General features: G+C 35.7%; 242 protein-coding genes, 3 other RNA genes, 1 pseudogene, 7 riboswitches and 3 other annotated features (1 of these 256 only partly in view). Of the genes and pseudogenes, 186 read left to right on the forward strand and 60 right to left on the reverse strand.

Annotated features, from left to right (window positions below):
• The first annotated feature begins 224 nt into the window (after window positions 1-224).
• On the forward strand, window positions 225-1,238 hold the full coding sequence (locus tag ACUN26_RS03550; RefSeq protein ID WP_001198833.1) for a CPBP family intramembrane glutamic endopeptidase: 1,014 nt from the start codon (window positions 225-227) through the stop codon (window positions 1,236-1,238).
• 39 nt (window positions 1,239-1,277) lie between these two features.
• Here ACUN26_RS03550 and ACUN26_RS03555 read toward each other — a convergent pair whose 3' ends face one another.
• On the reverse strand, window positions 1,278-1,460 hold the full coding sequence (locus ACUN26_RS03555; protein ID WP_000707110.1) for a DUF3913 family protein: 183 nt from the start codon (window positions 1,458-1,460) through the stop codon (window positions 1,278-1,280).
• Window positions 1,461-1,713: 253 nt separating this feature from the next.
• Window positions 1,714-2,166 carry an Lrp/AsnC family transcriptional regulator gene (locus tag ACUN26_RS03560; protein ID WP_001175506.1) on the reverse strand — a complete coding sequence of 151 codons (453 nt, stop codon included), beginning with the start codon at window positions 2,164-2,166 and terminating at the stop codon, window positions 1,714-1,716.
• A gap of 126 nt (window positions 2,167-2,292) precedes the next feature.
• Here ACUN26_RS03560 and ACUN26_RS03565 point away from each other — a divergent pair, with 126 nt between their 5' ends.
• The 3 genes from ACUN26_RS03565 (at window position 2,293) to ACUN26_RS03575 (ending at window position 3,754) form a co-directional block, all read left to right on the forward strand.
• The gene (locus ACUN26_RS03565) at window positions 2,293-2,703 is read left to right on the forward strand and encodes a carboxymuconolactone decarboxylase family protein (RefSeq protein ID WP_000439731.1); all 411 of its coding nucleotides are present in this window, start codon (window positions 2,293-2,295) and stop codon (window positions 2,701-2,703) included.
• 10 nt (window positions 2,704-2,713) lie between these two features.
• The gene (locus ACUN26_RS03570; protein WP_000609833.1) at window positions 2,714-3,268 is read left to right on the forward strand and encodes a cysteine hydrolase family protein; all 555 of its coding nucleotides are present in this window, start codon (window positions 2,714-2,716) and stop codon (window positions 3,266-3,268) included.
• An 87-nt stretch (window positions 3,269-3,355) separates the two neighbouring features.
• Complete coding sequence (locus ACUN26_RS03575; RefSeq protein ID WP_000435260.1) at window positions 3,356-3,754, forward strand: SseB family protein; 399 nt, start codon at window positions 3,356-3,358, stop codon at window positions 3,752-3,754.
• A gap of 32 nt (window positions 3,755-3,786) precedes the next feature.
• On the opposite strand, the gene ACUN26_RS03580 is transcribed toward ACUN26_RS03575, so the two are convergent.
• Window positions 3,787-4,701, reverse strand: a complete 915-nt coding sequence (locus tag ACUN26_RS03580; RefSeq protein ID WP_002038221.1) for a S66 peptidase family protein — start codon at window positions 4,699-4,701, stop codon at window positions 3,787-3,789.
• A 115-nt stretch (window positions 4,702-4,816) separates the two neighbouring features.
• Here ACUN26_RS03580 and ACUN26_RS03585 point away from each other — a divergent pair, with 115 nt between their 5' ends.
• Complete coding sequence (locus tag ACUN26_RS03585) at window positions 4,817-5,911, forward strand: NAD(P)H-dependent flavin oxidoreductase (protein ID WP_000495238.1); 1,095 nt, start codon at window positions 4,817-4,819, stop codon at window positions 5,909-5,911.
• 17 nt (window positions 5,912-5,928) lie between these two features.
• Here ACUN26_RS03585 and dltD read toward each other — a convergent pair whose 3' ends face one another.
• From dltD to ACUN26_RS03610, 5 genes are all read right to left on the reverse strand, one after another.
• Complete coding sequence (gene dltD, locus ACUN26_RS03590; protein WP_001030274.1) at window positions 5,929-7,104, reverse strand: D-alanyl-lipoteichoic acid biosynthesis protein DltD; 1,176 nt, start codon at window positions 7,102-7,104, stop codon at window positions 5,929-5,931.
• A complete protein-coding gene (dltC, locus tag ACUN26_RS03595; protein ID WP_000807310.1) occupies window positions 7,101-7,340 on the reverse strand; it encodes a D-alanine--poly(phosphoribitol) ligase subunit DltC in 240 nt (79 codons plus the stop codon). The genes dltD and dltC overlap by 4 nt, the downstream gene beginning before the upstream one ends.
• Before the next feature lie 67 nt (window positions 7,341-7,407).
• A complete protein-coding gene (gene dltB / locus ACUN26_RS03600; protein ID WP_000127922.1) occupies window positions 7,408-8,574 on the reverse strand; it encodes a D-alanyl-lipoteichoic acid biosynthesis protein DltB in 1,167 nt (388 codons plus the stop codon).
• Window positions 8,571-10,085 (reverse strand): D-alanine--poly(phosphoribitol) ligase subunit DltA, encoded by a 1,515-nt coding sequence (gene dltA, locus ACUN26_RS03605; RefSeq protein WP_000770500.1) that lies wholly within the window; start codon window positions 10,083-10,085, stop codon window positions 8,571-8,573. Before dltA ends, dltB begins: the two co-directional genes overlap by 4 nt.
• Window positions 10,086-10,097: 12 nt before the next feature.
• Window positions 10,098-10,244, reverse strand: coding sequence for a teichoic acid D-Ala incorporation-associated protein DltX (locus tag ACUN26_RS03610; protein WP_000440293.1), 147 nt, complete (start codon window positions 10,242-10,244; stop codon window positions 10,098-10,100).
• Between the two features lie 341 nt (window positions 10,245-10,585).
• On the opposite strand from ACUN26_RS03610, the gene ACUN26_RS03615 reads away from it, so the two are divergent.
• The 4 genes from ACUN26_RS03615 (at window position 10,586) to ACUN26_RS03630 (ending at window position 13,708) form a co-directional block, all read left to right on the forward strand.
• Complete coding sequence (locus tag ACUN26_RS03615; protein ID WP_001082806.1) at window positions 10,586-11,755, forward strand: M20 metallopeptidase family protein; 1,170 nt, start codon at window positions 10,586-10,588, stop codon at window positions 11,753-11,755.
• Window positions 11,756-12,152: 397 nt separating this feature from the next.
• Complete coding sequence (locus tag ACUN26_RS03620) at window positions 12,153-12,599, forward strand: flavodoxin (RefSeq protein ID WP_000041162.1); 447 nt, start codon at window positions 12,153-12,155, stop codon at window positions 12,597-12,599.
• A 24-nt stretch (window positions 12,600-12,623) separates the two neighbouring features.
• The gene (locus tag ACUN26_RS03625; RefSeq protein WP_000544544.1) at window positions 12,624-13,397 is read left to right on the forward strand and encodes a hypothetical protein; all 774 of its coding nucleotides are present in this window, start codon (window positions 12,624-12,626) and stop codon (window positions 13,395-13,397) included.
• A gap of 149 nt (window positions 13,398-13,546) precedes the next feature.
• Window positions 13,547-13,708 (forward strand): hypothetical protein, encoded by a 162-nt coding sequence (locus ACUN26_RS03630; protein ID WP_000651091.1) that lies wholly within the window; start codon window positions 13,547-13,549, stop codon window positions 13,706-13,708.
• Here ACUN26_RS03630 and ACUN26_RS03635 read toward each other — a convergent pair.
• Window positions 13,705-14,613 (reverse strand): aminoglycoside phosphotransferase family protein, encoded by a 909-nt coding sequence (locus ACUN26_RS03635; protein WP_000379017.1) that lies wholly within the window; start codon window positions 14,611-14,613, stop codon window positions 13,705-13,707. The genes ACUN26_RS03630 and ACUN26_RS03635 overlap by 4 nt on opposite strands.
• A gap of 99 nt (window positions 14,614-14,712) precedes the next feature.
• On the opposite strand from ACUN26_RS03635, the gene ACUN26_RS03640 reads away from it, so the two are divergent.
• The gene (locus ACUN26_RS03640; RefSeq protein WP_002038211.1) at window positions 14,713-15,222 is read left to right on the forward strand and encodes a hypothetical protein; all 510 of its coding nucleotides are present in this window, start codon (window positions 14,713-14,715) and stop codon (window positions 15,220-15,222) included.
• Between the two features lie 82 nt (window positions 15,223-15,304).
• Here the strand turns inward: ACUN26_RS03640 and ACUN26_RS03645 are convergent, their stop codons facing one another.
• The 3 genes from ACUN26_RS03645 to ACUN26_RS03655 all read right to left on the reverse strand — a co-directional run bounded on the left by ACUN26_RS03645 (window position 15,305) and on the right by ACUN26_RS03655 (window position 17,086).
• Window positions 15,305-15,454: a hypothetical protein gene (locus ACUN26_RS03645; RefSeq protein ID WP_000743730.1), complete on the reverse strand. Its 150-nt coding sequence runs from the start codon at window positions 15,452-15,454 to the stop codon at window positions 15,305-15,307.
• An 18-nt stretch (window positions 15,455-15,472) separates the two neighbouring features.
• The gene (locus tag ACUN26_RS03650; protein WP_000343564.1) at window positions 15,473-15,646 is read right to left on the reverse strand and encodes a hypothetical protein; all 174 of its coding nucleotides are present in this window, start codon (window positions 15,644-15,646) and stop codon (window positions 15,473-15,475) included.
• Between the two features lie 81 nt (window positions 15,647-15,727).
• Complete coding sequence (locus tag ACUN26_RS03655; RefSeq protein ID WP_000665536.1) at window positions 15,728-17,086, reverse strand: MATE family efflux transporter; 1,359 nt, start codon at window positions 17,084-17,086, stop codon at window positions 15,728-15,730.
• Window positions 17,087-17,266: 180 nt separating this feature from the next.
• On the opposite strand from ACUN26_RS03655, the gene uppP reads away from it, so the two are divergent.
• A complete protein-coding gene (gene uppP, locus ACUN26_RS03660; RefSeq protein ID WP_000796245.1) occupies window positions 17,267-18,061 on the forward strand; it encodes a bacitracin resistance undecaprenyl-diphosphatase in 795 nt (264 codons plus the stop codon).
• A gap of 192 nt (window positions 18,062-18,253) precedes the next feature.
• Entirely contained in the window at window positions 18,254-18,718 is a 465-nt protein-coding gene (locus tag ACUN26_RS03665) for an SRPBCC family protein (RefSeq protein WP_000006430.1), read from the forward strand.
• 35 nt (window positions 18,719-18,753) lie between these two features.
• Here the strand turns inward: ACUN26_RS03665 and ACUN26_RS03670 are convergent, their stop codons facing one another.
• Together ACUN26_RS03670 and ACUN26_RS03675 are read right to left on the reverse strand one after the other, a co-directional pair.
• The gene (locus ACUN26_RS03670) at window positions 18,754-19,341 is read right to left on the reverse strand and encodes a thioredoxin family protein (protein ID WP_073990710.1); all 588 of its coding nucleotides are present in this window, start codon (window positions 19,339-19,341) and stop codon (window positions 18,754-18,756) included.
• Between the two features lie 33 nt (window positions 19,342-19,374).
• Entirely contained in the window at window positions 19,375-19,818 is a 444-nt protein-coding gene (locus ACUN26_RS03675) for a regulatory YrvL family protein (protein WP_001287958.1), read from the reverse strand.
• Window positions 19,819-19,980: 162 nt separating this feature from the next.
• On the opposite strand from ACUN26_RS03675, the gene ACUN26_RS03680 reads away from it, so the two are divergent.
• Together ACUN26_RS03680 and ACUN26_RS03685 are read left to right on the forward strand one after the other, a co-directional pair.
• Complete coding sequence (locus ACUN26_RS03680; RefSeq protein ID WP_000081437.1) at window positions 19,981-20,400, forward strand: MarR family winged helix-turn-helix transcriptional regulator; 420 nt, start codon at window positions 19,981-19,983, stop codon at window positions 20,398-20,400.
• A gap of 152 nt (window positions 20,401-20,552) precedes the next feature.
• Complete coding sequence (locus tag ACUN26_RS03685; RefSeq protein ID WP_000184925.1) at window positions 20,553-20,708, forward strand: hypothetical protein; 156 nt, start codon at window positions 20,553-20,555, stop codon at window positions 20,706-20,708.
• Between the two features lie 22 nt (window positions 20,709-20,730).
• Here the strand turns inward: ACUN26_RS03685 and ACUN26_RS03690 are convergent, their stop codons facing one another.
• On the reverse strand, window positions 20,731-21,966 hold the full coding sequence (locus ACUN26_RS03690; protein ID WP_000814824.1) for a dicarboxylate/amino acid:cation symporter: 1,236 nt from the start codon (window positions 21,964-21,966) through the stop codon (window positions 20,731-20,733).
• A 1,004-nt stretch (window positions 21,967-22,970) separates the two neighbouring features.
• Between ACUN26_RS03690 and ACUN26_RS03695 the strand changes: the two genes are divergently transcribed.
• Window positions 22,971-24,314 (forward strand): TrkH family potassium uptake protein, encoded by a 1,344-nt coding sequence (locus tag ACUN26_RS03695; RefSeq protein WP_000869131.1) that lies wholly within the window; start codon window positions 22,971-22,973, stop codon window positions 24,312-24,314.
• Between the two features lie 34 nt (window positions 24,315-24,348).
• Here ACUN26_RS03695 and ACUN26_RS03700 read toward each other — a convergent pair whose 3' ends face one another.
• Window positions 24,349-24,741, reverse strand: a complete 393-nt coding sequence (locus tag ACUN26_RS03700; protein ID WP_002038267.1) for a hypothetical protein — start codon at window positions 24,739-24,741, stop codon at window positions 24,349-24,351.
• A 109-nt stretch (window positions 24,742-24,850) separates the two neighbouring features.
• Between ACUN26_RS03700 and ytfJ the strand changes: the two genes are divergently transcribed.
• Entirely contained in the window at window positions 24,851-25,318 is a 468-nt protein-coding gene (gene ytfJ / locus ACUN26_RS03705) for a GerW family sporulation protein (RefSeq protein WP_002038268.1), read from the forward strand.
• A gap of 111 nt (window positions 25,319-25,429) precedes the next feature.
• The gene (locus tag ACUN26_RS03710; RefSeq protein WP_000608227.1) at window positions 25,430-25,519 is read left to right on the forward strand and encodes a hypothetical protein; all 90 of its coding nucleotides are present in this window, start codon (window positions 25,430-25,432) and stop codon (window positions 25,517-25,519) included.
• Window positions 25,520-25,900: 381 nt separating this feature from the next.
• Here ACUN26_RS03710 and ACUN26_RS03715 read toward each other — a convergent pair whose 3' ends face one another.
• Both ACUN26_RS03715 and ACUN26_RS03720 read right to left on the reverse strand, forming a co-directional pair.
• Window positions 25,901-26,140, reverse strand: coding sequence for a YkuS family protein (locus ACUN26_RS03715; protein ID WP_000101012.1), 240 nt, complete (start codon window positions 26,138-26,140; stop codon window positions 25,901-25,903).
• 86 nt (window positions 26,141-26,226) lie between these two features.
• Entirely contained in the window at window positions 26,227-26,466 is a 240-nt protein-coding gene (locus tag ACUN26_RS03720) for a DUF3911 family protein (protein WP_000752506.1), read from the reverse strand.
• A 59-nt stretch (window positions 26,467-26,525) separates the two neighbouring features.
• Between ACUN26_RS03720 and ACUN26_RS03725 the strand changes: the two are divergent.
• The 21 genes and pseudogenes from ACUN26_RS03725 (at window position 26,526) to ACUN26_RS03825 (ending at window position 45,117) form a co-directional block, all read left to right on the forward strand.
• Window positions 26,526-26,741: pseudogene (locus ACUN26_RS03725) on the forward strand (hypothetical protein).
• A 141-nt stretch (window positions 26,742-26,882) separates the two neighbouring features.
• Window positions 26,883-27,779: a branched-chain-amino-acid transaminase gene (gene ilvE, locus ACUN26_RS03730; RefSeq protein WP_001005494.1), complete on the forward strand. Its 897-nt coding sequence runs from the start codon at window positions 26,883-26,885 to the stop codon at window positions 27,777-27,779.
• A 16-nt stretch (window positions 27,780-27,795) separates the two neighbouring features.
• Window positions 27,796-28,023, forward strand: a binding site (T-box leader).
• A 73-nt stretch (window positions 28,024-28,096) separates the two neighbouring features.
• Window positions 28,097-29,797, forward strand: coding sequence for an acetolactate synthase large subunit (ilvB, locus tag ACUN26_RS03735; protein ID WP_000095847.1), 1,701 nt, complete (start codon window positions 28,097-28,099; stop codon window positions 29,795-29,797).
• On the forward strand, window positions 29,794-30,303 hold the full coding sequence (gene ilvN / locus ACUN26_RS03740; protein ID WP_000822948.1) for an acetolactate synthase small subunit: 510 nt from the start codon (window positions 29,794-29,796) through the stop codon (window positions 30,301-30,303). The genes ilvB and ilvN overlap by 4 nt, the downstream gene beginning before the upstream one ends.
• Before the next feature lie 26 nt (window positions 30,304-30,329).
• A complete protein-coding gene (ilvC, locus tag ACUN26_RS03745; protein ID WP_001151719.1) occupies window positions 30,330-31,340 on the forward strand; it encodes a ketol-acid reductoisomerase in 1,011 nt (336 codons plus the stop codon).
• Between the two features lies 1 nt (window position 31,341).
• A complete protein-coding gene (gene leuA, locus ACUN26_RS03750) occupies window positions 31,342-32,862 on the forward strand; it encodes a 2-isopropylmalate synthase (protein ID WP_000809591.1) in 1,521 nt (506 codons plus the stop codon).
• Window positions 32,863-32,939: 77 nt separating this feature from the next.
• Window positions 32,940-34,004, forward strand: a complete 1,065-nt coding sequence (gene leuB, locus ACUN26_RS03755) for a 3-isopropylmalate dehydrogenase (RefSeq protein WP_000415349.1) — start codon at window positions 32,940-32,942, stop codon at window positions 34,002-34,004.
• The gene (gene leuC / locus ACUN26_RS03760) at window positions 34,004-35,398 is read left to right on the forward strand and encodes a 3-isopropylmalate dehydratase large subunit (protein WP_000520118.1); all 1,395 of its coding nucleotides are present in this window, start codon (window positions 34,004-34,006) and stop codon (window positions 35,396-35,398) included. The genes leuB and leuC overlap by 1 nt, the downstream gene beginning before the upstream one ends.
• Window positions 35,376-35,957 carry a 3-isopropylmalate dehydratase small subunit gene (gene leuD, locus ACUN26_RS03765; RefSeq protein ID WP_000433198.1) on the forward strand — a complete coding sequence of 194 codons (582 nt, stop codon included), beginning with the start codon at window positions 35,376-35,378 and terminating at the stop codon, window positions 35,955-35,957. The genes leuC and leuD overlap by 23 nt, the downstream gene beginning before the upstream one ends.
• A gap of 308 nt (window positions 35,958-36,265) precedes the next feature.
• Window positions 36,266-37,528 (forward strand): ATP phosphoribosyltransferase regulatory subunit, encoded by a 1,263-nt coding sequence (locus tag ACUN26_RS03770; protein WP_000170305.1) that lies wholly within the window; start codon window positions 36,266-36,268, stop codon window positions 37,526-37,528.
• Window positions 37,504-38,139: an ATP phosphoribosyltransferase gene (gene hisG, locus ACUN26_RS03775; RefSeq protein WP_001244464.1), complete on the forward strand. Its 636-nt coding sequence runs from the start codon at window positions 37,504-37,506 to the stop codon at window positions 38,137-38,139. Before ACUN26_RS03770 ends, hisG begins: the two co-directional genes overlap by 25 nt.
• 11 nt (window positions 38,140-38,150) lie before the next feature.
• Complete coding sequence (gene hisD / locus ACUN26_RS03780; protein WP_000402925.1) at window positions 38,151-39,440, forward strand: histidinol dehydrogenase; 1,290 nt, start codon at window positions 38,151-38,153, stop codon at window positions 39,438-39,440.
• On the forward strand, window positions 39,440-40,024 hold the full coding sequence (gene hisB / locus ACUN26_RS03785) for an imidazoleglycerol-phosphate dehydratase HisB (RefSeq protein ID WP_001249957.1): 585 nt from the start codon (window positions 39,440-39,442) through the stop codon (window positions 40,022-40,024). The genes hisD and hisB overlap by 1 nt, the downstream gene beginning before the upstream one ends.
• Window positions 40,025-40,654, forward strand: coding sequence for an imidazole glycerol phosphate synthase subunit HisH (hisH, locus tag ACUN26_RS03790; RefSeq protein ID WP_000560640.1), 630 nt, complete (start codon window positions 40,025-40,027; stop codon window positions 40,652-40,654).
• Window positions 40,627-41,346 (forward strand): 1-(5-phosphoribosyl)-5-[(5-phosphoribosylamino)methylideneamino]imidazole-4-carboxamide isomerase, encoded by a 720-nt coding sequence (gene hisA, locus ACUN26_RS03795; RefSeq protein WP_000402302.1) that lies wholly within the window; start codon window positions 40,627-40,629, stop codon window positions 41,344-41,346. The genes hisH and hisA overlap by 28 nt, the downstream gene beginning before the upstream one ends.
• Window positions 41,340-42,098 (forward strand): imidazole glycerol phosphate synthase subunit HisF, encoded by a 759-nt coding sequence (gene hisF, locus ACUN26_RS03800; protein ID WP_000880098.1) that lies wholly within the window; start codon window positions 41,340-41,342, stop codon window positions 42,096-42,098. The genes hisA and hisF overlap by 7 nt, the downstream gene beginning before the upstream one ends.
• Window positions 42,095-42,400: a phosphoribosyl-AMP cyclohydrolase gene (gene hisI, locus ACUN26_RS03805; RefSeq protein ID WP_000803970.1), complete on the forward strand. Its 306-nt coding sequence runs from the start codon at window positions 42,095-42,097 to the stop codon at window positions 42,398-42,400. Before hisF ends, hisI begins: the two co-directional genes overlap by 4 nt.
• Before the next feature lie 10 nt (window positions 42,401-42,410).
• Window positions 42,411-42,734, forward strand: coding sequence for a phosphoribosyl-ATP diphosphatase (gene hisE / locus ACUN26_RS03810; protein WP_000390408.1), 324 nt, complete (start codon window positions 42,411-42,413; stop codon window positions 42,732-42,734).
• A 12-nt stretch (window positions 42,735-42,746) separates the two neighbouring features.
• Window positions 42,747-43,766 carry a histidinol phosphate phosphatase domain-containing protein gene (locus tag ACUN26_RS03815; RefSeq protein WP_000861851.1) on the forward strand — a complete coding sequence of 340 codons (1,020 nt, stop codon included), beginning with the start codon at window positions 42,747-42,749 and terminating at the stop codon, window positions 43,764-43,766.
• 67 nt (window positions 43,767-43,833) lie between these two features.
• Window positions 43,834-44,001 carry a YozQ family protein gene (locus ACUN26_RS03820; protein ID WP_001118878.1) on the forward strand — a complete coding sequence of 56 codons (168 nt, stop codon included), beginning with the start codon at window positions 43,834-43,836 and terminating at the stop codon, window positions 43,999-44,001.
• Window positions 44,002-44,145: 144 nt separating this feature from the next.
• Complete coding sequence (locus ACUN26_RS03825) at window positions 44,146-45,117, forward strand: 2-hydroxyacid dehydrogenase family protein (protein ID WP_001062815.1); 972 nt, start codon at window positions 44,146-44,148, stop codon at window positions 45,115-45,117.
• 98 nt (window positions 45,118-45,215) lie between these two features.
• On the opposite strand, the gene pssA is transcribed toward ACUN26_RS03825, so the two are convergent.
• Both pssA and ACUN26_RS03835 read right to left on the reverse strand, forming a co-directional pair.
• A complete protein-coding gene (gene pssA / locus ACUN26_RS03830; RefSeq protein WP_000285425.1) occupies window positions 45,216-45,917 on the reverse strand; it encodes a CDP-diacylglycerol--serine O-phosphatidyltransferase in 702 nt (233 codons plus the stop codon).
• Window positions 45,918-46,098: 181 nt separating this feature from the next.
• On the reverse strand, window positions 46,099-47,985 hold the full coding sequence (locus ACUN26_RS03835; protein ID WP_000939071.1) for an LTA synthase family protein: 1,887 nt from the start codon (window positions 47,983-47,985) through the stop codon (window positions 46,099-46,101).
• A gap of 262 nt (window positions 47,986-48,247) precedes the next feature.
• Here ACUN26_RS03835 and ACUN26_RS03840 point away from each other — a divergent pair, with 262 nt between their 5' ends.
• The 12 genes from ACUN26_RS03840 to ACUN26_RS03895 all read left to right on the forward strand — a co-directional run bounded on the left by ACUN26_RS03840 (window position 48,248) and on the right by ACUN26_RS03895 (window position 59,403).
• Complete coding sequence (locus ACUN26_RS03840; protein ID WP_001228518.1) at window positions 48,248-48,643, forward strand: DUF3888 domain-containing protein; 396 nt, start codon at window positions 48,248-48,250, stop codon at window positions 48,641-48,643.
• An 89-nt stretch (window positions 48,644-48,732) separates the two neighbouring features.
• Window positions 48,733-48,914: riboswitch (Lysine riboswitch) on the forward strand.
• 180 nt (window positions 48,915-49,094) lie between these two features.
• Window positions 49,095-50,411, forward strand: coding sequence for a diaminopimelate decarboxylase (gene lysA, locus ACUN26_RS03845; RefSeq protein ID WP_000280670.1), 1,317 nt, complete (start codon window positions 49,095-49,097; stop codon window positions 50,409-50,411).
• 164 nt (window positions 50,412-50,575) lie between these two features.
• Window positions 50,576-50,684: riboswitch (SAM riboswitch) on the forward strand.
• Between the two features lie 73 nt (window positions 50,685-50,757).
• The gene (locus tag ACUN26_RS03850) at window positions 50,758-50,901 is read left to right on the forward strand and encodes a YezD family protein (protein ID WP_000116159.1); all 144 of its coding nucleotides are present in this window, start codon (window positions 50,758-50,760) and stop codon (window positions 50,899-50,901) included.
• A gap of 86 nt (window positions 50,902-50,987) precedes the next feature.
• Window positions 50,988-51,692 carry a phosphoadenylyl-sulfate reductase gene (locus ACUN26_RS03855; RefSeq protein ID WP_000959007.1) on the forward strand — a complete coding sequence of 235 codons (705 nt, stop codon included), beginning with the start codon at window positions 50,988-50,990 and terminating at the stop codon, window positions 51,690-51,692.
• A 38-nt stretch (window positions 51,693-51,730) separates the two neighbouring features.
• Window positions 51,731-52,867 (forward strand): sulfate adenylyltransferase, encoded by a 1,137-nt coding sequence (sat, locus tag ACUN26_RS03860; RefSeq protein WP_000213327.1) that lies wholly within the window; start codon window positions 51,731-51,733, stop codon window positions 52,865-52,867.
• Window positions 52,868-52,879: 12 nt separating this feature from the next.
• Window positions 52,880-53,491: an adenylyl-sulfate kinase gene (gene cysC / locus ACUN26_RS03865; protein WP_000380522.1), complete on the forward strand. Its 612-nt coding sequence runs from the start codon at window positions 52,880-52,882 to the stop codon at window positions 53,489-53,491.
• A 92-nt stretch (window positions 53,492-53,583) separates the two neighbouring features.
• On the forward strand, window positions 53,584-55,206 hold the full coding sequence (locus ACUN26_RS03870) for a nitrite/sulfite reductase (RefSeq protein WP_000119600.1): 1,623 nt from the start codon (window positions 53,584-53,586) through the stop codon (window positions 55,204-55,206).
• Window positions 55,207-55,216: 10 nt separating this feature from the next.
• Complete coding sequence (locus ACUN26_RS03875) at window positions 55,217-55,417, forward strand: DUF3906 family protein (protein ID WP_000424930.1); 201 nt, start codon at window positions 55,217-55,219, stop codon at window positions 55,415-55,417.
• A gap of 86 nt (window positions 55,418-55,503) precedes the next feature.
• On the forward strand, window positions 55,504-56,280 hold the full coding sequence (gene cobA / locus ACUN26_RS03880) for a uroporphyrinogen-III C-methyltransferase (protein ID WP_000521277.1): 777 nt from the start codon (window positions 55,504-55,506) through the stop codon (window positions 56,278-56,280).
• A gap of 1 nt (window position 56,281) precedes the next feature.
• Window positions 56,282-57,034 (forward strand): sirohydrochlorin chelatase, encoded by a 753-nt coding sequence (locus ACUN26_RS03885; protein WP_000644376.1) that lies wholly within the window; start codon window positions 56,282-56,284, stop codon window positions 57,032-57,034.
• The gene (locus tag ACUN26_RS03890) at window positions 57,009-57,626 is read left to right on the forward strand and encodes an NAD(P)-binding protein (RefSeq protein ID WP_000283324.1); all 618 of its coding nucleotides are present in this window, start codon (window positions 57,009-57,011) and stop codon (window positions 57,624-57,626) included. Before ACUN26_RS03885 ends, ACUN26_RS03890 begins: the two co-directional genes overlap by 26 nt.
• A gap of 61 nt (window positions 57,627-57,687) precedes the next feature.
• Window positions 57,688-57,936 (forward strand) — a binding site (T-box leader).
• A 111-nt stretch (window positions 57,937-58,047) separates the two neighbouring features.
• Window positions 58,048-59,403: a sodium-dependent transporter gene (locus ACUN26_RS03895; RefSeq protein WP_000665454.1), complete on the forward strand. Its 1,356-nt coding sequence runs from the start codon at window positions 58,048-58,050 to the stop codon at window positions 59,401-59,403.
• Window positions 59,404-59,430: 27 nt separating this feature from the next.
• Here ACUN26_RS03895 and ACUN26_RS03900 read toward each other — a convergent pair whose 3' ends face one another.
• Both ACUN26_RS03900 and ACUN26_RS03905 read right to left on the reverse strand, forming a co-directional pair.
• Window positions 59,431-59,595, reverse strand: a complete 165-nt coding sequence (locus ACUN26_RS03900) for a hypothetical protein (RefSeq protein ID WP_000380940.1) — start codon at window positions 59,593-59,595, stop codon at window positions 59,431-59,433.
• A gap of 101 nt (window positions 59,596-59,696) precedes the next feature.
• Window positions 59,697-60,965 (reverse strand): murein hydrolase activator EnvC family protein, encoded by a 1,269-nt coding sequence (locus tag ACUN26_RS03905; protein WP_000726073.1) that lies wholly within the window; start codon window positions 60,963-60,965, stop codon window positions 59,697-59,699.
• Window positions 60,966-61,457: 492 nt separating this feature from the next.
• On the opposite strand from ACUN26_RS03905, the gene gltP reads away from it, so the two are divergent.
• The 9 genes from gltP (at window position 61,458) to ACUN26_RS03950 (ending at window position 69,365) form a co-directional block, all read left to right on the forward strand.
• A complete protein-coding gene (gltP, locus tag ACUN26_RS03910; RefSeq protein ID WP_000821124.1) occupies window positions 61,458-62,732 on the forward strand; it encodes a glutamate/aspartate:proton symporter GltP in 1,275 nt (424 codons plus the stop codon).
• A 70-nt stretch (window positions 62,733-62,802) separates the two neighbouring features.
• On the forward strand, window positions 62,803-63,321 hold the full coding sequence (locus tag ACUN26_RS03915) for a DUF402 domain-containing protein (RefSeq protein WP_000824639.1): 519 nt from the start codon (window positions 62,803-62,805) through the stop codon (window positions 63,319-63,321).
• Between the two features lie 120 nt (window positions 63,322-63,441).
• Window positions 63,442-63,547, forward strand: a riboswitch (SAM riboswitch).
• Window positions 63,548-63,641: 94 nt separating this feature from the next.
• Entirely contained in the window at window positions 63,642-64,958 is a 1,317-nt protein-coding gene (locus ACUN26_RS03920; protein ID WP_000665472.1) for a Na+/H+ antiporter NhaC family protein, read from the forward strand.
• 231 nt (window positions 64,959-65,189) lie between these two features.
• Window positions 65,190-65,546 (forward strand): lmo0954 family membrane protein, encoded by a 357-nt coding sequence (locus ACUN26_RS03925; RefSeq protein WP_000808637.1) that lies wholly within the window; start codon window positions 65,190-65,192, stop codon window positions 65,544-65,546.
• A 58-nt stretch (window positions 65,547-65,604) separates the two neighbouring features.
• Window positions 65,605-66,267, forward strand: a complete 663-nt coding sequence (locus ACUN26_RS03930) for a PspA/IM30 family protein (RefSeq protein WP_000814141.1) — start codon at window positions 65,605-65,607, stop codon at window positions 66,265-66,267.
• 106 nt (window positions 66,268-66,373) lie between these two features.
• A complete protein-coding gene (gene liaF, locus ACUN26_RS03935; RefSeq protein WP_000745642.1) occupies window positions 66,374-67,114 on the forward strand; it encodes a cell wall-active antibiotics response protein LiaF in 741 nt (246 codons plus the stop codon).
• Window positions 67,114-68,169 carry a sensor histidine kinase gene (locus ACUN26_RS03940; protein WP_000744314.1) on the forward strand — a complete coding sequence of 352 codons (1,056 nt, stop codon included), beginning with the start codon at window positions 67,114-67,116 and terminating at the stop codon, window positions 68,167-68,169. The genes liaF and ACUN26_RS03940 overlap by 1 nt, the downstream gene beginning before the upstream one ends.
• Entirely contained in the window at window positions 68,166-68,798 is a 633-nt protein-coding gene (locus ACUN26_RS03945) for a response regulator (RefSeq protein WP_000598709.1), read from the forward strand. Before ACUN26_RS03940 ends, ACUN26_RS03945 begins: the two co-directional genes overlap by 4 nt.
• A gap of 228 nt (window positions 68,799-69,026) precedes the next feature.
• The gene (locus tag ACUN26_RS03950; RefSeq protein ID WP_073990711.1) at window positions 69,027-69,365 is read left to right on the forward strand and encodes a DUF3992 domain-containing protein; all 339 of its coding nucleotides are present in this window, start codon (window positions 69,027-69,029) and stop codon (window positions 69,363-69,365) included.
• Window positions 69,366-69,389: 24 nt separating this feature from the next.
• Here the strand turns inward: ACUN26_RS03950 and brnQ3 are convergent, their stop codons facing one another.
• Window positions 69,390-70,745, reverse strand: coding sequence for a branched-chain amino acid transport system II carrier protein BrnQ3 (gene brnQ3, locus ACUN26_RS03955; protein WP_001099155.1), 1,356 nt, complete (start codon window positions 70,743-70,745; stop codon window positions 69,390-69,392).
• A gap of 59 nt (window positions 70,746-70,804) precedes the next feature.
• Window positions 70,805-71,063: a binding site (T-box leader), on the reverse strand.
• A 272-nt stretch (window positions 71,064-71,335) separates the two neighbouring features.
• On the opposite strand from brnQ3, the gene ACUN26_RS03960 reads away from it, so the two are divergent.
• Window positions 71,336-71,545: a hypothetical protein gene (locus ACUN26_RS03960; RefSeq protein WP_000880630.1), complete on the forward strand. Its 210-nt coding sequence runs from the start codon at window positions 71,336-71,338 to the stop codon at window positions 71,543-71,545.
• A gap of 39 nt (window positions 71,546-71,584) precedes the next feature.
• Here ACUN26_RS03960 and ACUN26_RS03965 read toward each other — a convergent pair whose 3' ends face one another.
• Window positions 71,585-72,361, reverse strand: coding sequence for a class I SAM-dependent methyltransferase (locus ACUN26_RS03965; RefSeq protein WP_000026266.1), 777 nt, complete (start codon window positions 72,359-72,361; stop codon window positions 71,585-71,587).
• Between the two features lie 108 nt (window positions 72,362-72,469).
• Here ACUN26_RS03965 and ACUN26_RS03970 point away from each other — a divergent pair, with 108 nt between their 5' ends.
• Window positions 72,470-73,321, forward strand: coding sequence for a hypothetical protein (locus ACUN26_RS03970; RefSeq protein ID WP_000865656.1), 852 nt, complete (start codon window positions 72,470-72,472; stop codon window positions 73,319-73,321).
• A 70-nt stretch (window positions 73,322-73,391) separates the two neighbouring features.
• On the opposite strand, the gene ACUN26_RS03975 is transcribed toward ACUN26_RS03970, so the two are convergent.
• Entirely contained in the window at window positions 73,392-73,589 is a 198-nt protein-coding gene (locus ACUN26_RS03975; protein WP_000776284.1) for a hypothetical protein, read from the reverse strand.
• A 151-nt stretch (window positions 73,590-73,740) separates the two neighbouring features.
• Between ACUN26_RS03975 and ACUN26_RS03980 the strand changes: the two genes are divergently transcribed.
• From ACUN26_RS03980 to hmpA, 3 genes are all read left to right on the forward strand, one after another.
• Complete coding sequence (locus tag ACUN26_RS03980) at window positions 73,741-74,838, forward strand: site-2 protease family protein (protein WP_445540870.1); 1,098 nt, start codon at window positions 73,741-73,743, stop codon at window positions 74,836-74,838.
• Between the two features lie 114 nt (window positions 74,839-74,952).
• Window positions 74,953-75,471: a hypothetical protein gene (locus tag ACUN26_RS03985; RefSeq protein WP_001228785.1), complete on the forward strand. Its 519-nt coding sequence runs from the start codon at window positions 74,953-74,955 to the stop codon at window positions 75,469-75,471.
• A 160-nt stretch (window positions 75,472-75,631) separates the two neighbouring features.
• Entirely contained in the window at window positions 75,632-76,840 is a 1,209-nt protein-coding gene (gene hmpA, locus ACUN26_RS03990; protein WP_000947322.1) for an NO-inducible flavohemoprotein, read from the forward strand.
• Window positions 76,841-76,870: 30 nt separating this feature from the next.
• On the opposite strand, the gene ACUN26_RS03995 is transcribed toward hmpA, so the two are convergent.
• Complete coding sequence (locus ACUN26_RS03995) at window positions 76,871-77,383, reverse strand: Crp/Fnr family transcriptional regulator (RefSeq protein ID WP_000600584.1); 513 nt, start codon at window positions 77,381-77,383, stop codon at window positions 76,871-76,873.
• Window positions 77,384-77,553: 170 nt separating this feature from the next.
• On the opposite strand from ACUN26_RS03995, the gene ACUN26_RS04000 reads away from it, so the two are divergent.
• Window positions 77,554-77,781: a hypothetical protein gene (locus ACUN26_RS04000; RefSeq protein WP_000883004.1), complete on the forward strand. Its 228-nt coding sequence runs from the start codon at window positions 77,554-77,556 to the stop codon at window positions 77,779-77,781.
• Between the two features lie 291 nt (window positions 77,782-78,072).
• Here ACUN26_RS04000 and ACUN26_RS04005 read toward each other — a convergent pair whose 3' ends face one another.
• The 3 genes from ACUN26_RS04005 to ACUN26_RS04015 form a co-directional block, all read right to left on the reverse strand.
• On the reverse strand, window positions 78,073-78,873 hold the full coding sequence (locus ACUN26_RS04005; protein WP_000455753.1) for a sulfite exporter TauE/SafE family protein: 801 nt from the start codon (window positions 78,871-78,873) through the stop codon (window positions 78,073-78,075).
• 117 nt (window positions 78,874-78,990) lie between these two features.
• Window positions 78,991-79,989 (reverse strand): inorganic phosphate transporter, encoded by a 999-nt coding sequence (locus ACUN26_RS04010; RefSeq protein WP_000380277.1) that lies wholly within the window; start codon window positions 79,987-79,989, stop codon window positions 78,991-78,993.
• An 11-nt stretch (window positions 79,990-80,000) separates the two neighbouring features.
• Window positions 80,001-80,621 carry a DUF47 domain-containing protein gene (locus ACUN26_RS04015; protein WP_000231444.1) on the reverse strand — a complete coding sequence of 207 codons (621 nt, stop codon included), beginning with the start codon at window positions 80,619-80,621 and terminating at the stop codon, window positions 80,001-80,003.
• Window positions 80,622-80,933: 312 nt separating this feature from the next.
• Between ACUN26_RS04015 and ACUN26_RS04020 the strand changes: the two genes are divergently transcribed.
• The gene (locus tag ACUN26_RS04020) at window positions 80,934-82,976 is read left to right on the forward strand and encodes a transglycosylase domain-containing protein (RefSeq protein ID WP_000769255.1); all 2,043 of its coding nucleotides are present in this window, start codon (window positions 80,934-80,936) and stop codon (window positions 82,974-82,976) included.
• A gap of 123 nt (window positions 82,977-83,099) precedes the next feature.
• Here ACUN26_RS04020 and ACUN26_RS04025 read toward each other — a convergent pair whose 3' ends face one another.
• From ACUN26_RS04025 to ACUN26_RS04040, 4 genes are all read right to left on the reverse strand, one after another.
• Window positions 83,100-83,528, reverse strand: coding sequence for a hypothetical protein (locus ACUN26_RS04025; protein ID WP_001265580.1), 429 nt, complete (start codon window positions 83,526-83,528; stop codon window positions 83,100-83,102).
• 196 nt (window positions 83,529-83,724) lie between these two features.
• The gene (locus ACUN26_RS04030) at window positions 83,725-84,210 is read right to left on the reverse strand and encodes a Gly-Xaa-Xaa repeat protein (protein WP_370114585.1); all 486 of its coding nucleotides are present in this window, start codon (window positions 84,208-84,210) and stop codon (window positions 83,725-83,727) included.
• Window positions 84,211-84,298: 88 nt separating this feature from the next.
• Complete coding sequence (locus ACUN26_RS04035) at window positions 84,299-84,673, reverse strand: collagen-like repeat preface domain-containing protein (RefSeq protein WP_002038299.1); 375 nt, start codon at window positions 84,671-84,673, stop codon at window positions 84,299-84,301.
• 220 nt (window positions 84,674-84,893) lie between these two features.
• The gene (locus ACUN26_RS04040; RefSeq protein ID WP_000938020.1) at window positions 84,894-86,165 is read right to left on the reverse strand and encodes an ATP-binding protein; all 1,272 of its coding nucleotides are present in this window, start codon (window positions 86,163-86,165) and stop codon (window positions 84,894-84,896) included.
• Window positions 86,166-86,325: 160 nt separating this feature from the next.
• Here ACUN26_RS04040 and ACUN26_RS04045 point away from each other — a divergent pair, with 160 nt between their 5' ends.
• Window positions 86,326-87,174, forward strand: a complete 849-nt coding sequence (locus tag ACUN26_RS04045; protein ID WP_000465099.1) for a DUF72 domain-containing protein — start codon at window positions 86,326-86,328, stop codon at window positions 87,172-87,174.
• 211 nt (window positions 87,175-87,385) lie between these two features.
• Here the strand turns inward: ACUN26_RS04045 and ACUN26_RS04050 are convergent, their stop codons facing one another.
• The 4 genes from ACUN26_RS04050 to deoD all read right to left on the reverse strand — a co-directional run bounded on the left by ACUN26_RS04050 (window position 87,386) and on the right by deoD (window position 91,021).
• Window positions 87,386-87,580, reverse strand: a complete 195-nt coding sequence (locus ACUN26_RS04050; protein WP_001094863.1) for a DUF3924 domain-containing protein — start codon at window positions 87,578-87,580, stop codon at window positions 87,386-87,388.
• 125 nt (window positions 87,581-87,705) lie between these two features.
• A complete protein-coding gene (locus tag ACUN26_RS04055; protein ID WP_000806240.1) occupies window positions 87,706-88,236 on the reverse strand; it encodes a tyrosine-type recombinase/integrase in 531 nt (176 codons plus the stop codon).
• 107 nt (window positions 88,237-88,343) lie between these two features.
• Entirely contained in the window at window positions 88,344-90,155 is a 1,812-nt protein-coding gene (locus ACUN26_RS04060; RefSeq protein WP_000797528.1) for a sensor histidine kinase, read from the reverse strand.
• A 158-nt stretch (window positions 90,156-90,313) separates the two neighbouring features.
• Complete coding sequence (gene deoD / locus ACUN26_RS04065) at window positions 90,314-91,021, reverse strand: purine-nucleoside phosphorylase (RefSeq protein ID WP_000110704.1); 708 nt, start codon at window positions 91,019-91,021, stop codon at window positions 90,314-90,316.
• 176 nt (window positions 91,022-91,197) lie between these two features.
• Between deoD and ACUN26_RS04070 the strand changes: the two genes are divergently transcribed.
• Window positions 91,198-91,986 (forward strand): hypothetical protein, encoded by a 789-nt coding sequence (locus ACUN26_RS04070; protein WP_000232581.1) that lies wholly within the window; start codon window positions 91,198-91,200, stop codon window positions 91,984-91,986.
• Between the two features lie 4 nt (window positions 91,987-91,990).
• On the opposite strand, the gene mprF is transcribed toward ACUN26_RS04070, so the two are convergent.
• On the reverse strand, window positions 91,991-94,570 hold the full coding sequence (gene mprF, locus ACUN26_RS04075; RefSeq protein WP_000010883.1) for a bifunctional lysylphosphatidylglycerol flippase/synthetase MprF: 2,580 nt from the start codon (window positions 94,568-94,570) through the stop codon (window positions 91,991-91,993).
• Window positions 94,571-94,755: 185 nt separating this feature from the next.
• Here mprF and ACUN26_RS04080 point away from each other — a divergent pair, with 185 nt between their 5' ends.
• The 14 genes from ACUN26_RS04080 to ACUN26_RS04145 all read left to right on the forward strand — a co-directional run bounded on the left by ACUN26_RS04080 (window position 94,756) and on the right by ACUN26_RS04145 (window position 107,807).
• Entirely contained in the window at window positions 94,756-95,145 is a 390-nt protein-coding gene (locus ACUN26_RS04080; RefSeq protein ID WP_000583780.1) for a hypothetical protein, read from the forward strand.
• Between the two features lie 22 nt (window positions 95,146-95,167).
• The gene (locus tag ACUN26_RS04085; protein WP_000067559.1) at window positions 95,168-95,659 is read left to right on the forward strand and encodes a YpuI family protein; all 492 of its coding nucleotides are present in this window, start codon (window positions 95,168-95,170) and stop codon (window positions 95,657-95,659) included.
• Window positions 95,660-95,764: 105 nt separating this feature from the next.
• Complete coding sequence (locus ACUN26_RS04090; RefSeq protein WP_000082676.1) at window positions 95,765-96,676, forward strand: superoxide dismutase; 912 nt, start codon at window positions 95,765-95,767, stop codon at window positions 96,674-96,676.
• A gap of 112 nt (window positions 96,677-96,788) precedes the next feature.
• On the forward strand, window positions 96,789-97,913 hold the full coding sequence (dacB, locus tag ACUN26_RS04095; protein WP_001252633.1) for a D-alanyl-D-alanine carboxypeptidase DacB: 1,125 nt from the start codon (window positions 96,789-96,791) through the stop codon (window positions 97,911-97,913).
• A complete protein-coding gene (gene spmA, locus ACUN26_RS04100; RefSeq protein WP_000247802.1) occupies window positions 97,906-98,502 on the forward strand; it encodes a spore maturation protein SpmA in 597 nt (198 codons plus the stop codon). Before dacB ends, spmA begins: the two co-directional genes overlap by 8 nt.
• Window positions 98,499-99,029: a spore maturation protein SpmB gene (spmB, locus tag ACUN26_RS04105; protein WP_000029515.1), complete on the forward strand. Its 531-nt coding sequence runs from the start codon at window positions 98,499-98,501 to the stop codon at window positions 99,027-99,029. The genes spmA and spmB overlap by 4 nt, the downstream gene beginning before the upstream one ends.
• Window positions 99,030-99,318: 289 nt before the next feature.
• Window positions 99,319-100,047: a 23S rRNA pseudouridine(2605) synthase RluB gene (gene rluB / locus ACUN26_RS04110; protein WP_000440550.1), complete on the forward strand. Its 729-nt coding sequence runs from the start codon at window positions 99,319-99,321 to the stop codon at window positions 100,045-100,047.
• Window positions 100,048-100,153: 106 nt separating this feature from the next.
• Complete coding sequence (gene resA, locus ACUN26_RS04115) at window positions 100,154-100,675, forward strand: thiol-disulfide oxidoreductase ResA (RefSeq protein ID WP_000742208.1); 522 nt, start codon at window positions 100,154-100,156, stop codon at window positions 100,673-100,675.
• 121 nt (window positions 100,676-100,796) lie between these two features.
• Window positions 100,797-102,422 (forward strand): cytochrome c biogenesis protein ResB, encoded by a 1,626-nt coding sequence (resB, locus tag ACUN26_RS04120; RefSeq protein WP_000910514.1) that lies wholly within the window; start codon window positions 100,797-100,799, stop codon window positions 102,420-102,422.
• A 14-nt stretch (window positions 102,423-102,436) separates the two neighbouring features.
• On the forward strand, window positions 102,437-103,594 hold the full coding sequence (gene resC, locus ACUN26_RS04125) for a cytochrome c biogenesis protein ResC (protein WP_000250078.1): 1,158 nt from the start codon (window positions 102,437-102,439) through the stop codon (window positions 103,592-103,594).
• Between the two features lie 303 nt (window positions 103,595-103,897).
• On the forward strand, window positions 103,898-104,614 hold the full coding sequence (resD, locus tag ACUN26_RS04130; RefSeq protein WP_000426665.1) for a DNA-binding response regulator ResD: 717 nt from the start codon (window positions 103,898-103,900) through the stop codon (window positions 104,612-104,614).
• Window positions 104,614-106,389 (forward strand): sensor histidine kinase ResE, encoded by a 1,776-nt coding sequence (gene resE, locus ACUN26_RS04135; protein WP_000964658.1) that lies wholly within the window; start codon window positions 104,614-104,616, stop codon window positions 106,387-106,389. Before resD ends, resE begins: the two co-directional genes overlap by 1 nt.
• A 136-nt stretch (window positions 106,390-106,525) precedes the next feature.
• Window positions 106,526-107,107, forward strand: coding sequence for a cob(I)yrinic acid a,c-diamide adenosyltransferase (locus ACUN26_RS04140; RefSeq protein ID WP_000781258.1), 582 nt, complete (start codon window positions 106,526-106,528; stop codon window positions 107,105-107,107).
• A gap of 85 nt (window positions 107,108-107,192) precedes the next feature.
• Window positions 107,193-107,807 carry a peptidoglycan DD-metalloendopeptidase family protein gene (locus ACUN26_RS04145; RefSeq protein WP_000866135.1) on the forward strand — a complete coding sequence of 205 codons (615 nt, stop codon included), beginning with the start codon at window positions 107,193-107,195 and terminating at the stop codon, window positions 107,805-107,807.
• A 28-nt stretch (window positions 107,808-107,835) separates the two neighbouring features.
• On the opposite strand, the gene ACUN26_RS04150 is transcribed toward ACUN26_RS04145, so the two are convergent.
• On the reverse strand, window positions 107,836-108,522 hold the full coding sequence (locus ACUN26_RS04150) for a hypothetical protein (RefSeq protein ID WP_000710843.1): 687 nt from the start codon (window positions 108,520-108,522) through the stop codon (window positions 107,836-107,838).
• 248 nt (window positions 108,523-108,770) lie between these two features.
• Window positions 108,771-108,910, forward strand: a riboswitch (FMN riboswitch).
• A 162-nt stretch (window positions 108,911-109,072) separates the two neighbouring features.
• On the opposite strand from ACUN26_RS04150, the gene ACUN26_RS04155 reads away from it, so the two are divergent.
• On the forward strand, window positions 109,073-109,651 hold the full coding sequence (locus tag ACUN26_RS04155; RefSeq protein ID WP_000810841.1) for an ECF transporter S component: 579 nt from the start codon (window positions 109,073-109,075) through the stop codon (window positions 109,649-109,651).
• Window positions 109,652-109,774: 123 nt separating this feature from the next.
• On the opposite strand, the gene ACUN26_RS04160 is transcribed toward ACUN26_RS04155, so the two are convergent.
• The gene (locus ACUN26_RS04160; protein ID WP_001151993.1) at window positions 109,775-110,023 is read right to left on the reverse strand and encodes a ferredoxin; all 249 of its coding nucleotides are present in this window, start codon (window positions 110,021-110,023) and stop codon (window positions 109,775-109,777) included.
• A gap of 298 nt (window positions 110,024-110,321) precedes the next feature.
• On the opposite strand from ACUN26_RS04160, the gene ACUN26_RS04165 reads away from it, so the two are divergent.
• The 12 genes from ACUN26_RS04165 to ACUN26_RS04220 all read left to right on the forward strand — a co-directional run bounded on the left by ACUN26_RS04165 (window position 110,322) and on the right by ACUN26_RS04220 (window position 120,298).
• Window positions 110,322-111,383, forward strand: a complete 1,062-nt coding sequence (locus ACUN26_RS04165) for a helix-turn-helix domain-containing protein (RefSeq protein WP_001176977.1) — start codon at window positions 110,322-110,324, stop codon at window positions 111,381-111,383.
• Window positions 111,373-112,902 (forward strand): RecQ family ATP-dependent DNA helicase, encoded by a 1,530-nt coding sequence (locus ACUN26_RS04170; RefSeq protein WP_000762985.1) that lies wholly within the window; start codon window positions 111,373-111,375, stop codon window positions 112,900-112,902. The genes ACUN26_RS04165 and ACUN26_RS04170 overlap by 11 nt, the downstream gene beginning before the upstream one ends.
• Window positions 112,902-113,465: a CPBP family intramembrane glutamic endopeptidase gene (locus ACUN26_RS04175; RefSeq protein ID WP_001025774.1), complete on the forward strand. Its 564-nt coding sequence runs from the start codon at window positions 112,902-112,904 to the stop codon at window positions 113,463-113,465. Before ACUN26_RS04170 ends, ACUN26_RS04175 begins: the two co-directional genes overlap by 1 nt.
• 22 nt (window positions 113,466-113,487) lie before the next feature.
• Window positions 113,488-113,967 (forward strand): LysM peptidoglycan-binding domain-containing protein, encoded by a 480-nt coding sequence (locus tag ACUN26_RS04180; protein WP_001231536.1) that lies wholly within the window; start codon window positions 113,488-113,490, stop codon window positions 113,965-113,967.
• A gap of 67 nt (window positions 113,968-114,034) precedes the next feature.
• The gene (locus ACUN26_RS04185; protein ID WP_000637912.1) at window positions 114,035-114,811 is read left to right on the forward strand and encodes a metallophosphoesterase; all 777 of its coding nucleotides are present in this window, start codon (window positions 114,035-114,037) and stop codon (window positions 114,809-114,811) included.
• Window positions 114,811-115,686, forward strand: coding sequence for a MerR family transcriptional regulator (locus ACUN26_RS04190; RefSeq protein WP_001142655.1), 876 nt, complete (start codon window positions 114,811-114,813; stop codon window positions 115,684-115,686). Before ACUN26_RS04185 ends, ACUN26_RS04190 begins: the two co-directional genes overlap by 1 nt.
• A gap of 77 nt (window positions 115,687-115,763) precedes the next feature.
• The gene (locus tag ACUN26_RS04195; RefSeq protein WP_001235404.1) at window positions 115,764-116,372 is read left to right on the forward strand and encodes a genetic competence negative regulator; all 609 of its coding nucleotides are present in this window, start codon (window positions 115,764-115,766) and stop codon (window positions 116,370-116,372) included.
• A gap of 321 nt (window positions 116,373-116,693) precedes the next feature.
• Window positions 116,694-117,980 (forward strand): NAD-specific glutamate dehydrogenase, encoded by a 1,287-nt coding sequence (gudB, locus tag ACUN26_RS04200; protein WP_000225171.1) that lies wholly within the window; start codon window positions 116,694-116,696, stop codon window positions 117,978-117,980.
• Between the two features lie 78 nt (window positions 117,981-118,058).
• A complete protein-coding gene (locus ACUN26_RS04205; RefSeq protein ID WP_000426778.1) occupies window positions 118,059-118,268 on the forward strand; it encodes a hypothetical protein in 210 nt (69 codons plus the stop codon).
• 93 nt (window positions 118,269-118,361) lie between these two features.
• Window positions 118,362-118,598 carry a DUF3961 domain-containing protein gene (locus tag ACUN26_RS04210; RefSeq protein ID WP_002038314.1) on the forward strand — a complete coding sequence of 79 codons (237 nt, stop codon included), beginning with the start codon at window positions 118,362-118,364 and terminating at the stop codon, window positions 118,596-118,598.
• Window positions 118,599-118,677: 79 nt separating this feature from the next.
• Window positions 118,678-119,208 (forward strand): peptidoglycan recognition protein family protein, encoded by a 531-nt coding sequence (locus ACUN26_RS04215; RefSeq protein ID WP_001240651.1) that lies wholly within the window; start codon window positions 118,678-118,680, stop codon window positions 119,206-119,208.
• Between the two features lie 109 nt (window positions 119,209-119,317).
• A complete protein-coding gene (locus ACUN26_RS04220; protein WP_001168500.1) occupies window positions 119,318-120,298 on the forward strand; it encodes a YpdA family putative bacillithiol disulfide reductase in 981 nt (326 codons plus the stop codon).
• A gap of 32 nt (window positions 120,299-120,330) precedes the next feature.
• On the opposite strand, the gene ansA is transcribed toward ACUN26_RS04220, so the two are convergent.
• Window positions 120,331-121,305, reverse strand: a complete 975-nt coding sequence (gene ansA, locus ACUN26_RS04225) for an asparaginase (protein WP_000821997.1) — start codon at window positions 121,303-121,305, stop codon at window positions 120,331-120,333.
• 180 nt (window positions 121,306-121,485) lie between these two features.
• Between ansA and ACUN26_RS04230 the strand changes: the two genes are divergently transcribed.
• From ACUN26_RS04230 to ACUN26_RS04245, 4 genes are all read left to right on the forward strand, one after another.
• Window positions 121,486-121,659 (forward strand): DUF5359 family protein, encoded by a 174-nt coding sequence (locus tag ACUN26_RS04230; RefSeq protein ID WP_000754950.1) that lies wholly within the window; start codon window positions 121,486-121,488, stop codon window positions 121,657-121,659.
• A gap of 130 nt (window positions 121,660-121,789) precedes the next feature.
• On the forward strand, window positions 121,790-122,467 hold the full coding sequence (cmk, locus tag ACUN26_RS04235; protein ID WP_000361259.1) for a (d)CMP kinase: 678 nt from the start codon (window positions 121,790-121,792) through the stop codon (window positions 122,465-122,467).
• Window positions 122,468-122,801: 334 nt separating this feature from the next.
• Complete coding sequence (gene rpsA / locus ACUN26_RS04240) at window positions 122,802-123,950, forward strand: 30S ribosomal protein S1 (RefSeq protein WP_000229553.1); 1,149 nt, start codon at window positions 122,802-122,804, stop codon at window positions 123,948-123,950.
• A 12-nt stretch (window positions 123,951-123,962) separates the two neighbouring features.
• Window positions 123,963-125,012, forward strand: coding sequence for a type 2 isopentenyl-diphosphate Delta-isomerase (locus ACUN26_RS04245; RefSeq protein WP_000251050.1), 1,050 nt, complete (start codon window positions 123,963-123,965; stop codon window positions 125,010-125,012).
• Between the two features lie 351 nt (window positions 125,013-125,363).
• On the opposite strand, the gene ACUN26_RS04250 is transcribed toward ACUN26_RS04245, so the two are convergent.
• Complete coding sequence (locus ACUN26_RS04250; RefSeq protein WP_000513901.1) at window positions 125,364-125,498, reverse strand: YpzI family protein; 135 nt, start codon at window positions 125,496-125,498, stop codon at window positions 125,364-125,366.
• A 117-nt stretch (window positions 125,499-125,615) separates the two neighbouring features.
• On the opposite strand from ACUN26_RS04250, the gene ACUN26_RS04255 reads away from it, so the two are divergent.
• The 29 genes from ACUN26_RS04255 to ACUN26_RS04395 all read left to right on the forward strand — a co-directional run bounded on the left by ACUN26_RS04255 (window position 125,616) and on the right by ACUN26_RS04395 (window position 150,428).
• Window positions 125,616-126,227, forward strand: coding sequence for a YphA family membrane protein (locus ACUN26_RS04255; protein ID WP_000349114.1), 612 nt, complete (start codon window positions 125,616-125,618; stop codon window positions 126,225-126,227).
• Window positions 126,220-127,113: a YIEGIA family protein gene (locus ACUN26_RS04260; RefSeq protein ID WP_000141591.1), complete on the forward strand. Its 894-nt coding sequence runs from the start codon at window positions 126,220-126,222 to the stop codon at window positions 127,111-127,113. Before ACUN26_RS04255 ends, ACUN26_RS04260 begins: the two co-directional genes overlap by 8 nt.
• Window positions 127,110-127,295: a capping complex subunit for YIEGIA gene (locus tag ACUN26_RS04265; RefSeq protein WP_000979055.1), complete on the forward strand. Its 186-nt coding sequence runs from the start codon at window positions 127,110-127,112 to the stop codon at window positions 127,293-127,295. Before ACUN26_RS04260 ends, ACUN26_RS04265 begins: the two co-directional genes overlap by 4 nt.
• A gap of 124 nt (window positions 127,296-127,419) precedes the next feature.
• Window positions 127,420-128,730 carry a ribosome biogenesis GTPase Der gene (gene der, locus ACUN26_RS04270; protein WP_001125887.1) on the forward strand — a complete coding sequence of 437 codons (1,311 nt, stop codon included), beginning with the start codon at window positions 127,420-127,422 and terminating at the stop codon, window positions 128,728-128,730.
• 18 nt (window positions 128,731-128,748) lie between these two features.
• Window positions 128,749-129,771 (forward strand): NAD(P)H-dependent glycerol-3-phosphate dehydrogenase, encoded by a 1,023-nt coding sequence (locus tag ACUN26_RS04275; RefSeq protein ID WP_000161758.1) that lies wholly within the window; start codon window positions 128,749-128,751, stop codon window positions 129,769-129,771.
• Window positions 129,772-129,891: 120 nt separating this feature from the next.
• Window positions 129,892-130,143 (forward strand): stage VI sporulation protein F, encoded by a 252-nt coding sequence (locus ACUN26_RS04280; RefSeq protein WP_000369753.1) that lies wholly within the window; start codon window positions 129,892-129,894, stop codon window positions 130,141-130,143.
• A gap of 227 nt (window positions 130,144-130,370) precedes the next feature.
• The gene (locus ACUN26_RS04285) at window positions 130,371-130,574 is read left to right on the forward strand and encodes a DUF2768 domain-containing protein (protein ID WP_001289001.1); all 204 of its coding nucleotides are present in this window, start codon (window positions 130,371-130,373) and stop codon (window positions 130,572-130,574) included.
• Window positions 130,575-130,638: 64 nt separating this feature from the next.
• Complete coding sequence (locus ACUN26_RS04290; RefSeq protein ID WP_000719829.1) at window positions 130,639-131,352, forward strand: hypothetical protein; 714 nt, start codon at window positions 130,639-130,641, stop codon at window positions 131,350-131,352.
• A 243-nt stretch (window positions 131,353-131,595) separates the two neighbouring features.
• Entirely contained in the window at window positions 131,596-133,074 is a 1,479-nt protein-coding gene (spoIVA, locus tag ACUN26_RS04295) for a stage IV sporulation protein A (protein WP_000416518.1), read from the forward strand.
• Between the two features lie 298 nt (window positions 133,075-133,372).
• The gene (locus ACUN26_RS04300; RefSeq protein WP_001043860.1) at window positions 133,373-133,645 is read left to right on the forward strand and encodes an HU family DNA-binding protein; all 273 of its coding nucleotides are present in this window, start codon (window positions 133,373-133,375) and stop codon (window positions 133,643-133,645) included.
• A gap of 120 nt (window positions 133,646-133,765) precedes the next feature.
• Window positions 133,766-134,335 (forward strand): GTP cyclohydrolase I FolE, encoded by a 570-nt coding sequence (gene folE / locus ACUN26_RS04305; protein ID WP_001151479.1) that lies wholly within the window; start codon window positions 133,766-133,768, stop codon window positions 134,333-134,335.
• A 183-nt stretch (window positions 134,336-134,518) separates the two neighbouring features.
• The gene (locus ACUN26_RS04310; protein ID WP_000332836.1) at window positions 134,519-135,268 is read left to right on the forward strand and encodes a heptaprenyl diphosphate synthase component 1; all 750 of its coding nucleotides are present in this window, start codon (window positions 134,519-134,521) and stop codon (window positions 135,266-135,268) included.
• 29 nt (window positions 135,269-135,297) lie between these two features.
• Complete coding sequence (menG, locus tag ACUN26_RS04315; RefSeq protein WP_001187664.1) at window positions 135,298-136,011, forward strand: 2-heptaprenyl-1,4-naphthoquinone methyltransferase; 714 nt, start codon at window positions 135,298-135,300, stop codon at window positions 136,009-136,011.
• A gap of 31 nt (window positions 136,012-136,042) precedes the next feature.
• Complete coding sequence (hepT, locus tag ACUN26_RS04320) at window positions 136,043-137,005, forward strand: heptaprenyl diphosphate synthase component II (protein ID WP_000776088.1); 963 nt, start codon at window positions 136,043-136,045, stop codon at window positions 137,003-137,005.
• Window positions 137,006-137,129: 124 nt separating this feature from the next.
• Window positions 137,130-137,576, forward strand: a complete 447-nt coding sequence (gene ndk / locus ACUN26_RS04325; protein WP_000415890.1) for a nucleoside-diphosphate kinase — start codon at window positions 137,130-137,132, stop codon at window positions 137,574-137,576.
• A gap of 273 nt (window positions 137,577-137,849) precedes the next feature.
• Window positions 137,850-139,022, forward strand: coding sequence for a chorismate synthase (aroC, locus tag ACUN26_RS04330; RefSeq protein WP_001269353.1), 1,173 nt, complete (start codon window positions 137,850-137,852; stop codon window positions 139,020-139,022).
• Window positions 139,022-140,107: a 3-dehydroquinate synthase gene (aroB, locus tag ACUN26_RS04335; RefSeq protein ID WP_000427689.1), complete on the forward strand. Its 1,086-nt coding sequence runs from the start codon at window positions 139,022-139,024 to the stop codon at window positions 140,105-140,107. The genes aroC and aroB overlap by 1 nt, the downstream gene beginning before the upstream one ends.
• Window positions 140,108-140,241: 134 nt before the next feature.
• Entirely contained in the window at window positions 140,242-141,354 is a 1,113-nt protein-coding gene (gene hisC / locus ACUN26_RS04340; RefSeq protein ID WP_001264040.1) for a histidinol-phosphate transaminase, read from the forward strand.
• A gap of 450 nt (window positions 141,355-141,804) precedes the next feature.
• A complete protein-coding gene (locus ACUN26_RS04345; RefSeq protein WP_001168690.1) occupies window positions 141,805-143,067 on the forward strand; it encodes a tetratricopeptide repeat protein in 1,263 nt (420 codons plus the stop codon).
• Window positions 143,068-143,140: 73 nt separating this feature from the next.
• Window positions 143,141-143,677: a ReoY family proteolytic degradation factor gene (locus ACUN26_RS04350; protein ID WP_001095919.1), complete on the forward strand. Its 537-nt coding sequence runs from the start codon at window positions 143,141-143,143 to the stop codon at window positions 143,675-143,677.
• Window positions 143,678-143,831: 154 nt separating this feature from the next.
• The gene (locus ACUN26_RS04355) at window positions 143,832-144,287 is read left to right on the forward strand and encodes a YpiF family protein (RefSeq protein WP_000871316.1); all 456 of its coding nucleotides are present in this window, start codon (window positions 143,832-143,834) and stop codon (window positions 144,285-144,287) included.
• 143 nt (window positions 144,288-144,430) lie between these two features.
• Window positions 144,431-144,943 carry a menaquinol-cytochrome c reductase iron-sulfur subunit gene (qcrA, locus tag ACUN26_RS04360; RefSeq protein WP_001290419.1) on the forward strand — a complete coding sequence of 171 codons (513 nt, stop codon included), beginning with the start codon at window positions 144,431-144,433 and terminating at the stop codon, window positions 144,941-144,943.
• Window positions 144,944-145,618, forward strand: coding sequence for a menaquinol-cytochrome c reductase cytochrome b subunit (qcrB, locus tag ACUN26_RS04365; RefSeq protein WP_000932700.1), 675 nt, complete (start codon window positions 144,944-144,946; stop codon window positions 145,616-145,618).
• Between the two features lie 43 nt (window positions 145,619-145,661).
• A complete protein-coding gene (gene qcrC / locus ACUN26_RS04370; protein WP_000554601.1) occupies window positions 145,662-146,429 on the forward strand; it encodes a menaquinol-cytochrome c reductase cytochrome b/c subunit in 768 nt (255 codons plus the stop codon).
• Between the two features lie 129 nt (window positions 146,430-146,558).
• A complete protein-coding gene (locus ACUN26_RS04375) occupies window positions 146,559-147,131 on the forward strand; it encodes a DUF1405 domain-containing protein (RefSeq protein WP_000946016.1) in 573 nt (190 codons plus the stop codon).
• Window positions 147,132-147,156: 25 nt separating this feature from the next.
• On the forward strand, window positions 147,157-147,840 hold the full coding sequence (gene lit / locus ACUN26_RS04380) for a lipoprotein intramolecular transacylase Lit (protein WP_000830607.1): 684 nt from the start codon (window positions 147,157-147,159) through the stop codon (window positions 147,838-147,840).
• A gap of 107 nt (window positions 147,841-147,947) precedes the next feature.
• Window positions 147,948-148,736 carry a sporulation protein YpjB gene (gene ypjB, locus ACUN26_RS04385; RefSeq protein ID WP_000831603.1) on the forward strand — a complete coding sequence of 263 codons (789 nt, stop codon included), beginning with the start codon at window positions 147,948-147,950 and terminating at the stop codon, window positions 148,734-148,736.
• A 255-nt stretch (window positions 148,737-148,991) separates the two neighbouring features.
• Entirely contained in the window at window positions 148,992-149,672 is a 681-nt protein-coding gene (locus tag ACUN26_RS04390) for a zinc metallopeptidase (protein ID WP_000499539.1), read from the forward strand.
• Window positions 149,673-149,786: 114 nt separating this feature from the next.
• Window positions 149,787-150,428: a uracil-DNA glycosylase gene (locus ACUN26_RS04395; RefSeq protein WP_000456301.1), complete on the forward strand. Its 642-nt coding sequence runs from the start codon at window positions 149,787-149,789 to the stop codon at window positions 150,426-150,428.
• A 28-nt stretch (window positions 150,429-150,456) separates the two neighbouring features.
• Here the strand turns inward: ACUN26_RS04395 and ACUN26_RS04400 are convergent, their stop codons facing one another.
• Complete coding sequence (locus ACUN26_RS04400; RefSeq protein ID WP_000204285.1) at window positions 150,457-151,338, reverse strand: YitT family protein; 882 nt, start codon at window positions 151,336-151,338, stop codon at window positions 150,457-150,459.
• Window positions 151,339-151,608: 270 nt separating this feature from the next.
• Between ACUN26_RS04400 and ACUN26_RS04405 the strand changes: the two genes are divergently transcribed.
• Genes ACUN26_RS04405 through ACUN26_RS04435 form a run of 7 tightly spaced genes read left to right on the forward strand, consistent with a single transcriptional unit; the run spans window position 151,609 to window position 157,163 of the window.
• Window positions 151,609-151,950, forward strand: a complete 342-nt coding sequence (locus ACUN26_RS04405; protein ID WP_048559542.1) for a nucleotide pyrophosphohydrolase — start codon at window positions 151,609-151,611, stop codon at window positions 151,948-151,950.
• Window positions 151,950-152,750, forward strand: coding sequence for a dihydrodipicolinate reductase (dapB, locus tag ACUN26_RS04410; RefSeq protein ID WP_000658815.1), 801 nt, complete (start codon window positions 151,950-151,952; stop codon window positions 152,748-152,750). Before ACUN26_RS04405 ends, dapB begins: the two co-directional genes overlap by 1 nt.
• A gap of 14 nt (window positions 152,751-152,764) precedes the next feature.
• Window positions 152,765-153,160, forward strand: coding sequence for a methylglyoxal synthase (gene mgsA / locus ACUN26_RS04415; RefSeq protein WP_000684760.1), 396 nt, complete (start codon window positions 152,765-152,767; stop codon window positions 153,158-153,160).
• A gap of 11 nt (window positions 153,161-153,171) precedes the next feature.
• The gene (gene bshB1, locus ACUN26_RS04420) at window positions 153,172-153,876 is read left to right on the forward strand and encodes a bacillithiol biosynthesis deacetylase BshB1 (protein ID WP_000015659.1); all 705 of its coding nucleotides are present in this window, start codon (window positions 153,172-153,174) and stop codon (window positions 153,874-153,876) included.
• Window positions 153,873-155,018, forward strand: coding sequence for an N-acetyl-alpha-D-glucosaminyl L-malate synthase BshA (gene bshA, locus ACUN26_RS04425; RefSeq protein WP_000768310.1), 1,146 nt, complete (start codon window positions 153,873-153,875; stop codon window positions 155,016-155,018). Before bshB1 ends, bshA begins: the two co-directional genes overlap by 4 nt.
• On the forward strand, window positions 155,005-156,198 hold the full coding sequence (locus ACUN26_RS04430) for a CCA tRNA nucleotidyltransferase (protein WP_000439297.1): 1,194 nt from the start codon (window positions 155,005-155,007) through the stop codon (window positions 156,196-156,198). The genes bshA and ACUN26_RS04430 overlap by 14 nt, the downstream gene beginning before the upstream one ends.
• Window positions 156,183-157,163 carry a biotin--[acetyl-CoA-carboxylase] ligase gene (locus tag ACUN26_RS04435; RefSeq protein WP_001192037.1) on the forward strand — a complete coding sequence of 327 codons (981 nt, stop codon included), beginning with the start codon at window positions 156,183-156,185 and terminating at the stop codon, window positions 157,161-157,163. The genes ACUN26_RS04430 and ACUN26_RS04435 overlap by 16 nt, the downstream gene beginning before the upstream one ends.
• A gap of 122 nt (window positions 157,164-157,285) precedes the next feature.
• On the opposite strand, the gene ACUN26_RS04440 is transcribed toward ACUN26_RS04435, so the two are convergent.
• Window positions 157,286-157,675, reverse strand: a complete 390-nt coding sequence (locus ACUN26_RS04440; RefSeq protein WP_000062349.1) for a cupredoxin domain-containing protein — start codon at window positions 157,673-157,675, stop codon at window positions 157,286-157,288.
• A gap of 526 nt (window positions 157,676-158,201) precedes the next feature.
• Between ACUN26_RS04440 and panB the strand changes: the two genes are divergently transcribed.
• From panB to ACUN26_RS04490, 10 genes are all read left to right on the forward strand, one after another.
• Window positions 158,202-159,038 (forward strand): 3-methyl-2-oxobutanoate hydroxymethyltransferase, encoded by an 837-nt coding sequence (gene panB, locus ACUN26_RS04445; protein WP_000851101.1) that lies wholly within the window; start codon window positions 158,202-158,204, stop codon window positions 159,036-159,038.
• Entirely contained in the window at window positions 159,038-159,886 is an 849-nt protein-coding gene (gene panC, locus ACUN26_RS04450; protein WP_000692376.1) for a pantoate--beta-alanine ligase, read from the forward strand. Before panB ends, panC begins: the two co-directional genes overlap by 1 nt.
• Window positions 159,887-159,898: 12 nt before the next feature.
• Window positions 159,899-160,282, forward strand: coding sequence for an aspartate 1-decarboxylase (gene panD, locus ACUN26_RS04455; RefSeq protein ID WP_000490193.1), 384 nt, complete (start codon window positions 159,899-159,901; stop codon window positions 160,280-160,282).
• Window positions 160,283-160,415: 133 nt separating this feature from the next.
• Complete coding sequence (gene dinG / locus ACUN26_RS04460) at window positions 160,416-163,220, forward strand: ATP-dependent DNA helicase DinG (protein ID WP_000044973.1); 2,805 nt, start codon at window positions 160,416-160,418, stop codon at window positions 163,218-163,220.
• Between the two features lie 250 nt (window positions 163,221-163,470).
• Entirely contained in the window at window positions 163,471-163,641 is a 171-nt protein-coding gene (locus tag ACUN26_RS04465) for a YpmA family protein (protein ID WP_000412179.1), read from the forward strand.
• A gap of 7 nt (window positions 163,642-163,648) precedes the next feature.
• Window positions 163,649-164,170, forward strand: coding sequence for a cell wall elongation regulator TseB-like domain-containing protein (locus ACUN26_RS04470; RefSeq protein ID WP_000758736.1), 522 nt, complete (start codon window positions 163,649-163,651; stop codon window positions 164,168-164,170).
• Between the two features lie 18 nt (window positions 164,171-164,188).
• Window positions 164,189-165,376: an aspartate transaminase AspB gene (gene aspB, locus ACUN26_RS04475; protein WP_000761566.1), complete on the forward strand. Its 1,188-nt coding sequence runs from the start codon at window positions 164,189-164,191 to the stop codon at window positions 165,374-165,376.
• 119 nt (window positions 165,377-165,495) lie between these two features.
• On the forward strand, window positions 165,496-166,203 hold the full coding sequence (dnaD, locus tag ACUN26_RS04480) for a DNA replication protein DnaD (protein ID WP_000728536.1): 708 nt from the start codon (window positions 165,496-165,498) through the stop codon (window positions 166,201-166,203).
• Between the two features lie 15 nt (window positions 166,204-166,218).
• Window positions 166,219-166,866 (forward strand): endonuclease III, encoded by a 648-nt coding sequence (gene nth, locus ACUN26_RS04485; RefSeq protein WP_000933024.1) that lies wholly within the window; start codon window positions 166,219-166,221, stop codon window positions 166,864-166,866.
• A 3-nt stretch (window positions 166,867-166,869) separates the two neighbouring features.
• A complete protein-coding gene (locus ACUN26_RS04490; RefSeq protein WP_000442696.1) occupies window positions 166,870-167,388 on the forward strand; it encodes a YpoC family protein in 519 nt (172 codons plus the stop codon).
• Window positions 167,389-167,411: 23 nt separating this feature from the next.
• Here ACUN26_RS04490 and ACUN26_RS04495 read toward each other — a convergent pair whose 3' ends face one another.
• Together ACUN26_RS04495 and recU are read right to left on the reverse strand one after the other, a co-directional pair.
• The gene (locus tag ACUN26_RS04495; protein WP_001283074.1) at window positions 167,412-170,090 is read right to left on the reverse strand and encodes a PBP1A family penicillin-binding protein; all 2,679 of its coding nucleotides are present in this window, start codon (window positions 170,088-170,090) and stop codon (window positions 167,412-167,414) included.
• Window positions 170,091-170,156: 66 nt separating this feature from the next.
• The gene (gene recU, locus ACUN26_RS04500; protein ID WP_000155587.1) at window positions 170,157-170,759 is read right to left on the reverse strand and encodes a Holliday junction resolvase RecU; all 603 of its coding nucleotides are present in this window, start codon (window positions 170,757-170,759) and stop codon (window positions 170,157-170,159) included.
• 103 nt (window positions 170,760-170,862) lie between these two features.
• Here recU and ACUN26_RS04505 point away from each other — a divergent pair, with 103 nt between their 5' ends.
• The 3 genes from ACUN26_RS04505 to ACUN26_RS04515 all read left to right on the forward strand — a co-directional run bounded on the left by ACUN26_RS04505 (window position 170,863) and on the right by ACUN26_RS04515 (window position 172,920).
• Window positions 170,863-171,888, forward strand: a complete 1,026-nt coding sequence (locus ACUN26_RS04505; protein WP_000495634.1) for a DUF2515 domain-containing protein — start codon at window positions 170,863-170,865, stop codon at window positions 171,886-171,888.
• A gap of 429 nt (window positions 171,889-172,317) precedes the next feature.
• On the forward strand, window positions 172,318-172,560 hold the full coding sequence (locus ACUN26_RS04510) for a hypothetical protein (RefSeq protein ID WP_001252045.1): 243 nt from the start codon (window positions 172,318-172,320) through the stop codon (window positions 172,558-172,560).
• 15 nt (window positions 172,561-172,575) lie between these two features.
• Window positions 172,576-172,920 carry a YppE family protein gene (locus ACUN26_RS04515; RefSeq protein WP_000455491.1) on the forward strand — a complete coding sequence of 115 codons (345 nt, stop codon included), beginning with the start codon at window positions 172,576-172,578 and terminating at the stop codon, window positions 172,918-172,920.
• A gap of 26 nt (window positions 172,921-172,946) precedes the next feature.
• On the opposite strand, the gene ACUN26_RS04520 is transcribed toward ACUN26_RS04515, so the two are convergent.
• A complete protein-coding gene (locus tag ACUN26_RS04520) occupies window positions 172,947-173,138 on the reverse strand; it encodes a YppF family protein (protein WP_000242658.1) in 192 nt (63 codons plus the stop codon).
• 177 nt (window positions 173,139-173,315) lie between these two features.
• Between ACUN26_RS04520 and ACUN26_RS04525 the strand changes: the two genes are divergently transcribed.
• The 10 genes from ACUN26_RS04525 (at window position 173,316) to ACUN26_RS04570 (ending at window position 181,701) form a co-directional block, all read left to right on the forward strand.
• On the forward strand, window positions 173,316-173,825 hold the full coding sequence (locus ACUN26_RS04525) for a YppG family protein (RefSeq protein WP_000487697.1): 510 nt from the start codon (window positions 173,316-173,318) through the stop codon (window positions 173,823-173,825).
• Between the two features lie 157 nt (window positions 173,826-173,982).
• Window positions 173,983-174,399, forward strand: a complete 417-nt coding sequence (locus ACUN26_RS04530; RefSeq protein ID WP_000546285.1) for a spore coat protein — start codon at window positions 173,983-173,985, stop codon at window positions 174,397-174,399.
• Between the two features lie 56 nt (window positions 174,400-174,455).
• Window positions 174,456-175,010, forward strand: coding sequence for a DUF1273 domain-containing protein (locus tag ACUN26_RS04535; RefSeq protein WP_000869384.1), 555 nt, complete (start codon window positions 174,456-174,458; stop codon window positions 175,008-175,010).
• Window positions 175,011-175,107: 97 nt separating this feature from the next.
• Window positions 175,108-175,443 (forward strand): cell division regulator GpsB, encoded by a 336-nt coding sequence (gene gpsB, locus ACUN26_RS04540; RefSeq protein ID WP_000622427.1) that lies wholly within the window; start codon window positions 175,108-175,110, stop codon window positions 175,441-175,443.
• Between the two features lie 87 nt (window positions 175,444-175,530).
• Window positions 175,531-175,922: RNase P RNA component class B (gene rnpB / locus ACUN26_RS04545), an RNA gene on the forward strand.
• A 180-nt stretch (window positions 175,923-176,102) separates the two neighbouring features.
• On the forward strand, window positions 176,103-177,242 hold the full coding sequence (locus tag ACUN26_RS04550; protein WP_000521231.1) for a THUMP domain-containing class I SAM-dependent RNA methyltransferase: 1,140 nt from the start codon (window positions 176,103-176,105) through the stop codon (window positions 177,240-177,242).
• Window positions 177,243-177,303: 61 nt separating this feature from the next.
• Window positions 177,304-177,486: a DUF3921 domain-containing protein gene (locus ACUN26_RS04555; protein WP_000376898.1), complete on the forward strand. Its 183-nt coding sequence runs from the start codon at window positions 177,304-177,306 to the stop codon at window positions 177,484-177,486.
• Window positions 177,487-177,624: 138 nt separating this feature from the next.
• On the forward strand, window positions 177,625-179,562 hold the full coding sequence (locus tag ACUN26_RS04560) for an ATP-dependent DNA helicase (RefSeq protein WP_000493722.1): 1,938 nt from the start codon (window positions 177,625-177,627) through the stop codon (window positions 179,560-179,562).
• Between the two features lie 101 nt (window positions 179,563-179,663).
• Entirely contained in the window at window positions 179,664-181,181 is a 1,518-nt protein-coding gene (gene ypwA, locus ACUN26_RS04565; RefSeq protein ID WP_000215061.1) for a carboxypeptidase, read from the forward strand.
• A gap of 46 nt (window positions 181,182-181,227) precedes the next feature.
• On the forward strand, window positions 181,228-181,701 hold the full coding sequence (locus ACUN26_RS04570; protein WP_000386698.1) for a GNAT family N-acetyltransferase: 474 nt from the start codon (window positions 181,228-181,230) through the stop codon (window positions 181,699-181,701).
• Window positions 181,702-181,757: 56 nt separating this feature from the next.
• Here the strand turns inward: ACUN26_RS04570 and mphL are convergent, their stop codons facing one another.
• The gene (mphL, locus tag ACUN26_RS04575; protein WP_001094125.1) at window positions 181,758-182,654 is read right to left on the reverse strand and encodes a macrolide 2'-phosphotransferase MphL; all 897 of its coding nucleotides are present in this window, start codon (window positions 182,652-182,654) and stop codon (window positions 181,758-181,760) included.
• Between the two features lie 591 nt (window positions 182,655-183,245).
• Here mphL and ACUN26_RS04580 point away from each other — a divergent pair.
• The 3 genes from ACUN26_RS04580 (at window position 183,246) to pbuX (ending at window position 186,237) form a co-directional block, all read left to right on the forward strand.
• The gene (locus tag ACUN26_RS04580) at window positions 183,246-183,992 is read left to right on the forward strand and encodes a type I methionyl aminopeptidase (protein ID WP_000628448.1); all 747 of its coding nucleotides are present in this window, start codon (window positions 183,246-183,248) and stop codon (window positions 183,990-183,992) included.
• Window positions 183,993-184,108: 116 nt separating this feature from the next.
• Window positions 184,109-184,210, forward strand: a riboswitch (purine riboswitch).
• A 107-nt stretch (window positions 184,211-184,317) separates the two neighbouring features.
• Entirely contained in the window at window positions 184,318-184,911 is a 594-nt protein-coding gene (locus ACUN26_RS04585) for a xanthine phosphoribosyltransferase (RefSeq protein WP_000866492.1), read from the forward strand.
• Between the two features lie 3 nt (window positions 184,912-184,914).
• Window positions 184,915-186,237 carry a xanthine permease PbuX gene (gene pbuX, locus ACUN26_RS04590; RefSeq protein WP_000809217.1) on the forward strand — a complete coding sequence of 441 codons (1,323 nt, stop codon included), beginning with the start codon at window positions 184,915-184,917 and terminating at the stop codon, window positions 186,235-186,237.
• Window positions 186,238-186,252: 15 nt separating this feature from the next.
• Here the strand turns inward: pbuX and ACUN26_RS04595 are convergent, their stop codons facing one another.
• The gene (locus ACUN26_RS04595; RefSeq protein WP_000193176.1) at window positions 186,253-187,416 is read right to left on the reverse strand and encodes a DUF418 domain-containing protein; all 1,164 of its coding nucleotides are present in this window, start codon (window positions 187,414-187,416) and stop codon (window positions 186,253-186,255) included.
• Window positions 187,417-187,969: 553 nt separating this feature from the next.
• On the opposite strand from ACUN26_RS04595, the gene ACUN26_RS04600 reads away from it, so the two are divergent.
• Window positions 187,970-191,629, forward strand: a complete 3,660-nt coding sequence (locus ACUN26_RS04600; protein WP_000182118.1) for a dynamin family protein — start codon at window positions 187,970-187,972, stop codon at window positions 191,627-191,629.
• 3 nt (window positions 191,630-191,632) lie between these two features.
• On the opposite strand, the gene ACUN26_RS04605 is transcribed toward ACUN26_RS04600, so the two are convergent.
• On the reverse strand, window positions 191,633-191,887 hold the full coding sequence (locus tag ACUN26_RS04605) for a DUF3931 domain-containing protein (protein ID WP_000369740.1): 255 nt from the start codon (window positions 191,885-191,887) through the stop codon (window positions 191,633-191,635).
• A 72-nt stretch (window positions 191,888-191,959) separates the two neighbouring features.
• On the opposite strand from ACUN26_RS04605, the gene ACUN26_RS04610 reads away from it, so the two are divergent.
• The 5 genes from ACUN26_RS04610 (at window position 191,960) to ssrS (ACUN26_RS04630) (ending at window position 194,061) form a co-directional block, all read left to right on the forward strand.
• Window positions 191,960-192,418: a GNAT family N-acetyltransferase gene (locus ACUN26_RS04610; RefSeq protein WP_000011414.1), complete on the forward strand. Its 459-nt coding sequence runs from the start codon at window positions 191,960-191,962 to the stop codon at window positions 192,416-192,418.
• Between the two features lie 30 nt (window positions 192,419-192,448).
• The gene (locus tag ACUN26_RS04615) at window positions 192,449-192,721 is read left to right on the forward strand and encodes a YpbS family protein (RefSeq protein WP_000451820.1); all 273 of its coding nucleotides are present in this window, start codon (window positions 192,449-192,451) and stop codon (window positions 192,719-192,721) included.
• Between the two features lie 2 nt (window positions 192,722-192,723).
• Window positions 192,724-193,557 (forward strand): sulfurtransferase, encoded by an 834-nt coding sequence (locus ACUN26_RS04620; protein ID WP_000637576.1) that lies wholly within the window; start codon window positions 192,724-192,726, stop codon window positions 193,555-193,557.
• 116 nt (window positions 193,558-193,673) lie between these two features.
• A non-coding RNA gene (gene ssrS / locus ACUN26_RS04625) (6S RNA) lies at window positions 193,674-193,856 on the forward strand.
• Between the two features lie 21 nt (window positions 193,857-193,877).
• Window positions 193,878-194,061: non-coding RNA, 6S RNA (gene ssrS, locus ACUN26_RS04630), on the forward strand.
• 54 nt (window positions 194,062-194,115) lie between these two features.
• Here ssrS (ACUN26_RS04630) and ACUN26_RS04635 read toward each other — a convergent pair.
• Both ACUN26_RS04635 and ACUN26_RS04640 read right to left on the reverse strand, forming a co-directional pair.
• On the reverse strand, window positions 194,116-194,565 hold the full coding sequence (locus ACUN26_RS04635) for a hypothetical protein (RefSeq protein ID WP_002038338.1): 450 nt from the start codon (window positions 194,563-194,565) through the stop codon (window positions 194,116-194,118).
• A gap of 148 nt (window positions 194,566-194,713) precedes the next feature.
• On the reverse strand, window positions 194,714-195,844 hold the full coding sequence (locus ACUN26_RS04640; protein WP_000599345.1) for an RNA-guided endonuclease InsQ/TnpB family protein: 1,131 nt from the start codon (window positions 195,842-195,844) through the stop codon (window positions 194,714-194,716).
• A gap of 753 nt (window positions 195,845-196,597) precedes the next feature.
• On the opposite strand from ACUN26_RS04640, the gene ACUN26_RS04645 reads away from it, so the two are divergent.
• The 6 genes from ACUN26_RS04645 (at window position 196,598) to ACUN26_RS04670 (ending at window position 201,397) form a co-directional block, all read left to right on the forward strand.
• The gene (locus ACUN26_RS04645) at window positions 196,598-196,909 is read left to right on the forward strand and encodes a hypothetical protein (RefSeq protein ID WP_000169030.1); all 312 of its coding nucleotides are present in this window, start codon (window positions 196,598-196,600) and stop codon (window positions 196,907-196,909) included.
• Between the two features lie 3 nt (window positions 196,910-196,912).
• Entirely contained in the window at window positions 196,913-198,148 is a 1,236-nt protein-coding gene (locus ACUN26_RS04650) for a glutathionylspermidine synthase family protein (protein ID WP_000084944.1), read from the forward strand.
• Window positions 198,145-198,531 carry a DUF350 domain-containing protein gene (locus tag ACUN26_RS04655; protein ID WP_000606853.1) on the forward strand — a complete coding sequence of 129 codons (387 nt, stop codon included), beginning with the start codon at window positions 198,145-198,147 and terminating at the stop codon, window positions 198,529-198,531. The genes ACUN26_RS04650 and ACUN26_RS04655 overlap by 4 nt, the downstream gene beginning before the upstream one ends.
• A gap of 161 nt (window positions 198,532-198,692) precedes the next feature.
• A riboswitch (M-box (ykoK) riboswitch) is annotated at window positions 198,693-198,858 on the forward strand.
• Between the two features lie 344 nt (window positions 198,859-199,202).
• Window positions 199,203-199,928: a P-type ATPase gene (locus tag ACUN26_RS04660; protein ID WP_000967618.1), complete on the forward strand. Its 726-nt coding sequence runs from the start codon at window positions 199,203-199,205 to the stop codon at window positions 199,926-199,928.
• Window positions 199,929-200,060: 132 nt separating this feature from the next.
• On the forward strand, window positions 200,061-200,927 hold the full coding sequence (locus ACUN26_RS04665) for a 5'-3' exonuclease (RefSeq protein ID WP_000757079.1): 867 nt from the start codon (window positions 200,061-200,063) through the stop codon (window positions 200,925-200,927).
• 329 nt (window positions 200,928-201,256) lie between these two features.
• Complete coding sequence (locus ACUN26_RS04670) at window positions 201,257-201,397, forward strand: FbpB family small basic protein (RefSeq protein ID WP_001228051.1); 141 nt, start codon at window positions 201,257-201,259, stop codon at window positions 201,395-201,397.
• Between the two features lie 67 nt (window positions 201,398-201,464).
• Here ACUN26_RS04670 and ACUN26_RS04675 read toward each other — a convergent pair whose 3' ends face one another.
• Window positions 201,465-216,503: a DUF7507 domain-containing protein gene (locus ACUN26_RS04675; protein ID WP_001123136.1), complete on the reverse strand. Its 15,039-nt coding sequence runs from the start codon at window positions 216,501-216,503 to the stop codon at window positions 201,465-201,467.
• A gap of 122 nt (window positions 216,504-216,625) precedes the next feature.
• Here ACUN26_RS04675 and ACUN26_RS04680 point away from each other — a divergent pair, with 122 nt between their 5' ends.
• Window positions 216,626-217,486: a GNAT family N-acetyltransferase gene (locus tag ACUN26_RS04680; protein ID WP_000571005.1), complete on the forward strand. Its 861-nt coding sequence runs from the start codon at window positions 216,626-216,628 to the stop codon at window positions 217,484-217,486.
• A 35-nt stretch (window positions 217,487-217,521) separates the two neighbouring features.
• Here ACUN26_RS04680 and ACUN26_RS04685 read toward each other — a convergent pair whose 3' ends face one another.
• A complete protein-coding gene (locus ACUN26_RS04685) occupies window positions 217,522-218,082 on the reverse strand; it encodes a cysteine hydrolase family protein (protein WP_000806314.1) in 561 nt (186 codons plus the stop codon).
• A 182-nt stretch (window positions 218,083-218,264) separates the two neighbouring features.
• Here ACUN26_RS04685 and ACUN26_RS04690 point away from each other — a divergent pair, with 182 nt between their 5' ends.
• The gene (locus ACUN26_RS04690) at window positions 218,265-218,525 is read left to right on the forward strand and encodes a DUF6123 family protein (protein ID WP_001195212.1); all 261 of its coding nucleotides are present in this window, start codon (window positions 218,265-218,267) and stop codon (window positions 218,523-218,525) included.
• Between the two features lie 2 nt (window positions 218,526-218,527).
• Here ACUN26_RS04690 and ACUN26_RS04695 read toward each other — a convergent pair whose 3' ends face one another.
• The 3 genes from ACUN26_RS04695 to ACUN26_RS04705 all read right to left on the reverse strand — a co-directional run bounded on the left by ACUN26_RS04695 (window position 218,528) and on the right by ACUN26_RS04705 (window position 220,925).
• Window positions 218,528-219,433 carry a DMT family transporter gene (locus ACUN26_RS04695; RefSeq protein WP_000712625.1) on the reverse strand — a complete coding sequence of 302 codons (906 nt, stop codon included), beginning with the start codon at window positions 219,431-219,433 and terminating at the stop codon, window positions 218,528-218,530.
• A gap of 13 nt (window positions 219,434-219,446) precedes the next feature.
• Window positions 219,447-219,833 (reverse strand): reverse transcriptase-like protein, encoded by a 387-nt coding sequence (locus tag ACUN26_RS04700; protein ID WP_000573867.1) that lies wholly within the window; start codon window positions 219,831-219,833, stop codon window positions 219,447-219,449.
• 219 nt (window positions 219,834-220,052) lie between these two features.
• Window positions 220,053-220,925 carry an aldose 1-epimerase family protein gene (locus ACUN26_RS04705; protein ID WP_000127409.1) on the reverse strand — a complete coding sequence of 291 codons (873 nt, stop codon included), beginning with the start codon at window positions 220,923-220,925 and terminating at the stop codon, window positions 220,053-220,055.
• Window positions 220,926-221,057: 132 nt separating this feature from the next.
• A riboswitch (PreQ1 riboswitch) is annotated at window positions 221,058-221,102 on the forward strand.
• A 6-nt stretch (window positions 221,103-221,108) separates the two neighbouring features.
• On the opposite strand from ACUN26_RS04705, the gene ACUN26_RS04710 reads away from it, so the two are divergent.
• The 3 genes from ACUN26_RS04710 to ACUN26_RS04720 all read left to right on the forward strand — a co-directional run bounded on the left by ACUN26_RS04710 (window position 221,109) and on the right by ACUN26_RS04720 (window position 222,568).
• Window positions 221,109-221,594 carry a QueT transporter family protein gene (locus ACUN26_RS04710; protein ID WP_001026463.1) on the forward strand — a complete coding sequence of 162 codons (486 nt, stop codon included), beginning with the start codon at window positions 221,109-221,111 and terminating at the stop codon, window positions 221,592-221,594.
• A gap of 125 nt (window positions 221,595-221,719) precedes the next feature.
• Entirely contained in the window at window positions 221,720-222,379 is a 660-nt protein-coding gene (locus ACUN26_RS04715) for a ribonuclease H family protein (RefSeq protein WP_000875536.1), read from the forward strand.
• A 12-nt stretch (window positions 222,380-222,391) separates the two neighbouring features.
• The gene (locus ACUN26_RS04720) at window positions 222,392-222,568 is read left to right on the forward strand and encodes a zinc-finger domain-containing protein (protein ID WP_000358801.1); all 177 of its coding nucleotides are present in this window, start codon (window positions 222,392-222,394) and stop codon (window positions 222,566-222,568) included.
• A 33-nt stretch (window positions 222,569-222,601) separates the two neighbouring features.
• Here ACUN26_RS04720 and ACUN26_RS04725 read toward each other — a convergent pair whose 3' ends face one another.
• Both ACUN26_RS04725 and cspB read right to left on the reverse strand, forming a co-directional pair.
• Window positions 222,602-222,850, reverse strand: a complete 249-nt coding sequence (locus ACUN26_RS04725) for a DUF2564 family protein (RefSeq protein WP_000534393.1) — start codon at window positions 222,848-222,850, stop codon at window positions 222,602-222,604.
• Window positions 222,851-222,969: 119 nt separating this feature from the next.
• Entirely contained in the window at window positions 222,970-223,167 is a 198-nt protein-coding gene (gene cspB, locus ACUN26_RS04730; RefSeq protein ID WP_001161728.1) for a cold shock-like protein CspB, read from the reverse strand.
• A gap of 262 nt (window positions 223,168-223,429) precedes the next feature.
• Here cspB and ACUN26_RS04735 point away from each other — a divergent pair, with 262 nt between their 5' ends.
• From ACUN26_RS04735 to ACUN26_RS04770, 8 genes are all read left to right on the forward strand, one after another.
• Window positions 223,430-224,158: a YqcI/YcgG family protein gene (locus ACUN26_RS04735; protein WP_001005935.1), complete on the forward strand. Its 729-nt coding sequence runs from the start codon at window positions 223,430-223,432 to the stop codon at window positions 224,156-224,158.
• A gap of 125 nt (window positions 224,159-224,283) precedes the next feature.
• On the forward strand, window positions 224,284-224,916 hold the full coding sequence (locus tag ACUN26_RS04740) for a LysE family transporter (RefSeq protein WP_000466560.1): 633 nt from the start codon (window positions 224,284-224,286) through the stop codon (window positions 224,914-224,916).
• A gap of 19 nt (window positions 224,917-224,935) precedes the next feature.
• Window positions 224,936-225,229, forward strand: a complete 294-nt coding sequence (locus ACUN26_RS04745) for a hypothetical protein (RefSeq protein ID WP_000286358.1) — start codon at window positions 224,936-224,938, stop codon at window positions 225,227-225,229.
• Between the two features lie 67 nt (window positions 225,230-225,296).
• Complete coding sequence (locus tag ACUN26_RS04750) at window positions 225,297-225,971, forward strand: sterol desaturase family protein (protein ID WP_000832143.1); 675 nt, start codon at window positions 225,297-225,299, stop codon at window positions 225,969-225,971.
• A 186-nt stretch (window positions 225,972-226,157) separates the two neighbouring features.
• A complete protein-coding gene (locus ACUN26_RS04755; RefSeq protein WP_000817371.1) occupies window positions 226,158-226,499 on the forward strand; it encodes a DUF485 domain-containing protein in 342 nt (113 codons plus the stop codon).
• 2 nt (window positions 226,500-226,501) lie between these two features.
• Window positions 226,502-228,052, forward strand: coding sequence for a solute symporter family protein (locus ACUN26_RS04760; protein ID WP_001098226.1), 1,551 nt, complete (start codon window positions 226,502-226,504; stop codon window positions 228,050-228,052).
• Window positions 228,053-228,387: 335 nt separating this feature from the next.
• The gene (locus ACUN26_RS04765; RefSeq protein ID WP_000850992.1) at window positions 228,388-229,737 is read left to right on the forward strand and encodes an aspartate aminotransferase family protein; all 1,350 of its coding nucleotides are present in this window, start codon (window positions 228,388-228,390) and stop codon (window positions 229,735-229,737) included.
• Between the two features lie 91 nt (window positions 229,738-229,828).
• Entirely contained in the window at window positions 229,829-230,107 is a 279-nt protein-coding gene (locus tag ACUN26_RS04770; protein ID WP_000417075.1) for a DUF3986 family protein, read from the forward strand.
• A 63-nt stretch (window positions 230,108-230,170) separates the two neighbouring features.
• On the opposite strand, the gene ACUN26_RS04775 is transcribed toward ACUN26_RS04770, so the two are convergent.
• Window positions 230,171-230,686 carry the final stretch of a cation:proton antiporter gene (locus ACUN26_RS04775; protein ID WP_000393881.1) on the reverse strand. 648 nt of this gene lie beyond the right edge of the window, so the window shows 516 of its 1,164 coding nt (coding positions 649-1,164); the start codon falls outside the window, past its right edge; its stop codon occupies window positions 230,171-230,173.

A 230,686-nucleotide genomic window follows, 5' to 3' on the forward strand; every position in this document is an offset into this window, starting at 1 on the left:
CAGCAAATGTAAGTTGTAACGAAGTTGAAGAACTGTGATATGGTATATCCAATAAATTCGTTATTATATATGTTAAGAGATACGTTGCTCGAAAGTATTTGAGAAAAACAGGAAGATTTTCAACTATATTCATATTATAATATAGTTATCCTGCTATTTGTAGGAGAAGGGTTCCCTATAACTGATTAAAGTTTTACTTTAACAATCTTTGGAGGTGTGCAATATTGCAATATGCATTTTCACGTATAAGACTACGTAGCTTTTTTGGATGGATGATGATAGGGTTGTTTCTTACGATGATTCCATTAGGTTTATCAAATGTTTCTGATAGCACGTTAGAGGTTATTTCACAAATAACTGTATTTTTTGTATTTCCGTTATTTTGGTTGTACGTAAAAGCGAATAAAAATAATGTTGTTTTTAAAAGTTTCTTTGATAAGCCAGGACGTTTACCGTGGGGACTCATTTTATTAGCAACGATAATGGGAATGATTTTTTCAGTCGGTATATCTCATATTCAATTTTACATATTAGCACATACGTTACCGAATTTCTTAGTTACCATGTTAGAAGATGGAACTGTTATTAATACGAGTAACATATATATGACGATATTTACTTTCATTTCAGCATGTGTATTAGCACCTATTATGGAAGAGATTATTTTTAGGGGATTCTTTTTACAGCGAATGGCTTATAAATGGGGAATTAAAAAAGCTGTAATTATATCTTCACTTATTTTTGGTTTAGGACACTTTGATGTTATTGGTGCTTTCATGTTTGGTGTTGTTATGTGCCTTTTATACATAAAAACGAAAAATATATGGACGAATATTGCTGTGCATGCTCTTAATAATTTAATTGCGACAAGTATGCAATTTGTCGGTGGAGAAGAAGATACTGCAATCTCAATTCCTGAATTACAAGCACAAAGTAATTTATGGATTGGTATCGGTCTTACAGTTGTTGGGTTACTTTGGTTAATTCCTTATGTTTGGAAACAATGGCGTACAGTAAAAGAAGTGGGTGTGCCACCAGTGCGCTTCATAAATGAAGAAAAGGTAGTGAATGCATCACAAGAAAATGAATTGTATAGTCAAGTGATCGTAACAGATAGATTGATGGCTGTAGAACTACCAGATGAAGCGGTAAATAAGCTTCGGTTAGAAGAAAATGATTATGTAACAGTTTCTGTAGAAGAAGATAAAATCGTTATAAAAAAAGCACATGATAGATAATTAAAAAACATCTCTCCTGTATAAAAGGAGAGATGTTTTTTAATTCGTAATAATTTCTACACGAAAATTATTACCGTTCTTTACATATTTAATATCTGTAACAGTGCGGACAGTTTTTAAAAGCTCCACTTTTTCACCAATTCGAGGGATCGTCGGAACATTGTCCCAAATACCAAGCAAGTCATCTAATTGTGCTGTTTTTTCATAAAACCAGATTTTCAATGTAAAGCCCCTTTCTCGAACTTTATGTATTTTAATACATAATATATTATTTTTATTCTTTTTGTAAGGGGTTTTTAGATTTTTTGTGAATAAAGTGAAACTTTAATGAGTTGGAGTTTTATTCATCCTCACCGATTATTAACCTTCACCAATTGGGCGTTTACGGGTAGCCAGACTCCCTATTAACTTTTTGGCTGCAACTGAATTTTGAGGTGGGAGTTTTACTGCCAACAAATAGCGTGATAAAAATAAATTAATTTTCTGGGAAGATATGCTCAATGTCTGGAGTAAGAGATACTTCTGATAATACGATATGAGAAACTGTCGTTGCATATGAAGAAACATCATTGATAAATTCTTCAAGTTCAACGAGTGAAGGAACAGAAATTTTTACAATGTAGCATAAGCTTCCTGTTACTCGGTAACAAAAACTTGCAGATGGATAAGATTGGATAAACTGTTGCATACGTGTTGTATCACCATTTTTTAAAGTGATTTCTAAAATACAATCTAAAACAAGTCCTGCTTTTTTATAATCAATATCGATTGTGTATTTTTGAATAATTCCTTCACTTTCAAGTTTACGAACACGTTCTGTAGTAGACGGAGCGGATAAGTTTACTCGCTTTGCTAATTCGCGCATGGAAAGGCGACTATCATTATATAATTCATTTAAAATCTTTCGATCAACACGGTCTAGTTGCATTTGTAAATATACCTCCAGCAAAATGATAATTTTTGTAAAGAAAAAATATGAATTAAGATTCATATGAAATGTAAAGTGAACTTCATTTATTTTACAATAAAATAGAAGGAAATAGGAGGGGAAATGATGGAGAGAATTTCATTATCAAATGTAGGAGATACAAAGTTTCAAAAGTTATTAGGCCATAATCCAGATATATTACATTCGTGGAGTACGTTAGAGGATACACTGTACAATAAAGGAACACTTTCAGCAGAGTTGAAGGAGCAAGTGAGAAGAACATTAGCGTATGGGAATGAATGTCCGTATTGCATGGCAAAGGGAAGACCTGATGATGTGCAAAAGGCAGAGGAGATTAGTGTAGCCGTTACTTTTGCGCATACATTTGTTCATGATCGAAAGGCGATAGATGATAATATGTTTCATGTATTAAAACAATATTGGACGGAAAAAGAAATTGTAGAACTTTGTGCTTATATTTGTTTTATTACTGCGTCGCAGCAATTTGGTTTTGTATTTCAACTACAACCAAATTAAGGAGAAAATGATGATTAATCAAATAGCACTTATCATAATTGATGTACAAAAGGCGTTTCAATTACCATACTGGGGGGAGCGAAATAATCTTTTTGCTGAAGAAAATATGAAAAGTTTATTAGAAGAATGGAGAAGAAGGAAGCGACCAGTTTTTCATATTCAACATGTAAATAAAGAAAATGTTCAGTCGATGTTTTATCAACAAGCAGAAACAGTAAACTTTAAAGAAGAAGTGAAACCACTGCGAGATGAAATAATTATCCAGAAATCCGTTAATAGCGCGTTCATTGGGACAAATTTAGAAGAACAATTAAGAGAGAAAAAATGTAATACGGTAGTGATTGTAGGATTAACAACAAATCATTGTGTGGAGACTACAACACGGATGGCAGGTAATTTAGGATTTACAACGTATTTAGTGAGCGATGCGACGGCTACATTCAATCGGAAAGGTCTGGACGGGGCAGAGTATAGTGCAGAGGACATTCACAATATGACACTTGTAAACTTACATGATGAATTTGCTAAAATCGTTACGACTGAAGATATCTTAAAATTATTTTAAGAAAATAATTACGGAATTATGTAGAAAAAAATAAGAATATTTCGTATAATCTAAGTATAATCATTTTGAAAATAGGGGTGGCATCATATGGAGCAAATTTCAGTAAAGAAAATAGAAAAAGTACTCGTTTTAGCAGGTGAGGATAAACAAAAGCAAAAGGAATTTTATGAATTGCTCTTATCAACGGAGTTTTATGTTGCTGGTTCACTTGAAGCAGAAGACGGGGCAACGGAAGGAACACTTCGTTTGCGTCATTTCCAAGGAGAGGGTAGATGGATCGTTCCGTTCTTTACACAATTGAAATTTGTAAAAGATGTGTTGCCAGAAGGTACACCCCTTATTACGATACGTGGAAAAGAATTATTTGGTGGCATTGAGAAGGATGCAACAGCTGTATTAAATGTTGGTACTGATATAAGTAAAACATTTATTCCGGAAGAAATTGCAGATATCGCATCTGGACGAATTTTTAATTATTATAAGTAAAAGGAAAAGCTTAATCGCTTTTCCTTTTTAATTTAAACATGGAGTGCTACGCCTGAAGAAATAGAGAGTGTTTTATTATTTGTATTTATTGTTGCTGTAGCTCCAAGGGGAATACCGATATTTGGATTTATATGTCCAATCGGTAAACCGAATAGGACAGGTATATCATATGGCATGAAATATTCATATAATATTGTTTGCAATGATTGAGATGGTTTAGAAGGGGTGCAATCATGACAACTTGAAAAAATAACGCCATTGCATTCATTAAACTTTCCAGATAAAAGTAGTTGATTTAACATACGATCGATGCGGTACGGTTCTTCCCCGATATCTTCAAGCAATAAAAGTGTATTGGCTGTACTTATTTCATAGGGTGAACCAATTACACTCGTTAAAACAGCTAAATTCCCTCCAACTAATGTACCGGTAGCTGTACAGGCTGAGCTAGGTACGATACATTCTGATGCAGATAAGATAGAAGAATACGGGTGGAAGAGCTGATTGAAAGAAGATAAAGAGAGAGAATCTATACCTTTGCCTACTTCTTCAATCATCGGACCATGAAACGTAACAAGCTTTGCATAACGTGAGAAAGCAGTATGTAAAGCTGTAATATCGCTGTATCCCCAAAAAATTTTTGGATTTTGTTGAATGATTTCATATTGAATGTGAGGGAGAAGACGAGCGCTTCCGTAACCACCTCGTGCACAGAAAATTGCTTTTACTTCATTATTTGTAAAGGCTTCATGTATATCATCAAGACGAACTTGGTCACTTCCAGCTAAATACCCATACTTTTCATAAATACTCTTCCCAATTATTACGGATAATCCCATCTCTTGTAATACATTTACACCTTTTAATACACTTTCAATTGTAGGTGGACCAGACGGTGCAATAATCATTACTGTATCACCATGTTTTAACGCATTTGGATAAATCATTGTTTTCAGCCTCCTTCTCTTTCAATATATTCGCTTCATATGAAGTTCAACCCTTGTAAAAGAAGGGGAAAGCTTGTCAAATAAAGAAGATATAAGGGGGATAGGAGGGGAAATGATGTTCACAAGTCGAGTAATAGACATATTGCAAATTAAGTATCCCATCATTCAAGCAGGTATGGCGGGTGCCATTACAACGCCAGAACTTGTTGCAGCTGTAAGTAATAGCGGAGGATTAGGAACGCTTGGAGCAGGCTATATGAGCCCAGAACAAATTCGTAAAGCGATTTATAAAATAAGGGAACTAACAAATAAGCCTTTCGGTGTTAATTTACTGTTAACGAAAGAGGTGCAGATAGAAAAAGAGAAGATAAATGAGGCGAAAGTCTTACTTAATGGAGTGAATAGAGAGTTAGGTATTGAGGAAGAGGATGTAGTAAATCTTCCAAAAAGTTATAAAGAACAATTACAAGTGTTAGTAGAAGAAAAGGTACCGGTCGTTAGCTTTGCATTCCAAACGTTAGAACAAGAAGAAATAGATGAATTAAAAAGAAGAGGAATAAAAGTCATCGGAACAGCGACTCATGTAGCAGAAGCGAGAGCACTTGCCGAGCTAGGAGTAGATATTATCGCCGGGCAAGGTAGCGAAGCAGGAGGTCATAGAGGAACGTTTATCGGGAAAGAACAAGATGCAATGATTGGTACGTTTGCGTTAATTCCGCAGTTAGTAGCGGCAGTTCCGCATATCCCAATTGTTGCAGCAGGTGGTGTAATGAACGGACAAGGGCTTGTTGCGGCATTTGCGTTAGGGGCAGAAGCTGTTCAAATGGGATCAGCTTTTTTAACGAGTGAAGAAAGTATTACACATGACGTATATAAAGAGGCTGTATTAAAAAGTACAGATACGAGTACAATTGTAACTCGTGCGTTTTCCGGGAAATATGCACGGGGTATTCGTAATGAATTTATAGAGAGACACGAAGGAAAAGAAGAAGGGCTTCCGATGTATCCAGTGCAAAACGTATTAACTTCTAAAATACGCCAAGAAGCAGCGACGCAAAACAAGGGAGAATATATGTCACTTTGGGCGGGACAAGCATCGGCATTAGCAAGAATTGAGCCAGCTCAGCACGTAGTGGAGCGGGTCGTGAAAGAAGCAGAGGATGTAATGGAACAATTACAAAATGTATATAGAAAAAGACCACTTGAATAATTCAAGCGGTCTTTTCATTAGTTTGCTTTATAAAATTGTTGGATGGCCTCGTCGATGTAAACCCAGCCTTTCCAACCTAAGTGCATATGATCTTTTAAGAAGTATTTATCATATTCATGGTTTGAGAAGTCGGCAATTGGATAACCAGCTTTCTCAATTTGCTCATGAACTTTCTTATAGTACGCTTCGCGGCGTTCTTTCGGGAATCCAGCGTAATCGTACCAAGGACCTTTTACAGGAACAGAAATGAAGAGTGGTTTTGCACCAGATTGTTTTAATAAATCAAGTACAAGTTGTAAGTCTTCATACTCTGGTGATTGGTCATAAGCATCATTTTTTAAGTAGCCTTCACGCTGCTTTAATTTCTTCTTAATTTTGCTATTGAAGTAATCGTCTTCAATACCGTATTCATTAGACCCTGATTCTGCTGCACCTGTTTGATCCGCATGTTTACGAGCTTCATCCCAGTTCATTTGTTTTAATGAAGGGTCAAGTTTTTCTTTATGCGGTTTAATATCAAACATTGCTGTAAATAAATCTTTACGATCTAAAATGTTACGATACACATAAGCGAAAGGTTTAGCAGCAAGTGCTTTTACTTTATGCTTTGTATCATCATAAGCGATACCTTCAAGCGAAACTTTAAGTAAAGTTTCTTTCTTAACGATCTCAAAGTTTAATAAACGCTTTGCAATTTGTTTTTTCATTTCAGGCTTTAAGTCATCATTGAAAAGGAAATGATAGCCTTGTTGTTTTGAAAAGTTAGGTGCAAAGTGTGTTTCATCAATACCTTGTGGCACAAACCATTGCGGAGAAAGAACGAATACCATTTTCTTGTCTTTCAATTGATCCATTGTAGATGCAAAGTTTAATACGTGTACAAGGTCTTGTGTTCCGCCGCGTCCAAGAAGGAATGGTGTGAACCCTTCAGGCTTTACTTTGAAATAATTTGATGGATGGAAAGCATCCATACGTGCGAATTCCGATGAACCGTACATCGGAAGATATTTCGGATCTGCTAACATCTTTTGCTGTAAAATCATACTTTGAATCTTTTCTTCTTTCAAAGAAGTTGCAGCTTGTTCTACTTTTTCATCACTTAAAAGTGGAAGTAGGAAGCGCGTCGGAATAAGTAAGAATACAGCAAAAAGGGCCAATGCTAAAAGCATCGGACCAAATTTTGCTTTGTTCATCGGATTTCTTCCAACTTCTTAATAACCATGTTTGGTGTAGCCCACTCGTCACGGTCAAAATCAGAAATAGAAACTTCAATATCTAAACGCTCTTGGAATTCAACTAATAAAGATACTACAGCGAAAGAATCAAGAATACCTTCTTCAAATAATTGAACATCTAAGTTTTCTTTCACAATATCGTTTTCACATACTTCTTCTAAAATATCTAATACTTGCTCTTTGAATTCTGCCATTTTTAAAATCTCCTTTATATCCGAATATATTATATGTGCAACTTCTTAATAGAATAAGAAGGGTGCATTAAAAGTATCTGTTAAGGTGTCCAGAGAAAATAAGGAAACCGAAACATACAACGTGGAACGTAATCACAATCGCAAGGACGTGTGTAAATTTATTGTTTGGCCAAAACTTATGCTTCTTGTTTTTTCGTTCGAAAATATCGAATAGAATAAACAGTGCGGCATGATATAGACCATAAATAACATACTGCGCAACAGCGCTTCCTTGGATGTGCCAAATTCCCATAATGAAGAAGTTTAAAAATGCACCGATATACGAAATAGTGTAACGGTTCTTAATTAACTTTTTCTTCGTTGCAAAAAAGACGAAACGCATGTAAATAAAGTCACGGAACCAGAATGATAAACTCATGTGCCAGCGGTTCCAGAAGTCTTTAATGTTACGACTAAGGAATGGCTTATTAAAGTTTTCTGGCGTTTTAATTCCCATCATGTAACTGATACCAATTACGAACGCACTATAACCTGCAAAGTCAAAGAATAATTGCATGCTAGTAGCGTACATGAAAATCGCATTAGATAAAAGTGTATCTTGATTGGCGAATACTGCCTTTACAAGATATGTTGTTATCAAGTGCGCGATTATAAATTTATACAGAAAACCTTGGAAAATACGGTTAAGCCCTGTATATAGTAACTTTTGATATTCCTCAGCACTAGGTGGCTTTTGGATATCTTTTTGGAATCTACGGTAACGATCGATAGGTCCACTTGAAATCGCAGGGAAGAATAAAACAAACTCCCAGAAATTAAAGAAGGAAAGTTCTTTAATTAAATTATCACGAACTTCAAAGACCATTTGTACAGCTCTAAATGTTACGTAAGACATACCTGCGAAAACAATAAAATGCAATTCAGGTACAAATGGTGCGATTTTTGCCAAAATAAGTGGCAAAATCGATAAAATAACAGCTATACAAAACATGAATGTACTATTATTTTGTTTTCTTAAAATTAAATAGCCTTTAATAAGGGCATATTGCCAAATAATAAATGCGGCTAACATAATCGCTTGCTTTGGTTTATCCGAGAAGATAATAGCAATCATGACTAATGTTAAAACGGCATTATATTTACGCAACATTTTACCTTTTAATCCAGCTATGATAGTAGGTATTAATAAAATGCCCACTATAGCGAAAAAATAAAATGATCCATATGCGGTCATGCTGTAACCTCACTCAATAATTTTTTGCGATCTACCTTTCCATTTGGTGTCATTGGAATAGAAGATTGATACATGAATTTACGTGGAATCATGTAGTTTGGTAATCGCTCATTGAGTTCTTTTTTAATTGCAGATGTTAATTTGAATTCTTTTTCAAACGAATGTTCTCCAGGAACAACAACCGCTAATAAATAATCGTATTTCTCACCTTTTTTAATCGGAACAATAACTGCTCCTTCTACGTAAGAACACGCACGAAGATGATGCTCAATTTCTTCTAATTCCATTCGATAACCATGAAGCTTAATTTGGAAATCAAGACGACCATTATAGAATAGAAGACCATTTTCTACATAGCCAGCATCGCCTGTTTTATAGGCGCGCTCACCGTCAATCATAGTAAATGCTTTTTCTGTTAATTCAGGGCTTCCTAAATATCCAACGCTTACACTTGGACCGACAATTACGATTTCACCTTTTTCACCATCAGGTGCAATTGTACCATCTTCTTTCATAATAAGAAGGCGACAGTCTGATTTACAGTAGCCAACTGGAAGTGATTTGTATTGATCAAGCACTTCTTCTGTAACGTGAATACCTGTTACAGCAACAGTAGCTTCTGTTGGACCGTACGTATTCATAATCGTTGCTTTCGGGAAACGCTCAATTAGTTTTCTAGCCACTTCATTTGGTAACACTTCACCGCAGAATAAGAATGTTTTCATGTTTGGTAGCATACTCTCAGAGAAAGATGCTTCCATTAAACACATTTCAGCGAAAGATGGTGTTGAAGTCCATACTTGAGTATCCGATTGCTCTAGAGAAGCAAACAAGTCTTTTGGACGTGCAATCATATCTTTATCGATTGCCCAAAGTGTACCGCCTGTTACTAATGATGGGTAAATATCCATTACAGATAAATCGAATGAGAAAGGTGCTTGGTTTAAGAATACTTGCCCTGTTTGTAAGTTGAAATCTTCTACAGCCCATTTTGTAAAGCTAACAAGGCAGTTATAAGTAATCTGAACCCCTTTCGGATTACCTGTACTTCCTGATGTGTAAATAATGTAGAAGTTCTCATCACCTTTTACCGCATGTTCAGGATTTGGAATGTTCCCTTTATGAGTAAAGAAAATATCTTTTAAGTTGTCTTCACTTACGATGCGAACTGGTAAATCAGTTACAGTTACTTCTGCAGCTGATAAAAGTAATTTCGCACCAGAATTTTCAGCGATACGTTGTACGCGATCAGCTGGGATAGATAAATCTACAGGAATGTAAGCATGTCCAGCTTTTACACACCCTAAAAAGTTTATAATCATTTCAGGTTGCATATGGCCATACACCATAATTGGTGAACGATCATCTGGATATTCAGAAGAAATCCAATGTGCTAACGCATCAGAATCTTCCTTTAATTGTTTGTACGTAATTTTCGCATCTCGCCAAACAAAAGCGGTTTGATCAGGCGTTTCTGCAGCCCACTTTTCAATTTGTTCTAATAACTTCATAACGTTCCCACCCTAGAATTCATTGTAAATAAATGTACTTGTGTTTGTATCATGGAATCCATACAACCAAAGTAATGCAAATAAAATTGCAAGATAATAAACCGTCTTTGCAACCCATTGTGTGAGTGGTCGAGACCATATCTCTTTTAATCTTTCCATGTCTTTCCCTCTCTTAATGAAATAATAGCTCTTTGTAGGTATCATGTCCTACATTATTGTGAAAAAAACAAAATTCCACATTTTAGGTAAAAATAAGACAAAAGGCTCTTTTCTGATATTAGCACTAAATACTAAAAAAGAAAATCCCTAACTTAGCAATTATATTACATTCGGCATGAATTTGTAATGGGTTTGACATGTAAATAGAAAGTGGATTGTATGAATACATAAAAGTGGATTGTGAGAAGGCGTGAAAAATATAATATTTGTTTTTTCATGCAATCAACAAAGGCTGAGTAAACTTTAAATTTCTAGCTCTTTTTTAAAAGGAGGAAATTATCATGAATAGAGTGTGGAAGAGTCTTATTTCAGAAGAAAATATTATGAAATGGAGACGGCATTTTCATAAGTATCCGGAATTATCGTTTCATGAAAAAGAAACTTCGCAATTTATATATGATACGTTATGTTCATTTTCTTCTTTTGAAGTAACAAGGCCAACGAAATACAGTGTTTTAGCAATTAAAAGGGGTGTGGAACAAGGTAAAGTAGTTGCGATTCGAGCTGATATTGATGCTTTACCAATTCAAGAGGAGACAAGTAAATCTTATACATCTGTTCATAAAGGAAGGATGCATGCGTGTGGGCATGATGCACATGCGGCTATTTTGTTAAGTACAGCAGAGGCGCTGTCAAATATGAAGGAAGAGTTTGTAGGGGAAATTCGTCTATTCTTTCAGCATGCAGAAGAGGTATATCCTGGTGGTGCTAGGGAAATGGTTGAGGCGGGTGTGATGGACGGTGTTGATTATGTAATAGGTTTACATGTTATGTCTGGATTGGAAAGCGGGAAGATAGGAATTGTATATGGGCCGATGATGGCAGCGCCAGACGTATTTACAGTTGAAATTCACGGTAAAGGAGGGCATGCAGCGCGGCCAGAAGAAACGATAGACCCTATTGCTATTGGAGCGCAGATTATTACAAATTTACAACATATCGTATCAAGAAATACAAGTGCTTTTATGCAGAGGGTAGTTTCAGTTACGCAATTTCATGGGGGAAAGGCTGACAATATTATTCCCAATACGGCAACTTTAATGGGAACTGTGCGTTCTTTTAATCAAACGTTAAGATTGGAAGCAGAAGAGAAAATTGAACAAATCGTGAAAGGAATTACAAAAGCACATGGAGGGGATTACACATATACGTATCGTTACGGATATGATCCTGTTATTAATAATGAATATATTACAAAAGTGGTAGAAGAAAGCGCACTATATTTGTTCGGGAATGAGCGTGTTGTGAAGCTTGAACCTTCTATGGGGGGAGAAGATTTTTCAGCATATTTAAGAAAAGCACCGGGTTGCTTCATTAAATTGGGGACGAGGAATCAAGAGGATAATACTTGTTATCCGCACCATCATCCAAAATTTGATGTAGATGAATCAGCTTTAATTTATGGAGTGGAATTATTTTTAGAGGCGGCCATAAGACTACTAAAATCATAGGTGCATATAAAAAAAGGCAACTGCGCTCTATCGCAGTTGCTTTTATTTCTTTCCGTCAGAGAGGGCTGAGAAAGAACTATGCTCATTTATAGTATATGAATAGCTAACGGACAAGCTTGTACATTTTAATCATTTTTTTAAAAATAGTTATTGACTTTGATAATCAATTTCAATTAATCTAATGTTACAGTTGAAATTGATAATTATTATCAATAGAGTGGATGCGACATGTTAATGAGAAAAAAATATCACCTTCTGCGAAGGGGATTAAAAAATAAAAATAAAGATGTTGATCAGCATATGGAATGGCAACGAAATGTAATTCGTTCTGAATATGTAGATGAGAAGAATAAAATGCAAACAGAAAAAGCGATACATAGTAAAGGGAGAGATTCAGTTGAGTAAGCTAGTAATGATTTATGCAAGTATGAGTGGAAATACAGAGGAAATGGCAGATCATATTGCAGGCGCCATTCGTGAAACAGAGAATGAGATTGAAGTTATTGATATTATGGATTCACCAGAAGCTTCTATATTAGAACAGTATGATGGTATTATTTTAGGCGCTTATACTTGGGGAGACGGGGATCTTCCAGACGACTTCTTAGATTTTTATGATGCAATGGATTCTATTGATTTAACTGGTAAAAAAGCAGCGGTATTCGGTTCTTGTGATTCGGCTTATCCAAAATACGGAGTAGCGGTTGATATTTTAATAGAAAAGCTGCAGGAACGCGGAGCAGCAGTTGTGTTAGAAGGACTAAAAGTAGAATTAACGCCAGAAGATGAAGATGTAGAAAAATGTTTACAGTTTGGAGCTGAATTCGTAAAACACCTTTCTTAATGGCAGAAGGGAGATGAAGAGCAATTGCATGAGAAAATCGCAATAAAAACGATGACAGATTATCATTTGTATGATTTTATGCGTTGTCCACATAAATTTTATTTCCGTCATATAAAAAGAAGAGAACCTTCTTCATTTGAATGGCAACAAATAGCACAAATGATTGTGAATCAAATTATTAATGAGTATTACACGCTACCTGCGAGCCAACAAACGAAAATTGTACTTTTAATATTAATAGAAAAGTATTGGAAAAAGGTAAGGATTAGTATGTTTGCTTCGAAGACGGAGTACTATATCGTATTAGCAAAGCTAACTGATCACTTATTACAGTTTGTTGAAAGAGATGATAGTCAGACGCCACCATTGTTTTTGTATGAGAAGTTTCAAACATATATGGAAGAGTTAGGTGTCCACATGTCATTGACATTTGAAGTTGGTGAGTGGAGTACAGAGTCATTTGTAATTAAAAAATATGTTATTGATGCGGATGAGGAAATGCTAGCTCTTTGTCAGAAGTTAATGACAGTATTCAGTTATAAAGCTTTCGGCATTCTTCCAGGGAAAATTGAAATTATTAATTTAATAGAAGGAACTAAGTATGAATACATTCCGAAACAGGAAGATATTATAACTGGAATGGATGATTTATTTAGAATGAAAGAAATGTTACAGCAACCTGAGCACTATACAGAGCGTCATTTTCGTTCAGAGTGTACGAGTTGTGCTTTTCGTAGTGAATGCCAGGGGGAAGAAGTAAAGGAAGAAGTGAAGCAGAAGGAAAATATCGTACATTAAAGGATGCAAATTTGCATCCTTTTTGTTATTGACATGAAAAGCTTTTCATCATTTACGGTATATTTGCAGCAGATTTTAATGCGGGCTAATAATCAGTGGGGGATGCCCCCGCTGATTAAAGTTTCACTTTATAAGAGGAGGAATAATCAATGAAAGATGAAACGAAAGTATTTCAATGGTTAAAAGAACAAAATGCTCCTTTTGGAATTCAACTGCAAATTTTACAGGCATTTCAATTGTACAAAGTTATTGTTGAAATGGATAAAAAGTTAATGATGTATGAGGAGAAAGAATATAGGGAGAGAATTTAATCTCGTCCCTGTAATATCGCTTTTAGCTGTTCTGTATCTGCTATGAATTTAAGCGCATTCTTTGTTTCAAAGTTATAAATAATATTATGTAGTAAAGGGCTGTATTGATAAAAACTAGTGATACGGTGAATGAGTAATGGATCGTGGTGAGAAATAATTGTACTGTATTGTTCGTATACAGATGTAGTAAATTCACGTCCGAAATCATAATAGAGCCCGGCAAAATCAAAGGCAGGATCTCCAATTTGAGCATCACCAAAATCGATAATCCCTGAAATACTCTTGCTCTGCTTATTAAATAAAATGTGATGATGTGTAAAATCGGCGTGAATAATTGTATTTTGAAAAGTGGATGTAGCTATACAGGCAAAGAAATTTTCGAATAAATGATGTAAGGCTGATTTCTGTAATGAAGTAAACATGTTAGTAAGATACTGATTTAATTTTGTTTGTAGCTCTTTCCAGTAGGTAATTGTTTTTTCAATTGGAAATCCTAACGTTGTAACTTGTTTTACAGGAATATTATGTAGTGCCACAAGGAAAGTAGCTAATTGTGTAATGATTGCTTTCAATTCTTTTTTCTCTAGTGTGGTAACTATTTCTTTTTGTAACGGTTCACCATGAATGAGAGTATAGTAACTACAAAGCGGAATAGTATCAGTATCCTTTTTATATAATAGGTGATACTTTGGAACCTCAATTTCTTGTAGCGAATGAGAGAGAAGTGTGCATAGTTTTTTTTCTAACGGAATTCGTTTAGCATATTCCTGTTTTCGTGGAAAACGAAACAGTAGGTCGTCATTAATTATAACCGCTATATTATCCCATCCTTCTTCATTTTGTTTATATGAATGTATAGAAAGATTAGGCAGAGCCTGTTTTATATACTGTTTGTAAGAGTCCATAATCGTTCCTCGTTTCTAAGTGAAAATTCTGATATTCCATTTTATAATATCAGAATTTTCATTCTATATGTTAATATGTAACTAACATTATGAATAGGGATGGGGTGTATGGTGAAGAAAAGAATAGTAATCATTTCTATATGTATCGCTTTTGGTTTGTTTTGGTCATATAAAGAGGCGGTTTTCGCTACCTTTAAATCGATAGATCAGTACGAGTTAAATAAGGAATTAAAGAATAAAAGTATAGAAACTTTAACTCATAAAGAAATGAAACAGGTAGGAGAGCACTTTGTGACAGCACAATTATCAGTGTTTGAGTTTCATAATAAAGAAGATGTGAAGCGAAAAGGCGAAGAGATATTTGTAAGTAGGGGATATGAACAATTAATACAAAATTATTATCCAAATCGTTTTCGAGATTTAGAGTATAAATTTACAAACGAGGAGATACGTGAAGTGACGGATGAGAGTTTTCTCTATCATGCTGTAGCGTATGTTGCGGGTACTGAAAATGGTAAGAGAAGTGAAATGAAAGTAAATTATGACGTGAAAGTTGTAAAGGTTAATAATATATTTAGGGTGCTCGAACAAAAGCAGTACGTACAATAAAGTGAAACTTTAATCAGTAAGGTGTTCACTCTTACTGTCCACAAATAGCGGGATAAAAAGCCCCCTCGAGGAGTAGAGGGGGTTAAAGATTTTCATTTTGTTGACCAAGTTCTTTTTGAGCAATGTATACATTTCCTTGCTCCACTTGTTTCTGTGTATAAACAGAATCGCCTACATATCCTTTTTCCGTTTTCACAGTTCTTTTTGAGTGATTTGAATCTTGTTTCTTCATATAATATGTCACCTTTCCTTAAAAATAGACGAAAATAATGAGTACGAGTAATACAGCAGCGAAAATAGTAATACCCATTAAAAACGAAGCGTTTTTATATTTAGGTGGTTTATGTATATCTTGCTGGTATCCAGGTGAGATTTCAGGGGCGAATTCTTCATCGAATGATTGATCTGTTTCTTTTTCGTCCATATGATATGTATCCACCTTTCTTTTTCATTATGTTATACGTTACAAGAAAAAATATGCATAAAGAAAACAGCCGCTCTAGCGTTAGCGGCTGTTTTGTGTTGTATATTTTCTTTGAACTTGGAAGAGACGGATTAGAAGGAAGCTAGCACCAAATGCTAGACCGATAATAAGACCAATCCAATATCCTTTTGCTGCCCAGTCAGTGTACGTTGCTAATATGTAACCGAGAGGGAGACCGATTACCCAATAAGCGACTAATGTCATAATTAACGCAACATTTACGTCTTTGTAACCACGTAGTGCTCCTTGTACAGGAGTTGCAATTGCATCTGAAATTTGAAATAAAATCGCAAATATAAGGAACTCTTTTGCTAAATGGTGAACATTTGCATCTGTCGTATAAATAGATGCAATTTCATCATCAAAGAAATAAAGAAGAATCGAATAGAAAAGAGCGAAAGCAAGGGCTAATCCAATGCCGATAAATCCATATTGTTTTGCGTTATCATATCGTTTTGCTCCAACTTCAAATCCAACTGCTATCGTCATTGCCATTGCTAAACTTAAAGGAGTCATATATAACAAGGAAGCGAAGTTCATAGCTGCTTGATGCGCTGCAATTGTTGTCGTACTAAAGTTACTCATCATTAGTGTAACTGCAGCGAAAATACTCGTTTCAAAAAAGATAGCAAATCCGATAGGGACGCCAAGTTTTAAAAATGATTTCCAACTCGAAAGAGAAGGACGATATAACTGTTTAAAAATATTAAAAGATGCGAATGGCTCTTTCGTACGAATAATAATGACGGTAATAATTAAAATGCACCAATAGGTTGCTGCAGAAGCAATTGCTGCACCGACACCACCGAGTTTAGGGAAACCAAAGTTCCCAAAAATTAATACATAATTTAATACTACGTTAATCGGTAATGATAGTAATGTAATGATCATCGTTGTTCGAGTTTTTCCTAATGCATCAATAAATCCACGCAAAACAGTATAAGTAAATAATGGGATAACTCCAATCGCGATAATACTTAAAAATTGTGCTGCAATACGTTCAACAGGTTCTTCTAATCGCATGCCATTTAAAATAGGTGGAACAACGAAGAAGCCAATAAGGATAACAACGAAGCTAGCGCAAACTGCTAAATAAACTGCTTGTATGACAACGTGAGGAACATCCTCTTTTTTCTTGGATCCAATGAGTTGGGCAACAATAGGAGTAGTAGCCATTAAAACCCCTGTTAATCCTGTACTAACTGGGAGCCATATACTCGTTCCGATAGCCACACCTGCTAAATCAATTGGACTGGCATGTCCGGACATTGTCGTATCAAAAAAGCTCATTGCAAATAATGACATTTGGGTTACGAAAATCGGGAAGAATAGTAATACAAAGTGTTTTAGCTTTTGTGAGAATGAAGTAGTTTCTTTCATAAAATCCCCTTTCCGATAAAAAAACAATCCTTCCTATCATACAATTTAATCAAAAAATAAAAAAGAAATACGCACCAGTATATATAAAAGCAATAAAAAAAGGATGCACATTGAAAAGGGATAAGGTATTATGATAAGGTGTGAAAAAATTACATATTCGTTATTAAGGAGGCACTACTCGTGGCTGATTGGTTAATTGGAATAATCATGGGTGCTGTTGAAGGTTTAACAGAATTTTTACCAGTTTCATCAACAGGACATATGATTTTAACAGGTCATTTACTTGGATTTGACGACGAGAGAGCGAAAGTTTTCGAAGTTGTTATTCAATTGGGATCGATTTTAGCAGTTGTTGTTATATTTTGGAAGCGTTTATGGTCTTTAGTTGGCATAGGTAAAGTAACAGACGGACCGTCGTTGAATTTATTACATATTATTATTGGGATGATTCCTGCTGGCATACTTGGCGTATTATTCCATAGTACAATTAAAAAAGTTTTATTTGGTCCAGGACCAGTTGTCATTAGCTTAGTAGCTGGTGGTATTTTAATGATTGTTGCTGAGAAATTTTCAAAACCAAGTACAGCAAGAACGTTAGATGAAATCACATATAAACAAGCATTTACAATTGGAATGTTCCAATGTTTAGCGCTTTGGCCAGGGTTCTCTCGTTCTGGATCAACAATAAGTGGTGGTTTATTAGCTCGCGTGTCTCATACAGCAGCAGCTGAATATACGTTCATTTTAGCAGTTCCAATGATGGTGGCTGCAAGTGGTTTAGATTTAATTAAAAGTTGGGATATATTAAGTACGGCTGATATACCGTTATTTGCAACAGGATTTATTACAGCATTTGTTGTTGCGATGTTTGCAATTGTTTCATTCTTAAAATTATTAGCACGTGTAAAACTAACACCGTTTGCTTACTATCGTTTCATTTTAGCTGCGGTATTCTATTTCTTCTTCATTATGTAAGAAGAAATCACCAGAAATACCCTATAGATTAGACGCTTGAAAAAGTCTACTCTATAGGGTATTTCTTTTATAGCAGGAGAAAATAAAGTTTTTGCTCTCATTTACTTGTATTTCACTATGTAAAATATGACATAATGATTTTGTTACATTAATATAGAGAAAATTTATAGGGTATTTGAGAGGAGCAGTTTAGTGAGTTTTGCAATAGAGATAGTAATTCCGGCACCAATTGATGTTGTGTTTGATTATGTACATAATGACGAGAAAATACTAGAATGGAGTACCTTTATGGTAGAAAATAGGTATCCTTCAAATATAGATGTTGAAAAACCTCGTGAAGGTGATAAATATATATCTGTGCAAAAAATGGGGAAGAAAATATATGAATTTGAGGCGGAAATTTTAGAGTATGATGAACCGTATATCGTATCAGTTGGATGTGAAATGAAACAAGGTTATACTGCTGCAACTTATATGTTAGAAGAGGATGAAGAAGGTACATCGCTTACTTTAATCGTAGAATTTGAACCGAAGAACTTTATATATAAGATTATGTACAAGTTGACTGGCTGGATGACGCGTGCGGTATATATGGGTGAGATGGAGCGTTTAGCAGAGTGCGTAGATGTTGCATATTCTCAGAAAAAAAGATTATGATTTTGCAAAAAAAACTGCCGATTTCGGCAGTTTTTTTATTTTACTATTTTTTCAATCATACTTTCCATTACATGTTCCCAAAGAGAAGTATCATCAGCTAATGTAGCACGGAAATTAGCATACATTTCTTTCTGTTTTTCTTCAAATGTTGGATCTTCTTTTTCAGGCAATGTAGCGCGCATTGAAGTTACTAATTCTTGTACTTTTGGAGCGCGTGGTCCAAAGACAGCTTGTTCATTTCCGTCTTTATCAATGAAAATAAAGATTGGAATTGCACGTGCTGTTCCATTTGTTAAGTATTGATCCATTAATTCTAAGTTTTCATCACGAATTAATAAGCTCATATCAATATTTGCAACTTCAGAAATTCGTTTCATAACAGGTACGCATAAAAGAGCATCTCCGCACCAGTCGGCTGTTAATACGATAACACGCCAGCCATCATTTTGGCGTTCTTCTAAAACTGGGAGTAATTCATTTGGAATTAAAAAGTTATTGTAAATATGTAATAGCTCATATTGGTTTACTTTCATTTCATTTACATATGTATCAAAGGACATACCTTTATCAGCCCATTGTTGTAAGTTCATAATTAACACCTCTTTAGTATGATTTGCTTTTATTGTACCAATTTTTATATAGAAAAGCTTGTATTCTTACTCTTTCTTATCACTAAATAATATATTTAGTGTGTAAAGGAATAGTGCGACACATAGTTCAGCTATGTTGGACATTTGTACGCTCTCTATCCAGTCGTCGGCAGTATGAATGACGAACCAATCTAGTGTAATTTCAATAATGGAGAGAAGAGCAATTGAGAGCCAATTTGGCATACTTGTCATCATTGGCTGTAGGAGCGATTTAAAGAAAATGAATATAAAATATGTAATACCATCTAATAAAAGAATAAGTAAAAAAAAGAGTAGTATAGCTGTTCGTGATGAGTATTCTATACCCGTAATTTGAAAGATTCCTACATATACAAAAAATATAAATGTAAATGTAAATGTAAAAAATGTAATGAGAATAAAAACAACAAAACTAATAACGATAGTCCTATCTTTTAGACTGAGATTAGAAAATTTGTCTTCCTCACTCACTACCTCAACTCCTTTTTCTGGAAAATCAAGTTCATTGTATCACGAAATGCATATTAAAAAGCTACGAATTATGGGAAAATAAGGTGACAAAAAGTAAGATTTCATGTAAAATTATTAATAAGGTTTTTATTTAACTAAATGAAATAAAAGGGGCTGTCAAAGTTGTCTCAAAATAGAGAACAATTAATGGAAGAACTATCGACAAATGTTTTTGCGATGTTTCGCACGTTGCGTAATGACATTGGAAAAATATTTGGTGGTTACATACCGTGGAATGAGTTCATCGTCCTTAGAATATTGAATCGTACAAATAAAGAAATGGTATCACGTGTCGCTAATGAGTTAAATGTGTCGAATAGTCATATTACAGCTGTTACAGAAAAATTAATTAATAAAGGTTTCGTAACCCGTTCACGTTCTACATCAGATCGCCGAGTTGTATATTTAGAGATTACAGAACAAGGGAAAGATTTAGTTGCGAAAATGGAAGAGGCGAAAAAACGATACTTACAAGAAAGATTTTCCGCACTTTCAGAAGATGAAATGAATGTAATGATTTCTATTTCCCAAAAACTTATTTAATTAATTACAAACGAGAAAACGTTTACCTAGTGGAAAAGAAGACCTTCCTTATATGTGGAAGGTCTTCTTTCTTGTGTAATAGCTTATAAAAATAAAATGTGTATGAAAAAAGATAGAGCGCCATACTACTAATAATGGAAGGAGGGAGAAATATGACGAATCGTAATGGTAGTAAAGGAAGCGCGAATCAAGGTTCACCAAAATCAGGAAAGTTTAATCAGGAATTTAGTACTGAATTCGAAACTGGTAACGATAATAAAGGGAAAGAATATCGTTCAAAAAAAGGAAGTAAATCAAAAAAGGAGTGAATCATTTCACTCCTTTTTTGATTTAAGATGCTGCCGATTGATCTGTATTATATTTTTCTTCTGATTTTGCGACAATCATTGCGCAAATTGCATCACCGGAAATATTTACAGCTGTTCTAGACATATCTAGGATGCGATCAATACCGATAATTAAAGCAATACCTTCTACTGGTAGGTTTACTTGATTTAAAACCATTGTAAGCATTACAAGTCCAACACCTGGTACACCAGCAGTGCCGATACTAGCTAGTACAGCAGTTAATACGACCATGGCTAATTGTGCTAATGTAAGTTCAACTCCGTACACTTGAGCGATAAATACAGTTGCCACACCTTGCATAATGGCAGTGCCATCCATATTAATCGTTGCACCTAGTGGTTGTACAAAGGAGCTTATCGCTTTTGGAACTCCAAGTTTTTCTTGTGCCGTTTTCATTGCGAATGGAAGAGATGCATTAGAGCTAGATGTACTAAATCCAATTGCCATTACTGGTCCGAAATGTTTAAAGAAACGAATAATACTTTCTTTTGCTAATATCTTTAATAAGCCGCCATATATGAAGACACCGTGAATAATGAGTACTAACATAACGACTATCATATACTTGAACATCGCAGCGACGCCTGCAAGCCCCATTTTACCAACGGATGAAGCAAGCAAACCAAATGTTCCAATTGGGGCTAATTTCATAACGAGATTAACAAGATACATCATTAATTCGTTGCCCTGTTCAAGTAATGAATGGATACCTTGAACTCGTTTTCCTAAAACAGCTAAACCGAGTCCGATTAATGCAGCAAAGGCAATAATTTGTAACATGTTACCATCAGCCATCGCTTTAGCTGGATTATCTGGCACAATATTCAGCAATGTATCGACGAAAGATGTTTCAGTTTTTGCACCTTCATACGTAAGCCCGTCTGTTTTAAAGTTACCGCCAGTTCCTGGTTTGATGATAAGTGCAAATGTCACTGCAATAGAGATAGCAACTGCTGTTGTGACGAGAAAGAATGAAATTGATTTTAAACCGATTCTTCCAAGTTGTTTCGGATCTCCAAGACCAGCAGCCCCTAGTACGATGGAAATGAATACAACAGGAACAACTAGCATTTTAATGAGTCGAATAAACAGTTGGCCAATTGGGTTAAACACATATTGATTTAAAGGTTCAAAAATAGATGGTGCAGCTAAATTTAAAGTGAGTCCAACAATTAGACCAAGAAACAATGCAAGTAAGATCGCTTTTGTTTGCTTCAATAAAATCCCCCCTTGTTTTTGTACAATTACTTTCTAAATGAATTGTACCGAAAAAATCCCTGTTTTGACAATATTTTCTGAAAAATTCGCAAGGTTTTATTTGTTTTTATATGAATAGTCTGATTTTTCTGTAGTTTATAGAAAGAATAAATTTCAGAAAATAAAATAGACCATCACATAGGATGGTCAAAGGAAGGGGACAATTTATGTCAATTTAATTAGGGATGGAAGCTATTCAGAGACACTGGGGAATGTCTTAAATTAGGGAGGAACAGCTTCGATACATATACTATAAAAGATAGATGTGACCCTCGTGTGAACATAGAGTGAAAGAGAGAGGGAGTTTAAAAAAGGATAGAAAGACAAAAAAATAAGACCATCGTATAAAAGATGGTCAAAGGAAGGGGACAATTTATGTCAATTTAATTAGGGATGGAAGCTATTCAAAGACACTGGGGAATGTCTTAAATTAGGGAGGAACAGCTTCGATACATATACTATAAAAGATAGATGTGACCTTCGTGTGAACATAGAGTGAAAGAGAGAGGGAGTTTAAAAAAGGATAGAAAGACAAAAAAATAAGACCATCGTATAAAAGATGGTCAAAGGAAGGGGACAATTTATGTCAATTTAATTAGGGATGGAAGCTATTCAAAGACACTGGGGAATGTCTTAAATTAGGGAGGAACAGCTTCGATACATATACTATAAAAGATAGATGTGACCCCCATGTGAACATAGAGTGAAAGGTATGGGGATTTGAAAAATAGTACATATAAAATTATTGTTGCAAGAGTTGTAGAGTTAAGAGAAAGATAATAGAAAGTTTTTCTGTCATAAAATGAAGTAAAGTTCGAATATAAATAAAAGTTGAAATCTATGAAAAAAAGGATTATGCTCAACTATGTTATGAGAATATAAGGTTTATCCCGCTACTTGTAGGTTCTTAAAAACCTGTATTTATGAGAGGATAGAAGCTTCACTTAATAAAGGGAGTTAGTGATATGAAAGTAACAAAAAGACAAAGTTTGTATAATCGTTTTATACAATTAAACCCACCACAAATATTAGCATTAGGTTTTTTCTGCTTAATTGTGGCCGGAGGTTTGTTATTAAAGTTACCATTCGCAACGAAAGTACATATTAGTTGGGTAGATGCTTTTTTTACAGCAACGTCGGCAGCGACTGTAACGGGTTTAGGAGTAGTAGATACTGCAAGTACGTTTACGATGTTTGGTGAAATTGTTATTATGTTTCTAATTCAAACAGGTGGTTTAGGTCTTATGACAATTGCCATTTTAATTGTTTGGGTACTAGGTAAAAAAATTGGCTTACGCCATCGATTATTAATTGGAGAAGCATTTAATCAAACAAATATAGGTGGTCTTGTAAAATTAGTAAAACGTGTCTTTATTTTTTCTATTTGTATTGAATTCATTGGAGTCATCTTTTTATCGTTTCGCTTTATTCCAGAGTTTGGTTTTGGGAAAGGTTTATACTATAGTATTTTCCATGTAATTGCTTCCTATAATAATGCGGGGTTTGCTCTTTGGCCAGATAATTTAACAAGGTATGTAGGAGACCCTATTATTAATATTGGAATTTGTTCCTTAATTGTAATAGGAGGACTCGGTTTTACCGTATTAATTGATATATGGTATAGTCGTAGTTTTCGAAAATTATCACTTCACTCAAAAATAATGATTATTGGAACAGTAGCGCTAAATGTTATAGCAATGATTGTGATTTTTGTATTGGAATATAATAATGTGAAGACGTTAGGGAATTTATCTTTAAATGAAAAGTTATGGGCGTCTTTCTTTCAAGGTATTACACCTCGTACAGCTGGTTTTAATACAGTTGACTATGGAGGGATGGAAGAATCATCTATATTATTTACGATGGTTTTAATGTTTATCGGTGCAGGAAGTGTATCAACGGGTGGAGGTATTAAATTAACGACGTTTGTTATTTTAATTACATCTGTCCTTTCTTTCTTTAGAAAGAAGGAGGAAATTGTTTTATTTCAGCGTACAATTAAAATGTCGACAGTAACGAGAGCGTTAGCAATTGTCGTTGCCAGTCAAATACTTATTTTTACAGCAGTATTTGTATTAATGCTTACAGAAGACTTTAGCTTTATTCAGCTACTATTTGAGACAATTTCAGCATTTGGCACAGTTGGATTAACGATGGGGATTACTGCGAAGCTATCAGCATTTGGAAAATGTATTATTATGTTTGTTATGTTTTGTGGATTAATTGGACCGCTAACACTTGTGTTTTCTTTAGCACGCCCAGCAAAACAAAAAATAAAATATCCATCAGAAGATGTATTTACAGGATAAGGTATCTCGCATAAAGCGAGATACCTTTTTCTTTTTAAAAAAGGGAGAACAATAAACCGATAAGTGCTACACGGAATAAAATCGCGATGAGTGCAGCAATTCCACCAACAATGGCAGCGATACCACCAGTTACAGTAGCTCCGCGATTATAAGCGTAAATTCCTAGTAACACAGAAACAAGACCAAATAGTGTTGGGAAGGTGAAGAGTGATAATATAGATAAGGCAAGAGCGATAAAACCGGCAGTTGATCCAGCGGCAGACGATCTTACATCATCTTTATCTTCTTTCTTATCGTAATCATAATCAATGCGCTGTGGTGCAACTTCAGCTGCATATTCTTCTTTATAGTCACTATAATCACTATCTATTCTATCTCTTTTTTTGTAATCATCAAATTTCTCAGTCAAAGTCATGACTCCTTTCATAACAAGGTTCAATAGTAGTATGTATCTCTTTTTCTTTTTTATCCGAGGATAGGCAGGGAGTAATATCCATGTAGAAGAAAATTGTTTTTTTGAAATAGGAAAAGTTAGTATGACTTCCTCTATTTTGGAAAGTATAAAAAGGAATAATGAGGAAAGGGTGCAGTACATAATGGAACATCCAATTGAAAATTTAATGAAAACAGCAATGACAAATTTAAAAGAGATGGTAGATGTAAATACGATTGTTGGAAGTCCGGTTTCGACAGCTGACGGAAATGTAGTATTAACAGTATCTCAAGTGGCGTTTGGTTTTGGAGCTGGTGGAAGTGACTTTAAAGGGGATTTCATTACTGAAAAACATAATGGTGGACAAGGTCAGCATAAAGAGAATAAGCCAGGGCATCCATTTGGAGGCGGAAGTGGGGCTGGGGTTTCCATTAGTCCCGTTGCTTTTTTAGTAGTTGGTTCTAACGGAGTACAAGTATTGCATCTTAACAGTAGTACACATTTAATTGAAAAAGCTTTAAACACTGTACCAAGTACTGTAGATAAATTTGTGAATGGTCGTCAAAAGTGAACTTGCAATTTTTAGGAATTGTGATATATTAGAAAAAGTGCGCTTTAGGATGATCGGAATAATTGAAATGTAAATATATAATAAGATGTGTGGAATAAGGGAGAGGAATGTATGATTAATATTAAAAACTTAGTAGTTGGCTTATTTATGTTAGTAAGCGGCTTTGTTGTATATGTAATAAAAGAAAAAGCTCCATTCTAAAACAGACAAACCGTTACTGTCTGTTTTTAATTTGTAAAAAATATTGACAAGTTAATGTATTGGTGTTAAAATTTTAATTCGTGTCTCGGTTACAGCTAGTGTAAAGTAAATATCTCTTATGAATACAATACGAAAAGTTTGCGAAAGATCGGGTAATTTTATCAACAACTTTTGTGAACAAACCCTATAAATTGTATTTGTAAGCCATATATGTATACTAGTGAATCAAGGAGCGGTCATTGGAACCGTAATGATGAGAGAGAGGTAGGGCTTTCATCCAGTATATGTTACTTTCCCGTTAGGTGAATATAAAAAAGAGGACTCCTTTTTTAAAAGGAGTCCTCTTTCTTTTGTGTGTTATACCATAATGAGAAATGACTTTTAAATACGGTTCTCAACTTGCTGACAAATTTCATCTGTTGTTAAACCATGAGCTGTAATTATCGATCCTTTTATTGATGTATCTGCAATCCCCATCACATTAGAATCTTGCCCAGTTACAACACAACAATCGCAGCCTTGTGCATCATTTTCTGAGTTAAGTGTAACGACTTCATGTCCTTGTTGCTGAAGAGCTTGTTGAACATCTGTTAATGAGTTTTCAACGCCAATTCTAGCCATAATTCTCACCTCCTACCATCTAGTTGCTAGTATGCTCAAGTCTATAGCATATATTTATGAAAAGATGGTAGGAAGCATATATTTGTTTAGTCGTTATAAACACCAGTAAGCATTTGACTAACGAATTGATCGTTTAATGTATCCTGTGCGGAAGAAGGATTAGATTGAATATCGATTGAAGCGATAAAATTATTATGTTCTTTGTTATTCGGTTCTACCTCTACATAATTATCGAATTTACAAAAACCTTTCGTATCCATTAGATCAAATAGTTGTAGCATTTCAACTACCTCTTGTCTCGTTCCTTTAATTTGTACACACGCCATATTTATTTCCTCCTTCATTTTGACAAATTGTTTTTTAAAAATAGGATTATGATTTCGAAATGAAAAATATGAATGTTATTTTTACACAGCACTAATTTTTTTATTTTCCCCCTTTTTCAGCAAAAGTCGTTATATATTCCCGAATTTATAAAATCGGACGTCCGTTTATTGAATACAATAGATTCGTACCTCTTAGAGAAAATCCTTCTTTTAAACAAATATTTTTTTTAGTGGAAATTGGCGAAAAAAATTTTTTGACTTTTTGTAAACGTTAACAATGTTGTTAAATCAATATGATTAAAGATGTACGTACGATTAAAAATTAAAAATTTTCTAAAAATTTACTTGATTTATTTAGAAAGGAGAGTAAACTAGGAAACAATAAAAAATTCATAGAACATAGGAGGCGCTTTCCAGTGAACGAACAATGGATTTTCTTAAATGGAGAATTTGTTCCAAAAGACGAAGCAAAAGTTTCAGTATATGATCATGGCTATTTATATGGCGATGGAGTGTTTGAAGGCATTAGAGTTTATAGCGGTAATGTTTTCCGTTTGAGAGAGCATCTTGTCCGGTTATATGAATCAGCGAAATCCATCATGTTAGAAATTCCATATTCGTTAGATGAAGTAACGAATATTGTTGTTGAGACGATTCGAAAAAATAAATTATCTAATGGATACATTCGCCTTGTTGTATCGAGAGGAGCAGGAAATCTTGGGTTAGATCCTGATTCTTGTAAGACACCGAATGTAGTAGTAATTGCAGAACAACTATCTTTATTCCCACAAGAATATTATGAAAAGGGGATTCCAGTTGTAACAGTTGCAACGCGCCGAAATCGACCAGATGTTTTATCACCTCAAGTAAAATCTTTAAATTATTTAAACAATATTTTAGTTCGTATTGAAGCGAAATTAGCTGGAGTACAAGAAGCACTTATGTTAAATGATCAAGGATACGTAGCTGAAGGTTCAGGAGATAACGTATTTATTGTAAAAGGAAATAAATTAATTACACCACCAAGTTCTGCTGGAGCGTTAGAAGGTATTACACGAAACGCAATTTTAGAAATCGGCGAAAAACTTGGGTATGACGTAAGAGAAGAGTTATTTACAAGACACGATGTATATGTAGCTGATGAAGTATTTTTAACAGGAACAGCTGCTGAAGTTATTGCTGTTACGACAGTAGATGGTAGGACGATTGGTTTAGGAAAAACGGGACTACATACGAATCGTTTACTAGAAGAATTCCGTAAATTAGTTGTAGAAGATGGAGAGAAAATTTACGAAGAAAATAAAGTTGGATAATAACTCTTTATGAAATGAGAAAGCGTTGATAGGGAGGAGTAGTTGATTGTGAAGCCTCACAGAGAGTCGGTGGTTGCTGGAAACCGATGGTTCACGTCGACGAACATCGCCCTTGAGTGCTAAGCTGAAGCATTTGGTTAGGCTTAGACGGTAGCTCCGTTATTAGCTAGACTCATTTATGGGTCACTGAGGCAAGAGTATTCTTGCGAAGAAGGGTGGTACCGCGAAATCTTTCGTCCCTTCAGCACATAGCTGGAGTGTGGACGTAGGATTTTTTTTATTTATAAATTTTTTTAAAAAGGGGGCTTATAAGAACAATGTCTTCAAAAACGGAAGAGAAACTGGCAACTGGTGCACAGCTATTGTTAGAAGCGCTAGAAAAGGAAGGCGTAGAAGTGATTTTCGGTTATCCGGGTGGTGCCGTTTTACCTCTTTATGATGCGCTTTATGACTGTGAAATTCCGCATATTTTAACAAGGCATGAGCAAGGGGCCATTCATGCAGCTGAAGGGTATGCCAGAATTACTGGAAATCCAGGGGTTGTAATTGCAACAAGCGGGCCTGGTGCTACAAATGTTATTACTGGTTTAGCTGATGCGATGATTGATTCATTGCCACTTGTTGTATTTACAGGGCAAGTAGCAACAACGTTAATTGGAAGTGATGCTTTCCAAGAAGCGGATATTATGGGGCTTACGATGCCAGTAACAAAACATAATTATCAAGTGCGAAAGGCCTCGGATTTACCTCGAATTATTAAAGAAGCATTTCATATCGCTAGAACTGGAAGACCAGGTCCAGTCGTAATTGATCTTCCGAAAGATATGGTAGTAGAACAAGGGGAACGATGTAGTGACGTGCAAATGGATTTACCAGGGTACAACCCTAATTATGAACCGAATCTACTCCAAATAAACAAATTATTACAAGCAATTGAGATTTCAAAAAAACCGTTAATTTTAGCTGGAGCAGGTGTATTGCATGCGAAAGCTTCGAAAGAATTAACAAGTTTTGCTCGTAAATATGAAATTCCTGTTGTGCATACGTTACTTGGTCTTGGTGGTTTTCCGCCAGATGATGGACTATTTCTAGGGATGGGAGGAATGCATGGTTCTTACACAGCCAATATGGCGCTATATGAATGCGACTTACTGATCAATATTGGTGCGAGATTTGATGATCGTCTTACTGGGAATTTAGCTTATTTTGCTAAAGAGGCGACTGTTGCACATATCGATATTGATCCAGCAGAAATTGGAAAAAATGTGCCGACTGAAATTCCTATTGTTGCAAGTGCTAAGCGAGCTTTGAAAGTATTACTTCAATCAGAAGGGAAGAAAGAAAATCATCATGATTGGCTCATTTTATTAAAGGGTAGAAAAGAAAAATATCCACTCTCTTACAAACGAAATTCTGAAAGTATTAAACCTCAATACGCAATTGATATGTTATATGAACTTACGAAAGGAGAAGCGATTGTAACAACAGATGTTGGGCAACATCAAATGTGGGCCGCACAATATTATCCGCTGAAAAATCCAGATAAATGGGTAACTTCAGGTGGATTAGGAACGATGGGCTTCGGATTTCCAGCAGCAATTGGGGCGCAAATTGCAAAGCCTGAGGAACTAGTTATTGCAATTGTCGGTGACGCTGGATTTCAAATGACCCTGCAAGAATTAAGTGTCTTAAAAGAACATTCCTTACCTGTTAAAGTTTTTATTTTAAATAATGAAGCTTTAGGAATGGTAAGACAATGGCAAGATGAATTTTATAATCAAAGATACTCGCACTCTTTACTGTCGTGTCAACCAGATTTCGTCGCTCTTGCGAATGCGTATGGCATAAAAGGAGTTCGCATAGATGATCCACTTCTTGCAAAGAAGCAAATACAGCATGCGATTGAATTACAAGAACCGGTCGTAATTGATTGCCGTGTACTTCAATCAGAAAAGGTAATGCCGATGGTTGCGCCAGGGAAAGGTGTTCACCAAATGGAGGGAGTGGAAAAAAGGTGAAGAGAATTGTTACAGCGACAGTTCGAAATCAAAGTGGTGTGTTAAACCGAATTACAGGTGTTATGACACGAAGACATTTTAATATTGAAAGTATTTCAGTAGGTCATACAGAATCATCGGACATATCACGGATGACAATTGTTGTACACGTTGAAAATGAACAGCAAGTGGAGCAGTTAATTAAACAACTTCATAAGCAAATTGATGTTTTGAAAGTGTCAGATATTACAGAAGAAGCGATGATCGCAAGAGAACTTGCACTTATTAAAGTCGCAACATCAGTAGCAAGAGCAGAATTATATAGTTTAATTGAACCGTTTCGAGCCGCTGTAATAGATGTTGGGAAGGATTCCATAGTTGTGCAAGTAACTGGTACGCAGGAGAAAGTAGAAGCATTAATTGAATTACTTCGTCCATACGGTTTGAAAGAAATTGCTAGAACGGGTGTAACAGCATTTACGCGTAGTATGAAAAAACAAGATAAGCAAGTTATGTTAATTCAATAATCATTTAAATATAGGGGGAAATGAAAATGGCAAAGGTTTATTATGAGAAAGATGTAACGGTAAATGTATTAAAAGAAAAGAAAGTAGCAATCATCGGATATGGCTCGCAAGGTCATGCGCATGCGCAAAACTTGCGTGATAACGGATTTGATGTAGTAGTAGGTTTAAAAAAAGGTAAATCTTGGGATAAAGCGAAAGGAGATGGATTTTCTGTATATACAGTAGCAGAAGCAGCGGAGCAGGCTGATGTAGTAATGATTTTATTACCTGATGAACTGCAGCCAGAAGTATATGAAGCGGAAATTGCACCAAATTTACAGGCAGGAAATTCTCTCGTTTTTGCACACGGATTTAATGTTCACTTTGATCAAGTGAAACCACCAGCTAATGTAGATGTATTTCTAGTAGCGCCTAAAGGTCCGGGGCATCTTGTACGCCGTACGTTTGCTGAAGGCGGAGCCGTTCCTGCATTATTTGCCGTATATCAAGATGCGACAGGAGTTGCGACTGAAAAGGCACTTTCTTATGCTGATGGAATTGGAGCGACGAGAGCGGGCGTATTAGAAACGACGTTTAAAGAAGAAACAGAAACAGATTTATTTGGAGAGCAAGCTGTACTTTGCGGCGGAGTAACTGCGCTAGTAAAAGCTGGATTTGAAACGCTAGTTGATGCAGGATACCAGCCTGAACTTGCATATTTTGAATGTTTACATGAACTGAAACTTATTGTTGACCTTATGTATGAAGGTGGACTTGAAAATATGAGATATTCAGTTTCAGATACAGCGCAGTGGGGCGACTTCGTATCAGGACCACGTGTTGTAACGGAAGATACGAAGAAAGCGATGGGTGCAGTGCTAGCCGAAATTCAAGATGGTACATTTGCAAAAGGTTGGATTGCAGAGCATAAAGCAGGAAAACCAAATTTCCATGCGACAAATGAGAAAGAGAATGAACATGAAATCGAAGTAGTTGGACGTAAATTACGTGAAATGATGCCTTTCGTACAGCCGCGAGTAAAGGCAGGGGTCAAATAATATGAAGCAGATTTTGTTCATGGATACGACGCTACGTGATGGCGAACAATCACCAGGAGTGAATTTAAATGAACAAGAGAAATTGCAAATTGCAAGGCAATTAGAGAGACTAGGTATTCATGTCATGGAAGCTGGCTTTGCAGCAGCTTCCGAAGGCGATTTTCAATCGGTAAAGCGCATCGCAAATACCATTCAAAATGCTACAGTTATGAGTTTAGCTAGAGCGAAAGAAAGTGATATTCGAAGAGCATATGAAGCTGTGAAAGGTGCTGTATCTCCTCGTTTACATGTATTTTTAGCTACGAGTGATATTCATATGAAATATAAACTTTGTATGTCAAAAGAAGATGTGTTAGATAGTATTTATCGCTCGGTTACGCTTGGGAGATCTTTATTTCCGACAGTGCAATTTTCTGCAGAAGATGCGACAAGAACATCAAGAGATTTTTTAGCTGAAGCAGTAGAAGTTGCGATACGTGCAGGAGCGAATGTAATCAATATTCCAGACACAGTAGGTTATACGAACCCAGAAGAATACTATTCCTTATTTAAATACTTACAAGAATCCGTTCCTTCATATGAAAAAGCGATTTTCTCTTGTCATTGCCACGATGATCTTGGGATGGCGGTGGCAAATTCGTTAGCTGCGGTTGAAGGTGGAGCACTGCAAGTAGAGGGAACGATTAATGGCATTGGAGAAAGAGCAGGGAATGCTGCACTAGAGGAGGTCGCAGTTGCTCTTCATATTAGAAAAGATTTCTATAAGGCGGAGCCTTCGATGACGCTAAAAGAGATTAAATCGACAAGTACATTAGTAAGTAGGTTAACGGGTATGGTTGTACCGAAAAATAAAGCGATTGTGGGAGCGAATGCTTTCGCTCACGAATCAGGCATTCATCAGGATGGTGTTTTAAAAGAAGTGACAACATATGAAATCATTGAACCAGCACTTATAGGAGAATCTCAAAACCTATTTGTACTTGGCAAACATTCTGGGCGTCACGCATTTACAGAAAAAATGAAAGAACTAGGCTATGAATTTACAAACGAAGAACGCGATGTGGTGTTTGAAGCGTTTAAAAAATTAGCTGATCGTAAAAAGGAAATTACGGAAGAAGATCTACGTGCACTTATGCTTGGTGAAGCAGCTTTTGCAGCGCAGCAATATAACATTACGCAATTGCAAGTACACTTCGTATCGAATAGTACACAGTGTGCGACAGTTGTATTGAAAGATGAGGCGGGAACTATATACGAAGATGCAGCGACTGGTTCTGGAAGTATTGAAGCAATATACAATGCAATCCAAAGAATTTTAGGATTAGAATGTGAATTGGCAGATTATCGCATACAATCTATTACACAAGGTCAAGACGCACTTGCTCATGTTCATGTTGAATTAAAAGAAGGAACGCATCAAGTATCAGGTTTTGGTGTTGCGCAAGACGTATTGGAAGCATCGGCGAGAGCATATGTTCATGCAGCTGGAAAATTGAAATCGTTTATAGCGCTTGTAAAATAAGGGTTTGATAGGTGAGTGAAGCTTTCCTCACCTATCAAAATAAAGTTCTGAAAATTCAGTTAAAAGGAGTGTTAAAATTGGAAAAACGTATCGTTTGTTTAGCTGGTGATGGTGTCGGCCCGGAAATTATGGAAAGTGCAAAGGAAGTATTGCATATGGTAGAGAGACTATATGGGCATCATTTTCATTTGCAAGATGAGCACTTTGGTGGTGTTGCTATTGATTTAACGGGGCAACCATTACCACAGCGAACACTTGCCGCTTGTTTAGCGAGTGATGCGGTTTTACTTGGGGCAGTTGGTGGACCTCGTTGGGATGGTGCGAAAGAAAGACCGGAGAAAGGATTATTAGCTTTAAGAAAAGGACTTGGTGTATTTGCGAATGTTCGCCCTGTAACGGTAGAAAGCTCAACTTCGCATTTATCCCCATTAAAAAATGCTGATGAAATTGACTTCGTTGTCGTTCGTGAATTAACAGGTGGTATTTATTTTTCTTATCCGAAAGAGCGAACGGAAGAAGTCGCAACGGATACACTTACGTATCATCGTCATGAAATTGAACGTATCGTTTCTTATGCTTTTCAATTAGCGAGTAAGAGATCGAAAAAAGTAACGTCTATTGATAAGGCGAATGTTTTAGAATCTAGTAAATTATGGAGAACTGTTACGGAAGAAGTCGCTCTTCGTTATCCTCATGTTGAGTTAGAGCATATTTTAGTAGATGCAGCTGCTATGGAGTTAATTCGGAACCCAAAGAGATTTGATGTTATCGTAACAGAGAATTTGTTTGGTGATATTTTAAGTGATGAGGCTTCTGTATTAGCAGGGTCATTAGGAATGCTTCCATCAGCGAGTCATGCGGAAAACGGGCCTTCTTTATATGAGCCTATTCACGGTTCAGCACCGGATATTGCAGGGAAAAATAAAGTGAATCCAATTGCGATGATGCGTTCGGTTGCGATGATGCTTGGGCAATCATTTGGATTAACGAGAGAAGGATATGCGATTGAAGAGGCAATTTCTGCAGTTCTTCAATCTGGAAAATGTACAGTTGATATTGGGGGAGATGAGACGACAACTTCATTTACGAAGGCGGTTGTTCAAGAAATGGAAGAGCAGGCACTAGTAGGGAGAGGAAGATAATGGGGAAAAGGTTGCTAGATAAACTTTGGGAAAGACATGTAGTTACAACAAATGAAAATGGATTGGATTTATTATATATCGATCTTCATCTTATTCATGAAGTAACTTCACCGCAAGCCTTTGAAGGCTTGCGGCTTGCAAATCGAATTGTTCGGAGACCGGAATTAACGTTTGCAACGATGGATCATAATATTCCAACGAAAGATATTTGGAATATCACCGATCGCATTGCGAAGCAGCAATTGGATACACTTCGTGAAAATTGTAAACAATTTGAGGTGCGATTAGCTGATATTGGTGATGAAGAGCAAGGAATCGTTCATGTTATCGGGCCGGAACTTGGACTCACACAACCAGGGAAAACGATTGTTTGTGGTGATAGCCATACAGCAACTCACGGTGCTTTCGGTGCGCTAGCGTTTGGTATTGGTACGAGTGAAGTAGAACATGTATTAGCAACTCAAACGTTGTGGCAACGAAAACCGAAAGCGATGGGGATTGAATTAACAGGAAAGTTACCGAAAGGCGTTTATGCAAAGGATATTATTTTACATCTTCTCTCAAAGTACGGTGTAGCGGTTGGGACTGGGTATGTAATGGAATTCTACGGAGAGACGATTCGTGATATGGGAATGGAGGAGAGAATGACACTTTGTAATATGGCAATTGAAGGAGGAGCGAAAGCAGGCATTATTGCACCGGATGAAAAAACATTTTCTTATGTAAAAGGGCGTAAATATGCACCAAAAGACTATGAATCTTTCACGGAAAAATGTTCGGAGCTTTATACGGATTCAGATGCGATTTATGATTTACATATTTCAATAGATGTTACGAGTCTAGCTCCATACGTAACTTGGGGAACAAATCCTAGTATGGGTGTTCCTATTGATGAAAAGTTACCAGAAAAGCATAACGAAAATGATGAAAGAGCATTTTCATATATGGGATTGAGTCCTGGACAAAGTACGTTTGAAATTCCTGTTAAGCATGTCTTTATTGGTTCTTGTACAAATTCACGTTTATCTGACTTAGAAATTGCTGCATCCGTTGTAAAAGGGAAAAAGGTAAAAGAAGGTGTGCGGGCACTCGTTGTACCAGGATCAAAAAGTGTGAGAGAGCGGGCAATGCAAAAAGGCTTACATCACATATTTGAAGAAGCGGGGTTTGAATGGAGAGAGCCTGGATGCTCAATGTGCCTTGGGATGAATCCAGATCAAGTACCTGAAGGAGAACATTGTGCGTCTACTTCAAATCGTAATTTTGAAGGAAGGCAAGGGAAAGGGGCAAGAACACATTTAGTAAGTCCAGCTATGGCAGCAGCTGCTGCATTATATGGGCATTTTGTTGATATTAGAAAGGAGAGTTACGATGGAGCCATTTCGTATTCATAAAGGTACTGCCGCAGTACTTATGAATGATAACATTGATACAGATCAAATTATTCCGAAACAATACTTAAAGAGAATTGAAAGGACAGGATTTGGAAAGTATTTATTTGATGAGTGGCGTTACGATAATGAGCGCCATGAAAATCCTAATTTTCCCCTTAATGCACAAGAACGAAAGGGAGCAAGTATATTAATTACAGGTGATAATTTTGGATGCGGTTCTTCAAGAGAGCATGCTCCGTGGGCCCTTGCTGATTATGGTTTCCGCGTTATTATCGCAGGGGGATTTGCAGATATTTTTTATATGAATTGTATGAAGAATGGTATGTTACCGATTGTAATGGATAAAGAGATGCGTGAACAACTTGCTACAATAAATGCGAGAGATCAAATAGAAGTCGATTTAGAGAATGAAGTCATTACTACAAATACGCACAGGTTTCATTTTACAATCGAGAAAATGTGGAAAGAAAAATTATTAAATGGTCTAGATGAAATTGCCATTACGATGCAATATGAACAAGAAATTGAAGAGTATGAAAGAAAAGTAGCTTTATATTAAGAAATAACGGAATATTAAAAATGTATTTACATTCAGAATTAACTGTTATATAATATGGAAAAATCAGAGGAGAAAGGGAGTAAGTATTATGAATATCGTACAATCTATTAAAATGCTTACACAACTACATCATCATACATGAAACCCTTGAACCTAACGTGAAAACGTGTAGGCACAAGGGTTATTCCCGTTGTACCTACACTCTACTAAAGAGCCTTGTAGGTATTTTGTCTACAAGGCTCTTTTTATTTTCGGTTTGGGTGAATGGAATGGGCATACATTAGAAAGGGAAGGGCGTGTGAATTCAGATGACAAAGTGGAAGCGGGCAAATCCGAATGGAACGAGAGATTACTTATTTGAAGAATGTACGTTAATTGAAGAAGTGGAACAAAAATTAAGACGTACATTTTTAGAGAGAGGCTATGAGGAAATAAGGACACCTACAATTGAATTTTATGATGTGTTTGCTTTTCAAAATCGGCCGATAGATGAAGAGAAGATGTATAAATTTTTTGATGAAAAGGGACGGATTATCGTGTTACGTCCAGATATGACGATTCCTTTAGCGAGAGTAATTGGAACGCAAAGGTGGGATACGCCTCTTAAGGTGACATATAGTGGAAATGTATTTCGGGCGAATGAGTCTCTGTCTGGAAAATATAATGAAATTGTACAAAGTGGTATTGAAATTATCGGGATTGATAATGTAAGAGCTGAAATTGAATGTGTGATAAGTGTAATGCAAGCACTACAAAGGTTGAAGGTACAATCTTTTACAATCGAAATTGGGCAGGTAGAGTTATATAAATGTATTGTAAAAAAGCTCTCTATTCATGATGAAGAAGAGAGAGTACTTAGAACGTATATAGAAAGCAAAAATTATGCTGCTCTCTCAAATTTTATCGGAGAAAAGAAATTAGATCGGTGCGATGAAACAGTAAAATTACTTGAGAAATTACCAAGGTTATTTGGGAATTTAGAGGTTATTGAGGAAGCAGAAAAACTCGCCTCAAGTAATGAAATGAAAATGGCCATTGCAAGAGTGAAAGAAATATATGAAGCGGTTGAAAGGCTAGGCTATGGACCTTATATATCCATTGATTTAGGCATGATTCAACATTTGGACTATTATACGGGTATTATTTTCAAAGGGTATATATATGAAATTGGAGAAGAGATTGTTAGTGGTGGAAGATACGATGAGTTAATTGGGAATTTTGGAGAGATGGTGTCAGCGGTTGGCCTCGCGGTGCAAGTAAATCAAATAATCAAGGCACTTCAAGAGCAACAAGAATCTTATGAACGAGAGCCAATAGATATGATGATACATTATGAATTAAATAGATTAGCGGAAGCTGAAAGGTTAAGAAACTTACTTCGAAAGGACGGGAAGAATGCCCAGTTATCTTTATTCTCTAATTTAAACGACACATTTCAATTTGCAAGAAACAATAAAATAGTAACGGTCGTTGAGGCAAGGAATGAATCATTGGTGGAATATGTATGGAAAGAGAAATGGGTCGTTCAGAAAGAAGGGGAGACTTCATGCGTAACATTCAAATTGCGTTAACGAAAGGAAGATTAGAGAAACATGTTATTCCGCTGTTTGAGAAAATTGGAATTGATTGTTCAGAGCTTAAAGATAAAGGGAGAAAGCTTGTCTTTCAAAGTAAAAATACAAACATTTCATTTATTTTAGTAAAAGCGGTTGATGTTGCTACTTATGTAGAACATGGAGTAGCTGATATTGGGATCGTTGGAAAAGATATTTTAATGGAAAATGAAAAAGATATATATGAAATGTTGGATTTAGGAGTGGGTATGTGTAAATTTTGTGTCGCTTCTATTCCTACGTATAATCCGAAGAGTTACCGAAAGAAACGAATTGCTACGAAATATCCACACATCACTTCCAATTATTTTCACGAAAAGGGAGAAGATGTAGAAATCATAAAAATAGAAGGTTCTGTAGAAATTGCTCCGCTTCTTGGATTAGTAGATGCGATTGTTGATATTGTTGAAACAGGAAAAACACTACAAGAGAATGGGCTCATTGTATTTGAGGAAATGTATTCTATATCCGCTCGAATGATTGTAAATAAGGCAGCTTTAAAAACTAAAAAAGACGAAATATTCAGTATTATAAATGTGATGGAGCAAGAAATTTTATCAGGGAAATAGGAGGGCTTACAATGGAGATCATTTATGAAGACTTCAAGGAGGCATTATCCAAAATAAAAGTGTTGCGAGAAAACGCTAATATAATAGAAGAAACTGTTCAAAGAAGTGTAAGGGAAATCGTTCAAAACGTAAGAGAAAGTAAAGATGAGGCTTTATCTTTCTATACAAAAAAGCTTGATGGTGCGGATGTTAAAACTTTTCGTGTAAGTGAAGAAGAAATAAAACAAGCAAGTGCATTTGTAGAACTTTCTTTTTTAGAGGCGCTACAAGAGGCGAAGAAAAACATTATCTCATATCATGAAAAGCAAAAGAGGCAATCTATGTTTGATTGCGAAAGTGATGGGATAATTAGAGGGCAGCTCATTAGACCGTTAGAAAATGTAGGTGTATATGTGCCAGGCGGGAAGGCATCGTATCCCTCTTCAGTATTAATGAATGTATTGCCAGCCAAACTGGCAGGTGTGAAAAAAATTGTAATGGTAACACCGCCAAGGCAAGGAGGAATTGACCCGCATATATTAACTGCCGCAGGTCTTGCAGGTGTAGATGAAGTTTATATGGCTGGTGGTGCCCAGGCAATCGCTGCTTTAGCGTATGGGACGGAATCGATTCCGAAAGTGGATAAAATAGTTGGACCGGGAAATTTGTACGTTGCTTTAGCGAAGCGAGAAGTATACGGAATAGTAAATATCGATATGATTGCTGGGCCATCAGAAATTGTAGTTATCGCTGATGAAACAGGCAATGCCAAATATATCGCTGCTGATTTATTATCGCAAGCAGAACATGACGAGAGGGCAACAGCGATTTGTATTACAACGAATATAGAACTAGCTAAAGAAGTAGGAAGAGAGATAGAAAGACAGTTAGAAACATTACCAAGAAGTGAAATCGCTCGTGAATCAATAAAAAGAAATGGAGCCATTTTTATCGTTTCTTCTTTAGATGAGGCACTAAAGTTATCAAATGAAATAGCTCCAGAACATTTAGAGTTACATATAAAAGAGCCAATGAATGCTCTAGCTTATGTGAAACATGCAGGCTCTATTTTCCTTGGGCCATATGCACCAGAGCCGCTCGGCGATTATTTGGCAGGACCGAATCACGTTTTACCGACAAGTGGAACAGCAAGATTTTTCTCCCCGTTATCAGTCGATGATTTCGTAAAAAAATCAAGCTTTCTTTCTTATACAGAGGAAGCGTTAAAAAATGTACAACATCATATTGTAGAACTTGCAAATAAAGAAGGTTTATATGCACACGCAAGAGCAGTCCAAATGAGATTTGAGGAGGAAGAATAATGCGACAGTCGAGTCAAGTACGTGAAACGACAGAAACAAAAATTAAATTAAGTTTGCAGCTTGATGAAAGTACGAATGTTTCTATTCAAACAGGAGTAGGTTTTTTTGATCATATGCTAACTTTATTTGCAAGGCATGGACGATTTGGTTTACAAATTGAAGCTGAAGGTGACGTGTTTGTCGATGCACATCACACGGTTGAAGATGTTGGAATTGTACTCGGAAATTGCTTGAAAGAAGCACTGCAAAATAAAGAGAGTATTAATAGGTACGGTTCCGCATATGTACCGATGGATGAATCTTTAGGTTTTGTCGCAATTGATATAAGTGGACGTTCCTATATTGTGTTTCAAGGCGAGTTAACAAATCCGAAATTAGGCGATTTTGACACAGAATTAACGGAAGAGTTTTTTAGAGCAGTTGCTCATGCAGCAAATATTACGTTACACGCTCGTATTTTATACGGAAGTAATACACATCACAAAATTGAAGCTTTATTTAAGGCATTTGGTCGAGCGCTTAGAGAGGCAGTCGAAAAAAATGACAACATTACTGGTGTAAATTCAACGAAGGGGATGTTGTAATTGATTGCTATTGTAGATTATGGGATGGGAAATATTCGTAGTGTGGAACAGGCATTAAAATATATTGGAGCAGAGTATATCGTAACGGATGATAGAGAGGAAATATTGAGAAGTGATGGCGTTATTTTACCAGGAGTAGGGGCATTTCCGAAAGCGATGGACGTTCTAGAAGAAAAAAAATTAGTATTTGTGCTAAAAGAGATTGGGAATTTAGGGAAACCGTTCCTTGGTATATGTTTAGGTATGCAACTTTTATTTGAAAAAAGTGAGGAATTAAAAGACTGTAGCGGATTAAGTTTATTGCCAGGTGTTATTCGGAAATTAAAAGTGCCTTATAAAATTCCACATATGGGATGGAATGAATTGAAGAAAGAAGGAGAAATACCACTTTGGAATGGAATAGAAGACGGTTCTTTCGTATATTATGTCCACTCTTATTATGCAGATTGTCCAAAGGGGATTGTGTATGGGGCAAGCGAGTATGGGGTGCAAGTACCTGGTTTTGTAGCGAAAGGAAATGTATTTGGAGCGCAGTTTCACCCTGAAAAAAGTGGGGAAGTCGGAATACAAATTTTAAAGAATTTTAAAGGGGTGGTAGAAGCATGGAAATTTTCCCAGCTATCGATTTAAAAGAAGGGCGATGTGTCAGACTTTATCAAGGAGAGTTTAGTAAAGAAACGGTTATGAATGAAGATCCGGTTGCGCAAGCGATCATATTTGAAAAGCTTGGAGCGAAAATATTACACATTGTTGATTTAGACGGTGCAATTGCTGGAGAGTCTTTAAATTTGTTTATCATTGAAAGAATATGCAGGGCGGTACGTATTCCTGTGCAAGTTGGAGGAGGGATTCGATCGCTTGTAGCAGTGGAGAAGTTATTGTTAGCAGGTGTAGAAAAAGTCATTTTAGGAACAGCTGCTCTTTATGATAAGTCATTTTTAGAGGAAGCAGTTCGGCTATATAAAGAGAAAATAATTGTTGGAATTGATGCGAAAAATGGTTTCGTAGCAACGAGAGGTTGGCTTGATGTGTCTGAAATTTCTTATATTCATTTAGCGAAGCAAATGGAGAGTATAGGTGTTCAAACGATTGTATTTACAGACATCTCGAGAGATGGGACACTTGCAGGACCAAATTTTGAGCAATTAGGGTTACTGCAAAAAAGTGTGGGTATTCGTCTCATTGCTTCTGGAGGAGTGGCGTCTATTCAAGATGTGAAAAGGTTAAATGATATGAATATACATGGTGTTATCATTGGTAAGGCTCTTTACGAGAATACAATTGATTTAGAAGAAGTGCTAGAGGTAACAAAGCTATGTTAGCGAAACGAATTATTCCATGTCTAGATGTGAAAGAAGGGCGAGTCGTAAAGGGTGTAAATTTTATAGGATTACAAGATGTCGGTGATCCTGTTGAAATAGCGGCTTTATATAATGATGCGGGAGCAGATGAAATTGTATTTTTAGATATTACTGCGACACATGAAGGGCGAAAAACGATGATAGATGTTGTAGAAAAAACTGCCTCAAAAATATTTATTCCTCTTACAGTAGGTGGGGGGATTTCTAATGTTCAAGATATATACAATCTGCTACGAGCCGGTGCGGATAAAATTTCAATTAATTCAGCAGCAGTACGGAATCCAAAACTAATTCAGGAAGGTGCAGAACATTTTGGCTCGCAATGTATTGTTGTAGCAATCGATGCTAGAAAAGTAGCAGAAGGTAAATGGAATGTATACGTTAATGGCGGGAGGGTTGATACAGGAATGGATGCAATCGAATGGGCGAAGCACGCCGTACAATTAGGGGCAGGAGAAATTTTGCTAACGAGTATGGATGCAGATGGAACGAAGGATGGATACGATCTTCAGTTAACAGAAGCAATTTCAAGTAGCGTTTCCGTCCCGGTAATTGCATCAGGAGGATGTGGTCATGCGGATCACATTATAGAGGTATTTAAAAAGACAACAGTCGACGCAGCGCTAGCAGCATCAATCTTTCATTATGGTGAAGAGACTGTGCAGGATGTAAAGAGAAAATTAAGAGAAGCAAACGTTGAGGTGCGACTATGAAGCCTAACTTCTCAAAAGGGTTATTACCAGCAGTGGTGATAGAGGAAGATACGAAAGAAGTTTTAATGCTCGCTTACATGAATGAAGAAGCGTATGAAAAGACGTTAGAAACAAAAAGGACGTGGTTTTATTCTCGCTCAAGACAATCGTTATGGAATAAAGGAGAAACATCGGGCAATATGCAGTATGTTCAATCCCTTTATTTAGATTGTGATCAAGATTCAATTGTAGTTGTTGTAAAGCAAGTAGGACCTGCTTGTCATACGGGAGAGAAAACATGTTTTCATTATAAAGTTATATAGGGGGATGAAGATGGAAGATGTCCTTAAATTATTATTTGAAACAATTGAAGACCGAAAGGAAAATCCAGTGCCAGAATCATATACAAATTATTTATTTTCAAAAGGAGAAGATAAAATTTTAAAGAAAATTGGGGAAGAGTGCTCTGAAGTGATCATTGCTTCTAAAAATAATGATAAAAAAGAACTAGTAAAAGAAATGGTTGATGTGTTTTATCACTGTTTTGTTCTATTAACCGAAAAAAACATTTCACTAGAAGATGTTATGGAAGAAGTGAAAGAAAGAAATGGAAAGCTTTCGAGAGTAGGGGAACGAAAAGAAATAGATACGTTATAAGGGGGAATATGTATGAAAGTGGATTATCATCTTCATTTAGAAGAAGGGCCTTATTCAATAGGTTGGCTTGCCAAAATAAATGAAACGCTACAATATTATGAGCCGCTTCAAGAAGAAAGACATTCTATCGAATGGCTTATGAAGACGCAAGAACGCCTGCAAAGACGTGTGAAGGAAGGACCATTTACAGCGAAATGGATTGATTTATATTTAGAAGAGGCATTGCGAAAAGGTATAAAAGAAGTTGGGATTGTGGATCATTTATACCGCTTTCATGAGTCGAAAGTATATTATGAAAAATATGTGAATATTAGTGATTCGAAGCTTGGGCGTTTACAGAAGGAATGGTTAGACCAAGTAAGAGTAGTTTCACTATACGATTTTACAAAGTCGATTGAAGAGGCGAAAGAACGATGGAGTAAAAGAGGCGTTACACTTAAACTTGGAATTGAAGCGGATTATTTTATTGGCTGTGAAGAAGAGCTAAAAGAATTGTTAGCACTAGGAGACTTTGATTATGTAATTGGGTCTGTTCATTTTTTAAACGGCTGGGGGTTTGATAATCCAGATACGAAAGAATATTTTGAAGAGCATGATTTACATATACTATATGATACGTTTTTCAAAACAGTTGAGAGTGCAGTTCGTTCCGAGTTATTTGATATTATAGCCCACCTTGATAACATAAAAGTATTTAATTACAGGTTGGATGAGAATGAACAGCTTTCTTATTATAAGAAAATAGCCCGTGCATTAGTAGAAACTAATACCGCAACAGAAATAAATGCGGGATTGTACTATCGTTATCCTGTACGGGAAATGTGCCCGAGTCCACTGTATTTACAAGTGTTAGCTAAACATGGTGTTCCCATTACTATTTCTTCAGATGCTCATTATCCGAATGATTTAGGGAAATACGTAAAAGAAAATGTGCAAACATTACGAAATCATGGTATTACTCATATCGCAACATTTACGAAACGAGCAAGAGTAATGAGACTACTTGAAGAAGAAGTAACAATTATAAAATGACCCACGATTTTTTGATGAAAACCTTCCTTTTTGTTCAAAATAAGAAAGAAAAAAAGGAGGGTAAGAAATGGCGAAACAACAAAATAAACAAAATGTACAAGGTGCACAGCAACAAGCTTATACTTCTGAAACGAATGCTGCATCTCAATCAGTTATTGAGGAGCAAATTAGCGATACAGTTGCAGAAGGAACAATTGATGTAAAGCTCGGAAAAGAATCGCAGGAAAAAGCGTAAGAAGAGGGGGGAGTTGCATCTCCTCTTTTTTCATGGAAAAGTGTCGATTTTCAAAACTATAATCAAATTCCTTGGTTTTTATAAGTGGATTTCTTACAATGAAATATAAGAGATATCTTATTTTCTATAGAAGAGGTGTTAGTAGTGGCAAAAATATTAGTAGCAGGGGAAATTCCAGAAATCGGATTAGAACTATTAAAAGATCATGATGTAGAAATGTATGATAAAGAAGAGTTAATTTCTTTAGATGAATTAACAGAGCGTGTAAAAGATAAAGATGCATTGTTAAGCTTACTTTCTACAAAGGTGACGAAAGAAGTTATAGATGCGGCACCTAATTTAAAGATTGTTGCAAACTATGGTGCTGGCTACGATAATATTGATTACTTGCATGCAGGAGAAAAAGGGATTACGGTAACGAATACACCGAAAGTATCAACTGAAGCGACAGCAGAATTAACATTTGCACTTCTTTTAGCAGCAGCACGTAGAATCCCTGAAGGAGATACGTTATGTCGTACAACTGGATTTAACGGATGGGCGCCATTATTTTTCTTGGGCCGCGAAGTACACGGTAAGACAATTGGAGTTATCGGTCTTGGCGAAATCGGGAAGGCAGTTGCAAAGCGTGCGAAAGCATTTGGAATGAACGTTTTATATACAGGACCAAATCGTAAGCTTGAAGCTGAAGTTGAACTAGAAGCGACATATGTAACATTAGAAGAGCTGTTACAAACGGCAGATTTTATTACAATTAACTGTGCCTATAATCCAAAATTACATCATATGATCGATGAAGAACAGTTTAAAATGATGAAGAAGACAGCATATATTATAAATGCTTCGCGTGGACCAATTATGAATGAATTAGCACTTGCTTATGCATTAAAAACGAAAGAAATTGAAGGAGCAGCTCTTGACGTATTTGAATTTGAACCGAAAATTACGGAAGAACTAAAAGGATTAAAGAATGTGGTGCTTGCTCCTCACGTAGGGAATGCAACATTCGAAACTCGTGATGCGATGGCTGAAATGGCAGTAAGAAATATTTTAGCTGTATTAAACGGTGAAGACCCTGTAACACCTGTAAATCCAAAAGTATTAGTTACAAAATAAAGTGAGACTTTCATTTGTAAGGCCTCCCGATTAATCAGGTTGTCCGCAAATAGCGGAATAAAAAGAAACCTTCCGAATACGGAAGGTTTTTGTTTTTCTTATTTTTCTTTATTCGCTTTATTAGACGGTCTTTGTCTAATAAATTGAGATAGCATATACAAAATATATAGTGGAATAGCAATGAATAAGAAAACAGAAAAATTCCCGATCCCTGTTTGATACATTGTGATAATGATTCCAACTAAAAATAATGTAATAATGATGCTATATCTTGGAATTGGTACATCTTTTAAACTTGGGATACGAATACGACTCACCATTAAAAATGCGAACGTTACAAAGACTGTAATAAGAACGATTTTGGGAATGGTATGTGAAAATAATGTTAAGAAAGCAACAAGCCCTCCCGCTGCTGTAATCGGTACTCCAGTGAAATATTTCATTGAAGTAGAAGATGGTGTTACATTAAATCGTGCTAAACGATATGCTCCGAAAAGAGGGAATAATCCCGCTATGTATAATCCGATGATTCCGTAGTTTGAGAAAGATGTGTAATACATTAAAACAGCTGGTGCTGCACCAAATGTTACGACATCTGCGAGTGAATCAAGCTCTTTTCCCATTTGTGAATCAACGCGTAATAAACGAGCAACACGACCATCAAGACTATCTAACATCATCCCGATAAGTACTAAAATAGCAGCTGATTTATAATATCCTAAAGATGCATAGCCGATTGATAAAAATCCGCTATATAAATTTCCGAGCGTAAATAAGTTTGGAATAGCTGCTCTATACAAAATCTGATCCCTTGCTTTCTGTAATAAATTCTTAATTAGTGTATGAAAGTTTACTTATTTTATCATACCATAAATTTCTTCCTCATACGAAAGAAATTACCAATTTGTGAAAGATTTCATGGGAGAATGATTTGGAAAATAAGTGGAAAAAGAAGCAACTTTTATAAAGTTGCTTCTTGCACTATTCAAATTTTGTTGTCATTGTTCCGGTTTTATATCGATTGTTAGGATCGAAACGTAATAAATCTCCATAAATGAGTTTATCGGATAATTTTAATTCTGTTTTTGCTTTTTCAATATACGGCTGACATAGTGATATAGCAGCTTCTTCACCTGTATTTCGTTTATAGCACATGTTTTTTGTATAAACATAATCTTCCGAAACAAAACTACCATCACGCATTACCATAAGTGGATCTTTTTCTTTAATAAATAAGTCCGTTCCAAATTCAACGGATTGATTTGTTTTAATCCCAAGTAAATGAAGGAGCGTTGGTTTAATATCAAGTTGACCGGATACTTTAGAAATCGTTTTTCCTTCTTGACCTGGCACATGAATAATGAGAGGGACGCGTTGTAATTGCATAGAATCAAACGGTGTAATAGCGTCTTTCCCAAGGAACTGGGCCATAGCTGCGTTATGGTTTTCAGAAATACCGTAATGATCACCATAAATGACAATAACTGAATTATCATACAGTCCTTCATCTTTTAACTGTTTAATAAATAATTTAAGAGCTTCATCCGTGTAACGAACAGTTGGAAAGTAACGGTTTAAAACACCACTGTCCGAATTAAACTCATCAACATATTGATCTTCTGGATTTAGAAGAAATGGAAAATGGTTTGTTAAAGTGATAAATTTTGTATAGAACGGTTGCGGTAAAGATTTTAACTTTGGAATAGATTGTTCAAAGAACTCTTTATCTTTTAATCCCCAACCAACAGACATTTGTTCCGTACCTACGTAATCATTTAAATTAAAGTAACGGTCATAACCAAGCGCAGGATACATTACGTCACGATTCCAAAACGTTTTATCGTTTGAATGGAAGACAGCAGAAGAATATCCGTATTTCTTTAATTGTTCTGGTGTGGCAGTATACTCATTTGTTGCATGAGTAAAGAATACAGAACCACGGTCTAACGGATAAAGTGAATTTTCAACGATAAATTCAGCATCAGAAGTTTTACCTTGTCCCGTTTGATGATAGAAGTTATCGAAATAAAAACTATCTTTAATAAATTCATTTAAAAATGGAGTAATTTCTTTTCCATTTATTTTTTTATTAATAACAAAACTTTGTGTAGATTCCATTGAAATTAAAATTACATTTTTACCTTTTGCAGCTCCAAATAAGTTTTTATCAACTTGCTTATCTTTTGCATCTGTATAGTTTTTAATTTCAGAGAATCCGTCGCCACTTGCGAATACACGTTCAGCCGAAGACTTAGATTGAAGCGTAATATCAAATAGATGATATGTGTATAACCCTAAATTTTTCACGACAGTTTGACGGTCAAATGAGCGTGAGAACATTTGTGGCTTATAAATAACTGAAACAACAATTTGTAGTGCTAATAACGCAGTTACACCGCTAAAGAAAGTTCTCTTCTCAGATCGTGAAAGTGGTGTTTTATCACCAAATGATGGGAATTTACGTGAAATAAACATTAAAATAATTGCATCTGCAAATAAAAGTAATGTTTTGTACGTAAAGAGCTCTTTTATGCTCGTCCCTAAATCAGCCATATTATTTGTTTGGAATAAAACCGGGAAGGTAACGAAATCGTTATAAAACCCATAAAACATTGCATTTCCAAATAAAATAAATGACAGTATAAAACTAATTCCAATTATAATTCGATTTCGATGCTTAGATGCAAATAAAGCTAAACCGAAAAATAAAAGTAACGCAGCTAGTGGATTAATAAACAGCATAAATTCTTCAAAGAAGTTATCAATTTTAATATCAAACGCTAGCTTGTACACAATATATGTTTTAATCCATAATAAAACGACTGCAACGAGTGCAAATCGTAATTTTGGAAACAGATGTTGTAGCATAATATACTCCTCTCCTAGAAAGCATGACAGTTCTTGCGAGCCGGTTTGATTAGCGCCTCACTTTATATATACGAACAGTCTTTTGTTATTATGATTATTATACTATGAGTATCATTATACGAAAATTAAAGAGGGTTGTGGGCTTTTTTTGCAACAATTGAGTAGAAAAAGAGAAGTAGGAGACAATAAAATAGAATTTCTATGCGCGATTATTGTAATTCATTAAACATAGAAAGTATCGCGTAATGGTGCGGAGGTTATAATGCGAAAATTATTTTATCTTATAATGTGCAGTATTTTTATACTCTTTGCTTCACCGAGTGTATCAGTAGCTCAGTATGATGCACCTCTTATGGAAGATGCACTTTATTCTGTTTTATTTCCGAAAATAAATAAAGCAATTGAAAAACAATATGGGAGTTTGAAACCTTATCAATGTCCTAAAATTATTAGTTTAAAAAAAGTGTATAGTGGTACATATTTATTTCAAACGGTTATTGAAGTGACGAAGTACGAACAGATTGGTGGGAAAATTGTTCCACCATTTGAAAAAGTAACTATTACGTTTAATAATGAAGAAGGCGAATGGGAAGTAACGAAGATAATAGTAAAGCGCTTACCAAATGATACGAAATTAAACTGTAAAAAAACAATATAAAAAATTGTTTGACAAATAAAATGGTCCTTTGGTATTGTTAATAGCAACAATTAGATGTTTGAAAATTAAATAGACTTACCTCATCTACTCTCAAAGGTAGAGGCCGCGATAGGAAAGAGTAAGCTATGGGAGATTTAGTGGAATCTGTGACCATGGGTTGAAAGGGACTATTGCCGAAATATAAGAATAACCACCTTATTCATATATTGGGACTGCATTGAATAAATGTAGTACTGTCATAAGATTTATTTTATGGAGAGCTATTTGGAGATGTTGATGCGGTTTCTTATTTTGAGAAGATAACAACTTGTTTATTTTTTCAATATATATTTTTCCTAATAAGAAACGCGTGTGAACATTGTTCCGCGCGTTTTTTGTCTATCTAAAAGCGTGCTGCAATGAATAGAAGATTGGGGTTATGAGTTTTAGAGGAAATAAGGGAGGAATTCAAATGTATTTACACGGCACAAGCCGAATCAATGGGCAAGGACACTTAGAAATTGGAGGGTGCGATACGACGCAGCTAGCAAAACAATACGGAACACCACTTTATGTATACGATGAAGAGTCTATTCGAGGGAAATGTCGTGCGTTTCATCGTGCTTTTAAAGAAAGTGGTTTCTCTTATCAAGTAGCATATGCAAGCAAGGCGTTCTTGTGCATGGAGATGTGCCGAGTAGCTCGTGAAGAGAACATGTCATTAGATGTTGTTTCGGGTGGGGAATTATATACTGCGCTCCAAGCAGGATTTCCAGCATCACGTATTCATTTTCATGGAAACAATAAAACAGAAGAAGAGATAGTGATGGCTCTTCAGGCGAATATCGGTTGTTTTGTAGTAGATAATTTCTTGGAATTAGAAGTTTTACACGATTTAGCAATGCAACATGGGAAATTTGTAAACATATTAATTCGTGTAACGCCTGGAGTAGAGGCGCACACACATGAATATATTACGACAGGCCAAGAGGATTCAAAATTTGGATTTGGCGTTTCAAATGGTCAAGCGATGCAGGCAATTGGGCTTGCTTTACAAAAATCAAATTATAATGTGTTAGGGATTCATTCACATATCGGATCACAAATATTTGAAACGGCTGGTTTTGTTCGAGCGATTGAAGTTCTTCGTAAATTTTTGGAAGAGGTGAGAGAGCAAACGAACTATGTAGTAAAAGTATTAAATGTAGGCGGAGGATTTGGAATACGCTATACAGAGTCAGATACACCATTAACTCTTGAGACATATGTGCGAGCTGTAACAAGTGCAGTGAGAGAACAATTTACAGTATGTGAATATCCATTGCCAGAAATATGGGTTGAACCAGGCCGTAGTATTGTAGGTGATGCGGGAACGACAATTTATACAGTTGGATCTGTGAAAGAAATTCCTGGCATTCGGAAATATGTATCCGTCGATGGTGGAATGACAGATAACTTAAGACCGGCTTTATATAGCGCTCGTTACGAAGCGATGTTAGCGAATCGAGGAAATGATGAGAATGAGGAACTCGTTTCAATTGCTGGGAAATGCTGTGAGAGTGGAGATATGCTAATTTGGGATATTAATCTACCGAAAGTTGCTTCTTCTGATTTACTAGCAATTTCTTGTACGGGAGCATATGGGTACTCGATGGCGAATAATTATAATCGAATTCGGAGACCAGCCGTCGTCTTTGCGAAAGGTGGCACATCGCAAATTGTTGTGGAACGTGAAACGTACGAAAATATCATTGGGAACGATCGCATACGTATTAAAGAGCTTGTTTAAATAAGGAAAAGGAGTTGTTCGAATGGGCAATTCCTTTTTATAAAGTGAAACTATAATCAGTGGGGGGGGATTGCCCGCAAATAGCGGGATAAAATAAAATAATTAAAATATATCGGAAAACTAGGATTGAAAAAAATCAGAATTGTGATAAAATACAAATACAAAGCTTATCAAGAGAAGCGGAGGGAACTGGCCCGAAGAAGCTCGGCAACCTGCTTATAGAAAGCAAGGTGCTAAATCCAGCAAAATGGAATCCATTTTGAAAGATAAGGTAAAATATATTACCGAACAGTCTTTTCGAAATGGGAAAGATTTTTTTTATGAATAAAAAGGGGGGGCTGTTCGCGTGAGCGTACGGGAACATTTTGATGAAGTATCTGAGAAAATTCAAGCGATGCTTGCTGATATGAAATATGGTTCAATTACAATTGTGGTGCAAGATGGAAAAGTAATTCAATTAGAGAAAAGTGAAAAAGTACGTTTAAAGTGAAAAGCGCTGACTAGAAAAACTAGAGGCGGTTTTAATCTATTTTAATAGATTAAAACCGTCTTTTTGCTTTTACAGGGGGAAAAAACATGTTGACGTATGAAACGTGGGAAGAAAATCGTGTTTCATTTTCAGAGGAAGATGAAACGAAAGGCGCGCTATCCGTATTAAGTTGGGCTTATAAAGAATATAAAGATGAAATTGTATACGCGTGTAGCTTCGGAGTGGAAGGCATGGTTTTACTGCATCTTATAAACCAAGTAAATCCATCTGCTAAAGTTGTATTTTTGGATACAAATGTTCATTTTCAAGAAACGTATGAATTAATTCAAAAAGTAAGAGAACGATTTCCTTCATTAAATATTATAGAAAAACAGCCGGAACTTACACTCGATGAACAAGCGAAGTTGCACGGTGAGAAACTATGGGAAAGCAATCCGAATCTCTGTTGTAAGATTAGGAAGATTTTGCCGTTAGAAAAATCACTTACAGAGGAAAAAGCGTGGATATCGGGCTTAAGAAGGGAACAATCAGAAACGCGTAAGCATACAAAGTTTATAAATCAAGATCATCGTTTTCAATCTATTAAAGTTTGTCCGCTTATTCATTGGACGTGGAAAGAAGTATGGCGATATGTATACAAACATAACTTGCCATACAACCCATTACATGATATTGGATATCCAAGTATCGGGTGTGAGAAGTGTACGTTACCTGTAGGTGCCGGTGGTGATTCAAGAGATGGTAGGTGGACCGGGAAAATGAAAACCGAATGCGGTCTTCATTACCAATAAGATGTATCTTGAAATAAAGCTAAGAGGGGATATAGAAAATGACTACAAGAAACGAATTAATAAACCGTGTAGATGAGACATACGACGTATCACAAATTGAAAAAGAAATTGAATTAGACAACATTGCATTAAGTGATTTAGAACTGCTAGCGACAGGGGGATATAGTCCGCTTACTGGTTTTTTAGGGAAAAAAGACTATGATTCGGTCGTAGAAACGCTTCGTTTAGCAGATGGAAGCGTATGGAGTATACCGATTACATTGCCAGTAACAGAAGAAGTAGCAGAGGGACTGAAAGCTGGAGAGGAAGTAAAACTTGTTAATGATAGAAATATATATGGTGTCATTCAAATAGAAGATATTTTTGCACCTGATAAAGAAAAAGAAGCTTTACTTGTATATAAAACGACGGATGAGGCTCATCCAGGCGTGAAAAAATTATATGAACGACCAGATGTTTATGTTGGAGGAGCTATTACGCTTATAAAACGCTTGGAAAATAAGCAATTTCCTTCTTATCATTTAGACCCAATTGAAACGAGAGAAGAATTTAAAAAACGTGGCTGGAAAACAGTAGTTGGATTTCAAACGAGAAATCCGGTACATCGTGCCCATGAGTATATTCAAAAATCTGCTCTTGAAATTGTAGATGGTCTCTTTTTAAATCCGCTCGTTGGGGAAACAAAGTCAGATGATATTCCTGCTGATGTAAGGATGGAAAGCTACGAAGTGTTGCTTCAAAACTATTATCCGAAAAATCGTGTCTTTTTAGGTGTATTTCCTGCAGCGATGCGCTACGCAGGACCAAGGGAAGCGATATTTCATGCATTGGTAAGAAAGAATTTTGGGTGTACCCACTTTATTGTAGGACGTGATCATGCTGGGGTAGGAGACTATTACGGAACATACGAAGCGCAGGAAATCTTTACGAACTTTACAGTGGAAGAGTTAGGGATTACGCCGCTATTTTTTGAACATAGCTTTTACTGTACGAGATGTGAAGCGATGGCTTCAACGAAAACGTGTCCGCATGGAAAAGAGGACCGTGTCATTTTATCAGGTACAAAAGTAAGAGAAATGTTAAGAAATGGTGAGATTCCGCCAAGTACATTTAGTCGTAAAGAAGTAGTGGAAGTGTTAATTAAAGGTTTGAAAAAAGAAGTAGTAACAGAATAGGGAGAGAACGAGATGGATACGAATATTACTTGGCACACAGCTTCTGTTTCGAAAAATGAGAGAAGAGTGAAGAATGGGCATCATAGTTTTGTAATTTGGTTTACTGGTTTATCAGCTTCGGGTAAATCTACAGTAGCGAATGCGGTTGCTCGTAAACTATTTGAAAAGAATATTGGAAATTATGTGTTAGATGGGGATAATATTCGCCATGGTTTAAATAAAGACTTAGGTTTTTCTGAAAGTGATCGTATGGAGAATATAAGGCGTATTGGCGAAGTGGCGAAGCTATTTGTAGATCAAGGTACTGTTGTTCTTACAGCGTTCATTTCACCATTTCGAGTAGATCGAAAACAAGTTAGGGATCTATTAGCGGCAGATGAGTTTATAGAAGTGTTTGTAAAATGTCCAATTGAAGAGTGTGAAAAACGTGATCCAAAAGGGTTATACAAAAAAGCGAGACAAGGTGATATTAAAGATTTTACAGGTATTGATTCACCGTATGAGGAACCAGATCGAGCGGAATTAATTGTAGAAACGCACAAGTATTCTATTGAAGAATGTGCAGAACAAATCGTGAAGTACTTACAAGAGCGTAGTTTTGTCCCGTTGTTTGCTGGGAAGTAAAACGCCCACCTCAAAATTCGGCTGGAGCAGGCTGTAAATGCCCGATTGGTGAGGGTTGATTAAAGTTTCACTTTATATAGGGGGATTTAAAAATGAGTTATGAAAAAGTATGGGCTAATAATGAAAAATTAAATCAGACTGAGAAAAATAAATTAGCAAAAGATGGTTTGGAAATTTTTAATGATATTCCTTACTATGCGGAAAATGGATTCGAATCTATTCCGAAAGAAGAGTGGGACGCATTTAAATGGGCAGGATTGTATTTGCAAAGACCGAAAGAAGCTGGCTATTTTATGATGCGTGTAAATATTCCTTCAGGGATTATTACAAATGCGCAGGCGGAAGTGCTTGCTTCTATCGCTGAGGATTATGGACGTGATGTAATAGATATTACGACAAGACAGGCGATTCAGTTTCACTGGTTAGAAATTCAGCAAATGCCAGATATTTTTAAAAGATTAGCAAGAGTTGGGTTATCTTCAGCAGGGGCGTGTGGTGATATAACACGTAATATTACAGGTAATCCACTTGCAGGAATTGATGCGAATGAACTGTTTGATACAACGCATATTGTGAAGGAGGTATATGACTATTTCCAACATAATGAAGAGTTTTCTAACTTACCACGTAAATTTAAAATGTCTATTAGTTCTAACGTTTATAACTCGGCAAACGCAGAGATTAACTGTGTTGCATTTACACCTGCTACGAAAGAAATAGATGGTGAGAAAAAAGTTGGTTTTCATATAAAAGTAGGCGGTGGATTATCAGCCCGTCCATATTTAGCTGATGAATTAGATGTGTTCGTTTTACCAGAAGAAGTGAAGGCGGTAGCAATTGGGATTGCTACTATATTCCGTGATTTTGGATATCGCGAGAAACGTCATTTAGCTCGTTTGAAATTTCTTGTTGCAGACTGGGGAGCAGAGAAATTTAAAGAGAAACTAATAGAGTATACAGGACCATTGCAAAGTAAAGGAGAAAGTGCACTTAAAGGATGGAATGCAGGCTATTTTTATGGTGTTCAAGATCAAAAACAAGATGGATTAAAATATGTCGGTTTTAATGTGCCGGTAGGTCGTTTACATGCAAAAGAAATGTTTGAGATTGCAAGAATTGCAAAGCAGTATGGAAATGGACAAATTCGTACGTGTAACTCACAAAACTTCATCATTCCGAATGTTCCACCAGAAAATGTAACGGGTTTATTAAGTGAACCGTTGTTTGAAGCGATATCTGCAAGTCCGAAATCATTTATTGGTCATGCGGTTTCATGTACTGGTATTGAATATTGCAATCTTGCTCTAGTAGAAACGAAAGAAAGATTACGGAAAATTGCAGAATACTTAGATACAGAAATTGCACTTGATGTTCCAGTTCGAATTCATATGGTAGGATGCCCAAATTCATGTGGTCAACGTCAAATTGCTGACATCGGATTACAAGGGGTAAAAATGAAAACGAAGGAAAAAGGGATTGTTGAAGCATTTGAAATATATGTAGGTGGAACGTTGTTAGATGGCGGTGCCTATAATCAAAAGTTAAAAGGGAAAATAGATGGCGAGGATTTACCGGATGTACTCGCATCATTTATAAGTTATTTTAAAGAGAATAAGTTACCTGCCGAAACATTTTATGATTTTGTCGGACGTATCGGTGTAGATACATTGCAAATAGCTTTAAATAACGTGTTAGAAGAAGTAATAGCGTCTTAGGAGGGGCAATATGGAATTATATCGATTTGAAGCTGTGTTAGCGAATAATATCGTTCCGATTGTTGTTGTTGCTCAAAGTGAAGAGCAGGCATTTAAGCTTGCGGAGATTGAGCTTGAAAAGCATTTTTTACCGTTGCCAGAAGTAAAGGAAATCTCCTTATTTGAAAAAAAGAAGATTCGAAAAGGTGCGGCATTTGTTGTTCATGAGTAAATAACATTGAAATACGAACGTATACTAACTTCCATTCATGCATAAGGATGGAAGTTTCATTTTAATAGTAGAAATGAGGAGAGATGATGGGGAAGGTGTATATAGTTGGAGCGGGTCCTGGCGATCCGGATTTAATTACTGTTAAAGGATTGAAATGTATTGAGAAGGCAGATGTTATTTTATATGACCGTCTCGTGAATAAAGAATTGCTTTCATATGCAAAGCCTGAAGCGGATTTAATTTATTGCGGGAAACTCCCGAATTATCACACGATGAAGCAAGAGACAATTAACACATTTCTTATTAAATATGCGAAAAAAGGAAAAGTTGTAACGAGGTTAAAGGGCGGTGATCCATTTGTATTTGGTAGAGGGGGGGAAGAAGCTGAAGCGTTAGCAAAGCAGGGTGTACCATTTGAAATCGTTCCTGGAATTTCAGCTGGAATAGCTGCACCTGCTTATGCTGGTATTCCGGTGACGCATCGTGATGCAAGTGCGAGTTTTGCGGTTGTGACAGGGCATAGAAAAGAAGGTGCTGAAGAGGAAGTGAAGTGGGAAAATTTAGCGAAAGGTGTAGAGACCTTGGCAGTATATATGGGAGTTAGTAATTTGCCCTACATATGCGAACAACTTATGAAGCATGGAAAAGATAAAGGTACACCTGCTGCTATTATTGAACGGGGAACGACGTCTATGCAGCGTACAGTTGTCGGGACGTTAGGGACAATTGTAGATGTTGCGAGAAAAGAACAAATTCAAAATCCGAGTATGATTGTAATTGGAGAAGTTGTCCGTTTTAGAGAGAAAATTCATTGGTTTGAAAAACAAACGGAACAGACTTATCAAGTAAGCGGAGTGTTATAAAATGAAAGCCATCTTATATATATGTCATGGAAGTCGTTTGAGGGCAGCGAAAGAAGAGGCAATTCAATTTATTACGACATGTATGAGCCGTATAGAAGCGGCTATTCAAGAAGTTTGTTTTTTAGAGCTGGCGAATCCTTCTATTGAAGAAGGATTTCGTACATGTGCGAAGCGTGGTGCGACAGAGATTATTGCTATTCCTGTTTTCTTATTAGCAGCAGGCCATGTGAAGAATGATATTCCTTTTGAATTACAAAAGTTAAATAATCAATACCCTAATATTAAAGTGACGTATGGTAATCCGTTTGGTGTATCAGAGACGCTTATAAAGTCGGTATATAACGGAAGTGGTATTGAAGAATATAAAGATGAAGTAACACTTTTACTCGTTGCAAGGGGTAGTAGCGATCCTGAAACTTTACAAGATATAAATCGGATCGCTACTTTATTTCAAGCAGAAGAAAAAATTGCTAAAGTAGAAGTTTGTTTTTTAGCAGCTGCGGAGCCGAAATTTGAGGAGAAATTAAAGGAAGTTGTAGAGCGAAAAGAAGGGTGTATTATTGTATTACCTTATTTGTTATTTACAGGCTTACTTATGAAACATATTGAGAAAGAAGTGCGTCAATATGAGTTGGATGAGATAAAAATAAGTCCGTATTTAGGAAAAAATGAAGTGGTTCAAGATATGTTAATTCAGAAAACGAAGGAGTTATTGAAGGGAGATTCATATGTATCCACTTACAGTGCAAGTTAATAAGAAACGGGTTGTTGTCATTGGTGGAGGAAAAGTTGCCGGATTTAAAATAATTCCTTTACTCAAACAAGGTGCGGATATAGTAGTAGTAAGTCCAGAATTAGATGTAAATTTAGTGAAACTTGTGGAGGAGAAGAAAATTCGTTGGTATCAAAGAGAGTATGAAAAAAGTGATATTAAAGATGCTTTTTTAGTTGTTGCGGCGAGTAGTGATTCTATATTAAATGAACAAGTTGCTGAAGATGCTGCAAAGAATCAATTGGTAAATGTTATTACGAACCCGGAAAGTGGCAATGTTCACTTTCCGGCAGCGATTCATCGTGGGTTACTTAATATAGCGGTTTCTACCGGAGGAGCAAGTCCAAAACTCGCAAAAAAAATTCGAGATGATATCGCGAATAAATACGATGAAACATACGAAATATATTTAGATTTTTTATATGAAGTAAGGGTGAAGTTAAAAGACTTACAGTTAGAAAAGAAAGAACGGCATATATTACTACAAGAAGTATTGAAATCAGCATATGTGCAAAATGAGAGAAAAAGAGAACAGTTTTTACAAGAATTAGAGGAGAGAGTTCTAAAGAGATAAAAAGTAAATAGCGCTTTACAAGTATAAAAATATAATTTATAATCACAAGTAACTTCAATAGATGAAATCGATGAGCAAGAAGAGTACGTATATTTGATGCGTTCAGAGAGCTGGGGTAAGGTGTGAGCCCGGTACGATAAAATATACAGAATGGGCTTGCGAGAGGTATGTTGAACATTGTAGTAGGCAACCCGGGTTCCGCCGTTAAAAGGATAGAGTATCGGAATGATTCCTGTACTTGAACAAGTGGGATTTATCAGTCCAATTGAGGTGGTACCACGGTATTTACATTACATATATCGTCCTCTACATGCATATTTGCGTGTAGGGGACTTTTTTATTTTCTAAAGGAGGTGTGCGAGTATGAAATGAAAGTGTATAATTGTTAAAAGTTTAAATATTCAGAAAAGGGGAATTTATGATGAAAGAAACACAGCAATGGACGTCGAAAATAGGCTTTGTACTCGCAGCAGCCGGAGCAGCAGTAGGTCTTGGTGCGATATGGAAATTTCCATATGTTGCAGGTAATGGCGGGGGAGGCGCATTCTTCCTAGTCTTCTTACTATTAACTTTATTTATTGGGATGCCGCTATTACTAGCAGAATTTGTTATTGGTCGTAGTACACAAAAAGAGGCAGTTACAGCGTATAAAGTATTAGTGCCAAATAGTAAAGTATATCCTTGGATTGGTCGTATGGGAGTTGTAACATGTTTTAGTGTACTCTCTTTCTATAGTGTTGTAGGTGGATGGATTTTACTGTATTTATACTACAGTGTTACAGGTAGTTTCTGGAATGGTGTTGTCGATTATGCGAGTGTGTTTGGTGAGGCGATTTCAAATCCAGTAAGTGCGATTGGAGCGCAATTTATCTTTATGCTTTGTACTATTTTTGTCGTAAGTAAAGGTGTAGAGAAAGGTATAGAAAAGGCAAGTAAGTATATGATGCCATTATTATTTATTTTATTTATCGCGATTATTATTCGTGCGTTGACACTTGATGGTGCTTTTGCTGGAGTAGAGTTCTTCTTAAAACCTGACTTTTCAAAGCTTACAGCAGATACGATTTTATATGCGATGGGACAATCTTTCTTCTCACTAACAGTAGGTGCCTCGGTAATGGTAACGTATAGTTCGTATTTAAAGAAAGAAGAACATTTAGCGAAATCAGCAACATCTATTGTAAGTTTAACTGTTTTCGTTACAGTACTTGCGGGATTAGCGATTTTCCCAGCGATTTTCGCATTAGGAGTTAAACCGACGGAAGGACCGGGATTACTGTTTATCGTCCTTCCAGCCGTATTTGCAAAAATACCATTTGGACAATTTTTCTTTATTATGTTTTTAATTTTATTCTTCTTTGCGACTTTAACATCAGCTATTTCAATGCTTGAAATTGTAGTAGCATCTGTTGCGAAAGGTAATGAAAAGAAGCGTCCTTCAGCATCATTATTAATTGGTATTCTTATTTTTGCAGTTGGAATTCCGTCAGCATTATCGTTTGGAATTATGAGTGATGTGAAAATATTTGGGAAAACATTCTTTGATTTCGTTGACTTCTCGGTAAGTAATGTATTGCTGCCGCTAGGGGTACTAGCTATTTCGCTATTTGTACCAAATAAAATGAGTAAAGAGTTATTAATGAAAGAATTAGAAGTTACGGAAACGAAAGGGAAGACGTTATTTAACATTTGGTTCTTCTTGCTTCGTTATGTTATTCCAGTAACTGTAATTATCGTATTTTTAAATGCGATAGGCGTATTTAAAATGTTTGCATAAAAAAGACGGGGGTCCCCCGTCTTTTTTTTATGCTGACATTGATGAATGTAATAGACGATTATATGCTTTGTAGGCTGTAACGACTGCGATGAAAGAACCGATTAAAAACAATGCTGAGCCGCCAAATGTAAATAACCGGCCAATATACGTTTCTCTAGCTTCTTCTATTTTTTGTTGTAATTGTGTATCCATCTTTGATCACCCCGTAAACGATAGGCATTTAGTTATAGTCTATGTAGAATGCCTATAGTGTGTGAAGTGTAAAGAAAAAAACTCGGTATGCACCGAGTTTTTTATAATCCGATATATGAAGATGGATCAACTGCGTTTGTCTTGCCGACATTCCATTCTCCAAGGTGAAGTTCGAAGTGTAAATGTTGCCCGTATGATTGGCCAGTATTCCCCATGAATCCAAGTTGAGTGCCTTGTTTTACAGTTTGTCCATTTGATACAGAACGGCTACTCATATGTGCATATACTGTCGTGTATGTCTTTCCGTTTATACGGTGAGATAAGTACACAACATTTCCGTAACTAGATGAGAATTCCGAGCGGATAACTACACCATCTGCAGCAGCAATAATTGGAACCGTTCCCGAAGCGGCAATATCGATACCTTTATGGTTATCTAAAGAACGTGTACCAAACCCAGAAGTTTTTGATCCAGCTGCTGGTTTAATAAAGCCGCCAGTATTTGTATCGTGTGGCGGTGAAGCTGCTTGAGCTTTTTGAGCAGATGTAGTAGCTTGTTTAGCTTCTTCTGCCTTGCGGGCTTCCTCGGCTTTACGAGCCTCTTCTGCACGTTTTTCTTCTTCAATTGCTTTTTGAACAGCTTGACGCTGATTTTCTAAAATGCCTTTTGATTCTTCTAGTCCTTCAATCTCTGAATCTACTTTTGCTACTTTCGTATGTAGATCATTAATAAATGATTGTTGCTGTTGCTGGTTTGTTTGTAGCTCTTGTTGTTTTTGGATTAATCTTTGTTCGGCCTCTTTTAGTTGTTGTTCTTTTTTCTCAACAGCCTCTTTTTCTGTCGCCACAGCATTTTGATCGGTTGTTTGTTTTTTCACAATATCTGTATCATTGTTTAAAATTAAACTGACGGAGTACATATTATCAATAAGGTCAGCAATGTTTGCAGAGTTTGTTAATACCTCTGTAATGATGTTTGTACGTGGTTTTTCTTGCATAGATTGTAATCGTTGTTTAATAACTTCCTGACGTGTATCTATGTTTGTTTGTAATTGTTCTATATGTTTCTTTTTGTCAGCAATTACTTGTTGTGTTTTGCTAATTTCTTTTTTTGTATCGTTTAATTCAGCCTCGTTTTTATTAATAGAAGTAGTTAATTCGTCGATTTTTTTCTGTAAATCTTGGATTTCTTTTTCTATTTGTTCTTTCTCAGCTGATTTATTTTGTAAGTCATTTTGTTTGCCGTCTAATTCTGATTGTATATTCGATAATTTATCTTGATTTGTTTCAGCGTATACGGGTGAAAGTAATGGGGAAGCAAAAATCGTTCCTGCTGCTAAAACACTAAACGCTGCAAATTTCTTTTTCATGGTTGTCTGGCTCCTTTCCCTATGAATGTTATATATCATAAGAAGAAGTGTGTCTATCGTTGTAATCATAATGTAAAGAAAATTTTATAAAATTGCTAAGTTTTGTCGGAATTTATCATTTTTCAACAGTAATTGTCATGAAAGTTATATTTTTTTACATATGAAATAAAGGTATATTTAGGTATTTTTATAAAATAAAGGAATAAACAGGATTGTTGTATATAGCGAAAAATTATGTAGGGAGTCAATTAAACACTAGTAAGGAATCGTTCTCATGTTAGGTTTTCTGACATGGGTTTTATTTTTGTCAAGAAAATTATTTGCGTTCGGGAAAAGTTATTTTGTTGTCAGATTTAATTTTTTGATTTATGATTTTTAACAGGGACAAAATGTAGTGAATTGTCGAATAATATATAATACTCTTAATTTCTTAGTTTTATAGAGATAGAATGAGGGATAGAGTGATACATCGAAGAGGGGGTTACAACAAATATGAAAAGAATAGGACTTGCATGGCAAATATTAATAGGTCTTGCGTTAGGTATTGCAGTTGGTGCGATTTTCTTTGATAATCCAGCAGTTGCGAAGTACTTACAACCAATTGGTGATGTTTTCATCCGATTAATTAAAATGATCGTTGTACCGATTGTTGTAGCAAGTATTGTTGTTGGGGTTGCTGGTGTTGGCGATGTTAAGAAGTTAGGTCGACTAGGCGGAAAAACAATTATTTACTTTGAAATTATTACAACACTTGCAATTGTTGTTGGTCTATTAATAGCGAACATTTTCCAACCTGGAAAAGGCGTTGATATGGATAAGTTAACAAAAACAGATATTTCTAAATATACACATACGACAGAGCAAGTACAAAGTCATTCGTTTGCGGATACGTTTGTAAATATTGTTCCGACGAACATTATGAAATCATTAGCTGATGGTGATATGCTTGCTATTATTTTCTTCTCTGTATTATTTGGTTTAGGTGTAGCAGCAATTGGTGAACGTGGTAAACCAGTTCTACAATTTTTCCAAGGTGTAGCAGACGCAATGTTTTACGTAACGAACCAAGTTATGAAGTTTGCACCATTTGGTGTATTCGCATTAATTGGTGTTACAGTTTCTACATTCGGTTTAGCTTCATTAATTCCGTTAGGGAAATTACTAATTGTAGTATACGGAGCAATGATCTTCTTCGTTGTAGTTGTCTTAGGACTTACAGCGAAAATATTTGGAATTAACATTTTCCAATTCTTTAAGATTTTAAAAGACGAGCTGATCTTAGCGTATTCTACAGCAAGTTCAGAAACAGTTTTACCGAAAATCATGGAGAAAATGGAAAAGTTCGGTTGTCCGAAAGCAATTACATCTTTCGTTATTCCGACAGGTTATTCATTTAACTTAGATGGATCAACTTTATATCAAGCAATTGCGGCTATTTTCTTAGCACAAATGTACGGTATTGATTTATCTATTTCTCAACAAATTACATTATTACTTGTATTAATGGTTACATCAAAAGGTATCGCAGGTGTACCGGGCGTATCATTCGTTGTATTATTAGCAACGCTTGGTACAGTAGGTATTCCAGCAGAAGGTTTAGCCTTTATTGCAGGTATTGACCGTATTCTAGATATGGCTCGTACAGCAGTTAACGTTGTAGGTAACTCTTTAGCAGCTGTAGTTATGTCTAAGTGGGAAGGTCAATATGACGCTGAAAAAGGACAAGCCTATTTAAAAGAGATATCTGAAAAGGGTCAAGCAGCTTAATTATAATATGAACAAGCTCTCACATAATATATGTGGGAGCTTTTCTATATATAGAAGAGGAGCGGGCGTAATGAAACGTAAATATGGTGACGGTTCTTCGTGGAAGCGACTAATAGAGAAGGATTATATGGTTAAGCAAGTAGAAGAGGGCATGCTAGGAATACTGGACATAAAAAAGGTGAGAGAACCTAGTTATAAAGAATATGATGGTAAAGAAATTTGTGTCGCAGGTAATGAGTATACGTGGATTCAGTATTTCATAAAAGGGAAAAACTTTGCGATTACAGCTATGTTAGATAATAAGGGGAATTTAGTACAATATTATATTGATGTGACGAAAGAATACGAAATAGACGACCGGGGTTTACCGTATTTTGATGATTTATATTTAGATGTAGTGCTATTGCCGAATGGTAAGATGTATGTATTGGATGAAGATGAGTTAGAGGACGCTTATAAAAATGGTGATGTTACAAAGGAAGAATATGAATTAGCCTGGCAAACAACGAAATGGATCATGGAAGCCATAAACAATAGTGAATTTTATTGGATTTCAATATTAGATAAAGAAATCAAAAAGTTAAAATGATTGGTGTATTCATATTTTTGTATAATTACCAAAAAAATCTATACAAAAAATAATTGACTTTTGTTTTGTAAGCGAGTAAAGTTAGGGAAGAAATTATTATTAAAAAATAAATATGAAACCTTCTTATAAAGAGAGGCGGAGGGACTGGCCCTACGATGCCTCGGCAGCGGACTCGATTTTAGAGTGCTGTGCCAAATCCAGCAAGCATGTGCTTGAAAGATGAGAAGAGCGTTCCTTATAGATGTATAAGACCTCTTCTCGTTGGAAGAGGTCTTTTGTTATTCATTAAAAAAAGGTTGAAACTAGGGAGAGATGGTACTTTGAAAGAAACGAGAGGAAATGGTTTAGCTTTATTACCACTTGGGATATTTTTAGCGCTATTTATTGGTTCTGGAATTATTACGGGTGATTTCTATAAATTGCCGATACTTGTAGCGATTTCAATTGCTGTAGGAATTGCTTTGGTGATGAATCGTAAAGAAAGTTTTAATGTGAAAGTAGAAAGATTCGCTAAAGGTGCAGGAAATCCGGATATTATGATTATGGTATTAATTTTTGTACTTGCAGGTGCATTTTCTGAAACAGCAAAAGGAATGGGCGGAGTAGACTCAACTGTTAATTTAGCGTTAACTATTTTGCCACCAGGATTTATCGTAGCTGGAATTTTTGTTATAGGTGCGTTTATTTCATTAGCGATGGGAACTTCAATGGGAACAATTGCAGCGTTAGCACCGATTGCTGTAGGTATTAGTGGACAAACTGATATCTCAATTGCACTTACGATGGCTACTGTTGTTGGTGGAGCGATGTTTGGTGATAATTTATCATTTATTTCAGATACAACAATCGCAGCTGTTCGTTCGCAAGGAACAGAAATGAAAGATAAGTTTAAAACGAACTTTTTAATTGTATTGCCAGCTGCTATTATTACAATTGTACTATTAGTAATAATTACTTCAGGAAGTGATACGCAGGTTAAAGCTCATAGTTTTGATTGGATAAAGATTTTACCGTATGCAGGAGTACTTATTACCGCGCTACTTGGCTGGAATGTACTTATTGTGTTAACTGGTGGAACTGTATTATCTGGCGCTATCGGTCTTATAGATGGAAGTTACACGTTGGAGAGTTTCTTTAAAAGTGTAACGACTGGAATGGGCGGTATGATGGAGTTAGTATTACTTGCTATTTTAATCGGAGGTATGGTTGAACTAATTCAATATAATGGTGGGATTCAATATTTAATGAATCTTTTAACGCGTAATATTCGTTCGAAAAAAGGCGCAGAGTTCGGTATTGCTGGTTTAGTGAGTATGACGAATATGTGTACAGCGAATAATACGATTTCAATTATCTTTACAGGCCCGCTTGCGAAAAACATTGCAGATCAATATGAAATTGATCCCCGTAAATCAGCAAGTGTATTAGACCTTTTCTCATGTTGTGTGCAAGGATTAATTCCGTATGGTGCTCAAATGTTAACTGCGGCAGGGTTTGCTGCTTTATCTCCGATTGAACTGTTACCGTATGCATTTTATCCAATTTTAGTTGGGGTATGTGGAATTGTTTCGATTTTGATTGGATTTCCGAAGTTTTCGAAAGTGGCGGAGAAAAAAGAGTATCATAAAACAGCATAATTTAATATGAATGATAACTTTAGTAATTGAAACCGTGTAGAGAATATTCTCTGCACGGTTTTTTTATGTGTGGTAAAAGAGTGAATCATCCTATTCTACCTTATGTTTTTTACAGAAGGCTGAATGTATCTCGGTCTTAAGTCTGAGTTGAAAACGGTTCTTAAGCTCGTTATGGAAAAATGAAAAAATAGTTAAGATAAGAGTATCAAATCGAAGGGAGGCAAGCACAAGATGAAACAATTTCTAGCGTTTATCGCGGCCGGTATTTTGGCTTTAATTGCTCTTGGTAGTCTTGCTGGTATTGTAGGATTCGCAATCGGAGCAGGAGTTGTGTACTGGAGCTATAAATCATTTGTGCGAGCTAAATCATTTTTTGGAAAGCTAGCTTGGGGCATTGTTGGTTTAATCGGTTTATCCATTGCACTTTCTCATTCACCAGCATTAATTGGTATCGCTGCATTGGTAGTTTTGTACTACGGATACCGTGAATGGAAAAAAGAAAAAGATGTAGTTGTTGATTCAGCTTCAGAAAGTTCTAAACCATATAGCAACTTTGAAGATGAGTGGAACAAATTAATGAAAAACTAAAACAATAAACCAATAAAACAATAAATTATAAATAAAGTAGAAGAGAGGAAGATTTATAATGAAACAATCTTTATTCGGACGTGTACGCGATGCAATTTTAGCTGATTTTCATAATGTGTTAGATGAGAAAGAAAGAAAAAATCCAATTGCAATGTTAAACCAATATTTACGCGATAGTGAGCGTGAAATAACAAAAATTGAGAAGTTAATTCAGCGTCATAAAACATTAAAATCTAACTTCGCTCGTGAGCTTGAGCAAGCACGCTATTTTGTTAACAAAAGATCAAAGCAAGCTATCATTGCTCAAGAAGCAGGCGAATTACAACTGCATGAACGTGCATTAGAAGAAGTGGCGTATTATGAAGGGCAAGTAACTCGCTTAGAAGAAATGTATGCTGGTGTTGTAGAGCAAATTGATGAGTTAGAGCGTCGTCTTTCAGAAATGAAAAATAAATTAAAAGAAATGAACGCAAAGCGTATGGAATTAATGGCTCGTGAAAATATGGCGCATGCAAACCGCCGTATGAATACTGCTATTCATAAAATGGATGAAAATAATCCGTTCTTACGATTCAAAGAAATTGAAGATCACATTCGTGACATAGAGCTTCGTATAAATGAAGAGCATGAGCGTGATACATTTGATATGAAAATTGCAAAGCTTGAGCGTGAAATGAAAGAGAAAAATGAAGTATCGTTAACGAAAGAAGTAACAAAATAATTGTAGTATATTATAAAACAGGCTTATGATATAGTGATAGGAGAAAAGGTGTTGGAAAGCAATGCCTTTTCTTCTATGTATATGTGACAAGGAGGGGGGAGCTGAAATGAAGAAGCGCTTTTCAAAAACACAATTAATGGGGATGCTCCTCATCATATTTGGATTCGGTCTATTTCTTGATATGATACTTGGACATTTTGAACCAGGTGGTCTAATTTTTGCATTTATTATGCTTATGTTTGGAAGACATTATCGAAAGAAGAATCGTTACGTAAGAGGGAATGTATTTTTATTTGTCGGTGGTATAGTATTCTTATTCTTCTTATTTTCATCAGCAGCGTTTGTACTTGTCGTATTTGCTTGTTTAGCTTTAATTGGTTATCAACTGATTCAACAAGGACATCAGCAAAAAGTAATGAAAGTTGAAATTAAAGAAAAGGGATATATAGATGAAGAAAAACAAATATATCGTACAGAACCGTATATAAAAAATATGTTCGTAGGCAATGTACGAATGATGGATCATATTTATGAACTTGAAGATATTAACGTCCAATATGGTGCTTGTGATGTCGAGATTGATTTAACAACTGCTATGATTCCGGAGGGAGAAACGGTAATTGTTATTCGAGGTGTCGTTGGTAACATTCGTTTATATGTACCGTATGATATTGAATTGTCTTTAAATCATTCTGTAATTGTTGGGCGAGTACTCCTGCCAGGGCATGAAGAAACAGGTTTTAATCGTAATGTTACATTTAGAACAGAACAGTATAAAGAAGCTCCTCGTCGTATAAAAATCATTTCTTCACTTGTAGTAGGTGATACGGAAGTGAGGAAAGTATAATGAAAAAACAAAAAAATATTTCGTGGATGTATATTCGTTATTCGATGTTATCCTCAGTGAGTATCGCACTTATTTGTACAATTGTGTATGTATGGAAAAGCGAGCAACAAGTTTATGATTTATTATGGGAAGAATCCATCGCTTCTGTTCCAATTGGCTTGTTTATTATGAGCACAAGTCTCCTTATCGGGGGGATTATAGGATATGCAATCGGCTATTATATTGAGCAGCGTATACAAGGATTAAATACGTTTCTATTTGAAGTAGAACGAGGGAATTTTCCGAACGATGTTTCATTTACTGCGGATGATGAATTCCATGAAGTGGAACGAAAAGTAATCGGCCTTGCTCGTCGATTAGAGGAGCAAGCGGGATTATTTCAAAAAGTAACGAATGAACGAGCCCATTGGAATGAAGAGATGAGGCAAGAGGCGATTTCTCAAGAAAGGCATAGATTAGCAAGGGAACTGCATGATTCAGTAAGTCAGCAGCTTTTTGCAATGTCGATGATGATGTCAGCCATTAATGAACAAGTAGCTGAAATTCCAGACACGACAAAAAAACAATTACAACTTGTTGAAAATATGGTCGTAAATGCACAATCAGAAATGAGAGCATTGCTCTTACATCTACGCCCAGTACAGTTAGAAGGTAAGAAGTTAACAGAGGGTATAGAAGAATTATTAACAGAACTGTCTAGAAAGCAACATATGAAAATTGAATGGTTAATTGAGCCAATTGAATTAAAAAAAGGTGTAGAAGATCATTTATTCCGTATTGTACAAGAAGCTCTATCAAACACGTTACGACATGCGAAGGCAAAGAAAACGGAAGTACGTCTTCGTAAAATAGATCAATATGCGATTTTAAAAATTATTGATGACGGTGTTGGCTTTGAAGTGGGAGTGAATAAAGCGGGTTCATACGGTTTACGATCAATGCAAGAGCGTGTTCATGAAATTGGTGGAACATTAAAAGTACTTAGCTTTCCGGCAAAAGGTACGCAAATTGAAGTGAAAGTGCCAATTATGATTGAGAAAGGGGGAGAATCATGATAAAAGTATTACTAGTTGATGATCATGAAATGGTTCGAATGGGAGTATCAGCATATTTATCAACGCAGCCAGATATTGAAGTAGTTGGTGAAGCTGAAAATGGAAGAAAAGGTTCAGAGCTAGCGTTGCAATTAAGACCAGATATTATTTTAATGGATCTTGTTATGGATGAAATGGACGGGGTTGAAGCGACACGTGCTATTATTCAAGAATGGCCAGAAGCGAAAATTGTAGTTGTAACGAGCTTTTTAGATGATGAAAAGCTATATCCTGTTATCGAGGCAGGAGCGACAAGTTATTTATTAAAAACATCCCGAGCAAGTGATATTGCAGACGCTGTAAGAGCTACTTATGATGGAGAAACGGTATTAGAGCCGAAAGTTACTGGCAAAATGATGTCTCGTATGCGCCAGAAAAAAGAACAACCTTTACATGAGGAGTTAACAGAAAGAGAGTCTGAAATTTTGTTATTAATTGCAGAGGGGAAAAGTAATCAAGAGATTGCAGATGAGTTATTTATTGCCCTCAAAACAGTAAAGACACATGTGAGTAACATATTAAATAAGCTAAATGTAAGTGATCGTACACAGGCGGTTATTTATGCATTTAGACATCAATTAACGAAATGATAAAGTGAAACTTTAATCAGTGGGGGGTTATTCCTACTGATTATTAGCCTTCACCAATCGGGCTTTTACGGGCAGTTATCTCCCGCTTACCTTCCTCGTATTCGCTGGATTTTGAGGGGGAGTCTTACTGCCCGTTAATGCGGGGGAAAGTGAAATTTTAATCAGCGGGGGAGATTCCTCGCTGATTATTAGCTTGCATCAATTTGGATTTGGCAGTAAAATCGTTGCATCTTTTTATTGACGATAAATAATGTAAGCGTTATCATCAAGCTGTTAACAGTACATACAGAGGGGAGAATGTATATGTTAGTTCAAACTATATTCGAAATGGATAAGTCTAAAAAATTAGGGGACTATGTGAACGCATTACAAGCGCTTTGTGAACAATATAATGTTGAAACAGATAAAATTGCAATTATTGAGGCGACAGAAGAGTATTATTTATTTTTAGTAAAGCAAGAAGATTGCTATGATGTTGTCAAAGTAGAGACAGTTGATACAAATATTGAATATTATACGAAAGCGTATAAAATAAGCAGCTTTAATCATACTGCTTATCAAATGTAAAAAAACTCCCTTTCGGGAGTTTTTTTAGGATGCTTTTGCTTCGCTGGATTCGGTTAGTAGGGGAACTTTTTTCGCACCGCTTAGCTTAGCGATAGTAAGGCCGATAAGAGCTCCGGCTAATGCTGGTACTAGCCAGCCTATTCCTTCATTATATAAAGGGATAAATTCAAAATAGGGTGTGATAAATGAAACTGGAATACCGCCTTGTTTTAATCCGTCAAATACGCTCACAACTGCTGCCCCGAATAAAGCACCTACATAAACAGATCGATAACCGCCGAAATATTTATGTAGTAACGATAGGAGAACGAGTACAATCGCAATTGGATATACAACAAGTAGAATTGGAACAGAGATGGCGATAATTTTTGTTAAACCTAAGTTAGCAACTAGTAACCCTAATGCGCAAATGATACTCGCGAATGCTTTATATGAGAATGTAGTCAATAATGTTGCGAAATATTGACTGCATGCAGATACGAGTCCAACGCATGTCGTTAAGCAAGCGAGTGTAACGATAAGAGACAATAGAAGAAGACCATATGGACCGAATAGTTGTTGTACGATAACAGTAAGTAGCTGTCCACCATTTTTTGCGTATCCGAGAGAGACGCTAGTCGCACCGAGCCAGCCAAGTGCGCCATATACAAGTACGAGTCCGGTAGCAGCAATAAATCCTGCTTTTGCTGTTGCAATGGCAATGGTTTTACGATCATTCACACCTTTAGAGCGAATGGCATTTACAACGATAATCCCAAATGCAAGTGCTGAAATAGTATCCATCGTTAAATATCCTTCCATAAAACCTTTGAAGATTGGGGAAGTTTGATATTCTTGCATTGCTTGTCCGGATTGCCCAAGTGGTGTAAATACACTTTTAACAAACAATAAGAAAATAGAGAGTAATAAAATAGGTGTTAATATATTTCCGATACGGTCAACAAGTTTAGATGGATTTAAACTAAGCCAAAATACGATAGCAAAGAAGATGACTGTGTATAAAAATAACGTTAGGCTACTAGAGCGAATTGTTTCTGGTAAGAAAGAACTAACACCCATTTCGTAGGCGACGTTAGCGACGCGCGGAATCCCCATAGATGGACCGATTGCAATATATACAACTACGGTAAAGAAAATTCCGAATAATGGGTGAACATGACTTGCAAGTTGTTGCATACCGTTTCCTGATAAAGAAATTGCAATAACAGTTAATAAAGGTAAGCCGACTCCTGTTAGTAAAAATCCAATCATTGCAGGCCAAAAGTTTTCACCTGCATTTTGTCCAAGCATGGGAGGGAAAATTAAATTACCTGCCCCAAAAAATAAAGAAAATAGCATAAGACCTGTGAAAAAAATATGTTTTTTTGATACAGTGTTCATTGTTTTTTTCCTCCTTTTTTAAAATTCATTTGTAAGAACACAAAAAACTCGCCCCTAAAGAAAGGGACGAGTTATATTTACCCGCGATACCACCCTAATTTATACATGTAGAAATAAATCTATATGTATACGGCTTTGCAACGTACAACATGATACGTGTTCCTTGTAACGGGGGACAGCCGGTAAGAACTTACTGTAACATTCGGTTCTACTTCTCGGAGATGATTTTCGGCTACGCACTGAACGTTGGCTTTCAGCAAATCGCCAACTCTCTGGGGAACAGTCTTATAACGTACTCGTTCTCGTCAATGAATTTTAGTTCAAGTATTCTGACAGTATTGTTGCATGTTTTTTTTTGAAAGTCAATATGTTTTTTGGAAGATATATTTATATGCGGAAATATCGAAGATGATATTTGTTATTGTGAAGGAAATGATGAAGTGTAAAACGGGAGTGAATAGTTGTAGAGAATTGTAAAATTTGTAGAGAAAGTTGATATTTATAGGAGTAAAGAAGGTATTAATAGAATTTACAGAGAATAATAAAACAATCCACTTGCTGGAAAGAACAAACCAAAAGAGGTGACTGAAATGCTTGCGATGGGAGTATTATTTGGCATTATTGCTATAATTGGTTTTATGTGGTTATATTATTCGCGTTCGTTTAAACAAGCAGAAGTTTTACTCTTTCAAAAAGGTAGTTTGTTGACAAATCAGTCTAGATATTTAGTATGTCCGAAGTGTGGGAGTGCACAGGCCAGAAGTGGAGGATATCAAGAGTGTTGCAAAATTAGATTATGAAAGAAGGAAGCCTCACATTCATTTGTGAGGCTTCCTTCCTTACAATTTCCTGCCGCTCCAAATTGTCCACCGATCTCTTTCAATAATAGGAGAGATGTTTTGTAATGCGATTTGGATATGATGTAGAAGTTGAGCAAGCTCATGATCTGTTAATTCGTATAGAATGGATCGTCCGGTTCGAGGAGATAAGTCTTGTAGTAATGCTGCTACAGAATCGTGTATTTTTCGTACTTCCCATTGTGTTTGCGAAGGGAACACGTGAAGAGAATGCTTTTGTAATTCTTGCTGTATAGTAGCAGTTTTTGGTCTTCTTTTTGATTCGATTTCAATGAGTTTTGGAAATACCGAGAAAAAATATCCGCGAATGTGTTCAGGGCTTCCTGGAATTGTACAATCTTCAATGGTTCGATCTTGTAAAATAAGTACACCGTTTTTCTTTAATATACGAGAAGCTTCACGTAAAAATGTAGGAATGTCTTGTAAATGATGAATAACTGCGCGCGAAATAACTATGTCGAATGTTTCATCAGGATATGGGATGCTATGTGCATCACCGTGAATGAATGAAATGTTTGGAAAGCCGCTACAATTTTCTTTTGCAGCTTGTAATATCTCTTTTGAAAAATCAAGTCCAACAACATTTTTGGCTCCCATAAGAGCAAGTTCTTTCGTGTAAATACCACCGCCGCAGCCTATGTCAATTATTTGTTTGTTTTGTATATCTGTAATGTTTTTTATCATTTCCTCCCAAGAAACATGGGCATTTCTAGTTGCATATGTGTACTTATTATTTGCATCATGAAAATTAATGGACATTGTAAAATCCTCCCTTCAGTGTATAGTATAGCTTATTTAATATGATCTCATGTTTTTGTTTCTTATATGAAGGTTATAAGGATTTCTTATTAGAAAAGAGGGATTGAGTTGAAAGTGAAGTATGTAATGGTTTTATGTGTGATTTTACTAGCATCGTGTGGTCAAGCAGAACAAAAGAAAGAAACGAAACAAGTAGAGGAGACGGTGAATGAAGTGGAAGAAACAATAGGGATAACTGTTATACAAAAAAAACATAAAGAGAAAAAGTTACAGGAGTCAGAAGTTAAGGCCGTAATAGATATTATAAATAATGCGGAAAAACAAGAAATAACAGGTAGCTTTGGTGAACCTGAATATGAAATACAAATTAGTAGAGATGGGAAAAAAGAAAAGTATTATGCATGGTTAAGAGGAGAAGATCGACGAGGGTGGCTGCAATATAAGAAGGCTATGTACATGTTGAACGAAAAAGATACGGAAAAACTTTTGTCTATATTTCCAAAGATTCCAGAACAAAAAGAAGACGAGATACAGGTTGATCCTTTAACAGAAGTAACGAAAAAAGATTTGCAGATTACAGCGTTTCATATTAAAGCAGGGGATCAAAAAATGAATTATAAGGTACGTTATACGATTTCGCAATCACTTTACAACAAGTTAGCACAGGAACAAGAATATTATTTGCAATTGATTTTCCCGGAAAAGGTTCAAAAATTAATTGGAGCAAAAGAGAGTGAAATGATTTCAGGTGAAAAAGTAAAGGAGGGGTATAAACAGTATGAATTGAATGTTACTGTTCCGATAAAAGATGCTTCATTATCACAATTAAAAGCATTAGAAACATATTATGAAAATTATGATTTGAAAATATTAAATAATAAAAAAGAAAAAATAGGCGTTTTTCAAAATATCATTCAAATTGTTAAAGAGTATGGTGAAAAAATGGATTTACAAAGATAAAGTGAATAGGAAAGTCTATATGGACTTTCCTAGGAAATGATAATAGAGAGGGGAGAGAATCCCCTCTCTATTACTTTGCTTTTGCAGATGGCTCATTTATGGATTTTCGTGTAATAAGAAATGAAATCATAAGAGCGGATAGAATCATAAGAGCGATGAATAAGTGATTTGGCAACCAATCTAATAATAATAGGTAGCTAACGGTATAAAAAATAAGAGTTGAGGCTAAGAAAGAGAGAGCACCTATAATGAGAGATTGTAATTTCATTTGTATCTACCTCCTTTCATTTGTATTTTTGTCTAAAAATGGATGATATAAACATTATTTCTAAGAAAAGAAAAAAATGTGTCATAATAGAGAATAGAATAAACTGAAATGGGTGCATATAGCTCATTTCAATAAGATAAAGGAGAGGGACATGAGAAATAATAAAAAAGGATTATGGGGAATTATTGTTGCAATAGGGTTATTTTTACTATCTAAGCTAAAGTGGGTATTCGCAATCTTTAAATTAGCAAAGTTTTCAACTGTATTTAGTATGTTTCTATCACTTGGTGCATACGCAGTTATATATGGTTGGAAATTTGGAGTAGCACTTGTTTATTTGTTATTTGTTCATGAAATGGGTCATTTATGGGCGGCAAGAAGAAAAGGGATACCTACATCACCGGCAATCTTCATTCCATTTATGGGGGCTCTTATTGGAATGAAAGAGATGCCGAAAAACGCAAAAGATGAAGCGTATATTGCTTATATGGGGCCTCTTTTCGGATTACTTTCATTTTTACCGGCTATTCCACTTTATATGATCACGAAAGAGCCGTTTTGGGCACTTGTTATTTTGTTTGGAAGTATGATTAATTTCTTTAATTTAATTCCCGTTTCACCGCTAGATGGTGGCCGGATTATTTCAGTTGTAAGTACGAAAATTTGGGGAGCAGGGCTTGTTTTATTGCTAGGCTATTCAATTTACTTTAAAAGTATTTTGGGAGGATTTATTTTCATTATCGGCTGTATGGAACTATATAGAGTAATAAAGAGAGATGAGCCGATTAAAGAATTAGGTTATAGAATTGATGGAATGAAAGAATATGTTGCTAAGCTTGAAGAGGAACTAAAAGAAACTGGTGCTGTGCATCGGACTATATACATGATGCATCATGAGATGAATGTATTAAGACAAAGAGAGCATGCAAAAGAATTAAAAACAGGGGAACTTCAAAGAATGGAAGTGTTAGAGCATCTTTTGCCGAAGTTTGAGCCGCTAGACTATGTTCCATATGAGGATGAAAAAGACGAGTATACAATTTACATCAGGGAGGCATTTGAAGTAGCGGAAAGACGATTAAATGAATGGGAAAAAGAAAAAGTACAAAAAGAAAACTATTATAAAGTTGATGCGAAAACGAAATGGACAGTATTCGCTTGTTATATCGGATTAATAGCTATACTTGGTTATACAGCTTATGAAGGTTATATTGTTTTACAGGAGCATTTGCCAAGGCGAAATGTGTAGAAAAATAGTGTCGAAATGATAGGAAGAATTTAAACAGGAATTGTATTTCTACGAGCGAATGATAGAAGTGAAACACTCTATTGTAATATTCATAGTAGAAAAGGAGTTCTGTATATGAGGAAATTGCTAAGTGTGTTCAGCATTATAATCGTGATGATCATTGCGAGTTATAGTCTTATGAAAGTGCTATTACATTATGCGAATAAGCCCGCTGGGGTAAATACAATAGCTCAAATAGAAGCGGTACAAGAAGAGACAAAAGTGCTTGATTTTATTCGTACGACACATGAAAGTTATAATAATTTCTTAAATTATGGTAAGGCAGAGAATTATACAGACGGGGACTGGAACCATTTAAAGAAATGGTTTCAAGAACAAGAATCATCTTTAAAAAACATACATACAGAAATAAAAAATGAAAAGATCAAACGTGATGTAAATAGAAGTTATGAAATTGTAAAAAAAGGTGTGGAGCTTCAAAATATTGAGTATGTAGTTTATGCCCATCGTGTATACCATGACTTAGATATTATCGTAAATAAATATAGAGGCGAAACGAACATCTGGGGGTATACAGAATTTGGAGATGGGAAAGATATAAGGGTAATTGAACAAGCAATACAGTCCAAATAATAAGCTAGCTAGCATTCTAGTTGGCTTATTTTCTTTTTGTAAGTGCAATGTTCATATATTTTTCACAAAAACACCGTGTTAATAGTGATTAAAATCACAATGTGTATAATACAATTCAGTTAAACTAAAAACAGTTAAGGAAATAGAGGAGTGGGATACAATGTTAAGTGCAAAAACAATTGAAATCGTAAAATCAACAGTACCATTATTACAAGAAAAAGGCGTTGAAATTACAACGAGATTTTATCAAATTTTATTTGAGGAACATCCGGAGTTATTGAATATTTTCAACCACACGAATCAGAAAAAGGGAAGACAACAACAAGCGTTAGCAAATGCTGTTTATGCAGCTGCGATGTACATTGATAATTTAGAAGCAATTATTCCAGTTGTAAAACAAATTGGTCATAAGCATAGAAGTTTAGGTATTAAAGCGGAACATTATCCGATTGTGGGTACATGTTTACTACGAGCGATTAAAGAGGTCGCAGGTGCACCTGATGAAATTTTAAATGCATGGGGAGAAGCGTATGGAGTCATTGCTGATGCATTCATTAGCATTGAAGCAGAGATGTATGAAGAGGCTGCACATAAAGAAGGTGGATGGAAAGATTTCCGAAACTTTGTAGTTGTTAAAAAAGTGAAAGAAAGTGACGTTATTACATCATTTTATTTAAAACCTGAAGATGGCGGGAAAGTTTCTTCATTCATCCCAGGACAATATGTAACAATTCAAATAAATATTGAAGGTGAAACATATACACATAATCGTCAATATAGCTTATCTGATGCTCCTGGAAAAGAATATTATCGTATTAGTGTAAAAAAAGAAGAAGGTGTAGATACACCAGGTGGTAAAGTATCTAATTACTTACATGATCATGTAGGGGAAGGAGATATTCTGCCAGTAAGTGCACCAGCGGGAGATTTCGTATTAAATATGGATTCAACATTACCAGTTGTACTAATTAGTGGTGGAGTAGGTATTACACCGATGATGAGTATGTTAAATACGTTAATTGAACAAGACTCAAAACGTAATGTATATTTTGTTCATGCAGCGATAAATAGTACTACACATGCGATGAAAGAACACGTTAAGGCAGTAGACAATGAATACGAACAAGTTAAAGCATACACTTGCTATTCTGCGCCGACTGAAAAAGATTTGGAAATAAAAAACTTTGATAAAGAAGGATTCATTGAAGGTGAATGGTTACAAACTATTATTCCGACAACTGAAGCAGAATTTTATTTCTGTGGTCCAGTGCCATTTATGAAGCATATAAATACTGCACTAATTGATTTAGGTGTGAAACAAGAGCATATTCATTATGAATTTTTTGGTCCAGCAGCAAGCTTACAATAGGGTGAGTTTGAATAAGCAAAAAACGAGGTATTATTTTACCTCGTTTTTTATTTGTTCTCTTAACAGCCGATTTACTGTTTCACGGCGTATACCTATCAGTTGACCAATTTCAGTTTGCGTTAATATTTCATATATAGGAATGTCACCTAAATATAGTGTGAACCACTCTTGTAAACGATGAAGACGTTCTTTCGGAGAGACAGTTGACAATTGGTCAATCCGCTGTTGCATCATTCTTAGTTTCGATTGTAATTGCATAGCGATGTCGGCATATGATTTAGGGTTTGCTTGAAGTCTATCGTACCATTCGCTACTAGTAATCGGTTCAACTTCTGTTTTTATTAAAGCAATAGCAGTACCGTGATATTCCTTCGGCGAAATTAAAGAATGGTGAGGTATCGTTTCACCTGGAACGATAATGTTGAATAGAAATGGTGTTCCGTCTTCTTCTAGTCGAACCACTTTTAATAAACCTGTTTTTATAAAATATAAAGGACCGTCCTCGCCTTGACGGAATAGTACATCTCCTTTGTGTAGAATCAATATTAGCCCCCCATTTAAACATTTCTAGTTCTTCTATTTTAGCGTATATGTATAAAGACAATATGCTATTTAAACAGCAATTTCATTGACGAAATGTATGCTATTACAGTAGTATACTATTTAGTGTGTAATAGTACTAGCAATGAATACGCTGTAGGGGGTTTAGTATATTGTTAGATGCGATGAAGATGACGGATATGAGAATACCGGCGAATGCTATCATTCATGTAGAAGAGATGAAAGGTGGAGTCGTTCTATCCGTTGAAATAGACGGCCAAATTATTTATACGATGGCCTATGATGAAGAAACAGATAGTTATGCTGAATTATATGATCGAAACGATAAGAGGGCGTGCCAAGTACATGAAGACTTTATGGGATGGTCACTTCTTCACTAAAAAGATGTCAATATGACATCTTTTTTTATTGAATCGATAGATTATACAAGGAAATGAAATAAAAGGATAAAATTTGTAATAAATGATTTTGCATTGTTAGCACTTTGTAACTGCATGCGAACTGTTTTTTCGCTATCATAAAGATAACAGTCGCAGCTATAGGAGTGATCAACTTGAAGAAGGTACATATTTCAAATTTTATGCTATTAAGTGTTTGTTTAGTTTTATTTGTTCTCCTAGGAGCTTTTTTATATTCATGTGTATAAAAAAACGCATTCTAGAAAGAACGCGTTATAAAAGTGAAGTAATGATTAATCTAGTTCCAAGAATTATTAATGTGATACGTAATAAATTAATTACGGCATTACCGCTTAATTTTGTATTAATATAAGCCCCGATTTTTCCGCCAATCCATGCACCAGGAATAAGAATTAATGCATAAGTCCAGCTAACATTTCCAAGAGAGATGTGAGTTGCAGAACTTACAATTGCTGATAAAAATACGATAAACATCGAAGTTGCCACAGCAATGTGTGCTGGGAATGCAAAAAGAAGCATCATCGCTGGAACAAGTAAGGCACCGCCACCAATTCCAAATAATCCAGATATAAACCCAACTATAAAGGCGATAAAGATAGCAAGAAACGGTGGGAATTGATAGTGTACAGTATTTCCTTTGTTATCTGTAAAAGACCGCTTAATGACAGACATATTTGATAAGGAAAGAGGTTTTAATTTGTCTCGTAGCATAAGAAGAATGGAGACTAAAATAAGGAAAATCCCAAAATATAAAGAAAATGTATCTTGGTTTAAAAATTTATTTGCCCATGATCCGATAATACCACCAGGGCCACTCCCGATAAATAAAATAAGTCCACTTTTATAATCCACCCGTTTATGCTTCATATACGTAAGGGTGGAAGCCAGTCCTGTAAAAACGACTGTTACCATAGAAGTTCCTACTGCGAGTTGTGGTGATAAACTGTGTAATCCAATTAATAACGGAACGATAATAATTCCGCCCCCAAGCCCAACTAGGCTCCCGACGGTCCCGGCGATTAATCCGATGAAAAGTAACATGATGTATTCCAAAATTGCCAACTCCTCTATATAACTTGTCCATCAATTATTATACACGCTTTTTAATAAGAAATAGGCTTGTTCACAAAAAAGTCGTCTTCCTAGAAAAATAAGGAAGACGACTTTTGATTAAAAGATTAAGTGTAATAAGTAGTAAAATAACGCAGCTAATGAAGCTGAAATAGGAAGTGTAATAACCCAAGTAATTAACATGCGTTTTGCAGTTCCCCATTTTACACCTTTCACACGATGAGAAGCACCAACCCCTAAAATAGAAGAAGAGATAACGTGCGTTGTACTAACTGGCAAGTGAATGAATGTTGCACCGAAAATAACAAGTGATGATGATAAATCAGCAGCTACACCATTTACAGGACGAATTTTCATAATTTGTCCACCGACAGTTTTAATAATTTTCCATCCACCGACAGAAGTACCAAGACCCATTGCAATTGCACAAGATAATTGTACCCAGAACGGGATGTCGCTAGAAGTATGATAGTTATTGGCCATAAGAGCCATCGTAATGATTCCCATTGCTTTTTGTGCATCATTTGTACCATGTGTATAAGCTTGTAATGCTGCAGTGAAAATCTGGAATATACGGAAGTTTTTATTCGTTTTCGTTAAGTTAAAGTTTTTAAAGACCACTTTAAAAATACTGTATACGATATAACCAATAACAAAAGCGATAATCGGTGAAATGATTAAAGCTTCAAGAATTTTAATGAATCCTTTAAGGTTTAATGAACTAATACCAGCAGCAGCAATAGCTGCACCTGCGATTGAGCCAATAATTGCATGCGAAGAACTACTTGGGATACCGTAGTACCAAGTAATTAAGTTCCAAGCTATCGCCGCAAGTAAAGCAGCTAAAATTACAAGAGAACCATTTTGTAAAGCAAATGGGTCAACGATATCTTTTGTAATCGTTTTTGCTACACCTGTAAATGTCATTGCACCTAAAAAGTTCATAATAGCTGCCATAATAATTGCATGTCTAGGCTTTAGAGCTTTCGTTGAAACAGCCGTTGCAATAGCGTTTGCTGTATCGTGAAATCCATTGATAAAGTCAAAAGCTAAAGCGCAAATGACTACTAAAACGGTCAGTATCAAGAGTGTATCCATGATCAAACTCCTTACGCGTTCTTCATAATAATTGTTTCTAATACGTTTGCAACGCTTTGGCAGCTATCAGCTACTTCTTCAAGCTCTTCGTAAATCTCTTTGTATTGAATAATCTTAATCGGATCTTTTTCACGAGAGAATAAGTGTTTAATCGCATGACGACGAATATCATCGCATTGTGATTCGTAATCCTTAATCTTAATCGCGTTCGTACGAATGTCGACCAACTTCTTTTTAGACAGTAGTTCAACAGAGTTTGCAATTTCAATTGCACATTGATTAATTGCTTCTACGAATTTAATCATGTATTCATCAGCTTCTGTAATAGAATACATTTCGAACAGACCAGCACCGTGATCTAATCCGTCTAATACATCATCCATACTCATTGCAAGTTGTAGGATGTCCTCACGTTCAATAGGAGTAATAAACGCTTTGTTTAGCTCCATAATGATTTCGTGAATAAATGAGTCACCTTTTGACTCATATTCTTTCATGCGCATAGAAAACTCTTTTAAATCGCTAGCATTTTTAATTTTATACTCCACGAAAAATTGCGCGCCTTCTTTTAAATTTTCAGAAACATTCATTAACATTTCAGAAAATTTATCTTTTTTTGATTTAAAGACCATTATTAGTTACCCCCACAAAAGTAATATATGTAAAATATATTGGCTAGTCAATTCTAACAAAAAACTGTCGTTTTTTAAAACATTTTATCGAAAAGTTTACAAAAACTTAACATAACTCTCATTGTTGTATTAATAATATTAATAATCGATATTGAATATCTTACTTGTAGAATGTCCTTTTCTTGCAAAAAGTATGAATGTGAAAGAAAAGCTTTACACTATAGGAAGGACTACGTTATTATAATAAATTTAAAAGGAGGTATATTCTTCCTTTTGAAAAGAAGAGTGTAAACAAACGAAGGAAGTGAACGAATGAAATTGAAGAACACTCACTTTAAAAAAACGCTTGAGTGGTTCAATGAGAGGAAGAAACTACGCAATTCATTAATTGTATTGGGCAGTTTATTCGTTACTCTATTTATTGCTATAAATATAATAATTTCCATTCAAGACATATCTGAATTAAAACAAGCTGTTCCGCAACCGACTTTAATTTATGATGCAAACAATGAAGTTGCGACTAAATTGGCTTCTTCTAAAACAGAAGGCGTAAAAAGGAAAGATATTCCTAACATTATGGTTCAGGCAATTGTTGCAGTAGAAGATAAGGAGTTTTTTAACCATCACGGTATTTACTATAGTGGAATTATAAGTGCGGTTTTTAAAAATATTACAGCAGGAGAAGTTGTAGCAGGGGGAAGTACAATTACACAACAACTTGCGAAAAATGTATTTTTGACACAAGACCGCACGTTCTCACGTAAAATAAAAGAATATTTTCTAACTAAAAAAATAGAACGTACTTATACAAAAGATGAAATTATTGAAATGTATATGAATCAAATTTATTTTGGTGAAGGGGCTTGGGGTATAAAAAGAGCAGCTAAATCTTATTTTGATAAAGATGTAAAAGATTTATCAATTTCAGAAGCTGCAACGATTGCGGGCTTGATTAAAGCGCCGTCTGCGTATTCGCCTTATAAAAACTTTAATAAATCAATTGAACGACGTAATGTCGTATTAAGTTTAATGAAAGAGCAAGGGTATATTTCTGAAGAACAGTACAATAAAGAAAAAGAGTCCGGTCTTGTATTAAAACGTGGTGTGGATGATAAATACAAAGGTAAATATTCTCAATATGTAGACTATATTGTTAGAGAAGCAATGGACAAGTACGAATTAACACAGAATGAGATTTTAGCAGGTGGTTATCGTATTTATACAGAGCTTGATTCGAAAAAACAACAGGCTGTAGAAGATGTTGTGAATAATGATAACTATTTTAAAGATAGTGGTTCAGATCAGCTCATGCAAACAGGAGTGGTCCTTGTGAATCCAAAAACTGGTGGTGTTCCAGCTTTAGTTGGAGGCAGAGGGCCGTATCAGTTTTTACAATTTAACCATGCTACTCAATTAAAAAGGCAACCAGGTTCAACGTTAAAGCCTCTTGCTGTATATGTACCAGCGTTAGAACAAGGGTATGAAGTATACGATATATTAAAAGATGAACCATTTAGTATTAAAGAATACGAACCGAAAAATAGTGATCTTACCTTCCATGGTAATGTGACAATGTATGAAGCGGTGGCAAAGTCGTATAATGTTTCAGCAGTTTGGCTGTTAGAACAAATAGGATTAGATAAAGGATTGAAATCTTTAGAGAGATTTGGTATTCCAATAGTGCCAGAAGATCGTACGTATCCGATTGCTTTAGGCGGAATGCATGTAGGTACATCTCCATTTGTAATGGCCCAAGCATATAGTACATTTGCAAATGATGGTGTTCAAGTGGAGGCTCATGCAATTAGAGAAATTCAAAACGCTGAAGGTGAAACGATTGGGAAATGGTATAAGAAAGAGACGCGGGTGACGAGTGAAAAAATTGCTCAAAAGATGACATATTTATTAAAAGGTGTTGTCGAAAAGGGAACAGGTGAAAAAGCGAAAGTTAATAATGTTGATACGGCGGGTAAGACAGGTACTACTCAAATTGTAAATGGTCCAAGCAATGGTGCAAAGGATTCATGGTTTGTTGGATATACGCCAGATTTAGTAGGTGCGATTTGGGTAGGATATGATAAAACAGATAGCGAGCATTATGTTCCAGGAGGGAGTCAAATTACGACGACGATGTTCCGGGATATCATGAAAAAAGCAAATGCAAATCCAGCTCAAAAAGCATTCCAGTTATCACTAATACCAGAGGCTGACTACAAAAAACAATTGCAAACAATCGAAGAGGAAAAACGAAGAAAAGAAGAAGAGAAGAGAAGGAAAGAACAGGAACAACAAAGAAAACAAGAGCAGCAAGAGTGGTTTGATAAAGTGAAAGAGTGGATTCCATCACTTTGGTAAAAGAAGAAAGAGGCGAATAACGAAATCCACCTCTTTTTCGTATGAAAAATAAAGTGAAACTTCAATCATTAAGGGATGTTTATTCACCGCTAATGATTAGCCCATACCAATTGGGAAATGATATTACTCGTTTAGTATAATGTTCGTACTGCCAGAGGATTGAGAATCATATGTGATAATGATTTTGCCTTTACTAATAGGTTCGTAAGGTAATTCTTCTTCATAACTACCATTATTTTCATTATGGATAGAAAGCGTGATTTCATCAATTTCTTTATTTATATACTGATCTTTAATCGTTTCAGCAATTTGAAGTAGCGTTTCGTAACTAGAAGCTTTCGTAATAAGCATTCCTTTTATAACCTTTTTTTCATTATTTGCTGCATTGGAATAAGGGATGTTACTTTGTTTTGTATACAAAAGCTTGTATGGAACTGTTTTTCTCTCTGCTTTTGATATAGTGGAATATTTTAGAGTTAAAAAAAATCCTACACATAAAATAATGCATACCATAAAAGCAACCCAGATGCGTATCAGTGACATAACTCTCATTTTCATCCCTCTTTCATATCTTTGACTTCACTATTTATCATACAAAATGAGGATTAAGATAGAGTAAATTTGAGGTAAAGAAACGTAAAGAAGGAGCACTTATCCTCCCAAATAAGTGCCCGGTTCTATATAAAAAGAGAAATTTAATTTACAGTCAAATGATGCATATTATTATAAATACGCTTATTTAGTGAAATTAGTAAATTCGGAAAACAGATAGTGTTGCTGTTGTATCACCTGTGTTAGGAATAGAAATAGTATTTGCTGTAGGTTGTACAGCGATTGTTGTACCAGTTTGTAAAGTAACGATTGTAGAGAAAGAAACAGCACTACTGATAACGTTAGTTGAAAAATTACGAGTAGGTGGTTGACCATTGAAGGAAATACCGAACCCAAACGGTGAAGAGCCTGGGAAAGTTGTAGACGCTGAGAAATTAATATCATATACGCCTGTTTCTAAAACTGTTAAAGTGTCTGAAGTGTCATTAAAAGTGATAGTATTTATTTCAAAAACTTGATTAAATTGGATGTTTGTTCCAGGAGATATAGTTTGTGCGTTGGAGTTTCCGATGGACGCGATAGTTACAGGAATTGGAGTACCCGCTGGACTGTCGCACCAGTAGCACCTTGAGCGCCCGCCGGTCCTTGGACACCAGTTAAGCCCCTTGAGTCCTACTATCACCTCCTCCAAGGCAATCTGATCCGTATTGAACTAGGAATAGTTTGGATCTCTGTTATGAGTTTAACTAATTTGTCGATAGTACAACAATCTACTTTAAATAACTTAGCAAGCTTTGTAGCTCAACGTACAATGCTCCGCATGAGAAAGGTGTTGTTCTTAAAATAGTTAATAGATTAGTGATAATAGAATTTCCGATTTGTTTTTGTGCCGGAGATAAATCTAAGCAATTGAGGAACTTTTGTAGATTATTTAGGGCATCAATTAGATTATCTATATTATTTTGAGAAGGGGTTTGAAAGACAGCTTGAATAGCTTGACCAAGTGCTTGAAGAAGTCTAACAAACTCTTTCAGTTCGGACTTAGAGATATTAATATGACTGCAAGCTCTTACTTCGCAACAATCATTACCATAAAATACTTTTCCTTTATTTATATTGTTTATCTTTTCATCCCTTTCTTTCATAGAATCAATAGTCGTTACTATATATTAAGATGAGATTTATACTAAATTCGTGATGGACAAACTACTATTTCTAAAAAAATAAGAAGTTTGCCTACCAAGCAAAAACAATTAAGTTATGGAGAAAGATTTATAGAAATTAAAGAAGATTAGTTCAACATAAAAAAGCATGTCAATTGTTGAGAGTATCTAACAATTGGCATGCGGTTTGTGGAGGAATACCTCATTTGTATTCATTCATTCTTTCATGGTTTGTTTTAGATAAAGTTGGAATAGAAATAGTGAAAGTTGTACCAGCTTGATTACTAGTCATTTTTAATGTGCCGTTATGATTTTGAATAATTTTCTTTGTTACTGATAGGCCCAGTCCTGTTCCTGAATCTTTTGTTGAGAAGAATGGATCAAAGATATATTCTTGAATAGCTGGAGGAATACCAGTTCCATTATCTGTGAAAGTAATCCGAACGAAGTTATCTAGGCGATAACTAGTGATTTGAATAGAAAGAGGTTTTTCACCTTGAGCATCAACGGCGTTTTGAAATAGGTTTAAAAACACTTGAACAAGTTCATGGCGATCAATATGGACTAAAATATCATCTAATTCATTAGAAAAATTATAATCAATTGAAATGTTATGCAAAAAGACCTCACTTGCTAGTAGCTGTTGAATATATTCACGTAAAAATATATTGATGGGAAACGGTTCTCTTTTAAATTCGCGTGTTTTCGATATAGATAAAAATTTTGTAATAATACTATTTGCACGATCTAATTCAGGAATAAGTAAGTGTTTAAATAATTCTTTATTGGATGGAGATACACTCTCTTGTAAAAACTGTAAGTATCCCCGTACTGTTGTAAGTGGGTTGCGTACTTCATGTGCAATCCCGGCGGCAATTCGTCCTGCTAATGAAAATTTCTCTGCATCACGTTCTGTGTTTAAATAATGAAAAACGCTAATAACTCTAAAAATCTCTCCATTATAATCGCGAATAATTCGATTATTAATAATGCCATAGTTTTTGTCTAAAACCTCTTCATTATATATTTCGGTTCCTGTTTTTAAGGTTTCAATAGCTTTAATTTTTTCTTCAGGTAAGTTAAGTAATTGTTGAATTGGCTTTCCAATTATTTCGTTTCGTATTACAACAAAATCATCTGCAGCAGCTTGATTACATAATGTAATATTCCCCTTATTATCAATAAAGGTTACATGATGTGAAAAAGCATCAAAAATATGAACAAAGTGTTTTTCAAGTTGTTCAAATAAAAATAATGAATCGCAAGTAAGTTGAAAATCAGCTTCTTTATTCTCTTTTCGTATGTTTTGAATGGAATGATTTGTTCTTGTTTTCTTTATTTGCAAACCAATATGTGGATTTTTATATGTGAAATGATGCGGCAATTGATTCACAAGTTCTTCATAAAAACGTACTTTATTTTCTAGTTCTTCTATTCGTTTTTCATGAGATAAAATATCATCGGTTGGAAGCATAAATAAATAACCCCTCAATTTAAAAATTCTTCCATTTAGTATATCATATTTTTATACGGATACTCTTAAAGAAAGAGTTACTTAATGAATTTGATTGTCCAAGATGATTGGGAAATCAGTAGAATGAATATAAGATGAAAACTGAAAGGGAGGAATATGATTGTTTTTCATTGGAGTGACAGGGTGGGGAGATCATGATTCTTTATATATAGATCCCTATGAAAATAAAAATAAATTACGAACATACAGTGAACATTTTCCTATTGTCGAAGTGGATAGTTCATTTTATGCGATGCAACCGGCACGAAATTATACGAAATGGGCGATGGAAACACCGACAGACTTTTCTTTTGTCGTAAAAGCGTATCAAGGAATGACAGGGCATATGAAAGGAGAAACTCCTTTTTCTACGTTTGATGAGATGTTTGATGTGTATAAACAATCGATTCTTCCTTTAATAGAAGCGAATAAATTAAAAATAATTTTATTTCAATATCCACCATGGTTTGATTGCAAAAAGAAAAATGTAGATTTCCTTCGATATACGAAAGAGAAAATGGAAGGTTTACCGTGTGCGATAGAGTTTCGAAATCAAACATGGTTTTATCCAGAAATGAGAGATAAAACGCTACAATTTTTAGAGAAAGAAAAATGGATTCATACAATTTGTGATGAACCGCAAGCGGGAATTGGTTCGGTTCCACTCGTATTAGAGGCGACGGATTCGGATATAACATTAATCCGCTTTCATGGTCGAAACGTTCATGGCTGGCTGGATAAAGGGGAAAATTGGAGGGCGGTTCGCTGTTTATATCGCTACAACAATAAAGAATTGGAAGAATGGGTAGAACGACTAGAGCAACTAAAAAAGAAGACAAAGGACATATACGTATTATTTAATAATAATTCGGGCGGGGATGCAGCGGATAATGCGAAACAACTTATGAAAATGATGAACATTACATATGGTGAGCCAAAGCCTGAGCAATTAAATTTATTTGAACGATGATAAAACAAGAAAGGCACTGTACAAACAGGGGGAATGTACAGTGCCTTTCTATATGAAAAAGAGGGGTAACAATGTTACTGAGCGTTTGGTTGATTCATCAATTGTTGGCTTCATAATAAATGATAATGGTTATCATTATCATTGTCAATGATTTTTCGGAAAATAAGTAAAATTTTTTTGTATTTTAAATAGCAATAAAAAAAGAACAGCATTAATGCTGTTCTTTTCCGTTAATAAATTGTTGTAAATCAAAAGGAGTTATCGCTTGGATAAATTCTTTTGAGATAAGTGTTTGAACGAGAGTGCTCTCAGAAATGCTAGCACCTGTTTTCTTTTCATAAGCTTGTTTTAATAAATCGAGTTTTTCAGCCGTTTCTTGCGGTAATTCAATTGTAAGTGTGTTCATAATTTCTCCCCCTTATTATTAGAGTACCACTACAATATAAGAGAGACAAGAAAAGAAAAGAGAATATGAAACATAAAAAAGGTTACCATTTTTTAAATGGTAACCTTTTTTATGTATAAGAGGTATTAAGCGATACCGATATACTTTAAAGTTTTTGATGGAGTACTATGATCAAAGAAGTGTTGTAAAAATGCAATGTCAACACCTGATTTGTATGCACAATAGCCCCAAGTTTTTCGAAGTGTATGTGAGCTAATCCCTTCTAATCCAACTTCTTTTGCAGCTTTGTTTAAAATGTACCATGCATGTTGTCTCGTAATAGATTTTGTTCCTTTTTGAGACTTTAATAATGGCTCATTGCGTTTCCAAGTTTTACGTTCTTTCATGTAGTCTTCGATTGCGTGCTGTAAGTCTTCATTTACAGCAAACCATTTATGTTTCTTTACTTTTTCATTGTAAAATAAAATGGAATGGCGAACATTTTCGTTTTCATCGATGACATCGCTAACTTTTAATTGTAAGATTTCGCTTACTTTTAAGCCAGAATTTACGGCTAATACGAATAATAAGCCATCACGTTTCGAAGATTGTAAAAGTATATTTTTGATAGTTTCTAATTGTTTTTCACTTTGAATAGGTTGTCCTGCTTGTTTCATTTCACGCACTCTCCTCTTTTATATGTGTAAAGGAAAGGATTAACTTGTTTCTTACTATAAAGGGAGAGTGTGAATTTCATGTGAACTCCTAGTGAAATTAAGACAAATTATTTGACTTCTTTTACATTTGGTAAATTAAAATAGAATACAACGCTATTATTCGTATTATATACACCGTACTTGGCATGATGGAGATCTAAAATGTTTTTTACAATAGATAACCCGAGACCGGTACCACCAGTATGACGACTGCGTGATGCATCTAAACGATAGAAGCGATCCCAAATTTTTTCAAGACTTTCTTCTGGGATAGGATTTCCTGTATTCTCGATTTCGACTTTTACTGTATCTTCGGTTTCTATAACAGAGACTTGTATTCTTTCTCCATCGGGCGTATAGCGAATTGCATTGCTAAGTAAGTTCACAACTACTTGCTCAATACGACTACGATTCGCTTTAACAAATATAGAAGTGTCTGCATCGACGTCCACTTGTAACTGCTTTTCCTCCATGCTAAATAATAACTTTGTATGGACTTGCTGAATTAATTCACCGATTGAGAATGTTGTCATTTCTAGTTTGTACGTACCCGATTCTAGTTTTGCTAATTCTAACATTTCAACAATAAGTCTGTTCATATTTTCTGTTTCTTCTAAAATAACATCTGTATAATACGTTGTATCTTTACTAACACCATCTTGAATCCCTTCTGCGAAACTTCTAATTACACTAAGTGGTGTTTTTAATTCGTGGGATACACCAGAAATGAATTCTTTCCTCGTCTTCTCTAATTGACGTTCACGTTCAATATCTTGTTGTAATTTTGTATTGGCAACATTTAATCGATCAATTCTGTCTTTTAAGTTTACAGATAATGTATTGATACTGCCGGAAAGCCCGCCAATTTCATCGTCTGCTGTAACAGGTAGTTTCTCGCTAAAATCAAAATTAGCCATTTTCTTTGTAACGCGATTAATCTTAATTAATGGTTTCACAATAATTTTTGAATAGTAGAAGGATAATAAAATAATCACGAGAAACACAATGATTAAGGCATAGACATAATAATCTTTTAAAACGAGCATCGCTTCATTAACAGGTTGCAAAGATACTATCGCAAAGGCGTACTCTGTAACCATATTGTTTTCCATAATAGGTTTTACAAAGATGCGGCTTTGTAAATTTTCTTCAACGCCTAATGGGTATATAGTTAATTTATTTGAATCAGAAGTACCCTGCCTAATTGTGTATGTAAAATATTGAACGGCTCGTAATGTTTCAATGTCATTTGCAAGCCGAACCTCAGCTTTGGATGGGAGCTGTAACTTAGATATAACACCAGTAAGGCGGATATTAGTTGTAGTTTTGTATCGATTTGTAAGTCCATTTTTAGGAGGATTACTATTAATTGATTGGAAATCCGAATTGAAATGTTCGTTTCGCCATCGATTATAATGTGTTGACAATTCTATTGGTGTTATAATATTCCCCTGTAAGAACCCCAAGACGCTGATTGGTCCATCTTTTTTTAAACCTAAATTTTCGAATTTAATATATTCTTCGGGTGTTAAAAGATTATTAAGTGGAATGGAATACGTACTTTGAGTTTTAGAATCAATAACATCAATGTAGAAATTGTTTTCACTTTTAATAATGCCATTAGAATCTAAAAATTGCATTTCAGCATTTGTTTTATCATGAAATTCTTGTTTTAGTTTTCTAATTTCCTCATAACTTTTGCCGCTTTTTTCGTAATTATCTACGAATTTTTCAAAGGCAGTTTGAACGGTTTTTACTTTTTTATTAATATAAAATTTCTCTAAAAATAGAGACTGTCCTAGGAAAAAGAGGAGGAATATGATTGTAAATAATGTTGATGTTAATAAAAATAGTTTAAAGACGATACTTCTGTTTTTCACTGCTTCACCTCTTATGAGAAATACTGTAAATGATTTCACTTTATTATAACAAACGTGACAAGAAAGTAGAGGGAGAAATCTGTCTCTTTCTAAAGTAGTTTTTTATAAAAAGTCACATAAAAAGAACTCGACAGACGTATGACGAGTTCTTTAATGTATTATTGTTGAATTGCTGCATCTAAAGCGATTTCAATCATCTCGTTAAATGTAGTTTGACGTTCTTCAGATGTTGTTTCTTCACCAGTGAAGATGTGATCGCTTACTGTTAATACAGATAATGCATTTACACCATATTTCGCTGCTAATGTGTAAAGAGCAGTTGTTTCCATCTCTACTGCTAATACACCGTAATCTGCAAGTTTTTTAACCATGTCCATGCTTTCACGATAAAAAACATCTGCTGTTAAAACGTTACCAACACGAACGTGTAATCCTTTTTCAGTTCCTGCATCGTAAGCTTTCTTTAAAAGGTCAAAGTTTGCAGCTGGTGCAAAATCAAAACCTGGGAATGTTAAACGGTTCATATTCGAATCAGTACAAGCTGTCATTGCAATAATAACGTCACGTACTTTTACGTCCTTTTGAATTGCACCGCAAGTCCCAACACGAATTAAATTTTTAACTCCGTAGCTTTGGATTAGTTCGTTTACATAAATAGAAATAGAAGGAACACCCATACCTGTACCTTGAACAGATACACGTTTTCCTTTATAAGTTCCAGTGAAACCTAACATACCACGCACGTTATTATAGCAAGTAACGTCCTCAAGAAATGTTTCAGCGATATATTTTGCGCGTAATGGATCACCAGGTAATAGAATAGATTCAGCGATTTCGCCTTGTTTTGCTTCAATATGTACACTCATGAAAAGTCCTCCTTATAATGTATTGATAGAAATCAATATCATTTGCATTATACACTACGAATCCGTTCAATTAAAATCTTTTTAATTATTTGTAATATGTGCAAAAGAGGAGGATTTCATAAATCATAATCTAGAATATATATGAAAGAAGTTTTGTATAAACAGAGACAATAAAAATGGTAGGTGATTTTTTGAAAAATCTTGTCATTGGACTTGTAGCTTTGGTACTTATTGTGGCGGGAGGATTTTACATAAAAAAATATCAGGAAACCGTAGAGACGGTAGGAGATGTTCAAGAAGTAAAATGGGATGTATCAAATGGAAAAGGAAATGATAAAGTAGATATTTTGTTTCAATTACTAAATAAAAAGAATAATGAGGTTCGTGGTGTAAATGATCAAATTCGGGCAGTTATTGTAGATGAACAGTTAAAACATATACAACAGATTAAACCTACATTTGCAGGGAATGGATCATATAAGTTATCTTCCAAAATAGCGAAAGATGAAGCGTATACAATATTTTTATATGAAAACAAAAATAAGTCAGTAGAATCATTCGCGAAGACAGATTTTGGGAGAGAAAAAGAAGAAAAAAATAAGAAGAAGGTGAACCTGCCAGTCGATAGTGTACTTACAAAAAAAATTGGAGAGCATGAAGTTTCTCTTTTATTCGGTGCATTACATCCGAATGAGCCGGTGACGTTAACATTTCAGTTTCAAGCAAAAAAGGGTGAAAAATTGAAATTACATTCAGAGAGAGGAGAAGAGGAAACTCTTTATATCGTAGATGAAACGAGGGAAAACTTTTTATACGCTATGCCTGTTGATACGGATGAGCAATTACAGTATCGTATTACATTTCCTGCCCAAGGCACGTATAAACTGTGGGGAACTTTTTATATAAATGGTAAGAAATATGAGAAGGATTTTATCGTACAAGTTCAAAAAAGAAAAAACAGCTAAATTTTTAGCTGTTTTTTCTTTTTCCTATTAGTTTTGTTACAGAGAGCATCGTAATTGGTAAAGAATGATTCTTCCTAAATGCTAAATATTTACCGCTCCATGCTGGTTTGTATTTCTCTTTAAAATGTCGTAATCCGCTGAAACTATACGTATAACGAACGTTATTAAAGATTGCAGCAGCAACTCTTTCAGACCAAAATGATTGTGTTGATAACCCAACATTGGAAAGTGGCGCCATACCAATATTAAAGGAGTGATATTCATTTTCTTTTGCCCATTGGAATAAGTGGATGAAAATTGCGTCCATAATTCCACTAGGTGCATCTGGATAATAGCGCATTAAATCAACAGACAATGATCCGTTTTGATATACGGGCATAAAGGTTGTGAATGCGATAATCTTTCCATCCGCATCAGATAATGTAGCGATAGGAGCACGGCTAATATATTCACGATCGAAGTATCCGAGTGAAAAACCTTTCTCTTTTTTTCCACCGAGCCATGCATCAGAAACTTTCCGTAACTCTTCGAATAATTCGTCTGAGAATGGCGGCTGATGAATAGAGAATGTATAGCCTTCTCTTTCAAAACGATTGAAAGTCGCTCGCATACCAGCGCGTTTCTTTCCTGTTATTGTAAATGTATTTAAATCAACGACAGCTTCTTCACCAAGTTTAAAGAAGTTATAACCAAAATCATGATATAAACTCATCCATTTACTTTCGATTTGATAAAATACACAAATGTATCCGAATCGATCAGCTTCAGCTAAAAACTCTTGCAACACATTACGATAGGAGGAAGGGTTGCCAATTGGATCACCTAATACAACAAGACGTTTTCCAGTTATGGAGAAGAGAAGGAGCGCCTTCCCATCACTGCTAAAGAAGAATTGTTTATCTCCTAAATAACCTAAATGACTAAGTACATTTCCACCGTGTTCATCTAAGAAGTTTTGTAACCTTTTATCATTTGCTGGTTGCCCGGGAAATTCATTTCGATAACGATTGGCAATGAGTGAGCCAATTAGTAAAAAAGTAGGAACGAAAAAGGCAGCTGCTAATGCACTTCGTTTCACTTGGGTAATATTACGAACGACGAAATCAGGTTTAAAAGCTTCTTTTGCACCTGCAAATAAAATACCTAAGTTTTTATATAAATATAACGTTACAAGTAAGAATATAAAAACTTTTACGATATCAGAAAGTGAGACTTCCATTTTCTCGCGTACGAATCTTTTACGAAGCATATATAATACAGCGAGTACGATTAACAAAATAAATGTTTCTTCAATATCAATTCCTTTTAGCGTATTAAAGATAGCGGCTCCAATTAAAGAAATAATTGTCATATAATAAGAACGTTTTGTTCCGTAATATATTCCCCTTGAAAGGATTAGAAGGAGAATACCGAATGTTAGCGATAAGCTAAAAGAAAACTGAATCAGATGCTTTGGAGCTAAAATATGTAAGGCGTGTGCCCGGTTTATACTTGTTGGTAAAATAGTCGATAAAATAACCATTAAGCCAGCAAATACTGTTAAAGCAGCAGATGCCCATGAACCTAATTTCCCTAGAAAGTCACGCTGCAAAGTCCATATAACGCCAGTGGTTTCTAATGCAGGCGCAATAAAAGGTTTATCTTCAAACTTTTTAATGGCCACTCCTGTCATTTCGAAAGCCGCAAAAATGAGACCAAGGCAGAATGGTAAAATGTAATAGACGAGGCGATATAGTAACATAGCAGGCAGTAAAACACCTGTATCAATGCCGTATTGTCCTAGTCCAGTTAAGAAGACAAGGTCAAATGAACCAAGCCCACCAGGGACAAGACTAACGACGCCAGCTAAGGCAGCAATTACATATACACCTAAAAACTTTTGAAAGTCAACTTCAATTCCAAACAGTATTAAAATGACGTACATAACGATACCAGCAGATACCCATTCGACTAATGAAACTAATGAGTATAAAACAGTTGGATTTTTCTCTTCCTCTTCTTGTCCTTCGGTTTGCGTTGTTTTTCTATTTTTAAGTTTAGAAAAGCCGATGTATATAGGGACGAAAAGGGCAAAGAAGATAAGGACAGGCCATAACCACGGTTTTTCATGCAAAATAAATCTTGTGTCTAATATTCCGATAAGACCGAGGAATGAAAGTATGGCTAATCCGTTAATAAAGGCAGTCGTCATCCAGGCAATACTTTTAATAAGTTTTCCATTTTCTTTTATGTATGGACGATAAAGCATTGTTCGTACACCAGCTCCAACGAGGCCACCAAATCCAATAAAACCATTTAAAGTATTCGCAATCCATGAGATACGGAAAATCTTTTGGACAGGTATATCAGCTTTTAAGTAACGAAGCATAACATAATCATAAAAGAACATCGTTGATACAGCGAATGCACCAAGTGTAATTGCTAAAAAGACTCCTCCAGTTGGAATGTTTTTAATTGTATCAATCGCTTCTAAAAAAGAAATGCCCGCTAATTCTTTTTTTGCTTGAAAGAATACAACTGTTAATACAACAAATGGGAAGATAATTTTCCCGATTTGTAAGAAACGTTTCCATGAAAACGACATAAATACAACTCTCCTTGTATAAGAAAACTGAGACAATAATATTATTATGACAAACTTCAAGAAAAATAAAAAGGTAAATTCCTGTATAGGTAAGCTATTTTTTATATAGGTATATTTAAAAGAATATTTCGTTTATCAGAAAGTTAAGTTAAAATGGAGTGAAAGAAGGAAGAGAGGGGAAGTATATGATTATAATAGGTTATGCGGGGCATGAGTTAGAGAAAGCAAAACCTAATACATCAGAAGATTTTTTTAACAGATCTGAAGTGACATATATATTAAATGATAAAGAGAAAACTTTTTCAGTTTTATACGTTCGCTATTTTGAAGAAGTTATACAAGAAATTACTCCTTTTGAAGGAAATCCAGTGTGTAAAGTAGAAGAACAAGACATATATTTACGGGATATTGTAGCGATATGTTGTTTAGTGAAAGATAAGGAGCTCCGTGCGCAAAAACGTTTATATTTAAATAATATAGAAGAATTTCAACAATATTTTGATGAGAGAACAGTGTTGAAAGTACAAGAAATATTGGCTGAATTACATAAAAATAAAAGAATAGAAATAGCGTGAAATGGAAAGGGAGAGGGAAGAAATGTCTAATTTGATGGTTGAAAATCAAACAGAACAAGTTTCTATATTTTTAGAAGATGCGATTACTTTGATAACCAATTATGTAAATTATCATACGTTGCCTTTTTTATTAGAAGAGACACCAGCTGGGAACGAGCAATATTATAAAGGGTTATTAGCATCAATGAGACGTCTTCTCGTTTTTTGCGAAGAAGGACATGATGCATGTTTTGTTTTGCTGAATAGCCAGCCATTTCGAAAAACAGCAGCTGAAAAAATTTTATATAAGATATATCATCAAGTAATTGCAGAGTTTTTTTCCCCGAAGAGTGATCATTGGTATGAAAATAGTCGATCTGCATATACAGGAAAAAATTCTATCGTTTTTCAACAAACACCACCTTCATCTATAGAGAAAGTGATGAAGAATTTAGAAGGTAAATTTCAATTGATGCGTGAAGAACTAGAATATTATGAGACAGATTACCAAACGAAGATGTTACACAAATACTAATTAAGGAAAAGAAGCTAAGGAGACTTAGCTTCTTTTCCTTTTGTACAGTTATATAAGGGATTTTCATTGAATATATTTAAGTGGATAGCAATAAGGAGGTGTAACATGAGTCAGCAAGGTGTATTTACAGATTACTTTCATGAAGTAGAAAGTTGGTGTGAAAGTGTTCTTCACGTATTAGATAGCCGCGCAATGGAAGTGTATGATGTCCATATGCTTGCTTATAAAATTCAGACATTATTAGAGCGTATGAAAGAGCATGAGTACGAAACGGATGCGGAGTTTATGTATGAAATAAGCGATGATGTAGAACATATTCAACATCATCTGCAGGAAGTATTTATGCAAGAAGAGGAATATGAACTATATGAAAGAGGGGATAGTGAACGAGCTGTTCCAATTGGAGGGCATACACTCCCGCCATTACCTTATCCATATAACGCGTTAGAGCCGTATATTTCTAGAGAAATTATGATGTTACACCATGATAAACATCATCGTAGTTATGTAGAAGGGTTAAATAAAGCAGAGAAGATGATGGAGGAAGCGAGAAAAACCAATCAATTTGATTTAATTAAGCATTGGGAACGAGAAGCGGCTTTTCATGGATCAGGACATTATTTACACACGATATTTTGGAATAACATGAAAAAAGATGGTGGTGGAAGTCCAAGAGGGGCTTTTTCACAACAAATTGAACAAGATTTTGGGAGCTTTTTACGTTTTCAAAAACATTTTACGGAAGCAGCCTCTAAAGTAGAAGGTTCGGGCTGGGCGATTCTCGTTTGGGTCCCCCGATCTGGAAGGTTAGAAATTTTGCAGAGTACACTTCATCAATTGTTTACACAATGGGATACGATACCGCTCCTTGTACTAGATGTATGGGAACATGCGTATTATTTACAATACCAAAATCGAAAAGATGAATATATTAAAAACTGGTGGAATGTTGTGAATTGGCCTGATGTAGAAAAAAGATTTGAAACTGCGAAACAAATTGAATGGACACCATATTAGACGCAAATTCTTTGCGTCTTTTTTAATGGGAACAGAAGGAAGATTTCGTTCATATTTTAAAAGGCCAAGCATACACTTGTACAAAAAGTGCCAAAAGGACGTGGGGGGAAATATGAGACGAATTTGTGTAATCATTACGCTTCTTATTATGTACGCAAGCGTTATGCCGATTCCTACATATGCAAAGATGAACAGTAATGTTAGCGCTCGAAATGCTGTATTAATGGAGCAAAGTTCTGGTCGTGTATTATACGGAAAAGCAGAACATGAGCCACAAAAAATTGCTAGTATAACAAAAATTATGACAGCCTTGTTAGCTGCTGAATCAGGAAAAATGAAAGAAATGGTATCAGTTAGTAATGAAGCAGTCAGGGTGGAAGGATCGGCGATTTATTTAAAACCTGGACAGAAAGTGAAGCTAGAGGATTTAGTATACGGACTTATGCTTAGATCAGGTAATGACGCAGCGCAAGTAATTGCTGAAAATGTAGGAGGGAGTATAGAGGGGTTCGTATATTTAATGAATGAAAAGGCGAAACAAATTGGAATGAAAGATACTCACTTCTCAAATCCTCATGGTTTGGATGGAGATGGCTCTCATTATTCTTCGGCTTATGATATGGCACTGTTAACGAAATATGCAATGGGGAACGAGACCTTTAAGAAAATTTTTGGCACAAAAACGTATAAATCAAATTCATGGGATTATCCGTGGAAAAATAAACATAAGCTTGTGACATCCTATTATGAATTTGCAACAGGTGGGAAAACAGGTTTTACGAAAAAAGCAGGACGAACGCTTGTTACAACGGCATCAAAAGATGGACTAGATTTAATTGTCGTAACTTTGAGTGCTTCTAGTGATTGGGATGATCATATGAATCTATTTGACAAAGGGTTTGAACGTTTTAAGCAAACAAAAGTTTTAGGACAAGGAGCGCTTGCTGAAATAAATGAAAAGAAATATGCCAATCATGTTTATACGAAAAATAGTTTTTCGGTACCGTTAACTGAAGAAGAAAAAAAGAACGTAGTATTAAAAGTTGAACTCGATAAAAGTGCAAAACTTACGGATGGAGTAAAGGTTGGGAAGACGGACATTTATGTTGGTAATGAAAAAGTCGGAGAACGGAATTTATTTTATAGTAAACGGAAGTTAGTAGCTGCAACGGGTATGTACTGGAACAATGTGAAAGAAATTTTTTCTTACATGATAGGTGTTGGGAACGATGGTTAATCTCGTCTGGGCAGCGATGGCGGTCATAGGGATTGTGTATGCCATGATAAACGGAACGATGGAAGAAGTAACGAAAGCTGTATTTGACGGGTCAAAAGATGCGGTAACGATTTGCATAGGACTTATTAGCGTTTTAGTATTTTGGCTTGGCTTAATGAAAATTGCAGAGGAAGCAGGGTTGTTAAAAAAGTTAGTTACACTTTTTATGCCGATAGTAAAAAGGTTGTTTCCAGAAATACCGAAGGATCATCCGTCAATGGGATTTATTCTATCGAATATGATGGCGAACTTTTTTGGACTAGGTAATGCAGCAACCCCTCTTGGTATTAAAGCGATGGAACAACTGAAAGAATTAAATGGAGGAAAGGATTCGGCCAGTCGCTCTATGGTGACGTTTCTAGCATTAAATACATCAGCTATTACTTTAATTCCTACTACCGTCATTTCGATTCGAATGACTTATGAATCAGCAAATCCTACTGAAATTGTTGGGGTAACATTCATTGCACAAGTGCTCTCTATGATTGGGGCAATTTGGATTGACCGCTATTTTTACCGAAGAAGGAGTAGAAAGGGGCGGAAAAAATGAGTATTGTAAATACAATTTCATTATGGGTAATCCCTTGTGTAATTGGTTTTATCCTTTTATATGGCACGATAAAGAAAGTCCCAACGTATGAATCGTTCGTTGAGGGAGGAAAAGAAGGGATTCAAATTGCAGTTTCCATTTTACCGTTTATGGTTGGAATGCTTGTATCCATTTCTATTTTTCGGGCATCAGGTGCTTTAGATGCGATGATATCTGTAATGAAGCCGATGTTAGATTTAATTCATGTCCCAGCAGAAATCGTTCCACTTGCGCTTATACGTCCAATTTCGGGTTCTGCTGGTTTAAGTATTACGACTGATTTAATTGCAACATATGGACCAGATTCGTTTATTGGGAGATTAGCTTCTACGATGCAAGGGAGTACAGATACGACTTTTTATATTTTAACAGTATACTTCGGAGCTGTTGGGATTAGAAAAATGGGGGATGCATTAAAAGTAGGACTTTTTGCAGATTTAATCGGGATTATTTGCTCAATTGTGTTTGTTTCTTTATTGTTTCAGTAATACTATTCATTTTTTAGGCTATTTCGCTTATAATACGTATACGACCACTATTAAGGTGTAGCTTAATAGTGGTTTTTTTATGCAGTATTTTTGACAAAATGATGAACTTTTATTGTGAGAAATATGAAAAATATGGACAATAATAAAGGATAAAAACATGATTTGCCCTTTATATGTTTAATATCATCGCTATGTTGTTTAAGTGAGACGAGGCGAACAGTCGTAAAACGTATGCGGTTGCCAAGTCTTTCTAATGTAAGGTAAGATAAATTCGAGGTGAAAAAAAGAAATGGAACGATTACAAAAAGTGATTGCACAAGCAGGTATTGCATCGAGAAGAAAGGCTGAGGAATTAATTCAGCAAGGAAAAGTGAAAGTTAATGGAAAAATAGTGAAGGAGTTAGGAACAAAAGTAACTCCTCAAGATAAAGTAGAAGTAAATAACATCCCTCTTGAAAAAGAAGAACCTGTTTATTTTTTACTATATAAACCAACTGGCGTAATTTCAAGTGTATCAGATGATAAAGGAAGAAATGTTGTAACAGACTTTTTCCCTGAAATTACACAACGTTTATTCCCAATCGGACGCTTAGATTATGATACGTCTGGCGTATTATTAATGACAAACGATGGGGACTTCGCTAATGTATTAATGCACCCGAGATATAAAGTTGAAAAAACATATGTTGCAAAAATAAAAGGGCCATTAACAGGTGAGAAAATTCGCATGTTAGAACGAGGTGTTACATTAGAAGACGGAAAGACAGCACCAGCAAATGTGAAAATTATTTCTTGGGACAAGCGTAAAGAGATGGCGATTGTACAATTAACAATTCACGAAGGCCGTAACCGTCAAGTACGTCGTATGTTTGAAGCGTTAGACTGTAAAGTAGTGAAATTAAAACGTGAACGTTATGCCTTTTTAGAAGTGGGTAGTTTGCGACCTGGTGATGCAAGAGAATTGACACCACATGAGGTAAAACAATTACGCGCGCTTGCTTCTACAAAGCCAAGATAAGCTATAGAGTTAAAATTTCACCAGTGGAGTGCTCTGCTGGTGATTTATTCAATATAACATTTACAGAAAAGAATACATACCATTTACCGAGGAGAGGGGAGACAAGATGAAGAAAAATCGCTTATTATTTCGTGTTATCATCCTGCTCATTTTAAGCGGTGCTGTAGGATTTACCCTTTATCAAGGGTTTTTCACTGATAAAGAGAAAATGCAAATTGGGAAAGAAGCACCTAATTTTGTTGTGACGGATTTGGAAGGAAAGAAAATTGAATTAAAGGACTTAAAGGGTAAAGGTGTATTTTTAAACTTTTGGGGAACTTGGTGTAAACCTTGTGAAAAAGAAATGCCTTATATGAATGAATTATATCCAAAGTATAAAGAAAAAGGCGTTGAAATTATTGCGTTAGATGCAGATGAAACAGATATTGCTGTTAAGAACTTTGTGAAACAATATGATTTGAAATTCCCAGTTGCCATTGATAAAGGAACAAAAATCATAGGCACATATGGAGTAGGTCCATTACCGACAAGCTTTTTGATTGATAAAGATGGAAAAGTAGTGGAGCAAATTATAGGTGAACAAACGAAAGAACAGTTAGAAGGCTATTTGAAGAAAATTACTCCGTAATAAAGAAAGCCTTTACATAAGAGGTGCATGTCTATAGCGCCTCTGATTTAAAAATTCTGAGTATTGCGGTAACTTGAGGTTAGAATATACAATAGTACATATAGATACAGGGGCGGTGAGAGTGTTGAAAGAAATTAAATGTGAGTGTGGACATGTTAATCCGATAGGAACCATTTTTTGTGAAGCTTGTGGGAAACCATTTGAAAGCAATGAAAATGTAAAACTATTGGATATGCGCTATGAGGGGAGTGCGCGGAGATCTCTCACGCAAACAAAAACGATAGTCGATAAAATTTGGAGCTTTTTCTCTTCTGTAAAAGTAGGTGTATGGCTAATCGTAATAACTTTAGCTGCATCAGCGATAGGAACAATTTTTCCGCAAGAAATGTACATAACGCCAGGAATTGCACCAGCTGAATATTATAAACAGGAATACGGATTTTTAGGGCAATTATACTATCAATTAGGATTTAATAATTTATACGGTTCATGGTGGTACATGATTTTAATTGCTTCTATCGGTACTTCACTTGTGATATGTAGTTTAGACCGTGTTATTCCCCTTTATAAAGCTTTAAAAAAACAAGGGGTAAAAAGACATCCTAGCTTTTTAAAGAGACAAAGATTATACGGGACTGGTACTCCGCAAGATGGTGACTTGGAAAGAGTGCAAAAGAATTTAAAGAAAAGAAACTATAACGTGAAAGTGGAAGACGGAAACGTTTTAGCGGAAAAGGGACGTTTCTCACGTTGGGGTCCATATGTAAATCATATCGGCCTTATTATCTTTTTATTCGGTGCGATGCTTCGTTTTTTACCGAGTATGTACGTAGACGAAGCTCTTTGGTTACGTGATGGTGAAACGAAAGAAGTACCAGGGACGGATGGTCAATACTATTTAAAAAATGAGAAGTTTATAAAAGAAGTTTATGATAAAAGTAAGGATAAGGAAGTTTTTGATGAAGCGATAGACCGTGTTGGGGATAAAATGATTGCGAAAAACTTCCAAACGAATGCAGTATTATATAAAGCGGTAGGCGAAAATATAGCAGGGCAAAAACCGAAATTAGAAAAAGTAAAAGAAGCGGAAATTCGCGTGAATGAGCCATTGAAATTTGATCAATTTGCAGTGTATCAAGTGGATTATAAAGAAAGTGAATTTAAAAGTATGTCCTTCCACTTGCAAAACAAAGAAAATAATCAAAAGTGGGGACCAATTAAAGTAGATTTAGCGAATCCTACAGAAAAATACGATTTAGGAAATGGTTATTCTTTAGAACTATTAAGCTATTTTCCAGATTTTTATTTTGATGAGAATGGAAAACCGAATACAAAAACAAAATTACCAAACAACCCTGCATTCGTATTTAAAATGTTTACGCCTGAGACGCCAGATGGTGAAGTGAGTTTCGTTGGTATTCAGCAAAATATAGAAGCAGATGGAAACAACAAATATAAAATGTCATTTGCAGGTGTTGAAATGCAAAATGCGACAGCTCTAACGGTTAGGAAAGATTTAACGCTTTGGATTCTTGGTATTGGAGGATTTATATTTATGGTTGGTGTCATTCAAGGTATGTATTGGAATCATCGCCGTATTTGGATACAACGTGTTAATGATGAATGGTGGATTGCAGGACATACGAATAAAAATTGGTTCGGTTTAAAGAAAGATATTGAAAGAATACTAGAAGGTACAGCAATTCCACAGCCAAATGATAAAGTAATTGATAAAAAAATTAGTTAAGGTGGGGAAACGATATGGTGCAAATAAGTAGTAACTTTCTCTTTACCGCATTTATTTTATATTTAATAGCAACTCTATTTTTTGGGGGAGCAATTAAAGAAAAGGGTCATAAATGGGCAAATGTAGGAATAACGATTACAATTTTAGGATTTATAGCACAAACAGTATATTTTGTTACAAGGTGGATTGCATCAGGTCATGCGCCAGTTAGTAACTTTTTCGAATTCGGTACGTTTTTCGGTATGATGCTTGTCGGAGCATTTATTGTAATGTATTTTATGTACCGCGTAAGTATAATTGGACTATTTGCATTACCAGTTGCTCTTTTATTAATTGCCTATGCAAGTATGTTCCCGAGGGAAATATCCCCGCTTATCCCATCTTTAAAAAGTAACTGGTTACACATTCACGTGACGACTGCAGCAGCAGGACAAGCAATTTTAGCAATTAGTTTTATTACGGGCGTTATGTATTTATTGAAAAATGTAGATCAATCAACGAGAAGTAAACGTACATTTTGGTTAGAAACGGTAGTGTTCACACTTGTTTGTACAGTTGGATTTATTGCGGTAACGACAGTATTCTCCAGTATGAAATATGAAGCTAAGTTTCAATGGATTGATAAAAATGAACAACAAGTCGAGATGAAGTATAATCTCCCAGCTTTAGTTGGACCACATGAAGGGAAGTTACTGACAGAAAATAAATTAGAACCGACAGTCGAAGTTCCAGCGATTGTAAATGCGAAAAAATTAAATACTGTTATTTGGTCAGTAATAGTTGGAACACTACTTTATGTTGTATTAAGACTTGTTTTACGCAAACGAGTATCAGCGGCACTTCAGCCACTAGTAAAGAATACGAATAGTGATTTACTGGATGAAATCGGATATCGATCTATTGCAATTGGATTCCCAGTTTTCACATTAGGTGCGCTAATTTTTGCGATGATTTGGGCTCAAATAGCATGGACGCGTTTTTGGGGGTGGGATCCGAAAGAGGTTTGGGCACTTATAACGTGGCTCTTTTATGCGGCAGTATTACATTTACGATTATCTAAAGGATGGCATGGGGAAAAATCAGCGTGGCTTGCAGTAATTGGTTTTGCGATCATTATGTTTAACTTTATTGTAGTGAACTTAATCATTGCGGGTTTACATTCATATGCATAGAGAAATAAAATAGGAGAGTGTATGTCACTTTCCTATTTTATTTTTGTCAAATTTTCTTCTTTTTTGAGAAAAACATGACAAAGTAGCGGTTGATTTTGTAAAATGATGTCGAGGACATAATATACTGTTCAAATAAAATACATAGTTTTGGAAAAAAATTGAACAAACTTTATTATTCTTGTGAAGCATAATAGTGGGAAGTGAAACATTTAGAGGAGTGCTTAAATAACCGAGAATAGCGCAATATAATAGTGTAGAAGGGTAGGTGTGAACCGCTGATGTGAAAATATGCAGCGGGTAGAAATGGAAAATGAATTTAGAATTTTAATTGTAGACGATGAGGATCGCATTCGTCGTTTATTGAAAATGTACTTAGAAAGAGAGCAATACACAATTGAGGAAGCAGATAATGGTGATACAGCTTTAGAAATGGCGTTGCAAAATGATTATGATTTAATCTTATTGGATCTTATGATGCCTGGTAAAGATGGTATCGAAGTGTGCAAAGGGGTTCGTGAGAAAAAAGCGACACCAATTATTATGTTGACGGCAAAAGGTGAAGAAGTAAATCGGGTACAAGGATTTGAAGTTGGAACGGATGATTATATTGTAAAACCATTTAGCCCACGTGAAGTAGTGCTTCGTGTGAAAGCGGTGTTACGTCGTGCTGTACCAACAACATTCTTTACACAAGATACAACGACGAAAGATGTTACTGTGTTCCCGCACTTAACAATTGATAACGATGCACATCGTGTTACTGCAGATGGTAATGAAGTGAACTTAACGCCGAAAGAATATGAATTACTATTATTCTTAGCGAAAGCTCCTGATAAGGTATTCGATCGAGAGCAATTGTTGAAAGAAGTATGGCAATATGAATTCTTCGGAGATTTACGTACAGTGGATACGCATGTAAAGCGTTTACGTGAGAAATTAAGTAAAAAATCACCAGATGCTGCGAAGATGATTGTTACCGTTTGGGGCGTGGGTTACAAGTTTGAGGTTGTGAACGACTGATGCTTTGGAGAAGTGTAGTAGGGAAGTTATGGATGACCATATTACTTCTCGTTTCGTTTGTTCTTGGATTTGTTGCGATTTTACTTTCACAGTTTTTTAGAACGTATTATGTTGATATGAGTGAAGCTAGGCTTCAGAAAGTTGCAACAAGTGTTTCAGAGTTAATTGAAGAAGGTGCCGATGTAAAAACGATTGAGAATATCGCGTATAAATTCTCTGACCCACTTTCAAGAATCATTATTGTAGAAGATGGTAAGGAGATTTCATCTTCTCCGAAACAAGAAGGATTAGTTACGCTAACAATAGATGATTTAAAAGAAGATAAAGAATTAGCTGCTGTTTTTAAAGATAAAAAAGAAATTAAAAACAACATAAGAAAAGCTTCTAATAGTAGGAAGAATAAAAATACTGAAAATGATATTATGATTGTCGGAAAACCGGTGCAATCAAAAAATCAAAGTGCAGTGTTCGTATATGAATCTTTACAAGTACCAATACAAGGTATGGAGAGAACGACTGATTTTATTTTCTTATCGGCTGGGATTGCGATTATATTAACAACTTTCTTTGCGTTCTTCTTATCTACTCGAATTACCGCACCGCTTCGTAAAATGCGTGAGGTTGCTTTTGAGGTGGCACGTGGGAAGTTTGATGCAAAGGCCCCTATGGTATCTCAGGATGAAATTGGTGAGCTTGCAACGGCCTTAAATCAAATGGGTAAACAGTTGAAGTTTAATATGAATGCTTTGCAGCAAGAAAAAGAACAGTTAGCTAGTATTTTGAGTAGTATGGCAGATGGAGTTATTACGTTAAATCAAGAAGGTGAAGTCGTAGTTATTAATCCACCGGCTGAAAATTTCTTACAAGTTTGGCAAGAAGAAAAAGAGATAGAGCTAAGTAAAAAACTACCTTCTGAACTTGTGGAACTATTCCATCGCGTTGTAGAAAGTGAGCAACAACAAGTTGTTGAAATTAATTTGCAAAAAGGTAACTACGTAGTTCTTATGACGCCGCTTTACAATCAAACGAAAATTCGTGGGGCTGTAGCAGTGTTGCGTGATATGACGGAAGAACGCCGTCTTGAGAAGATGCGTCAAGACTTTATTGCCAATGTATCACATGAACTTCGTACACCAATGGTCATGCTTCAAGGGTATAGTGAAGCGATTTTAGATGATATTGTGCAAACGAAAGAGGAAATTAATGAGTTTGTTCAAATCATTTATGATGAATCCGTTCGTTTAGGTAAACTTGTAAATGAATTATTAGATTTAGCTCGTATGGAAAGTGGCCACGTAGAGTTACATATTGGTGAAGTAGATATTCATCCATTTGTCGAAAAGATTGGCCGTAAATTCCAAGGGATTGCAAAGGATAAAGAAGTTGAACTAACAGTAGATTTCCAAAGTCCAATTGAACAATATCCGTTTGATGCAGACCGTATGGAACAGGTGTTGACGAATTTAATTGATAATGCAATTCGTCATACGAATGCAGGTGGACATGTTGCACTTGTAATTCATACGGAAAATAATGGTCTTACTTTCGAAGTGCAAGATTCAGGTGCTGGTATTCCAGAAGAAGATATTCCATTCTTGTTTGATCGTTTTTACAAAGCTGATAAAGCAAGAACACGCGGGAAAAAGGGTGGAACAGGACTCGGGCTTGCGATTGCTAAAAATATTGTTCAAGGCCATGATGGGAAAATTTCTGTCTCAAGTGTTGTTGGAGAAGGAACTACATTCTCTGTATATTTGCCGAATCGTATAATTTAGATATATGTTTTTAAAGTTAATAATAAATAAAGTTCTACTGTTTTTTATTTTTTTGTAAAATCAATTAAATAAATTATAGTAGAACTTTTTTCTATCTTAGTCGAATTAAGAATATCGAGAGAGGTGCTGTGAAGAAATGAAATTATATACGAAAACAGGAGATAAAGGGAAAACAAGTGTAATAGGTGGCAGGGTGGATAAAGATAATATTCGTGTAGAAGCATATGGCACGATAGATGAGGCGAATTCTCATATTGGATATGCGATGACTAAGCTACAAGGCGGGGCATTTGGAGATGTTTACAATGACCTTGAAAATATTCAACATGAACTATTTGATTGCGGGGGAGATTTGGCGATAGTGGAGGAGAAAATCCCTTATAAAGTAACGATCGAAATGGTCGAAAGCTTGGAAAGAAGGATTGATTTGTATATAGAAGAAGCGCCACCATTAGAACGCTTTATTTTACCAGGTGGTAGCGAGGCATCGGCTACCATTCATATTGCACGTACTGTTGTAAGAAGAGCAGAGCGCTCTATCGTATCGTTGAAAAAAGAAGTGGAAACAAATGAAGTTGTTCTAAAGTATGTAAATAGATTATCTGATTATTTGTTTGCAGTAGCTAGAGTAATAAATACTCGATTACAAGTAAAAGATGTGGAGTATAACCGTAGCGCATTAGTTTTTCGTGATAAGAAAGAGAAGGAAGTGGAGTAATTCACTTTCTTTTTTTTGTATACTTTTTTCTGTAATATACCAAAATAGAGAAGGTATGGTGGTAATTAGAAAACGGAGGATGTATATGAAAGTGTTAAAATGTAGCGTCATGTTATTGACTGTACTGTTTTTATCTCAATTACATGTTTACGCAGAAGAAAATCGATGGACATGGCCTGTGGAAGGACAGATAAGTGATTATTTTGGGACAAGGCATGGAAAACACTACGGTATTGATATAGCTGCACCGATCGGAGTACCTGTGGCAGCTATTCAAGATGGCAAGGTGACAAAGTCTTATTATTCAAATAGTTATGGGAACGTTGTATTTATTAAACATGGAGAATATGAGGCTGTGTATGCACATTTAAATAAGAGACACGTAGTTCAAGGGGATTATATTTCAAAAGGAGAAATAATTGGAGAAGTAGGAAACACAGGAGAATCACGAGGTGCACATTTACATTTAGAACTTCATCAAGGAAGATGGACGATGGCGAAAAAGAATGCGATGAATCCATTACTTGTTTTAAATGAACAAAGAAATGAAGTTGTTTCTTCCTCATTATATGTCGTACAAAAAGGGGATACTTTAGTTAATATTGCACGGAAATTTAGTATGACACTTAAGGAAATAAAAGCAAAAAATGGATTGCAGCAAGAGCGAATTTATCCAAATCAACAATTATACGTAAAGTAAAGAAGAGCTAGTTTAACTAGCTCTTCTTTTACCAAAAAATAAAGACACATATAAATCCAGAAATAGCTAAGTAGCTATATAAGTAAAAAACTTTTGTTCTTGTTTTTTCTTTTGTTCGAAACAGTACAATAGTCGGTTCAATTAAACCGATTGTCAAACAAAGTAAGCCAAGAAGCATACAACCAATCGAAAGAGAGTACAGGGCGATTTGTGGTGCTTGAAATGGAATCATCCATTTTAATAAAAATGCAATAAGTGCAGTGTAACAAATGCTGCCGATGTATTTATTCAACGGTGTATTAGAACGAAAACCAGGAAGTTTTTTTAAGAAAGAGCGAGAAACAACTTCTGTTTGTAAAGATGTATGCTCTTCGATAATTTTTTGAGCTTCTTTTCCTTTTTGGAAAAGGGATAATATCCAGTTACGCTCACCTTGAAAAATAAATTGAGAAGTTGTCAAATAGTGATCAACCTTCACTTTATTCCAACTCTTCCATGGATGACGCTCGCACAATTTTAATTTACTTTCTGTTTTTTTATCATACTGATAAATACTGATGCCATCTTCATCGAAAGCAGCATAGTATGTCTCGCTTGAGAATGTGCCTAAATCAATTGGACAGTAGAAAAGTAATTCTTTTTTTAAGTAAAAGTATTCTTTTCTTAAGTTTTTTTTCATTGCTTCTCGAATAGAGTGTCTTTTATCTTTCTTCATGACATTTCCTCCATAACTCAGAAAATGTTCTTATCTTAACAATTCAACATCTTATCACTTTTCATTATATATGACTAGGGAATTCAAAAGAGAAATGCCTAATAATAAAAAATATGGGGTGTATTGTAAAATATTTTGCAATTATTAATGGGTTATAAAAAATAAATAACTAATTTTAAATAAGTTACAATTTTTTAGTTCACAATGTTATTAGGTTGTTGTATAATGAAGGGGAAAATAGAATATCGGTCTATCTTCGGGGCAGGGTGAAAATCCCGACCGGCGGTGATGAACTATTTATGATTTCGTTCTAAGCCCGCGAGCCGTTAAGGCAGGATTTGGTGTGATTCCAAAGCCGACAGTATAGTCTGGATGGGAGAAGATGGAGGTTCAAGCGTTCAAAAAAGATAGGAATTTGAACGTCTGTTTGATGTGCCTTAAATTCTCCCTTTGTGTAAAACACAAAGGGTTTTTTCATTCTATGAAAAAATAGGCATAGCAGAACCTTTCCACTTTCCATGAGATGATCGATGGAAAAGGAGAGAGAACGATGAAACAAAAAAACAGTGTAGTAAAGATGGTGAGTATAGCAATGCTAAGTAGTATTGCATATTTACTAATGATGTTGGATTTCCCGTTCCCAGGGCTTCCGCCATTTTTAAAAATTGATTTTAGTGATGTGCCAGCTCTAATTGCTGCAATTATTTTTGGACCAATTGCGGGGATAATTGTAGAGGGAATAAAGAATATTTTACATTACGGGATTCAAGGTAGTTTAGTAGGAGTGCCAGTTGGAGAAATTGCAAACTTTATTGCAGGATGTTTATTTATTGGACCAGCAGCTTTCTTATTTAGAAAGTATCGTACTGTAAAGAGTTTAACGACAGGACTAATGTTAGGGACAATTACAATGGCGCTAATTATGAGTGTATTAAACTATATCATCATATTCCCAGCTTACACTTGGTTTTTAAATGCACCTGCTATGTCTAGTGAGGCTATAAGAACGACTGTTGTAACAGCGATCTTACCGTTTAATTTAATTAAAGGAATTGTAGTAACAATTGTATTTGTAGCATTATTCTCACGCCTGAAAGTATGGGTGTTTGCAAAAATGAAAAATGCATAACATATAAAATAAAACCATTAGTAGTGTGAAACTACTAATGGTTTTTTGTTAAGTAGAATGAAAATAGGGAACAAAAAATGCCCCTCATCAATATGAGGGGCATTTTTTGAAGTTAATAAAAGACTATTCGAATTTTAAAGCGTCGCCGTCAAATGATTCGTCAGCAACTTTAATTGAGTCAGTTGGACAACCTTCGAATGCATCCATCATATCTTCAATTAATACATCTGGAATTTCAACGATACCTTGGTTATCATCTAATGTTACAAATGCAATACCTTCATCATCATAGTCATAAATGTCTGGTGCAGCAGCGCCGCAAGCACCACATGCGATACAAGTATCTTTATCAACGATTGTATATTTTGCCATCTTTTTTCCCTCCTGATAATATGTATGTGAAAAGCTCGCCATAAAAATTATAACCTTATTGTAAAACGGTTTGTAAAACTTTTCAACATAAAATTATAATGATAATGCTTATCAATTAGAGTGTCAACTTATTTTTGAATTATGTCATAAGATTTTCAAAATACGTAAATGTTATTTCGTTTGGTACAATAGAGTATGTACAAGCATATGGTACCGATATGATAAGGTTAATGAGTAACAGTAGACGTTGTAATCATATTGAAAAAGAATTAAGTTAAATTGGAAAGGGGAAGCGGTAATGCAACTACAATATACTTTATTGTATTGTTTAAAACAATTGAATGGCGAAAGGACCGTTTCTTCTATTTATTATTTATTAAAAGGAAAGAGGTCATCGCAAACATTACAAGATGGGAAGATGTTTCAAATTTCTTTTTTGTTTGGGATTTATAAATCTTTGAATAGAGCTGATTATGATCAAGAAGTTGCAAAGTTGGTACAAACGGATTTAGTTCAATCTATACATGAAAATACATACGTAGTAACGACTGCTGGTAACATGCAATTAAACAAATGGAAAGATGACTTTGCTTTTCCGACGTGTTTACATGGTTTACACTATGGTGAAATAGGTGAAACGTTTTGGAAGAGATTATCATTAATCGTTCAAACCATTTCGAATTTACAACAGGTGAATACGAAATTTATTCCAATTCAGCAAGATACAGAAATAATGATGTGGGTGAAACGTTTTCTCACTGGAATACCATATATGAGAAGTGAATTGGCTAAAAGGTTGTGGAAGGAGATGTATACTCTTTTACAAAAAAATAAACCATTAGAGGCGACAATCGTAACATATCGCTTAACGGGCTATAAACGCATCGGTTGTACGTTGCAACAATTAGCGGAAATTACGAAACAAGATGTATTTCGAGTGTATTTTTTATTTTGGGGTACAATTCATTTCATTATTCAAGAAGTTCGTAATAAAGAAAGTGAGTTTCCGTTATTAGCTGAAATTATATCTTATCCAAATGAGAAGGCTGATTTATTTAGCATATCTACGAAAAAAACATATAATCTTTGGAGACAAGGACGCTTTCTGGAAGAAATAGCAACAATTCGGAATTTGAAGGTTGCAACGATAGAAGATCATTTTGTAGAAATCGCTTTACGAGAAAAAGAATTTTCAATTGAGATGTTTATGGAGAAAGACAAAATAGATAAAGTAAAAGAAGTAATTGAGACATTACAAACACGTAAGTTACGTGTCTTGAAACAAGCGGTTGGGGAAGAGATATCTTATTTTGAAGTCCGTCTTGTATTGGCACGGATGGAGGGTATAAATGAAACTTGAGGAATATTTATATAAGTGGTTTGGATATTCTGAATTTCGTCAAGGACAAAAAGAAGTTATTACAGACTTATTAGAAGGAAAAGATGTTATAGCGATGCTTCCGACTGGAAGAGGGAAATCTATGTGCTATCAACTCCCAGGGCTAATGCAAGGAGGAACAGTGCTTGTTGTATCACCACTATTATCTTTAATGGAAGATCAAGTTACACAATTAAAGTATGTTGTGAAAAATCGAGTGATTGCATTTAATAGTTTTCGGACATTAAGTGAAAAAAGAGAAGCGATGAAAAAATTGGCTTTTTATAAATTTATTTTTGTGTCTCCAGAAATGTTGCAATCGGATTTATTAATAAGAGAATTGAAGAAAATTCATATTTCAATGTTTGTTGTGGATGAGGCCCATTGTATTTCGCAGTGGGGGTATGATTTTAGACCGGATTATAAAAAATTAAACGTAGTAATTGAGAACATTGGATCTCCTACGGTACTAGCATTAACAGCGACAGCGACAAAGGATGTACTGCAAGATATAGCAGAGAGTTTAAGTTTAAAGAATGTCTCGCAGCATGCATACTCTATTGATCGTCCAAATATTGCAATGGAAGTGCAATTTATAGAGACGATAGAAGAGAAGAAAGAAGCACTTTTGGAACATGTGATGTATTTACAGGGGCCAGGGATTGTATATTGTTCAAGTAGAGCATGGACAGAACGTTTAACGGAATATTTAAGAGGAAAAGGCTGTACTGGTGTGGCTTTTTATCATGGTGGTATGGAACATGAAGAGCGTATGTTAATTCAGCAGCAATTTATGAATGACCAATTGCAAATTGTAATATGCACAAGTGCTTTTGGTATGGGAGTAAATAAGTCGAATACGAGATATATTATTCATTTCCATTATCCGACTAATATAGCTTCCTACTTACAAGAAATCGGAAGAGCTGGAAGAGATGGCGAACCGAGTATAGCCTTTTTATTATGTAGTCCGTTGGATCACGATTTGCCAATTTCAATTATTGAAGATGAATTGCCAAGTAAGTCGCAAATACAATTTTTATTTTCTTTACTACAAGAAAGAATGTTTCAAACGAAAGAATTACCAATAGAAGATGTAGAAGAAATTTGTTATAATGCAGCAAGATTTAATGAACAATATTGGCGTTTCATCCGCTATCATCTCGAACGGCTTGGGATCATACAACGGCGAAAACTAATATTAGAGAGCTTGTCAGATGAAATCATGAACAGATTAATAGCTGAAGTAGAAATAAGATTGCGTAATAAATATAGTGAGCTAGAAAACATGAAGTCATGGATACAAGTTAAAGGATGTAGGCGTGAATATGTGCTTCAACAGTTCGGTTATAGAAAAGAGACAGAGTTAAAAAATTGCTGCGATTATTGTGGTATTACAAAAACGGAGTATAAAAAAAGACGAGCGCAACAATCCGATTTCGACTATAATTGGGAAACAGAGTTACAAAAGCTTTTCGGCCTAGAGAAGATGGAGGAATGATGAACATTCAAAGGCATAATGTTGAAGATATGAGTCCGAAAGAAATAAGGCTGAATCTGTATATAACACAGCTAATTATTATTGGTATTGGTTGTTTGCTAGCATATATATTATTTCGAGATACAAAAGAAGTTTTTAGTCTTTGGAAGTGGGAACCTGTACGAATACTTATAGTAGGTAGTTTATTAGCGATTGGTATTGTGTTATTAGATTATGTTGCAATGCGAGTATTTCCAGAGTCTTGGTTTGATGATGGTGGTATTAACGATAAGATGTTTCAAGGAATGTCAGTTATGCATTTACTCGTTATTACGTTCGTTATTGGCTTTGCAGAAGAATTTTTATTTAGAGGTGTAATGCAGACTCATTTCGGAATTATAATAGCAAGTTTAGTATTTGCAGTCTTACATATTCGGTATATAACAAAGCCATTTTTGTTTTGTTTCGTATGTTTTATTAGTTTTGTCTTTGGTTATGTATTTGAATGGACAGGGAATTTATTTATAACAATCTTTGCACACTTTCTTGTTGATTTTATAATGGGACTCCAACTAAGAAAATAAATGGAAGGTGGTGGTGAACAACATGAGGAAACGAATTCCTGATTTTGAAGAGGAATTAGAAGTTGAGCAAGTGGAAGAAGATGAAAGTTTACCGCCGCGAAGTGAACTTCATAGAAATAAAGAGAAAAAGCAAAAGTTTAAAATGAATCACATTTTTGTCCGAGTATTAACGTGTCTATTCATATTACTACCAATTAGTATTTTATGGTATACGGATAAATATATTCAGGTGAAAAGTGATAGTAGTAATGCTGGTAAAAGTGCGTTTGAAGTAATTTTTTTTGATTCAGCCAAATCTGAAACTCAGAAACAATCTGAGAAGGTGGTAACGCATACTGTGAAAAAGGGAGAAACTTTAGAAAGTATAGCGAAGCAATATTTTTCAGATGAAAGTGGGATTGAAGTTATTAAAAAGTATAATAACTTAGAAGAAGATGAAGTGAGTGCAGGTCAAGAATTAAAAATTCCGATAAAAGATAAGTCCGTAAAACAAGAGAGCTAGTAAACTAAGCAATTCGTAGCTTGTTATAAAAACTGAGGATTATCTTTATGAGTAGGGGAGTAAAAATATGATATGGATTACAATATTAAGTACTCTCATATGTATAGGTATAATATTTCTTCTTGTAATGTATAAAGAAGCGATGCGTAATACGGTATTGGAACATACTTTAGAATTTAAAGAATTCCCGCAAAGTTTTCAACAGATGAATATGTTTTTTATTTCTGATATTCATAGAAGAGTCGTTTCAGATTCGTTAATTGAGCGAATAAAGGGAAAAGTAGATCTCGTTATTATTGGTGGTGATTTAGCGGAAAAGGGCGTACCTTTATCAAAAATCTCTGCAAATATTCAAAAGTTAAGAGCGATAGCTCCTGTATATTTTGTATGGGGAAATAATGACTATGAGATTGAATACCATGAATTAGATGCGTTGCTATTAGAAAATAATGTGAAAGTTTTAGATAATACAAGAGTTGTATTTGAATCTGAGTTAGGAGAGAAAATTTGCTTACTCGGTGTAGATGATGTTGGATTGGAACGTGATCGTTTAGACTTAGCATTGGCTGATTGTAAAGAAGAGGGATTTCGTATTTTAATTAGTCACAACCCTGATATAATAAAAAAAATGTCTGGAAAAGAACAAATTTCACTTGTGTTAAGTGGACATACACATGGAGGACAGATTCGATTATTCCCATCTGAAAAATATTTAAAAGGTGGCGTATATAATCATTCAAATACGACTCTCTTTGTTAGTAATGGATACGGAACAACATTGATTCCACTTCGTTTTCGAGCACCTGCTCAAACACATATTATTACGTTATGTGGAGGGAAATGATGCCAACTCTAAATGGAAAATATAATATAAAAGCTGTTTCGAATATTATTGGAGTTCAACCGAGTACGCTTCGTGCATGGGAAAGGCGATATCAGATTATTGCCCCAAAGCGGAATCAAGCTGGGCATCGATTATATACAGAAGAGCATATTCGAATTTTGAAATGGTTAATGGAGAAGGTTTCTTCCGGTATGATGATTGGACAAGCAGTGCAGTTATTAGAAGGGAATCGTTTGCAGAGTAATGCCCAAAAAGAAATACATTACGATAAAGAAGTTGTTTTAGTGGACGATTTACTACAAGCTTTGTTAGAATTTGATGAAATTACAACTTCTGCATTAATAAATGAGGCTTTTAGTATTTATTCAACAGAAAAAGTTATCACCGGTATTATTCTTCAAGTGACAAACAAATTGTTGACACTAAAAAATAACAATGAGATTGCAATGACGCAATTCCAATATGCCGTATCATTTTTACAAACTCGTCTAGGAATGGTGTATCATAATGCTTCAACGTTTTCTTCCATACACAAAGTAATTGTGTTAGAAAATAATACATTGAAAGGATTTATTTTCTCAATGTATTTACGTTTAAAAGGATATGAGGCGATACATATTAGGACAAGTTTAGAGGGAGATGGCATGTTATTAGCGGTTGAGCAAATACAGCCAAAACATTTATTTGTCTCTTTTGAAAATGGCCTAGAACTGAAAAGGGCGATGAATGTTGGGGATTTATTGCAAGAAAAAAATGAGAACCTTTCTGTTGGGGTTATAGGGGAAATAAGCGCTCGAGATCAGTTGAACATTCAAACAATCCTAATCGGCGATACGAAAGAAGAATGGGATGAATGGTTAAAAATGTTAGAATAGTTGTTCGGAAAGAACCATCTATTTTCTATTTCATATAATAAAAATTAGATTCAATGGTTACGTAGGGAGGGTATGAGATGAGGCTGGAACGATTAAATTATAATAAGATAAAAATTTTCCTAACATTTGATGATTTATCTGAACGAGGATTAACGAAAGAGGATTTATGGAGAAATGCACCGAAAGTACAGCAACTATTTCGTGATATGATGCAAGAAGCAAATAAAGAATTAGGATTTGAAGCAGATGGTCCGATTGCAGTTGAAGTATTTTCTCTACAAGCACAAGGCATGGTTGTAATAGTAACGAAGGAAAATCAAGAAGTGGATACAGATGATGAGTTCCGTGACGAGTTTATTGAAATGCAAGTGACTCTAGATGAGAGCGAGCACATACTTTATGAGTTTGCTACACTAGACGACGTAATTAACCTGTCGAATCGCTTATATAACCTTGGTGTAACTGGCGGAAAGTTATATACATGGGATGGGCGTTTCTATCTTTGGATGGAAGAAGAAGAGCAAATACAATTATTGAAGGCGGATTTTATAGCTATTTTAGCAGAATACGGTAATCCGTCTACGGCAACCATTTACCGTGTAATGGAGTATGGTAAAGAATTAATGGCTTCTCAAGCAATTGAACAAGTATACAATTACTTTGTGAAAAAGCAAAACCTCAGCTAATATAACATAGCTGGGGTTTTGTATTTTATTTGGATAAGAGGAGTAAGGCTAGGGTCAATTATAAATATTTAAACAAACGTTTTCTTAATTAAATATACCGTTTCGCGACGCTGTATTCGAGTGAGATAAAAAATATTTAAATATTTAAGTATTTTACTTTTCTAAAAGCAATAAAAGGACTATAATAATAGTGAAAACGCTTGCAATACGAAATAAGTTGTATATATTTGTTAGCGTTTTCTATTGCATTCCAAATTTAACGGTGTATACTAGGCAATGAAGGTTTACTAAACAAGTGAAATTACAGGGGGTTTACTTACTATGGTAGCCGAAAAGGGAACTCAAACAAAAACACAACAACAAAGGGAACAACATTTTGAACTATTGAATTCGACACAAATTGTTATTAGTGAAGCATTAGAAAAATTGGGTTATCCAAACGAAGTATATGAATTATTAAAAGAACCAATTCGTATGATGACAGTGAAAATACCAGTTCGTATGGATGACGGGACTGTTAAAATATTTACAGGATATCGTGCGCAACATAATGATGCTGTTGGTCCAACGAAAGGTGGAATTCGCTTCCATCCGAATGTAACAGAAAATGAAGTGAAAGCACTTTCGATCTGGATGAGTTTAAAATGTGGTATTGTTGATTTACCGTATGGTGGAGGTAAAGGTGGAATTATCTGTGACCCACGTGAAATGTCATTCCGTGAATTAGAAAGACTAAGCCGCGGTTATGTACGAGCAATTAGCCAAATCGTTGGTCCTACAAAAGATATTCCGGCTCCAGACGTATTTACAAACTCTCAAATTATGGCATGGATGATGGATGAGTATAGCCGTATTGATGAATTTAATTCACCAGGATTTATTACAGGTAAGCCACTTGTATTAGGTGGATCACACGGACGTGAAACAGCAACAGCGAAAGGTGTAACAATTTGTATTCGCGAAGCTGCAAAAAAACGCGACATTGATATTAAAGGTGCGCGTGTTGTTGTTCAAGGGTTCGGTAATGCGGGTAGCTTCTTAGCTAAATTTATGCATGATGCAGGTGCGAAAGTAATTGCAATTTCAGATGCTTACGGTGCATTACATGATCCAAATGGATTAGATATTGATTATTTATTAGACCGTCGTGATAGCTTCGGTACAGTAACAAAACTATTTAATAATACAATTTCAAACAAAGAATTGTTAGAACTTGATTGCGATATTTTAGTTCCAGCTGCAATTGAGAACCAAATTACAGAAGAAAATGCTAATAATATTAAAGCAAAAATTGTTGTTGAAGCTGCAAATGGTCCAACAACTTTAGAAGCAACTAAAATTTTAACAGATCGCGGAATTTTACTTGTTCCAGACGTATTAGCAAGTGCTGGTGGAGTTACAGTATCTTACTTTGAGTGGGTACAAAATAACCAAGGTTACTACTGGACAGAAGAAGAAGTAGAACAACGCTTAGAAAAAGTAATGGTAAGATCATTTGATTCTATTTATGAAACAGCACAAGTTCGTAAAGTGAACATGCGCTTAGCAGCTTATATGGTTGGTGTTCGTAAAATGGCTGAAGCAAGTCGCTTCAGAGGTTGGGTATAATATTATATCGTGAAAAAACGTGATTCCTTTCGAGGGAATCACGTTTTTTTGTTGGAGTATTAGTGTGAGGTGTTGTATATGGAAAATGAAATGATGGAACGAGTAGAACAATTAGAAGAAAAGGTTAAGAGCTTAGAGGGAGAACTCTCAAGAACGACGAAAGCCCGAAAAACAAGTGTCGTTCGGATGTTCGGAGAAGGCTTATTGTTTTTAATATTTGGTGTGGTTGTAGTAGGGCCGATTATCGCTTTTATATTCACGATTATTACTTGGCTTGTTGAAAAATAAAATAAAAAAATAAAAGAACGCTTGTTCTGTACGAACAAACGTGCTATACTCTCCTTAGATAAACAAAACGGAAATGATTTTAAGGAGAGATAAATGATGAAAATGACAGTAGACCAAAGATTTATGATGCCAGCAGATGTTGTAGAACGAGTGGAAGTATTACGAAACAAAAAAAGTAAGCGTGGCACATTATTACAATCAGTAAATAAATTTTTCGGCTTAGATACGAAAGAAGATTGTGTTTGGTTTTACGGTTTTTATGGAGTCGCTGTAAGTATTTTGTTATTTATGGTGTTCACATCAAATATTTTCGATTTTCTCTTCGTGTAAGAAATATGCGATAAGGACATTGCTACCGAATACATATATAAGGAAGTAAGGTAATTTTCTAAAGCGGGAGTTGGTAGTAATGGCGATGTTTCCTATAGAGCGTAACTATATTGGATATGGAAGTTCACGACCGGGAATTCCTCTTTCTAAAGTAAGGTTTATTGTAAGTCATGATACAGGGAATCCTGGTAGCAATGCAATAGGAAATCGGGATTACTTTAATGAAATACAACCGAAAGCTTCGGCGCATACATTTATAGATGACAAAACAATATTGGAAATTGTTCCTATAAATGAAGTTGCGTATCATGTTCGATATGGTGTGTCGACGGATAATGACTTATATGGTTATGATGCGAATAAGGCTGCCATTGGTGTGGAACTTTGTTATGGCGGTGATGTTAACTTTTGGGAAGCGTATACGCGTTTTACATGGTATCATGCTTATTTATGTCAAAACTTTGGCTTGAATCCGAAAAAAGATATCGTATCACATAAAACACTTGATCCAGCTAGAAAGATTGATCCTGAAAATGTATTAGGGAAACAAGGTATTAAATTTCAACAGTTTTTAGCAGATGTCTATCGGATGTACGTTTCGTTTAGATGACAAACGTATGAAAAATGAATACAATAAAGATAGGTGCCTACTGTTGTAAGTAGGTTTTTTCTTGTTTTTATAAATAGTGCAGAGGTAGAAGACTAGGAGTGAACCGAGTATGCAGAAAGAAACAGCTATCATAATTGGAGGCGGTCCGTGCGGATTAGCAGCAGCAATTTCGTTGCAAAAGGTAGGGATTAATCCGTTAGTAATTGAAAAAGGAAACATTGTAAATGCGATTTATAATTATCCAACTCATCAAACATTTTTCTCCTCTAGTGAAAAATTAGAAATTGGTGAAGTAGCTTTTATTACCGAAAACCGTAAGCCAGTTCGAAATCAAGCACTTGCGTATTATCGCGAAGTAGTAAAGCGTAAATCTGTACGCATAAATGCTTTCGAACGAGTAGAGAAAGTTCAAAAAGATGGAGAAGTTTTTAAGGTTGAGACGGCGAAACGTGACGGACATAAAGAAATATATATAGCGAAATATATTGTTGTAGCCACTGGATATTATGACAATCCAAATTATATGAATGTTCCAGGTGAGGAACTGAAGAAAGTAGCTCACTATTTTAAAGAAGGACATCCTTATTTTGATCGAGATGTAGTAGTTATAGGTGGAAAAAACTCAAGTATAGACGCTGCGTTGGAACTTGTTAAAGCAGGAGCGCGTGTAACGGTACTGTATCGTGGAAGTGAGTACTCGCCGAGCATTAAGCCGTGGATTTTACCGGAATTTGAGGCGTTAGTACGAAACGGTACAATTCAAATGCATTTTGGGGCTCATGTGAAAGAAATTACTGAACATACATTAACGTATACCGTTGATGACGGGGCATTTACAATCCAAAATGATTTTGTATTTGCGATGACGGGTTACCATCCTGATCATAGTTTCTTAACGGAGATGGGCGTTCGAATTGATGAAGAAACTGGGCGTCCGATTTATACAGAGGATAGAATGGAAACAAACACTGAAAATATTTTCATTGCAGGTGTAATTGCCGCTGGGAATAATGCAAATGAAATATTTATCGAGAACGGTAGATTTCATGGAGATGCGATTGCGCAAACCATTGCGTCGAGAGAAAAATAAAAAGAAGCTGTCGAAAAATTCGACAGCTTTTTTTATTCGTGCATAAACATATTTTGGATTGTTTCATGTGATTTTGTATTCTCTAATGCGACTAGTAATTTAATACGTGCTTTTTGAGCGTTTAAGCCGTATGTGAATATAACGCCCATATCTTTTAATTGTTTGCCGCCACCTTCATATGAATATACGTCTTGAACGATACCATTGAAGCAACGTGAAACTAATACGACTGGAATTCCTTTGCTTATTAATCGTTCTAAACTAGGGAGTGTACGTGGAGGCAAATTACCTTGTCCAAGCGCTTCAATGACAATTCCGTCAACTGGAAGGTTTTCAATTGCTGCTAACAATGTATCATCCATACCAGCATATGCTTTTAGAACAACTACGTTTTTAGAGATGTTATTTACTGTATACGTTTCATGATGTACTAAAGCGTGATGGAAAACAACACCACGTTTTGTTACCATTCCAATTGGTCCATATTGTGGACTTTGGAATGTTGCAACATTACTTGTATGTGTTTTCGTTACATTTGTAGCGCAATGAATTTCGTCGTTTAATACGACTAGAACACCTTTTTCTGCAGCTTCATTACTGCTAGCTACTTTTACAGCTGATAAGAAGTTATATAGACCATCAGCACCTAATTCATTACTAGAACGCATTGCGCCTGTTACTACGATTGGAATAGTTGCTTTGACTGTTAAATCTAGGAAATATGCGGTTTCTTCTAATGTATCCGTACCATGCGTAATGACTACGCCATGAATGTTGTCTTGTTTTACTCTTTCATCAATGATGACTTGTAATTGTAACATCTCGCTTGGTGTCATATGAGGAGATGGTAGATGGAACACATCTTCAACGATTAAATCAACATCGCCTTCTAAATCAGGAATGAATTTTAAAAGAGGATTTTTTTCTCCTGGTTGTATGACCCCAGTTTCTTTATCTTCCTCCATTGCAATTGTTCCACCTGTGTGTAAAACTAGGATTCTTTTCAATGCTTATACCCCTTTCAAGTTGAAAAATACATTTAGAACATAACATGTTTTGAGTAAATTCGACAATGAAAATGTATAAAAGCATGCTTGGAATATGACAATAAATTTAATTGCGCTATGTACGTTGTATAAAATCATGAAATGTAATGTGTAAGTATATGGTGGGAAGGAGTGGATATCTTGAAGAAGGTGGAGAAAATTATCATTCGTATATTAATAATTCAATTTATTTGTCTTTGTGTTGTGCAATTGTTATTTATACATAAGTCATCAATAAAATATCTATCTAAAATTGTTTATTATGAAGGTGTCGTCGCGAAAAATAAAGAAGAAATCTTACAGGTGAGTAGGTAGTTTTCGTTTTCTTCTAGGAAGGATTATGCTACAATAATTGAGGATTTAATGACGTGAAGCAAATGAGAAGAAGCAGGGATGAATACCTGCTTTTCGTTTTGTTTTATAAGTGAAAAAATGAGGTGTTACAATGGATAAACGAATTTCAATTGCTATAGATGGTCCAGCAGCTGCTGGGAAAAGTACAGTTGCAAAAGTTGTGGCAAAGAAGCTTTCTTACGTTTATATTGATACAGGCGCAATGTACCGTGCTATTACATATGCAGCCCTTGAACAAAAAGTGGATATTGAAAATGAAGAAAAGCTAATGGAAGTTGTAAAAAATGTGAATATTGAATTTCAACAAGGAGAAAATACACAACTTGTATTTTTAAATGGACAAGATGTTTCGGAAGTTATTCGTACGCCTGATGTGACGAATCGAGTATCTATTGTGGCAAAGCATCGTCTTGTTCGTGAAGAAATGGTTCGTCGTCAACAAGAATTAGCGGAAAAAGGCGGCGTTGTAATGGATGGCCGTGATATTGGTACACATGTGTTACCAGATGCTGAAGTGAAAATCTTTATGCTTGCTTCTGTAGAAGAAAGAGCGGAAAGAAGACATTTAGAAAATATAAATAAAGGTTTCGATTCTAATTTAGAGCAGTTACAAGAAGAAATTGCTCAGCGTGATAAATTGGATTCAGAACGCGAAGTTTCTCCTCTAAAAAAGGCTGATGATGCATTGGAATTAGATACAACTTCTTTATCAATTGAAGAAGTCGTCCAAAAAATTATGGGTATTGTTTCAGGAGTATTTGCGAAATAAAGAAAGGGGATTATCCTCTTTCTTTTTTTGTTTGTATAGAAATGTAAAGGATACGTGAATTGTGAGTCTCTTTCCTTGACAAATGAGCCGATTTATAAGAAGTTAGTTAAAGAGGAATAAAACTGTCAGAATATATTCGCTATTATATTTCAAAACATACTTTCTTCAAGATGATTTTGCTGTATACTATTTATATAGGATTAATATATTTTCTTATGAATGCTATTGAAAAAGAGTATGTGATGATAAATTCTTAAACATGCAAATGAAAACATTTGTTTTCATTTCGTATATACATAAAAATGCTTTGTCAATTCTGTAGGGAGGTATTTCCATGGTAGAGAAAATGAATGAAGAAGTTATGGATTCAAAAGAATTACAAGTTGGTGACGTTGTTACAGGTTCTGTAACGAAGGTTGAAGAAAAACAAGTGCTTGTAAATGTTGGATACAAAACAGATGGCGTAATTCCAATTAGTGAATTAGCTAACGTTCATATTGAAAAAGCAAGCGATGTTGTAGAATTAGATCAAACACTAGAATTGAAAATTATTAAATTAGAAGAAGATGATCTTGTTTTATCTAAACGTGCTGTTGATGCAGAAAAAGCATGGGTAGAATTACAAGAGAAATTTACTTCTGGTCATGTATTTGATGTTACTGTAAAAGATATCGTGAATGGTGGATTAGTTGTGGACCTAGGCGTTCGTGGTTTTATCCCAGCTTCACTTGTAGAAGTACATTATGTAGAAGACTTTTCTGACTATAAAGGAAAAACATTAGCGGTAAAAATTGTTGAATTAGACCGCGAAAAAAATCGTGTAATCCTTTCGCATAAAGCGGTAGTAGAATTAGAACTAGATTCTAAGAAAAAAGAAGCAATCTCTTCGTTAAAAGAAGGGGATATTGTTGAAGGAACAGTACAACGATTAACGGATTTTGGTGCTTTCGTTAACGTTGGTGGTGTGGACGGTTTAGTTCACATTTCGCAAATTTCACACGAACGTGTGGAGCAACCATCTGAAGTGCTAGAGCAAGGTCAAAAGGTAAAGGTAAAGGTGCTATCTGTTGATGCTGATACGCAACGTATCTCTTTATCAATTAAAGCAGCTCAGCCGGGACCTTGGGAAAATGTTGCTGGTGAAATAAAAGCTGGTGATATTCGTGAGGGAGTAGTAAAACGTCTAGTTACATTCGGTGCTTTCGTTGAAATTTTACCTGGCGTTGAAGGGCTTGTGCACGTATCTCAAATTGCAAATCGTCACGTGAAAAATCCAAATGAAGTATTGGAAATGGGACAAGAAGTAAAAGTGAAAGTACTTGAAGTACATGTAGCGGAAAAACGTATTTCTTTAAGTATAAAAGAAGCACTTGAAGAAAATAATGTAACAGAAGATTATAGCAAATATGAGCCAAATGCTGATTCTGCTACTTTCCAATTAAGTGATATTATTGGTGAACAACTGAAAAAATTAAAGAAATAAAGAGGGGTACGAGTGGTAAGGGCAAAACGTAAATTAGATCATATTGAATATGCTCTTTCTACTGGTCAGTCTCGTACGCATGGCTTTCATGATATTGATTTTGTGCATCAAAGCTTGCCAAATTCAAGTTATGATACTATAACATGTGAAACAAAAATCGGCGAACTTTCACTAAGTTCGCCGATTTTTATCAATGCGATGACTGGTGGTGGAGGAGAGCAAACGTTACATATTAATGAGCAACTAGCATATGTAGCGAAACATCATAATCTCGCTATGGCTGTAGGTTCGCAAATGGCAGCGTTAAAAGATGAGCGTGAGGCGGCTTCTTATAAGGTCGTTAGAAAGATAAATCCAAATGGGATTTTCTTTGCGAATTTAGGTAGTGAGGCAACTGTCGAACAGGCAGAGCGTGCCGTTGATATGATTGAAGCAAACGCACTACAAATTCATTTAAATGTTATACAAGAGTTAACGATGCCTGAAGGAGATCGTGATTTTACGGGGGTACTTCAGCGGATTGAACAAATTGTTTTAAAGAGTAAAATTCCTGTCATTGTAAAAGAAGTTGGATTTGGGATGAGTAAGGAAACAGTGCAACAGTTAGTGAGTATAGGTGTAACGGCAATTGATATTGGTGGACAAGGTGGTACAAATTTTGCTGCTGTTGAAAATGAAAGAAGACAGCGAATGCTTTCTTATTTTAATAACTGGGGCATACAAACAACTACCTCGATTATTGAAGCAACCTCTACAAATAACAACCTCTCTTTTATTGCATCTGGGGGCATACAAACAGCGCTTGACGTGGCGAAGGCAATCGCATTAGGGGCGAATACAACCGCATTTGCTGGATACTTTTTACGTATTTTAATGCAAGATGGTATCGAGAAGTTAGTGGGTGAAATTGATCTTTTACATACAGATTTAAAATTTATTATGACAGCTCTTGGTGCGAAGACGATAGAAGAGTTGCAATCTGTACCTCTTGTTGTAAAGGGCGAAACGTATCATTGGTTAATGCAGCGCGGTATTGATACAACGCATTATAGTAGGAGATAAAAAACCAACCGAACGGTTGGTTTTTTGTTTTTTATTCTTTTTTGTAATATAAAGTAGGGAACGGAATTAGTATTCTATAAAAAACAGACGTTTAATAAGATTAATTGTATATAAAAATATTATTCGGCGGAATTTGCAATTGAAAAAGAGGTTGCAAAAATGAAAAAATATAGAAGAGGTGATGCTGAATTATTAGAGAGAGCTTAAATTTCCTATGGGAAATAGGTGAAGGTGAAATTAAGTCATGGGAAGATTAGTATATAAAATATTATTTCAATATAAATAAAAATCATTAAAATAATTATGAAAAAAGACGGTTTCGGACAATATCGAAACCGTCTTTTTGTATGTTTAGTGCTGATTTTGCTTGCGAGCTTGCTCCGGTGTATCAAGACTTGTTGCACCAGGATATTGAAGTGATTGGTCGCGATCCGATTCAACGCGGCGTGATTCTCTTAGTTTTCGTTCTTGGCGATCTTTACCCATTGTGAATAGCACCTCCTTATTAAAAGTGTTGCTGTTATATGAAAAAACTATGCGTAAAGAAAGGGGGATTAACTTTCATAAAAAGTTCCCATAATGGAAAACATAGGAGGTGAAATGATGGATGGGAGTACTTTTTATTTTGTAGCTTGGATAGGGTGGGTTATCGTAACTTTCTTTATGAAAAAGGAATCTATTCGATGGAAGTTAAGTGCTTGTATATTGATTTTTATAATTTGCTCTCCGTTACATGTAACGATTGCTTCATTCACGGTATCAATAAATGCTCTTTTACTTTGTATTATTTCTTTTATAGGGATTACGCTATATTCTATTTGGAAAAAAATATATACCTTACTTTCGGCGCTTATTATTGCAATGTTATATACAAGTTTTCATTTGTTAGAAGTATATGACCCGATTTGGATTGTGGTGGATAGGTTGTTTCTGTTAAGTGGTGCCCTTGTGTATGCATCAGTTTTATTGCATGGAGATCGTTTCCTGCGATTATGTTCTTTATATATAGGGATGTTGCAAGGAGAGTTGTTAGTGACACTTATTTTTCGAAAACTAAACTTCCCTTATGATTACGGTAGTTTAGCGTTTTTTGATATCATCGCCGTTTCTACATTGTTTATGACAATTTTATTTTGGATTGCAAAAGTATCAGTATACATGGAACAGTTTAAGCGGAAAACACGTAAAAGAAAGGCGAGGGTAATACATGACTGAATATACACCAGCCATTTTATGTGGCGTAATAGCAGGGACGGTAACGAGAGTGTTAATGCTTCGCACGGATACGCGGCAATATCCAACGAGGCTTCATGGGAAAATTATTCATATTGCGATGGGGTTAATTGCCGCAGCCTTAGGAGCGATTGCAATCCCGTCTATTTTGAAAAAAGATTTTTCTGCCATTACATTTCTTACGTTAGCAGCGACGCAATTTCGTGATGTGCGTAATATGGAAAGAAATACGCTTCAACAATTAGATGGATATGAGCTCGTACCGCGTGGAAATACATACATTGAAGGAATTGCATTAGTTTTTGAAAGTCGCAACTATTTGGCGATGTTAACGTCATTTGCAACGACGTTTGCGTATATAGGGTTCCATTCATGGATTGCTGGAGTAATTATGGCTATAATAGCATTTTTTATTGCGAAAAAATTAATGTCAGGCAAAAGGTTACATGATCTTGTTGATATCGAGCATGTACCGCTTCGCTTTGAAGGAGCGGGGCTTTATATTGATAATATTTATATTATGAATATTGGATTGCCGGCAAGGCAAGAAGAAATTATGAAATATGGAATGGGTTTTATTTTAAAACCGAAATCAATTGATGCGATGGTTACAATTGCAAATTTAGGACAACGGCAAGCTATTTTACATGATGTCTCTGTTGCTCTAGGGATATATAGGGATTCAGGTACACCAGCACTTGTACCGTTAGCAAAGCGTGATTTAGAAGATGGAAGAGTTGGCATCTTTGTCTTGCCGCAAGACCAAGATGCCGAGAAAGCGATAGGTGTCATAGGGAATGTGCCAACGCTAGAAAGTGCCGTTCATATGTCATCGGAAGCCCCGAAAGGAAGGGGAGATAAAAGATGATGTTAGAAAGTGTTATTCTCGCAGTAATTACAACGACACCGGAAAAGTTTGCAGGCGGAGCTCCCTTATTTACTTGTGAGACGAAAGAGGAACTAGAATTTGTTGCAAATAATTTAGAGGCGATATTAGATGGTATTGCGCATCGCTTACAAGAGAATGTATATATTATTGTGAAACATTAGCAACGTGTGTTATAATATGAGGTGTTTTGATACGTTGAGAAATATTCTGGAATGCAAATCCCTTCTTGCACAAAGAAGGGTTTTTTACATAATAAACAGAAGCAAGTTGAAAGGATGAAAGTATATGCCGAAACCAGTAATAGCAATAGTAGGCCGCCCGAACGTAGGAAAATCTACTATTTTCAATAGAATTGTTGGAGAAAGAGTTTCAATCGTAGAAGATATACCAGGTATAACGCGAGACCGTATTTATAGTGCGGGAGAATGGTTAAATCATGAGTTTAACATTATTGATACAGGTGGAATTGATATTGGAGACGAGCCGTTCTTGACACAAATTCGTCAACAGGCGGAAGTAGCGATTGATGAAGCAGATGTTATCATTTTTATGACGAATGGTCGCGATGGTGTAACTGCAGCAGATGAAGAAGTTGCTAAAATTTTATATCGTTCTAAAAAACCTATTGTACTTGCGGTAAATAAGGTTGATAATCCAGAAATGCGTAGTGACATTTATGATTTCTATGCATTAGGATTCGGTGAGCCATTCCCGATTTCAGGTACACATGGTTTAGGACTTGGTGATTTGTTAGATGAAGCTGCAAATCATTTTCCGAAGATTGAAGAAGAAGCGTATGACGATGAAACAATCCGTTTCTCTTTAATTGGACGTCCAAACGTAGGGAAATCATCACTTGTAAATGCACTTCTTGGTCAAGAACGTGTAATTGTAAGTAATATAGCAGGAACGACACGTGATGCTGTTGATACACCATATAGCAAAGATGGTCAAGATTATGTAATTATCGATACAGCTGGTATGCGTAAAAAAGGGAAAGTATACGAAAGCACAGAAAAATATAGTGTACTTCGTGCGCTTAGAGCGATTGAACGTTCTGACGTTGTTTTAGTCGTTTTAGACGGAGAAGAAGGAATTATTGAACAGGATAAAAAAATTGCTGGATATGCTCATGATTCAGGACGAGCTGTTATTATCGTTGTAAACAAATGGGATGCAGTGAAAAAAGATGAGAAAACAATGAAAGCATTTGAAGAAAATATTCGTGCTCATTTCCAATTCTTGGACTATGCACCGATTGTATTCTTATCTGCGAAAACGAAAAAACGTACACAAACATTGTTACCAGTTATTAATGAAGTAAATGAAAGTCATAGTATCCGTGTACAAACGAATGTATTAAATGATGTAATTATGGATGCTGTAGCGATGAATCCAACGCCGACTCATAATGGTAGCCGTCTGAAGATCTTCTATGCGACACAGGTTGCGGTAAAACCACCGACATTTGTTGTGTTTGTAAACGATACAGAATTAATGCACTTTTCATATGAGCGCTTCTTAAAGAATCGTTTACGTGAAGCGTTCGGTTTTGTAGGAACACCGATTCACATTATCGCTAGAGCAAGAGACTAATGGAGAGGATGTGATTTTATGACAAAAATCACAGTAATAGGAGCAGGTAGCTGGGGAACAGCGTTAGCGATGGTATTAGCTGACAATGGACATGATGTACGTATTTGGGGAAATCGTTCTGAACTTATGGATGAGATTAATGCGAAACATGAGAATAGTCGATATCTTCCAGGAATTACATTGCCAAGCACAATCGTAGCCTACTCTTCTTTAGAAGAAGCATTAGTAGATGTAAATACAGTACTGTTAGTAGTACCGACGAAAGCGTACAGAGATGTATTACAAGAGATGAAAGAAATTGTTACAGAACCAGTTACGTGGATTCATGCAAGTAAAGGGATCGAACCAGGTACGTCAAAACGTATTTCGGAAGTGATTGAGGAAGAAATTCCAGAGAACTTGATTAAAGATGTTGTTGTACTGTCTGGACCGAGTCATGCTGAAGAAGTCGGCTTACGTCAAGCGACAACTGTTACATCGGCAGCGAAGCGTATGGAAGCGGCTGAGGAAGTACAAGATTTGTTTATGAATAGCTACTTCCGTGTATACACAAATCCTGATATTGTTGGAGTTGAGCTTGGTGGTGCTTTAAAAAATATTATCGCATTAGCTGCAGGGATAACGGATGGTCTTGGATTAGGTGATAATGCGAAAGCGGCATTAATGACACGTGGTTTAACGGAAATTGCTCGTTTAGGAAGAAAAATGGGCGGAAATCCTTTAACGTTCGCTGGTCTAACTGGTATGGGAGACTTGATAGTAACTTGTACAAGTGTTCATAGCCGAAATTGGCGTGCTGGAAATATGCTCGGAAAAGGGCACTCTTTAGAAGAAGTGTTAGAAAGTATGGGGATGGTTGTAGAAGGCGTAAGAACAACGAAAGCTGCTCATGAATTGGCAGAGAAGATGGAAGTTGAAATGCCGATTACAGCTGCTTTATATGACGTGTTGTTCAATGGGAATGATGTAAAGGATGCAGTAGGCTCATTGATGGGACGCGTTCGAAAACATGAAGTGGAAGCTATACCTGATTTACTTTAAATAAAAGCGACAGAAGTACAATTTGTACTCCTGTCGCTTTTTTATTTTTTGATTGGGTCTTTTCACCATTTTTTTATTTTTGCATAGGATGAAGTGTAACTTGAGGAGAGGGTGAAAAGAATGGATAATAACATTTTTAATAATATTGAGAAGGAAGCGAAAGTGAACAAAGAGGATATTTTTAAATTAGCGTCATCTGTACAAAATGCGAATTTACGTGATGAAACTGTGCTTCGTCAATTGATTCATCAAGTAGCTCTTATGGCAGGACGTGAGGTGCCGAAAGAGCAAGAGGATCAAATTGTAAAAGCGATTATTAACAATAATATGCCAGCAGATTTTGGCTCGTTAAGCAAAATGTTTAAAAAATAAATTATGAGAAACAAAGAGATTGTAGATTGCATATGATAGCCATGAAAGAATGGGAATAGAGCTGGTAAGGGCATATTTGGTCAACCGAAGCGCAAAATAATGCGCTTCGGTTATATTTTTGTACATAAATTTTGTTAATTTACATTAAAATGATGAATTGTATTTGTTTAAAGATTTTAATTTGTTAAAATAGTATAAAAATAGATTGGAAGTAAAGGGGTGTATATATGTCAGAAGGGCTTATAAAAATGTGGTTTTCCTTAGGGGCAATGGGATTTATGTTTGTTGCAGTAGTTTTTATTTTATTAAGTAGGCATAAAATGAAAAATAAATTTCTGAAAGGGATTACAGCGTTAGTAGCGTACACCCTCATGATTGTGTCGGGTATTGTTATTTTTCTTGTTGTATTTAGTGGACCTGTGGAGCAGTAAGAGGAGTGTATCTCAAAATGTTACATAAGGAGTAAGTTATACTAGCGTGAAAAGGTGATTGTTAGTGAAAAAAATCCATATTATTTTAATATTTTGTTGCATCAGCGTTTTAACAGGGTGTATGTATCCGAAAGAAAATATGAAACAAAATGCTGTTCCTTATGAAGATCAGTTACAAGTTGTTCAAAAAGCTATTACGACATATAAGGAACAAAATGGTGGGATATTGCCAATTAAAACGCGTGATATGAGTACACCTATTTATCAAAAGTATCCAATCGATTTTCAAAAAATTGCTCCGCGCTACATACAAGAAGCACCAGGGAATGCGTATGAAAGTGGAGGGGTATACCAATACGTATTAATAGATGTTGAAACAAATCCGACCGTAAAGTTAATTGATATAAGGATGGTTGAACAAATTCAGGAATTATCATTAAAACTAAGGATGTACCGTGATGAACATAGATATCCACCGTTTAAAAAAGTAATTTCAGACGGGGTATATGAATTGGATTACAAAAAACTAGGATATAAAGATGTACCGCAAGTGACAAGTCCGTATTCTGGTAAAGGACTTCCTTTTGTAATCAATGAAAAAGGAGAAGTATTTGTTGACTACAGAATCGACTTATATGAAGTGTTGAAAAAAAATGAAGGGCAATTTAAGGAAGGGGAAGATATTCGAAATATACTATCGAAAGACTCCCCATTTGTTCCCGCATATTCTTTACCGTATACGGTGAAGGACGGAGAACCAATTTTTTTTAAATCATAAGTCATGAACCTTTCTTTTAGCGAATAAGTTCTAGAAGAAAGGTTTTTTATGTTATACAACTTGTGATGCAAACAAAAAGTATTTTTTAAATAGTCATATGAAATTGGACAAAATTATTTGATATATTGTCCGAACTTCTAGAATACCATTATATTATATCAGATATTATAGGCAACGTTAGAGAAGGTATTAGTTGACTATATACGCGGAATTATTCCCAAAAATTTTGAGGGAGGGAATCACTTGGAAAAGGTAGATATTTTTAAAGATATTGCGGAACGCACAGGCGGTGATATTTATTTTGGAGTTGTAGGAGCTGTTCGAACAGGGAAATCAACATTCATTAAAAAATTTATGGAACTTGTTGTTATTCCGAACATTGAGAATGAATCTGACCGCCAAAGAGCGCAGGATGAACTGCCTCAAAGTGCTGCTGGTCGTACAATCATGACGACGGAACCGAAGTTTGTTCCAAACCAAGCGGTTTCTATCGAAGTAGATGAAGGACTTGAAGTAAATATTCGATTAGTAGATTGTGTTGGATATACGGTTCCAGGAGCAAAAGGCTATGAAGATGAGAATGGCCCGCGTATGATTAATACTCCTTGGTATGAAGAGCCTATTCCATTCCATGAAGCTGCAGAAATCGGCACGCGCAAAGTAATTCAAGAACATTCAACAATTGGTGTTGTAATTACAACGGATGGAACGATTGGCGAAATACCAAGAAGAGATTATATAGAGGCAGAAGAACGCGTTGTAAATGAGTTAAAAGAAGTTGGAAAGCCTTTCATTATGATTATCAATACTGTACAGCCGTATCATCCGGATACAGAGCAATTACGCCAAAGTTTATCTGAAGAATATGATATACCAGTAATTGCGATGAGTGTAGAGAGTTTAAGAGAAACAGATGTATATAATGTACTTCGAGAAGCGTTATTTGAGTTCCCAGTATTAGAGGTGAATGTAAACCTTCCTAGTTGGGTAATGGTGCTAAATGAAGGGCATTGGTTACGCAAAAGTTATCAAGAAGCAGTTCAAGAGACTGTGAAGGATATAAAACGTCTTCGTGATGTGGACCGTGTCGTTTGGCAGTTTAGTCAATATGAATTTATTGATCGGGCAAGTCTAGCTGGCATTGATATGGGGCAAGGTGTGGCAGAGATTGATTTATATGCGCCAGATGAATTGTACGATCAAATTTTAAAAGAAGTAGTAGGGGTAGAAATTCGAGGGAAAGATCATTTACTGAAGCTTATGCTCGACTTATCTCATGCGAAAATAGAATATGATCAAGTGGCGGATGCCCTGCGTATGGTAAAGCAAACAGGATATGGTGTAGCAGCACCTGCACTAGCTGATATGAGCTTAGATGAGCCGGAAATCATACGTCACGGTTCAAGGTTTGGTGTGAAATTAAAAGCGGTAGCTCCATCTATTCATATGATTAAAGTAGATGTTGAATCGACGTTTGAGCCGATTATTGGTACTGAAAAGCAAAGTGAAGAATTAGTTCGTTATTTAATGCAAGATTTTGAAGATGATCCATTATCAATTTGGAATTCCGATATATTCGGACGTTCGCTTAGCTCTATTGTTCGAGAAGGAATTCAAGCAAAACTATCTTTAATGCCAGAAAATGCTAGATATAAATTAAAAGAAACACTAGAAAGAATTATTAATGAAGGATCTGGCGGATTAATTGCGATTATATTATAAGAAAAAATCCCTCTCATTGTAGAGGGATTTTTTTATTTTTTACGTATGGAATAGAAAAATAAACAGTCATTATCTAATACATTGTTGTAAATTGTCAAGTTTCATCAGATTTTCACATTTTAAGAGTAACAATTTCCTTAAAAATATTGAATTATAAAGGAGAATCGTATAATATAGGCGTTGATAATGATTTATCTACATCTTTGTAGTATAGAATTTGTAAAAATTGCCTACAAATGAAAGTAAGACTCATTTTATGATCATTATACAGTCTTATCTTTGGGAGGAGGTGAATGGCATGAACAAGACAGATTTAATCAATGCTGTTGCAGAAGCAAGTTCCCTTTCTAAAAAGGACGCAACAAAAGCAGTAGACGCTGTTTTTGATTCTATCTTAGAAGCTTTAAAACAAGGTGATAAAGTACAATTGATCGGATTCGGTAACTTCGAAGTTCGTGAGCGTGCGGCTCGTAAAGGTCGTAACCCACAAACAGGTGAGGAGATTGAAATCGCTGCAAGTAAAGTACCTGCATTCAAACCTGGTAAAGCGTTAAAAGATGCGGTTAAATAATCCTTACATATTAACAGGGAAGAAGAGTTTCCTTTTTGGGAACTCTTCTTTTTGCTTTTAAAAACATAAATATGCTAGAATGTGTTCGTATCACTTTTAGGTTTTCGGGAGGGCTAGCGGATGGCAAAAGTTAATTTAGAACAAATTGAACACGCAGTACGCCTTATTTTAGAGGCAATCGGAGATGACCCAAATCGTGAGGGAGTACTTGATACACCGAAGCGCGTTGCAAAAATGTACGCAGAAGTGTTCTCGGGGATGCATGAAGATCCAAAAGAGCATTTGCATAAAGTATTCGGAGAAGATCACGAAGAGCTTGTACTAGTAAAAGATATACCATTTTATTCGATGTGTGAGCATCATCTAGTTCCATTCTATGGAGTTGCTCACGTTGCATATATTCCGCAAGGCGGAAAGGTGACGGGGTTAAGTAAATTAGCTCGTACTGTAGATACAATTGCACGTCGTCCACAACTACAAGAACGTATTACATCAACAGTGGCTAATTCTATCATGGAAGTACTAGAGCCGCATGGTGTAATGGTAGTAGTAGAAGCAGAACATATGTGTATGACGATGCGTGGTGTGAAAAAACCAGGTGCGAAAACGATAACGACGGCAGTACGTGGTGTGCTTGAAAATGATGCTGCAGCGCGTAGTGAAATTTTATCTTTTATTAAAACGAAGTAAAGAAAAGCGGGAAACTGCTTTTCTTTTTTTTACAAGTAAATAAATGATATAGTGTTAGTTGGGCAGAGTGAGAATAGAAAGATTGCTTACATCAATGGAAGGTGTAGCCAAGTTTTGGTTATAGAAAATAGAATGTATGTGTTATAATAAGTTTTATGAATTAGAAAACAAGGGTGATTTTTTGTGTGTGACATCTACGGAGGGTATGCGGGTATAAAAGAGAAATTGATGGAGAAATTACGCCATCCTTATTTCATAAACTATATTGAAGAACCATGTATTGATGAAGAGAAAATAGCATTGTTATATGGAGCTTTAAAAAGTGAAAATTTACATATAGAACAAATTGAGCATTATGTAGTAACGATTATGCTTGTGCAAATTGCGCTTGATACACATGAAAGAGTATCAAACAAAGCGGGGGAAGAAGCGATTGAATCGCATAAACGCCGCCAGTTAACAGTACTTGCAGGTGATTACTATAGTGGGCTATATTATTACTTATTGTCTATGAATCGTGATATTGTTTTAATTCGCGCGCTTGCTGAAGGAATTAAAGAGATTAATGAACATAAAATTATGCTATACCAAAAAGCGCATGACAAGATGGATAACATAATGGAGAGTGTAGTAACGATTGAATCTGCGCTCCTTCAAAAAACATGTGATCATTTCCATTTATCACATTGGAAACCATTTATAACGTATGTATTAGGGAAAAATCGTCTCCAAAAAGAATGTCAACTGTATGCTGATAAACAACATTCACCTGTTTTTCAAGCAGTGCAAGAGGCTTTAGGGGATAAAGCTGATGCAGAAACAGTTATTAATGAATGGATGATGGAATTACGAAAGAAAGAAGATCAATTTTTAGAAGATCACACAGACATAAGTGAAATAAATTCTGTGTTAAGAGATAAATCGAAGACATAAGCAATTTTACATTGGAAGAAGGTACGAGCATGCAACAATCAAAAGAAGAAAGAGTACATGATGTATTTGAGAAAATTTCAGATAAATACGATGTGATGAATTCTGTAATTAGTTTTCAAAGACATAAAGCATGGCGTAAAGAGACGATGCGTATTATGGATGTAAAACCTGGCAGTAAAGCGCTTGATGTGTGCTGCGGGACAGCGGATTGGACAATTGCGCTAGCAGGAGCTGTAGGTGAGCAGGGGAAGGTTGTTGGCCTAGACTTCAGTGAAAACATGTTATCTGTCGGTAAACAAAAGGTAGAGGCGTTACAATTAAAACAAGTAGAACTTCTACATGGAAATGCAATGGAACTTCCATTTGAAGATCATACATTTGATTATGTAACGATTGGATTTGGTTTGCGTAACGTACCAGATTATTTACACGTATTAAAAGAAATGACACGTGTAGTAAAACCAGGTGGTAAAGTAATCTGCCTAGAAACATCGCAACCAACAATGATTGGTTTTCGACAAGGGTATATTTTATACTTTAAATATATCATGCCGTTATTTGGAAAGATGTTTGCGAAAAGCTATAAAGAATATTCATGGCTTCAAGAATCCGCTAGTACATTCCCAGGGATGAAAGAATTGGCTCAAATGTTTGAGGAAGCTGGACTTGAACGTGTACAAGTGAAACCATTTACTTTTGGAGTAGCAGCGATGCATTTAGGTATGAAACCAGAATCAAAATAGAAAAAAGAAGTTTTAGGTTAAGGTGAACAATATGAAGTTACAACTTATGTACTCTTTTTTACGATCGGATATTAATGTAATAGAAAAAGAATTAAAAAAGACAGTTGCTTCTGAACAGCCATTAGTAGAAGAGGCGGCATTACAACTCATTGAAGCTGGTGGGAAGCGAATTCGTCCTGTATTCGTGTTGCTTGCAGGGAAATTCGGGGATTATAAGTTAGACGCAATTAAGCACGTCGCTGTTGCGTTGGAACTTATTCATATGGCTTCTCTCGTTCACGATGACGTTATTGATGCAGCGTTTTTACGACGCGGTAGTGCGACTGTGAATGCGAAATGGGGAGATCGTATTGCAATGTATACAGGAGACTATCTGTTTGCTAAGTCTCTTGAATGTGTAACAAATATCGAAATTCCAGAGGCGCATCAGGCACTGTCGCATACAATTTTAGAAGTATGTAAAGGTGAAATTGAACAAATTAAAGATAAATATAACTATGACCAAAATTTACGAACGTATTTAAGAAGGATAAAGCGAAAAACAGCATTATTAATTGCTGCGAGTTGTCAGCTAGGGGCGATTGCTGCTGGTGCTAATCGTGATATGGTAAATCGTTTGTTTTGGTATGGGTATTTCGTAGGAATGTCTTATCAAATTATTGATGACATTTTAGATTTCGTTTCAACAGAAGAGAAACTTGGAAAACCTGCTGGTGGTGACTTACTACAAGGAAATATTACGCTGCCTGCTTTATATGCGATGGAAGATCCAATACTCCGCAAGAAAATCACTTCTGTACATGAAAATACAACAGCAAGTGAAATGAAAGAAATTATTGATGCTGTAAAAAATAGTACAGCTATTGATCAAGCATTTGCGTTTAGCGAACGTTATTTACATAAAGCATTGGAAATAATAAAACCACTCCCACGTGGGCAAGCAAAGTATGCATTACAAAATGTTGCAAAGTATATTGGAAAACGAAAATTTTAGTGTTTATTCTAAAAAATAAAATAATCTCTCTATTTCAAAACTATTGCACAATTGTGATAAGGGTGTTAATATGTGTGTGGGGATATACAATTACATACATAATTCAGAAGTGGAGAGATTTTTTATGGAAAAAACATTTCTAATGGTAAAACCAGACGGTGTACAACGTGCCTTCATTGGGGAAATTGTAGCTCGTTTTGAGAAAAAGGGCTTTCAATTAGTTGGTGCAAAATTAATGCAAGTCACTCCGGAAATTGCTGGACAACACTACGGTGAGCATAAGGAAAAACCTTTCTTTGGTGAATTAGTAGACTTTATTACATCTGGACCTGTATTTGCAATGGTATGGCAAGGTGAAGGTGTAGTAGATACAGCTCGTAATATGATGGGTAAAACAAGACCACATGAAGCGGCTCCTGGAACAATTCGTGGAGATTTCGGTGTAACTGTTGCGAAAAACATTATCCACGGTTCTGATTCTTTAGAAAGCGCAGAGCGCGAGATTGCTATTTTCTTTAAAGAAGAAGAATTGGTAGACTACTCAAAATTAATGAATGAATGGATTTACTAATTATTTTGAAATAATTTGTAAACGCTTTAATCACTGTGATAATAGTAAAAAGTGCAAGAAGAATAGGGGTATTCTTCTTGCACTTTTTTTATTTGGATTAGTTACGAAGTTAGAGCGGTTATGATATATTGATATGTAAAGTAAAAGGCCTATCGGAGAATAAGCGAATGGCTGATCAATCATATAATTTCTTTCATATTTTTAGAGTAATGAAAGATAATATCATTGCTTAATATAGCGAGATAAATACATATACGAAAAGAGGAATAACGTATGCGATATATTACAGCTGGTGAATCTCATGGTCCACAACTTACAACGATTATAGAAGGTATTCCAGCAGGACTGCCTTTAGTAGCGGATGATATAAATGAAGAGTTAGCTAGAAGGCAAAAGGGATATGGGCGTGGTAGACGCATGCAAATTGAAACAGATCAAGTGCAAATTGCAAGTGGTGTTAGACATGGAGAGACATTAGGTTCTCCAATTGCACTTGTTGTTGAAAATCGTGATTTTGCACACTGGACAAAAATTATGGGTGCAGAGTCGTTAACGGAACAAGAAGAAAAAGAAATGAAGAGGAAAGTAACAAAACCAAGACCTGGACATGCTGATTTAAATGGTGCGATTAAATATGGTCATAGAGATATGAGAAATGTACTTGAACGTTCTTCAGCACGCGAAACGACAGTGCGTGTTGCTGCTGGTGCGGTTGCTAAAAAAGTGTTAGCGGAACTTGGTATTACAGTGGCAGGCCATGTAATTGAAATTGGCGGTGTACAAGCTAAGGAGATTACGTATCGTTCAATTGAAGAATTAAAAAGTATTACAGAAGCATCACCTGTACGTTGTTTAGATGAAGAAGCTGGCAACCAAATGATAAAAGCAATTGATGATGCGAAAGCAAATGGTGATTCAATCGGTGGCATCGTTGAAGTAATTGTGGAAGGAATGCCAATTGGAGTAGGAAGTTATGTGCATTATGATCGAAAACTGGATGCGAAATTAGCAGCCGCGATTATGAGCATTAATGCCTTTAAAGGTGTTGAGATTGGAATTGGTTTTGAAGCAGCGCATAGACCCGGAAGTGAAGTTCATGATGAAATTCTGTGGAATGAAGCACGTGGATATACACGAAGAACGAATCATGCAGGTGGATTAGAAGGCGGTATGACGACTGGAATGCCAATTGTTGTACGCGGTGTGATGAAACCGATACCTACACTATATAAACCTCTTCAAAGTGTGGATATTGATACGAAAGAACCTTTTACAGCAAGCATTGAACGTTCAGATAGTTGTGCTGTACCAGCAGCTAGTGTCGTTGCAGAAGCTGTTGTGGCTTGGGAATTAGCGACTGCTTTAATAGAACAATTTGGATTAGATCGTATGGATCTTATTCGTGAAAATATGGAGAAACATAATGAATATGCGAGGGGATTTTAATGGAAAACATACATATTCAAACGAAATCAAAAGAATATGATGTACATGTTGGGAAAGAGGCATTATTACATTTGACAACATTTGTTCAAAATATGCAGCCAGTTGTATCTAACGTAATGATCATTTCAGATGAAGTTGTTGCATCTTTACATTTACAGACAGTTGTGAATGCATTGCAAGTAGAGCAAGAAGTATTTTCATTCGTTGTACCGAGTGGTGAAAAAGAGAAGTCTTTTGAAAATTTCTATGCGGCTCATACGTCAGCTCTTGAAAATAAATTAGATAGAAATTCTTTAATTATCGCACTTGGAGGCGGAATGATTGGAGATTTGGCTGGTTTTGTTGCTGCGTCGTTTATGCGTGGCATTCGCTTTGTCCAAGTTCCAACGACTTTATTAGCTCACGATAGTGCAGTAGGCGGGAAAGTAGCAATTAACCATCCGTTAGGGAAGAATATGATTGGTGCATTCCATCAGCCAGAAGCGGTTGTATATCATACACCATTTTTATACTCTCTTCCTGAAAAAGAATGGCGTTCAGGTTTTGCAGAAGTGATAAAACATGCTTTGATTGGTGATGTTGAACTGTATCATTGGTTAAAAGAAGAAGTGCAAACATTGGCGGATCTTCGTGATGAGAAGTTAATTCACATATTAATGAAGGCGATTCCTGTAAAAGCAAATATTGTATCGCAAGATGAAACAGAAAAAGGTGTACGTGCTCATTTGAACTTTGGACATACGCTAGGGCATGCTCTTGAAAAAGAGATTGGATATGGAAATATTACCCACGGTGACGGAGTAGCAGTTGGGATGTTATTTGCTTTATTTTTAAGTGAGCAAGTGTATAAAGTTGATCTTGCTTATGAAGAGATAAAGCAGTGGTTCTTGCAATACGGCTATCCAAAAATGCCAAGCGATTTGAATGTAGAGCGCCTCGTTCAACTGATGAAACAAGATAAGAAAGCAAATGCTGGAACAATTCATATGGTACTTATGCAGGAATATGGGGTGGTGAACGTCGTATCTATTCCTGATGAGACTGTTCATATTGCGTTAGAAGCATTTCAAAAGGATATGGCTTAAAAATATAGGGAACAGTTATGAAGTGCTTATTTAGAGGTGTTTTCGTAATAGTGACGGTTATGATAAAAGATTACAGTAAGGGATTATAATCCCTTACTGTAATCGAATTCAATAAAATGACTGGGGGAAGAAAAATGAGAGTGAAAGAGCAATTGTTAACTTTGAGAGCATATGTACCTGGGAAAAATATTGAAGAAGTAAAAAGAGAATATGGATTATCAAAAATTGTGAAATTAGCATCGAACGAAAATCCATTCGGTTGTTCTACGAATGTGACAGAAGCGTTAACATCATTAGTGAGTCAATACGCTCTTTATCCAGATGGATATGCTTTTGAACTTCGGACAAAAGTAGCTGATCATTTAGGTGTAAAAGCGGAACAACTGTTATTTGGTAGTGGGTTAGATGAAGTTATTCAAATGATTAGCCGTGCCTTACTACATGAAGGAACAAATGTTGTAATGGCGAATCCCACATTCTCGCAATACCATCACCATGCTGTTATTGAAGGGGCAGAAGTTCGTGAAGTATCACTTAAAGATGGCATTCACGATTTAGATGCAATGTTACAACAAGTAGATGATAAAACGAAGATTGTGTGGATTTGTAATCCGAATAACCCGACAGGTACATATGTAGAGAAACAAAAATTACTTTCATTTTTAGAATCAGTACCTAAGTCAGCGCTCGTTATTATGGATGAAGCATATTATGAATATGCGGAAGCAAAAGACTATCCGCAAACATTGCCACTTCTTGAAAAATATGAAAATCTTATGGTATTACGTACATTTTCAAAAGCATATGGCTTAGCTGCTTTTCGAATTGGATATGCGATTGGTGATGCGAAGTTAATCGGGCAGTTGGAAGTAGCAAGGTTACCGTTCAATACATCGACTGTAGCCCAAGCTGTAGCAATAGCTGCATTAGAAGATCAAACATTTTTACAAGACTGTGTGCAAAAAAATGCTGAAGGGTTAAATCAATACTATGCATTTTGTAAGGAATATAACGTATTCTATTATCCGTCTCAAACAAATTTCATTTTCTTAAAACTTGGTATTTCTGGTAATGAAGCTTTCGAACGATTAATGAAGAAAGGATATATTGTTCGTTCTGGTGCTGCATTTGGAATACATGATGGCATTCGTATTACCGTCGGATTGAAAGAAGAAAATGATGAAATTATAGAATTACTGAAAGAGCTTGTAAATGAGCAAGTTAAGAAAGAAGAAACCTATTCTTAAGAAATTGTGAAGGCTCCTTTTATAGGAGTCTTTTTTATCCCGCATGAACAGCTCCTAAAAGCTTGGTTGGTGTTGCTTCATAATTAATAAGGGAAGTTATTTGCACGGTCATGAAAGAAAACGGTACAATAGAAAGTAGTGAGGGATCGGTGTCACATCCGAACTTTTTGAACAAGTAGCTACGCTATAAGAAAAAGTACAAGAAGGAGCATGCCCATTCTAAAGGTTGCGTTATAACAGTGCGTTGCTTATGATAAAGTGAAACTTTAATCAGTGGGGGATGTTTATCCCCCGCTAATTATTAGTTGAACCAATCGGGCTTTTATGGGCAGTTGATCCCCAAACTAACTTCTTTGCCTTAGCTGAATTTTGAGGTGGGGGTCTGACTGCCCGTTAATAGCGGGATAAATGAACAGAAGAGAATATTTTTTAGAATTAAAGGAGACGTTTATGCAAAAGTTTGAACAAGCTGTGTCATATATTGAAAATGGTGAAGCGGAAAAAGGATTACAATTATTAAAAGAACAATTACAAGTTGCGAATGATGAAGAGAAGTATGATATCGCTCGCTACTATCATACACTTGGGTTTACGGATGAGGCGCTAGTAATAACAGAAGATTTACGCTTGCTATATCCGGAAGAGAGTGAATTTACGGTATTTTTAGCAGAATTATATATTGATTTAGATAAAGAAGATGAAGCGATTGAAGTACTTCATGATATTCCAGAAAATGATGATTTATATGTTCAATCGTTATTGCTTGTTGCAGATTTATTCCAAATGCAAGGTTTTGATGATGTAGCAGAGCAAAAACTATTAAAGGCGAAAGAATTGATGCCTGACGAACCTGTTATTACGTTTGGATTAGCAGAATTATATAGTAGTAAAGGTGAAGAACAAAAGGCAATTACTTATTACGAGTCGCTATTAGCGGAACATAAAGTAATGGGGGGTGTTGTCATTGCACTTCGTCTCGCAGAAACGTTAAGTGCAATTGGAAACTGGGAAGAAGCGATCTCTTACTATGAAGCAGGCTTAGAGGAGCAAAAAGATATTCACTCCTTATTTGGATATGCTTTCACATTATATCAAGGAGAAGAATATCAAAGAGCAATTGGTGCTTGGCAAGAACTAAAAGAATTAGATCCTGAGTACGCATCACTATACATGTATTTAGCGAAAAGCTATGAAAAAGAAGGAATGCTGCAAGAAAGCTATGAAACACTTCAAGAAGGAATTAAAGTAGATGAGCTTGCTGTTCCGTTTTATGTAGAATTAGCGAGCATTGCAGCTAAATTAGGAAAAGTAGCAGAGGCAGAGGAAGTGCTTCAAAAAGCGCTTGAGTTAGATCCAGGACATTTAGGTGCAATATTAAAATATGCATATATTTTAAAAGGACAAGAAAAGTATGAAGAGTTAATCACAGTTGTAGAGCGTGCTATTGATAGCGGAGAGCCAGATACACAACTACTTTGGGATCTTGCGTTTGCAAAAAAACAATTAGAAATGTATTCGGATGCATTAAAGCACTATGAAAGTGCATATACTTCTTTTAAGAATCATCCAGACTTCTTGGAAGAGTACGGTTATTTCTTATTGGAAGAAGGAATGCGAAAAGAGGCCAAAGAAGTGTTTACTCAGTTATTACAACTAGACCCGACACAAATTCATATTGAAGAGTTGTTATATAATTTAGAGGATTTTTCATAAGTTGGAAGGAAACTGAATGCCGCTTCTTGAATCTAAAAAGAAAAGAGAAAGACAGAGGAGGGACTTAATTGCTATGAATACCCCTGTTTCTGTAAACGAGAAGAAGGATTTTGTGAAATGGTTTTTGAATAATTACCAACTGAAACAGCGTGAATGTGTATGGATTTTGAATTATTTAATGAGTCACGACCAATTAATGCATAAAGTCCACTTCGTAGAGCATGCAAAATATTGTCCGCGTGGCTTAGTGATGTCAGCAAATTGCGTGAAAGACACACCGTTTCACTTTTTTAAACAAAATGTTATGACAACAGATGCTGAAAAATCGTTTCATGATATTCGTTTAAATCGAGATGAGGATATTTATATTCAACTCAACTTTAAATCATCGTTCCAAAACGCAAACTATGTAGCTGTATTAGAAGACAATCCATATTTACCAAAGCATATTGAAGTAAATGAAAAAGATCGTTTACTTGCAGAGAGATTTTTAGAAGAGAGTGTATTTTCATTTAGAAGAGAACGTCTTTTGAAACAAATTGATGAAGCGTTGGATAAGCAAGATAAGGAAGCGTTTCATAGGTTAACGGCGGAGTTAAAGACTTTATAGGATTTATTTGAATTATTGAATTTTTACAAATTTCGGACTTTTTTTAAGAAAAACTACCTATCTTGGGTAGTTTTTCTTTTTTTACCCCTTTTAGTATGGTTTAATATATATAAAGTGAAAGTTCTGTCATTTTAGCTGGAGGGAGGGAAGAAATGTGAAATGGATTGTAAAAGACGTGGAACAGTTTGAGCAAGCAAGGGAGTATGTAGATACAGGGGTAATACCTCTTTTGTCAATTTCAGCAGCAAAAGAAATGAAAACGGTAGTAGAACAAGGTGAATTTATTGAATTGTTGAGTATGGAGTTGGAAAGAGAATATAAAGGAAGAGTGCTTTTACTACCTGCATTTACGTATTTAGTAGAAAGTCAAAAGAATGAAAAAGCTCGTTTGCAAGAATGGACAGATCATTTACAAAGTCAAGGCTTTAAACATATTGCTTATGTTACAAGTGATTTTTCATGGAAAGAAGATATGCAAGAGTTACAGGGGGATTTATTTTGGTTACCCTCATTAGCGTTAGAACAATTTAGTGATCAAGCGAAGAGAGAAGTCATTCACGCTCATATAAAAAATATAATGGTAATGTTAGAAGAAAAATGGGGAAAATAGCAATAAACAGAAAGTTCTTATTATTATGAGTAGTATGATATTGACCTGTGCATGAGGGTATTATATCATGATAGTGTCCTAGTATTTATTTTTTATATTATTTTTCACGAGGGGACAATTTCTGATAGAGGGGGGAAATTTTCGTGAGCGAGAAAGAACATCGTGTGTCAAGAAGACAGTTTTTAAATTACACACTTACAGGAGTAGGAGGCTTTATGGCAGCGGGTATTTTAATGCCGATGACGCGATTTGCGCTTGATCCGGTGTTAAGAAAAGAAGCGGGAACAGATATGGTTGCTGTTGCGCAAGTAAAGGATATTACAACAGAGCCGAAGCGTTTCGACTTTAAGGTGAAACAGGTTGACGGATGGTACAAGTCTGAAGAGCCAAAATCTGCTTGGGTGCATAAAGATGAAAGCGGAGACATCGTTGCATTTTCTCCAGTGTGTAAACATTTAGGGTGTACAGTGAACTGGAATTCGGACAAAGCACATCCGAATCAATTCTTTTGCCCGTGTCACGGAGGACGTTATACAAAAGATGGTATGAACATTAAAGGCACACCGCCACTTGCTCCGCTTGATGTGTACGAGTCTAAAGTGAAAGATGGAACGCTGTATTTAGGGAAAGCGAAGCCAAAAGGGGGTGCAAAGTAGATGCTAAATAAAATTTATGATTGGGTAGATGAACGTTTAGATATTACACCGATATGGCGCGATATCGCTGATCATGAAGTACCTGAACATGTAAACCCGGCACATCACTTTTCTGCATTCGTTTATTGCTTTGGAGGACTTACCTTTTTCGTTACTGTAATTCAAATTTTATCTGGAATGTTTTTGACGATGTATTATGTGCCTGATATTAAAAATGCGTGGGAATCTGTTTACTATTTACAAAATGAAGTTGCGTACGGGCAAATTGTTCGTGGCATGCACCACTGGGGTGCTAGTCTCGTAATTGTAATGATGTTTTTACATACACTCAGAGTTTTCTTCCAAGGTGCGTATAAAAAACCTCGTGAGTTAAACTGGATTGTTGGTGTTCTTATTTTCTTTGTTATGTTAGGTCTTGGTTTTACCGGATATTTATTACCGTGGGATATGAAAGCGTTATTTGCTACGAAAGTAGGGATTCAAATCGCAGAGCAAACGCCGCTCATTGGTCCTTATATTAAAACATTACTCGCTGGTCATTCCGAAATTGTTGGCGCTCAAACATTAACTCGCTTCTTTGCTATTCATGTCTTCTTCTTACCAGCAGCACTTCTAGGTTTAATGGCCTTCCACTTCATCATGATTCGCAAACAAGGTATTTCCGGTCCACTATAAGAGATTGCTAAATTAAAGGGGAAAGAACTAAAGGAGGGAGATTATGCATCGCGGCAAAGGAATGAAATTTGTAGGAGATTCTCGAGTACCAGTAGCTCGGAAACCAAATATTCCAAAAGATTATTCTGAATACCCAGGAAAAACAGAAGCATTTTGGCCGAACTTCTTGTTAAAGGAATGGATGGTTGGTGCAGTTTTTTTAATCGGTTATTTATGTTTAACAGTGGCACATCCGTCACCGCTTGAGAGAATGGCGGATCCGACAGATGCCGGATATATACCACTTCCAGATTGGTATTTCTTATTTTTGTATCAGTTACTAAAGTATTCTTATGCTTCTGGTTCATTTACTGTAATTGGAGCGTTTATTATGCCAGGGATTGCGTTTGGAGCATTACTGTTAGCTCCATTTCTCGATCGAGGTCCAGAAAGACGCCCGTTGAAGCGTCCTGTAGCAACTGGATTTATGCTTTTAGCAATTGCATCGATTATCTTTTTAACTTGGGAATCTGTAGCACACCACGACTGGGAAGCCGCAAAGAAACAAGGTGCAATTGTAAAAACAGCACCAGTTGATAAAAATGATGACGGCTACAAGTTAATGCAAAAAAATACTTGTTTAACGTGTCATGGTGATAATTTACAAGGCGGGGCGGCAGCACCAGCTTTGCAGAACTTAACTTTAAAACCTGAAGAAATCGCTAAAATTGCGAAAGATGGAAAAGGTTCCATGCCTAAAGGTGTATTTAAAGGTACGGATGAAGAACTGAAAAAGCTTTCGGAATTCGTTGCAAAGTATAATAAAAAATAATAGAAAAGCTGACTACAAATTTTGTGGTCAGCTTTTTATTTTGATGACAGAAAGTTTACTATATAATAGAGTAGAGTTTGAGGAAAGAATGAAAGGTGTTGGACATACAGCTTGGTTTACTTGTATGCAATGTTAAGACAACGCTCAGTATTATTATTTTTATTGATTGTTAACATACTAGGTACAATTTACGGATTTATATGGTATGGAAATCAATTAAAAGAAACGTCACCTATATTTTGGCCGTTTGTACCAGATAGTCCTATGGCGACTCTCTTTTTTGTCTTTGTTTTAATTGCTTTCTTGGTAAAGCGAAACTGGGGATTAATAGAGGCGCTGGCAATTGTAACTTTAATAAAATATGGTATATGGGCTGTTGTTGTAAATGGGGTTATGATTTATGTGAAAGGTCCTATTGGCCTGATGGGGTATATGTTAATGCTATCGCATTTTGCAATGGCAGTGCAGGGAGTGTTATATGCTCCGTTTTACCGTATAAAAAAATGGCATTTTGTAGTAGCAGGTATATGGACATTACATAATGACGCAATTGATTATTTATTTTGGCAAATGCCGAGATACGGAATTATGCATTTGTTTGTAGAGAAAATTGGTTATTTTACATTTTGGTTAAGTATTGTCGTACTGTGCATCACATACTATTATTGCTTACGTGAGCGCCGAAAACAGTTTTCTTTATGATGGTGTGAACATTTAGGGGGAGAAAATGAAGAGAAGTAAGAGTGGAAAAATATTGGATCGATTGATTACGTTAGTTGTTTCATATAGCATAGCATTTTCTATTTTTGCACTTGCAACAATGGCAGTTATATATGGAAAATGGCTGTATTATTTTGAAATTGATTTTTTAAACATTCCAGATTTAGCGGATATGACAAAAGATGAAATTAAGAGAAATTATGATGTGCTAATTACATATTTATCTCCGTTTTATGACGGAGCATTACATTTACCGACATTAGATATGTCTACAAATGGTCGTATTCATTTTGTAGATGTTAAAAATATTATAGTAAAGATTCAATATGTGATGTATGCGACAATTATGATTGTAGTGATAGGCGGCGTTTATTTATTAAAAAGAAAAAACGAAAAATTTTTACTGCATGGATCGATTGTAACAATTATATTTCCGATAGCACTGGTGTTGCCAATCGCTATTAATTTTGAAAAGAGTTTTGTATTATTCCATAAGCTGTTATTCAGTAACGATTATTGGATGTTTGATATTGAATCGGATCCGATTATTTTAATGCTACCAGAAGAATTTTTTATGCATGCGGCGTGTGCTATTTTATTATTCATTTTAGGTGGTAGTATACTTTGTTACAGCTTGTATAGATATTTCGTAAAAAAGAAAAGGATTTCAAAGGAAAAATTCTCTGCTTAAAGAGAATTTTTTTGTTTGTAAAACGATAATATATTTTTCGGGGCAGTTCTGTTCTATTCTTGTCCAATTCCACATATTTTGTACTAGTAGTTATAGGGGGGACCGGGATGAAGAGAACATTAATTGGATTGATAGCATTTCTAATTATAATGTTTCCGTTACGTATATATGCTGAAGAGTGGAGTGAACTAACGGGATTGCTAGACGACTCGTTACAGTTAGTGAAGCGTAATGAAGATGAAAAAGCAGTACAAGTATTACAATATTTCTCGGAGCAGTTTTTAGTGAAGGGGAATGAAAAGAAGCAAGAAGTAACACCAGATCAAATTAGAGTCATTTCTTTAGCTTACGACAAAGCGAAACAATCTCTCTCGGAAGAAGATTTAGGTAAGCAAGTTAAAATTGATAATGTGATAGCATTACAACTTGCTGTTGATGCGCAAGTATCGAAATATCAACCGCTTTGGATGGAAAGAGAAGGGAAAGTAATGGATGCTTTTTCTCAAATGGAAAAAGCGATGAAAAAAGAAGATACTGGACAGTTTCAGCAAACGTTAAATACATTCTTAAATGAATTTAATATTATTTACCCAAGCCTAATGATTGCTTTGCCAGAAAACGAGGTGCAACGTGTAAATGCTCATTTATCTTATTTGGATGAATTTCGTAACGTTATGTTAAAAACGAAAGGTGGGCAAATGCAATTAGGAATCATTAAAGGAGATTTGCAAAAGATATTTCACACAGTAAAAAAAGATGAAATTGCCCCCTCTCTCATTTGGTTTATGACAATTACTGGAGGACTTATTTTATTCACATTAACTTATGTTGGATGGAGAAAGTATAAAGGTGAGCGAGAGAAAAGAAAAAGTAATGTACATTCTAAAAATAGATAATGCGATAAAGTGAAACTTTAATCAGTGGGGAGGTTCATACCTCATTGATTATTAGCCCTCATCAATCGGGCGTTTACGGGCAGTGGATATACCGCTTAAGTTCTTTGCTCCAGCAGAATTTTGAGGTGGGAGTCTAACTGTCTACAAATAGCGGGATAAATAAAGATACGGATTGTAAGGTTTATTCATTGACAATGGTGGCAGAAAAAAATAGAATGAGAAGTACTATAATTAAAACTTCAATGGAGGTTCATGATGTTTTATTTAATTTACTTCGCGATCATTTTGATCATACCGTTGTATGCACAGTCAAAAGTACGTAGTGCCTATAGCAAGTATTCACAAGTTTATTCAACATCAGGTATGACAGGAGCAGAAGTGGCTCGGAAAATTTTAGATGAAAACGGATTATACAACGTAGCTGTAGAAGAAACGCCAGGTCATTTATCAGACCATTATGATCCAACTGCCAAAACAGTTCGATTATCAACAGATAACTACTATGGCCATTCAGTTGCTGGTACAGCAGTAGCAGCACACGAAGTAGGGCATGCGATTCAAGATGCAAAAGATTATAATTTCATGCGTGTTCGTCATTCATTAGTGCCAGTTGCTAATTTTGGCTCGAATATGTCTTGGGTTTTCGTCTTAATTGGTGTGTTTGCACAAATGTCTGGTTTATTGTTGCTAGGAATTATTTTGATGGCAGCAGGTGTTGTTTTTCAACTTGTTACATTACCAGTTGAGTTTGATGCATCAAAACGCGCAATGCAACAAATTGAAGCACTTGGTATCGTATCGACAGATGAGTACGGCCAAGCTCGTAAAGTATTAAATGCGGCAGCATTAACATATGTAGCAGCTGCAGCTGTAGCTGTATTTGAATTATTACGTCTTGTATTAATATATACTGGTATGCAGCGTAGCGACGACTAAAGACTATCAATTTTGATAGTCTTTTTTTATTATCTGTAATAAATGGACAGGATAAAATGAAAGAAATATTGTAGGGAAATCATCATTAAGTAGCATACGATGAGGGGGGAGATAATGGAATATCCAGACCATATAGTAAAGCAAGTGAAAGAGCGTAGTACTTCGTATCAGCTAGAAGGTTTTCTAAGTGGACAAGGCCCTGGAAACCCAAAAATTATGCTCGTTGGTGAAGCACCTGGTGAAACAGAAATTCATAATGGGATTCCGTTTAGCGGTAGAGCTGGAAAACATTTAATGGAGTTTTTAGAACGTATTCATGTTACAAGGGAAGAAGTATATATTACGAGTGCGGTCCGGAGTAGGCCATATAAATGGCGAGAGAAAAAAGAACGAAATGGCGAAAAAATACAGAAAAAGTATAATAGAACACCAAATCAAGGAGAAATACTTGCTCATGCACCTTTATTAGATTATGAGTTGGAACATATAGACCCTCCTGTTATCGTTACGCTTGGTAATATTGCATTACAGCGTTTAGTCGGTAAAAATCATAAAATTACAGATGTTCATGGAGAATTGTTAAAACAACCCGTGCAACAATTGAAAGATAGTTGCTGTACAGAATTTGTATGGACAGAAAAAGAATATTCTATTTTTCCGACCTTTCATCCAGCTTCTATTTTTTATAATCGGAGTTTGTTGGAGCTTATTTATGAGGATTGGGAGAAGCTGAAAAAATATGTAATAAAAAACTAGAAAAGCTAAAGAGCTTTTCTAGTTGAATTTAATTATGTAACGGATTTTTATTTTCATCTAATGTAAAACCTTCACCAACTACATCATGTACGTCACTTACAGCAACAAAGGCATGAGGATCTACAGAAGTAATAATATTTTTTAATTTCACGATTTCATTTTTAGCGACAACGCAATACAATACGTTCCGTTCCACTTTCGTATACGATCCAACAGCTTTTAAAAAGGTTGCTCCGCGCTCCATGTCAGATAAAATTTGGGCAGCAATTTCATCGTTTTTATCTGAGATAATAGTTGCTCCTTTTGCCGCATAGGCTCCTTCTTGCATAAAGTCAATGACTTTCGCTCCGATAAAAACAGCAACTAACGTATACATGCCTTCGCGGTATGATAAATAGGTAAGAATAGAGACGATAATGACGATAGCATCAAACATAAACATTGTTTTCCCCATACTCCAGCCAACATATTTATGAGCGAGTCTTGCGATAATATCTACACCGCCAGTAGTCCCCCCATATTTAAATATTATGCCAAGACCGATACCGATAAATGCCCCGGCGAATAAAGCCGCGAGTGTCATATCATTTTGTAAGTTTAAATGTAAGTTAAGAACGTCGTAACGCTGAAAAATCCATAGAAATAAAGATACGCTGAATGTGCCGATTAGTGTATAGATAAATGTCGTTCTTCCAAGTAACTTCCAACCAATAAAAAATATAGGGATATTTAAAATTAAGTTTGAATAAGAAGGGTCAAACTTAAATAGAAAATACAATAATAGTGTAATACCGGTAAATCCGCCTTCTGCAAGGTGATTTTCAATATTGATATTCACAATACCGAAAGAAAAAATAGCGGAACCGATTAAAATGAAAATGATATTTCGAATCTTCAAACTTGATGTCATATAGAAATCCCCCTAATTATGTAGATTGCATTGCTCCGCTGAAACGGTAAAACATAATGATAAGTAATTTCTAGTTGTTAATAAAAATAGTGAAGGCTATAAAAAAACAATTGATTTTAGCTGATCTTTTGCCAAAACCGCAAAAGAAAGTTTCACTTCATTATAGTCTATCCAAAAAAGGGTCGCAAATAGGTGTTTGGCGGGGAATAATATTTGTCAAATCGCGATGAATTGGCTAACATGAAAGAGGAAGGATTAGAGGTGATTAGTATGGAAGCAAAAACGATGAAAGATATGCAGAAAGAAGTAGATGCATATATTGGTCAGTTTAAAGAAGGTTATTTCAGTCCGCTTGCAATGATGGCTCGTTTAACGGAAGAAATAGGAGAGCTTGCGAGGGAAGTAAACCATTACTACGGTGAGAAACCGAAGAAAACAACTGAAACAGAACGTAGTATTGAAGAAGAGCTTGGAGATGTATTGTTTGTTATGATTTGTATGGCAAATAGTTTAAATATTGATTTAGAAACAGCGCATAACATTGTAATGGAAAAATTTAATACACGTGATAAAGATCGCTGGACACGCATTGATGAGGGAGAGAAAGAATAATGAAAGAAATTAAAGTAATTATCGCTGGACCAAGAGGACGTATGGGACATGAAGCAGTCCTTCTTATGGAAAGAACAGAACATTTCAATTTAGTAGCAGCAGTAGACTATAAGCACGGTGGAGAAAAGATTTCAGACTTACCTGGTATGCCGATGTTAGATACACCGATTTACGCAGATTTACATACTTGTTTAGATGAAGTGGAAGCAGATGTATTATTAGATTTAACAACACCAGAAGTTGGAAAGAAACATGTGACACTTGCAGTTGAACGTGGACTTCGATCTGTTATTGGTACAACTGGATTTACGGAAGAAGAACTAAAGCAATTAACAGAAAATGCAAAAGATAATAAAGTAGGAACAATTATCGCTCCAAACTTTGCAATTGGTGCAGTTCTTATGATGAAATTTTCACAAATGGCAGCGAAGTACTTCCAAGACGTTGAAGTAATTGAATTACACCATGATCAAAAATTAGATGCACCATCTGGTACAGCTGTCAAAACAGTAGAATTAATTCGTCAAAATCGTGAATCAAAGCAGCAAGGTCATCCAAACGAAGTAGAGCAACTAGAAGGTGCTCGTGGTGCTAATGTAGACGGTATTCACATTCATAGTGTACGTTTACCAGGACTTATTGCACACCAAGAAGTAATGTTCGGCGGGGATGGACAAATGTTAACGGTTCGCCATGATTCATTCAATCGTGCATCATTTATGTCAGGTGTAAAACTATCAATTGAAACAGTAATGAACATTGATCATCTTGTGTACGGTTTAGAAAACATTATCGACTAAAGGGGAGACAACGGATGAAAATTGCCTTAATCGCACATGACAAAAAGAAAAATGACATGGTTTCGTTTGCGTACGCATATAAACCAATTTTTGAAAAACATGAATTGTTTGCAACAGGAACGACAGGACTTCGCATTATGGAGGCAACTGGCTTAGTTGTAACAAGATATCAGTCGGGTCCTCTTGGTGGCGATCAAGAAATCGGTGCCATGATTGCAAAAAACGATATGGATATGGTGATTTTTTTCCGAGATCCACTAACTGCTCAGCCGCATGAGCCAGATGTAAATGCATTACTTCGTTTATGTGATGTATATGCGATTCCACTTGCAACGAACATGGCAAGTGCTGAAATGTTAATGCACGCATTAGAACGAGGGGATTTAGATTATCGCAAGTTAAGAAAATGAGGGGAACAATTATGAGTGGATTACATATATTAGCGTTTGGTGCTCATGCTGATGATGTTGAAATCGGCATGGCGGGTACCATTGCAAAATATACGAAGCAAGGGTTTGAAGTAGGTATTTGTGATTTAACAGAAGCTGACCTTTCTTCAAATGGAACGATAGAGTTGAGAAAAGAAGAAGCAAGGATCGCAGCTCGTATAATGGGAGTAAAAACGAGACTGAATTTAGGGATGCCAGATCGTGGTTTGTATATGAAAGAAGAGTTTATACGTGAAATTGTAAAGGTGATCCGTACATATAAACCAAAACTCGTTTTTGCACCATACGATGAAGATCGTCATCCAGATCATGCAAATTGTGCAAAGCTTGTGGAAGAGGCTATTTTTTCAGCAGGAATCCGTAAATATATGCCAGAACTTCCACCGCATCGTGTGGAGTCTTTTTATAATTATATGATTAATGGTTTTCATAAACCGAATTTTTGTATAGATATTAGTGAGTACCTATCGCAAAAAGTGGAAGCATTAGAAGCGTATGAAAGTCAGTTTTCAACAGGGAGTGATGGTGTTAAGACGCCGTTAACAGAAGGTTACGTTGAAACTGTGGTCGCTCGTGAGAAGGTGTTTGGGAAAGAAGTTGGAGTCTTGTATGCCGAAGGATTTATGAGTAAGAAACCGGTTTTATTACATGCTGATTTAATAGGGGGATGTAAATGAAATTAAAAATAGGTATTACATGTTATCCTTCTGTAGGTGGTTCTGGAGTTGTTGGAACAGAATTAGGAAAGCAATTGGCGGAACGCGGGCATGAAATTCATTTTATTACATCGGGTTTACCATTTCGATTAAATAAAGTGTATCCAAACATTTATTTTCATGAAGTGACGGTGAATCAATACTCTGTATTTCAATATCCACCATATGATTTAGCGTTAGCGAGTAAAATGGCAGAGGTTGCACAAAGAGAAAGTCTTGATATTTTACATGTGCATTACGCAATACCGCATGCAATTTGTGCTTATTTAGCGAAACAAATGATTGGTGAGCGTATTAAAATTGTTACAACCTTGCATGGAACAGATATTACTGTGTTAGGTTCCGACCCTTCGTTAAATAATTTAATTCGTTTTGGTATTGAGCAGTCTGATGTTGTTACTGCTGTCTCGCATTCATTAATTGACGAAACGCATGAGCTTGTAAAACCAAATAAAGACATTCAAACGGTATATAACTTTATAGACGAACGTGTATATTTCAAGCGTAATATGTCTCAATTAAAGAAAGAATACGGTATAAGTGAGAGTGAAAAGGTACTTATTCACATTTCAAATTTCCGTAAAGTGAAACGTGTGCAGGATGTTGTTCAGGCATTTGCTAAAGTTGCTAAAGAAGTTGATGCGAAATTGCTTCTTGTTGGAGACGGACCAGAATTTTGTACAATTTTACAGATAGTGAAGAATTTACATATTGAAGATCGCGTTTTATTCCTAGGGAAGCAAGATAATGTTGCAGAACTGCTTGCGATGAGTGATTTAATGTTGCTTCTATCAGAGAAGGAAAGTTTTGGTCTTGTTTTATTAGAAGCGATGGCGTGTGGTGTACCTTGTATCGGAACAAGGGTTGGAGGTATTCCAGAAGTCATTCAACATGGTGAAACAGGATATTTATGTGAAGTTGGCGATACAACAGGTGTGGCCAATCAAGCCATTCAGCTATTAAAGAATGAAGAGTTTCACCGTAATATGGGAGAGCGAGCAAGAGAAAGTGTTTATGAGCAGTTCCGCTCAGAAAAAATCGTCTCACAATATGAAGCAATTTACTATGACATACTAAGGGATGACAAAAATGGAAAGATTTAAAAAAGCTAGTTCTATTATTGAGATATTAAAACAACAAGGACATGAGGCTTATTTTGTTGGTGGGAGCGTACGAGATCTTATTATCGATAGGCCGATTGGAGATATTGATATTGCGACATCTGCTTTACCAGAAGAAGTAATGGATATATTCCCAAGACATGTTCCTGTTGGTCTTGAGCATGGAACTGTAATTGTTGTAGAAAATGGTGAACCTTATGAGGTAACCACTTTTCGAACAGAAAGCGAATATGAAGATTTTCGAAGACCTAGTAGTGTTCAATTTGTTCGTTCATTAGAAGAGGATTTAAAACGTCGTGATTTCACAATGAATGCGATTGCCATGACAGAAGAAGGCGAAATGGTGGATTTATTTGCTGGGCAGGAAGCGATTCAAAAGAGAGAAATTGTGACAGTTGGAAATGCAGCGAATCGTTTTCAAGAAGACGCACTAAGAATGATGCGTGGCATTCGGTTTGTAAGTACGTTAGGGTTTTCTTTAGAAACGAAAACGAAGCAAGCGATTGAAACGTATGGGCACTTGCTAGAACATATAGCAATTGAGCGCATCACAGTAGAGTTTGAGAAACTGTTAACTGGTACCTATTGTGTGAAGGGCCTCAAAGAATTAGTAGAGACAAAGCTATTTTCTCATTTGCCCTATTTACAAATGTCAGAAGAGAGACTGTTAAAAGCTACGCAGTATAAATGGGATTCTTTTGAAACAGACATTGAGGCATGGGCATTTTTCTTATATTGTATCGGAGAAGAGCATCCATCTGTATTTTTACGTCAATGGAAGTTTTCGAATAAAAAAATAAAAGATATTGTCGCAGTTTTATTAACAATTCGTACGAGAAAGGAGAAGGATTGGGATACAGTCCTTCTTTATAAAACGGGAATTCATATCGCTGAAATGGCAGAGAGAGTATATGAAGCGATGATTGAAAACTATAACCCTACATCTGTTAAACGAGTACAATCAATGTTTCATGCATTGCCAATCAAGGGTCGTCAAGACATGAATGTGAGTGGGAATGATCTATTAAACTGGGCGAATAAAAAGCCTGGTCCGTGGGTTGCTGAAATGCTTCAAAAAATCGAAGAAGCGATCGTACAAGGAAATGTAGTTAATGAGAAAGAGAGTATAAGGGAGTGGCTGCAAAGATGCAATCTACTATAAGAAAGCAGTTGTTGCAAGTTTTTTCTGAAGCGGATGGAGAATTTGTATCTGGCCAAACGATTAGTGATAAACTTGGCTGTTCAAGAACCGCTGTGTGGAAACATATGGAGGACCTTCGGAATGAGGGATATGAACTTGAAGCTGTGCGTCGATTAGGTTACCGCATTGCGGGGAAGCCAGACAAAGTAACTGCTAACGAAATTCAGTTAGGATTACAAACAGAGCGTATCGGTAGAACGGTTTATTTTGAAGAATCAGTTGAATCTACTCAGCATATTGCAGCAAAACTTGCTTATGAAGGAGTAGAAGAGGGAACAATTGTCGTTGCGGAAGAGCAAACTGCAGGTAGAGGCCGTTTAAGTAGAAAGTGGCATTCGCCAAAAGGAACAGGAATTTGGATGAGTATTATTTTGCGTCCATCGATCCCGGTTCATCATGCCCCGCAGCTCACTCTGCTAGCGGCTGTTAGCGTTGCACAAGCAATTGAAAAATGCACAGGTGTAAATGTAGGAATTAAATGGCCGAATGATATTTTAATTCAAGGTAAAAAGGCTGTAGGTATATTAACAGAAATGCAAGCGGATCCTGATAAAATCAATGCTGTCATTATGGGAATTGGTATTAATGCGAATCAAAAACAAGAACATTTTGATGAGGAAATTCAGCAAATTGCCACTTCTTTAGCGATTGAATCAGGTAAGCCAATTGTTCGTGCGGAACTTATGCAACAAATCTTTTTACAACTAGAAAAATTATATGAAGAGTATTTACAAAATGGTTTCTCTGTAATTAAAATTCTTTGGGAAAGTTACGCTGTGAGCATCGGGAAAGAAATTACTGCCCGAACGATGAGACAGACGATTACGGGGCTAGCAAAAGGGATTACAGAAGAGGGTGTATTGCTTCTGGAGGACCATGAAGGGAAAATACATCATATTCATTCTGCGGATATCGAAATGAAGTAAAAGAAGTTCCTTTTTTGGAACTTCTTTTTTATTTCAATATTTTTGAGTAGGCTTTGTAATGTGACAATACACTTTTTACAACTTAAGTTGTATGTAGAGTAACGTTCGATTAGCGCTGCTTATTATTTGATTATTACTTTTCCTTCCATTCCTTTAAGGAGATGGTATCTACATATTAATTCATATGTACCAGTATTTTTAGGTTTTACGGTAATGTTTTTTTCTTTTCCTGACTCAACTACGACGTCAATTCCGAGTTTTTTCACTGTAAAGGTGTGCTCGTTCTTACCTTTATTTTTTAATAACAATGTTGTTGTTTCTTCAATCGGAATAGTGATGACATTCGGATTAAAGTAATCATCGTTAAGTTCGACTTCAATCACTTTCGTTGACTCAATAGGTTGTGTTACGACGTTAGCTGAGGCAACTACGTTGATGGAGTCTAAAGTTATCACACTCACAATCATTACAAACAAACCGAGTAATGGAAATAACCACTTGTTCATAGACATTCGCAATTCTCCTTTTCTAAGTGCTTTTCTTCAATTAACCTGCATCAATAGTTTTAGGCTTATACTATACAGTCAAATAAAATATCAGTATCTTTAAATCAATTTTTTGCATTTAAATGGATTACAAAAGAAATTAACTTGGAGTTGTAAGGTATGTATGGGAAACACACCCACTTATTTTTTAGGACTGAATTCTCTGTAAAAACTATATAGCATATACACTATCTAGTTAAATTTCACATACCGTAATGGAAATAAAAAATTATTTTTTCAAAAAAATGTAGTAATTTCTTTTTGTACTTTGCTATAATTAGTTCGAATGTGGGCAGTATCAGAGCGAACTGCACCATGATTCGAAGCAGTACAAAAAATAATAACTTGGATTCTGCCTTGATCCAATAACGGACTGGGACAGAGGGATGAATAATGCCGACTAACACACAACCCTTCTGCCCTTTTATGGCCAGAGGGGTTTTTTATATGATTTCGGCCATCGCCTCTCTCCTGCATAAAGGAGGAGTAGTTTTTGAAAACAAAAACAGATTTTTTGAAGATGAAAGAGCAAGGTGAGCCGATTACGATGCTAACGGCGTATGATTATCCTTCTGCTAAATTAGCAGAAGAAGCTGAAGTCGATATGATTTTAGTTGGAGATTCTCTTGGGATGGTTGTACTCGGATATGATTCAACAGTACCTGTAACAGTAGAGGATATGATTCATCATACGAAAGCTGTACGCCGCGGAGCGAAAGAAACATTTATTGTAACTGATATGCCGTTTATGTCTTATCACATATCGTTACAAGAAACGATGGTGAATGCACGCCGCATCGTTCAAGAGAGCGGAGCACATGCACTGAAAGTAGAAGGTGCTGGAGAAGTTATATCAACGATTCATTATTTAACGAATGCAGGAATTCCTGTCGTAGCGCATTTAGGTTTAACTCCTCAATCTGTGGGAGTATTGGGTGGATATAAAGTGCAAGGAAAAGATGCTGAAAGTGCAAAGAAATTAATAGACGATGCAAAGAAATGTGAGGAAGCTGGTGCGATAGCACTTGTGTTAGAATGTGTGCCAATGCAGTTAGCAGAATTAATTTCGAAGCAATTAACAATTCCAATAATCGGGATTGGAGCGGGACAAAAAGTAGATGGGCAAGTTCTTGTATATCATGATCTCATCTCATATGGGGTAAATCGTGTTCCGAAATTCGTAAAACAGTATACGTCTGTTCAAGAGGAAATTGTACGTGGGATTTCTCAATATGTTGCTGAAGTGAAGACAGGGCAATTTCCTGAAGAGAAACATTCGTTCACAATGAAAGAAGAAGAATGCTTAGCGTTATACGGGGGAAAACAGTAATGAAAATCATAACTACAGTGCAAGAGATGCAGCAAATTACGAGCGAACTTCGTACAAGTGGAAAGAATATTGGTTTTGTTCCAACGATGGGTTATTTACATGAAGGGCATGCTACTTTATTACGCAAGGCAAGAGAAGAAAATGAAATTGTAGTTTTAAGTGTGTTTGTAAACCCACTACAGTTTGGGCCGAACGAAGATTTAGAGCGATACCCTCGTGATATTGAGAGAGATGAAAGTGTAGCAAAAGAAAACGGTGTGGATTATTTATTTTATCCGAGTGTAGAAGAAATGTATCCGGCAGAACAAACAACAACAGTAGAAGTTGTAAAGCGTACTGACGTATTATGTGGAAAACAAAGACCTGGTCACTTTTCTGGAGTTGCGACTGTACTAATGAAATTATTTAATATTGTAATGCCAAATCGTGCTTATTTCGGTATGAAAGACGCACAACAAGTTGCTGTAATTGAAGGATTTGTAACTGATTTCAATATTCCAGTAACGATCGTACCAGTTGATATTGTAAGAGAAGAAGATGGATTGGCAAAAAGTTCTCGTAATGTGTATTTATCACAAGAAGAACGTGAAGAGGCTTCTCATTTATACCGCAGTCTATGTATAGCGAAAGAAAGAATTGAGGCAGGCGAACGTAATTCAGAAATCATTACAAATCTTGTGAAAGAACATATTGAGACGTATACGAAAGGTACTGTAGATTATGCGGATTTATATGCATATCCGTCATTGGCAATAGTAGGGGAAATGGAAGGAAGAATCATTTTAGCTATTGCAGTTAAGTTTGAAAATGTAAGATTAATTGACAATATAACATTAACGGTTAAATAAGGGGGAGCATCTATGTTTCGCACAATGATGAGAGCAAAGTTACATCGTGCAACTGTAACGGAGGCAAATTTAAACTATGTAGGTAGTATTACAATAGATGAAGATTTAATGGATACAGTAAATCTTGTAGAGAACGAAAAAGTTCAAATTGTAAATAATAATAACGGTGCGCGCTTAGAGACATATGTTATTAAAGGCGAACGCGGTAGCGGTGTTATTTGTTTAAACGGTGCTGCAGCAAGGCTTGTACAACCGGGAGATAAAGTAATTATAATTTGTTATGGCTTAGTTACGGAAGAAGAGGTTCATAAACAAGAACCAAAAATTGCAGTGTTAGACGATCAAAATCAAATTGTTGAAATGTTAGGTGCTGAAAAGGCTGGTACAACATTATAAAAGAGGAAAGCTATCTCTATATCAGGAGATAGCTTTTTTGTGCATCTTTTCATTAAGATGAGATAAAACGTGGTATAGTAACATTATATGAATTATTGTTGTTTGAAAGGTAAGAAATTGAGGTGTTACATATATGAGTAAACGTTATGTCGTTGTTGATTTAGAGACGACAGGAAACTCCTGGAAAGACGGGAAAGATAAAATTACCCAAATTGCAGCTGTTGTAGTAGAAGATGGAGAGATATTGGAGATTTTTTCATCTTTTGTTAACCCAAAGAGAGAGATTCCCGTATTTATTACAGAATTAACAGGGATTGATGAAAGTCTTGTAAAACAAGCCCCGTTATTTCAAGATGTAGCCCCGATGATTGTTGAGCTATTACAAGGTGCCGCTTTCGTTGCGCATAATGTTCACTTTGATTGGAATTTTTTAAACGAAGAATTAAGGCAGGCTGGATATACAGAAATACATTGTCCTAAAATCGATACGGTTGAATTGGCACAAATTCTTTTGCCAACAGCCGATAGTTATAAATTACGTGATTTAGCTAAGAAACATGAACTCGAACACGATCAACCACATCGTGCGGATAGTGATGCTCTTGCGACAGCAGAGCTGTTTTTACAATTTTTAAATGAAATTGAAAAATTACCACTTGTTACATTACAATCACTTTATGAATTGAGTGATGTTTTCCAAAGTGATATAGCTGATGTGCTTTCTGAAAATATTTTAAAGAAAGTAATGCATGGTAAAGAAATAAAAGCGGAATATGAAGTGTATCGCAATATTGCACTGAGAAAACGGAACTATTCCTTAAGTCTTGGAGAAACATATTCATTAAAATTTGATGCTTTCTTGAATAAAACGATGGATAAACTGGAATTACATATGCCGAAGTTTGAAAGAAGAGAAAGTCAGCAAATGATGATGAAAGAGATATATACGGCGTTAAGAGATTCTCGTTTTTCTCTTATTGAAGCAGGTACAGGGACGGGAAAGACTCTTGCTTATTTACTTCCTAGTCTTTATTTTGCGAATAAAAAAGAAGAACCTGTCGTTATCAGTACACAAACGGTACAACTTCAACAACAAATACTTGAAAAAGAAATTCCGTTATTGCAAAAAATAATGCCATTTTCATTTGAGACAGCTCTTCTAAAAGGGAGAAAGCATTATCTTTGCTTACATAAATTTGAATATGCTTTGCAAGAGGAAGAAAAAAATTACGATATGGCACTTACGAAGGCGAAAATTTTAGTTTGGTTATTAAAAACTGAAACAGGTGACCGAGATGAATTAAATATTCCAGAGGGCGGAAAGTTACTTTGGAATCGTATTTGTAGTGATGCGTATAGTCCGGGCGGTATGCAAAGTAATTGGTTTAGTCGATGCTTTTATCAGCGAGCGAAAAATAAAGCTTTATTTGCAGATATCGTTATTACAAATCATGCATTATTATTTCAAGATTTTTCAAGTGAAGAACCACTGTTTTCTTCATGTGAACATATAATTTTTGATGAAGCTCATCATATTGAAGAAGCTGCGAGTAGAACACTAGGTGAGCAGTTCTCTTGTATGTATTTTCAATTGATTTTATCTCGACTTGGTACACTAGAAACGGATGATGTGCTTTCTAAAGTATATAAAATGATGAAAAAATCAGAGCAAGCATCTCGTTCTACTTTCCGTATGATAAGCCATAGTTTGAAGGAACTTAAATTTGATGCGGATGAACTATTCCAAATGTTACGTACTTTTATATTTAAACAAACAAAGCAAGAACAAGGAACAAACAATATGCCGCTCATTTATCGATATAACACGGAAGTAGAGCAAGGTAAGTTGTGGGATAGTATTGTTGAGTTAACAAATCGTTTTGTATATGAATTAAGAAGAATAGTGACCATATTTGAGAAACAAGTAGATATATTGCAAAGTAAGTTAGAGTGGGAAATGCATGTTGTTACGGGTGAATTTATGCATTTAAGTGGGTTACTGAGAAAGATGGCAGAATCATTACAGTTGCTCATATTGGAAAAAAATGCATATGTAACTTGGATGGAGACGGAGACGAAAGGAACGATTCATTCAACCATTTTATACGCGCAACCAGTTCATATTGGAGAAAGGTTTGCTGATGAATTTTTAACAGAAAAAAAGAGTGTTATCTTTACATCTGCAACATTAACAGTTAACGATACATTTGACTATATAAAAGAAGAGCTTGGCTTACATGATTTTGCTCCAAATACTTTACAGGTTCAATCGCCATTCCATTATGAGAAACAAATGAAATTAATGGTTTCAACGGATGTACCGTTTATTAAGCGAGTAAGTAATGAGGAATATATTGAATCTGTATCGGAACATATTGCCAAGATAGCAAAAGTTACAAAAGGGAGAATGCTCGTTTTATTCACTTCGTATGAAATGCTGAAAGAAGCGTATGCGAATTTGAAAAGCAATGATGAATTAGAAGGCTATCTATTATTAACACAAAGTGTAAACAATAGGAGTCGAAGTCGCTTAATTCGAAAGTTTCAAGAGTTCGACAAGTCAATATTGTTAGGCACGAGCAGTTTTTGGGAAGGAATCGATATTCCAGGAGATGCCTTGAGTTGCCTTGTCATTGTCCGTCTTCCTTTTACACCTCCTCATCAGCCGATGATGGAAGCGAAAGGTGAATGGCTAAAAAATCAAGGTGAGGACGTATTCGCAAAATTAACGCTCCCGCAAGCAATATTACGTTTCAAACAAGGATTTGGGCGTTTAATTCGAACGAATACTGATACGGGGACGGTAGTAGTGTTAGACCGTCGATTGACGAGTTCTTCCTATGGAAAAAGATTTTTACAATCAATTCCTAATGTACCTCTTTATGAAGGACCGTTAGAAGAGTTGTTGGTGCAATTAGAAGAACCGTCAAATGAATAAAAATTGGAAGAAAAATACGCCTGAAGTACTTATGAACTTCAGGCGTAAAAATGTGGGTAGGAGGAATTTTATTTTTCTTACTTCTTGTATACAAAATGTATTGGTTTTCGACTTGAAACCTTTTTTTGCTGTACATGTCCTGCTATAATAGATGGGTGATGAAGCAGGGGTTGTAAAGAATGTACTCTTATTGTAACCGCATTGCGTTCTTCTATAATTAGAAATTTTTGTGTAACGGAGGAGTTTTTTCATGGAGAAGAAAATCGAAGTACTATCAACGACGCGTATTAAATATTCGTCAGATTTGTATAAAATTGTTGATAGTTTGAATCGTACGTTAAAAGAGCAGGACCTCATGTTCGGATTAGCATTAGACGAAAAAGACAAAGAAACAGCTGTATTTACGATTTACAGAACGTAGTGATACAATGAAAAAGTGGATCTTTGCAATCATTATCGTTATCGTTGCTAGCGGAATATATGGGGCGTATGTTTATAATAAAGCGATGGATAAGAAAATTCCCAAAGAGTCGAAATCTGTAGAAATTGCTAAAGAAAAAGCAAAGCTTACAAAAGTGACATCTGTTGATTATTACAACGGAAAAGCTGCATATACAGTCGTACAGGGTACAGATGAAAAGGGAGAACATCTTATCGTTTGGGTGCCTGAGAAAAAAGGGGATACCGTAGTAAGGAAAAAGAGTGAAGGTATTTCCGAAAAAGAGGCTATACAAAGAACAATAGAACAAGTCGGCGATAAAGAATCAAAAAGAAAGCCGAAAGAAATTCTGAAAGTGAAATTAGGCTTTGAAAAAGGTATTAGAGATGGTGTACCAGTAGAAGTACCATTATGGGAAGTTACATATATTGATTATGACAATCGTTATAATTACTACTATCTTGAATTTAAAGATGGGTCGTTTTTAAGACGATATAGCGCTCAAAAATAGATGTAGGGGGAACTACAAATGAAATTAGCAAAGCGAGTAGCTGCTTTAACACCGTCTTCAACTTTAGAAATTACAGCAAAGGCACAAGCGTTAAAGGCAGAAGGTCATGATGTAATTGCATTAGGGGCAGGAGAACCTGACTTTAATACACCAGAGCATATTATGGAAGCTGCGCATAAAGCGATGTTAGAAGGACATACGAAATATACGCCAACAGGTGGATTACAATCGTTAAAACAAGAAATTGTGAAGAAATTTACGCGCGATCAAGGAATTCAGTATGATCCATCTGAAATTATTGTATGTAATGGTGCAAAACATGCATTATATACATTATTCCAAGTGTTGCTTGATGAAGGAGATGAAGTTATCATCCCAACTCCTTACTGGGTAAGCTATCCAGAACAAGTAAAGCTTGCTGGCGGTAATCCGGTTTATGTAGAAGGTTTAGAAGACAATGAGTACAAAATTACAGCAAAGCAGTTGCGTGAGGCAATTACAGAGAAAACGAAAGCAGTTATTATTAATTCACCGAGCAATCCAACAGGAATGATTTATAGCAAAGAAGAATTACAACAGCTTGGAGAAGTATGTTTAGAACATAATATTTTAATCGTTTCAGATGAAATTTATGAGAAGTTAATTTATGGTGGTGCGGAATATACTTCAATTGCCCAGCTTTCTAATGCATTAAAAGAACAAACCCTAATTATTAATGGTGTATCTAAATCTCATTCTATGACAGGATGGCGTATTGGATATGCAGCTGGAAATAAGCAGCTGATTAAAGCGATGACGAACTTAGCGAGTCATAGTACGTCAAACCCTACTTCAATCGCTCAATACGGCGCAATCGCGGCATATGCAGGCTCACAACAACCTGTAGAAACAATGCGCCAAGCATTTGAAGAGAGATTAAACATTATTTATGATAAATTAATTCAAATCCCTGGCTTTACTTGTATTAAACCGCAAGGCGCGTTTTACTTATTTCCTAATGTAAAAGAGGCTGTAGCTTTATCAGGATATGATACAGTTGATGAGTGGGCGAAAGCTTTATTAGAAGAGGAAAAAGTTGCTCTTGTGCCGGGTACAGGATTTGGGGCTCCAAATAACGTTCGTTTATCATATGCGACATCTCTTGAACAAGTAGAGAAAGCATTAGAACGTATTCATACGTTTATGAAAAGTAAAGTGAAAGCTTAATTGTATATTTCGTTAATACAATAAAAAACCTCTCTATATAATAGGGAGGTTTTTTTGACGAATTGTGGCAAAAAGAAATAGCGAAAGGTGTGTTATACTAGAGAACGAGGTGTTTGGTGATGAAAAAGAAAATGATGTTACAGTGGTTTGAACAGGGAAGCATTGCGATTCCAAAATTACTTATGATGCATTATAAAAAATTAGGGTTAAATGAAACGGAATTTATGGTTTTACTTCATGTGCATACATTTTTAGAATCGGGAAATTCGTTTCCGACTCCGTCGGAGATTTCCGAACGAATGACAATAGCGGAAATGAAATGTATGGAAGTAATTCAAACATTGATTCAAAAAGGTTTTTTATCACTAGAAGGTGGACAAAGATCAGAAGCGATGATGTGTGAAAGTTATTCTTTACAACCGCTATGGGAAAAAATATTGCATTTCTTAATGAATGAATCAATAGAGGAAGAACAAAAAGAAAAAAAACAACTGCAAGTAAATTTATATACAGTATTTGAAAAAGAATTCGGAAGACCACTTTCTCCATTTGAATGTGAAACATTGGGAATGTGGGAGGATCAAGATCAACATCATCCGAATTTAATTCAAGCGGCTCTACGAGAAGCTGTGATGAGCGGTAAGCTGAACTTCCGATATATTGATCGTATTTTATTTGAGTGGAAAAAGAATGGAATTAAAACAGTAGATCAAGCTCAAAATCAAGGACGTAAATTTAGAGCAAATCAGCAACGAGCGCAACAAGTAACAACACAAGAGACGAAATTTACTGGGAAAGTGCCTTTTTATAATTGGTTGGAGCAGTAATGTAGGAGGAAGTCTATGTTAAATAAAACGCAAATTCGTTATTGTTTAGACACAATGGCGGATATGTATCCAGAAGCACATTGTGAATTGATTCATGATAATCCATTCGAACTTGTAATTGCAGTGGCATTATCTGCACAATGTACAGATGCACTTGTAAATAAAGTGACGAAAAATTTATTTCAAAAATATAAAACACCAGAAGATTATTTAAGTGTTTCTCTAGAAGAGTTACAACAAGATATACGTTCTATTGGATTGTATAGAAATAAAGCAAAAAATATTCAAAAATTGTGCCGAATGTTATTAGATGATTACAATGGAGAAGTGCCGAAAGATCGAGATGAGCTTACGAAGTTACCTGGTGTAGGACGGAAGACAGCAAATGTTGTAGTATCGGTAGCATTTGGGATACCGGCAATTGCTGTCGATACGCATGTAGAGCGGGTGAGCAAACGATTAGCGATTTGTAGATGGAAAGACTCTGTATTAGAAGTCGAAAAAACATTAATGAAGAAAATTCCGATGGATGAATGGGGCGTTACACATCACCGTTTGATTTTCTTTGGACGTTATCACTGTAAAGCGCAGCGACCACAATGTGAAGAGTGTCGATTGCTAGAAGTGTGTCGCGAAGGAAAGAAGCGAATGAAGGGGAAATAAAGGATGGAGCGAGTTATAGGAGTACCGAAAGAATTTCGGTACTTACCATTTTTTCAAAAAAACGCAAATTCGATTAAGTATCATACAGACCAATCTTTTGAAGAAATCATACAAAATACTTACTTTATATTTGATATAGAAAGACAATATGAGCCGTGGAATGAAATTGAAAACAGTATTCCGGTAATGTTGAATGTATGGAAAAATAAGCATGAAGACATTGCCACATTATTTCGAAACAGAAAGAAACAAGAAGCTGAAGGCCCGATGATTCTTTTTGCAGCACATTTGTTATCAATTGTATATTGGCTAAATGAGCAACCTGTTCATAGTTTGAATGAAATGGAAGATTACACGAGTGAATTGGAAGTACAACCAGTTAATTTTATGGAGCGATATTCGTTCATTATAAAGAAACCAAATAATTATCATTCTTATATTCAGTTAGCACAGTTGTATATTGAAATAGAAAAGTTATATGTAAAGAAAATGATAACAAAAAAGAAGTCCTTTCCTCGTTAAGAGAAAGGACTTCTTTTTTTGTATTAAGACTCTGTTGTAACAACATTTCCGTCTGCGTGAGGTGTATCTTCACCTGTATTTTGTTGTTTCTTAGCCTCTTCTTCAGCTTTCTTTTGAGCCTCTTCTTCAGCTTTTTTCTTAGCTTCTTCTTCGGCTTTTTTCTTAGCTTCTTCTTCAGTTTTTTTCTTAGCTTCTTCTTCAGCTTTCTTTTGAGCCTCTTCTTGTTGTTTACGTTGTTGTTCTTGTTGCTCTTGTTGTTTACGCTGTTCTTCAGTAGCCTTTTTCTGAGCTTCTTCTTGTTTTAGTTTATCTTCATTAGCTTTTTTCTGAGCTTCCTCATCAGCTTTTTTCTTAGCTTCTTCTTCGGCTTTCTTTTTGGCTGCCTCTTCCTCAGCTTTCTTAGCGTCTGGAGTTCCACCAGGGGCAGTGAAGGATGCACCAACTGCAGGACTTGTTCCAGTACCTTTTTTCGCTACTACAGAGAAGCTGTAAGTAACACCAGGCTTAATACCACCAAGAGTAGCTGTTGTACCGCTAACTGATAAGCTACCGCTAGAACCGTCTGTAGCTTTATAAGTTGCCGCATAAGCATCAACTGCTGTTGGGCCAGACCAGTTTAGTGTAACTGTACTAGCGCCATCGAAAGCGACATTAAGGCCACTAGGTGGATCTACTTTAATTTCTTTAATTGCATCTTTTTTCGCACCTTTTACGTATAACTCGCCGTTTATTTCTTGTACAGAAGAAGGGCGTTCGAAACGAGATTTATCTGTAGCGAATTTGCTCATCATTACTTGGAACATTTGTTGCGCAATTTTAGTATAACGATCGCTAATGTAATTTTCTGGACCATTCTTTTCGTAACCAGTCCACACAGCCATCGTATATTGTGGTGTATATCCAGCGAACCAGCTATCTCTGTTAGCATCAGCTGGGATGCCATATTTTTTTACATCTCTTGCATCAAAGTTTTGTGTTCCTGTTTTACCAGCAACGTCAAAGCCAGAAACATATGCTGTTGGCCCTGTACCGCCGGAACCAGGTTTTACTACGTCACGAAGAACGTCAGTAACCATGTAAGCTGTATGGTCGTGCATTGCACGTTGTTCTTTCGGTTTAAAGCTTTTCTTTTTTCCGTCTGGGAAAATAACTTCTTTAACGAAATGAGGTTTATTGTATACACCGTCATTTCCAAATGCTGCATAAGCCCCAGCGACATCTAACGGAGAGCTTTCATTACTACCGATTGCAGTAGATTCATGTGCTATCCCATCTTTAAACGTCATGCCTAAACCTTCAGCAAACTCTTTTGCCTTAGGAATACCGACTGCTTGAGCTGTTTTTAAAGCCGGGATGTTTAATGACTTCTTCAATGCTTCACGAAGTGAAACGTCACCTTTAAAATTACCGGTAGCATTTTTAATCTTTGTGCCATCAGAGTAAGTATATTCAGAGTCATTTAATTGATGATAAGTAGACCATTGAAGGTTTTCAATTGCAGGACCATAATCGAAAATTGGTTTCATTGTTGAACCAACTTGGCGTTTTAAATCAACAGCCATATTATGACCTTTGAAAGTAGACTTACTTTCTTTACGCCCAGCACCAATTGCTCGAACTTCTCCAGACTGTGTATCCATAAATACAAATGATCCTTGGAACTGATCGTTTGGATACTTAATGAGATTGCCATCCATAATTTGTTCAGCGTACTCTTGAGCACCTTGATCAAGGGTTGTATGAATCGTTAAACCATCTGAACCGATATTTACATCAGGGTATTCTTTTTCAACTTCTTTTACGACAGCATCTAAAAATGCTTGAAACTTCATTTCAGTTAGTTCTGATTTTTTTAGACCCTCAGTTACAGGGATCTTTATTGCGTTATTCATTTCTTCTTTTGTTATATAGCCGTGTCGATTCATTAATGTTAATACAATATTACGACGATTTGTTGCTCGTTCAACATTTTCTGGTTTTGTTGGATCATAAATGTTAGGACCTTGAGGTAAGCCAGCGAGCATCGCAGCTTCATGTAATTGTAAGTCCTTTAAATCTTTTTGATAATATTTTTGAGCCGCTGTTGCAATACCGTAAGAGCGATTACCTAGATTAATCTTATTTAAGTACATTTCTAAAATCTCATGTTTAGAGTATTGTTGCTCTAATTTGTAAGATAAGTACCATTCTTGCACTTTTCGTTTTGCGGTTTTTTCCATCGTTAGAAAATAGTTTTTAACTACTTGTTGTGTAATCGTACTACCACCTTGGGAACCGAAACCACCAGTGACATTTTCCATAACTGCTTTTGTAGTTCGTTTAAAATCAATTCCATTATGGTCATAGAAACGTGAATCCTCAGTTGCAAGGAATGCATTTTCAACTACTTTTGGAATTTGATCATAAGTAACATGGGTTCGTTTTTCCGCACCGTATTCATAGAAAAACTTCCCATCCTTATCAAGAAACTTTGTTGATAAAGGATTGACAAGTTTTGATTTGTCTAATTTTGGAGCGTCCTTTACCATAACAAAGAAAGCGGAAACGCCAGCTACGAGACCAACGATACCAAGAAGTAGACAACCTATAAGGAACTTCTTAAAAAAGGAGCCTTTTTTCTTTGGTTTTTTTTCTTTATTTGTTTCTTCCGTTTGATTTTTCGCGTGATTTCGTTCTGTACGAGAACGATAATTATCTGACATTATACTTTCTCCTACCTTTCATTCTCTCCCTCAAAAGTCGAAAAAAGAGCCTTAGTGATGACTCTATCACGAAAAATAAACCGTGTCTAGTACACGGATATAATCAATCCGAGGGTGATAACCGCATGATAACAATGATCCATGCGCTTCTATTTCTTCTTTAGTAATTGACTTACGCCCACCATTATTTTGACGGTTCCAAAATGCAATAATATGTTTCGCATCGAGTAAATAAAATTCATCAAAAAGTGTAAATTTAATAATAACAAATGCAACTCCATTATGAGCAATTACTTGCTTCATATGTTCAATTTGATGAAGGTGGAAGTTTTGAAGTGGGAAACTAGTTTTGTTTTTTGTTTCCTTCGCTTCAAAATCGATGTATTTCCCTTTGTATACACCGTTGTAATCCGTTGTAGAAGGTTGTTTAAAATACGCTTCTTTTACCACTGCAGCACTTCGAGCGGGGTAATCTACTTTTACAATTTGAAGAGGTGTAGGTTTTTTATGTACACATGCAATATTATGGGTTAAGTAATATTGATTTGTTTCATTCAATTCCTCTTCAAGGGACATACCTCTATTACTATAAGTATGTTTTTTTATTGGTGTTTTAGGAGGTAGTGAAGCTTGATTGTACCTTTTTCCATTTGGGTAACGAATGGTCATAGTGTGTCCACTCCCAACTTGTTAAGAATTACTTACAAAGGTGATTATATCAAAAAATGAAAAAAGATGTGACCTTTTTGAAGAAAGGCATGATGACTTATTTATGTTTACATGGAATGATTACGAAAAAATAAAACAATATCGTAAAAATATGGTTTGTACAAAAGAAGAAAAAGCAATCATTCACACTATTAAAAAGAAAACAGAAATAGCTAATATGGACAACATTTCTCGGACACAATCGTATCAAAAATTTTATGTAAGAAATAGTGAAATCAGGTGGTCTTTTTTAGCGAGTATGGTTTCGAGAAATGCAGGCTGGAATATGACTGATTTAGAAGGAAGATATTATGCTACTGTTTTGCCTCGATTAGTAAAAAAACATTTGTTTCTCATATATGAACAGGCTAATTGGATTATTTTCTTAGATGCATTTCCTCAGTTACTACTATATGAAGAAAGCAAGAGGAGACGTATACCTCTCTTTCATTTGTTGCAATTTTTCAACGTATCACTTTTCATGGAAAAAGAATGGACATTTTTCTGGGAGAAAAAAGATATGAATAGGCTTATGACAGCGCTTATTATAAATGAGCAAAATAAAATTCAAAAACCAGTTATTGAGAATAGCTACTTTAAAAAACATGTATTTCATACGGCGCTTTTTAAAGTTCAAGACATGTTGCATATTAGTGCAGTTATTTTTCCAACCATTGAAGGGGGGATGTATGGGTTTTCAGTTTATCAATTTGAAACGTTGCAAAAGCGTATAGAGCTTGGGAAAAAATTAGCGTGGTTATTGTTTCATCCGACTTATAAACGTTTATTTTATAATTTTGCACTACAAACTAAACATACTGGCTCTAGAGAAGATTATGAATATTACTTAAGGGGAACTAGAAAATCCTATACACCTGCACTAAGAGATGTGTATTCTCTTGTTGCACATGAGGAAATAACAATGAGGGATTGGTTTTGTGAAGATTCGAAAATGAATGCATTGTTTTTATTTGAAGAACCGAAGGATGAAGTTAATATAAAGGAATGGTATAGAAGAAAGAGGGAGCAGATCTATGCTGTTTCTATCGTGAATCGTTTTGTTAAAAGAATAGACGAGTTCATGATATAATAAAAAAGAAGTCCCATCTTTATAAATGAAGATGGGACTTCTTAATGTGAAGAAATCCTGCTAAGTGTGTTAAGATTTTAATCTCAAAACTGAATGAAAGTAGAAGATTAAGGGGGATTTAGAAATTAGTAGTTTGGAAAAGCCCCATTAATTAAACTTTCACTTTATGTAGCAGGGAAGTTTGGGCCATCAAGCTTTGGATTACCAGTCTCGGGTTTATTTTGTTGTTTGTTTTGTTTTTTCTTTTTTTCGTTTTTGTTCTTTGCCATCTTCATACACCTCCTTTTTGTATTGTTACCATTTCTATAAATGACATTCAAAATGATTTCTTTGACGAATAACAACTAGTTTTGTCATGTGTGCAGGAGTGAAGAATTATCCGGCGAAATTACATGACAAAGGAAAAGCAAAGAAGGGGGCGTTTTGTATATGGCGATGGTTCAGAAAGTAGATGTAATGAAAAAAATGGATCAAATGTTAAGTTCTCTCGATTTGCTGGAAATGAATATAGGAATTAGAATAAATCATGCATTGAAGGATAAGAGCGAAAAAATATGTAATAAGATAGAAATAACAGAAATGCATATTGAGCATATGGAAAATAAATTAGTGCATCACGAAGAAAAAGGGAATTGGGTGAAGACGTTTCAAAACATCGTAGTGAGTGCATAATAAGGTGGGAATGAAATGGAGTATGAAGCATTAATACAGTCTTCAGAAAAACTCATGCAGTATAATAATGAAGCGAATGTAAAAAAAAGAGAAATAATTGAATATGACTTTTATAAGGATATGAAGCCGTTTGTAGACATAGTAGATGAGGAATTAAAGGTGTGGAAAGAATTAGCTTATACGTGGATTAAGGAAGAAAAACCGAAGTATATACATGTACAGCAAATTGATCAAGTGTACGATAATTTACAAACGAATGTGTTACAATGTTTTGTAAATAAAGGAAAAGGTAAACGTTTTTTTGAAACACATCAAGCCATTTCGTATACTTTGCAAAATATAGTTGAGCAATGTAAATAACAAGAGGGGAAACCCTCTTGTTTTTTTTAAGCTTCTGTCATTGTTGTAGGTTTTGTTGCACCGTTTATTTCTAATTCTTTTATTAATGTTCGGTAATCCGATATACATATTTTTCCTTCGAGATAACAATGTCTCGCAAAGTCTAATAATTCATTTACATTCTCTGTGTAATACCCCTTCTTTTGAGAAAACGCTTGTTTTAAATCCCCTAATACCATGTTGATTCCTCCCCCATGAGAATCTTCTTCTTAATTATCATAGCATGGAAGGGTTTTCTTTTTTAATTTTTTAAAAATTTAAACTTCCGACAAAAATAGACAGATACTCCGTCACACAAATTATTTTACAAGTACATATTATATATGTAGAAACTTATGTGAAGGAGGAGAGAATGCATGTTTCAACAATCTAACGTATATCAGCAACCAAATCCATATGCACAGCAAAATATGTACCAATATAATACGGATACATATTTACGGTATAATATGTATCCTTTCGAGCCTCATTATGGAAATCAAAATTATTACCAGCCATTTGAAGTATCGTTTATGAATCAACAGCAACAACAGCAACCCTATATGAATCAATCGCAACAAGAGCAACAATCTTATATGAATCAGCAGCAAACTTATATGAACTCACAATATTATATGCCACCATCACCATCTCCCTATGGAAATCAACAAGCGATGTTTTATCCGCCAAAACAACCGTATCCGACGATGAATAAACAAAAGCAACAACAGCAACCAAGTCAGTTTTCGAGCTTTGTTTCCCAATTTAAAAATTCAGATGGTAACTATGATGTGAATAAAATGATGAATACAGCTGGACAAATGATGAATGCGATGAATCAAGTGACGGGGATTGTTAAGCAGGTTGGAGGGTTCTTTGGTAAGTGATGATGGATTGTTGTCCATAATGAAATAGCATGAATGAAGTGTAGCACTAGACAAATTTCCATGAAACAAATGGGTATATATAACAAACGGCTTCACCTCTTTTCTCATATTGTAAAGTGTAATCAGATTTTCTTAACGAGAGAGGAGAGAAAAAACTATGCATCATTGTCATCCTTGTTTTGGAGGGCATAAGCCTGTAGGACCTATTTGTACGACTGCTCCTGTCATTCATCCGACGAAACAGTGTGTAACACATTCTTTTTCAACAACGGTGGTGCCACACATTTTCCCAACGCATACGACACATGTACACCATCAACAAATTAAAAACCAAAACTTCTTCCCGCAAACAAACTCAAATGTAAATGTTGTAGATCCAATCGATCCAGGATTTGGCGGTGGATGTGGACCATGTGGTCATGGTCACCATCACCACGGTCATCAAATATCTCCATTTGGACCAGGGCCGAATGTATCTCCATTTGGACCAGGACCGAATGTATCCCCATTTGGACCAGGACCGAATGTAGGACCAAATGTTGGACCAAACGTTGGTGGAATATTTAAAAAGTAAATGATATGTTAGAACTAGCAAAATGCTAGTTCTTTTTTTGTAATTGGAGTGTTGATATGAAAGTTGTTGCTGTAACAGGATATAAGCCATTTGAACTTGGAATATTTAAAAAGGATCATCCAGGAGTAGACTGCATAAAAAAAGCGCTGCATCGTAAATTAACTGCTTTTGTAGAAGATGGTTTGGAGTGGGTTATTATAAGCGGCCAGCTAGGTGTAGAATTGTGGGCTGCTGAAGTTGTTTTTGAAATTCAAGTAGAATATCCAGATTTAAAATTAGCGGTATTTACTCCTTTTTTAGAACAAGAAGAAAATTGGAAAGAAGATAACCGTGAATATTACGAATTTATTCTTTCACAAGCAGATCACATTGATAGTATTACGAAACGGAAGTACGAAAGCCCAGAGCAATTTAAATTAAAGAATCAATTTTTTATTGAAAAAAGTGATGCTCTTTTAGCTGTATATGATGAAGAAAAGCCTGGGAGTCCTAAATATATTGTAGAAGTAGCTAAGAAAAAAGGAGAAATAGAAAATTATCACAGTTATTTCATTCTTTTTTCTGATTTACAAGATATAATAGAAGAGGAACAGTGGAATAATGCAGAGTAATATGTAATATTGTACTCGTATATATGATTGACAAAAGGCATTGTTTCTGAAAAAATTTAGTTAATGAAAGTTTTGGCAAAAATTTGAGGTGAAGAAAATGATTTCGGATAAAATTAAATTAACGGCGAAAGATATTTTGGAAAAAGAATTTAAAACAGGTATGAGAGGTTATCAACAAGAAGAAGTAGACAAGTTTCTTGATATGATTATTAAAGACTATGAAGCTTTCCACAAAGAATTTGATCAATTGAAGCAACAAAATGTTCGTTTAAAACGAGAATTAGAAGAACAAAAACTAGCTGCAACACAAGCTCCACAACAACCTGTACAAACACCAGTTGCACAACCGGTATATAACAACACGAATACGGATATTTTAAAACGTTTATCCAACTTAGAAAAAGCTGTATTTGGAAGTAAGTTATACGAATAAAATAAGGTGGAAACAAGGTTGAGGCATTGTACATAGAAAAAAACATTGCAAAATCTTTTTGTTTCCACTATACTAATGGATGTCATAACGTTTGGGCAATCGCTGCAACGCCAACGTTGTAGAGGAAAGTCCATGCTCGCACGGTCTGAGATGGCTGTAGTGTTCGTGCCTAGCCAATTCATAAGCTAGGGTATTCTGGCTGTAAGGCTGGTTTAACGGCAGGGAAAAAACCTAAGTCCTTTCGGATATGGTTTGACTACCTTTAAAGTGCCACAGTGACGAAGTCCTTGAAGAAATGATAGGAGTGGAACGAGGTAAACCCCACGAGCGAGAAACCCAAATAATGGTAGGGGAATCTTTTCCAAGGAAATGAACGACGGAAAAGGACAGGTTTTCATAACCTGTAGATAGATGATTGCTACCGGAGTACGAGGCGTGGGCCGTTTGCAGTACAAAGGAACAGAACATGGCTTACAGAACGTTATGAACCAACTATGAAATAACTCAGCTCTCCTTTGTTAGAGGAGGGCTTTTTATTTGTATGAAGTTATAAATTATGAGTTACAATGGTTAATGAGAAAAATTTTCGTAAAATGTAATGATTAATAGGACAAATTGCTATTAATTATTGTTTGAATATACATAAGAGGTGAATGCAAATGGGAAAAGTTACTTTAATTGCAACAGCGGCAATGGGTATTGAAGCGTTAGTTGCCCGAGAAGTTCGCGATCTTGGTTATGAATGTCAAGTAGAAAACAGCAAAGTAACATTTGAAGCAGATGAAAAGGCGATTTGTCGCACGAATTTATGGTTACGTACTGCGGACCGTGTGAAAATTAAAGTTGGTGAATTTAAAGCAACAACATTTGATGAGCTATTTGAAAAAACGAAAGCATTAAACTGGGGAGATTATATTCCAGAGAACGGAGAATTCCCTGTTATCGGTAAATCTCTAAAATCTGAGTTATTCAGTGTTTCGGATTGCCAACGTATCGTTAAAAAAGCTGTCGTTGAAAAATTAAAAACAACATATAAACGTACAACTTGGTTTGAAGAAGATGGTCCGTTATTCCGTATTGAGATTGCAATGTTGAAAGACATTGCAACATTAACAATCGATGCGAGTGGTGTTGGACTTCATAAACGTGGGTACCGCATGGATCAAGGGGAAGCTCCTTTAAAAGAAACATTAGCTGCGTCTCTAATTAAGTTAACGAACTGGAAGCCAGATCGTCCTTTCGTGGATCCTTTCTGTGGATCTGGAACAATTCCGATTGAAGCTGCATTAATTGGACAAAATATCGCACCAGGATTTAACCGAGGCTTTGCATCGGATGAATGGGGCTGGGTTGGTAAACAAAATTGGCGCGAAGCTCGTCAAGAAGCTGAAGATTTAGCAAATTATAATCAACCATTACAAATCATTGGATCTGATATTGACCATCGTATGATTCGAGTTGCACAAGAAAACGCAGAAGAAGTAGGTTTAGGTGATTTAATCACATTTAAGCAAATGCAAGTAAAAGATTTCACAACAAAAGAGGATTATGGCTACGTCGTAACGAATCCTCCATACGGAGAACGTTTAAGTGAAAAAGCACTCGTTGAACAACTGTATAAAGAAATGGGACAAGTATTTCGCCCATTAGATACGTGGTCAGCGTATGTATTAACAAGTTACGAAGCATTTGAGAAGTGTTATGGAAAAGATGCATCGAAGAAACGTAAACTATTTAACGGATTTATCCGTACAGATTACTACCAATACTTCGGAAAACGTCCACCGCGTAATTCATAGTATAAAACTCCTCTAGCACGCATATACTGGCTATTATGTAATGCGTAAAGGAGGCAGTGATATGGATAGTTTTCAATTATCGATGATTCAAAAAGCTATTCACCGTACGTATGATGAGCTCGGAAAAGAAGTGGATAGTCAAGGCGTAATTGTAGATGAAATACAAAAAGCGCAAGAAGAATATTTATCAGCTCTTTCACATGAAACAGCGATTGATAAACGGTATTTAAAGTCATTAATATAGAAGAAAATTTTCCTTTTTCGAAAGGAAAATTTTTTTTCGTGTATTTCTAAGTATTGCAACAGGGGAAAGTGGCTGCACACATATGAGTAGCAGTTACTATATCGTTTTATAGAAAAACTTTTTGGTTGGAGGCTAAGGATGTTTACTGAGAAGAGATTACCATTTGAAGTAGGAAAACAAGATAATTTTTATGATAAGTTGAATGAGTGGATTGGAGATGTATTTTACGACATCCTTCCGGAAAAAGGCTTTGAAGAGCGTGATGAACAAATCTTTATGGCGTTTCAATTAGAGCGTGCTTTCCAAGAGAAAAAAGTTATGTTCGCAGAAGCGGGTGTAGGAACAGGGAAAACGATTGTATACCTTTTATATGCAATTTGTTATGCGCGTTATACAGGAAAACCTGCTATTATCGCTTGTGCAGATGAAACATTAATTGAGCAGCTTGTGAAAGAAGAAGGGGACATTGCTAAGTTATCAGAAGCATTAGGACTATCTGTTGACGTAAGACTTGCGAAATCGATGGATAACTATTTATGTTTACGTAAACTTGAAGATGTTATGAGTGGACGAGCTCCAGAAGTAATTGAAGACGTATATTATGAATTACCACAGTTTGTATTTGATCATGGTACGATGCAAAACTTTACTCACTATGGTGACAGAAAAGAATTTCCACTTTTAAATGATGAGGAATGGTCAAAAGTAAACTGGGATTACTTCCAAGATTGCTTCACTTGTGATTCACGTCATCGTTGTGGACAAACTCTTTCTCGTGAACATTATCGTAAAGCGGCAGATTTAATCATTTGTTCTCAAGATTTTTATATGGATCATATTTGGACGTACGATGCTCGTAAACGTGAAGGACAAATTCCGTTATTACCTGAAAGTAGCTGCGTTGTATTCGATGAAGGACATCTTGTAGAATATGCAGCTCAAAAAGCTTTAACGTACCGTTTAAAGCAAACGATGATGGAGCAGCTTTTAACGAGATTGTTACAGAACGATATTCGTGAAGAGTTTGCACATTTAGTAGAAGAAACAATTTGGCAAACAGAGCGATTCTTTGATGTGTTACAAGAGAATAAAAAGGAAATTGAAGGTTCTGATCGTTTAGAAATTACTGTGACAGAAAAAGTAACCGCAGAAGCGAAAAGACTTTATGCAAAAATCGGTGAAGTCGGTGATGCACTAGTATTTGAGAGTGAAATGCATACAGTAAACACATACGATTTAAATATCGTTGATGAACATTTAGATGTGTTAGAACATTCACTTCGTCTTTTCATGCATGAGAAAAATGTAATTACGTGGGGTGAAGAAGGTGATGGTGCCTTCACGTTAGTTATTATGCCGCGTGCAGTTGAAGAAGTGTTACAAGAAAAAGTATTCTCGAAGAAAATTCCATACATTTTCTCTTCTGCGACATTATCGGACAACGATTCGTTCGCATTTACTGCAAATAGCTTAGGGGTAAAAGATTACTTATCATTCTCAGTTGCCTCACCGTTTAATTATGAAGAGCAAATGGCAGTAAACTTACTATCGCATACGAAAGAAAATGAATGGGAAAGAAAGTGTCAATATACACTTGAAAATATACAGAAAACGAATGGACGTACGCTTGTATTATTCCGTACAACGCAAGAACTTGCAGCGTTCAAAGAATATGTAAGTAAAGAGCAAATGTCAGTTCCGTTCTTATATGAAGGGGATCAAGAAATTAGTCAGCTCGTTTCTCGTTTCCAAAATGAAGAAGAGACTGTACTTTGTGCCGTTCATTTATGGGAAGGTTTAGATATTCCGGGTTCATCATTATCACATGTAATAATTTGGTCATTACCATTCCCTCCAAACGATCCTGTGTTTGAAGCGAAACGTAAGCACGTAAATAATCCATTCTGGGATGTAGATGTGCCATATATGATTTTACGCCTTCGTCAAGGGATTGGACGTTTAATTCGTACGAGCGACGATAAAGGTGCTATATCAATCTTCCTATCAGATACGGAAGATGAAAAAGTGATAGAAGCAGTGAAAAAAGTACTTCCGGTAGAAGGTAAAGAATTATAAGGAAAAGCTTGGTGCTTGCCAAGCTTTTTTTCTATTATAAAAGGAATTTATGTTTTCGTGTCGAAATAAGTTTGAGGTAGAAAAAGGAGGTCTTTTATACGATGACAGTTGCTACATATGAAGTAGAAAAACAATTTTTAACATATGTGAAGAAGATAGAAAATTACGGAGAAGCATTAAGCTTAATGTTTTGGGATTTAAGAACGGGTGCACCAAAAAAAGGTGTGGATCAGCGTTCAGAAGTCATAGGGATGCTTTCGTCAGAAGTGTTTGCTATGTCGACTTCAGATGAGATGGGGAACTACTTAACTGAGCTTGAAGCTTTAATATCTGAAGATAAACTTTCTGAAACGACGAAGAAAATGGTTGAAGAGTGTCGTAAAGAATATGATAGAAATAAGAAAATTCCACAAGCTGAATACGAAGCGTATGTGAAATTAGAAGCGAAAGCGGAAAGTGTGTGGGAAGAAGCACGGGAAAAATCTGATTTCGAAATGTTCCGTCCGTACTTAGAAAAAATTGTTGAATTCAAAAAGAAATTTATTACATATTGGGGTTACGAAACATATAAATATAATACATTATTAGACATGTATGAGCCTGGTATTACAGTAGAAGTGTTAGATCACGTATTTGGTCAACTTCGTGAGCGTATCGTGCCGCTTGTAAAAGAAATCTCAGAGTCTAAAAAGGGATTAAAAACAAGTGCTTTATCGGAACACTTTTCGAAAGAAAAACAAAAGAACTTTACATTAGAGTTATTAAAGCAATTGAATTATGACTTTGAAGCAGGGCGTCTTGATGAAACGGTACATCCTTTCGAAATTACATTAAATAGAGGGGATGTTCGTATTACAACACGCTATGATGAGAAAGATTTCCGTATGGCTGTGTTTGGAACAATTCATGAATGTGGTCATGCTGTATATGAACAAAATATTGCAGAAAAGTTTGAGGGTACACCGCTATGTAGTGGAACATCTATGGGTATTCATGAATCGCAATCATTATTCTTTGAAAACTTTATCGGTCGTAATAAATCATTCTGGAAGAAAAATTATGATTTATTAAAAGAGTATAGTGACGGTCAATTTAACGATATATCAGTCGATGAGTTTTATGATGCGATTAACGAATCGAAGCCTTCATTCATTCGTATAGAAGCAGATGAGCTTACATATCCGCTTCATGTTATGGTTCGTTATGAGCTTGAGAAAGAATTATTTGATGGTACACTACAAGTGAAGGACTTACCAGCGGCTTGGAATGATAAGATGGAAGCATATTTAGGAATTCGTCCAGAAAATGATGCACAAGGTGTATTACAAGATGTTCACTGGGCTGGTGGCTCATTTGGATACTTCCCATCTTATGCGCTTGGTTACATGTATGCAGCGCAATTTCAGCAAAGAATGTTAAAAGATATTCCAAACTTTGATGCATTATTAGAAGAAGGTAACGTGACGCCAATTCGTGAATGGTTAACGGAAAACATTCATCAATATGGCAAAACGAAAAAGCCACTTGAAATTTTAGAAGATGTAACAGGTGAAGGGCTAAATGCAAACTACTTAGCTGATTATTTAGAAGCGAAGTATAGAGAGATTTACGAGTTATAAAAAAGAGCTGCTTAATTGCAGCTCTTTTTTTAAAGGGGATGGGAGAATGGATTATACATTTACAGTAATGAACCAAAAGGAAGCAGAGGAAATTGCATACAACTGGCATTATGAAGGGAAATATTCCTTTTATGATATAGAGGCAGATCAAGAAGATTTAGCAGAGTTTTTAAGTACTGAAATGAGAGGAGACGATACGTTTGCTGTGAAGGAAAATGGTACTCTCATTGGTTACTTGAGTTTTTCTAAAATGAATAATCAAACGGTTGATATAGGACTTGGAATGAGACCTGATATAGCTGGCAATGGATTAGGGTTAAAGTTCGTGAAGGCTGGACTAGATTTTAGTGAAGAAAAATACGGCTGCAACTATATAACACTATCAGTAGCGACATTTAATGAGAGAGCGATTAAAGTATATAAAAGGGCAGGATTTGAAGCAGTTGGAACGTTTATCCAGGAGACGAACGGTAGTTGTTTTGAGTTTTTGAAAATGAATTATATATGTGAAAATGACTAAAAACCAGAAGAGAGTTCTTCTGGTTTTTAGTTTAAAGTTTTTTTTTTGTAACTACATTAACTTTCAGTTGCTAGCATGTGTACAGCTGCTTCATGCATCTCTTTCAAACCTGACACTTGAGCATATTCAGCAACAGTGATACTACTTGTTGTTAGAAGTTCGATAATATGTTCATCCATTCTTGACCAAGTTTTACCACCAGCATTGTCATAAGAGCTAATTAACTTTGTTAGTCCATCTTTCCCAAAGAGCAGATAATGTGATGTGAAATCTATAGAAACATCAGCTATCCCTACTTCTGTCCAATCGATTAAGCCAGTTACATTATTTTTCTTATCAATCAGGATATGACCTGGATGTATATCCCCATGCGTTACTCCTACATGAGATGGCCAAAAAGAATCTTCAGTTAGCCATGCTTGCCAACGATCCCATAATTTTTGATTGACATAGTATTGTTCCTTCACTCGATTCATCCTTTGTTCCATAGAAGCTCTTAATTCATTAGCAGTAAGAATTTCAATACCGATATTATTAAATTCTTGTTGAGGTAATGAGTGTAAATTCGCTAGAACTTTTCCTAATGAAATATGGTATTCAGATGGTGCGTTTTTTTCATTAAAGCTCCATATATATCCTTGTTGTTCTATATCAATAGTGGCGGCAGGAACGCCACTTAGTTGCTTATAGGCAATTAAGTCTTCAGTGAATATAGACCAATCAGGAACTTGGAATCCTGCATGGTTTTTTATGATTTCCAATGCCTTTTTTTCTTGTAGGACATGTCTCATAGATTCTGGTCTACGAGGAATTCTTAGTATCCATTTATCTCCGTTTTGATCTTTAGCGTGTGCTACTTGAAAGTCAACACCAGATTCATTGATTTTTATTGAATCTTCTAAGATATTTAGGCCTTCCTTAGTTGCTAATTGTTTAATTTTAAGTGTGTTCATTTTTATTTCCTCCAAATGCTTATTTTAATCTTAATGCTTGAGTACGTATTCTGTTACCATTTTCCCCCTAACTACACCAATAGGATCAAATTAGTGAGATATAAGAAGATGTAATCATAAAAAAACCACAGACGGGCTTCTGTCTGTGGTTAAGAGTAAACGAGGATATAAGAAATAGAGGTCTCTCTTTGTATGAAAAAACATGCGACAAAAAGACAGATATATATCTGCCTTTCTCCATGCAGAAAGTGTACTTTTCCGTTGAAGATTATTAAAAATGTGCAGACTAATCCCGTTTACTCTGCTTTATGAAAACAGAGCCTTTGAACATATTAAGTTACTTAGTGTTCAAAGTTTGCTGACGTAGTCTTCCTGCATGCATCATTTTTAAAAACCCTCCTTTTAATAGTATAGTAACAATATACGTTGTTTATAAGTGAATATCAATAAAAAACACTAAATAAACATCCGAAAAATGTATATTAAAAAATAGAAATAAATGATGTTTGCTTTTGTAATTGGAATTTTTGCTAGAGGGTGTGTATGATTGAACTTTAGTAGCAAATAGCAAGCTTAGCAAGGAGAGGTAGAATGATTACAATTAAAACGAAAAGTGAAATAGATTTGATGCATGAATCTGGGAAATTACTTGCTTCATGTCATAGAGAAATAGGAAAAATGATAAAACCAGGAATAACAACACAAGAAATTGAGACGTTTGTTGAAGCGTATTTAGAAAAGCATGGTGCAACATCTGAGCAGAAAGGTTACAACGGGTATCCATATGCGATATGTGCGTCTGTAAACGATGAAATGTGTCATGGGTTTCCGGCCGATGTTCCTTTAAATGAGGGAGATGTTGTCACAATTGATATGGTAGTAAACTTAAATGGTGCGCTATCAGATTCTGCATGGACATATATAGTAGGGGATGTTTCTGACGAAACAAAAAGGTTATTGCTAGTGGCTGAGAGTGCTTTATATAAAGGAATTGATCAGGCGATAATCGGTAATCATGTAGGGGATATTGGTTTTGCAATTGAAAGTTATGCAAATGCTGAAGGTTTTTCTGTTGCAAGAGATTTTACGGGGCATGGGATTGGTAAAGAGATTCATGAAGAACCAGCAATTTTTCATTTTGGTAAACCGGGACAAGGACCTAAGCTGCAAGAAGGCATGGTAATTACAATTGAGCCGATTGTAAATGTAGGTATGCGCTATTCTAAAGTTGATTTAAATGGATGGACTGCAAGAACGATGGATGGGAAATTATCTGCTCAATACGAGCATACAATTGCGATTACAAAAGATGGGCCAGTCATTTTAACGAAGTTGTAATAGAGAATGTAAGAGTTTGCAAAAATCGAACGAAAATAGTGTTTTTATAAAATTTGTACGTGTTTTATTAATAAATACTTTTCAAAGTATAAAAATTGCGTTATAATCCTTCTATAAAATAAATAGTTAGCTACACTCATATAATCGCGGGGATATGGCCTGCAAGTTTCTACCGAAGTACCGTAAATACTTTGACTATGAGTGAGGACGAATATATTTGCTTGTTAAGCATTCTTTTTTGCGAAACTCCAAAAGCACGTCTCTCACTTGTAACGAGTGGTGGCGGCTTTTGGAGTTTTTTTATTGCATAAGAGGAGGAACAAACATGAAAGTATTACAAGAAAAGATTCTGAACGAAGGAAAGGTTTTATCTGGTGACGTATTAAAGGTAGATGCATTTTTAAATCACCAAATTGATCCGGTACTTATGCAAGAGATTGGAAAAGAATTTGCTAAACGTTTTAAGGAAGAGAACATTACAAAAATCGTGACGATTGAATCTTCTGGCATTGCACCAGCGGTTATGGCTGCATTAGAGCTTGGTGTAAAAGTAATTTTTGCAAGAAAACGTAAATCGTTAACGTTACAAGATAATATGTATGTTGCAAACGTATATTCATTTACAAAACAAGAAACAAATGAAATTTCACTATCTCGCACTCATATTGATGAAAATGATCGTGTATTGATCATTGATGACTTTTTAGCAAACGGTCAGGCTGCTTTGGGTTTAATGAGTTTAGTAGAGCAAGCTGGAGCAAGCATTGCGGGAATTGGAATTGTTATTGAAAAAGCATTTCAAGATGGAGGAAAGAAGCTTCGTGAACAAGGCGTTCGTGTTGAGTCACTAGCAGAAATTGCATCACTTGATAACGGCACAGTTACATTTGTACAGCAAGAAACTGCGGAGGTGAAATAAGCGATGAAGCAACATCCATTTAAAATCGCATCGCTAGGTATGCAGCATATGCTTGCTATGTATGCCGGTGCAATTATCGTTCCACTTATTGTGGGAGGCGGACTTGGCTTAAATCAAAAAGAGTTAACATATTTAGTCTCAATTGATTTATTAATGTGCGGCGTTGCAACAATTTTACAAGCATTATCAAATCGCTTTTTCGGTATTGGACTTCCAGTTGTACTAGGTTGTACATTTACAGCGGTTGGACCGATGATTGCAATTGGGAAACAATACGGCGTGTCTTCTATTTATGGAGCAATTATTGCTGCCGGTTTGTTTGTTGTTATTTTTGCGAAATTATTTGGAAAGCTTGTAAAATTATTTCCCCCTGTCGTAACAGGGTCCGTTGTTACTGTAATTGGAGTTACACTTGTTCCAGCAGCGATTAATGATATGGCTGGCGGAGTAGGAAGCAAAGATTTCGGAAGTCTTGAAAACTTAGCGTTAGCATTTGGCGTATTATTATTTATCATCATTATGTATCGTTTCTTTGATGGATTTATCCGTTCTATTTCTATTTTATTAGGTCTTTTGTTCGGTACAATCGTTGCAGCGTTTATGGGGAAAGTAAGCTTGCAAGCTGTTGGAGAAGCAGATTGGTTCCACGGTATTCAGCCGTTTTACTTCGGTACACCGACATTTGAATTAACGCCAATTATTACGATGATTCTCGTTGCTTGTGTAGGGATTGTAGAAGCAACAGGTGTATACTTTGCGTTATCTGATATTTGTAATAAAAAGATCGGTGAAAAAGAATTAACAAAAGGCTATCGCGCAGAAGGGTTAGCGATGGTGTTAGGTGGTATTTTTAACGCATTTCCATATACAACTTACTCTCAAAACGTAGGACTTGTTCAATTAACAGGAGTAAGAAATCGCGTTATTATTTATACTTGTGGTGGTATGTTAATCGTTCTTGGGTTCATTCCAAAAATCGCAGCTATTACAACAATCATTCCGAAATCAGTACTTGGTGGTGCGATGTTAGCGATGTTCGGTATGGTTATGGCATATGGTATTAAAATGTTAAGTAGCGTTGATTTTGGAAAGCAAGAAAACTTATTAATTGTTGCATGCTCTGTCGGAATTGGGCTTGGGGTTACAGTCGTTCCTACATTATTCTCACAACTTCCAGAAAATATTCGTATTTTAACAGATAACGGAATTGTGCTAGGAAGTGCATCAGCAGTACTTTTAAATATTGTATTTAATATGGTGCCGCAGCGAAAAGGGAAAGTAAAAGAAGAGCCAGTTTCGATGCAAAATGCAGTAAGAGAAGCATAGAAAAGCAAGGTCTCATTATGAGACCTTGCTTTTCTTTTTAAGTGGCATCATTTTCCCATACGTACCAAGCCGCCAAATGTACTCAAGTGGCCCGTATTGATAATGTGAAAGCCACCAGCGGCTAATAAAGATTTGTAACGTATAAAAACTGATGCAAAATAGAGGTCCTACCCATAATGGAGCAAGATAATCGTTTTTGAACAATAGTCCGAATACAAGTAATGTAACAATTGTATGTGAGATGTAATTTGTTAACGCCATTCGTCCAACGTATTGGAATGGGCGTAATAATGTTTGCCATTTTTCTTTTTGTAATAAACGCATTAGCGTGAAAATGTAGAAGATGAATAATGTTTTTCCACTGAACATTGTAAAGGCCTGCATATAAATTGGTTCATAAAATGGTTTTGATAAGAAGTAACGAACCATGAAGAACCACATTGGTAATGTTAAAATGAACGTAATAATTTGCCATTTTTTAAGTTTTGTATCTAACTCTTTCGTGCGGCGGAAAATATCCTTTTTACCGGCGTATAAACCAAGTAAAAATAGCCCAACTGTTTCTGGGAGCATTGTAATATTTAATACTATTCCATCAGCATAAAATGCATGGAAACGATTTTGTATTTGTGACACCCAGTCTTCAAGTGGCATGACTGGTAAGGAGAATCCAAGTTCAGCCTTTGACATTAAGGCAACACTAATACTAGCAATTAGTATAAGAAATTGAAAAATACTTAATAAAGCAATTGCCCATATTAAAATGGTACGAGGTTCTCTCTTATAAAATAAAAATAAGAAAAATCCAGCGATTGCATAAGTATGTAAAATGTCTCCGTCCCATAAAAGCACATAATGTAAGAAACCAAATAATAATAAAATAAGTAAGCGACGAACAAATAAAGTTTTTGGTCGATCTGTTTTCGCTTCAGCACGAGTCATAAAAATATAAAAGCCTAGTCCGAATAAAAACGAAAAGATAGTATAAAACTTTGTTTGAATAAACATATCGTAAATTAGACGGATATAACTATCTAGTCCCTCATAAACTCCTGAAAGATCACGTGAGTCAATTCCAGCAATAATAGGCCAGTTAACAAGAAAAATACCTAGTACAGCTATTCCCCTAATGATATCAATTGAGTGTATCCTCTCGCCTTGCGTGAGATTTTGTGTCATTATTTTCCTCCTTAATAAGTAATTCCCTTTTATTATACAAAATGTAAGGGGGAGGGGATAGAGGGGATTTCCAATTTTTAAAACTGTTAAGATGTGTATTATGAGATATAATAAGAGTGCACAGCAAGTTTTAAACTTCTTTAAAACAGGCAGTAAAGCTCCTTTTCCCGAAGGAGCTTTCTTTTTTAGAAATTTGTTGATAATGATTCTCTTTAATGATAAAATGTATTCAAAAGTGATAATCATTATCAAAAAAAGGTTGGTGCGCGAGTATGGTATATGCATTAGTAGCAGGTACAGTCGCTGTATATGCAGTTATTGCGAAATATGTTTTAAATGGAGTAGGAACAGCAAAATGAATAAAATGACATAAAATCCCTTTCATTTGTAAAAAGAATGAAAGGGATTTTTTATTTTTAATGAGAATATGCTGAAAATTTAGTATGATAGTAAAGTGAAACTGTAATCAATGGGGAGATGCATCTCTCACTGATTAAGAGCTCGCAAATAGCGGGAAAAAGTATATACATCTTGGATAAAGGGGAACAAGGGGATGACAAACATAGTACAGACAAACGGTATGAAAAAACTTGTTTGTTTTTATGAAGAGTGGCAAAAACACGGCGATGCAGAGAATAGCTTAAAGTTGTTTGAAGTGATTCAAAAATATAAACAAGAGCAGCTTATGATAGCATTCTGCGGACACTTTTCGGCAGGGAAATCAACGATGATGAATCATCTATATAAAGCGCAGTTGTTACCAACAAGTCCGATTCCGACAAGCGCTAACGTCGTCAAAATTGAAAAGGGATTAGATCGTGTTGTTGTAACGGTCAAATCTGGAGAACAGTACGAATATGACGGTGCATATTCAGCAGAAGAATTAAAACAGATTTGTAAAGATGGCGATGAGGTAATTGGTGTTCATATTTATCGAAATGATGCGCCAATTCCTGAGGGAGTTATGTTAGTTGATACACCAGGAATTGATTCGACAGATGATGCCCATCAACTAGCGACAGAATCGACACTTCATCTAGCAGACGTAATTTTTTATATGATGGATTATAATCACGTCCAATCGGAAGTGAATTTGCAATTTGTTAAAGAATTGAAACAACGTAATAAAACGGTTTATCTCGTTGTAAATCAAATAGATAAACATAAAGAAAATGAATTATCATTTGAGGATTATAAAGATAGTGTGAAACAATCGTTTTCTAACTGGGATATTGAAGTAGATGGAGTTTATTATACGTCATTACGAATGATGAACCATCAACATAATGAAATTGGAAGTTTAGAAACATTAATTACTTCTATTATGAAAGAAAAAGAGCAGTATGTAAGAGAGGGAATGGAGCGAGAAACAGAATATTTAATGGGAGAACATTTCTCGTTTATTGTTTCTGAAAATGAAAAAGCTCTTTTGACATATGAGGAAGAGTTAGCATCACCGCTTTCGATTTCAGAAATAGTTGAAAAGAAAGAAGAGCTAACGGAAACTAAACATCGCGAGGCTAGTAAAGAATCTCATGTGAGAAACGAATTTATAAAAGGTTTACAAGCTATATTAGATAACGCGTATTTAATGCCATTTGAAATGAGAGAATTGGCAAATGCATATTTAGAAACGAAATTAACAAAGTTTAAAGTTGGTTTGCTATTTGCGAAAGGAAAGACGGAGCAAGAAAAACAAAGACGTGTAGAGGCGTTTTATTCTGCCCTTCAAAAGACTGTTGAAACGCAACTTGATTTTCATGTGAAAGAATTTATTGTAGCCTTCTTAAAAGAAGAAGGATTGTTCACGGAGGAAATTGGGAAAGACATATATGCTTTAGAAATTGCTTTTGGACCAGAAATGTTAGCTGAAGTCATTAAACAAGGTGCAGGTTTCACAGGTGATTACTTACTTCTTTATACAGCGGATGTAGCGAATGAACTGAAGAAACGTTATTTTACAAAAGCACAGCAAATTTTTGATAAAAGTGCAGTCGTTTTAAAGCAAAAAGTGAAGGAAGCAGTTGCTCGTATGGAAGAAGAGATTGAAAAATATACGATGTTGCAAACGGCAAAAGAGACGGAATTACAATACAGTAACAGTTTAGAGACATATGAAAGTTATTTACAAAATGTTTGGCACGAGCGTGTGGCTACACCAGAAGGATTGCAAATAGAGGAGATATTGCAACGTGAAAAACAAATTGTTAGTGAGAAATTCACACTACAAGAGCAGGAAATTGTAAATGATAATGTAGCGGCTCATGAAGAAGAGATAAAAGGAACGGCAGCTTTAAATATTCAGCGTATATTAGAGAAAGTGAAGAAAGCTGAAATGATATTAGAGCCATTGCCAGCGCTGAAACATGTACAGCAAGAGGTGATAGAAAAAAGGCGTCGTGTGGAAACGAAACAATTTACAGTAGCGTTATTCGGAGCTTTTAGTGCTGGGAAATCATCATTTGCCAATGCCTTACTTGGTGAGAAGGTACTTCCTGTATCACCAAATCCGACGACGGCAACGATTAATCAAATTTTGCCGGTTACAGAGGAAAAACCACACGGAACAGTAATGGTTCAATTCAAATCAAAGCAAGCTCTATTAGAAGATATGAAAGCTGTTTATAAGCTGTTTCATTATGAGATTACTACGTTAGATGAGGCGTTAGCACAAATTGATAAAGTTATGAAATATCCTTCACCGACTGGGAAGCAAAAAACAACATTTAGCTTTTTACGAGCGGTACAAAAAGGGTATGATGCAGTTTCTACTTATTTAGGAGAACAAGTACAAGTCACATTAGAAGAGTTCTCTGATTATGTAGCGAATGAAGAAAAATCATGCTTCGTTGAGTATATGGAGCTTTATTATGATTGTGCTTTAACAAGGCAGGGAGTAGCGCTTGTAGACACACCTGGAGCGGATTCTATTAATGCTCGCCATACTGATGTTGCATTCCAGTATATTAAAAACGCAGATGCTATTTTATTTGTAACATATTATAACCATGTATTCTCTCGTGCTGATCGTGAATTTTTAATTCAGCTTGGTCGTGTAAAGGATACTTTTGCTCTTGATAAAATGTTCTTCTTAATTAATGCGGCGGATTTAGCAGAGTCTGAAGAAGAACTTGAAATGGTAAAAGGTTATATCGCAGATCAGCTACTGCAATACGGTATTAGAAATCCGCGTTTATTTGCAATTTCAAGTTTATGTGCGCTTGAAGAGAAACAAGGAAAGAATGTTAAAAAAGAGAAGTATGGTATTTTACAAAACTCTGGAATTACTAAGTTTGAGGAATCATTTACGTCCTTTATGATGAGAGATTTAATGCTTGTTTCTGTGCATGCTCTATATGGTGCGTTGAAAGGGGCAGATCAGCTTTTAGTAAACATGATAAATGGTGCAAAGCAGGGGAATGAAGAGAAAGAGAAGCAAACGAAAAAATATGAAGCAGAGCGTGATCAACTACTTCATATCATTTCATCATATAGTGTACTTGCTGAAGAACAGGCGATGCAAAATGAAGTGAAAGAGTTGCTTTATTACGTGCAACAGCGTCTATTCCTACGTTATAACGATGTGTTTACTGAATTTATTAATCCGGCGTCACTTCGAACGGATGGAAATGTGAAAACACAATTGCAACAGTGTGTTATGGAATTAGTAGCATTTATTCAGCATGATTTATTACAAGAAATGCGTGCGACATCATTACGTCTTGAAAAATGGATAGACGAAGCGATGAAGCGTGCAAAGGACGAAATTGTAGTGAACTGTAAAGTAGAAAATCAATCAATTTCTATGAATGGAACAGTGGGGTATGAATATAAAGATATTACACATAAAGAACCGTTCCCTTCAGTTGAAATAAAAGATTTCAAAAAAGCACTGGCACATTTTAAAAATGAGAAAAGCTTTTTTGAAAAGAATGACAAAGCTTTTATGCAAGAAGACGCTAAATCTGTATTAGAACCGCTTGTATCAAACTATGTAGCCGATGAAAAAGATTTATTTGTTCATCATTATAAGCAAGAATGGGATATGAAGTGGAACTTATTCCAAAAAGTGATGCAACAAGATGTGATGAACTATTATGAAAGTATATTGTTTGCATTGGCTGAAACGATCGATGTATTTCTATATGAACAAAGTAAAGAACAATTGCACAAGCAGTTAGTAGAGATTGAAAAAGAAATTTATGTTATATAGTCGTTATGAGAAAAAGATTCGTTCAATTTTCTTTTGCAGTACAGTATCTAAAGATTTGACAAATCCAGCAAATTCATCGGTAGAAATCATATGAGTAAGAACGAGTCGTCTGCCATCTGGTGTTTCACCGCATAAGACGAATGAAGAAAATTCGTATGTTTTATTTTCAACTACTAATTTTGGATAGGAATACGTGTCGCTTTTCTTCTTCTTTCCATCAATAGAGATGACGTTGCATTTTTTCTCATTGTTGTCCATGGTGAATCCCTCCTTTCTATTATTTATGGTAGACAAGGAGGGTTTAGAACAATAGAGATGGGGGGATTTTTTATGTCTTTTGTAATAGAACGTATTTTAAAAGAGGCTATACCGAAGTCTTTATTGCTACTTGCTGATCCAAGTGAACGGCAAATAGCTATATATGTACAAAGAGGGTTAACATACGTAGCAAAGCAAGGGGGCAGCGTCATCGGTGTGTATGTTCTTTTGGAAACAAGGCCGAAGACGATGGAAATCATGAATATTGCGGTTGCAGAGCATTTGCAAGGAAAAGGGATTGGGAAGAAGCTATTAAGGCATGCCGTAGAAACTGCTAAAGGATATGGTATGTCAAAACTTGAAATTGGTACAGGCAATTCTAGTGTTTCACAACTTGCTTTATATCAAAAATGTGGATTTCGTATTTTTTCTATTGATTTTGATTACTTTTCGAAGCATTATGAAGAAGAGATTATTGAAAATGGCATTGTATGCCGTGATATGATTCGGCTTGCAATGGAATTGAATTAGAACGTATAACTTATTTAGGGGGAAGAGAAGATGGAAGTACATAAAGCAATTACAGCACATTCTCGTAAACAAAATGAAAGTGTAAAAGCATGTTTACAATTAGATGCGCAGCGTGAAGCAGCTATTGAAGCAGCCGTATCTCTTGCGTCAAATGGGAAAGAATTTTCGGTTGATGTCATTAATGTTGTAACAAAGCAAATTAATGATCTTGCAAAAAATGGTGTTACCTTACAGCGTAAATATGTTACAGAAGAAATGGTTATGGAGTATGTAAGTCGTTTACAAGAGAAAGAAGGTCGTTAAAGATGATAGTTACAGTCGAATGGTTACGTGAGCATATAGAAGATGAGAACGTCCGTGTAATCGATTGTCGTTTTGATTTAGCGAATCCTAATTGGGGTAGAGAAAAGTATGAAGAAGAACATATTCCTCATGCGTTATATTTTGATTTGAATTTAGATTTATCAAGTCCTATAGCAGAACATGGTGGCCGCCATCCGTTGCCAAGCATTGAAGAGTTTGCGGACAAGCTTTCGGAGGTTGGTATTGATGAACATACGACAATAATTGCGTATGACAGTCAAGCTGGTGCAAATGCTGCTCGTTTATGGTGGTTATGTAACTATGTAGGACATGAGAAAGTATATATATTAGATGGTGGTTTCCCGGTTTGGAAAGAGAATGGACTACTGACAACAACGGAAATTCCTGTTGTTATACGAAAAACATTCAAAACAAACATACAAGATCATATGCTTGTATCGATGGAAACAGTAAGAGAGAATATCCAGGCAGGTGCAGATGTTACGTTAATTGATTCAAGAGAGCCGAAACGTTATGCTGGTGTAGAGGAACTTGTCGATCATAAAGCAGGACATATTCCGACAGCAGCAAACTATTTTTGGAAGGATGGAATGTTGCAATCAGGACAATTTAAGAATGAAGCTGAGCAACAAGAACGATTCCAAAATCTGTCGAAAGATAAGGAAACCATTGTATATTGTGGTTCTGGTGTTACGGCATGTCCAAATATCATTGCGTTAAAATTGGCTGGATTCCAAAATGTTAAATTGTATGCAGGTAGCTGGAGTGATTGGATTTCTTATCCAGAAAATCAAATTGCAAAAGAAGAAGATTAATCACTTGCATGCAAAAATAATTTGTATTAAAATAAGGTCACAAGCAAGAGATTGCTCGAAAAACTTTGTATTTTACACATTGGAAACAATGTGATAATATAACGACAAGTAAATAATACATCCTGCGGTGTACGTAACTTATTTATGTCTAAAACCGATGTTAGTTATACGGAAGCTCAATATTTAGCGACCATCATCAAGCCTTCCTTGTGGAGGAAGATGTACGGTAACTGTGAGGGCATCCACCTGCGAGTAGCGGGTTTTTGGACATTTACGAGGAGCGGCACGTGCGGGGGTCTTATTTCAACTAACCTTATATAAAATTCCTACGGTGTACGTAGCTTATGCATGTCTTAAACCAATAAGTTTAATATGGAAGTTCAATATTTAAATGTAGCTAACATGCCATCTTTTTAAGAAGGAAGTTACAAACATTTGTGAGAGCATCCACCTGTGAGAGCAGGTTTATGGACATCTAGAGAGAACGGCATATGTGGGGCTATATAAAAACCTTACGTTTTATACGTAAGGTTTTTTTGTTGCATAGATATATCAATATTATCTTGATTCACCTGTGAAGTTTCCGTAATAAATGTAGCACTTTCTGTCTTCATCAATCTCTCTTGAATCTAAGGAGAATTCCATAGACATGCCGTCTCGCTGAATATATATAATATCTGAATGAAGAGATGGTAAAATTTCTTCGTAGTTCCATACATCTTGACTATCTACTAAGCTTGAACTCGTTTCACTTAGTTCTCTAATTTCAAAACCGATGTGGGAGTATGTAGGGTCTGAAGGGTCATTGGCGAAAACATCTTTTTGAATATAAATAACTGCTGTTCCGTCTGGATCAACCGAAGTTGCAGTAACGACATAAGTATTTTTCTCTTTAATAAAATATTCACAAGTCATGCGTGCGATAATTTCAGAATTAGAAATATTGGCGTAGTTCCATAAAGCAGGATACCCTTTCGTTTCATCATTAAGTCGATATTCTAAGCGCATTTTATCCGATACGATAAACTTAACTAAATCTATATAATTCAATCAAATTTACACAAGTTAGTGCTTCATCGTGTTCTCGCAACCCCAAAGGGACGAGGGGTATAACACTCCACACGAGGCAGTATCGTTACCTCCTATTATCAAGCATTTATTTTACCCATCTTGATAAATTTATCGAAGCATTTACATCCCTATCGTGATGGCTATTGCATGGAACACAACGCCACTCACGAATCTTTAAACTCCACTGTCCTTCTGGTTGAACTGAATGGTCGTATTTAACTCCGCAACATGAGCAAATCTTGCTTGAAGCGAACCATTTATCAGCTTTTACATACTCAATGCCATACTTCTCGCACTTGTATGACAAACATTGAAAGAAGAAGTTTAATTTTTGAAAGGAAAGTGCCTTCGATAGTTTTTTGTTTTTTAACAGGTTTGAGATAGATAAGTCTTCCACAACAATCCTCATTGGTTTGGTTTTCACCAATGTAGCTGTTGCTTGATGGATATGGTTATTTCGTATATTCATAATTTTCCTAGATAACCGCAGGTGCTCAGCTTTAGCTTTTTCATATCCGGCAGATTGAATTTTCACACCTTTTTTAAATCTCCTAGACATATCTCTTTGCGCTGACTTTTTCCTTTTCAAAAGTTTTTTAACCTTAGCATCTTTGTTTATATTTCGTTCTTTCGTACCATTAGAAGCTACAAACAGCTCTTTTAAACCAACATCCACACCAATCGACTCATTGGTTAGTTCTTGTAATTCATAGTCTTCTTGGAACCCTACACTAATCCACCAGTGACGACCATCAAATGTAACTCTTGGATTGGATGTTTTTTTGTTTCTTGGTAGCTGTTGGCTTGTTTTCACTACTCCAATGGACTGAATATGAACTACTTTCTTTCCTATAACCAGTCTTTCATAATTGGCATAAAATCCTTGAATTAAATCTTTTTTGGATTTATAAGAAGTGTGATAACCATTTTTGTACTTTTTGAACGAATTTTTTCTCGCCGTATCAAAGTCTTTTGAAGCCTGTTTGGGAACTTGTGCATTGATGTCTTTTAACCACTCAGATCTCTTTCGCTTTTTGATCTTTGTAAATCGTTTCTGTAAAGCTAACTGTGAAACAGATTTTCCAAATAGCTTATAGTATCTATCACTCATTCTTTTACAATAGTTATAAGCAAATCTTGCAGCACCAGCATGGTTTCTAAGCACTTGTTCTTGTTCAGGCGTTGGAATTAGTCTGACTTTCTTCGCCAATATCATCAGAAGCCTACTCCTTTACTGTGCGATTATTCGGACACTCACCTTTTAGATAATGAAAGATGGATTCCTCTGAATAGTAGCGTGTTCCACCAGCATTCTCGTAAGACTACTCGGATGCAAACCTGTTAATTTTGATACTTGACTAACTCGTAAAAATTTCATTATTATTCTTACCTCATTGAACCTACAATAGTACGTATGTTCGGTATATTCAATGAGGTTTGATAGATTTAATTAAATTTATCTCGTTCAACTAAGGGCGCAATTCCTTAGCCAGTTCTCTTATGAACTTCTCATGTTTTCACATGAGCGCAGACTATATGTTTATCTCTTTAGGGATAGAGGATTTTTCCAGCACCATAGGCTTGTGATGTACTCTCGTCAGTTATACGAGATAGTCGTTGAACGTTCATCTTATCACTTTTGACTTAGATGATTCGAGGCGGAAGACCCATTGTTCTAATGTTTAGGATTTAACCTTGCATCATCTGATTGATTTTTTCTGCTTTCGCGACATTCACGCTCGCTATTTCTAGCCACGTTGTAGTTCAATCAGCTTTAGGGATTGCCCGCAGTTAACCCTCACTACTAGCCAATCACTTGACTAGCAGGGCTTACTGATATATTTAATTAACATTGGTTATAATCGGTTAAATAAATCGTAACAGTTAGTTACCCTCTTCTTCCTTTTTCTTCTACTTTATCATGCCATCCTATATAATAGGAATAGAATTTAAAAAGGGGAGTGCGAAGGTGACAAAAACGAAATGGCTAGTAGGTGGTGTCGTAACGTCTTTAATGACTGGCACTTTATTTGGTTGCGCACAAGATCTTCCCCCAAAACCGAATGATAATAGTTGTTCTGATTGGGATTGGGATGATGAACTTGGGGTATGGCAGTGTGATGATAGTAGTTCAGGTTATCGTGGGCATTATTTCTATGGTGGGCGATACTATCAAAATAAATCCACTTTTAAAAATTCATCGGCGTTTAAATCGTATCAATCGTCTGCTGAATTTAAAGGTGGAATTGGAAGCGGTTCAAAGGGAGGATTTGGAGGCTAAAATATGTCGCAATACATAAGGGATCGAAAAGAATTTTATTTAAAATATCCGAATTTTTGGTCGGATTTATATGAATGTGAATATAGTTTGTTTCATGTTTTTTCTATAACAAATCAGACTTTGGAACAATTACACTTAGCGACTGAACGAATGGGTAAAATATTTTTTAAGACTGCTAGACTTTTGCGAAATTTAAGTGACGAACAGCTTCTTGAGCTTGGTTTTCCTCCTGCGAGCTTATCATTCATTAGAATGATAGGATTATATCCTGAATCTGTTATTTCACGATTTGATTTCGTTATAACGGTTGATAACCAAATTAAAATGCTTGAGTTTAATAGTGATACACCAACTTTTATTATGGAATGCTTTCAAATGAATGGAAAAGTTTGTGAAAACCTAGGTTATGATGATCCAAACTCGGATCAAGAACGATTACTATCTTCTGGTGTTACGAAAGCTGTAATGGAAGCGACAAAGGGATTAGACAATCCAAATGTTGTTTTTACAGCACATCATGAACATATTGAGGATTGGAATACGACTATGTATTTAAGTCAGTTATGCCATGTTGAAAATAAAGTAGTGCCAATGTCAGAACTTAGAATTACGAAAGATGCTCTAGTTGATAAAGATGGGGCGAAGATTGATGTTTTATATCGCCAAACGTATCCGATAGAAGATTTAATTGAGGATCAAGATCCTGAAACAGGAGATTTGGTAGGTGTGGAACTGCTGCAACTTGTAAAAGACGGAAATCTCTTTATTATAAATCCTTTGTCTGCCTTTTTACTTCAGCCAAAATCAATTCAGTGTCTTATTTGGGGATTAGCAGAAGAAGGGGCTTTTTATACAAATGAGGAACAACAGTGGGTTAAAGAATATATGCTACCTACATATTTAGAACCAGATTTATTTTTAGGAAAAGGTTCTTTCGTTCAAAAACCTTCGTTTGGTAGGGAAGGTGACACAATTACAATTCGCGATAAAGACACGAATATTATGATTCGAAATGCACATGAAACATATAAAACGTCATTGCCGATATTTCAAAAGTATATAGAGCTTCCAGTTGTATGTTTGGAAACTGAAAAAGGAGTGGAGAAACTATCGTATGTGTTTGGGGCGTTTTTAATCGCTGGAAAAGCGAGCAGTATCGGTATACGTGCTGGGGAAAAGATTACAGGAAATGAATCTTATTATTTACCAGTAGGTATTACGAAGGGGGAAAATAAATGATTAATTTTTTACTATATTTAGCAGTATCACTCGTACTTTTATGTATAGGTTTGTTCCTTATGGAAGTGACAACGAAAGTGAAAGAATTTAAGTTAATGGCTCAGGGTAACAAAGCGGTCAGTTATGTACTTGGAGGAAGGGTACTCGGGCTAGCTATCGTTTTATATTCAACGGCCGCTAATTCCATTTCACTTTTGGATATGGTTTCGTGGGGAGCGGTTGGTATTTTGGCCCAAATTATTGTTTATTATTTAGCTGAGTGGCTTACACCACGCTTTAATATAAATAAAAGCCTTGAAGAAGATAATCAAGCAGTCGGCCTGTTTCTTATGTTTTTATCACTTTCAATTGGTATTGTAATTGCTGGTTGTGTAACTTACTAAAAACTTACGTTTTATACGTAAGTTTTTTTTGTTCGCTAACTTGTACTATATATGAGAAAATAGGCTAACAACAGAGAGGGCTTTTCTGTAATAAGGAAAAGTTTCCATACAAAGTGTTGACATCTATTTTAAATAAGAGTAACATTTTCTATGTAATTAAAATAAGTCTCTGTTAGGTGAGGCTCCTGTATAGAGAAATGCTACTGCCCAAAAATGTCGAGAGACGCCAATGGGTCAACAGGAATGATCGAATTAAGGTTTTTCTTAACGTAGCTGGTAATGAACCTATGCTATACAGTGCTAAAACTCGGCGAGGGAGAGGTCCGTAGATTTCTAATTATATTAGGAATCGTTTATTTGTGTATGCAATGACCTTTGCTCTCTTATGAGTAAGGGTCTTTTTTGTTACCAATCTATGAGTCATTTCATAATATAAACTATAAAAATAAACGAGGAGGTGAGGAGCATGTCAAATTCTGACTCGGTTCCGTTACCCATATACTTCAAATCAAAAATATATGATGTAGGCAGGAAACGACTTGTTCCTCCCTCTATATTTATCATAATGTAGCGTTTATATACATAATTAAGCGCTAGACACTTTCACGGTAAAGTGGATAAATTGAGAAACAAAGCGTTTCTTCCTATGTTGTAAAGGAGGAGACGATAATATGTTATATGTAAACAAAACTGTGGGTAACACGTCATATAAACAAAGTAAAAAATCAATGAAAGAACAAACAATGCTTCAAAAAAATAAAGATTTATTGATTGAAATTGCAACAAGAGATGTAAAATCTGTATTTGCGTATTTTAAAACAACAAGAGACGGATTATCTATGAAAGAGGCGCAAAAACGTATTCAAGTATACGGTCGAAATGAATTGACTTCAAAAAGAGCGCGTATTGCAGAAGTAATAATGAAGTTAAGTGGAATGATTCCAGGTTTTTCAAAACAACATGTGCGTGATCAATTGCAATGTGAAACAATTACTGTGTCTAGAGTAGAATGTGCTAGTAGTACAGGGCTAAATAACGAACTGAAAATGATGAAGTTACCAGTACAAGAACTTGTACCAGGAGATATGATTTTTCTTTCAGAAGGTGATATAGTACCGGCAGATGTACGTATCATTTATGCAAATGATTTATTGGTAAATGAATCTGTGTTGACAGGGAACGATGCAAATGTTGAGAAATTTGAAAGTTGCTACCACCTTGAACGTAAAAGATTTATTCCATTAAAACGGATGAAAGACTATAATCCACTTGAACTTGAAAATGTATGTTTTAAAGGTACTAATATTATTGGTGGAAATGCAAAGGCTGTAGTTGTTTCAACAGGTAAAAATACGTATTCAGGAATACTTCATACTTGTTGCAGTAGAACGTCTTAATGTGTTAATGATGCTAAATATATAAAAACAATGTATAATAGACAAAGTTGAAAAAACGTAGAATGGTAATCTATTTATATAACCTTACGTGATAACGTGAGGTTATTATTTTTTGTTAGTAGGAGAGGAATTATGAAAAAAGTATTATTAGTTGATGGTATGGCACTATTATTTCGTGCTTTTTACGCAACAAGTGTCTACGGACAATTTATGAAACGACAAGATGGTACCCCGACGAACGGGATTCATGGTTATATGAAGCATTTATTAACAGCAACACAAGCAATCGAACCAACGCACATTGTAACGTGCTGGGATATGGGAAGTACGACATTTAGAACGGAATCTTTCTCGAATTATAAAGCAAATCGTGCAGCACCGCCAGAAGAATTAATTCCGCAATTTGATTTAGTGCAAGAAATGACTGCGAAATTATCTATGCCTGTAATAGGCATGAAAGGTTATGAAGCGGATGATTGTATTGGTACGCTTGCAAAACAATATTGCAATGAAGCAGAAGTTTATGTTTTGACAGGTGATACAGATTTACTTCAACTTGTTGATACGAATGTTACAGTTATGCTTCTTCGTAAAGGAATTGGAAATTACGAGTATTACACACCGGAAAAAATCATGGAAGAGAAAGGTGTAGAACCTTGGCAAATTGTCCATGCGAAAGCTTTCATGGGAGATACGAGTGATAACTATCCAGGCGTAAAAGGTATTGGTGAAAAAACAGCGTATAAGCTTATTCAAGAATACGGCACAGTATCGGCAGTACTAGAAAATATAGCATCATTAACGAAAGCGCAGCGTACAAAAATTGAAAGTGATTTAGAGAATTTAAATATCTCTTTACAATTAGCGCAAATTCATTGTGAAGTTCCAATTTCATGTTCGTTAGAAGAAGGGTTACACACAATGGACGAAGAAAAACTACGCTTTGTATGTAACGAAATGAATTGGGGAAGACCTGAAATATTAATAAACATGTTATAAATACTAGAAAGACCGATTTAGAATGAATCGGTCTTTCTTTTTTTGTTCACAAAGTTGTCAGAAAATAAACGGAATTTTCATGTGAAGTTCAAATGGATTTCACAACAATCAATTATTATAAGTCTACACAGATAAATCCTTATCCCGCATTAACGGGCGGTGGGACTTCTATATCAATATTATCGCTGAATAAAGAGTGATGATGGAAGAGTAACTCCCTGTAAAGGCCCGATTGATGTAGGCTAATAATTAGTGAGGGTACATCCTTTCATTGATTAAAGTTTCAAGTTATCTTTTATATAAACCATCCCCCAAGGAGGAAAATAAACATGCGAAAAAAAGTGAGAAAATCCTTTAAACAATTATTAATAGAAAATAAACAATCCCTACTAACTAATAAAGAGAATATGAAAGAAATTGAAGAACGGATTGAGAAACGACATGTAGCATATAGTGCTGCTAGTAATTGATAATTTTGTTTATGAAAAAAGCTTGTAGTTTGTATATTATCCGAACTACAAGCTTTTTCTTTTTTGATTAACGCCACCAAATCCAAGTCCAAAAGTAATTTCGTATATTTCGAGGAGTAATGCGTATGAAACGTTCACCGTCAAAGAAACAATTAAAATTTGGTAGTGTGTCATCTGGATTTTCTGGAATAAAGGTGACGATGTTTTCGTTACTTGTAACGGTTACTGTAATTGGTGGATCGGTAGGCGAGACTTGAAGTTGTAAAGAAACGTTTGCTGTGTTTTTAAATTCATTATGAATAGGTGGACTTATCACTTGTACTGTGAATAACACGATAATTGTTTCGTTCGGTTCCAAATTAGTAGCAACTAGGAAACCGATATTCGGGTTCGCTAATGGCGAGCGTTCCCCATTAATGAAGACAGTGCCGTTTATAAATTGTAAACCTGCTGGAATGGTGTCTTGTAACGAGATATTTGAAAGTGAAATCTCGGAAGTATTCGTAATACGCACCGTGTAATCAAAATATTGATTTAAATAAGCTGAGCTGACGGAAGCATTTTTCGTGACTGTTGCAGTTGCAAATTGAACTGGTATACGAACAATATTTGAATTAACAATGAAAGTAATAATTGGATCCTGTGGTGTCAATTGAAAAGCAGCGGTAACTATTGCAGAATTTATAATTGTACTGTTTGAAGGAATAGAAGTTACGAGAACTTGAAATGTTATAGTTGCTACTGTATCTGCAGATAAAGAACCAATATTAATACCAGTGTCTGGACGAACATTTGGAACTGGAGTACCGTTAATTGTTACACTGTTTTCTATAAATGTTGTACCAGCTGGAATACTGTCTACAACAGAAGTACTGATTGTCGGGATTGGGGAGTGATTAAATACCGCTAATGTGAATGTAATGATATCTCCTATAACGGCGATAGATTTGTCTGCTGTTTTTTCAATGCGAACCATCGGATCAATGACTGTCGTTGTAACGGTATTTGTTTGTTTTGTAATTGTAATAGGTGGTTTTGTTGGATCGATGATAACGGTATAGGAAACAGAAGCATTATTATTAATTGTAGATTGAAGAGTAGAAGAAGATATTGTCACTTGGAACGTAATAATAACAGATTCATTAGGAGCAAGATTACCTAATGTAATACCATTTTCAGGATTCTCATTAGGCTGATTGATTCCGTTAATCGTAACACTACCAACAACAAAAGTCGTATCTATTGGTAAGGTGTCTCTGGCAAGAAGGTCTTCAATCGTTACATTACCGCTATTCGTAATCGTAATTGTATACGTTAAAGTTTGACCAGGTAAGGCATTTGTTACACCAACAGATTTTATGGCAATGACATTATCATTTTGGACAGTAGTTGTGACGGTATTTGTTGTAGTCGTATTTGTAACAGGGATGTTATTTGGGTTGACTATATAGTTAAAAGTAGTAATTGCGTTGTTGTGTAGTTCGTTTGGTGTTGGAATAGAAGTTACAGTTACTTGGAAGGAAGCGATAGCATTTCCACCTACCATTATAGTGCCAATTGGTATGCCGCTTACTGGATTCACTCCTGGAAGAGTTTCTCCGTTTACAATGACGCTATTTTCAATAAACGTAGTACCTTGAGGAATAATATCTTGAATAACTACATCATTTGCTGCAACATTACCAGTTTGATTTAGGGTAATCGTATACGTTAACGTATCACCGACCGTTGCAAATGCAAGGTCAACAGCTTTATTACTATTTAAATTCGCGTGATGAATTTCTGTTACGGCAGCTGATGAAATAATAGTTTCGGTAATAGGTGGTTGATCTGGTACTGTGTATTCATATTGAATTGTACTCGTGTTAGAGATTGGGTTTGTTTGCGGAATGGAAGTAACCCGTACTTGGAATAGAATAGTTGCTGTCGTATTAGGCGGAATGCTATCAATTTGTATACCGTTAAGTGGGTTGTCATTTGGACGAGCGTTGCCATTCACAATAACACTATTCTCTATAAAGCTCGTATTTGCTGGAATGATATCTGTAACGATAATGTTTTCCACTTGTATATTTCCGTTATTTATGATGGAAATTGTATAAGGAATGATAGTTTGTAGGTCAGCATATTGGAGAGGTGTTGTTTTTGTCGCAATTACATTAGCAGAAATAACTTCAGTGAAGGTAATGTTACTATTCGATATTTGTTCTTCCCCGTTTATCGTATAACGAGAAGTTGATTGATTTTGAACATGGCCGCTAGCTGGAAGAGCTACGACTGTAACAGAAAATGTGACTGGGATAGAAATGTTAGGAGCAATCGTTCCTACGAGTATACCGGTACTTGGATTGGCGTTAAGCTGTGGAATGTTATTTACTAAAACGCTACCGTCTATAAAGGTTGTTCCATCAGGAATGTTGTCTGTAAATACAACAGCAGTAGCATCCGTATTTCCTGTATTCGTTAAAGTTGTTGTATAAGTTAAAATGCCACCAATCGTTACAGAAGTCAAATCAACAGTTTTAAGTGAAACGATATCAGCATCATTAATTTGAACGAAAGTAGTGTTGGAAATAGTAGATTTTTGAATTGGTGCAAAGTCAGGGTTGAAAATAAAGTCGTAGACGATGTTTGCAGTATTAGGTGTTGGATTTACAGCTGGTAAATTCGTAACGGAAACTTGGAATATTATTGTAGCCATTTGACCTGATGCGATATTAGGAATGGAAAAGCCGATATTCGGGTCTGCTGCAGGAAGTACAGTATTGTTAACTATGACACTTTCTGGAATAAATACTGTTCCATCCTCTATAGTATCTGTAAAAAAGATGGAGTTAGTTGTAGTGGATCCGTTATTTTGAATGAGTACTGTATATTCAATGGTTTCATCAATATTAGCTAATACTGTATTAGCGGATTTTGTAGCGATAAGAATAGCATCAATAAATTGTATATTTGTAGTATTGGAGGAGGTCGTTTCTGAAATTGGTGGTAAGCTTGGGTCTGGTTGATACTCATAGTGGATGACGGCGATATTATTAATGTTATTTTGAGAAGGTGTAGAGACTACATTTACCTGGAATGTAACGATAATCGTATTATTTGGAAGGATAATATTAAGGGTGATTCCAGTAATTGGATTTTCATTAGGCCTTGATATGCCATCTACAAGGATGCTATTTGGAACGAATGTGGTGCCAGCTGCAATCGCGTCAATTAGGAGAGTATTTGTAATAGGTACTGTACCAGCGTTTGTAACTGCGACTGTATATGTGATGATTTGACCGATGCGTGTAATGGATCTATTGGCGGATTTAATTGCACGAACATTAGCCGTCCGCACTTCCGTGTTTACTGCATTTGATAACGATCTACGCTGAATAATTGGAGAACTAGGGTCAATTTGGTATTCATATGAAGTGTCTGAAATGTTAATGACTGTATTGTTCTCAGGTATATTTGTAAGTTGTACTTGGAATGAAATAGTGACTGTTTCATTTGGTTGTATCGTGCCAAGAATTACTCCGTTTTCAGGATTTGCTCCAGGCTGAATCACATTATTTATTGATAAGCTATCTTCGACGAATATAGTACCTTCTGGAATGTTATCAATGAACACGGTATTGTTAGCTGGAACGGTTCCTATGTTTTGTAGTGTATTTGTGTAGGTAATAGTTTGCCCAATTGCTACGAAAGTTACATCCGCGCTTTTGACAGAAATAATATTTGCATTTTGAAGTGATGTTGTAACAACGTTAGAATTTGCAGAGCGATTCACCGGTGGAGCTGTAGGAATACTTACATATTGGTAAGTTGCTGAAGATTGATTTACAATTTCAGTTTCAGTAGGTGGATTATTTGTTTGCACTTGAAATAGTATCGTTTTGGAACTGTTTGCTGGAATTGTTCCAATCGGTATTCCGTTTTCTGGATTTACACCTGGCTGCAGGACACCGTTAATTGTGACACTATCGGGAACGAATGTAGTCCCAGCTGGAATAGAATCTGTGAAAATAATATTTATTGCATCAACATTACCGATGTTTTTCACTTCAGAAATATAAAGTATAGTTCCACCAATATCTACAGTTGTTGGATTGGATGTTTTTGTAATTGTCAATTGTGCTTGCACGAAATTTGTAATGACGATATTACTTGTAGATGTTTCAGTAATAGGCGGTTGCCCTGGATCTGGTTGAATTGTATACGTTGTATTGGATTGATTTGTAATTGATTCTTGCGAGAATGAATCATTAATAAGAATTTGGAACGAAATAAGGTGAGTAGCGTTTGCTGCTAGGTTAGGCAAAGTAACACCTACATTTGGATTTGCACCAAGTATAGCTGTTCCGTTAAGTGTAAAACTATTTTCTACGAATGTAGTCCCTTGGAGGATAGTATCCGAAAATATGAGATTAGTAGTTGGAATATTTCCGGTATTTTCTAGTGTTATCGTATAAGTCAAAATATCACCTGTTGTTGCTTGTTGTGCATTGACTGCTTTTAAAGAAAGAACAGTCGCGTCCGAAATTTGTGTGAAAGCTGGATTAGACGTAATTGTTCGAGAGATGATAGGAGCGGTCGGATCAGAGATAAAAGTATAGTCAATACGGGCTGTATTAGAAATTGGATTCACGCTTGGAATGGATTGGACGATAACTTGGAATGTGACGGTGACGATTTCTGACGGTGCGATGGAGTTTAATGGTATTCCTACGTTTGGATCGGCACCTGGAACTGAGATGTTATTAATGGTCACGCTATTCTGGATAAATGCAGTTCCTTCTGGGACTAAATCTGTTAAAGTAACTGTATTTGCAGTTGTATTTCCGTTATTTTGAACGACTACTGTGTAAGTGATTGTACCGTCAGTAGATTGTACGAGAGAATCTGTATTTTTAATTGCAGATAACGATGCATCAATGACAGCTGTAGTCACCGTATTAGATGAGGATGTTGCTGTAACTGGAGGTTGACTCGGATCGACGATATACGTGTAACTTGTAATGGCTTGATTTATGATTGCCCCTTGAGGTGGAATAGAAGTTGCAAGAAATTGGAACGTAATAGTAGCAGAATTACCTGGTGCGATAATACCAACTGGAATACCGAGTGTTGGACTTGCATCTGGGAGTGAAATCCCGTTAAGCGTAACACTATTTGGAACAAATAATGCCCCTTCAGGAATCCCATTAATGAGTAATACAGAATTTGCAGGAAAGTTTCCAGTGTTTGTTAATGTTGCTGTATACGTAATTACATCTCCGATAGATACGATTGTTCGATTTGCTTCTAAAACCGTTGTAACAGTAGCGTTATTAATTTGTGTTGAAGCGCTATTAGAATTTATTGTGCCTGTAACAGGAGGGGCTGCCGGGTCAACAATAAATGCGTATTGAATAGATGCTACGTTTGTAATTGGGTTTGAAGGTGGAGTAGATGTAACTATGACTTGGAAAGTAACAGTTAAGGAACTACTCGCGCTAACGGTTCCGATATTAACTCCATTATTTGGATTTGCCCCTGGAATGATACTGCCATTTACAGCAAAACTATTTTCAACAAAGATCGTTCCTGCTGGAATCAGGTCTGAGAAGTTTAGATTCGTAGCGTTTGTATTGCCGCTATTTTGAATCAAAACCGTATAAGTGATCGTTTCTCCGATATTCGCAAAGGCTGTACTAGCAGTTTTTACAGCTGAAATTATTGCTGAGTTAATAGAAGTAACGAAGACGTTCGTTTCCACGTTGCCAGGCTGAGCCTGTAATGCATTGCCTACGTTATATTGGAAGTTAACAAACCCTAAGTTTTGGAGTTCAGGTGTGAACGTTGTTGGATTGCTTACGATTTGCACTTGGAATATGATTGTTACAGTTTGATTTGGATTGATTGTATTTATACCAACACCGTCACTAATGGAAGCAGATGGTAATGGAGTGCCATCAACAACAACGGATCCTGCAACAAATTGTGTCCATGTCGGTAAAGGGTCTGAGAAAACAACGTTGTTAGCTGGAATATTTCCTGTGTTCGTAATAGTCGTTGTATACGTAATCGTATCACCAATCGTTGCAAATGCTTTATCTCCTATTTTCATAGTGTTTAAAATAGCACTTTCAATTTTTGTTGTAACACTATTGGAAGTAATGTTTTTTGAAACTGGAGGATTGGCTGGATTAACGATATGTTGAAAGCTAACGCTAGCTTGATTGGTAATAGGATTTATAGGCGGAATTTCATTGGCATTAATATGAAATGCTACAACGGCAGATTCGTTTGGCGCGATATCACCAATTGGAACGCCTGTAACTATATCCGCATTTGGGATGCTAGTTCCGTTAAGTGTAAAACTATTCGGTTCAAAGGAAGTTCCGTCTGGAATAAGGTCGGTAAAAATAACATTCGTTGCACTAACATTTCCGCTATTTGTAATTGTAACGATGTAGGTAATATCCTGCCCGATATCTACCGTAGATACATTTGAATTTTTTTGTGCAGTAAGGATAGCACTATTAATTTGTGTTGTCGTTGTATTAGATTGATTGGAAGTTGTAATAGATGGCTGGCTAGGGTCAACGACGTAATGATATGTGGTAGAAGCAGAATTAGAAATGGGATTGAGTGTTGGAAGTGTAGTAACAGTTGCTTGGAATGTGACGATTGCCGCATTACTACCATTAATGGAGCCTATATTTACACCAGTGGATAAATCAGCGTTTGGAATGGTTTGCCCATTAACTGTGAAACTGTTTGGAACGAAACTTAAATTGCTATCAAGAATATCGATAATCGTTACATCAGTTGCAGCCACATTCCCTGTATTAGGAAGGTTAAGTGTAAACGTTATTATATTACCAATATCCGCAAAAGTAAGATTCGCTGTTTTTGTACTAATAATAGTCGCGTTGTTTATTTGAAGAAGCGTAGTGTTAGAATTAGCTGTACTTGAAACAGGAGGATTATTTGGATCAACAGTAAACTCATAATTAGTAGATGCTGTATTGGGTGTCGGATTACTAGGTGGAATACTGTTCACTGTAACTTGAAAAACAATACTATATATTTCATTTGGTGGAAGTGTTGCAAGTAATACACCTGTATTTGGGTTTGCATCAGGTTGTAAAATACCATCGACAGTTAATGTGTTAGGAACAAACGTGAGTCCACTTGGTAATACATCTGTGAATACAATATTCGTTGCATCCGTATTGCCTACATTCGAAATAGAAGTGGTATAAAAAGCAGTTTGCCCGATATCTGCAAAGGATACACTTTCATTTTTCGTCATGGATAATATGGCTTCTTTAATTTGCGTTGAAACAGGATTACTAATTGAAGTTTCTGCATCAGGTGGTGAGACTAATTGATACGATGTCGATGAGAAATTTACAATTGGGTTTTCGGTTGGTAATGAGATTACGTTTACTTGGAAGGAAACATTTACTGTAGTCCCGGCTGTTATAGGACCAATATTTACACCGTTCGATGGATCCGCACCACTTTGAGGAATTCCATTAATAGAAAATGTGTTTGCAATAAATGTAGTTCCGCTCGGTATTGTATCTGTGAAAATAACATTTTGTGCGGATGAGTTTCCGTTGTTTGTTAAAGTGACAGTATAGGTGAGTGTATCTCCAATACGACTAAAGGACTTATCGACTTGTTTTAGTGAAAGAATGGTAGCTGTATTAATTGTAGTAAACGTTGTATTTGAAGTAACATTTCTTGAAACAATTGGTGCATTTGGATCAGCGATGAATGTGTACGAAGCAGTAGCGGAATTTGCAATAGGATTTTGAACTGGTGTAGAAGTAGCGGTCACTTGAAATGCTATAGATATTGAGCTGCTAGGAGCAATTGCTCCAATCGTAATACCTGTATTAGGATTAAGACCAATTTGCGTGATGCCATCTATTGTAACGCTATCAGTAATAAACGTTGTACCATCTGGTATAAGGTCAGTGAAAGTAATATTCGTTGCATTTGTATTTCCGTTATTCGTTAAAATGGTCGTATAGGTAATGGTATCACCTAGCGTTACAAGTGTTTGATCGACTGATTTAATCATCGTTATCATAGCATCTAATACTGGGTTTGTGACAATATTCGTTGAAGTAGAAGTAGAAGTAGTAGCAGGAGTTCCGTTTGGATCAACAGTATAAGAATATAAAATTGTATCGTTACCCATAATTGAACTTGAAGGGGGAACAGAAATAACATTTACTTGGAAGGTAACAGTTACTGTTTCACCAGGCGCGATATTTGGTATATTTACTCCGAGTGCTGGCTGTGCACCAAGCTGTTGGATGCCATTTATTGTGACGGAATCTGGTATAAAAGTAGTACTAGGAGGAATTGCACTTGTAAAAGTTATATTTGTAGCTGGTGTATTTCCTGTATTTGTAATAGTTGTTGTATACGTAAGTGTATCCCTGACGGAAATAATAGATTTATCCACACTTTTTTGGGTTGTTAATATCGCACTGTTAATAGTTGTCGAAACCGTATTAGATACATTCGTTTGTGATACGGCAGGTTGGCTAGGATCAATCACATGTGCAAATTGTACCGAACTAAAATTAGAAATTGGATTTATACTTGGAATGTTTGTAACAAGTACGTTGAGAGTAATAATGGCCGTTCCGCTTGGATTTATGTTTTCAATCTGAATCCCGCTAGCTGGATTTCCAATTTGCTGTGTACCAGAGTCATTTGTAAGAGTGCCAGATATAAATGTCGTTCCATCAGGCAAAATATCCGTGAAGATAATATTTTGTGAAGTGACATTTCCAGGGTTACTTAATGTAATTGTATAAGAGATTGTATCTCCGATCGTTGCGAAAGTTTTATCTACAGATTTAACAAGTGCAATTTCCCCGGAATTTATTTGTGTCGAAACAGGATTGGATGTCGTATTTCTTGAAACGAGTGGTAAATTGGGTCCTGTCATAAATTGATAATCAATGGAAGCCCCGTTTACAACCGGTGAGTTTGGTCCCCCAGGTCCAATTGTGAAAATTGGATTTGGAATGCTAACTACTTGCACGCGGAAGGTGACGTTTATAAAATCCTCTGCGATAATATCCCCAATTGGTATCCCGTTTGCTGGATTTACTCCAGGTAATAAAACGCCACCTACTCGAACGCTATCTTCTATAAAGACTGTATTATTCGGAATTGGATCTGTAAAAATGATATTCGTAGCAGTTGAGTTGCCTATATTTTCCAATAAAACAGTGTACGTTAAAAATGAATTTCCAGGTGCTACGTCAGAAAATATTCGATCCACACTTTTCGTTGCTTGAATAATCGCTTCGTTAATTTGAACTAAAGTTGGATTACTTGTAGCTGTTTCTGTCACCGGCGGCTGGGTAGGATCCACAATGATAGAGTATGTTGTGCTAGATTGGTTCAATGTTGGATTTGTAGCTGGAATTGAGCCAACGATAGCTTGAAAGCTAATTGTTGTCGTTCCTCCAACTGGAATTGAGTCTAAAGGAACCCCGTTATCTGGCCTAAATCCAAGTTGTGGGACGGTATTAATTTGTACGCTATCAGGAGCGAATGAAAGTTCAGGTGGTAATATATCGATAAAAATAGGTGTGTTTGCGGTAGTATTTCCGCTATTAGTGAGAGTAGTTGTATACGTAATTGTATCTCCGACAGCAGCAAATGCACTGCTTGCAGTTTTTGTTGCGATAACGGAAGCTGTATTTACTTGTGTAAAAGTTTTATTAGATTGAACTGTTCGTGAAACAGGTGGTTCATTTATATCAACAATAAAACTATATTGAAGCGATGATTTGTTCGGAATTGGATTAGGGTTTGGAAGCGTTGTAATGTTTACTTGAAAACTGAGTGTAATCGATGCATTTGAATTCAAGTTACCAATATTGATACCGTTTTGTGGATTTGCATTCGGGATAGTTACGCCGTTTATTTTAAAGCTATTTGGGACAAAGGCAGTACCGTTTGGAATTGTATCTGTAAAAACAATGTTGTTCGCAGTAGTATTTCCTGTGTTTGTAACAAATGAAGTGAATGTAATCGTATCACCAATCGTAGCGAAATTTGTACTCGCATTTTTAATTAAAACTAAAGTAGCGTCAACAATTGGGGTAGCAGTCGTGTTTGTTACAGTGCTTCCAACAGCAGGTGTTTGGTTTGGATTCACTGTATATTCATAATTTACAAGGGCGTTATTCGTTAAAGTACCGCTAGGAGGAATCTCAAGAATTTTTACTTGGAATGTAATAAAAGTAGTTCCTCCTGGTGAAATATCGTCTAAATGAATACCTAATGAAGGATCTAATCCAGGTTGGGATACGTTATTTATCGTAACAGAATTTGGGATGAAGGATGCACCTGGTCCAAGTCCGTCTGTTAAAACGGTTGCACTAGCAGGGATATTCCCCGTATTTGCCATTGCAATCGTATAGGTTACGATATCTCCAATTGCAGCTGTCGGTGTATTCACTGATTTAGTAGCGACGATTGTAGCGTTATTAATTTGAGTTGTTATTACGTTACTTACCGCATTGGCGGATGCTGGAGGTAAGCTAGGATTTACGACATATTGGTATGCTGTATTACTTTGATTCGGGATTGGATTCGGATTCGGGATGGTATTTACTTGCACTTGGAACGAGATGATTGTATTTGTATTCGGGTTTATTGGATCAATTGCAATTCCGCTTGCTGGACTTACATTAGGGAGTGTCGTACCATTTACTGTTACACTATTTGGAATAAATGACGTCCCACTTGGAATGGCATCTGTAAATACGATATTTGATGCAAGTGTGTTCCCGCTATTCGTTAAAGTAGTCGTGTACGTAATAATATCATTTACGTTAGCAAATTGTTTATCTGCAGATTTAGTAGCGGCAATTGAGGCGTTATTAATAGTTGTCTGTACCGTGTTAGAAGCAACCATCTGCATTACAGCTGGTTTGGATGGATCGTACGTATATTGGAATGTAGTGCCTGATTGATTTGTAATCGGATTTACAGCAGGGATACTTGGTACGAAAATCTGAAATGAAACGATACGTGATGCATTCGCACCTATCGTACCGATAAAAATGCCGTTAGTAGGATTTGCATTGGCTATAGGGACATTGTTAATCGTCACAGTATTAGGGATGAAGAGGGTACCCGCTGGAATGATATCTGTAAATGTTACATTAGAAGCAGGGATATTTCCGTTATTCGTTAAAATAGTTGCATATAATATGACATCACCAACATCAGCGAAATTTGTGCTTGTTAGCTTCGTAGCAACAATATTAGCAGTATTAATTTGTGTAGTTACTATATTACTAGTAGCGTTTCTCACAACAGCAGGTAAATTTGGATCGGCGATAAAGCTATATTGAAGTGCAGCGCTGTTTTGAACTGGATTTGGTAAAGGTAAACTATTTGCACTAATTTGGAAGACAATTGTTGTAATACCACCTGCTGGAATAGTACCAACTTGAAGACCAACGCTTGGATCCGCACCTAACTGTAAAGCACCACCTATAAAAATACTATTTGGTACGAGAGTCGTACCAGTAGGAAGTATATCGGTAACAACTACATTATTTGCTGGAGTATTTCCAGGGTTAGCTAAGGCAATTGTATATGTGATTGGTTGCCCAACATCAGCGATAGTTAAGTCTACATCTTTGAAAATAATTACATTTGCTAAATTAATTTGTGTACTTACAGTATTGCTTAAAGATGTTTCTATAGTTGGTGGATCGCCCGGATTTAGAATAAAGCTATATTGTGTACTAGATGAATTTACTGTTGGATTTTGTGTTGGTAAAGAGGTGACAGTTACTTGATAAGAGACGGTAAGTGAGCCGTTAGCAGGAATGCCAGGTAACGGAACGCCTATATTTGGATCTGCGTTATTTTGGAGTACACCGTTAATAAGGAAAGTGTTTGGAATAAAGGTAGTGCCATCTGGATTTGTATCTACGAAAGTTGGACTATCAGCAGAAACACTTCCTGCATTTGTCAAAATAACGGTATAAGTTAATATATCCCCTACGGTAGCAAACTCTCGATCTACTGTTTTTGCAGAAATGACATTTGCATCGTTTACTTGAGTAAATGTAGTAGTTGAAGTTGTATTTTTACTTACAGGTGAAGCGTTTGGATCAACGATAAAGTTATAGGAAATGGAGGCACTATTTGAAATAGGATTTGGGTTTGGAATGCTAGTTATTAATACTTGGAATGAAGCTGTAATTGTAGCATTAGCATTGATGCTACCAATATTGATGCTAGCTGGTGTTGCGCCCGGTTGAGAAACACCGTTAACTATAACACTGTTCGGTACAAAGGCAGTACCATTCGCAATTGAATCGGATAGTAATACATTATTCGCGGCAACATTTCCATCGTTTGTAAGAGAAAAGGTATAAGTTAATACATCTCCAACTTCCGCAAACGTTTGACTTACAGATTTATTAGCATGAAGGTTTGCTAGTCTAATTGTTGATGTAACAGAATTAGAATTTGCTGTTTTTGAAGTTGGTGGTAGGCTTGGATTTACAGTGTAAATATAAGAGGCGAAAGCATTATTAATGATAGGGTTTTGTGCAGTAATGTTAATGACTGTTACTTGGAAGGATAAGGTGAAAGTAGCACCGCCAGGAATTGTGCCGATAGGTAAAGCAACGAGAGAATCTACATTTTGTAAAACGCCATTGAGCGTTACAGAACCTAATGTTAAAATCGTTCCATTTGGAAGTGGATCTGTTAGTTGAACGTTATTAGCCGCCGTATTTCCACTGTTTGTAATAAGGATTGTATAACTTATCGTTTCGCCAATTGTAGCAAATTGTTTGTTTGTTGATTTTGTTAATGTTACATTCGCATTGTTAATTTGAGTGGAAACAAGATTAGAGGAAATATTTTTTGTAACGGGTGATTGGCTAGGGTTGACGGTGTACTGATAAGAAGCGCTTGATCCGTTAGGTACGACATTTGATGCGGGTATTGCACTTACTACTACTTGAAATGAAACATTTTTGGTTGTACCAGTTGGGATGGATCCTATATTCACACCGTTAGCCGGATTTGCTCCAACTTGTGTCGTGCCATCTATTGTTAAACTGTTTAGGACAAAAGTTGTTCCTGTAGGAATGACATCTGTAAAAATAACATTGTTCGCATTCGTATTACCTGTACCTGTAAAGGAAACGGTGTACGTTAGTGTATCACCAATATCTGCAAAATTTTTATCCACTGCTTTTGCCATAGTTACAGTAGCGTTATTCACTTGAGTAGATACGATATTGGTCGTATCAGTTCCGCTTACTGCCGGCTGATTTGGTACAGGAATGTATTGATATGTTGTTGTACCACTATTTAATATTGGGTTTGTTTGAGGGATAGACGGAACGAATACTTGAAATGAAATAGTAGTAGTGGAATTTGCGGCAATCGATCCAATTGATATACCGGTAGCGGGATTCGCTCCTGCTTGAGTAACTCCGTTAACAGTTACACTTCCTGGAATGAAAGTAGTCCCGCTAGGAATCGGATCCGTATATATAACGTTCGTTGCGGCGATATTTCCTATATTAGCTAAGGAAATACTGTATGTTAACGTTTCACCAATATCGGTAAAAAGTTTGTTAACTGATTTTGTACCATTAATATCTGCGAGGTTAATTTGTGTTCCAGCAGAGTTACTTGTTGCAAGACCGTTAAAAGTCGTTCCTCCAGCAATTGGTGTATATTGAAATGTAATATTAGCAGTGTTAGAGATAGGGTTTTGACTTGGAAGAGAAACGACAGTAGCTTGGAAAGTTACTGTACGAGAAGCACCATTATTAATTGTTCCAAGAGATATACCAGCGGCCGGATTTGCGTTTGTTTGCGGGACATTATCAATTGTTACAGTGCCAGGTATAAAGGAAGTACCGTTAGGGAGAATGTCTGTAAAAATAACGTTATTGGCCGGAAGAAGCCCGGTGTTAGGGATAGTAACTGTATAAGTGAGAACGTCTCCAATTGCTGCAACACTTTTATTCACGCTTTTCGTTGCTTGTATGTTAGGTGAATTTATGTTGATTTGTAAACCGACTGTATTCAACATATACGCGTCTCCGTTAGTTGTTAAACGGATTGCGGCGGACACTTGAGAATTTGTTAAATAAGGAGAAATATCAATGGAAGTAATGTCCCAGCCCTGTCTTCCAGCGGAGATGTTTGTGCCTGTAGAAGCGCTTTGATTTCGCGTTCCAAATGTCCCCGTTGTATCTAAGTTCCCTGCGGCATTATTAATTTGAGAACCGAAGAAATTATTTACAGCATTATTTGGCCCAGATAAAGCATTTAATGAACTGAAATTTGGTCCAAATAATGCTTGATCCCCTGTTAAATCTGCATCTCCTTCAGTAGAACTTAAAAATAATCTCCCGCTTACTGGTCCTCCTGCAGGTGTTAAAAATCCTGAAACAGCTACATCTGCACTACCAGTATCAGCAGAAACGCGGTTACCAGCTACGTAAATTGTTAAGTTTCTTGCAGGTAATGTCCCGTTTTGATAAGCGACGATAAGTGTCCATCCAGCCGAATTAATTGTTCCATTAGAAGCATCAATAGGATCTACAAGTCCAGGGACAGCCCCCGTAGTATAGGAACCAGAGCCTCCAGCTTGAATAAGAGTTGTTACGTCTGCTGAACGAGTGTAAAAGCCAAATGTAATAGAGTTTGAAACGAATGTTTGATTTGAAGCTGTAACAGCTGAAGGAGTAATCGAGTATGTTGAAACAGGTGTTGTAAAAGAAACTGGATTTCCTAATACATTCGTAATGTTTTGATCACGAGATAAATAGTTTCCACCCCAAACGAGTTCTGCGTAAAGAATCGTACTACCAGCAGGGATATTTAAAATAGCGGTAGAACTATTTTGTGTATAGTTTAACGTTGTACCAGCAGGAAAAGTAGGTACTTGTAAAGCAGTATTCGTAGTTACGAATGCACCAATTGCCCCGATTGTACCAGCACGGTTTTGATTACTAATTTTACTTAAGCCTAAAGTATTTCCTGTAATAGCGAGTGCGCCGTTAGTGGTGGTAGAAAATCGATTCGTAATGGGCATGTTGTCACCTCATTTACAATATAGTCTTGGTCAAAATAAGATATGTGTGTGATAGATAAAGGGAAACATGTACAAGTTGATTTAGTAATAATGATTTAAATGTCTAGATAAGAGGATGGAGTATGATTGAATTGGAAATTAGGGTGGATCGTCTTAGGGAAGAAGAAATAGGCGATATTGTAGCATTATCTTCTTATATTGGTTGGGATTATAGCAGAGAAGAAATTGAAACGATTTTTAACGCAGGCATTGTATACGGCGTGTGGAATGAGAGAAAGAAACTTATTGCTAGCGCGGCAATAATATTATATGGGGAGAAAGTAGCGTCTATCGGAATGGTAATTGTACATCCAGATTATAAGGGAAGAGGAATTGGAAAGGCGATAACGCATTCATGCATGAATAGCGTATCAGCTCGAACACCAATTATGCTTATTGCTACAGATGAAGGGAAGTATTTATACGAAAAGCTAGGATTTAGGGTGGTAAGCTATGTTTCTAAATACATATGTAACTCGTACAATACGAATTATAAATGTGCAAGAAATGAAGAATATATGATGGATTATGAAGAGGGTGATTTAGAAGAAATAATAAAAATAGATGAATATGCGTTTGGAACAAATAGAAAAGAGTTTTTAAAGAAAAGAATGATGCAAAGTGAACAGTGCACTGTTGTGAAGGATAAGGAACAAAATATACTAGGATATGGTTTGAGTATACAAACGCCGGAAAATAAAATATTAGGACCGGTAGTTGCTAAAAATGATGAGATGGCAATAAATATTGTTCATTATTTAGCAAAAGGGCATAATGGGAAATTAAGAATAGATGTACCAGAAGTAAAGAAAGATTTTGTGAAAGAATTAGAGGTTACTGGTTTTAAAAAGGTGAATACACCACCAATTATGATGAAAAATAGTGATCAATTTTTGAAAAGAAATGGAGAACTATATAGTATTGCAGCACAAATTTTTGGGTAACAAAGAATCCTTCTGAATGAAGGATTCTTTGTTTATTAATCACGATATTGGTCGTGAGTTGGTTGGAAGAGGTCTTCCTCGATATCTCTCACCATAGAAAAATGATCAACGTTATAATGACCGTGTAAAATTTTATTGTGATGACCAATAATTTGCTCTGCAGACAATACGTTAGAATCAGTTGTGGAATGACCGTTTTTAATTAATGTAACGTCAAATCCTTGTACAGTTGCTGTCCTAACAGCTGTGTCAATACAATGTTCAGTTTTACATCCACCTATCACAATATGATTAATTTTTTCTTCTTTTAAAAGTTCAAGTAAAGAAGTGCCATAGAATGAATTCGTTGCTGCTTTATTAATAAGGATTGCAGACTGAGGTACTTGAATTTGATTATGTACTTCAAATCCCACGCCGCTACCAGAAGCAACATCGATATCTCTTACGAAAACAATAAGGGCATTTGAATCAATTGCTTTCTGTACAGCTGTATTTAGTGTAGCTAATAACTCAGTTTTACGAAAAACTTCATTTTCTTGCTCATTTCCATCAATTAATTCTTGTTGAGCATCGATAATTAATAGTGCTTGTTTCATCGTGTCTCCCCTTTAATATGAAATAAGTTCCACTGTACATATTCCTTCAGATTGTTAGGAAATCCTCCATTGCAAGCGAAGTAAACGATTGATTTACAAAGTTGTCAAAGAAATTTCATTCTCATAGTGTGTAAAAACATGTATGATAGGAAGTGGAGAATTTTTGAGTAGGTGGGAATATCATGCAAACAGTAGAAGATTATCTTTCATTCTTACATACGAAAGGATTTAAATTATCAGAGGAAGCACAAGGGTTTATTATGTTCGGGCAAGGATATACTGGTGCATCTGATGGAATTGTGAACGCAGCAATAGAAGCGACAATTAAACATCAATTACAGTTTGATGGCAGTTATTTTGTTGCGTTATTAGAACGATTGAAAGAAGAAGAAATTACAGATAAAAAAAGCGCTAAGGCTTTTATGCGGAAGTTACAAGCGTAACTTCACGCGGCCTGCGCTTCTTTTTTTATTTTGGAAGGTAGTTCAACAAAAATCATGCCTAGAAAAATACATAGACATCCGAAAATAGCAGACATAGAAAGTTGTTCGTTAGCAACGAGAACGCCTGTTAATGCAGCAAAAACGGGCTCCATTGCGAAAATAATTGCTACTCTCGTTGGGGAAGTATGTTTCTGAGCTGATGTTTGAATGAAAAAAGCAATGGATGTCGCAAATAAGGAAGTTAGAAATAGGGCGAATAAAAAGGAATGATTTGTCCATAGCGATACTGAAAATAATTTTTCCCAATCTTCAAACAAAAAAGCGCAAATAGAAGAAAATATACCTACAGCTAATACTTGAGATGTGCTTAGTAATAAAGGTGATATTTTCTTAGAAAAGAAACCGTTAATGAGAATATGGGCAGCGAATGCGATTGCGCAACCGAGAACAAGTATATCTCCTATATTTAATTGAAAAGAATCAGCAGCTGTTAATAAATATAAACCGGCTGTTGCCACAGTGATACCGAGTACGACGAAAATGGTAGCCTTTTGTTTTAAAAAGATAAAAGATAAGATTGGAACCATAACAATGCTTAGTCCTGTTAAGAAACCTGCTTTTGAAGAAGTTGTATAGAGTAAGCCGAATGTTTGTAATAAATAGCCAACGCATAAAAAGAATCCAACAATTAATCCGGCAAAACTACTCTGCTTTATATCTTGTTTCGAAGTTTTTTGTGAGAAAATCATTTGAACAAATAATAAAATAATTCCGGCGAATAAAAAGCGAAGGCCATTAAAAGTAAATGGACCAACGAAAGACATAGCATTTTGAACGACAACAAACGTAGCTCCCCAAATAAAAGAGACAAATAATAAAGCGAGAGGAGCAAGCCACTCTTTTTTCACACTCATACCCCCGTTAATTTTGTAAGATAGCTTTTCTAGCTAATTCATCAGCGACTTTATTTTGACTACTTGGAATCCACTTAATAAAAAAGAGATCGAAACTTTTTATGTACTGTAGTGCTTCCTCTAATAGTGGTGCAAACATTTTATTTTTTGCGTATTCTTTTTCAACAGCTCGCTCGACAAGTTGCGAATCTGTACGAAAAGAGACAATGTTATAATTATGCTCCGTGCAATACTTTAATGCTGCAAGTAAAGCATGATATTCCGCTTCATGATTGGACATTGTTCCAAGTGGTAATGATAATTGTACAGGTGGCTGTATGCCTTTAATAAATACTCCCGCACCAGAAGGACCAGGATTTCCTTTTGATGCACCATCAATATACACTTCAATCAAAATGAGAAACCTCCAAATTATAAGATTATCCCCTAAAAAAATGTTTCTTTGAAGTAGGGGATAGAGTACTTATCCCGCGTTAACGGGCAGTAAGACACCCACCTCAAAACTCGGCTGAAACAATGAAGTTAGGTGGGTGATCAACTGCCCGTAAATGCCCAATTGGTGAAGGCTAATAATCAGTGGGGATGAATATCCCCCACTGATTAAAGTTTCACTTTATCCGATTGTGATGCTGTAACGGCATGTAAATGTTTCATTCGCTTGTAAAGATTGAATTCCTTTTTTTTCCTTGAAATCTTTTGCTGGATTTATTTCATCAGCGATTCCATACCAAGGTTCAATACATAAGAAAGGTGCGTTATCCCCTGATGTCCATACGCCGACAAATGGAAATCCTGCAAATTCTACTTTTACAAATTTATTATGTTTATGAGAACGAATAGAAATTTCATTCGTATTCATATTTTCAAAAATAAGTGCATCATTTTTGAATAAATCGTATGTAAGTGGCAATTCATTCGTATTTTCAGCGATTAATTGTTTTTTACTTGAAAGATAAGGTCCTTCTAATACACTTGTTTCTAAGCGTTCAGAACCGTTAAATGATAGATGATAATCTGTAAATGATTCGCCGTCTAATAGAGGGAAGTTGAATCCAGGGTGCGCTCCGATTGAGAAGAACATCTCTTTTGAAGCAGGATTGTTTACTTCATATGTAACATGTATATTTTGTTCTTCTACCTCATAAGAAATGAGTAGTTCAAATTCGTAAGGATATTTTTTTAATGTTTCTTCATTACTAGTAACGATATAAGTGATTTTTGTTTCACTTTGTTCTTTTACAGAGAACGTAAGATCACGAGCGAAACCGTGCTGAGTTAAAGAATATGGTTTACCATCTACGTAGTATGTATTATCTACTAATCGGCCGACAATTGGGAATAAAATTGGTGCGCGACGTCCCCAATAAGTAGAATCACCTTGCCATAAATATTCTGTGTTATCTTCTTTTAAGCGAACGCTTTGCAATTCTGCACCTTTGTCAGAAATGGAAACGATTACTTTTTCATTTTGTATTGTTGCTGTCATGAAGTGAAACCTCCTAAATCTTTCATATGTTTCATTATACGTTGTCTAAAAGAAAAAAGGTAGTTGATGATAGGAATCTATTGACGAAAGCGTGTCTAATGCGTAAAATATAATCTTGTTGCTTAAAAAACGAATAACGTGGTTCGAAACCATCCCACGTAAAAAAACTAAGGAGATTTTGTCATGAATATAAGAACAATAGTCGGTAATGGTATTATAGCGGCATTATATATTGCTGTTTCTATGCTTATTCAGCCATTTGGCTTTACAGGTGTACAGTTTCGTATTTCAGAGATGTTTAATCATCTCGTTGTATTTAATAAGAAAGCAAGTTACGGAATTGTATTAGGTGTATTTTTAACGAATCTCTTTTTCTCACCTATGGTCGCTTATGATTTAGTATTTGGAGTAGGGCAATCTATTCTTGCATTAGTTGCAACGATTATTTCTATGCGATTCATTAAAGGTGTTTGGGCTCGTATGATTTTTAATACAGTTATCTTTACGATTACAATGTTTATGATTGCAATTGAACTTCATCTTGCATTTGATTTACCATTTATGTGGACTTGGTTAACATGTGCAGCAGGTGAATTCGTAGTAATGGCGATTGGTATGCCTGTAATGTACTGGATTAATAAGCGAGTACAATTTGAAAGATTTATGTAATAGATGAAAGAGCTATTCCAATGGGATAGCTCTTTTTGTATGTGATTATATTGAATATAATACTGTGACTCTTGATAAAATATAATAAAATATAAATAAGAATTCTTATATAAGGGGAATTTAGCATGAAATATAAAATTCATTGGTTATATAAAACAAAACGCGGATTGCAGACGGAATTAACGACAGATTATATGAACATAGAAGAAGTACTTCAATTTGCGGAGGATTTTGAGAAAACAGGAAGAGCGAAAGAACTTTTATTTTACGATGAAATGGATGCAGAATGGTCATTAAAAGAAATGAAGAAGCTGAGTAAACAAGTGGAGGAAGAGATTCAAGAAATACATGTTTATTTTGATGGTGGGTATGATCTTCAGACGAAAGAAGCTGGAGTAGGTATATGTGTGTATTATAAAAAAGGAAATATAAACTACCGAATTCGCCGCAACGCATATATAGAAGGTATATATGATAATAATGAAGCCGAATATGCATCATTATTATACGGTATAAATATACTCGAAGAATTAGGGATTAAGTATGAAGCAGTTACGCTTCGTGGAGACTCTCAAGTTGTACTGCAGCAATTGGCTGGAGAATGGCCTTGCTATGATGAGCATTTAAATCATTACTTAGATCAAATTGAACGAAAGGCGAAGCAAATGAAATTAAAGCTTGTATGTGAGCCAATATCTAGAAAACAAAATAAAGAAGCACATCAATTAGCAACGCAAGCATTAGAAGGGACAGTCATTGATAGTCATAAAGAAATAACCGAATAGAGAGGTGCAAAGGTGGATAAAAAGCAACTCATTACAGAGGTAAATGACTTATTAGAAACGTATTGTGAAGGATGTTTTTTACGAGAACATAATCGGAAAACGAATAGTAAATATTATGCCCATTCATTTTGTATTAGGCAATGTACAGTTGGAGAAACGTTGAAAAAATATGGAGAACAGTTGTCATAAAAAACATCCAGAGAAAACTCTCTGGATGTTTTTTTAGTGCTTCGCTTCATGTAATTGATGCTCGCACTTACTTAATTTCTTTTCCTCATTCATTAAAAATGGCTCATCTAAATCTGTTGCAACAGATTTCATAATCTCAAGTTGAGAGCGAGCTGCTTCTACTGCAGTAGTGGCATGCTCCAGTGTGTCTGGATCCATTGAAATTGTTGCAGAACCTACCATTTTTTGTGCTGTTTCTACACGGAATTTCACTTCTTCAAAATCATTTACTTCTGAACCCATTGTAATTGCCTCCTTTGTGAATTGCGCATTTCACATAGTTTTCGCTCTGTAAAACGGAAATATACAAAGGAATAACAAAGGAGGTTACCAAGTAAGGTAACCTCCTGTCATATGTTGGATTAAAGTTTTACTACGTTAGCAGCTTGAGGTCCACGGTTTCCTTCAGTGATATCGAAAGATACTTCTTGACCTTCTTCTAAAGCTTTGTAGCCGTCACCTTGAATAGCCGAGAAATGTACGAATACATCGTCAGCGCCGTCCATTTCGATAAATCCAAAACCTTTTTCGTTGTTAAACCATTTTACTTTTCCTTGCATGTTACAATTCCTCCTAAAAACATTTGCTTTTTTCATTTAGTGAAATTCATTTGAAAAGATAATATAAACTAAAAATGCTATAATCTTGAATATTCTGCTAAATGATTAATTTAAATATACACGAATTGGTAGAAATTAGTCAAGTAAGCGATTTTATTTTTTGTATTTTTAAATAATTTTCTGGTCAAATGTTCAAAAAGGTATAGGACAGGCTGGTTATGTAATATTCTTTATTGAATGCTATACATAATGAGGTGAAAGAATGAACGAGTCGTACTTATTAGATAATGAAGGAATGAGAATGAGAACGGATATACCGAATTGGGTTGCAAAAGAATTTCAAAATTTTTCAAGCGTCGTGTTAGATGCAACTTTCCCATGTTATTTCGGTTTAACAGCGTTGAAAAAGAATGAACTTCGTTATTCATTTCTTTCTCATAATGATTGGAGTCATTTGCCACATACAATGTTATCTTTTTTAGAGTTAATGAAAGAGCGACCGATTGTAAGAAGAGGCTTTTTTCTTTTTGTGGAACCGGAATGTGAAGAACAATCACTTGAATATTATCGTGATTACTTTTGGAAAGTACTACAGTATTTACATGAACACGATAATCAAACATGGCCGCAGCAAGTTCCTGAAGATCCAAATCATTATTTATGGGAATTTTCATTCGGTGGTGAACCGATATTTGCATTTGGGAATGCACCGGCTTATAAACAGAGAAAGACTAGGCATTTAGGAAATTCACTCGTTATTGGATTTCAGCCACGTACCATTTTCGATGGATTAGAAGGTGATCGTCCCAAAGGGGCGTATTCAAGACAAATGGTTCGTGAACGAGTTGAAAAGTGGGATCAGCTGCCGAAACATCCTAACATTAGTCATTACGGTGATCCTGACCATCGAGAATGGAAACAATATTTTATTGGAGACGATATTGAGCCAATAAAAGAGAAATGTCCTTTTCATCATAAGGTAGAGAAATAAGAGCCATCATCTAGATGGCTCTTTTGTATATTTTGGATAAAAAAGGGTATTTTATTATGAAAGCTAGTCTATTTTTAAAGGTTACATCATTACTTAATAGTAAAGGAAGTAGAAAGGATAGAGCGATGTTTGGAGCAATTATACAGCAAATTGTATTAGGTATTTCATTAGCGGCACCAGTAGGTCCAATTAATATTGAAATGTTAAAACGAGGAATTGAACGCGGGTTTTGGCATGCGTGGGTTGTTGGAATTGGTGGAATGACTGCAGATATTTTGTTTATGCTTCTCATTTATTTCGGTTTATCTTCTGTGTTTATGTATACATACGTACAAGCTTTTATGTACTGCACGGGGTTTTTCTTATTATTTTATTTAGGATTTCAAAGTGTAAAACAAGGAATTTCCCACTCGAATATGGAATATAAAAAAGAAGAGGTAGGTGGCCTTAAACAATCGTTTATGGCAGGATTTTTAATTGCTATATCCAATCCATTAAATCTTGTTTTTTGGTTTGGTATATATGGAAGCACACTTAGCTCATTGCTTACGAAGGTAACGAAACAAGAAGCTTTCTTGTACAGTCTATGCATTATTGTTGGTATTATTTTATGGAATTTAAATATTGCTTTTTCTGTACATTTTGGAAGGACTTTATTAAAACAGAAAGCACTTGGCTACATAACAGCCGGAGCAGGTATTATTTTAGTAGGATATTCTATCCATTTTGCATACAAAGCTTTACAGTTGTTCACATAAGATTGAAGGGGAGATTTTTATGTATCGAACCACTATTGACGGAAAAGAAATTATTATTACGTTAGCACCAAAAATCCGAAAAGAAATTACTGATAGGGATCCATTATATGAAGCGGTATTTAATACTGCAGCCAGATTGCTACAAACGAAACAACCAACGTTTGCAGTAAATCATGAAGTATTTGGACTCATTATTGGAGAGGTACAAAGGGGAGAAGTAACAGTGTTTGCAGTAGAACACATTATTCCGAAGCAAAATATATTTGGAACAAACAATTTTTTCTCGACAATAGAACAGCGGGCAAATTTGTAAAGTGAATAGAAAAGAAATAGTCGTAACGATACGTTGCGGCTGTTTTTTTTGAAAAAGGGGAAGTAAGATGAAGAGAGTAGGGAAAGAGTTCTTTTTACAGCATGATATTGTTATTATGTATAGTATTTTATTTATTTTCATCATTATTTTAAAAATGCAATTTTTCACATGGATCGGTATGTTAGCGTGTCTGTTTGGTATTGTTTTTTATACGCTTAACGAATATATGACCCATCGTTTTTTATTCCATTTAAAGCCGCCTAAAAACGTATTTTTATTAAAAATGTTAAGAAGATTACATTATGATCATCACGTATACCCAGATGATTTGAAACTTTTATTTTTGCCTGTATGGTTTAGTGTACCTAGCTTTACTATATATTTACTTATATCATATGGTATTACAAAAAGTGTTACCGTTACACTTTCATTTGGAATCGGAATGATTATCATGCTCCTTGTTTATGAATGGAAACGTTATATTGCACATAAGCCGATTCGTCCCGTCACTAAGTTTGGAAGGTGGCTAAAAAAACAGCATATATTACACCATTATAAAAACGAAAAGTTTTGGTTTGGTGTTTCAAATCCAGTATTCGATTTTATATTTGGAACGCTTAAAGATGGAAAAGACGTTGAATTAAGCACCACTTCTTTCTTAACGAGGAAAAAATGTGTACGGGTATTTGTTAGAATCGGGCTAATAATCGGTGTGGGGTGTACGAAACCCATACGGATTTAAGTTGCACTTTATTGTGAAAAAGTATATTAAAAATTTAGAGAAAATTGACGAAAAATGTCTACCGAAAAATCTTTGCAGGAATGTATGGATTGTCTAAAATGAAATTAAGTTTCTGAATATTTATAAAATTTAGTCTTTGTGTATGCGAAGGGGAAGTGTATTTCGAGTTGGAGAGGGGAGTAGGGGATGAAACGAGATGATACGTCAGCACGTAAGTTGCAAAATGAAGTGAATTATACAGAGGTTGTTCAGTCAGAAGAATTTCAATTGTTATTAAATACGAAGAAGAAGTTTATCGTTCCAATGAGTATTTTCTTTTTCAGTTTTTTTATTGCGCTACCTATTTTAACATCGTATTCGAAAGTGCTTAATACACCAGCATTCGGTGATGTGACATGGGCATGGGTATTTGCTTTTGCGCAATTTATTATGACATGGTCATTATGTATGATTTATAGTAAGAAAGCTCAATCCTTTGATGAAATTTCGCGGAAAATTCTACAAGATATGCAAAAAGGGAGGAGTTGAATTTGAATACTACTGCGTTTGCACTATTTTTAATTATTGTTCTTGGTACGCTCGTCATAACCTATTTTGCATCGAAAAAAACGAAAAATGCGAGTGAGTTTTATACGGCTGGAGGGGGATTAACGGGTTGGCAAAATGGTCTGGCCATTGCTGGGGATTATATGTCTGCTGCGTCATTCCTCGGTATTGCTGGAGCGATAGCGTTAACTGGATTTGATGGATTTTTTTATAGTATTGGATTTTTAGTTGCGTATTTAGTTGTATTATACCTAGTTGCAGAACCGCTTAGAAATTTAGGGAAGTACACATTGGCAGATATGATTGCAGCGCGTTTTGATGCGAAAAAAGTTCGCGGTATTGCTGCCCTGAATACGATGACAATTTCAATTTTTTATATGATTGCCCAATTAGTCGGTGCGGGTGCACTTATTAAATTATTATTAGGAATAGAATATACGACAGCAGTTTTAATCGTTGGCACATTAATGACAGTGTACGTTATTTTTGGTGGTATGACTGCTACGAGTTGGGTACAAATTGTTAAGGCTGTATTACTAATGGCTGGTACATTTATTATTTCTGTTATCGTTTTTGCAAAATTTAATTTTAGTGTGACTGAAATGTTTGCTCAAATGAAAACAGCTACACCATTAAAAGATTCGTTTTTAAATCCAGGAGTAAAGTATAAAGATGGTCTTGATACACTGTCTTTAAATTTAGGACTAGTCCTTGGTACAGCTGGATTACCACATATTCTTGTGCGCTTTTTTACAGTGCGAGATGCAAAAACGGCACGTCAATCTGTTGTGTATGCGACATGGTTAATTGGCGCATTTTATATTATGACAATTTTCTTAGGGTTTGGAGCAGCAGCGTTTGTAGGAAATGAGGCAATTATTAAAGCAAATCCAGCTGGTAATATGGCAGCACCTTTATTAGCTAAAGCATTAGGTGGGGACTTCTTATTTGCATTCGTATCAGCCATTGCCTTTGCAACCATTTTAGCTGTAGTAGCAGGACTTGTATTAACAGCAGCATCAGCATTTGCGCATGATTTTTATAACGAGATTATCCGTAAAGGAAAGTCTACGGAAAAAGAGCAAGTGTCAATGGCTCGTTATGCTTCGATTGGAGTAGCTGTAGTATCTATTATACTTGCGTTATTTGCGCAAACCTTAAACGTAGCATTTTTAGTTTCATTAGCATTTGCAGTCGCGGCTAGTGCAAACTTACCAGTTATATTATTTACAATCTATTGGAAGCGTTTTAATACAACGGGTGCCATTTCTGGTATGGTCGTTGGACTCGTATCAGCAATTGTTCTTGTAGCGTTAAGTCCAAACGTCTGGAACCCTGTAGCTGGAAAAGCTATTTTTGTTGGAGAAGCCTTATTCCCATATACGACACCTGGCATTATTTCGATTCCGCTTGGTTTCCTAGCAGCATATTTAGGAACTATTTTCTCTAGTAAGAAAGAAGATGTAGCGAAGTTTGATGAAATTCTTGTGAAATCGAATACTGGTCATGGTATTAGCGACGCATCTTCACATTAAAAAAGAGGAGCTTTTCGTATTAAAAGAAAAGCTCTTTTTCTTTTGTCATTTTCTTATAAAGTGAAACTTTAATCAGTGGGGGGCATGCTCACTGATTATTAGCCCGCACCAATCGGGCTTTTACGGGCAGTTAATCTCCCACCTAACTTCTTTGCTCCAGCTGAATTTTGGGGTGGGTGTGTTACTGCCCGTTAATGCGGGATAAATATTACTGTGTTGTAAGTAGGATTTGTCATAATTTTGTGGAATGAAAATAAGCAGGGAGAAATTTAAATCATCATGGCACCAGCGCAGCTTTTGTGAAAAATAAGTTGTTATGGAAGGTGGAAGAAATGATGAAAACGAAACAAACTGACGAATTATTAGCAAAAGATGAGCAATATGTTTGGCACGGCATGCGTCCCTTTAGTCCAAGTAGTACAATGGTAGGGGCAAAAGCAGAAGGGTGCTGGGTTGAAGATATACATGGAAAAAGATATTTAGATGGTATGAGTGGTCTTTGGTGTGTGAATAGTGGGTACGGAAGAAAAGAACTCGCAGAAGCGGCTTATGAACAATTACAAACATTATCGTACTTTCCGATGTCGCAATCACATGAGCCAGCAATAAAGCTTGCTGAAAAGTTAAATGAGTGGCTTGGAGGAGAATATGTTATTTTCTTCTCAAATAGTGGGTCAGAAGCGAATGAAACAGCTTTTAAAATAGCAAGGCAATACTATGCACATAAAGGTGAACCACATCGTTATAAATTTATGTCACGTTACCGAGGATATCATGGAAATACAATGGCGACAATGGCAGCGACGGGACAAGCGCAGCGTAGATATCAATATGAGCCTTTTGCCTCAGGATTTTTACACGTAACACCGCCAGATTGTTATCGTATGCCAGAAATGGAATCACAAAATATTTATGATGTAGAGTGTGTGAAAGAAGTAGATCGTGTTATGACATGGGAATTAAGTGAAACGATAGCCGCATTTATTATGGAGCCGATCATTACAGGCGGAGGTATTTTAATGCCACCACAAGACTATATGAAAGCTGTTCATGAAACATGTCAAAAACACGGTGCGCTACTCATTAGTGATGAAGTGATTTGTGGTTTCGGGCGTACAGGAAAAGCATTTGGATTTATGAACTATGATGTTAAGCCTGATATCGTTACGATGGCGAAAGGTATTACGAGTGCATACTTACCATTATCAGCAACAGCTGTGAAAAAAGAAATTTATGAAGCATTTAAAGGAACTGGGGAATATGAATTTTTCCGCCATATTAATACATTTGGTGGAAACCCGGCGGCTTGTGCATTAGCACTTAAAAACTTAGAGATTATGGAAAATGAAGATTTAATTGGACGCTCTGCACAAATGGGCTCACTTTTATTAGAGCAATTAAAAGAAGAAATCGGGGAACATCCGCTAGTTGGAAATATTAGAGGGAAAGGTCTATTAGTAGGAATTGAACTAGTAAATGATAAAGAGACGAAAGAACCAATTGATAACGACAAAATCGCGACTGTTGTAAATGCTTGTAAAGAAAAAGGTTTAATTATAGGACGAAACGGTATGACAACAGCAGGGTATAATAATGTTTTAACATTAGCGCCGCCTCTTGTTATTTCAAGTGAAGAAATTGCTTTCGTTGTTGGTACGTTGAAGACAGCGATGGAGCGTATTTAATCAAATAAAAGAACAAAAGTGAGCTGTAATATAAGGCTCGCTTTTGTTTATTACGTGAAATATGGTAGTTTTTTAAAGGGAGGGGATATGAATGGAGAAATATGATCCTAGTCAACATTATCACATCGGATATTATGAAGATGGATATGATTTAGAAGTGACAGCGTACAAAAGAATAAAGGAACCAGTTTGGGATGCTTATATTCCGCACTATGAGGTAGACGATTTTTATAAGAAAGTGGAGGAAATGAAGCTAGGTGAATATATCGATGACTATGGCATTAAAGTATATTCATTTCGTGATAATATTGATGATGAAGAAGCAAGGACTATTTTTGAAAAATGGTTAAAGACGAATGAGATTGTTTAAAGAGAAAATGAAAAAGGAGATTACTATTTTATAAAATAGTAATCTCCTTTTATTATAGTAAACTTATTTACTTGCTTTCATTGCTTTATCTTTGGCACCAAAAGTGTATTTTAACATTGGTGGTGTAATCATTGTAGTTAAAATAACGACAATAACGATAGCTGTAAAGTAATCTTGTGCTAATAGTCCAGAAGAAAGACCTGTTCCTGCGATGATAAGTGCAACTTCACCACGTGAAACCATTCCAGCACCGATAATTGCAGAAGACTTTGCATCAAATCCAGTCATGCGTGCACCAAATCCACAACCGATTAGTTTTGTGAAGACAGCGATAACTGTTAATGCTAAGATGAACCAAATTTGATTACCAATACCATCAAATGTAATATTCATACCGATACTAACAAAGAATACTGGAACGAACATTGCGTAAGCAATCGGTTCTACTTTCTTTTCTACTTCATGTTTGTAGTTCGTTTGAGAAATTGCGATACCAGCTGCGAAAGCACCGATAATACCAGCAATTCCTAATAATTCGCCGAAATATGCGAATGAGAAACAGATAATAAGAGCCGCGCT

This window comes from Bacillus sp. WC2503, from assembly GCF_052682895.1.

Excerpts from the sequence above, each read along its gene's own strand:
- ACUN26_RS03560 (WP_001175506.1), bottom strand. The coding sequence starts at position 2,166 with ATGCAACTAGACCGTGTTGATCGAAAGATTTTAAATGAATTATATAAT.
- ACUN26_RS03565 (WP_000439731.1), top strand. The coding sequence starts at position 2,293 with ATGGAGAGAATTTCATTATCAAATGTAGGAGATACAAAGTTTCAAAAG.
- ACUN26_RS03570 (WP_000609833.1), top strand. The coding sequence starts at position 2,714 with ATGATTAATCAAATAGCACTTATCATAATTGATGTACAAAAGGCGTTT.
- ACUN26_RS03575 (WP_000435260.1), top strand. The coding sequence starts at position 3,356 with ATGGAGCAAATTTCAGTAAAGAAAATAGAAAAAGTACTCGTTTTAGCA.
- ACUN26_RS03580 (WP_002038221.1), bottom strand. The coding sequence starts at position 4,701 with ATGATTTATCCAAATGCGTTAAAACATGGTGATACAGTAATGATTATT.
- ACUN26_RS03585 (WP_000495238.1), top strand. The coding sequence starts at position 4,817 with ATGTTCACAAGTCGAGTAATAGACATATTGCAAATTAAGTATCCCATC.
- dltD (WP_001030274.1), bottom strand. The coding sequence starts at position 7,104 with ATGAACAAAGCAAAATTTGGTCCGATGCTTTTAGCATTGGCCCTTTTT.
- dltC (WP_000807310.1), bottom strand. The coding sequence starts at position 7,340 with ATGGCAGAATTCAAAGAGCAAGTATTAGATATTTTAGAAGAAGTATGT.
- dltB (WP_000127922.1), bottom strand. The coding sequence starts at position 8,574 with ATGACCGCATATGGATCATTTTATTTTTTCGCTATAGTGGGCATTTTA.
- dltA (WP_000770500.1), bottom strand. The coding sequence starts at position 10,085 with ATGAAGTTATTAGAACAAATTGAAAAGTGGGCTGCAGAAACGCCTGAT.
- ACUN26_RS03610 (WP_000440293.1), bottom strand. The coding sequence starts at position 10,244 with ATGGAAAGATTAAAAGAGATATGGTCTCGACCACTCACACAATGGGTT.
- ACUN26_RS03615 (WP_001082806.1), top strand. The coding sequence starts at position 10,586 with ATGAATAGAGTGTGGAAGAGTCTTATTTCAGAAGAAAATATTATGAAA.
- ACUN26_RS03630 (WP_000651091.1), top strand. The coding sequence starts at position 13,547 with ATGAAAGATGAAACGAAAGTATTTCAATGGTTAAAAGAACAAAATGCT.
- ACUN26_RS03635 (WP_000379017.1), bottom strand. The coding sequence starts at position 14,613 with ATGGACTCTTACAAACAGTATATAAAACAGGCTCTGCCTAATCTTTCT.
- ACUN26_RS03640 (WP_002038211.1), top strand. The coding sequence starts at position 14,713 with ATGGGGTGTATGGTGAAGAAAAGAATAGTAATCATTTCTATATGTATC.
- ACUN26_RS03645 (WP_000743730.1), bottom strand. The coding sequence starts at position 15,454 with ATGAAGAAACAAGATTCAAATCACTCAAAAAGAACTGTGAAAACGGAA.
- ACUN26_RS03650 (WP_000343564.1), bottom strand. The coding sequence starts at position 15,646 with ATGGACGAAAAAGAAACAGATCAATCATTCGATGAAGAATTCGCCCCT.
- ACUN26_RS03655 (WP_000665536.1), bottom strand. The coding sequence starts at position 17,086 with ATGAAAGAAACTACTTCATTCTCACAAAAGCTAAAACACTTTGTATTA.
- ACUN26_RS03685 (WP_000184925.1), top strand. The coding sequence starts at position 20,553 with ATGACGAATCGTAATGGTAGTAAAGGAAGCGCGAATCAAGGTTCACCA.
- ACUN26_RS03695 (WP_000869131.1), top strand. The coding sequence starts at position 22,971 with ATGAAAGTAACAAAAAGACAAAGTTTGTATAATCGTTTTATACAATTA.
- ACUN26_RS03700 (WP_002038267.1), bottom strand. The coding sequence starts at position 24,741 with ATGAAAGGAGTCATGACTTTGACTGAGAAATTTGATGATTACAAAAAA.
- ytfJ (WP_002038268.1), top strand. The coding sequence starts at position 24,851 with ATGACTTCCTCTATTTTGGAAAGTATAAAAAGGAATAATGAGGAAAGG.
- ACUN26_RS03710 (WP_000608227.1), top strand. The coding sequence starts at position 25,430 with ATGATTAATATTAAAAACTTAGTAGTTGGCTTATTTATGTTAGTAAGC.
- ACUN26_RS03715 (WP_000101012.1), bottom strand. The coding sequence starts at position 26,140 with ATGGCTAGAATTGGCGTTGAAAACTCATTAACAGATGTTCAACAAGCT.
- ACUN26_RS03720 (WP_000752506.1), bottom strand. The coding sequence starts at position 26,466 with ATGGCGTGTGTACAAATTAAAGGAACGAGACAAGAGGTAGTTGAAATG.
- ilvB (WP_000095847.1), top strand. The coding sequence starts at position 28,097 with ATGTCTTCAAAAACGGAAGAGAAACTGGCAACTGGTGCACAGCTATTG.
- ilvC (WP_001151719.1), top strand. The coding sequence starts at position 30,330 with ATGGCAAAGGTTTATTATGAGAAAGATGTAACGGTAAATGTATTAAAA.
- leuA (WP_000809591.1), top strand. The coding sequence starts at position 31,342 with ATGAAGCAGATTTTGTTCATGGATACGACGCTACGTGATGGCGAACAA.
- leuC (WP_000520118.1), top strand. The coding sequence starts at position 34,004 with ATGGGGAAAAGGTTGCTAGATAAACTTTGGGAAAGACATGTAGTTACA.
- leuD (WP_000433198.1), top strand. The coding sequence starts at position 35,376 with ATGGAGCCATTTCGTATTCATAAAGGTACTGCCGCAGTACTTATGAAT.
- ACUN26_RS03770 (WP_000170305.1), top strand. The coding sequence starts at position 36,266 with ATGACAAAGTGGAAGCGGGCAAATCCGAATGGAACGAGAGATTACTTA.
- hisG (WP_001244464.1), top strand. The coding sequence starts at position 37,504 with ATGCGTAACATTCAAATTGCGTTAACGAAAGGAAGATTAGAGAAACAT.
- hisD (WP_000402925.1), top strand. The coding sequence starts at position 38,151 with ATGGAGATCATTTATGAAGACTTCAAGGAGGCATTATCCAAAATAAAA.
- hisB (WP_001249957.1), top strand. The coding sequence starts at position 39,440 with ATGCGACAGTCGAGTCAAGTACGTGAAACGACAGAAACAAAAATTAAA.
- hisA (WP_000402302.1), top strand. The coding sequence starts at position 40,627 with ATGGAAATTTTCCCAGCTATCGATTTAAAAGAAGGGCGATGTGTCAGA.
- hisF (WP_000880098.1), top strand. The coding sequence starts at position 41,340 with ATGTTAGCGAAACGAATTATTCCATGTCTAGATGTGAAAGAAGGGCGA.
- hisI (WP_000803970.1), top strand. The coding sequence starts at position 42,095 with ATGAAGCCTAACTTCTCAAAAGGGTTATTACCAGCAGTGGTGATAGAG.
- hisE (WP_000390408.1), top strand. The coding sequence starts at position 42,411 with ATGGAAGATGTCCTTAAATTATTATTTGAAACAATTGAAGACCGAAAG.
- ACUN26_RS03815 (WP_000861851.1), top strand. The coding sequence starts at position 42,747 with ATGAAAGTGGATTATCATCTTCATTTAGAAGAAGGGCCTTATTCAATA.
- ACUN26_RS03820 (WP_001118878.1), top strand. The coding sequence starts at position 43,834 with ATGGCGAAACAACAAAATAAACAAAATGTACAAGGTGCACAGCAACAA.
- ACUN26_RS03835 (WP_000939071.1), bottom strand. The coding sequence starts at position 47,985 with ATGCTACAACATCTGTTTCCAAAATTACGATTTGCACTCGTTGCAGTC.
- ACUN26_RS03840 (WP_001228518.1), top strand. The coding sequence starts at position 48,248 with ATGCGAAAATTATTTTATCTTATAATGTGCAGTATTTTTATACTCTTT.
- lysA (WP_000280670.1), top strand. The coding sequence starts at position 49,095 with ATGTATTTACACGGCACAAGCCGAATCAATGGGCAAGGACACTTAGAA.
- ACUN26_RS03855 (WP_000959007.1), top strand. The coding sequence starts at position 50,988 with ATGTTGACGTATGAAACGTGGGAAGAAAATCGTGTTTCATTTTCAGAG.
- sat (WP_000213327.1), top strand. The coding sequence starts at position 51,731 with ATGACTACAAGAAACGAATTAATAAACCGTGTAGATGAGACATACGAC.
- cysC (WP_000380522.1), top strand. The coding sequence starts at position 52,880 with ATGGATACGAATATTACTTGGCACACAGCTTCTGTTTCGAAAAATGAG.
- ACUN26_RS03870 (WP_000119600.1), top strand. The coding sequence starts at position 53,584 with ATGAGTTATGAAAAAGTATGGGCTAATAATGAAAAATTAAATCAGACT.
- ACUN26_RS03875 (WP_000424930.1), top strand. The coding sequence starts at position 55,217 with ATGGAATTATATCGATTTGAAGCTGTGTTAGCGAATAATATCGTTCCG.
- cobA (WP_000521277.1), top strand. The coding sequence starts at position 55,504 with ATGGGGAAGGTGTATATAGTTGGAGCGGGTCCTGGCGATCCGGATTTA.
- ACUN26_RS03885 (WP_000644376.1), top strand. The coding sequence starts at position 56,282 with ATGAAAGCCATCTTATATATATGTCATGGAAGTCGTTTGAGGGCAGCG.
- ACUN26_RS03890 (WP_000283324.1), top strand. The coding sequence starts at position 57,009 with ATGTATCCACTTACAGTGCAAGTTAATAAGAAACGGGTTGTTGTCATT.
- ACUN26_RS03895 (WP_000665454.1), top strand. The coding sequence starts at position 58,048 with ATGAAAGAAACACAGCAATGGACGTCGAAAATAGGCTTTGTACTCGCA.
- ACUN26_RS03900 (WP_000380940.1), bottom strand. The coding sequence starts at position 59,595 with ATGGATACACAATTACAACAAAAAATAGAAGAAGCTAGAGAAACGTAT.
- ACUN26_RS03905 (WP_000726073.1), bottom strand. The coding sequence starts at position 60,965 with ATGAAAAAGAAATTTGCAGCGTTTAGTGTTTTAGCAGCAGGAACGATT.
- gltP (WP_000821124.1), top strand. The coding sequence starts at position 61,458 with ATGAAAAGAATAGGACTTGCATGGCAAATATTAATAGGTCTTGCGTTA.
- ACUN26_RS03915 (WP_000824639.1), top strand. The coding sequence starts at position 62,803 with ATGAAACGTAAATATGGTGACGGTTCTTCGTGGAAGCGACTAATAGAG.
- ACUN26_RS03925 (WP_000808637.1), top strand. The coding sequence starts at position 65,190 with ATGAAACAATTTCTAGCGTTTATCGCGGCCGGTATTTTGGCTTTAATT.
- ACUN26_RS03930 (WP_000814141.1), top strand. The coding sequence starts at position 65,605 with ATGAAACAATCTTTATTCGGACGTGTACGCGATGCAATTTTAGCTGAT.
- liaF (WP_000745642.1), top strand. The coding sequence starts at position 66,374 with ATGAAGAAGCGCTTTTCAAAAACACAATTAATGGGGATGCTCCTCATC.
- ACUN26_RS03940 (WP_000744314.1), top strand. The coding sequence starts at position 67,114 with ATGAAAAAACAAAAAAATATTTCGTGGATGTATATTCGTTATTCGATG.
- ACUN26_RS03945 (WP_000598709.1), top strand. The coding sequence starts at position 68,166 with ATGATAAAAGTATTACTAGTTGATGATCATGAAATGGTTCGAATGGGA.
- brnQ3 (WP_001099155.1), bottom strand. The coding sequence starts at position 70,745 with ATGAACACTGTATCAAAAAAACATATTTTTTTCACAGGTCTTATGCTA.
- ACUN26_RS03960 (WP_000880630.1), top strand. The coding sequence starts at position 71,336 with ATGCTTGCGATGGGAGTATTATTTGGCATTATTGCTATAATTGGTTTT.
- ACUN26_RS03965 (WP_000026266.1), bottom strand. The coding sequence starts at position 72,361 with ATGTCCATTAATTTTCATGATGCAAATAATAAGTACACATATGCAACT.
- ACUN26_RS03975 (WP_000776284.1), bottom strand. The coding sequence starts at position 73,589 with ATGAAATTACAATCTCTCATTATAGGTGCTCTCTCTTTCTTAGCCTCA.
- ACUN26_RS03980 (WP_445540870.1), top strand. The coding sequence starts at position 73,741 with ATGAGAAATAATAAAAAAGGATTATGGGGAATTATTGTTGCAATAGGG.
- ACUN26_RS03985 (WP_001228785.1), top strand. The coding sequence starts at position 74,953 with ATGAGGAAATTGCTAAGTGTGTTCAGCATTATAATCGTGATGATCATT.
- hmpA (WP_000947322.1), top strand. The coding sequence starts at position 75,632 with ATGTTAAGTGCAAAAACAATTGAAATCGTAAAATCAACAGTACCATTA.
- ACUN26_RS04010 (WP_000380277.1), bottom strand. The coding sequence starts at position 79,989 with ATGGATACACTCTTGATACTGACCGTTTTAGTAGTCATTTGCGCTTTA.
- ACUN26_RS04015 (WP_000231444.1), bottom strand. The coding sequence starts at position 80,621 with ATGGTCTTTAAATCAAAAAAAGATAAATTTTCTGAAATGTTAATGAAT.
- ACUN26_RS04020 (WP_000769255.1), top strand. The coding sequence starts at position 80,934 with ATGAAATTGAAGAACACTCACTTTAAAAAAACGCTTGAGTGGTTCAAT.
- ACUN26_RS04025 (WP_001265580.1), bottom strand. The coding sequence starts at position 83,528 with ATGAGAGTTATGTCACTGATACGCATCTGGGTTGCTTTTATGGTATGC.
- ACUN26_RS04035 (WP_002038299.1), bottom strand. The coding sequence starts at position 84,673 with ATGAAAGAAAGGGATGAAAAGATAAACAATATAAATAAAGGAAAAGTA.
- ACUN26_RS04040 (WP_000938020.1), bottom strand. The coding sequence starts at position 86,165 with ATGCTTCCAACCGATGATATTTTATCTCATGAAAAACGAATAGAAGAA.
- ACUN26_RS04050 (WP_001094863.1), bottom strand. The coding sequence starts at position 87,580 with ATGAACACACTTACAATTGAATTACCGCAAGAAACGGCTGAAAAACTC.
- ACUN26_RS04055 (WP_000806240.1), bottom strand. The coding sequence starts at position 88,236 with ATGAAACAAGCAGGACAACCTATTCAAAGTGAAAAACAATTAGAAACT.
- deoD (WP_000110704.1), bottom strand. The coding sequence starts at position 91,021 with ATGAGTGTACATATTGAAGCAAAACAAGGCGAAATCGCTGAATCTATT.
- ACUN26_RS04070 (WP_000232581.1), top strand. The coding sequence starts at position 91,198 with ATGGTAGGTGATTTTTTGAAAAATCTTGTCATTGGACTTGTAGCTTTG.
- mprF (WP_000010883.1), bottom strand. The coding sequence starts at position 94,570 with ATGTCGTTTTCATGGAAACGTTTCTTACAAATCGGGAAAATTATCTTC.
- ACUN26_RS04080 (WP_000583780.1), top strand. The coding sequence starts at position 94,756 with ATGATTATAATAGGTTATGCGGGGCATGAGTTAGAGAAAGCAAAACCT.
- ACUN26_RS04085 (WP_000067559.1), top strand. The coding sequence starts at position 95,168 with ATGTCTAATTTGATGGTTGAAAATCAAACAGAACAAGTTTCTATATTT.
- ACUN26_RS04090 (WP_000082676.1), top strand. The coding sequence starts at position 95,765 with ATGAGTCAGCAAGGTGTATTTACAGATTACTTTCATGAAGTAGAAAGT.
- dacB (WP_001252633.1), top strand. The coding sequence starts at position 96,789 with ATGAGACGAATTTGTGTAATCATTACGCTTCTTATTATGTACGCAAGC.
- spmA (WP_000247802.1), top strand. The coding sequence starts at position 97,906 with ATGGTTAATCTCGTCTGGGCAGCGATGGCGGTCATAGGGATTGTGTAT.
- spmB (WP_000029515.1), top strand. The coding sequence starts at position 98,499 with ATGAGTATTGTAAATACAATTTCATTATGGGTAATCCCTTGTGTAATT.
- rluB (WP_000440550.1), top strand. The coding sequence starts at position 99,319 with ATGGAACGATTACAAAAAGTGATTGCACAAGCAGGTATTGCATCGAGA.
- resA (WP_000742208.1), top strand. The coding sequence starts at position 100,154 with ATGAAGAAAAATCGCTTATTATTTCGTGTTATCATCCTGCTCATTTTA.
- resC (WP_000250078.1), top strand. The coding sequence starts at position 102,437 with ATGGTGCAAATAAGTAGTAACTTTCTCTTTACCGCATTTATTTTATAT.
- resD (WP_000426665.1), top strand. The coding sequence starts at position 103,898 with ATGGAAAATGAATTTAGAATTTTAATTGTAGACGATGAGGATCGCATT.
- resE (WP_000964658.1), top strand. The coding sequence starts at position 104,614 with ATGCTTTGGAGAAGTGTAGTAGGGAAGTTATGGATGACCATATTACTT.
- ACUN26_RS04140 (WP_000781258.1), top strand. The coding sequence starts at position 106,526 with ATGAAATTATATACGAAAACAGGAGATAAAGGGAAAACAAGTGTAATA.
- ACUN26_RS04145 (WP_000866135.1), top strand. The coding sequence starts at position 107,193 with ATGAAAGTGTTAAAATGTAGCGTCATGTTATTGACTGTACTGTTTTTA.
- ACUN26_RS04150 (WP_000710843.1), bottom strand. The coding sequence starts at position 108,522 with ATGAAGAAAGATAAAAGACACTCTATTCGAGAAGCAATGAAAAAAAAC.
- ACUN26_RS04155 (WP_000810841.1), top strand. The coding sequence starts at position 109,073 with ATGAAACAAAAAAACAGTGTAGTAAAGATGGTGAGTATAGCAATGCTA.
- ACUN26_RS04160 (WP_001151993.1), bottom strand. The coding sequence starts at position 110,023 with ATGGCAAAATATACAATCGTTGATAAAGATACTTGTATCGCATGTGGT.
- ACUN26_RS04165 (WP_001176977.1), top strand. The coding sequence starts at position 110,322 with ATGCAACTACAATATACTTTATTGTATTGTTTAAAACAATTGAATGGC.
- ACUN26_RS04170 (WP_000762985.1), top strand. The coding sequence starts at position 111,373 with ATGAAACTTGAGGAATATTTATATAAGTGGTTTGGATATTCTGAATTT.
- ACUN26_RS04175 (WP_001025774.1), top strand. The coding sequence starts at position 112,902 with ATGAACATTCAAAGGCATAATGTTGAAGATATGAGTCCGAAAGAAATA.
- ACUN26_RS04180 (WP_001231536.1), top strand. The coding sequence starts at position 113,488 with ATGAGGAAACGAATTCCTGATTTTGAAGAGGAATTAGAAGTTGAGCAA.
- ACUN26_RS04185 (WP_000637912.1), top strand. The coding sequence starts at position 114,035 with ATGATATGGATTACAATATTAAGTACTCTCATATGTATAGGTATAATA.
- ACUN26_RS04190 (WP_001142655.1), top strand. The coding sequence starts at position 114,811 with ATGCCAACTCTAAATGGAAAATATAATATAAAAGCTGTTTCGAATATT.
- ACUN26_RS04195 (WP_001235404.1), top strand. The coding sequence starts at position 115,764 with ATGAGGCTGGAACGATTAAATTATAATAAGATAAAAATTTTCCTAACA.
- gudB (WP_000225171.1), top strand. The coding sequence starts at position 116,694 with ATGGTAGCCGAAAAGGGAACTCAAACAAAAACACAACAACAAAGGGAA.
- ACUN26_RS04205 (WP_000426778.1), top strand. The coding sequence starts at position 118,059 with ATGGAAAATGAAATGATGGAACGAGTAGAACAATTAGAAGAAAAGGTT.
- ACUN26_RS04210 (WP_002038314.1), top strand. The coding sequence starts at position 118,362 with ATGATGAAAATGACAGTAGACCAAAGATTTATGATGCCAGCAGATGTT.
- ACUN26_RS04215 (WP_001240651.1), top strand. The coding sequence starts at position 118,678 with ATGGCGATGTTTCCTATAGAGCGTAACTATATTGGATATGGAAGTTCA.
- ACUN26_RS04220 (WP_001168500.1), top strand. The coding sequence starts at position 119,318 with ATGCAGAAAGAAACAGCTATCATAATTGGAGGCGGTCCGTGCGGATTA.
- cmk (WP_000361259.1), top strand. The coding sequence starts at position 121,790 with ATGGATAAACGAATTTCAATTGCTATAGATGGTCCAGCAGCTGCTGGG.
- rpsA (WP_000229553.1), top strand. The coding sequence starts at position 122,802 with ATGGTAGAGAAAATGAATGAAGAAGTTATGGATTCAAAAGAATTACAA.
- ACUN26_RS04250 (WP_000513901.1), bottom strand. The coding sequence starts at position 125,498 with ATGGGTAAAGATCGCCAAGAACGAAAACTAAGAGAATCACGCCGCGTT.
- ACUN26_RS04255 (WP_000349114.1), top strand. The coding sequence starts at position 125,616 with ATGGATGGGAGTACTTTTTATTTTGTAGCTTGGATAGGGTGGGTTATC.
- ACUN26_RS04260 (WP_000141591.1), top strand. The coding sequence starts at position 126,220 with ATGACTGAATATACACCAGCCATTTTATGTGGCGTAATAGCAGGGACG.
- ACUN26_RS04265 (WP_000979055.1), top strand. The coding sequence starts at position 127,110 with ATGATGTTAGAAAGTGTTATTCTCGCAGTAATTACAACGACACCGGAA.
- der (WP_001125887.1), top strand. The coding sequence starts at position 127,420 with ATGCCGAAACCAGTAATAGCAATAGTAGGCCGCCCGAACGTAGGAAAA.
- ACUN26_RS04275 (WP_000161758.1), top strand. The coding sequence starts at position 128,749 with ATGACAAAAATCACAGTAATAGGAGCAGGTAGCTGGGGAACAGCGTTA.
- ACUN26_RS04280 (WP_000369753.1), top strand. The coding sequence starts at position 129,892 with ATGGATAATAACATTTTTAATAATATTGAGAAGGAAGCGAAAGTGAAC.
- ACUN26_RS04285 (WP_001289001.1), top strand. The coding sequence starts at position 130,371 with ATGTCAGAAGGGCTTATAAAAATGTGGTTTTCCTTAGGGGCAATGGGA.
- ACUN26_RS04300 (WP_001043860.1), top strand. The coding sequence starts at position 133,373 with ATGAACAAGACAGATTTAATCAATGCTGTTGCAGAAGCAAGTTCCCTT.
- folE (WP_001151479.1), top strand. The coding sequence starts at position 133,766 with ATGGCAAAAGTTAATTTAGAACAAATTGAACACGCAGTACGCCTTATT.
- menG (WP_001187664.1), top strand. The coding sequence starts at position 135,298 with ATGCAACAATCAAAAGAAGAAAGAGTACATGATGTATTTGAGAAAATT.
- hepT (WP_000776088.1), top strand. The coding sequence starts at position 136,043 with ATGAAGTTACAACTTATGTACTCTTTTTTACGATCGGATATTAATGTA.
- ndk (WP_000415890.1), top strand. The coding sequence starts at position 137,130 with ATGGAAAAAACATTTCTAATGGTAAAACCAGACGGTGTACAACGTGCC.
- aroC (WP_001269353.1), top strand. The coding sequence starts at position 137,850 with ATGCGATATATTACAGCTGGTGAATCTCATGGTCCACAACTTACAACG.
- aroB (WP_000427689.1), top strand. The coding sequence starts at position 139,022 with ATGGAAAACATACATATTCAAACGAAATCAAAAGAATATGATGTACAT.
- hisC (WP_001264040.1), top strand. The coding sequence starts at position 140,242 with ATGAGAGTGAAAGAGCAATTGTTAACTTTGAGAGCATATGTACCTGGG.
- ACUN26_RS04345 (WP_001168690.1), top strand. The coding sequence starts at position 141,805 with ATGCAAAAGTTTGAACAAGCTGTGTCATATATTGAAAATGGTGAAGCG.
- ACUN26_RS04350 (WP_001095919.1), top strand. The coding sequence starts at position 143,141 with ATGAATACCCCTGTTTCTGTAAACGAGAAGAAGGATTTTGTGAAATGG.
- qcrB (WP_000932700.1), top strand. The coding sequence starts at position 144,944 with ATGCTAAATAAAATTTATGATTGGGTAGATGAACGTTTAGATATTACA.
- qcrC (WP_000554601.1), top strand. The coding sequence starts at position 145,662 with ATGCATCGCGGCAAAGGAATGAAATTTGTAGGAGATTCTCGAGTACCA.
- ACUN26_RS04375 (WP_000946016.1), top strand. The coding sequence starts at position 146,559 with ATGTTAAGACAACGCTCAGTATTATTATTTTTATTGATTGTTAACATA.
- lit (WP_000830607.1), top strand. The coding sequence starts at position 147,157 with ATGAAGAGAAGTAAGAGTGGAAAAATATTGGATCGATTGATTACGTTA.
- ypjB (WP_000831603.1), top strand. The coding sequence starts at position 147,948 with ATGAAGAGAACATTAATTGGATTGATAGCATTTCTAATTATAATGTTT.
- ACUN26_RS04390 (WP_000499539.1), top strand. The coding sequence starts at position 148,992 with ATGTTTTATTTAATTTACTTCGCGATCATTTTGATCATACCGTTGTAT.
- ACUN26_RS04395 (WP_000456301.1), top strand. The coding sequence starts at position 149,787 with ATGGAATATCCAGACCATATAGTAAAGCAAGTGAAAGAGCGTAGTACT.
- ACUN26_RS04400 (WP_000204285.1), bottom strand. The coding sequence starts at position 151,338 with ATGACATCAAGTTTGAAGATTCGAAATATCATTTTCATTTTAATCGGT.
- ACUN26_RS04405 (WP_048559542.1), top strand. The coding sequence starts at position 151,609 with ATGGAAGCAAAAACGATGAAAGATATGCAGAAAGAAGTAGATGCATAT.
- dapB (WP_000658815.1), top strand. The coding sequence starts at position 151,950 with ATGAAAGAAATTAAAGTAATTATCGCTGGACCAAGAGGACGTATGGGA.
- mgsA (WP_000684760.1), top strand. The coding sequence starts at position 152,765 with ATGAAAATTGCCTTAATCGCACATGACAAAAAGAAAAATGACATGGTT.
- bshB1 (WP_000015659.1), top strand. The coding sequence starts at position 153,172 with ATGAGTGGATTACATATATTAGCGTTTGGTGCTCATGCTGATGATGTT.
- bshA (WP_000768310.1), top strand. The coding sequence starts at position 153,873 with ATGAAATTAAAAATAGGTATTACATGTTATCCTTCTGTAGGTGGTTCT.
- ACUN26_RS04430 (WP_000439297.1), top strand. The coding sequence starts at position 155,005 with ATGGAAAGATTTAAAAAAGCTAGTTCTATTATTGAGATATTAAAACAA.
- ACUN26_RS04435 (WP_001192037.1), top strand. The coding sequence starts at position 156,183 with ATGCAATCTACTATAAGAAAGCAGTTGTTGCAAGTTTTTTCTGAAGCG.
- ACUN26_RS04440 (WP_000062349.1), bottom strand. The coding sequence starts at position 157,675 with ATGTCTATGAACAAGTGGTTATTTCCATTACTCGGTTTGTTTGTAATG.
- panC (WP_000692376.1), top strand. The coding sequence starts at position 159,038 with ATGAAAATCATAACTACAGTGCAAGAGATGCAGCAAATTACGAGCGAA.
- panD (WP_000490193.1), top strand. The coding sequence starts at position 159,899 with ATGTTTCGCACAATGATGAGAGCAAAGTTACATCGTGCAACTGTAACG.
- dinG (WP_000044973.1), top strand. The coding sequence starts at position 160,416 with ATGAGTAAACGTTATGTCGTTGTTGATTTAGAGACGACAGGAAACTCC.
- ACUN26_RS04465 (WP_000412179.1), top strand. The coding sequence starts at position 163,471 with ATGGAGAAGAAAATCGAAGTACTATCAACGACGCGTATTAAATATTCG.
- ACUN26_RS04470 (WP_000758736.1), top strand. The coding sequence starts at position 163,649 with ATGAAAAAGTGGATCTTTGCAATCATTATCGTTATCGTTGCTAGCGGA.
- aspB (WP_000761566.1), top strand. The coding sequence starts at position 164,189 with ATGAAATTAGCAAAGCGAGTAGCTGCTTTAACACCGTCTTCAACTTTA.
- dnaD (WP_000728536.1), top strand. The coding sequence starts at position 165,496 with ATGAAAAAGAAAATGATGTTACAGTGGTTTGAACAGGGAAGCATTGCG.
- nth (WP_000933024.1), top strand. The coding sequence starts at position 166,219 with ATGTTAAATAAAACGCAAATTCGTTATTGTTTAGACACAATGGCGGAT.
- ACUN26_RS04490 (WP_000442696.1), top strand. The coding sequence starts at position 166,870 with ATGGAGCGAGTTATAGGAGTACCGAAAGAATTTCGGTACTTACCATTT.
- ACUN26_RS04495 (WP_001283074.1), bottom strand. The coding sequence starts at position 170,090 with ATGTCAGATAATTATCGTTCTCGTACAGAACGAAATCACGCGAAAAAT.
- recU (WP_000155587.1), bottom strand. The coding sequence starts at position 170,759 with ATGACCATTCGTTACCCAAATGGAAAAAGGTACAATCAAGCTTCACTA.
- ACUN26_RS04505 (WP_000495634.1), top strand. The coding sequence starts at position 170,863 with ATGTTTACATGGAATGATTACGAAAAAATAAAACAATATCGTAAAAAT.
- ACUN26_RS04510 (WP_001252045.1), top strand. The coding sequence starts at position 172,318 with ATGGCGATGGTTCAGAAAGTAGATGTAATGAAAAAAATGGATCAAATG.
- ACUN26_RS04515 (WP_000455491.1), top strand. The coding sequence starts at position 172,576 with ATGGAGTATGAAGCATTAATACAGTCTTCAGAAAAACTCATGCAGTAT.
- ACUN26_RS04520 (WP_000242658.1), bottom strand. The coding sequence starts at position 173,138 with ATGGTATTAGGGGATTTAAAACAAGCGTTTTCTCAAAAGAAGGGGTAT.
- ACUN26_RS04525 (WP_000487697.1), top strand. The coding sequence starts at position 173,316 with ATGTTTCAACAATCTAACGTATATCAGCAACCAAATCCATATGCACAG.
- ACUN26_RS04530 (WP_000546285.1), top strand. The coding sequence starts at position 173,983 with ATGCATCATTGTCATCCTTGTTTTGGAGGGCATAAGCCTGTAGGACCT.
- ACUN26_RS04535 (WP_000869384.1), top strand. The coding sequence starts at position 174,456 with ATGAAAGTTGTTGCTGTAACAGGATATAAGCCATTTGAACTTGGAATA.
- gpsB (WP_000622427.1), top strand. The coding sequence starts at position 175,108 with ATGATTTCGGATAAAATTAAATTAACGGCGAAAGATATTTTGGAAAAA.
- ACUN26_RS04550 (WP_000521231.1), top strand. The coding sequence starts at position 176,103 with ATGGGAAAAGTTACTTTAATTGCAACAGCGGCAATGGGTATTGAAGCG.
- ACUN26_RS04555 (WP_000376898.1), top strand. The coding sequence starts at position 177,304 with ATGGATAGTTTTCAATTATCGATGATTCAAAAAGCTATTCACCGTACG.
- ACUN26_RS04560 (WP_000493722.1), top strand. The coding sequence starts at position 177,625 with ATGTTTACTGAGAAGAGATTACCATTTGAAGTAGGAAAACAAGATAAT.
- ypwA (WP_000215061.1), top strand. The coding sequence starts at position 179,664 with ATGACAGTTGCTACATATGAAGTAGAAAAACAATTTTTAACATATGTG.
- ACUN26_RS04570 (WP_000386698.1), top strand. The coding sequence starts at position 181,228 with ATGGATTATACATTTACAGTAATGAACCAAAAGGAAGCAGAGGAAATT.
- mphL (WP_001094125.1), bottom strand. The coding sequence starts at position 182,654 with ATGAACACACTTAAAATTAAACAATTAGCAACTAAGGAAGGCCTAAAT.
- ACUN26_RS04580 (WP_000628448.1), top strand. The coding sequence starts at position 183,246 with ATGATTACAATTAAAACGAAAAGTGAAATAGATTTGATGCATGAATCT.
- ACUN26_RS04585 (WP_000866492.1), top strand. The coding sequence starts at position 184,318 with ATGAAAGTATTACAAGAAAAGATTCTGAACGAAGGAAAGGTTTTATCT.
- pbuX (WP_000809217.1), top strand. The coding sequence starts at position 184,915 with ATGAAGCAACATCCATTTAAAATCGCATCGCTAGGTATGCAGCATATG.
- ACUN26_RS04595 (WP_000193176.1), bottom strand. The coding sequence starts at position 187,416 with ATGACACAAAATCTCACGCAAGGCGAGAGGATACACTCAATTGATATC.
- ACUN26_RS04600 (WP_000182118.1), top strand. The coding sequence starts at position 187,970 with ATGACAAACATAGTACAGACAAACGGTATGAAAAAACTTGTTTGTTTT.
- ACUN26_RS04605 (WP_000369740.1), bottom strand. The coding sequence starts at position 191,887 with ATGGACAACAATGAGAAAAAATGCAACGTCATCTCTATTGATGGAAAG.
- ACUN26_RS04610 (WP_000011414.1), top strand. The coding sequence starts at position 191,960 with ATGTCTTTTGTAATAGAACGTATTTTAAAAGAGGCTATACCGAAGTCT.
- ACUN26_RS04615 (WP_000451820.1), top strand. The coding sequence starts at position 192,449 with ATGGAAGTACATAAAGCAATTACAGCACATTCTCGTAAACAAAATGAA.
- ACUN26_RS04620 (WP_000637576.1), top strand. The coding sequence starts at position 192,724 with ATGATAGTTACAGTCGAATGGTTACGTGAGCATATAGAAGATGAGAAC.
- ACUN26_RS04635 (WP_002038338.1), bottom strand. The coding sequence starts at position 194,565 with ATGCGCTTAGAATATCGACTTAATGATGAAACGAAAGGGTATCCTGCT.
- ACUN26_RS04640 (WP_000599345.1), bottom strand. The coding sequence starts at position 195,844 with ATGATATTGGCGAAGAAAGTCAGACTAATTCCAACGCCTGAACAAGAA.
- ACUN26_RS04650 (WP_000084944.1), top strand. The coding sequence starts at position 196,913 with ATGTCGCAATACATAAGGGATCGAAAAGAATTTTATTTAAAATATCCG.
- ACUN26_RS04655 (WP_000606853.1), top strand. The coding sequence starts at position 198,145 with ATGATTAATTTTTTACTATATTTAGCAGTATCACTCGTACTTTTATGT.
- ACUN26_RS04660 (WP_000967618.1), top strand. The coding sequence starts at position 199,203 with ATGTTATATGTAAACAAAACTGTGGGTAACACGTCATATAAACAAAGT.
- ACUN26_RS04665 (WP_000757079.1), top strand. The coding sequence starts at position 200,061 with ATGAAAAAAGTATTATTAGTTGATGGTATGGCACTATTATTTCGTGCT.
- ACUN26_RS04670 (WP_001228051.1), top strand. The coding sequence starts at position 201,257 with ATGCGAAAAAAAGTGAGAAAATCCTTTAAACAATTATTAATAGAAAAT.
- ACUN26_RS04675 (WP_001123136.1), bottom strand. The coding sequence starts at position 216,503 with ATGCCCATTACGAATCGATTTTCTACCACCACTAACGGCGCACTCGCT.
- ACUN26_RS04680 (WP_000571005.1), top strand. The coding sequence starts at position 216,626 with ATGATTGAATTGGAAATTAGGGTGGATCGTCTTAGGGAAGAAGAAATA.
- ACUN26_RS04685 (WP_000806314.1), bottom strand. The coding sequence starts at position 218,082 with ATGAAACAAGCACTATTAATTATCGATGCTCAACAAGAATTAATTGAT.
- ACUN26_RS04690 (WP_001195212.1), top strand. The coding sequence starts at position 218,265 with ATGCAAACAGTAGAAGATTATCTTTCATTCTTACATACGAAAGGATTT.
- ACUN26_RS04705 (WP_000127409.1), bottom strand. The coding sequence starts at position 220,925 with ATGACAGCAACAATACAAAATGAAAAAGTAATCGTTTCCATTTCTGAC.
- ACUN26_RS04710 (WP_001026463.1), top strand. The coding sequence starts at position 221,109 with ATGAATATAAGAACAATAGTCGGTAATGGTATTATAGCGGCATTATAT.
- ACUN26_RS04715 (WP_000875536.1), top strand. The coding sequence starts at position 221,720 with ATGAAATATAAAATTCATTGGTTATATAAAACAAAACGCGGATTGCAG.
- ACUN26_RS04725 (WP_000534393.1), bottom strand. The coding sequence starts at position 222,850 with ATGGGTTCAGAAGTAAATGATTTTGAAGAAGTGAAATTCCGTGTAGAA.
- cspB (WP_001161728.1), bottom strand. The coding sequence starts at position 223,167 with ATGCAAGGAAAAGTAAAATGGTTTAACAACGAAAAAGGTTTTGGATTT.
- ACUN26_RS04735 (WP_001005935.1), top strand. The coding sequence starts at position 223,430 with ATGAACGAGTCGTACTTATTAGATAATGAAGGAATGAGAATGAGAACG.
- ACUN26_RS04740 (WP_000466560.1), top strand. The coding sequence starts at position 224,284 with ATGTTTGGAGCAATTATACAGCAAATTGTATTAGGTATTTCATTAGCG.
- ACUN26_RS04745 (WP_000286358.1), top strand. The coding sequence starts at position 224,936 with ATGTATCGAACCACTATTGACGGAAAAGAAATTATTATTACGTTAGCA.
- ACUN26_RS04750 (WP_000832143.1), top strand. The coding sequence starts at position 225,297 with ATGAAGAGAGTAGGGAAAGAGTTCTTTTTACAGCATGATATTGTTATT.
- ACUN26_RS04755 (WP_000817371.1), top strand. The coding sequence starts at position 226,158 with ATGAAACGAGATGATACGTCAGCACGTAAGTTGCAAAATGAAGTGAAT.
- ACUN26_RS04765 (WP_000850992.1), top strand. The coding sequence starts at position 228,388 with ATGAAAACGAAACAAACTGACGAATTATTAGCAAAAGATGAGCAATAT.
- ACUN26_RS04770 (WP_000417075.1), top strand. The coding sequence starts at position 229,829 with ATGGAGAAATATGATCCTAGTCAACATTATCACATCGGATATTATGAA.